The 199381-nt window shown below is 55.3% G+C and carries 186 protein-coding genes, 2 tRNA genes, 2 rRNA genes, 5 pseudogenes and 1 other annotated feature (1 of these 196 running past the window's edge); of the genes and pseudogenes, 92 read left to right on the top strand and 103 right to left on the bottom strand.

Annotated features, from left to right (window positions below; translation table 11 throughout):
- The 5 genes from cysE to L350_RS03885 all read right to left on the bottom strand — a co-directional run.
- Window positions 1–746: the 5' portion of a serine O-acetyltransferase gene (cysE, locus tag L350_RS03905; RefSeq protein WP_022646641.1), read on the bottom strand. Its footprint begins 76 nt before the window's first position; the window shows 746 of its 822 coding nt (coding positions 1–746); it begins with the start codon at window positions 744–746; the stop codon falls past the left edge of the window.
- A gap of 75 nt (window positions 747–821) precedes the next feature.
- Window positions 822–1841 carry an NAD(P)H-dependent glycerol-3-phosphate dehydrogenase gene (gene gpsA / locus L350_RS03900; protein ID WP_032626563.1) on the bottom strand — a complete coding sequence of 340 codons (1020 nt, stop codon included), beginning with the start codon at window positions 1839–1841 and terminating at the stop codon, window positions 822–824.
- Window positions 1841–2308 (bottom strand): protein-export chaperone SecB, encoded by a 468-nt coding sequence (gene secB / locus L350_RS03895; protein WP_003860835.1) that lies wholly within the window; start codon window positions 2306–2308, stop codon window positions 1841–1843. The genes gpsA and secB overlap by 1 nt, the downstream gene beginning before the upstream one ends.
- A 31-nt stretch (window positions 2309–2339) precedes the next feature.
- The gene (gene grxC / locus L350_RS03890) at window positions 2340–2591 is read right to left on the bottom strand and encodes a glutaredoxin 3 (RefSeq protein WP_003860837.1); all 252 of its coding nucleotides are present in this window, start codon (window positions 2589–2591) and stop codon (window positions 2340–2342) included.
- 11 nt (window positions 2592–2602) lie between these two features.
- Window positions 2603–3034: a rhodanese-like domain-containing protein gene (locus L350_RS03885; RefSeq protein ID WP_003860840.1), complete on the bottom strand. Its 432-nt coding sequence runs from the start codon at window positions 3032–3034 to the stop codon at window positions 2603–2605.
- A gap of 248 nt (window positions 3035–3282) precedes the next feature.
- Between L350_RS03885 and gpmM the strand changes: the two genes are divergently transcribed.
- Genes gpmM through L350_RS03870 form a run of 3 tightly spaced genes read left to right on the top strand, consistent with a single transcriptional unit; the run spans window position 3283 to window position 7056 of the window.
- Window positions 3283–4827 carry a 2,3-bisphosphoglycerate-independent phosphoglycerate mutase gene (gene gpmM / locus L350_RS03880; protein WP_017383605.1) on the top strand — a complete coding sequence of 515 codons (1545 nt, stop codon included), beginning with the start codon at window positions 3283–3285 and terminating at the stop codon, window positions 4825–4827.
- A 33-nt stretch (window positions 4828–4860) separates the two neighbouring features.
- Window positions 4861–6120, top strand: a complete 1260-nt coding sequence (envC, locus tag L350_RS03875; protein ID WP_236298063.1) for a murein hydrolase activator EnvC — start codon at window positions 4861–4863, stop codon at window positions 6118–6120.
- Between the two features lie 3 nt (window positions 6121–6123).
- Window positions 6124–7056, top strand: coding sequence for a divergent polysaccharide deacetylase family protein (locus L350_RS03870; protein ID WP_032622054.1), 933 nt, complete (start codon window positions 6124–6126; stop codon window positions 7054–7056).
- An 11-nt stretch (window positions 7057–7067) separates the two neighbouring features.
- Here L350_RS03870 and L350_RS03865 read toward each other — a convergent pair whose 3' ends face one another.
- Window positions 7068–7868, bottom strand: coding sequence for a glycosyltransferase family 2 protein (locus tag L350_RS03865; RefSeq protein ID WP_022646637.1), 801 nt, complete (start codon window positions 7866–7868; stop codon window positions 7068–7070).
- A gap of 206 nt (window positions 7869–8074) precedes the next feature.
- Here L350_RS03865 and L350_RS03860 point away from each other — a divergent pair, with 206 nt between their 5' ends.
- Window positions 8075–9280 carry a glycosyltransferase gene (locus tag L350_RS03860; protein WP_022646636.1) on the top strand — a complete coding sequence of 402 codons (1206 nt, stop codon included), beginning with the start codon at window positions 8075–8077 and terminating at the stop codon, window positions 9278–9280.
- Between the two features lie 15 nt (window positions 9281–9295).
- Complete coding sequence (locus L350_RS03855) at window positions 9296–10210, top strand: hypothetical protein (RefSeq protein WP_023305215.1); 915 nt, start codon at window positions 9296–9298, stop codon at window positions 10208–10210.
- Window positions 10211–10236: 26 nt separating this feature from the next.
- Here the strand turns inward: L350_RS03855 and tdh are convergent, their stop codons facing one another.
- On the bottom strand, window positions 10237–11265 hold the full coding sequence (tdh, locus tag L350_RS03850) for an L-threonine 3-dehydrogenase (RefSeq protein WP_017383610.1): 1029 nt from the start codon (window positions 11263–11265) through the stop codon (window positions 10237–10239).
- Window positions 11266–11274: 9 nt separating this feature from the next.
- Window positions 11275–12471, bottom strand: coding sequence for a glycine C-acetyltransferase (gene kbl, locus L350_RS03845; protein ID WP_032626568.1), 1197 nt, complete (start codon window positions 12469–12471; stop codon window positions 11275–11277).
- 215 nt (window positions 12472–12686) lie between these two features.
- Here kbl and rfaD point away from each other — a divergent pair, with 215 nt between their 5' ends.
- The 6 genes from rfaD to L350_RS03815 all read left to right on the top strand — a co-directional run bounded on the left by rfaD (window position 12687) and on the right by L350_RS03815 (window position 18997).
- Window positions 12687–13667 carry an ADP-glyceromanno-heptose 6-epimerase gene (gene rfaD, locus L350_RS03840; RefSeq protein WP_032626570.1) on the top strand — a complete coding sequence of 327 codons (981 nt, stop codon included), beginning with the start codon at window positions 12687–12689 and terminating at the stop codon, window positions 13665–13667.
- Window positions 13668–13746: 79 nt separating this feature from the next.
- Window positions 13747–14793 carry an ADP-heptose--LPS heptosyltransferase RfaF gene (gene rfaF / locus L350_RS03835; protein WP_023305214.1) on the top strand — a complete coding sequence of 349 codons (1047 nt, stop codon included), beginning with the start codon at window positions 13747–13749 and terminating at the stop codon, window positions 14791–14793.
- Window positions 14794–14796: 3 nt separating this feature from the next.
- Window positions 14797–15780, top strand: coding sequence for a lipopolysaccharide heptosyltransferase RfaC (rfaC, locus tag L350_RS03830; protein WP_032626573.1), 984 nt, complete (start codon window positions 14797–14799; stop codon window positions 15778–15780).
- A 3-nt stretch (window positions 15781–15783) separates the two neighbouring features.
- On the top strand, window positions 15784–16893 hold the full coding sequence (locus L350_RS03825; RefSeq protein WP_023299027.1) for a glycosyltransferase family 9 protein: 1110 nt from the start codon (window positions 15784–15786) through the stop codon (window positions 16891–16893).
- A 5-nt stretch (window positions 16894–16898) separates the two neighbouring features.
- The gene (locus L350_RS03820) at window positions 16899–17798 is read left to right on the top strand and encodes a glycosyltransferase family 2 protein (protein WP_023305212.1); all 900 of its coding nucleotides are present in this window, start codon (window positions 16899–16901) and stop codon (window positions 17796–17798) included.
- Window positions 17786–18997 carry an O-antigen ligase family protein gene (locus L350_RS03815; protein ID WP_032626576.1) on the top strand — a complete coding sequence of 404 codons (1212 nt, stop codon included), beginning with the start codon at window positions 17786–17788 and terminating at the stop codon, window positions 18995–18997. The genes L350_RS03820 and L350_RS03815 overlap by 13 nt, the downstream gene beginning before the upstream one ends.
- Before the next feature lie 26 nt (window positions 18998–19023).
- On the opposite strand, the gene L350_RS03810 is transcribed toward L350_RS03815, so the two are convergent.
- On the bottom strand, window positions 19024–19977 hold the full coding sequence (locus L350_RS03810) for a polysaccharide deacetylase family protein (protein ID WP_032626579.1): 954 nt from the start codon (window positions 19975–19977) through the stop codon (window positions 19024–19026).
- Window positions 19978–20127: 150 nt separating this feature from the next.
- Here L350_RS03810 and rfaQ point away from each other — a divergent pair, with 150 nt between their 5' ends.
- From rfaQ to coaD, 7 genes are all read left to right on the top strand, one after another.
- Complete coding sequence (gene rfaQ, locus L350_RS03805; protein WP_080686366.1) at window positions 20128–21198, top strand: putative lipopolysaccharide heptosyltransferase III; 1071 nt, start codon at window positions 20128–20130, stop codon at window positions 21196–21198.
- Window positions 21195–22322, top strand: a complete 1128-nt coding sequence (locus tag L350_RS03800; RefSeq protein WP_032626581.1) for a glycosyltransferase family 4 protein — start codon at window positions 21195–21197, stop codon at window positions 22320–22322. The genes rfaQ and L350_RS03800 overlap by 4 nt, the downstream gene beginning before the upstream one ends.
- A 2-nt stretch (window positions 22323–22324) precedes the next feature.
- The gene (locus L350_RS03795) at window positions 22325–23425 is read left to right on the top strand and encodes a glycosyltransferase (protein ID WP_032626582.1); all 1101 of its coding nucleotides are present in this window, start codon (window positions 22325–22327) and stop codon (window positions 23423–23425) included.
- Window positions 23426–23436: 11 nt separating this feature from the next.
- The gene (locus L350_RS03790; protein ID WP_032626584.1) at window positions 23437–24426 is read left to right on the top strand and encodes a glycosyltransferase; all 990 of its coding nucleotides are present in this window, start codon (window positions 23437–23439) and stop codon (window positions 24424–24426) included.
- A gap of 66 nt (window positions 24427–24492) precedes the next feature.
- Complete coding sequence (gene waaA / locus L350_RS03785; RefSeq protein ID WP_032626592.1) at window positions 24493–25767, top strand: lipid IV(A) 3-deoxy-D-manno-octulosonic acid transferase; 1275 nt, start codon at window positions 24493–24495, stop codon at window positions 25765–25767.
- A complete protein-coding gene (locus L350_RS03780) occupies window positions 25767–26537 on the top strand; it encodes a glycosyltransferase family 2 protein (protein WP_003860875.1) in 771 nt (256 codons plus the stop codon). Before waaA ends, L350_RS03780 begins: the two co-directional genes overlap by 1 nt.
- Before the next feature lie 3 nt (window positions 26538–26540).
- Window positions 26541–27020: a pantetheine-phosphate adenylyltransferase gene (gene coaD / locus L350_RS03775; RefSeq protein WP_022646622.1), complete on the top strand. Its 480-nt coding sequence runs from the start codon at window positions 26541–26543 to the stop codon at window positions 27018–27020.
- 2 nt (window positions 27021–27022) lie between these two features.
- Here the strand turns inward: coaD and mutM are convergent, their stop codons facing one another.
- The 4 genes from mutM to radC all read right to left on the bottom strand — a co-directional run bounded on the left by mutM (window position 27023) and on the right by radC (window position 29214).
- On the bottom strand, window positions 27023–27832 hold the full coding sequence (gene mutM / locus L350_RS03770) for a bifunctional DNA-formamidopyrimidine glycosylase/DNA-(apurinic or apyrimidinic site) lyase (protein WP_003860879.1): 810 nt from the start codon (window positions 27830–27832) through the stop codon (window positions 27023–27025).
- A gap of 72 nt (window positions 27833–27904) precedes the next feature.
- Window positions 27905–28072, bottom strand: a complete 168-nt coding sequence (gene rpmG / locus L350_RS03765; RefSeq protein ID WP_003024094.1) for a 50S ribosomal protein L33 — start codon at window positions 28070–28072, stop codon at window positions 27905–27907.
- A gap of 22 nt (window positions 28073–28094) precedes the next feature.
- Entirely contained in the window at window positions 28095–28331 is a 237-nt protein-coding gene (gene rpmB, locus L350_RS03760) for a 50S ribosomal protein L28 (protein ID WP_002436699.1), read from the bottom strand.
- A gap of 217 nt (window positions 28332–28548) precedes the next feature.
- Window positions 28549–29214, bottom strand: a complete 666-nt coding sequence (gene radC, locus L350_RS03755) for a RadC family protein (RefSeq protein WP_022646621.1) — start codon at window positions 29212–29214, stop codon at window positions 28549–28551.
- A gap of 173 nt (window positions 29215–29387) precedes the next feature.
- Here radC and coaBC point away from each other — a divergent pair, with 173 nt between their 5' ends.
- From coaBC to slmA, 3 genes are all read left to right on the top strand, one after another.
- A complete protein-coding gene (gene coaBC, locus L350_RS03750) occupies window positions 29388–30599 on the top strand; it encodes a bifunctional phosphopantothenoylcysteine decarboxylase/phosphopantothenate--cysteine ligase CoaBC (RefSeq protein WP_087878399.1) in 1212 nt (403 codons plus the stop codon).
- Window positions 30577–31035, top strand: a complete 459-nt coding sequence (dut, locus tag L350_RS03745) for a dUTP diphosphatase (protein ID WP_032626594.1) — start codon at window positions 30577–30579, stop codon at window positions 31033–31035. Before coaBC ends, dut begins: the two co-directional genes overlap by 23 nt.
- Window positions 31036–31156: 121 nt before the next feature.
- Window positions 31157–31753: a nucleoid occlusion factor SlmA gene (slmA, locus tag L350_RS03740; RefSeq protein WP_003860901.1), complete on the top strand. Its 597-nt coding sequence runs from the start codon at window positions 31157–31159 to the stop codon at window positions 31751–31753.
- Window positions 31754–31835: 82 nt separating this feature from the next.
- Here slmA and pyrE read toward each other — a convergent pair whose 3' ends face one another.
- Together pyrE and rph are read right to left on the bottom strand one after the other, a co-directional pair.
- Window positions 31836–32477: an orotate phosphoribosyltransferase gene (gene pyrE / locus L350_RS03735; RefSeq protein WP_023305206.1), complete on the bottom strand. Its 642-nt coding sequence runs from the start codon at window positions 32475–32477 to the stop codon at window positions 31836–31838.
- A 66-nt stretch (window positions 32478–32543) separates the two neighbouring features.
- Window positions 32544–33260, bottom strand: coding sequence for a ribonuclease PH (gene rph / locus L350_RS03730; protein ID WP_015570044.1), 717 nt, complete (start codon window positions 33258–33260; stop codon window positions 32544–32546).
- A gap of 125 nt (window positions 33261–33385) precedes the next feature.
- On the opposite strand from rph, the gene L350_RS03725 reads away from it, so the two are divergent.
- Together L350_RS03725 and L350_RS03720 are read left to right on the top strand one after the other, a co-directional pair.
- Window positions 33386–34249, top strand: a complete 864-nt coding sequence (locus L350_RS03725; protein WP_003860907.1) for a YicC/YloC family endoribonuclease — start codon at window positions 33386–33388, stop codon at window positions 34247–34249.
- Window positions 34250–34454: 205 nt separating this feature from the next.
- A complete protein-coding gene (locus tag L350_RS03720) occupies window positions 34455–35072 on the top strand; it encodes a trimeric intracellular cation channel family protein (protein ID WP_023299016.1) in 618 nt (205 codons plus the stop codon).
- A 2-nt stretch (window positions 35073–35074) separates the two neighbouring features.
- Here the strand turns inward: L350_RS03720 and ligB are convergent, their stop codons facing one another.
- On the bottom strand, window positions 35075–36745 hold the full coding sequence (ligB, locus tag L350_RS03715) for an NAD-dependent DNA ligase LigB (protein ID WP_032626596.1): 1671 nt from the start codon (window positions 36743–36745) through the stop codon (window positions 35075–35077).
- 251 nt (window positions 36746–36996) lie between these two features.
- Between ligB and gmk the strand changes: the two genes are divergently transcribed.
- From gmk to recG, 5 genes are read left to right on the top strand one after another with little or no spacing between them, the layout of a single operon-like run.
- On the top strand, window positions 36997–37620 hold the full coding sequence (gene gmk / locus L350_RS03710) for a guanylate kinase (protein ID WP_006177710.1): 624 nt from the start codon (window positions 36997–36999) through the stop codon (window positions 37618–37620).
- A 54-nt stretch (window positions 37621–37674) separates the two neighbouring features.
- Window positions 37675–37950 carry a DNA-directed RNA polymerase subunit omega gene (gene rpoZ / locus L350_RS03705; RefSeq protein ID WP_000135058.1) on the top strand — a complete coding sequence of 92 codons (276 nt, stop codon included), beginning with the start codon at window positions 37675–37677 and terminating at the stop codon, window positions 37948–37950.
- A 19-nt stretch (window positions 37951–37969) separates the two neighbouring features.
- Window positions 37970–40084, top strand: coding sequence for a bifunctional GTP diphosphokinase/guanosine-3',5'-bis pyrophosphate 3'-pyrophosphohydrolase (spoT, locus tag L350_RS03700; protein ID WP_022646616.1), 2115 nt, complete (start codon window positions 37970–37972; stop codon window positions 40082–40084).
- Window positions 40085–40088: 4 nt separating this feature from the next.
- Window positions 40089–40778, top strand: coding sequence for a tRNA (guanosine(18)-2'-O)-methyltransferase TrmH (gene trmH / locus L350_RS03695; protein WP_032622047.1), 690 nt, complete (start codon window positions 40089–40091; stop codon window positions 40776–40778).
- 3 nt (window positions 40779–40781) lie between these two features.
- A complete protein-coding gene (recG, locus tag L350_RS03690) occupies window positions 40782–42863 on the top strand; it encodes an ATP-dependent DNA helicase RecG (RefSeq protein WP_032626598.1) in 2082 nt (693 codons plus the stop codon).
- 3 nt (window positions 42864–42866) lie between these two features.
- Here the strand turns inward: recG and gltS are convergent, their stop codons facing one another.
- A complete protein-coding gene (gene gltS / locus L350_RS03685; RefSeq protein ID WP_006812438.1) occupies window positions 42867–44069 on the bottom strand; it encodes a sodium/glutamate symporter in 1203 nt (400 codons plus the stop codon).
- 225 nt (window positions 44070–44294) lie between these two features.
- Between gltS and xanP the strand changes: the two genes are divergently transcribed.
- Complete coding sequence (gene xanP, locus L350_RS03680; RefSeq protein ID WP_032626600.1) at window positions 44295–45686, top strand: xanthine/proton symporter XanP; 1392 nt, start codon at window positions 44295–44297, stop codon at window positions 45684–45686.
- 118 nt (window positions 45687–45804) lie between these two features.
- Complete coding sequence (locus L350_RS03675) at window positions 45805–47499, top strand: AsmA family protein (protein WP_032626603.1); 1695 nt, start codon at window positions 45805–45807, stop codon at window positions 47497–47499.
- A gap of 129 nt (window positions 47500–47628) precedes the next feature.
- Here the strand turns inward: L350_RS03675 and yicI are convergent, their stop codons facing one another.
- Both yicI and L350_RS03665 read right to left on the bottom strand, forming a co-directional pair.
- Window positions 47629–49947 carry an alpha-xylosidase gene (gene yicI / locus L350_RS03670; RefSeq protein ID WP_032626606.1) on the bottom strand — a complete coding sequence of 773 codons (2319 nt, stop codon included), beginning with the start codon at window positions 49945–49947 and terminating at the stop codon, window positions 47629–47631.
- A 12-nt stretch (window positions 49948–49959) separates the two neighbouring features.
- Window positions 49960–51351 carry a glycoside-pentoside-hexuronide family transporter gene (locus L350_RS03665; protein WP_032626608.1) on the bottom strand — a complete coding sequence of 464 codons (1392 nt, stop codon included), beginning with the start codon at window positions 51349–51351 and terminating at the stop codon, window positions 49960–49962.
- A 288-nt stretch (window positions 51352–51639) separates the two neighbouring features.
- Here L350_RS03665 and L350_RS03660 point away from each other — a divergent pair.
- Window positions 51640–51734: transfer RNA gene (locus L350_RS03660), tRNA-Sec, on the top strand.
- A 35-nt stretch (window positions 51735–51769) separates the two neighbouring features.
- The gene (locus tag L350_RS03655) at window positions 51770–52609 is read left to right on the top strand and encodes a DUF2971 domain-containing protein (RefSeq protein WP_032626610.1); all 840 of its coding nucleotides are present in this window, start codon (window positions 51770–51772) and stop codon (window positions 52607–52609) included.
- Here L350_RS03655 and L350_RS24770 read toward each other — a convergent pair.
- Window positions 52610–52717: pseudogene (locus tag L350_RS24770) on the bottom strand (toxin-antitoxin system HicB family antitoxin); the annotation flags it as partial. It abuts the gene before it with no gap.
- A 72-nt stretch (window positions 52718–52789) separates the two neighbouring features.
- Here L350_RS24770 and L350_RS03645 point away from each other — a divergent pair.
- A protein-coding gene (locus L350_RS03645; RefSeq protein ID WP_096147877.1) for an IS3-like element ISSen4 family transposase occupies window positions 52790–53910 on the top strand; the annotation gives its coding sequence in 2 pieces (ribosomal slippage) (window positions 52790–53048 and window positions 53048–53910; 1122 coding nt in all).
- A 29-nt stretch (window positions 53911–53939) separates the two neighbouring features.
- Here the strand turns inward: L350_RS03645 and L350_RS24775 are convergent.
- A pseudogene (locus tag L350_RS24775) lies at window positions 53940–54014 on the bottom strand (toxin-antitoxin system HicB family antitoxin); the annotation flags it as partial.
- A 136-nt stretch (window positions 54015–54150) separates the two neighbouring features.
- Between L350_RS24775 and L350_RS03640 the strand changes: the two are divergent.
- On the top strand, window positions 54151–54492 hold the full coding sequence (locus L350_RS03640) for a SymE family type I addiction module toxin (RefSeq protein ID WP_032626612.1): 342 nt from the start codon (window positions 54151–54153) through the stop codon (window positions 54490–54492).
- Window positions 54493–54615: 123 nt separating this feature from the next.
- On the top strand, window positions 54616–54915 hold the full coding sequence (locus L350_RS03635) for a helix-turn-helix domain-containing protein (protein WP_023299004.1): 300 nt from the start codon (window positions 54616–54618) through the stop codon (window positions 54913–54915).
- Between the two features lie 64 nt (window positions 54916–54979).
- Here the strand turns inward: L350_RS03635 and L350_RS24780 are convergent, their stop codons facing one another.
- The 4 genes from L350_RS24780 to L350_RS03625 form a co-directional block, all read right to left on the bottom strand.
- Complete coding sequence (locus tag L350_RS24780) at window positions 54980–55273, bottom strand: helix-turn-helix domain-containing protein (RefSeq protein WP_240183886.1); 294 nt, start codon at window positions 55271–55273, stop codon at window positions 54980–54982.
- Entirely contained in the window at window positions 55267–55974 is a 708-nt protein-coding gene (locus tag L350_RS24785; RefSeq protein WP_240183887.1) for a helix-turn-helix domain-containing protein, read from the bottom strand. Before L350_RS24785 ends, L350_RS24780 begins: the two co-directional genes overlap by 7 nt.
- A 134-nt stretch (window positions 55975–56108) precedes the next feature.
- On the bottom strand, window positions 56109–56588 hold the full coding sequence (locus tag L350_RS03630) for a hypothetical protein (protein WP_022646606.1): 480 nt from the start codon (window positions 56586–56588) through the stop codon (window positions 56109–56111).
- Between the two features lies 1 nt (window position 56589).
- Window positions 56590–57378 carry a winged helix-turn-helix domain-containing protein gene (locus L350_RS03625; RefSeq protein WP_032626614.1) on the bottom strand — a complete coding sequence of 263 codons (789 nt, stop codon included), beginning with the start codon at window positions 57376–57378 and terminating at the stop codon, window positions 56590–56592.
- A gap of 834 nt (window positions 57379–58212) precedes the next feature.
- Here L350_RS03625 and L350_RS03620 point away from each other — a divergent pair.
- Genes L350_RS03620 through L350_RS03595 form a run of 6 tightly spaced genes read left to right on the top strand, consistent with a single transcriptional unit; the run spans window position 58213 to window position 64248 of the window.
- Window positions 58213–58815, top strand: coding sequence for a helix-turn-helix domain-containing protein (locus L350_RS03620; RefSeq protein ID WP_022646604.1), 603 nt, complete (start codon window positions 58213–58215; stop codon window positions 58813–58815).
- Window positions 58816–58867: 52 nt separating this feature from the next.
- The gene (locus L350_RS03615) at window positions 58868–59452 is read left to right on the top strand and encodes a fimbrial protein (protein WP_032626616.1); all 585 of its coding nucleotides are present in this window, start codon (window positions 58868–58870) and stop codon (window positions 59450–59452) included.
- Between the two features lie 53 nt (window positions 59453–59505).
- Window positions 59506–60183, top strand: a complete 678-nt coding sequence (locus L350_RS03610) for a fimbrial biogenesis chaperone (protein WP_032626618.1) — start codon at window positions 59506–59508, stop codon at window positions 60181–60183.
- Window positions 60184–60206: 23 nt separating this feature from the next.
- Window positions 60207–62732, top strand: coding sequence for a fimbria/pilus outer membrane usher protein (locus tag L350_RS03605; RefSeq protein WP_032626620.1), 2526 nt, complete (start codon window positions 60207–60209; stop codon window positions 62730–62732).
- A complete protein-coding gene (locus tag L350_RS03600) occupies window positions 62723–63241 on the top strand; it encodes a fimbrial protein (RefSeq protein ID WP_032626622.1) in 519 nt (172 codons plus the stop codon). Before L350_RS03605 ends, L350_RS03600 begins: the two co-directional genes overlap by 10 nt.
- Window positions 63241–64248 (top strand): fimbrial protein, encoded by a 1008-nt coding sequence (locus L350_RS03595; RefSeq protein WP_023298999.1) that lies wholly within the window; start codon window positions 63241–63243, stop codon window positions 64246–64248. Before L350_RS03600 ends, L350_RS03595 begins: the two co-directional genes overlap by 1 nt.
- A gap of 1 nt (window position 64249) precedes the next feature.
- Here L350_RS03595 and L350_RS03590 read toward each other — a convergent pair whose 3' ends face one another.
- Entirely contained in the window at window positions 64250–64774 is a 525-nt protein-coding gene (locus L350_RS03590) for a lipocalin family protein (protein ID WP_032626624.1), read from the bottom strand.
- 117 nt (window positions 64775–64891) lie between these two features.
- Between L350_RS03590 and L350_RS03585 the strand changes: the two genes are divergently transcribed.
- The 4 genes from L350_RS03585 (at window position 64892) to L350_RS03570 (ending at window position 68423) form a co-directional block, all read left to right on the top strand.
- Window positions 64892–65617 carry a MerR family transcriptional regulator gene (locus L350_RS03585; protein WP_022646597.1) on the top strand — a complete coding sequence of 242 codons (726 nt, stop codon included), beginning with the start codon at window positions 64892–64894 and terminating at the stop codon, window positions 65615–65617.
- Between the two features lie 99 nt (window positions 65618–65716).
- The gene (gene uraH, locus L350_RS03580; protein WP_023298998.1) at window positions 65717–66127 is read left to right on the top strand and encodes a hydroxyisourate hydrolase; all 411 of its coding nucleotides are present in this window, start codon (window positions 65717–65719) and stop codon (window positions 66125–66127) included.
- Window positions 66128–66229: 102 nt separating this feature from the next.
- Entirely contained in the window at window positions 66230–67189 is a 960-nt protein-coding gene (locus L350_RS03575; protein ID WP_032626626.1) for a YbgA family protein, read from the top strand.
- A 145-nt stretch (window positions 67190–67334) separates the two neighbouring features.
- Window positions 67335–68423 (top strand): AAA family ATPase, encoded by a 1089-nt coding sequence (locus L350_RS03570; protein WP_032626628.1) that lies wholly within the window; start codon window positions 67335–67337, stop codon window positions 68421–68423.
- Between the two features lie 28 nt (window positions 68424–68451).
- Here L350_RS03570 and L350_RS03565 read toward each other — a convergent pair whose 3' ends face one another.
- The 15 genes and pseudogenes from L350_RS03565 to L350_RS03495 form a co-directional block, all read right to left on the bottom strand.
- Complete coding sequence (locus L350_RS03565; protein WP_032626630.1) at window positions 68452–69405, bottom strand: GlxA family transcriptional regulator; 954 nt, start codon at window positions 69403–69405, stop codon at window positions 68452–68454.
- A gap of 25 nt (window positions 69406–69430) precedes the next feature.
- Entirely contained in the window at window positions 69431–70210 is a 780-nt protein-coding gene (locus L350_RS03560; RefSeq protein ID WP_032626633.1) for an MBL fold metallo-hydrolase, read from the bottom strand.
- Between the two features lie 89 nt (window positions 70211–70299).
- Entirely contained in the window at window positions 70300–71550 is a 1251-nt protein-coding gene (locus tag L350_RS03555) for an HlyD family secretion protein (protein WP_023298992.1), read from the bottom strand.
- A 6-nt stretch (window positions 71551–71556) separates the two neighbouring features.
- Complete coding sequence (locus tag L350_RS03550) at window positions 71557–72306, bottom strand: hypothetical protein (RefSeq protein WP_032626635.1); 750 nt, start codon at window positions 72304–72306, stop codon at window positions 71557–71559.
- Window positions 72303–74399, bottom strand: coding sequence for a peptidase domain-containing ABC transporter (locus tag L350_RS03545; RefSeq protein WP_032626638.1), 2097 nt, complete (start codon window positions 74397–74399; stop codon window positions 72303–72305). Before L350_RS03545 ends, L350_RS03550 begins: the two co-directional genes overlap by 4 nt.
- A gap of 67 nt (window positions 74400–74466) precedes the next feature.
- Entirely contained in the window at window positions 74467–74652 is a 186-nt protein-coding gene (locus L350_RS03540; RefSeq protein WP_001196016.1) for a hypothetical protein, read from the bottom strand.
- A 23-nt stretch (window positions 74653–74675) separates the two neighbouring features.
- Window positions 74676–74870, bottom strand: coding sequence for a hypothetical protein (locus L350_RS03535; protein WP_022646586.1), 195 nt, complete (start codon window positions 74868–74870; stop codon window positions 74676–74678).
- A 73-nt stretch (window positions 74871–74943) separates the two neighbouring features.
- Entirely contained in the window at window positions 74944–75597 is a 654-nt protein-coding gene (locus L350_RS03530) for a hypothetical protein (RefSeq protein ID WP_006812468.1), read from the bottom strand.
- A 6-nt stretch (window positions 75598–75603) separates the two neighbouring features.
- Window positions 75604–77202: a hypothetical protein gene (locus L350_RS03525; RefSeq protein WP_032626640.1), complete on the bottom strand. Its 1599-nt coding sequence runs from the start codon at window positions 77200–77202 to the stop codon at window positions 75604–75606.
- A complete protein-coding gene (locus L350_RS03520; protein ID WP_032626642.1) occupies window positions 77180–79774 on the bottom strand; it encodes a CS1-pili formation C-terminal domain-containing protein in 2595 nt (864 codons plus the stop codon). The genes L350_RS03525 and L350_RS03520 overlap by 23 nt, the downstream gene beginning before the upstream one ends.
- 6 nt (window positions 79775–79780) lie before the next feature.
- Window positions 79781–80458 carry an EcpB family pilus assembly chaperone gene (locus L350_RS03515; protein ID WP_032626645.1) on the bottom strand — a complete coding sequence of 226 codons (678 nt, stop codon included), beginning with the start codon at window positions 80456–80458 and terminating at the stop codon, window positions 79781–79783.
- A 45-nt stretch (window positions 80459–80503) separates the two neighbouring features.
- Window positions 80504–81127, bottom strand: coding sequence for a common pilus major fimbrillin subunit EcpA (locus L350_RS03510; RefSeq protein ID WP_003860995.1), 624 nt, complete (start codon window positions 81125–81127; stop codon window positions 80504–80506).
- 227 nt (window positions 81128–81354) lie between these two features.
- Complete coding sequence (locus L350_RS03505; protein WP_022646581.1) at window positions 81355–81825, bottom strand: hypothetical protein; 471 nt, start codon at window positions 81823–81825, stop codon at window positions 81355–81357.
- Between the two features lie 18 nt (window positions 81826–81843).
- Window positions 81844–82506, bottom strand: a pseudogene (locus L350_RS03500) (transcriptional regulator); the annotation flags it as partial.
- 23 nt (window positions 82507–82529) lie between these two features.
- Window positions 82530–83650 (bottom strand): IS3-like element ISSen4 family transposase gene (locus tag L350_RS03495; protein ID WP_096147877.1). Its coding sequence is split into 2 segments (ribosomal slippage): window positions 82530–83392 and window positions 83392–83650, totalling 1122 coding nucleotides; the frame shifts between segments, so codons are not numbered across the junction.
- Window positions 83651–84255: 605 nt separating this feature from the next.
- Between L350_RS03495 and L350_RS03480 the strand changes: the two genes are divergently transcribed.
- Genes L350_RS03480 through L350_RS03465 form a run of 4 tightly spaced genes read left to right on the top strand, consistent with a single transcriptional unit; the run spans window position 84256 to window position 89173 of the window.
- On the top strand, window positions 84256–84840 hold the full coding sequence (locus L350_RS03480; RefSeq protein WP_022646579.1) for a fimbrial protein: 585 nt from the start codon (window positions 84256–84258) through the stop codon (window positions 84838–84840).
- A 52-nt stretch (window positions 84841–84892) separates the two neighbouring features.
- Window positions 84893–85585 (top strand): fimbrial biogenesis chaperone, encoded by a 693-nt coding sequence (locus L350_RS03475; protein ID WP_001223973.1) that lies wholly within the window; start codon window positions 84893–84895, stop codon window positions 85583–85585.
- A gap of 15 nt (window positions 85586–85600) precedes the next feature.
- Complete coding sequence (locus tag L350_RS03470; RefSeq protein ID WP_032626649.1) at window positions 85601–88093, top strand: fimbria/pilus outer membrane usher protein; 2493 nt, start codon at window positions 85601–85603, stop codon at window positions 88091–88093.
- 15 nt (window positions 88094–88108) lie between these two features.
- On the top strand, window positions 88109–89173 hold the full coding sequence (locus tag L350_RS03465) for a fimbrial protein (RefSeq protein ID WP_022646577.1): 1065 nt from the start codon (window positions 88109–88111) through the stop codon (window positions 89171–89173).
- A gap of 6 nt (window positions 89174–89179) precedes the next feature.
- On the opposite strand, the gene L350_RS03460 is transcribed toward L350_RS03465, so the two are convergent.
- Window positions 89180–89815 (bottom strand): LuxR C-terminal-related transcriptional regulator, encoded by a 636-nt coding sequence (locus L350_RS03460; protein ID WP_032626652.1) that lies wholly within the window; start codon window positions 89813–89815, stop codon window positions 89180–89182.
- Between the two features lie 581 nt (window positions 89816–90396).
- Here L350_RS03460 and L350_RS03455 point away from each other — a divergent pair.
- Together L350_RS03455 and L350_RS03450 are read left to right on the top strand one after the other, a co-directional pair.
- A complete protein-coding gene (locus L350_RS03455; protein ID WP_015570093.1) occupies window positions 90397–91017 on the top strand; it encodes a LuxR C-terminal-related transcriptional regulator in 621 nt (206 codons plus the stop codon).
- A gap of 76 nt (window positions 91018–91093) precedes the next feature.
- Window positions 91094–91774 carry an EAL domain-containing protein gene (locus tag L350_RS03450; protein ID WP_022646575.1) on the top strand — a complete coding sequence of 227 codons (681 nt, stop codon included), beginning with the start codon at window positions 91094–91096 and terminating at the stop codon, window positions 91772–91774.
- 18 nt (window positions 91775–91792) lie between these two features.
- On the opposite strand, the gene nlpA is transcribed toward L350_RS03450, so the two are convergent.
- Together nlpA and L350_RS03440 are read right to left on the bottom strand one after the other, a co-directional pair.
- On the bottom strand, window positions 91793–92593 hold the full coding sequence (nlpA, locus tag L350_RS03445; protein WP_032626655.1) for a lipoprotein NlpA: 801 nt from the start codon (window positions 92591–92593) through the stop codon (window positions 91793–91795).
- A 229-nt stretch (window positions 92594–92822) separates the two neighbouring features.
- Window positions 92823–94322, bottom strand: a complete 1500-nt coding sequence (locus L350_RS03440; RefSeq protein ID WP_032626657.1) for an MDR family MFS transporter — start codon at window positions 94320–94322, stop codon at window positions 92823–92825.
- 78 nt (window positions 94323–94400) lie between these two features.
- Here L350_RS03440 and L350_RS03435 point away from each other — a divergent pair, with 78 nt between their 5' ends.
- Entirely contained in the window at window positions 94401–95048 is a 648-nt protein-coding gene (locus L350_RS03435) for a TetR/AcrR family transcriptional regulator (RefSeq protein ID WP_032622106.1), read from the top strand.
- Here the strand turns inward: L350_RS03435 and L350_RS03430 are convergent.
- The gene (locus tag L350_RS03430; RefSeq protein WP_023298978.1) at window positions 95045–95464 is read right to left on the bottom strand and encodes a GNAT family N-acetyltransferase; all 420 of its coding nucleotides are present in this window, start codon (window positions 95462–95464) and stop codon (window positions 95045–95047) included. The two genes, L350_RS03435 and L350_RS03430, sit on opposite strands and share 4 nt — an antisense overlap.
- A 185-nt stretch (window positions 95465–95649) precedes the next feature.
- Between L350_RS03430 and L350_RS03425 the strand changes: the two genes are divergently transcribed.
- The 5 genes from L350_RS03425 (at window position 95650) to L350_RS03405 (ending at window position 102379) form a co-directional block, all read left to right on the top strand.
- Complete coding sequence (locus L350_RS03425; RefSeq protein WP_022646570.1) at window positions 95650–96219, top strand: TetR/AcrR family transcriptional regulator; 570 nt, start codon at window positions 95650–95652, stop codon at window positions 96217–96219.
- A gap of 147 nt (window positions 96220–96366) precedes the next feature.
- Entirely contained in the window at window positions 96367–97488 is a 1122-nt protein-coding gene (locus L350_RS03420; protein WP_032626660.1) for an efflux RND transporter periplasmic adaptor subunit, read from the top strand.
- A complete protein-coding gene (locus tag L350_RS03415; RefSeq protein WP_032626664.1) occupies window positions 97488–100598 on the top strand; it encodes an efflux RND transporter permease subunit in 3111 nt (1036 codons plus the stop codon). Before L350_RS03420 ends, L350_RS03415 begins: the two co-directional genes overlap by 1 nt.
- Window positions 100598–101962 (top strand): efflux transporter outer membrane subunit, encoded by a 1365-nt coding sequence (locus L350_RS03410; RefSeq protein ID WP_023298975.1) that lies wholly within the window; start codon window positions 100598–100600, stop codon window positions 101960–101962. The genes L350_RS03415 and L350_RS03410 overlap by 1 nt, the downstream gene beginning before the upstream one ends.
- Before the next feature lie 120 nt (window positions 101963–102082).
- Entirely contained in the window at window positions 102083–102379 is a 297-nt protein-coding gene (locus L350_RS03405) for a YicS family protein (protein WP_003861030.1), read from the top strand.
- A 50-nt stretch (window positions 102380–102429) separates the two neighbouring features.
- On the opposite strand, the gene L350_RS03400 is transcribed toward L350_RS03405, so the two are convergent.
- Entirely contained in the window at window positions 102430–103380 is a 951-nt protein-coding gene (locus L350_RS03400) for a LacI family DNA-binding transcriptional regulator (protein WP_022646566.1), read from the bottom strand.
- Between the two features lie 293 nt (window positions 103381–103673).
- On the opposite strand from L350_RS03400, the gene L350_RS03395 reads away from it, so the two are divergent.
- From L350_RS03395 to L350_RS03370, 6 genes are all read left to right on the top strand, one after another.
- Entirely contained in the window at window positions 103674–103988 is a 315-nt protein-coding gene (locus L350_RS03395; RefSeq protein ID WP_003861034.1) for a PTS sugar transporter subunit IIB, read from the top strand.
- An 11-nt stretch (window positions 103989–103999) separates the two neighbouring features.
- Window positions 104000–105325, top strand: a complete 1326-nt coding sequence (locus L350_RS03390; RefSeq protein WP_032626666.1) for a PTS sugar transporter subunit IIC — start codon at window positions 104000–104002, stop codon at window positions 105323–105325.
- A gap of 17 nt (window positions 105326–105342) precedes the next feature.
- Window positions 105343–106719 (top strand): glycoside hydrolase family 1 protein, encoded by a 1377-nt coding sequence (locus L350_RS03385; RefSeq protein ID WP_022646564.1) that lies wholly within the window; start codon window positions 105343–105345, stop codon window positions 106717–106719.
- 5 nt (window positions 106720–106724) lie between these two features.
- Window positions 106725–107027 (top strand): PTS lactose/cellobiose transporter subunit IIA, encoded by a 303-nt coding sequence (locus L350_RS03380; RefSeq protein WP_014168006.1) that lies wholly within the window; start codon window positions 106725–106727, stop codon window positions 107025–107027.
- 138 nt (window positions 107028–107165) lie between these two features.
- On the top strand, window positions 107166–108545 hold the full coding sequence (locus L350_RS03375) for a carbohydrate porin (RefSeq protein WP_022646562.1): 1380 nt from the start codon (window positions 107166–107168) through the stop codon (window positions 108543–108545).
- A gap of 147 nt (window positions 108546–108692) precedes the next feature.
- The gene (locus L350_RS03370) at window positions 108693–109598 is read left to right on the top strand and encodes an EamA family transporter (protein ID WP_023305152.1); all 906 of its coding nucleotides are present in this window, start codon (window positions 108693–108695) and stop codon (window positions 109596–109598) included.
- Window positions 109599–109707: 109 nt separating this feature from the next.
- Here L350_RS03370 and nepI read toward each other — a convergent pair whose 3' ends face one another.
- From nepI to L350_RS03310, 12 genes are all read right to left on the bottom strand, one after another.
- A complete protein-coding gene (nepI, locus tag L350_RS03365; RefSeq protein WP_023298972.1) occupies window positions 109708–110898 on the bottom strand; it encodes a purine ribonucleoside efflux pump NepI in 1191 nt (396 codons plus the stop codon).
- Window positions 110899–110998: 100 nt separating this feature from the next.
- A complete protein-coding gene (locus L350_RS03360; protein ID WP_014830062.1) occupies window positions 110999–111451 on the bottom strand; it encodes a DUF1198 domain-containing protein in 453 nt (150 codons plus the stop codon).
- Between the two features lie 151 nt (window positions 111452–111602).
- Window positions 111603–112607: an alpha/beta fold hydrolase gene (locus L350_RS03355; RefSeq protein WP_032626668.1), complete on the bottom strand. Its 1005-nt coding sequence runs from the start codon at window positions 112605–112607 to the stop codon at window positions 111603–111605.
- A gap of 162 nt (window positions 112608–112769) precedes the next feature.
- A complete protein-coding gene (gene uhpT, locus L350_RS03350) occupies window positions 112770–114161 on the bottom strand; it encodes a hexose-6-phosphate:phosphate antiporter (protein ID WP_023298970.1) in 1392 nt (463 codons plus the stop codon).
- A gap of 132 nt (window positions 114162–114293) precedes the next feature.
- On the bottom strand, window positions 114294–115604 hold the full coding sequence (locus L350_RS03345; RefSeq protein WP_032626671.1) for an MFS transporter: 1311 nt from the start codon (window positions 115602–115604) through the stop codon (window positions 114294–114296).
- Window positions 115597–117102 carry a signal transduction histidine-protein kinase/phosphatase UhpB gene (uhpB, locus tag L350_RS03340; RefSeq protein ID WP_032626673.1) on the bottom strand — a complete coding sequence of 502 codons (1506 nt, stop codon included), beginning with the start codon at window positions 117100–117102 and terminating at the stop codon, window positions 115597–115599. The genes L350_RS03345 and uhpB overlap by 8 nt, the downstream gene beginning before the upstream one ends.
- Complete coding sequence (gene uhpA, locus L350_RS03335; protein WP_032626676.1) at window positions 117099–117692, bottom strand: response regulator transcription factor UhpA; 594 nt, start codon at window positions 117690–117692, stop codon at window positions 117099–117101. The genes uhpB and uhpA overlap by 4 nt, the downstream gene beginning before the upstream one ends.
- Window positions 117693–117817: 125 nt before the next feature.
- Window positions 117818–118105 carry an acetolactate synthase small subunit gene (ilvN, locus tag L350_RS03330; RefSeq protein ID WP_010426528.1) on the bottom strand — a complete coding sequence of 96 codons (288 nt, stop codon included), beginning with the start codon at window positions 118103–118105 and terminating at the stop codon, window positions 117818–117820.
- Window positions 118106–118108: 3 nt separating this feature from the next.
- Window positions 118109–119797, bottom strand: a complete 1689-nt coding sequence (ilvB, locus tag L350_RS03325; RefSeq protein ID WP_032626679.1) for an acetolactate synthase large subunit — start codon at window positions 119795–119797, stop codon at window positions 118109–118111.
- A gap of 229 nt (window positions 119798–120026) precedes the next feature.
- Window positions 120027–120125, bottom strand: coding sequence for an ilvB operon leader peptide IvbL (ivbL, locus tag L350_RS23605; RefSeq protein WP_057979964.1), 99 nt, complete (start codon window positions 120123–120125; stop codon window positions 120027–120029).
- Between the two features lie 107 nt (window positions 120126–120232).
- Window positions 120233–120712: an Hcp family type VI secretion system effector gene (locus L350_RS03320; protein ID WP_032626682.1), complete on the bottom strand. Its 480-nt coding sequence runs from the start codon at window positions 120710–120712 to the stop codon at window positions 120233–120235.
- A 196-nt stretch (window positions 120713–120908) separates the two neighbouring features.
- Window positions 120909–121622 carry a hypothetical protein gene (locus L350_RS03310; protein ID WP_032626687.1) on the bottom strand — a complete coding sequence of 238 codons (714 nt, stop codon included), beginning with the start codon at window positions 121620–121622 and terminating at the stop codon, window positions 120909–120911.
- A gap of 720 nt (window positions 121623–122342) precedes the next feature.
- On the opposite strand from L350_RS03310, the gene tisB reads away from it, so the two are divergent.
- The 4 genes and pseudogenes from tisB (at window position 122343) to emrD (ending at window position 124784) form a co-directional block, all read left to right on the top strand.
- On the top strand, window positions 122343–122432 hold the full coding sequence (gene tisB / locus L350_RS23610) for a type I toxin-antitoxin system toxin TisB (RefSeq protein WP_022646551.1): 90 nt from the start codon (window positions 122343–122345) through the stop codon (window positions 122430–122432).
- A 64-nt stretch (window positions 122433–122496) separates the two neighbouring features.
- A complete protein-coding gene (locus L350_RS03305) occupies window positions 122497–122943 on the top strand; it encodes a GNAT family N-acetyltransferase (protein WP_023298965.1) in 447 nt (148 codons plus the stop codon).
- Between the two features lie 62 nt (window positions 122944–123005).
- Window positions 123006–123424, top strand: a pseudogene (locus L350_RS23615) (EamA family transporter).
- A gap of 175 nt (window positions 123425–123599) precedes the next feature.
- Window positions 123600–124784: a multidrug efflux MFS transporter EmrD gene (gene emrD, locus L350_RS03300; RefSeq protein WP_032626737.1), complete on the top strand. Its 1185-nt coding sequence runs from the start codon at window positions 123600–123602 to the stop codon at window positions 124782–124784.
- Here emrD and L350_RS23620 read toward each other — a convergent pair.
- A pseudogene (locus L350_RS23620) lies at window positions 124690–125775 on the bottom strand (cellulase family glycosylhydrolase); the annotation flags it as partial. The gene emrD and the pseudogene L350_RS23620 overlap by 95 nt on opposite strands.
- A 97-nt stretch (window positions 125776–125872) precedes the next feature.
- On the opposite strand from L350_RS23620, the gene dsdA reads away from it, so the two are divergent.
- Window positions 125873–127159, top strand: a complete 1287-nt coding sequence (dsdA, locus tag L350_RS03295; RefSeq protein ID WP_032626690.1) for a D-serine ammonia-lyase — start codon at window positions 125873–125875, stop codon at window positions 127157–127159.
- 32 nt (window positions 127160–127191) lie between these two features.
- Here the strand turns inward: dsdA and L350_RS03290 are convergent, their stop codons facing one another.
- The 4 genes from L350_RS03290 to L350_RS03275 all read right to left on the bottom strand — a co-directional run bounded on the left by L350_RS03290 (window position 127192) and on the right by L350_RS03275 (window position 130910).
- A complete protein-coding gene (locus tag L350_RS03290; RefSeq protein ID WP_022646545.1) occupies window positions 127192–127539 on the bottom strand; it encodes a DUF202 domain-containing protein in 348 nt (115 codons plus the stop codon).
- Complete coding sequence (locus tag L350_RS03285; protein WP_022646544.1) at window positions 127529–127876, bottom strand: YidH family protein; 348 nt, start codon at window positions 127874–127876, stop codon at window positions 127529–127531. Before L350_RS03285 ends, L350_RS03290 begins: the two co-directional genes overlap by 11 nt.
- 92 nt (window positions 127877–127968) lie before the next feature.
- On the bottom strand, window positions 127969–129291 hold the full coding sequence (locus L350_RS03280; protein ID WP_032626692.1) for a 6-phospho-alpha-glucosidase: 1323 nt from the start codon (window positions 129289–129291) through the stop codon (window positions 127969–127971).
- Window positions 129288–130910: an alpha-glucoside-specific PTS transporter subunit IIBC gene (locus L350_RS03275; RefSeq protein WP_022646542.1), complete on the bottom strand. Its 1623-nt coding sequence runs from the start codon at window positions 130908–130910 to the stop codon at window positions 129288–129290. The genes L350_RS03280 and L350_RS03275 overlap by 4 nt, the downstream gene beginning before the upstream one ends.
- A gap of 221 nt (window positions 130911–131131) precedes the next feature.
- Between L350_RS03275 and L350_RS03270 the strand changes: the two genes are divergently transcribed.
- Complete coding sequence (locus tag L350_RS03270) at window positions 131132–131878, top strand: GntR family transcriptional regulator (RefSeq protein WP_032626693.1); 747 nt, start codon at window positions 131132–131134, stop codon at window positions 131876–131878.
- On the opposite strand, the gene L350_RS03265 is transcribed toward L350_RS03270, so the two are convergent.
- From L350_RS03265 to ibpA, 3 genes are all read right to left on the bottom strand, one after another.
- On the bottom strand, window positions 131846–133507 hold the full coding sequence (locus L350_RS03265) for a putative transporter (protein WP_032626695.1): 1662 nt from the start codon (window positions 133505–133507) through the stop codon (window positions 131846–131848). The genes L350_RS03270 and L350_RS03265 overlap by 33 nt on opposite strands.
- Before the next feature lie 172 nt (window positions 133508–133679).
- Window positions 133680–134108, bottom strand: coding sequence for a small heat shock chaperone IbpB (gene ibpB, locus L350_RS03260; RefSeq protein ID WP_022646539.1), 429 nt, complete (start codon window positions 134106–134108; stop codon window positions 133680–133682).
- 136 nt (window positions 134109–134244) lie between these two features.
- Window positions 134245–134655: a small heat shock chaperone IbpA gene (gene ibpA / locus L350_RS03255; protein ID WP_003861094.1), complete on the bottom strand. Its 411-nt coding sequence runs from the start codon at window positions 134653–134655 to the stop codon at window positions 134245–134247.
- Window positions 134649–134723: a sequence feature (ROSE (Repression Of Heat Shock gene Expression) occurs in the 5'-region of heat shock genes and acts as an RNA thermometer to modulate expression.), on the bottom strand. It overlaps the preceding gene by 7 nt.
- Before the next feature lie 247 nt (window positions 134724–134970).
- On the opposite strand from ibpA, the gene L350_RS03250 reads away from it, so the two are divergent.
- Window positions 134971–135303 carry a YceK/YidQ family lipoprotein gene (locus L350_RS03250; protein WP_032622035.1) on the top strand — a complete coding sequence of 111 codons (333 nt, stop codon included), beginning with the start codon at window positions 134971–134973 and terminating at the stop codon, window positions 135301–135303.
- Here the strand turns inward: L350_RS03250 and L350_RS03245 are convergent.
- The 8 genes from L350_RS03245 to L350_RS03210 all read right to left on the bottom strand — a co-directional run bounded on the left by L350_RS03245 (window position 135300) and on the right by L350_RS03210 (window position 143587).
- A complete protein-coding gene (locus L350_RS03245) occupies window positions 135300–136529 on the bottom strand; it encodes a YidR family protein (protein ID WP_200480477.1) in 1230 nt (409 codons plus the stop codon). The two genes, L350_RS03250 and L350_RS03245, sit on opposite strands and share 4 nt — an antisense overlap.
- A 51-nt stretch (window positions 136530–136580) precedes the next feature.
- Window positions 136581–137918, bottom strand: a complete 1338-nt coding sequence (locus L350_RS03240) for an MFS transporter (RefSeq protein ID WP_162790864.1) — start codon at window positions 137916–137918, stop codon at window positions 136581–136583.
- A gap of 180 nt (window positions 137919–138098) precedes the next feature.
- Window positions 138099–139247 carry a galactonate dehydratase gene (dgoD, locus tag L350_RS03235; protein ID WP_003861103.1) on the bottom strand — a complete coding sequence of 383 codons (1149 nt, stop codon included), beginning with the start codon at window positions 139245–139247 and terminating at the stop codon, window positions 138099–138101.
- Complete coding sequence (locus L350_RS03230) at window positions 139244–139861, bottom strand: 2-dehydro-3-deoxy-6-phosphogalactonate aldolase (RefSeq protein WP_032626699.1); 618 nt, start codon at window positions 139859–139861, stop codon at window positions 139244–139246. The genes dgoD and L350_RS03230 overlap by 4 nt, the downstream gene beginning before the upstream one ends.
- Entirely contained in the window at window positions 139845–140723 is an 879-nt protein-coding gene (locus L350_RS03225) for a 2-dehydro-3-deoxygalactonokinase (RefSeq protein ID WP_032626702.1), read from the bottom strand. Before L350_RS03225 ends, L350_RS03230 begins: the two co-directional genes overlap by 17 nt.
- Entirely contained in the window at window positions 140720–141409 is a 690-nt protein-coding gene (gene dgoR, locus L350_RS03220; protein WP_003861109.1) for a D-galactonate utilization transcriptional regulator DgoR, read from the bottom strand. The genes L350_RS03225 and dgoR overlap by 4 nt, the downstream gene beginning before the upstream one ends.
- A gap of 226 nt (window positions 141410–141635) precedes the next feature.
- Window positions 141636–142448 (bottom strand): sugar-phosphatase, encoded by an 813-nt coding sequence (gene yidA, locus L350_RS03215; protein ID WP_023298954.1) that lies wholly within the window; start codon window positions 142446–142448, stop codon window positions 141636–141638.
- A 113-nt stretch (window positions 142449–142561) separates the two neighbouring features.
- Window positions 142562–143587, bottom strand: coding sequence for a zinc-dependent alcohol dehydrogenase family protein (locus L350_RS03210; RefSeq protein ID WP_032626706.1), 1026 nt, complete (start codon window positions 143585–143587; stop codon window positions 142562–142564).
- A 110-nt stretch (window positions 143588–143697) separates the two neighbouring features.
- On the opposite strand from L350_RS03210, the gene L350_RS03205 reads away from it, so the two are divergent.
- A complete protein-coding gene (locus L350_RS03205) occupies window positions 143698–144633 on the top strand; it encodes a LysR family transcriptional regulator (protein WP_032626708.1) in 936 nt (311 codons plus the stop codon).
- Between the two features lie 34 nt (window positions 144634–144667).
- On the opposite strand, the gene gyrB is transcribed toward L350_RS03205, so the two are convergent.
- Genes gyrB through dnaA form a run of 4 tightly spaced genes read right to left on the bottom strand, consistent with a single transcriptional unit; the run spans window position 144668 to window position 150680 of the window.
- On the bottom strand, window positions 144668–147079 hold the full coding sequence (gene gyrB, locus L350_RS03200) for a DNA topoisomerase (ATP-hydrolyzing) subunit B (RefSeq protein ID WP_023305131.1): 2412 nt from the start codon (window positions 147077–147079) through the stop codon (window positions 144668–144670).
- A 28-nt stretch (window positions 147080–147107) separates the two neighbouring features.
- On the bottom strand, window positions 147108–148181 hold the full coding sequence (recF, locus tag L350_RS03195; protein ID WP_022646527.1) for a DNA replication/repair protein RecF: 1074 nt from the start codon (window positions 148179–148181) through the stop codon (window positions 147108–147110).
- Window positions 148181–149281 carry a DNA polymerase III subunit beta gene (dnaN, locus tag L350_RS03190; RefSeq protein WP_003861122.1) on the bottom strand — a complete coding sequence of 367 codons (1101 nt, stop codon included), beginning with the start codon at window positions 149279–149281 and terminating at the stop codon, window positions 148181–148183. The genes recF and dnaN overlap by 1 nt, the downstream gene beginning before the upstream one ends.
- Window positions 149282–149285: 4 nt before the next feature.
- The gene (dnaA, locus tag L350_RS03185; RefSeq protein WP_023298950.1) at window positions 149286–150680 is read right to left on the bottom strand and encodes a chromosomal replication initiator protein DnaA; all 1395 of its coding nucleotides are present in this window, start codon (window positions 150678–150680) and stop codon (window positions 149286–149288) included.
- A 638-nt stretch (window positions 150681–151318) separates the two neighbouring features.
- On the opposite strand from dnaA, the gene rpmH reads away from it, so the two are divergent.
- The 9 genes from rpmH to L350_RS03150 all read left to right on the top strand — a co-directional run bounded on the left by rpmH (window position 151319) and on the right by L350_RS03150 (window position 158838).
- Window positions 151319–151459 (top strand): 50S ribosomal protein L34, encoded by a 141-nt coding sequence (gene rpmH / locus L350_RS0122640; protein WP_000831330.1) that lies wholly within the window; start codon window positions 151319–151321, stop codon window positions 151457–151459.
- A 16-nt stretch (window positions 151460–151475) separates the two neighbouring features.
- A complete protein-coding gene (rnpA, locus tag L350_RS03180; protein WP_006808764.1) occupies window positions 151476–151835 on the top strand; it encodes a ribonuclease P protein component in 360 nt (119 codons plus the stop codon).
- Window positions 151799–152056 (top strand): membrane protein insertion efficiency factor YidD, encoded by a 258-nt coding sequence (gene yidD, locus L350_RS23630; RefSeq protein WP_001307474.1) that lies wholly within the window; start codon window positions 151799–151801, stop codon window positions 152054–152056. The genes rnpA and yidD overlap by 37 nt, the downstream gene beginning before the upstream one ends.
- 2 nt (window positions 152057–152058) lie before the next feature.
- A complete protein-coding gene (gene yidC, locus L350_RS03175; RefSeq protein WP_023298949.1) occupies window positions 152059–153702 on the top strand; it encodes a membrane protein insertase YidC in 1644 nt (547 codons plus the stop codon).
- Window positions 153703–153774: 72 nt separating this feature from the next.
- On the top strand, window positions 153775–155139 hold the full coding sequence (gene mnmE / locus L350_RS03170; protein ID WP_022649885.1) for a tRNA uridine-5-carboxymethylaminomethyl(34) synthesis GTPase MnmE: 1365 nt from the start codon (window positions 153775–153777) through the stop codon (window positions 155137–155139).
- 111 nt (window positions 155140–155250) lie between these two features.
- On the top strand, window positions 155251–156426 hold the full coding sequence (locus L350_RS03165) for an MFS transporter (RefSeq protein ID WP_032622027.1): 1176 nt from the start codon (window positions 155251–155253) through the stop codon (window positions 156424–156426).
- Complete coding sequence (gene yidZ / locus L350_RS03160) at window positions 156395–157366, top strand: HTH-type transcriptional regulator YidZ (RefSeq protein ID WP_032626710.1); 972 nt, start codon at window positions 156395–156397, stop codon at window positions 157364–157366. The genes L350_RS03165 and yidZ overlap by 32 nt, the downstream gene beginning before the upstream one ends.
- Window positions 157367–157488: 122 nt before the next feature.
- Window positions 157489–158235 (top strand): 4'-phosphopantetheinyl transferase family protein, encoded by a 747-nt coding sequence (locus L350_RS03155; protein ID WP_032626712.1) that lies wholly within the window; start codon window positions 157489–157491, stop codon window positions 158233–158235.
- Window positions 158236–158271: 36 nt separating this feature from the next.
- On the top strand, window positions 158272–158838 hold the full coding sequence (locus L350_RS03150) for an NADPH-dependent FMN reductase (protein ID WP_032626714.1): 567 nt from the start codon (window positions 158272–158274) through the stop codon (window positions 158836–158838).
- A gap of 91 nt (window positions 158839–158929) precedes the next feature.
- Here the strand turns inward: L350_RS03150 and adeP are convergent, their stop codons facing one another.
- Window positions 158930–160267, bottom strand: a complete 1338-nt coding sequence (gene adeP / locus L350_RS03145) for an adenine permease AdeP (protein ID WP_139152660.1) — start codon at window positions 160265–160267, stop codon at window positions 158930–158932.
- Window positions 160268–160432: 165 nt separating this feature from the next.
- Between adeP and yieH the strand changes: the two genes are divergently transcribed.
- On the top strand, window positions 160433–161098 hold the full coding sequence (yieH, locus tag L350_RS03140; RefSeq protein WP_022649879.1) for a 6-phosphogluconate phosphatase: 666 nt from the start codon (window positions 160433–160435) through the stop codon (window positions 161096–161098).
- An 85-nt stretch (window positions 161099–161183) separates the two neighbouring features.
- Here yieH and phoU read toward each other — a convergent pair whose 3' ends face one another.
- The 20 genes from phoU to asnC form a co-directional block, all read right to left on the bottom strand.
- The gene (gene phoU, locus L350_RS03135) at window positions 161184–161909 is read right to left on the bottom strand and encodes a phosphate signaling complex protein PhoU (protein ID WP_003861153.1); all 726 of its coding nucleotides are present in this window, start codon (window positions 161907–161909) and stop codon (window positions 161184–161186) included.
- Between the two features lie 26 nt (window positions 161910–161935).
- Window positions 161936–162709 (bottom strand): phosphate ABC transporter ATP-binding protein PstB, encoded by a 774-nt coding sequence (gene pstB / locus L350_RS03130; RefSeq protein WP_003861154.1) that lies wholly within the window; start codon window positions 162707–162709, stop codon window positions 161936–161938.
- Between the two features lie 47 nt (window positions 162710–162756).
- Window positions 162757–163647 carry a phosphate ABC transporter permease PstA gene (pstA, locus tag L350_RS03125; protein WP_022649878.1) on the bottom strand — a complete coding sequence of 297 codons (891 nt, stop codon included), beginning with the start codon at window positions 163645–163647 and terminating at the stop codon, window positions 162757–162759.
- Complete coding sequence (gene pstC, locus L350_RS03120) at window positions 163647–164606, bottom strand: phosphate ABC transporter permease PstC (protein WP_022649877.1); 960 nt, start codon at window positions 164604–164606, stop codon at window positions 163647–163649. The genes pstA and pstC overlap by 1 nt, the downstream gene beginning before the upstream one ends.
- 127 nt (window positions 164607–164733) lie before the next feature.
- Window positions 164734–165774 (bottom strand): phosphate ABC transporter substrate-binding protein PstS, encoded by a 1041-nt coding sequence (pstS, locus tag L350_RS03115; RefSeq protein ID WP_022649876.1) that lies wholly within the window; start codon window positions 165772–165774, stop codon window positions 164734–164736.
- A 278-nt stretch (window positions 165775–166052) separates the two neighbouring features.
- Complete coding sequence (gene glmS, locus L350_RS03110) at window positions 166053–167882, bottom strand: glutamine--fructose-6-phosphate transaminase (isomerizing) (protein ID WP_032626716.1); 1830 nt, start codon at window positions 167880–167882, stop codon at window positions 166053–166055.
- Window positions 167883–168122: 240 nt separating this feature from the next.
- Window positions 168123–169493 (bottom strand): bifunctional UDP-N-acetylglucosamine diphosphorylase/glucosamine-1-phosphate N-acetyltransferase GlmU, encoded by a 1371-nt coding sequence (glmU, locus tag L350_RS03105; protein WP_023298943.1) that lies wholly within the window; start codon window positions 169491–169493, stop codon window positions 168123–168125.
- Between the two features lie 138 nt (window positions 169494–169631).
- Window positions 169632–170051 carry a F0F1 ATP synthase subunit epsilon gene (locus L350_RS03100; RefSeq protein WP_006177560.1) on the bottom strand — a complete coding sequence of 140 codons (420 nt, stop codon included), beginning with the start codon at window positions 170049–170051 and terminating at the stop codon, window positions 169632–169634.
- A gap of 20 nt (window positions 170052–170071) precedes the next feature.
- The gene (gene atpD, locus L350_RS03095) at window positions 170072–171454 is read right to left on the bottom strand and encodes a F0F1 ATP synthase subunit beta (RefSeq protein WP_003862362.1); all 1383 of its coding nucleotides are present in this window, start codon (window positions 171452–171454) and stop codon (window positions 170072–170074) included.
- Between the two features lie 31 nt (window positions 171455–171485).
- On the bottom strand, window positions 171486–172349 hold the full coding sequence (gene atpG / locus L350_RS03090) for a F0F1 ATP synthase subunit gamma (RefSeq protein WP_003862364.1): 864 nt from the start codon (window positions 172347–172349) through the stop codon (window positions 171486–171488).
- A 51-nt stretch (window positions 172350–172400) separates the two neighbouring features.
- Window positions 172401–173942 (bottom strand): F0F1 ATP synthase subunit alpha, encoded by a 1542-nt coding sequence (gene atpA / locus L350_RS03085; protein ID WP_006808751.1) that lies wholly within the window; start codon window positions 173940–173942, stop codon window positions 172401–172403.
- Window positions 173943–173954: 12 nt separating this feature from the next.
- Window positions 173955–174488: a F0F1 ATP synthase subunit delta gene (gene atpH / locus L350_RS03080; RefSeq protein WP_003862369.1), complete on the bottom strand. Its 534-nt coding sequence runs from the start codon at window positions 174486–174488 to the stop codon at window positions 173955–173957.
- Between the two features lie 14 nt (window positions 174489–174502).
- Window positions 174503–174973, bottom strand: a complete 471-nt coding sequence (atpF, locus tag L350_RS03075; RefSeq protein ID WP_003862370.1) for a F0F1 ATP synthase subunit B — start codon at window positions 174971–174973, stop codon at window positions 174503–174505.
- A 48-nt stretch (window positions 174974–175021) separates the two neighbouring features.
- The gene (gene atpE / locus L350_RS03070) at window positions 175022–175261 is read right to left on the bottom strand and encodes a F0F1 ATP synthase subunit C (RefSeq protein ID WP_000429386.1); all 240 of its coding nucleotides are present in this window, start codon (window positions 175259–175261) and stop codon (window positions 175022–175024) included.
- Between the two features lie 49 nt (window positions 175262–175310).
- On the bottom strand, window positions 175311–176126 hold the full coding sequence (gene atpB / locus L350_RS03065; RefSeq protein ID WP_022649873.1) for a F0F1 ATP synthase subunit A: 816 nt from the start codon (window positions 176124–176126) through the stop codon (window positions 175311–175313).
- Window positions 176127–176134: 8 nt separating this feature from the next.
- The gene (gene atpI / locus L350_RS03060; RefSeq protein WP_008500194.1) at window positions 176135–176515 is read right to left on the bottom strand and encodes a F0F1 ATP synthase subunit I; all 381 of its coding nucleotides are present in this window, start codon (window positions 176513–176515) and stop codon (window positions 176135–176137) included.
- A 616-nt stretch (window positions 176516–177131) separates the two neighbouring features.
- Window positions 177132–177755: a 16S rRNA (guanine(527)-N(7))-methyltransferase RsmG gene (gene rsmG / locus L350_RS03055; RefSeq protein WP_022649872.1), complete on the bottom strand. Its 624-nt coding sequence runs from the start codon at window positions 177753–177755 to the stop codon at window positions 177132–177134.
- A 107-nt stretch (window positions 177756–177862) separates the two neighbouring features.
- Window positions 177863–179752 carry a tRNA uridine-5-carboxymethylaminomethyl(34) synthesis enzyme MnmG gene (mnmG, locus tag L350_RS03050; protein WP_022649871.1) on the bottom strand — a complete coding sequence of 630 codons (1890 nt, stop codon included), beginning with the start codon at window positions 179750–179752 and terminating at the stop codon, window positions 177863–177865.
- Between the two features lie 374 nt (window positions 179753–180126).
- Window positions 180127–180576, bottom strand: coding sequence for an FMN-binding protein MioC (gene mioC / locus L350_RS03045; protein WP_032626719.1), 450 nt, complete (start codon window positions 180574–180576; stop codon window positions 180127–180129).
- A 90-nt stretch (window positions 180577–180666) separates the two neighbouring features.
- Window positions 180667–181125 (bottom strand): transcriptional regulator AsnC, encoded by a 459-nt coding sequence (asnC, locus tag L350_RS03040; protein WP_003862383.1) that lies wholly within the window; start codon window positions 181123–181125, stop codon window positions 180667–180669.
- A gap of 151 nt (window positions 181126–181276) precedes the next feature.
- Between asnC and asnA the strand changes: the two genes are divergently transcribed.
- The gene (gene asnA, locus L350_RS03035) at window positions 181277–182269 is read left to right on the top strand and encodes an aspartate--ammonia ligase (protein ID WP_003862385.1); all 993 of its coding nucleotides are present in this window, start codon (window positions 181277–181279) and stop codon (window positions 182267–182269) included.
- Here asnA and viaA read toward each other — a convergent pair whose 3' ends face one another.
- Together viaA and ravA are read right to left on the bottom strand one after the other, a co-directional pair.
- Complete coding sequence (gene viaA / locus L350_RS03030) at window positions 182270–183721, bottom strand: ATPase RavA stimulator ViaA (protein WP_022649870.1); 1452 nt, start codon at window positions 183719–183721, stop codon at window positions 182270–182272.
- The gene (gene ravA / locus L350_RS03025; RefSeq protein WP_022649869.1) at window positions 183715–185211 is read right to left on the bottom strand and encodes an ATPase RavA; all 1497 of its coding nucleotides are present in this window, start codon (window positions 185209–185211) and stop codon (window positions 183715–183717) included. The genes viaA and ravA overlap by 7 nt, the downstream gene beginning before the upstream one ends.
- Window positions 185212–185433: 222 nt before the next feature.
- Here ravA and kup point away from each other — a divergent pair, with 222 nt between their 5' ends.
- The 7 genes from kup (at window position 185434) to rbsR (ending at window position 193820) form a co-directional block, all read left to right on the top strand.
- Window positions 185434–187302: a low affinity potassium transporter Kup gene (gene kup, locus L350_RS03020; protein ID WP_032626723.1), complete on the top strand. Its 1869-nt coding sequence runs from the start codon at window positions 185434–185436 to the stop codon at window positions 187300–187302.
- A gap of 663 nt (window positions 187303–187965) precedes the next feature.
- A complete protein-coding gene (gene rbsD / locus L350_RS03015) occupies window positions 187966–188385 on the top strand; it encodes a D-ribose pyranase (RefSeq protein ID WP_003862392.1) in 420 nt (139 codons plus the stop codon).
- A gap of 7 nt (window positions 188386–188392) precedes the next feature.
- Window positions 188393–189898 carry a ribose ABC transporter ATP-binding protein RbsA gene (gene rbsA / locus L350_RS03010; protein ID WP_022649867.1) on the top strand — a complete coding sequence of 502 codons (1506 nt, stop codon included), beginning with the start codon at window positions 188393–188395 and terminating at the stop codon, window positions 189896–189898.
- Window positions 189899–189902: 4 nt separating this feature from the next.
- Window positions 189903–190868 carry a ribose ABC transporter permease gene (gene rbsC / locus L350_RS03005; RefSeq protein ID WP_022649866.1) on the top strand — a complete coding sequence of 322 codons (966 nt, stop codon included), beginning with the start codon at window positions 189903–189905 and terminating at the stop codon, window positions 190866–190868.
- Window positions 190869–190895: 27 nt separating this feature from the next.
- Window positions 190896–191786, top strand: a complete 891-nt coding sequence (gene rbsB / locus L350_RS03000) for a ribose ABC transporter substrate-binding protein RbsB (protein WP_003862397.1) — start codon at window positions 190896–190898, stop codon at window positions 191784–191786.
- 108 nt (window positions 191787–191894) lie between these two features.
- Window positions 191895–192824, top strand: coding sequence for a ribokinase (gene rbsK, locus L350_RS02995; RefSeq protein ID WP_003862399.1), 930 nt, complete (start codon window positions 191895–191897; stop codon window positions 192822–192824).
- 3 nt (window positions 192825–192827) lie between these two features.
- Window positions 192828–193820 carry a ribose operon transcriptional repressor RbsR gene (gene rbsR, locus L350_RS02990; RefSeq protein ID WP_072202236.1) on the top strand — a complete coding sequence of 331 codons (993 nt, stop codon included), beginning with the start codon at window positions 192828–192830 and terminating at the stop codon, window positions 193818–193820.
- Here rbsR and mdtD read toward each other — a convergent pair.
- Together mdtD and L350_RS02980 are read right to left on the bottom strand one after the other, a co-directional pair.
- Window positions 193786–195219: a multidrug transporter subunit MdtD gene (gene mdtD, locus L350_RS02985; RefSeq protein WP_032626726.1), complete on the bottom strand. Its 1434-nt coding sequence runs from the start codon at window positions 195217–195219 to the stop codon at window positions 193786–193788. The genes rbsR and mdtD overlap by 35 nt on opposite strands.
- Window positions 195216–195923, bottom strand: coding sequence for a FadR/GntR family transcriptional regulator (locus L350_RS02980; protein WP_023298937.1), 708 nt, complete (start codon window positions 195921–195923; stop codon window positions 195216–195218). Before L350_RS02980 ends, mdtD begins: the two co-directional genes overlap by 4 nt.
- Window positions 195924–196378: 455 nt before the next feature.
- Between L350_RS02980 and L350_RS02975 the strand changes: the two genes are divergently transcribed.
- From L350_RS02975 to L350_RS0122645, 3 genes are all read left to right on the top strand, one after another.
- Window positions 196379–197920: ribosomal RNA gene (locus L350_RS02975) — 16S ribosomal RNA — on the top strand.
- 84 nt (window positions 197921–198004) lie between these two features.
- A tRNA-Glu gene (locus L350_RS02970) sits at window positions 198005–198080 on the top strand.
- 183 nt (window positions 198081–198263) lie between these two features.
- Window positions 198264–199381 (top strand): 23S ribosomal RNA (locus L350_RS0122645); the annotation flags it as partial.

Below are 199381 nucleotides of genomic sequence, written 5' to 3' on the forward strand. Positions count from 1 at the left end.
CTGTCTGGCTTACCGACGATGCGCGCCGGGACGCCAGCGGCGGTGGTGTGCGGCGGTACAGGCTGGAGCACAACCGATCCTGCGCCAATCTTTGCGCCGCGTCCGACTTCAATATTGCCAAGGATTTTAGCACCCGCGCCGATCATCACCCCTTCACGAATTTTCGGATGGCGATCGCCGCTGGTTTTACCTGTACCGCCCAGCGTAACGGATTGCAGAATCGACACGTCATCTTCGATTACCGCCGTTTCACCGACAACAATGCCGGTGGCGTGATCGAGCATGATCCCGCGGCCAATTTTCGCCGCCGGGTGAATATCGACCTGGAAGGTCACGGAAACCTGGTTTTGCAGGAAGATGGCCAGCGCGCGGCGTCCCTCATTCCATAACCAGTGGCCGATGCGGTACGCCTGTAAGGCGTGGAAGCCTTTGAGATACAGCAGCGGCGTGGAGTATTTATCCACCGCCGGGTCACGCGTGCGCACGGCCTGAATATCGCAGGCGGCAGAAGCAATCATTTCCGGATCGGCAGCGTAGGCCTCTTCCACCACCTCGCGAATAGCGATAGCAGGCATGATAGGGGAAGCCAGTTTATTGGCGAGCATGTAGCTCAGGGCGCTGCCGAGATTTTCGTGCTTGAGTAGCGTCGCGTGATAAAAACTGGCCAGCATGGGCTCACAGTCGGCCAACGCTCGGGCTTCGGCTTTAATATTATTCCAGACGATATCCAGTTCTTCACACGGCATTGCTTGCTCCAGACGATAGTTAATGACCAGCCAGTTCTGCGCTGGCTGGGTCATTCAGGTGACGATACTTCCCGGCTAATTGCTGCTGCGCTCGTCCTTGCGCGCACGACCTAATAAGGTCAATGCTGCCTCGCGCGCATTTTTTCCGCAATACAATACCTGATAAATTTCCTCGGTTATTGGCATTTCGACACCGAAACGATGCGCCAATTCGCGAACTTCTTTGGTATTGCGATAGCCTTCAACCACCTGACCAATCTTCTCCTGCGCGCTTTTGACATCGCTACCCTGTCCGAGCATCATGCCAAAGCGGCGGTTACGCGACTGGTTGTCGGTGCAGGTCAACACCAGATCGCCCAGCCCAGCCATTCCCATAAAGGTGGCCGGATCGGCGCCCAGCGCTTCTCCCAGGCGTGACATTTCGGTCAGGCCACGGGTGATCAGCGCCGTACGCGCATTCGCGCCGAAGCCGATGCCGTCAGACATCCCGGCCCCGATGGCAATGACGTTCTTCACCGCGCCGCCCAGCTGTACGCCGATAAAATCAGGGTTGCTGTACACGCGGAAGCTTTTGCCGCAGTGCAGCAGTTGCTGAAGATCGTCGGAAAATGCCTGGTCGGTGGACGCCAGCGAGATCGCCGTCGGCAAGCCCGCAGCCAGCTCTTTGGCGAATGTCGGCCCGGAGATCACCGCCAGCGGGATCGCTGTTCCCAGCGCTTCGCGGGCAACGTCCTGCAACAGACGTCCGGTTTCCGCTTCCAGCCCCTTCGTCGCCCACACAATACGCGCATCCGCACGCATCAGCGGCTTAATCTGACGCAGGACTTCGCCAAACACATGGCTTGGCACCACAATCAAAATATTGCGGCTGACCGCCAGCGCGGTTGCGAGGTCGCTTTCCAGATACAGAGAGTCAGGGAACGGAACGTCCGGGAGAAACGCCACGTTGCAGCGGTCGTGTTGCAACGTCGCGATATGTTTTGGATCGTGGCCCCACAGGACCACGTCGTGACCATTTCTTGCCAGTGTGATGGCAAGAGCGGTGCCGTAAGAGCCGGCACCGATCACAGTCATTGACGCATTAACAGTGCTCATCAGGCATCCTGATGTTGTTCGGCACCTTCGCCAGCCTGCTGCTGTAGATAGTTCATAAACAGCGCATCAAAGTTGACTGGCGCAAGGTTCAGTTGCGGGAATGTACCGCGAGAAACCAGGCTGGTGATGCATTCACGGGCATACGGGAACAGGATGTTCGGGCAGTATGCACCCAGGCAATGCGCCATCTGGTTGCCTTCGATGCCGCCGATAGAGAAGATACCGCCCTGCTGGACTTCGCACAGGAATGCAGTTTCTTCGCCCAGGGAGGCGGTCACGGTGACACGCAGTACGACTTCATACACGTCATCCGCCAGCTGGGTGGATGCGGTATCCAGATCAAGTTTAACCTCTGGCTGCCAGTCTTTCTGGAAAACGTGCGGCGCATTTGGCGCTTCGAAAGAGACATCCTTGGTGTAGATGCGCTGGATCTGGAAAGTCATCTCGGTGTTGTTTTGTTCTGACATGGAAAAACCCTTTTTAATTGTCCTAAAGTCTCTAGCTCAGCAGCGGATCGAGTCCACCGCGGGCGTCGAGCGCATACAAGTCATCACAGCCGCCAATGTGCTGCGCATCAATAAAAATCTGTGGAACCGTTGTGCGACCACTGCGTTGGATCATCTCTTCGCGTTTAATCGCGTCACCATCAATCGGCAGTTCCTTAAACGTTACGCCTTTGCTGGACAGCAGCGCTTTCGCTCGGTGGCAGAACGGGCACGTTGCTTTGGTGTAGATCTCAATATTGGCCATCACTTAACTCCTTATTTACCGCGCACTAAAGGAAGATTCTCCCCGCTCCAGCCGGAGATGCCTTCTTTCAGCACCGTTACGTTTTCAAAGCCTGCTTTATGCAGTGCGTTGGCAGATTCCTGCGCCTGCATGCCAGTGCCGTCAACAACAATAATCGGCTGGGCTTTATGCTTCTCCAGCTCACCAATGTTGTTCGCTTTAATTTCCGCTGGCAGCAGGTTGATAGCACCTGCAATATGGCCCTTGCGGAAATCGTCGCGCTGACGCAGATCGACAACCACGGCGTCCTCTTTGTTGATCAGACGTGTCGCTTCACCGCGGGTGATCACCTTAATTTTAGACGTCAGTCCCTTAAATGTGGTGAACAGTACAGCGACCAGCAGGCCAATCCACGCGATGCTCAGAACCGGGTGGCGGCTAACGAATTGCATAATTTCTTGCATGGGGGGTAACAACTCCCGACTAAGTGATTAAAAAAACCAGGACAGGAGTATACCTGTGCGCTGTGGCAAATACAGCCAGCGACATAAAGCTAATCTATTTTCTGCGGCATGCCACGTAAAAAAAGCCTCAAAATGGCCTGAGAACAGCCTTGCCCCCGCGCTTTCTTTGATCTTCTGCGGCTATTTTATCGATTCAGCTGTAGTAAAATTACGCAAATTTTTTGTCTCTTGAGCATGAGGTTGTCGCAATGTCGGTTTCTAAAAAACCTATGGTACTGGTGATTCTGGATGGCTATGGCTACCGTGAAGATCAACAGGATAACGCCATTTTCAACGCCAAAACCCCGGTTATGGATGCGCTATGGGCAAAACGTCCCCACACCCTGATTGATGCGTCTGGTCTGGAAGTCGGCCTGCCGGATCGTCAGATGGGCAACTCTGAAGTGGGTCACGTTAACCTGGGCGCAGGCCGTATCGTTTATCAGGACCTGACGCGCCTGGACGTTGAAATCAAAGAACGTACATTCTTTGCCAACCCAACGCTCACCGGAGCAGTTGATAAAGCCGTTGCCGCAGGCAAGGCCGTTCATATTATGGGCCTGCTCTCTGCGGGCGGCGTTCACAGCCACGAAGATCACATCATGGCGATGGTAGAGCTGGCCGCTGAGCGCGGTGCGGAAAAAATCTATCTGCACGCCTTCCTGGATGGTCGCGATACGCCGCCACGCAGCGCAAAAGGTTCTCTGAAAGCCTTTGAAGATAAATTTGCCGCACTGGGCAAAGGCCGCGTGGCATCCATAGTTGGCCGTTACTATGCCATGGACCGCGACAACCGCTGGGACCGCGTTGAGCAAGCCTATGATCTGCTGACCCTGGCAAAAGGCGAGTTCCAGTTCCCGACCGCCGTTGAAGGCCTGGAAGCGGCTTACGCGCGTGATGAAAACGACGAATTTGTGAAGGCAACCGTGATCCGCGCTGAAGGCCAGGCCGATGCCGCTATGGAAGATGGCGATGCGCTGATCTTCATGAACTTCCGTGCTGACCGCGCGCGCGAAATCACCCGCGCCTTCGTCAACAGCGATTTCGACGGTTTCGCCCGTAAGAAAGTGGCGAAGATCGATTTCATCCAGTTGACCGAGTATGCAGCGGATATCAAAGCCCCATGCGCGTATCCACCCGCTTCCCTGGAAAATACCTTCGGCGAGTGGATGGCGAAAAACGATAAAACGCAGCTGCGCATCTCCGAAACTGAGAAGTATGCGCACGTGACCTTCTTCTTTAACGGCGGCGTAGAAGAGCCGTTTAAAGGCGAAGACCGCATCCTGATTAACTCACCGAAAGTCGCCACATACGATCTTCAGCCAGAAATGAGCTCTGCGGAGCTGACTGAAAAACTGGTGGCCGCGATCGAAAGCGGTAAATACGACACCATCATCTGTAACTATCCGAATGGCGACATGGTGGGCCACACCGGCGTGATGGAAGCTGCCGTTAAAGCGGTTGAAGCGCTGGACCACTGCGTTGAGCAGGTCGCGAAAGCGGTTGAATCCGTGGGCGGCCAGCTGCTGATCACCGCTGACCACGGTAACGCAGAACAGATGCGTGACCCGGCAACCGGTCAGGCGCATACCGCCCATACCAACCTGCCTGTTCCACTGATTTATGTAGGTGATAAGTCAGTGAAAGCAGTGGAAGGCGGCAAGCTTTCCGACATCGCGCCAACCATGTTGTCGCTGATGGGTATGGAAATCCCTGAAGAGATGACTGGCAAGCCGCTGTTCATCGTGGAATAATCGCTCCCCATGAGGGGAAAGGCGATTTTTTCAATCACATGGGTCGTGAAGCCGTTTCGGTTATCAGTCAGACCTCTGCTTTGCGCCAGCGCACTCAGCGCTGGCGTATTGCTGTGCGCCGCATCTGCCCACGCGGATGACCGCGACCAGCTCAAATCCATTCAGGCCGATATCGCCGCCAAAGAGCGTGTGGTACGCCAGCAGCAGCAGCAGCGCTCTGCCCTGCTTGCCCAGCTTAAAAAGCAGGAAGAGGCTATTTCCGCCGCCGCGCGTAAGCTGCGTGAAACACAAAACACCCTTGCCCAGCTTAATAAGCAAATCGATGAAATGAACGCATCGATTGCGAAACTGGAGCGTCAGCGCGATGCCCAGGAGCGGAACCTTTCTGCACAGCTTGATGCCGCTTTCCGCCAGGGTGAACACACAGGCCTTCAGTTGATCCTCAGCGGTGAAGAGAGCCAGCGCGGTCAGCGTTTACAGGCCTATTTCGGCTATCTCAACCAGGCTCGTCAGGAGACCATTGCGCAGCTGAAACAGACGCGCGAAGAAGTCACCACGCAAAAAGCCGAGCTGGAAGAGAAGCAGAGCCAGCAGCAAACGCTGCTCTACGATCAGCAGGCGCAGCAGGAGAAGCTTGAGCAGGCGCGCAATGAGCGTAAGAAGACGCTCGCCGGGCTGGAGTCCTCTATCCAGGCAGGACAAAGCCAGCTGAGCGAAATGCGCGCCAACGAATCCAGACTGCGTAACAGCATTGCCCGGGCAGAAGCCGCGGCCAAAGCGCGCGCCGAAAAAGAAGCGCGCGAAGCGCAGGCGGTGCGTAATAAGCAGCAGGAAGCCTCCCGGAAAGGCACCACCTACAAACCGACTGAAAATGAACGTTCCCTGATGTCGCGTACCGGCGGCCTCGGCTCCCCGCGTGGTCAGGCTTACTGGCCCGTTCGCGGTACGATCCTGCATCGCTATGGCGAACAGTTGCAGGGTGAGCTACGTTGGAAGGGGATCGTTATCGGTGCGTCTGAAGGTAGCGAAGTGAAAGCCATCGCCGATGGCCGCGTGATCCTGGCCGACTGGCTACAGGGTTACGGGCTCGTGGTGGTGGTCGAGCACGGTAAAGGCGACATGAGTCTTTACGGCTACAACCAGAGCGCGCTGGTCAGCGTTGGCACTCAGGTGCGCGCGGGTCAACCCATTGCCCTTGTGGGCAGCAGTGGCGGTCAGGGCCGCCCGTCACTCTATTTCGAAATTCGTCGTCAGGGTCAGGCGGTCAATCCACAGCCGTGGTTGGGAAGATAAGTTTTGCTTCAATTTCGTCGAATTGTTTTTTCCGTCGTCAGCGCACTGGCGCTGGCTGCACCGGTTTATGCAGGCAAACTCGCGATTGTGATTGATGACTTCGGTTATCGACCACACTATGAAAATCAGGTGCTGGCGATGCCGTCAGCCATCTCTGTCGCCGTCCTGCCTAATGCGCCTCACGCGCATGAAATGGCGACCAAAGCGCACAATGGCGGCCATCAGGTCCTCATCCATCTGCCGATGGCCCCTCTCAGCAAGCAGCCGCTGGAAAAAGATACCCTGCGTCCGGACATGAGCAGCGACGAGATCGATCGCATCATCCGCGATGCGTACAATAAAGTGCCGTATGCCGTGGGTCTGAATAACCATATGGGCAGCGCGATGACCTCCAGCCTGTACGGTATGCTGAAAGTGATGCAGGCGCTGGAGCGTTACAATCTCTACTTCCTCGACAGCATGACCATCGGCAATAGCCAGGCGATGCGTGCCGCTCAGGGGACGGGTGTAAAAGTCATCAAGCGCAAAGTCTTCCTGGACGACTCCCAGAACGAAGCGGATATCCGCGTGCAGTTCAACCGCGCGGTACAGCTGGCGCGCCGTAACGGTTCGGCGATTGCCATTGGGCATCCGCATCCGTCTACCGTTCGCGTTTTGCAGCAAATGTTGCCGGGCTTACCCGCCGATATCACGCTGGTACGTCCGAGCGATCTGCTCAATGAACCTCAGGTGGATACTTCCCGTCCGGGTAGCGCGCAACCACCCGCAACGCAGCCGCGTAATCCATTCCGCGGCGTGAAGAACTGCACGCTGAAACAGCCGCCTGAACCGGTCTATGCAACCCGCTTCTTCACGGTGATTGGCGAAAGCATCAGCAGCAGTACGCTGGTTAAATACGTCCAGCAACAGTGGCAGGGTTGGGGAAAAAAAGCCTGATCGGCTAACGCCTATTCTGCCAGATAAGAGTCCGACTGCTCTTTTGCAACGGACTCTTTCTTTTCTCGATCCTGATACCAGGCCTTGAAATACTTCAAAAAACTGTACGCCGTGGCATAAAACCCTGTCACCACACCCACTTTGCCCTTACGCCACGCACCGCTAAACAGATACCATTTGAAAAATGCGCCGATAGCGCTGATCGCGCCGCGACCAAGAGAGGGACGTATCGTCTGATATTGAACCAGGCGAGTGGTATATCCGTTTAATTTATTGAAAAGTTCATGCAGTGAATAAAACGTATCATGTCTGACATAGCCAGGAATACGTTCAGAACGGAGAAAACCTTCAACCTGATCGTCTACTGGCCGGTTATTAAATCGCGACTGCGTACGGTTAAAAAGACGCACCGGATAATCCGGAGATGAGACTGGATAAATCGTTCGGACATTTTCTCCCAGAACAAACCAGTGACGACATATCCGCCACGCCATATCCGGTTCGGGTTCATCGCCCATTTTTAATTTTAAAATAGCACCAACGGTTTCTTGATCGAGTATTTCGTCACTGTCCATGCACAGCACCCAGTCATTGTGCGCATGGGATACGGCATGATTCATCTGCTCGCCGTGCCAGCTGTATTTTTTGAATATGGGCGACAATCCATAACTCTGGCAAATATATATCGTTGCGTCTGTACTGCCGGAATCAACTACAACGAATTCATCCGCTATTTTTAAAAGAGGAGGAATAACATCGTGCAACGTTCTTTCGGAGTTAAACGTTAATAAGCAAACCGTTATTTTAAACATATTCTCACTCTCTCAAAAACAACATAAAATTTTTGCGCTAATACTATCGAATTGAGAAGAGGCGATTAAAGTCTTAAATCGCACTTTTAAAATAAGCGCGTTTAAAACCTTTCCTTATAAAAAGACAAAGAAATACAAAAAATCTATTTTATTTCAGTAAATTCTTTATAATGCGGTCAGATGAAGGGTAGCATACGGATTCAGACATGCCGCAAAAACGTAAAATCCTCCTCCTGGACACAGGCAAAGAATGGGGGGGAGGTACCAACAGTATGCTTGAGCTTCTGAAGCGAATCAACCGCGACAAATTCGACATTACCTGTTGTTTTTACAGTGATTATAGTCGTGCTGAAGGTCAAACGATAGGCCAGGTGCTCAACAGCATTGGGATCCCATTACTCGTTATCCCTCAACGTAAGCAACCGGCATGGGCAAAACTCCTGAAAGAAGCGGGACGTGGTCTGCTGTTTTTCTCGCGTTCGGCGCGCAAAGCATTTACGCGGCATATTGATACCCTGTGGCGTATCCGGCCCAACGTCAGCAAGATCGAGACCATTTTCAGGGAAGGTGGATTCGATACGCTGTATATGAACAACCAGCCAGGCTCTAATGAAGAAGGGTATCTGGCGGGCGCAAACCTGCGTGCACGGATAATCCAGCACTGCCGGATTGAACCAGTGCTGACCCCGCCGCTGGTGAAGCTGGTGAATGCCCATGCCACAAAAATCATTGCCGTCTCGCACGGCGTTGAACGCGTGCTACTTCAGCATGGCGTCCGGCCAGAGCTGTGTACCACGGTCAACAATGCCATCGACATCCATCAGCCTTTGCCGGACCGATGCGCGATGCGCCAGCGACTGAATATTGAAGACGATACGTTTGTATTCGGCAGCATTGGCTCGTTAATCCCTCGTAAGGCCAACCACCACACGCTGGAGGCGCTGGCACAGTTCAGCCAGAGACACCCGCAGGCAAAATGGAAAATGGTGCTGGTCGGTGAAGGGGCTGAACGCGGCGCGCTGGCTGCACAAGCTGATGCATCAGGTATTGCTGAGCACGTCATTTTTACCGGTTTCCAGAACACGCCTTTTGACTATCTCGCCACTTTTGACGCGTTCATTCTGGCCTCACAGAGCGAAGGCTTGCCCCGCGTCGTGCTGGAAGCAATGCTGCTCAACATCCCCGTGATTGGTTCAAAAGTGACCGGCACGGCAGAATTGATCGACCATGAGTCGACCGGGCTGCTGTTCCCCTGGAGCGACGTGTCGCAACTTGCTCAACATCTGGATAATATCTGGCAGGATCCTGCTCTGCGCGCCCGGCTCGCCGCAGCCGCGCACCAGAATGTCTGCAACATGTATGCCATTGAAAGCTATGTTAACGGTGTCGAGGCCGTTCTTGGCGCGCAATAACCAAACGAGAAGAACATGTTTAAATTCCTGAATGCTCGCTACCGCCACATTACCGGGCGTCATAACATTCCTTACGCTTCCCTTCCGGTCACGCGCGATCTCGTTGCGGTTGATTCCATTGTGATCCCGTGTACGGGCGCGGATTTCGTCGAAGAGGCGTTATTGTCAGCGACCTTTGCAGAGCGTTATGCCTCTGACGTCAGCGAGATTGTTATCGTCAGCGATCAGCCTGAATCCGCTTTCGGCGAACTGCCGCCAAAAACCCGCGTTGTTACCCTCACGCTTCCAAAACGTGAAGAAGGTTACCGCTATAAGCAGATCTACCTCAGTCGTCTGGTGAAGCTTAACGCTCCGTTGCAGGCGCGCGGTGAAGGTGTGCTGATGATCGACTCCGATCTCAACCTGCTTAAAATGCCAGAGATCAACATGGCGGATATGCACATCTACTCCAGCTTCCGTCAGGGCAAAATGATTGCCAAGCTGGACGGCGCGCCAGCGGAGAAAGTGCCGGCGTATTACAAAGAAACGGTGCGCCCGTATCTGGTCGATCATGTTAACGGCGCGTTTCTTGCCGCCACCAAAAAGACCTGGCGCCGTATCTGCCCGCTGTGGCTGACGCTGTTCCAGGATACCTGGGAGCTGATGGACGATACGCAGCCGCCGACCGATCAGCTGCCGCTCGCTGCGCTGCTGGACATGCTGGATGTCAAAACGGTTAACCTGGGCGACTGGATGAACTGGCCGGTCTCCAAGAAGATCGGCGGACAGGAAGCCGTTGTGCCGAAAGAGGTGATTGGCGCGCACGGCGGTTTCCCGCTTTCCGAATGGCAGAAGTATCTGGAATCACCGGATAATAAGCTGCTGTTCAAAGGTCAGGATTACACCCGCAAGGTGCGTTACCTGACGGACGAAGAGAAAAAGAATCAGTAAAAAAGGGGCCTCAGGCCCCTTTTTGATTACTTATCCCAGCTCAGGATCACTTTCCCTGACTGGCCGGAACGCATTGCGTCGAAGCCCTGCTGGAACTCATCGATGGAGAAACGGTGAGTGATAATCGGGGACAGATCCAGACCGGACTGGATCAGCGCAGCCATCTTGTACCAGGTTTCGAACATCTCGCGGCCATAAATGCCCTTAATGAACAGCCCTTTGAAGATGACTTTGTTCCAGTCGATGGACATATCTGACGGCGGAATACCCAGCATCGCGATACGGCCTCCGTGGTTCATGGTGTCGAGCATGGTGCGGAACGCCGGTGGCGCGCCGGACATCTCCAGACCCACGTCAAAGCCTTCGGTCATGCCCAGCTCTTCCATCACGTCTGTCAGGCTCTCTTTCGAGACATCCACCGCGCGGGTGACGCCCATTTTGCGCGCCAGCGACAGGCGGTATTCGTTCACGTCGGTGATCACCACGTTGCGCGCACCCACATGCTTCGCCACGGCTGCCGCCATAATGCCGATTGGGCCCGCGCCGGAGACCAGCACGTCTTCACCCACCAGGTCGAAGGAGAGCGCCGTGTGTACCGCGTTGCCGAACGGGTCGAAGATGGAGGCCAGGTCGTCAGAGATATTGTCCGGGATTTTGAAAGCGTTAAACGCCGGGATCACCAGGTATTCCGCGAAGCATCCCGGACGGTTCACACCCACGCCGACGGTATTGCGGCACAGGTGCGTACGCCCACCGCGACAGTTGCGGCAGTGACCGCAGGTAATGTGGCCTTCACCGGAGACGCGGTCGCCAATGTTGAAGCCTTTCACTTCCTGGCCAATGCCGACCACTTCGCCGACATATTCGTGGCCGACAACCATTGGCACGGGAATGGTTTTTTGCGACCACTGGTCCCAGTTATAGATGTGAACGTCAGTACCGCAGATGGCGGTTTTACGAATTTTGATCAGTAGATCGTTATGACCGACTTCCGGCTCCGGCACGTCGGTCATCCAAATCCCTTCTTCCGCTTTCAGTTTGGATAACGCTTTCATCACACGTCCTCAGGCAATTACGCCCAGCTGTTTGCCGATGCGGGTAAAGGCTTCCACCGCACGTTCAATTTGTTCAGGCGAGTGCGCCGCAGACATCTGGGTGCGGATACGCGCCTGACCTTTTGGTACCACCGGGAAGAAGAACCCGGTCACGTAAATCCCTTCTTTCTGAAGCTCACGAGCAAATTTCTGCGCGACAACCGCGTCGCCCAGCATCACCGGAATGATCGCATGGTCAGCGCCGGCCAGGGTGAATCCTGCGGCACTCATTTTTTCACGGAACAGGCGGGCGTTAGCCCACAGGCGGTCGCGCAGCTCAGCCCCGGATTCCACCATCTCCAGCACTTTAATAGAGGCGGCCACAATCGCCGGCGCCAGGGAGTTGGAGAACAGGTACGGGCGGGAGCGCTGACGCAGCCACTCAACCACCTCTTTGCGCGCAGCAGTGTAGCCGCCAGACGCGCCACCAAGCGCTTTGCCCAGCGTACCGGTGATGATATCTACGCGGCCCATTACGTCGCAGTATTCGTGGGAGCCGCGGCCATTTTCGCCGACAAAGCCAACCGCGTGAGAGTCATCCACCATCACCAGCGCGTCGTATTTATCCGCCAGATCGCACACGCCATTCAGGTTGGCGATCACGCCATCCATGGAGAACACGCCGTCGGTGGCGATCAGCACGTGGCGGGCACCGGCTTCACGGGCCTCTTTCAGGCGGGCTTCCAGCTCAACCATGTCGTTGTTGGCGTAGCGGAAACGCTTCGCTTTACACAGGCGAACACCGTCGATGATGGAGGCGTGGTTCAGGGCGTCGGAGATAATCGCATCTTCTGCGCCGAGCAGGGTTTCAAACAGACCGCCGTTGGCGTCGAAGCAGGATGAGTACAGAATCGCGTCTTCCATTCCGAGGAAGTTCGCCAGCTTTTGCTCAAGCTGCTTGTGGCTGTCCTGCGTACCGCAGATAAAGCGAACGGAGGCCATACCGAAACCGTGGGTGTCCATGCCGTTTTTCGCCGCGGCAATTAGCTCAGGGTGATTCGCAAGACCTAAATAGTTGTTCGCGCAAAAGTTGATCACATGGCTGCCGTCGGCAACGGTGATGTCCGCCTGCTGGGCAGACGTGATAATACGCTCTTCTTTGAACAACCCTTCCGCACGTGCGGTGTCGAGGTCGCTGTTTAACTGTTTGTAAAAATCACCACGCATTGCAATTCTCCAGACTCGGCAAATTTTGGCACATATTACCCAAACCAATAGTTCATGACGAGATGACGCCGTATCTCTTCTCGTTTTTGCAGCATAAATCACGTGTACCCCTGCTGCATATCGGTGAATGGCTGAAGACCGGGCATTGTGATGATATGATAAAGAGATTAGCGTTCGGGATGTTCCCCGGACTCCACACTTCAAAGGTTACAGTTATGATCATCGTTACCGGCGGCGCGGGCTTTATCGGCAGCAATATTGTTAAGGCCCTCAATGACAAAGGCATCACCGACATCCTGGTGGTGGACAACCTGAAAGACGGCACCAAGTTCGTAAACCTGGTGGATCTGAACATCGCTGACTACATGGATAAAGAAGACTTTCTTATCCAGATTATGGCGGGTGAAGAGTTCGGCGAGATCGAAGCCATCTTCCACGAAGGGGCCTGTTCCTCCACCACCGAGTGGGACGGCAAGTACATGATGGACAACAACTATCAGTACTCCAAAGAGATCCTGCACTACTGCCTGGAGCGTGAAATTCCGTTCCTGTACGCCTCTTCCGCGGCAACCTACGGTGGACGCACTTCAGATTTCATCGAATCCCGCGAGTATGAGCAGCCGCTGAACGTTTACGGTTACTCCAAATTCCTGTTTGATGAGTACGTGCGTCAGATCCTCCCAGAAGCCAACTCTCAGATTGTCGGCTTCCGCTACTTCAACGTCTACGGACCGCGCGAAGGCCACAAAGGCAGCATGGCGAGCGTGGCGTTCAACCTGAACACCCAGTTAAATAACGGCGAAAGTCCGAAACTGTTCGAAGGCAGCGACGGCTTTAAGCGTGACTTCGTCTACGTAGGCGACGTGGCGGCAGTGAACCTGTGGTTCCTGGAAAACGGCGTGTCCGGCATTTTCAACCTGGGCACAGGCCGCGCGGAATCCTTCCAGGCGGTGGCAGACGCGACGCTGGCTTACCATAAGAAAGGCAGCATCGAGTACATTCCGTTCCCGGATAAGCTGAAAGGCCGCTACCAGGCATTCACCCAGGCGGACCTGACTAACCTGCGCGCCGCAGGCTACGACAAGCCGTTCAAGACCGTTGCCGAAGGCGTAACGGAATATATGGCCTGGCTGAACCGTGACCGCGATATAAATTCACAAAATCATTTGAGCGGTATCAAGGCGGCAACTAAGTGAATCTCCGGGAGCTTACAAAAGTAAGTGACAGGAGTGAACGCAGGCAGCCAACGCAGAGACAGCTTGAAGGATGAAGTGAATGAAAATACTGGTGATCGGCCCGTCCTGGGTGGGCGACATGATGATGTCGCAAAGTCTCTATCGCACGCTCAAGGCGCGTTATCCCCAGGCGATAATCGACGTGATGGCACCCGCATGGTGCCGTCCGCTGTTATCGCGTATGCCGGAAGTGAACGAGGCAATCCCGATGCCGCTCGGCCACGGGGCGCTGGAAATCGGTGAACGCCGCAAACTCGGCCATAGCCTGCGCGAGAAACGCTATGATCGCGCATATGTCCTGCCAAACTCCTTCAAATCCGCTCTTGTGCCCTTCTTTGCGGGCATCCCGCACCGTACCGGGTGGCGCGGTGAAATGCGCTACGGCCTGCTGAACGATGCCCGTGTGCTGGATAAAGAGGCCTGGCCGCTGATGGTAGAACGCTACGTGGCGCTGGCCTACGACAAAGGCGTGATGCGCAGCGCGAAAGATCTGCCGCAGCCGCTACTGTGGCCGCAGCTCCAGGTAAGCGACGGGGAGAAATCCCACACCTGCAACGCGTTTGGCATTTCGTCCGAACGCCCGATGATTGGCTTCTGCCCCGGCGCGGAGTTTGGTCCGGCAAAACGCTGGCCGCACTATCACTACGCAGAGCTGGCGAAACAGCTGATCGACGAAGGCTATCAAATTGTGCTGTTTGGCTCAGCGAAAGATCACGAGGCGGGCAATGAAATTCTCGCCACGCTCAGCACCGAGCAACAGGCCTGGTGCCGAAACCTGGCCGGGGAAACGCAGCTCGAGCAGGCGGTTATTTTGATTGCCGCCTGTAAAGCCGTTGTCAGCAACGACTCTGGCCTGATGCACGTCGCCGCCGCGCTGGATCGTCCGCTGGTGGCGCTGTATGGCCCGAGCAGCCCGGACTTCACGCCGCCGCTGTCGCACAAAGCGCGCGTAATTCGCCTGATCACCGGCTACCACAAGGTACGTAAAGGTGATGCCGCAGAAGGCTACCATCAGAGCCTGATCGACATTACGCCGCAGCGCGTTCTCGAAGAGCTCAACGAACTTCTGTTGAGCGAAGAAGGATAACGAATGCGGGTATTGATCGTTAAAACCTCTTCGATGGGCGATGTGCTGCATACGCTGCCGTCACTGACGGACGCGATGCGGGCCATTCCCGGCATTCGTTTTGACTGGGTGGTGGAAGAAGGCTTCGCGCAGATCCCCACCTGGCACGAAGCGGTTGACCGCGTGATCCCGGTGGCCATTCGCCGCTGGCGCAAAGCATGGTTCTCCGCACCGATTAAAGCCGAACGTAAAGCCTTCCGCGAAGCGGTGCAGGCCCGGCGTTACGACGCGATCATTGACGCTCAGGGCCTGGTGAAAAGCGCCGCGCTGGTCACGCGTCTGGCGCACGGCGTAAAGCACGGCATGGACTGGCAAACCGCCCGCGAACCGCTGGCGAGCCTGTTCTATAATCGTCGCCACCATATTGCGAAGCAGCAGCACGCCGTGGAACGTACCCGCGAGCTGTTCGCGAAAAGCCTGGGCTATGCAAAACCTGAAGCCCAGGGTGACTACGCTATTGCACAGCATTTTTTGCGCGAGACGGAGGAGCATGCCGAACCGTATCTGGTGTTCCTGCATGCCACAACGCGCGACGATAAGCACTGGCCGGAAACGCACTGGAGAAGGCTGATTGAACTAATGCAACCTTGCGGTATCCATATTAAACTCCCGTGGGGCGCTGAACATGAGCGGCAGCGTGCGGAACGTCTGGCAGCAGGCTTTTCCCACGTTGAGGTGTTACCCAAACTCACGCTGGCGCAGGTTGCCGCACAGCTGGCGGGCGCTAACGCCGTCGTTTCTGTGGATACAGGGTTAAGCCATTTAACCGCCGCACTGGATCGTCCTAATATCACGATTTTCGGCCCGACCGATCCGGGGTTGATCGGGGGTTACGGTAAAAACCAGCATCAGATGGTCAGCCCTACGCAACAAACGAAGGATATTAGCGCAGATGCTATTTTTTCATTTTTACAGGGCAGCCATCGGCTTTCCAACAGGGATATTTAACCCATGAGTTATGTATTTCTGCTGATTTTACTCTTTCCGGTGAAACTCCTCCGGAAGCTGTTTCGAAAAGACACGGGCAAAAACCTTGTCATTCAGACAGCCAAAATCGGTGACTTTATTAATGCGACACCTCTACTGGCATATCTGCAAAAAAGCGATGTGTTGGTCAGTCGCAGCGTTGGTGCGCTGGCGAAGCATGATGAGACTATCGAGCAGATCTATTTTATTGAGCAGCATAAGCGCAACCTGTGGCGTAAACTGTGCTTCGCGTGCAGGATCATGAACCGCTACGACAACGTCTACCTGCTACAACCCAACAGCGTGAACCTCTTTTTTGCCGCCGTCTGCAATGCTAAAAACAAACAATTTTTAACCATTTACACGCGCAGGTGGTATCACGGGATTTTCTATCTTGCGGCTGACGGTACCGTTGAGCATGGCAAAAAAACGCTTTCGGTGACGAACTACCTGAAACTGGCCGACCGCGCACTCACATGGCAAGACTCTCCCAAGCACGCCACAAAGCCGCTCTTTAAACCGACGACCTGGCCGGCCACTCTTGATAAACCTGACGTTATCCGCATCGGCATCAGTATTGCGGCGGGCAATAAAGCCAAAACCGTTCCTCCGGTTATCTGGAAGCGGATTGTTGATCAACTCGCTGATTTACCCTGCGAGTTTTATGTCTTCGGCGCGCCAAATGAACAGTCGTGGATGGACGATATCACCCGCCTTTACGGTGAAATCCCTAATTTTATCAATCTTATTGGCAAAATTTCGCTGGAAGAGCTTCCCTGGGCCATTTCTAAGATGGACTGTTATATCGCGTCTGACTCGGGGAATGTGTATATCGCAGACGCCGTTGGCGTTCCGGTAGTCCTGCTGTTTGGTCCGTGTTGTCACTATGAACAACGTCCGCTTGGCAATGTGTTGCTGATCGGGAATGACGACAACATTTGTTCTTATGTGTTTGAAACGCGCTATTACTTCCCGCAAGAACGGGAAGCACTATTCTCTGTCACTGACTCCGCGTTACACGATCTTCAGCAGTTTATCCGTACATTACCCAAAGCCCGCTCACTGGCTAGCGCTACCGACGCTCAAGGAAACTAATTTTTATGGCTTTTTTAAGCGTCATTATTGCTGCGCATAACGCTGAAGCTACGCTGCATGCCACGCTTTCAAGCCTGCTGGCAGCCACCGTTCAAGACACTGAAATTATTATTTTTAATGACAGTTCTGAGGATACCACGCAGGCAATAATTGAAGAGTGGTCACCTAAATTTCCTCAGATCATAACGCGCACCGTGAACTTTCGTAACGTCGGCCGGGTACGAAACAGTGCTGTCGCACTGGCATCCGGTGAATATATTACGATGCTCGACAGTGACGATTGCTTAAAGCCGGGCAGCCTCAGGGACGCAATTACCTTTCTGAAAGCGCAACGTCCGGATATGTTACTGACACGTTTGCTTGAGATTCGCGATCCCCGGAAAATGACTTCAGACTGGCAGGGATTCAATCCTGTGCCATTGTCACAACATGAAGCAGTCGCTCGTTTCTTACGCCATAAAGACTTTCAGGCGCATCTCATTGGCCAGTTTATTCATCGTAGCCTGTACGAAAGCAACCCTATTCCTCCAATGTTATGTTATGAGGATTTCGCTGTCTTCCCCGGAATGTTGATGCAGTCGAGCAAAATAGTCTATCAACGCCAGGGGCATTATTATTACGTCAAGCGTCGCGACAGTTTGTCGAGCAGTCTGGACGCCAGCAAAATTTCAACGCTTGTCGAATGCACGTTACAGATGGAAAGAACATTTCCGTCAAGCTACAGGCATCTCGTCAATTGCCACTGGTTTGATATTTACAGCAACCATCGGTCCTGTCTTACAGACCAACAATTGCAACTCGTGAAACAACGCGTAAAGGCCATGTACACATTGTCTTTTTTCCTGTCCACCGATGTTCGTTTTAGCTACAAAAAAAGGGTTATTGAGGCGTTATGGAAAAAATAAAACCACGGCTATATCAACTGACGATTGCTTTGAGCCTCATCTCTTTGATGCTGGCATTAGTCAGTTCAGGGAAGCAAAGAGAGTTTTTCTATATTGCTATTTACGTCAGTATTATTGGCCTGGCTTTCGAATATAAAAAAATCACTCTTCGACCTTTTACTATAGCGCTGCCCATTCTGCTGATTGGGTTACTTAACCTCGGCTGGTACTTAATCTATGAGTATCATAACGAGGGACTCAACCTTTACAGCGACTATCTAGGCGCCAGCAAAAAGTTAATTTTAGCGAGTATCCTGATTTTCTATATTGACCGCTTTAAGTTTTACATTGATAAAGACAACTTCAGGAAATTTTTCTTCTACGCAGCGGCCTTAGGGTTTGTGCTCGCCACAGGATATGGCTTGTGGCAGGCCTCGCAAGGTATGACTCGCGTTGAGATGGCAATTAACCGTGCCACCGTTTCAGCCTATGTTTATTCTGTCCTGTCACTGGCTTTTGTATACAGTCTTTACCTTCAGCAGAACGTGAAGCTGTATGTTGTTGCGGGCTTCACTATATTAATCTCTTACTTCGTCATAATGTTGACGGGTACCCGTGCTGCGATGGGTTTATATCTGCTTCTGGCGGTTGTGCTCACGCTGTATCATTTCAGAAAGATTCATCTCAAATCCACTCTCATTTTTTTATGTATTGTGGCCGGCATTGTCGTCGTGAGCTACAAGCCGTTGATTGCACCGAAAATAACGCAAACCCAAATTGAAGTTGAGAATTATCAGAAAGGCTATGACCGCACGTCACTTGGCGCACGTTTTTCGATGTGGACTGTCGGGATCGCTAATGGTCTTGCACATCCGTTGGGGCAATCACTTGAAGAGCGTGAAACGTGGACACGGCAGTATATAAAAGACGGGCATCCTCACCTTGGCAGTGCACTCGAATACATCAAGGTCCACCTGCATAATGAATTTATTGAGAAATACTCTTTGCAGGGGATCCCCGGCGTGGCGGTAATGCTCTTTTTCTTCGTTTCGATGATTGTGTATGCCTTACGAAACAGAAACGCACTGCTCCTAACCTCAATGCTACTTTTGATTTTGTATGGACTGACGGATGTCATACTGCTCAGTTCAGAAGCCTTAATCTTCTTTATGGTTTTGTTTGCATTAAGTACACCTTTCACCCAAACAAAGCAGCATTAACAAATATGCCCGCCTGGCGGGCATAACTATTTTTTGTACTGGTAAAACTCCGCCAGCGTCATCCCCACGGTCTTATCTGATAACCAGGTAAAGAGCTGCTCCAGATCCTGATAAAGCCCCTCAATCGCGGCCTCGTCTTTAAAAGTAGGGCTCCCGCCAGGCATAAATTCCGACGAATGCAGCATGAACTCTACGTAGTCATTTCCCTGAGACAGGCACTGCTGCGCCACCTTAATCATCTCCTCCGCGTTACCGCCGGCCGGGCGTAACCAGTTAACTGACGGAGAACGGTATTTACCGCGCAGACGATCGTAACCCTGCTTCAGGGAATTCAGCCATGCCGGGTGTTTATACTGGATACTCATCGGAACTTCGAGTAAGGGGGTATTTCCCGGCCGGGAAATGTCGTCTACGTCCAAAAAGTAGGCACGATCGGGAAAATGCTGGTAATTCGTTCCGCCATTACCCTGCGGGGCACCTTTCGCGTTGCGCCAGTTCACGCGCGGCGTAACGGAACAATCTACCTGATACCCCAGCTCAATCAGCAACCGGGCGTAACGGCTGTCGAATGCCCAGCGCCCGGCGCGATGGCTGAGCATTTTTGTCTGGAAGGTCTCTTCCAGTAGGCGGGTCATGAACAGCACTTTCTCACGCATGACCTCGTCTGAAAACTCAATCAGATAAGGCTGCCAGCGCCAGTCATCACCGGTCAGATCGTGCTCCGGAGGGCTGTTCCAGGCATGGAGATGCATTCCTACCTCGCCCTGCCCCCGGGCTATGACCTCTTTCGCGAACTCAATGAACACCGGTTCGACGGCCATCTCGTAGTTGGTGAGCCAGACAGGCTTAAAGCCGAAACGCTCGCAAAGCGTCTGAAACCGCGCCAGGTAGCGCGCGTTTTCCGTTTTGATGACCCGGTGGTTCTGCCAGAGATTATCCCCTTCGGTATCGATCGTGATGATAAACGCTGGTTTTTTCATAATGAGTCCGCAAGACAAAATAGTTAGCGCTATGTTACGCACGCCCGAAAGCTGGAGTAAACCCTTCCAGGGAAATTCCTGACATTATGGAGAAAGAGTGCAAGTCGTTACCAGGTCTATTAGAATTGCCAACAGTACAACGCCGATAAGATGATGATGAATAACTTACCTGACACGCCTGATTTGCGCATTTTACTGATTAAACTTCGCCATCATGGTGACATGTTACTCACCACCCCCGTCATCAATTCATTGCGCCAGAAATGGCCTGAAGCCCAAATCGATGTGCTTCTCTATGAAGAGACGCGAGACATGCTCGCCGCGCATCCGGCAATCAGTACGATCTATGGTATCGATCGTAAATGGAAGCAGTTGGGGACGCTGAAGCACCTGCAAAAAGAGTGGCAGTTGCTTCGTGCTTTACGCGCTCAGCATTATCATCTGGTGATCAATCTTGCCGATCAGTGGCGCAGCGCACTGGTTACCCGCTTCACCGGCGCACCGGTTCGGCTCGGGTTCGCTTTTAACAAGCGCAATAATGCCTTCTGGCGTTTTTGTCACAGTGAACTGGTCTCGGTCGCCAGCCATCAGTCGCTGCACACCGTTGAACAAAACCTGTCCATACTGAAACCATTACCCGTTGCCGCCAGACCCGCCGTCACCATGGCTTACAGCGCGGATGACTGGAACCATGCTCATCACAAGCTGACACAAAAGGGCGTGGGAGAACGCTATATCGTTATTCAACCCACTTCACGCTGGTTCTTTAAGTGCTGGGACGAAGGCAAAATGGCGCAAACTATCGCCGCATTGCAGCAGGACGGCCACACTATCGTCCTTACGGCGGGACCGGATAAGAAAGAACTGGCGATGATTGACCGCATTCTTGCCGCCTCCCCGCAGACGGGTGTTGTGTCGCTGGCAGGGCAGTTAACCCTGCGCCAGCTGGCCTCGCTTATCGATCACGCAGCCCTGTTCATTGGCGTTGACTCCGTCCCCATGCACATGGCCGCCGCCCTTCAGACGCCCTGCGTGGCGCTGTTTGGCCCATCAAAATTGACGTTCTGGTCGCCATGGCAGGTTAACGGCGAGGTCATCTGGGCTGGTAACTACGGCCCGCTTCCCAACCCTGACGCCATTGATACAAAAACGACGGAACGTTATCTCGACGCCATCCCCGTTGATGCTGTCGTCTCCGCCGCAAGGAGATACCTGCAATGAAGCTTCATCGTCTGGCCATTGTGCGCCAAAAATATCGGCCGGATGGGGGAGCAGAACGTTTTGTCTCCAGGGCACTCACCGCGCTGAGCAATCAAAATCTTGAGCTCAACGTCATCACCCGCGAGTGGCAGGGCGAAAAGCAGGACGACTGGCATATTCATATTTGCGATCCACGAAAGTGGGGCCGCATCAGCCGTGAACGCGGCTTTGCACACGCCGCGCGCGCGCTGTGGCAGCAACAGCAGTTTGATATTGTCCAGAGCCACGAACGTATTCCGGGCTGCGATATTTACCGCGCCGGAGATGGTGTACATCGACGCTGGCTGCTACAGCGTACACGTATTCTTCCCGCCTGGCGCGCGAAGCTGCTCATGCACGATCGCTATCACCGCTACGTGATGAACGCCGAACGTGAAATGTACCAGGCTCCCGAGTTGAAAGCCGTTATCTGTAATGCGGAGATGATCAAGCGCGAAATCGTCGAAGACTTTGATATTGACGCAAAAAAGATACATGTGATTTATAATTCAATAGATTCCCGCCGCTTCGTTCCGGCAGAAGAGAGGCAGCGCGCTGTACTGCGTAAGCAATTTGGCTTACCCGCTGATGCCGTCATTTTCTGCTTCGTGGGTTCAGGGTTTGAACGCAAGGGGCTGGCAAGCGCAATTCGGGCTATAGCAGGAACATCGACGTGGCTGGTTGTGGTCGGTCAGGATAAAGCGGAAAGCCGCTATCGCGACCTCGCCCGTTCATTAGGCTGTGAGGGGCAAATCCGTTTCCTGGGGATGCAAAAAGAGACGCTGCCATTTTATCAGCTTTCTGATGGTTTACTGCTGCCGACGCTGTATGATCCTTTCCCTAACGTCATACTTGAAGCAATGGCCTGTGGATTGCCCGTCATTACGTCAGAGAGTTGCGGTGGTTCAGAATTTATTGAGCAAGGCCAGAACGGGTTTTACTGTGATGCACTTGATATCCGCACATTGAAGGAGGCCGTCATGTCCATCCCTTCACTGGAAAAAAATAACAATATGGGGCTTGTGGCGCGTGAACGCGTCAGAGAAGCAACCCCTGAAAAACTATCAAGTCAGCTTATTTCGCTTTATCAAAAATTACTGGATTAATAATGCGCATCCTAATGATTATTGATGGTTTACCCGGTGGAGGAGCCGAAAAAACGGTTCTCACCCTCTCCAGCGGACTGACAGAACTGGGGCATCAGGTCACCCTTTTCTCCTTACGGAAGGTGTGCGACTACGCCATTCCGGAAGGTATCGATTTTCAGGTTGTGCAGGATACCTGTAAAAAACCCTGGCGGAAGCTGACCGAGATCCCGCGTCGCGCCCGTTTGCTGGATCGCGCCATCGAGCAGGCAGAACGCAGCGGTAAATTTGACGTTGCCTTCTCGCATCTGCATAATACCGACCGTATCGTGGCGCACAGCCGCGTGCTGGATCGGGATAAGGTCTGGTTCTGCATACACGGGATGTTCTCCTTTTCCTATTTGCGCCATCGCAGCGGGCTTTCTCGCTGGTTTAAGCATTATAAAATTCGTCATACCTATGAAAACCGCAACGTGGTGGCGGTATCCGGCGCCGTGCTGCACGATCTGTCTGAAGTACTCGCGATCCCCCTGCGGCGCAAAGCGGTTATCCATAACCCGTTTGATATCCCTGAAATTCAGCGTCTGGCGGAAGCGCCCTTTGAGATGCAGGGGCAGAATTACATTATCCACGTTGGCCGTTTTCATGAGCACAAACGTCACGACCGGCTGCTGCGGGCGTTTGCGATGAGCAAGATTGACGCATCGCTGGTGTTGATGGGCAAAGGCTCTGACGTGAAAATTAACCAGCTCAAACAGCTTGCCGCTAAGCTGGGAATTGAAAACAAGATCGTCTTCCGCCCGTTTGAAACCAATCCTTATCCGTGGATCAAAGGTGCACGCCTTTTAGTGTTAAGTTCCGACTGCGAAGGTTTTGGTAATGTACTGGTAGAGTCCATTATCTGTCAGACCCCACCGGTGAGTACAAACTGCCCTGGCGGCCCTGCTGAGATCCTTACTGGCCCTCTGGCGCGTGGTCTGACCGCGTTAACCGACGAATCACTGGCGAAAACACTGGCAGAACTGTATGCCTCTCCGCCGGTTGTTGATCGCGAAATGATCGCATCGTTCGGTATCAACGCCATTTGCCAGCAATACATTGCTTTGGTCGACAACCAAAAATAATCAGGTTTCATATGCAAAATTCAGCGCCTTTATTAAGCGTGGTGGTTGCCGTTTATAACGGTGAAGCTTTTCTCGATCAGTTCTTTACCTGCCTTGTAAATCAACATATCGACAGTATGGAAGTCATCATCGTGAATGACGGCTCCACTGACCGCTCGATGCAGATTGTCGAAAAATGGCGCGAACAGCTGCCACAGATGCAGGTTATTGAACAACCTAATCAGGGCGTGTCCATCGCGCGTAATACCGGCCTGGCCATTGCGACCGGCCAATATCTCTCTTTCCCGGATATTGATGATGTCTTCAAACCCGGCATGTACCAGCGTCTGCTGGATATGGCCGTCACACAGAACCTGGATGTCGCCACCTGCAATGGCAACTACGTCTGGGAAAATAACAAAAAACCGTCTCGCCCTATCTTCCCTGAAGATAAGCTCGCCTCAACGAGCGTCATGAATGGCGCGGCATGGTTAAAAAAGGCGCTGGATTCACGTAAGTTCCTGCATGTGACCTGGCTGAATATCTATCGTCACGATTTTATTCGTCAGCACGGCTTCCGTTTCGAGCCTGGCCTGCGCCATCAGGATATCCCGTGGACGACTGAGGTGCTGCTTGCTGCGGAACGCGTTCAGTACACCAGCGAACGCTTTTACGACTACTACATTCACTCCGCCTCGGTATCGCACACCCCGGATAATGACGACACGCTGATTCGCTCAGCACGCCATTACATGAAGATCCTGAAGATGCTTGATGCCATTAACCAGCGCTACCCGGATAAAGTGAAAAATATCCCGGCCTGTCACTGGCAAATCGCCAAAGAGGGTCTGGGAATTATTCATACCTTCGACAACATGAAGGATGAAGCGAAGAAATCAATGATAATCAAAGAGTTCTTCGACACCGGGATCTGGAAGCTCATCTGGAAAAGTGCCAAAAGCCCGCGTTTGCGCTGGCGCCTGGGCCGACGCTACTTCCGTTTAAAACGGTATCTGGCATAAGAGATAGCTTTAGCACGCTTAAATGCTTAGAATTTCCCGGCCGAAACTAAAAAAACGGATAATCGCTTGGAATTGTTGTATACCGCCCTGCTCTACATCATTCAGCCACTGGTGTGGCTGCGACTGTTGCTTCGTAGCCGTAAAGCGCCTGCGTACCGTAAACGCTGGGCCGAACGCTATGGCTACTGCCGCAATAAAGTGGCGCCGGACGGTATTCTGCTGCATTCCGTGTCAGTCGGGGAAACGCTGGCCGCCATTCCACTGGTGCGTGCCTTACGCCATCGTTATCCGTCACTGCCCATCACCGTCACCACGATGACGCCAACCGGCTCAGAGCGCGTGATGTCTGCCTTCGGTAAAGACGTGCATCACGTCTACCTGCCGTACGATCTCCCCTGCGCCATGAACCGTTTCCTGAATACCGTTCGCCCTAAACTGGTGATCGTCATGGAAACTGAACTGTGGCCGAATATGATTTCCGCCCTGCATGCCCGTAAAATTCCTTTGGTTATCGCCAACGCGCGTCTGTCGGAACGCTCGGCGAAAGGGTACAGCAAGCTGGGTAAATTTATGCGTCGCCTGCTCAGCAAAATTACGCTGATCGCCGCGCAGAACGAAGAAGATGCCGCGCGCTTTATCGCCCTCGGCCTGAAGCGCAACCAGCTTGCGGTCACGGGTAGCCTGAAGTTCGATATTTCCGTCACCCCTGAACTCGCCGCCCGTGCGGTAACGCTGCGTCGTCAGTGGGCGCCGCGTCGCCAGGTCTGGATTGCCACCAGCACCCATGACGGCGAAGAGGCCATTATTCTTCAGGCTCACCGCCAACTGCTGGAAAAATTCCCTGATTTACTGCTGATTCTGGTTCCTCGCCATCCTGAGCGTTTTAAAGATGCCCGGGAGATGGTGCAAAAAGGCGGTTTCAGCTTCACCCTGCGCAGCAGCGGCGAAATCCCCTCTGGCAGCACGCAGGTGGTGATTGGCGATACGATGGGCGAACTGATGCTGCTGTACGGGATTGCCGATCTTGCTTTCGTTGGCGGAAGCCTGGTGGAGCGCGGTGGTCATAACCCGCTGGAGCCGGCAGCCCACGCCATTCCCGTGCTGATGGGTCCACACACGTTTAACTTCAAAGATATCTGCGCGAAATTGCAGCAAGCCGATGGCTTAATCACCGTGACCGATGCGGACTCGGTGGTCAAAGAGGTCTCAACCCTTCTGACTGACGAAGATTACCGCCTGTGGTACGGTCGTCACGCCGTTGAAGTCCTGCATCAGAACCAGGGCGCACTGACCCGTCTGCTGCAACTTCTGCAACCTTACCTGCCGCAGCGGAGCCACTAATGTCAACGCGTCTGTCGGTCGTGATGATCGCCAAAAACGCCGCCGACCTGCTTCCGGATTGCCTGGCCTCTGTTGCCTGGGCTGACGAAATCGTCATTCTCGATTCCGGAAGTACGGACAATACGGCGGACGTTGCCCGTGCAGCTGGGGCAAAAGTCTTTACCGACACCGACTGGCAGGGCTACGGTATTCAGCGTCAGCGTGCGCAGGGTTACGCCACAGGCGATTACGTGTTGATGATCGATACCGATGAGCGCGTCACCCCGGAACTCCGACAGGCCATTCAAACGGTGCTTGCCGCGCCACAGCCCGGCGCGGTCTACAGTATCGCGCGTCGTAACTATTTCCTGGGCCGCTTTATGCGCCACAGCGGCTGGTACCCCGACCGCGTGATGCGCCTCTATGCCCGCGAGCGTTATCAGTACAACGACAACCTGGTCCATGAGTCTCTGGCCTGCGATAACGCTCAGGTCATCCCCCTGACGGGCGATCTGCTTCATCTGACCTGCCGCGATTTCGCCAGCTTCCAGCGGAAACAGCTGAACTATGCCACCGCCTGGGCACAGGAGCGGCATGCGCGCGGCAAGAAGGCCACGCTGACCGGCATCTTCACCCACACGCTGGGCGCGTTTCTGAAAACGCTGCTGCTACGTGGTGGCGTGCTGGACGGCAAACAGGGCTGGTTACTGGCGGTAGTGAATGCCCAGTATACTTTCAATAAATACACCGAGCTGTGGGCGCTGAACCGCGGCTACTCAGAGAAAACGTGAGCCATGAGCACAAAAGCGATTTATCCGGGTACCTTCGATCCGATCACTAACGGTCATCTTGATATCATCACCCGTGCGGCGTGTATGTTCGACAAGGTGATTCTGGCCATTGCCGCCAGCCCGAGCAAAAAGCCGATGTTTGACCTGAACGAACGCGTGCAGCTTGCCACCGATGCGATTTCGCATTTGTCGAATGTTGAGGTCGTCGGATTCAGCGATTTGATGGCAAACTTTGCCCGTGCCCAGCAGGCCAATATCCTGATCCGCGGTCTTCGCGCGGTAGCAGACTTCGAATATGAGATGCAGCTGGCGCACATGAACCGCCATCTGATGCCGGAGCTGGAGAGCGTATTCCTGATGCCCTCCAAAGAGTGGTCCTTCATCTCTTCTTCGCTGGTGAAAGAGGTGGCGCGCCATCGCGGGGACGTTACCCACTTTCTGCCGGTTAACGTCCACCAGGCGTTGATGGAAAAGTTAAAGTAACCCTACTTCTGGCACTGACGGCAGTAAAACGTGGCGCGCTGAGCGTGCTTCGTGGCAATAATCGGCGTCCCGCATGCTCTGCACGGTTCCCCCTTACGACCATAAACCTGCAACTCCTGCGCAAAATAGCCCGGCTTCCCGTCGCTTTGCAGAAAATCCTTCAGCGTCGTCCCGCCCTGCTCAATTGAGCGCAGTAGTACCGCTTTAATCACTCTGACCAGCAGCTCGCACTCCTGCGCAGACAGCGAAGAGGCCAGCCGATCGGGATGGATCCCGGCGGCAAACAACGATTCGCTGGCATAGATATTCCCCACGCCCACGACCAGCTTGTTATCCATCAGCCAGGGTTTAATCGGGGTTTTCTTTTTCGCGCACTTCTCTTTGAGATAATCCGCGTTAAACGCCTCTGAGAGCGGCTCAGGTCCAAGATGCGCCAGCACGTTGTGCCCTTCCAGCTCTTTGGTCCACAGCCATGCGCCAAAGCGACGCGGGTCGGTGTAACGCAGCACCTTGCCGTTACTCATCACCAGATCAACGTGGTCGTGCTTTTCCGCAGGCAACTCTTCGGTGAGGATGCGCAGGCTTCCCGACATGCCCAGATGGATAATGATCCAGCCGTCAGGCAGCTCCAGCAGCAGGTATTTCGCGCGGCGCTGTACGCTCAGGACGGGTTTATCGCTTAACGCGTGGATCTCATCGGACACCGGCCAGCGCAGACGCCCGTTGCGAACGACAGCATGAAGAATAGTCGCGCCAACCAGATGGGGCTCAATGCCGCGGCGGCTGGTCTCTACCTCAGGTAATTCAGGCATGGTTCCTCCGTTGAGATGCAGAATGCAAAAAACCCCGCAGATGCGGGGTTTTTCAATACAAGGAGACTAAAATTATTTGATTTTAGCTTCTTTGTACAGTACGTGCTGGCGTACAACTGGATCGAATTTTTTCAGTTCCAGTTTTTCCGGCTTAGTACGTTTGTTCTTCGTGGTGGTGTAGAAGTGACCTGTACCAGCAGAAGAAACCAGCTTGATTTTCTCGCGAATACCTTTAGCCATGATTTATTTCCTCTTTAAGTACTTAGTACTTTTCGCCACGGGCACGCAGTTCGGACAGAACTGTATCGATGCCTTTCTTATCGATTACACGCATACCTTTAGCAGATACGCGCAGGGTGACAAAACGCTTCTCGCTCTCAACCCAGAAACGGTGAGAGTGCAGGTTCGGCAGGAAACGGCGTTTAGTCGCGTTCAGTGCGTGGGAACGGTTGTTACCGGTCACCGGACGCTTGCCAGTAACTTGGCAGACTCGGGACATGTCTATTCTCCAAAAATCAAATTAGCTCGAGCTTCGTATGGGGTATCGGCGCCTCGTCAGGCTTTACAGCCCGGTCATCGCATAGTTCTATTGAACTCTCGATTGCCAGGCCCAAATGCCAAACCCGAGATTCTCAAAGGTGGCGTAGTATACGCTGACTCGGCGGTGTGCTCAAGTCCCGAACAGACAAAGATCCCGATGGATCGCGAGAAAAGGCCTAAATCCAGCCACGTTCGGCAAAAGAAATGTACTCTCCGCGGCCAATTATCAGATGGTCCAGCACACGAATGTCCATGAATTGACAGCATTTGATAATACGTTCGGTAATTGCTTTGTCAGCTCTGCTTGGTTCTGCACAGCCAGAGGGGTGATTATGCGCGAGGATCACGCCGGCTGCATTCACTTTTATCGCTTCCCGCACAATTTCACGCGGATGCACCTCAACGTGGCTCAATGTTCCCGAAAAAAGGCGGGTATGTTTCAGTACACGGTTTTTGTTGTCGAGAAAGATCACCATAAAGATCTCCCGCTCCAGATCGGAAAGCTGGCTTTGCAGAAATTCGCGGGTCATATCGGGGGTGAGGATCGGGTCTTCTTCCTCCATACGCACGTTGTAAAATCGCCGGGCCAGCTCGGCAATGCCCCGTAACTGGGCATATTTCGCCACGCCAATACCCTCAACGTGCGTAAACGCCTCCAGCTCGGCGGTCAACAATCCATACAGTGAGCCGAAATGCTCTATCAGCTCTTTCGCCAGCGTAAATACCGTTTTCCCCGGCGTGCCTGTGCGTAAAAAGAGCGCCAGCAGCTCGTCGTCCTTTAACAACGTGACGCCATGGCGCAGCATTTTTTCACGCGGTAGCAGCAGTTCAGTCTCTTCCATGCCCGGCCTCCTTCTGTTTGCCATTATGCTGCCACAGGCAAATTCGGGGCTCGACGCTGGCGTTTCGTTCTTGCGTAGCGCCTCGCAAAGTGAATTGAGGACATCATCACCCCGTTTTAGGGATTGTGATAAAATGCCCGCTCTCTGGTGAAACCCAACAGGAAAGAATCATGATGAGCCTGGCCGGTAAAAAAATCGTTCTTGGCGTCAGCGGCGGTATTGCTGCCTATAAAACGCCAGACCTGGTGCGCCGTTTGCGCGAGCGCGGGGCCGACGTACGGGTCGCGATCACCGAAGGTGGCAAAGCCTTTATCACCCCGCTGAGCCTGCAAGCCGTCTCGGGATACCCGGTATCCGACAGCCTTCTCGACCCGGCAGCCGAAGCCGCAATGGGCCATATTGAGCTGGGGAAATGGGCAGATCTGGTTATCCTTGCCCCCGCCACGGCAGATGTAATTGCCCGCGTGGCGGCCGGGATGGCGAACGATCTGGTAACGACCATTTGCCTCGCCACGCCTGCGCCCGTCGCGGTTGTACCCGCAATGAACCAGCAGATGTATCGCAACGCCGCTACCCAGCATAATCTGGATACGCTGGCCTCGCGCGGCCTGCTAATTTGGGGACCGGAGAGCGGCAGCCAGGCCTGTGGCGACGTGGGGCCAGGGCGTATGCTCGACCCATTGACGATTGTTGATATGGCCGCCGCCCATTTCTCGCCTGTCAACGATCTGCAACATCTCAACATCATGATTACCGCGGGCCCCACGCGCGAGCCGCTGGATCCGGTGCGATACATCACCAACCACAGCTCCGGCAAAATGGGCTTTGCAATTGCTGCCGCGGCAGCCAAACGCGGCGCGAACGTGACGCTGGTGAGCGGCCCGGTGTCGCTTACCACCCCTGCGTTTGTGCGGCGTATTGATGTAACTACCGCGCTGGAAATGGAAGCCGCCGTACAGGCGCATGCTCAACAACAGCATATTTTTATCGGCTGTGCGGCCGTTGCTGATTACCGCGCCGAAACCATTGCCGACGCCAAAATTAAAAAGCAAGGTGATGAATTAACAATAAAAATGGTGAAGAACCCGGATATCGTTGCCGGTGTCGCCGCATTGAAAACTCATCGTCCTTACGTTGTTGGGTTTGCCGCAGAAACGAATAATGTGGAAGAATATGCCCGGCAAAAACGTACCCGCAAAAACCTCGATTTGATTTGCGCGAACGACGTATCGCTGTCCACGCAAGGATTTAACAGCGACAGCAACGCATTGCACCTTTTCTGGCAGGATGGAGATAAAGTCTTACCGCTTGAGCGCAAAGAACTCCTGGGCCAACAATTACTGGACGAGATCGTTACCCGTTATGATGAAAAAAATCGACGTTAAGATTCTGGACCCGCGCGTTGGCGAGCAATTTCCGCTGCCAACGTATGCCACCTCCGGCTCTGCCGGTCTTGACCTGCGCGCCTGTCTCGATGACGCCGTAGAACTGGCGCCGGGTGCAACGACCCTGATCCCGACCGGGCTGGCGATTCACATTGCTGACCCGTCACTGGCAGCGGTGATCCTGCCGCGCTCTGGCCTGGGCCATAAGCATGGCGTCGTGCTGGGTAACCTGGTCGGCCTGATCGACTCTGACTATCAGGGTCAGCTGATGGTATCCGTCTGGAACCGTGGCCAGGACAGCTTCACCATTGAACCGGGCGAGCGTATTGCGCAGATGGTGTTTGTACCGGTGGTGCAGGCAGAATTTAACCTGGTGGCAGACTTCGACGTTACCGACCGTGGCGAAGGCGGCTTCGGCCATTCCGGGCGCAAATAACCGCCCGACAAACACGCATCTCACAGCGCCATAATGCAATAACAAACCGCAAACGTCAGTTTGCGGGTCGCTGTGTGGTTGCCAGCCTGACAAGTGCTTATTTTCAGGGGTATTTTGTAACATGGCAGAAAAACAAACCGCGAAAAGGAATCGTCGCGAAGAAATACTTCAATCTCTGGCTCTGATGCTTGAATCCAGCGACGGCAGTCAACGCATCACCACCGCCAAGCTGGCGGCCTCTGTGGGCGTGTCAGAGGCGGCGCTGTATCGTCATTTCCCGAGCAAAACCCGGATGTTCGACAGCCTGATCGAGTTTATCGAAGATAGCCTGATCACGCGCATCAACCTGATTCTGAAGGATGAAAAAGACACCAGCACGCGTCTGCGTCTGATTGTGCTGCTGATTCTGGGCTTTGGTGAACGTAACCCGGGTCTGACTCGTATTCTGACCGGCCACGCGCTGATGTTTGAACAGGATCGTCTGCAAGGCCGTATAAACCAGCTTTTTGAGCGTATCGAAGCCCAGCTTCGTCAGGTTCTGCGCGAGAAGAAAATGCGGGAAGGTGAGGGATATAATACGGATGAGACGCTGCTGGCAAGCCAGATCCTGGCATTTTGCGAAGGGATGCTCTCCCGGTTTGTGCGCAGCGAGTTTAAATATCGACCAACGGACGATTTTGACGCCCGCTGGCCGTTAGTGGCAGCACAATTACAGTAACGCCATCGCCGGATGGCGGCTTCGCCTTATCCGGCCTACGAACAGGTAGGCCCGGTAAGCGTAGCGCCACCGGGCAACGCAATTAAACCCCGAACTCTTCGCGATACGCTTTTACCGCCGCCAGGTGATCCGCCATCTCAGGCTTCTCTTCCAGATATGCAATCAGGTCTGTCAGCGTGATGATAGAGATCACTTTGCAGCCATAATCGCGTTCCACTTCCTGAATAGCAGAGATGTCGCCACGCCCGCGTTCCTGACGATCAAGCGAAATCAGCACACCCGCAAGCGTTGCACCGTTAGCCTGGATAATCTCCATCGATTCACGGATCGCGGTGCCTGCGGTGATCACGTCATCCACCAGCATCACGCGGCCCTGCAACGCACTGCCGACCAGATTGCCGCCTTCACCGTGGGTTTTGGCCTCTTTACGGTTAAAGCAGTACGGTACGTCGCGGTCATGGTGCTCCGCCAGCGCCACCGCCGTGGTGGTTGCAATTGGAATGCCTTTGTACGCGGGGCCAAACAGCAGATCGAAATCAATCCCGGAATCTACCAGCGCTTCGGCATAGAAGCGGCCTAACAGTGCCAGGTCGCGCCCGGTATTAAACAGCCCGGCGTTGAAGAAATACGGGCTTTTACGCCCGGATTTCAGCGTGAACTCGCCAAACTTAAGTACCTGCTTGTTAAGCGCAAACTCAATAAACTGGCGCTGATACGATTTCATGGATTTGCTCCTTTGTCTTTTCAGTCTTACAGGCAAAAAAAAGGCGACTCATTGGTCGCCTTAAAATCAATTTTCTAACGCCGCTTTCTGCGTCGCTACAATAGATTCAATACCCCCTCGGGCCAATGCCAGCAAGGTGAGCAGTTCTTCGTGAGTGAATGGCTCGCCTTCTGCCGTGCCCTGCACTTCAATGATGCGACCATCTTCGGTCATCACCACGTTCATGTCGGTTTCTGCGGCAGAATCTTCAACGTATTCCAGATCGCAAAGCGCTTCGCCGTTAACAATACCAACGGAGACAGCAGCAACCATCCCTTTCATTGGGTTGGTTTTCAGCTTACCGGCGGCAACCAGCTTGTTCAGCGCATCTGCCAGCGCCACACAGGCACCGGTAATGGAGGCCGTACGCGTGCCGCCATCGGCCTGGATCACGTCGCAGTCCAGCGTGATGGTGAACTCACCCAGCGTTTTTAAGTCAACCGCGGCGCGGAGCGCACGTGCGATCAGGCGCTGGATCTCCATAGTACGGCCGCCCTGCTTACCTTTTGCCGCTTCACGGGCATTACGGGTATGGGTTGCGCGCGGCAACATACCGTATTCCGCGGTGATCCACCCCTGCCCCTGACCTTTCAGGAAGCGAGGCACGCCCTCTTCGATGGACGCGGTGCAAAGCACTTTGGTGTCACCAAACTCAACCAGCACGGAGCCTTCAGCGTGTTTTGTATAGTTACGGGTCAGGGTGACGGGACGCACCTGGTTGGCGCTACGACCTGCTGGACGCATGATGGATTCTCCGGCTTGAAACGAATGTGGCTGCGCATTATACGGATAAAGGACGCTTATTCCTATCCTGAGAAGCCCCTGAAAGCTATAATCCCCCCATCTCTCCTTTAAAAACGGGAATGTCTATGATCCGCAGTATGACCGCCTACGCCCGGCGTGAAATCAAGGGTAGCTGGGGTAGCGCTACCTGGGAAATGCGCTCGGTAAACCAGCGCTATCTGGAAACATATTTCCGTATGCCGGAACAGTTCCGCAGCCTGGAGCCTGTGGTGCGTGAGCGTATCCGTACGCGTCTGACCCGCGGGAAAGTGGAATGTAATTTGCGGTTTGAGCCCGATGCCAGTGCCCAGGGCGAACTGATCCTGAACGAAAAGCTGGCAAAACAGCTGGTTAATGCGGCGAACTGGGTCAAAATGCAAAGCGATGAAGGCGAGATCAACCCGGTTGATATTCTGCGCTGGCCTGGCGTGATGGCCGCCGGAGAGCAGGATCTGGACGCGATTACCGCTGAAATCCTGGCTGCACTCGACGGCACGCTGGATGACTTTATCGTTGCCCGCGAAACCGAAGGCCAGGCGCTGAAAGCGATGATTGAGCAACGCCTTGAAGGCGTGAGCGCCGAAGTGGCTAAAGTGCGCGCGCATATGCCAGAAGTGCTGCAATGGCAGCGTGAGCGACTTGTCGCCAAACTGGAAGAGGCGGAAGTTCAGCTGGAAAACAACCGTCTGGAACAAGAGCTGGTGCTGATGGCGCAGCGTGTAGACGTGGCTGAAGAGCTGGATCGTCTGGAAGCGCACGTTAAAGAGACCTACAACATCCTGAAGAAGAAAGAAGCGGTAGGCCGCCGTCTCGACTTTATGATGCAGGAGTTCAACCGCGAGTCGAACACGCTGGCGTCTAAGTCTATCAATGCAGAGGTGACCAATTCAGCGATTGAACTGAAGGTCCTGATTGAGCAGATGCGCGAGCAGATCCAGAATATCGAGTAATACCTTTCAGGGTGGTGTCTGGCACATCACCCATTACTTTTTCTAATCCATATTTATCCTTACTTTCTTTGTCTCCCGCCTTATCACAAGCCCGCCTGGCATGCGTTGATAAATTGCTTTAGGGCAAATCCCCTCGCCTTAGAAAATCTCAATCGTGATCTTGCGCACAAATCGCTAACCTCCTCCACTTCATTCCGGAGGGTTTATGCTGCTTCACATTCTCTATCTTATTGGCATTACCGCTGAAGCCATGACCGGCGCGCTTGCCGCCGGACGTCGCCGAATGGACACCTTCGGCGTGATCATTATTGCCACGGCCACTGCGCTCGGCGGCGGGTCCGTGCGCGATATCCTGCTTGGCCATTATCCGCTCGGCTGGGTTAAAAACCCTGAGTACGTCATTATCGTGGCAACGGCAGCCGTGTTAACCACGATTGTAGCCCCGGTGATGCCTCATCTGCGCCGCTTGTTCCTGGTGCTGGATGCGCTTGGGCTGATTGTTTTTTCCATCATTGGCGCACAAATTGCTCTCGATATGGGTGAAGGCCCGGTTATCGCCACCATTGCGGCGGTGATCACGGGCGTGTTTGGCGGGGTGCTGCGCGATATGTTCTGCAAACGTATCCCGCTGGTTTTCCAGAAGGAACTGTATGCCGGCATCTCCTTTGCCGCGGCAGTGCTTTATGTCGCCTTGCAGCACTATGTCACCAACCACGATGTGGTGGTTATCTCCACGCTGCTGTTTGGTTTCACCGCGCGTATGCTGGCATTGCGCCTGAAGCTGGGCCTGCCCGTTTTTCATTACAAGCACAACGCGCATTAATGTCAGAACCCGTTAATGTGCTGCTCAGCCAGCCACCTTGCCAGCCTATCAACAGGAGGCGCATGCAGCCAGTTAACGACCTGCTGCGCCTTCTCTTCACCTGTTCCCGGCAAAGCCTGCCAGTCAGCGGCGCTCCGCTGATTCAGCGCCTGCCACGACGCCGCCCCAACCGCATTCAACGTGGCTTTTGTCAGCGGGATCCCCATCGCTGTGACCCAGCGAATAAAAGGTTGTTTGCGCACAATATTAAAACGATGCCAGAGCGATAACCCGCGCCCGGCGGAAAAGCCAGGCGTGGACTGTAGCTGCGCCTGCGTCAGTGTTAACCACGAAAAAATATGCTCGAAACGATGCGTCTGATGAAGCGTTCGCCAGCCCGCCTCGCCTAACCCCTCGATCCCTAGCCCTTGTTTTGAGCTAAGCCACGTCAACCGGGCAAAGAACTGTTCCATACACGCTGGTGAGGCATAAAAACAGGTCAGCGAGTGGTACTGCAGGGCCGGAGGTTCTGGTTTTTCCCTGTTCGCTCCCCGCCAGACAACTCGATCGAATCGGGGGATCCCCTGCCCGGCGAGGCTTATCAGAACCTGATCGCCGGGAACAATATCCAGCCGCTGCCAGCGTGTGACCGACCCCAGGCTCACCCGCCGCACCTGTTTATCATCAAGCTTTACTGGATCCAGTTCGGCTACAACGGACACCTTGCCCGTTCGCCCGACGCCAAACTGTATCCCTCGCACTTCAGCAACCTGAGCGACAGGCGTATATTTCCATGCGACAACCCAACGGCCTTCACCGGGTAACCAACCGTCGCCCGCGGGTTCATCCGCTGAACGCACCACAATGCCGTCCGTGGCAAAGGGCAATGCTGTTGTATGCCACGCTGAACGCTGCGCTTCGACCGCATTCACAGACGCGGCGGGCAGCGTATAACGCGCCGTCAGGGTGAACCCGGCTTTTGACAACGCATCCAGAGATACCTGCATCTCTTTAGGTCCATCCGGCCAGGCCCAGATAAACACGCCGAGCTGCCTGAGAAGTGCGCTATCGTTATGACGCATCATGGCGCCCGCCACTTTTGCCCGCATGTTCATCCCCCCCATCTGACGCTGGATGTGGTTTTCATGAATCCAGAACAGTTCACCCTGTAAGACGCTATTTGCCAGGGGGCCGGACAGGTTTTGCGGAACAGAGGGGATTGATCGAACCTGCGCCGTCCAGTCTTCACCTTTCACACCGTTGCCACGGCTAATGGCCCGGACAAGCTTCCCGCCCTGGTACACCAGCGTCACAGCCACGCCATCCACTTTGGGCTGCATCCAGAGATGTTGCCGGGCTCGCATCCACTGGCTGAGCTCAGCTTTACTGGCAACCTTATGCACGCCCGTATGCGCAACCGGGTGTGTCACACTACCTGTCAGAGGTGGCGGTCTCTCTTCGGAAGAGACATGACCAAAGCAGCGCTGCCACTGGTTCAACCGCGCGTTAAGCTGATCGTAAACCCCGTCATCAACGTCACTGACTCCCTGCTTCCAGTAAGCATCGTCCCAGCGTTTGATCTGCGCGCTCAGCGCTACAATTTCCTTTTCTGCTTTTGCCTGCGACCATACCGGGCATACCGCTAACCCGGTGCTACACCACAACAGCGCAAACCCGCTTATCCATCGCCACATTATTACCCCTCCTTTGCGTTGGAGGAGGTATAACCCGGTATTGAAAACGACGCGAATGGCAACGTTACGCTTTACGAGGCGTTATCCAGCGTTTCTTTTTGTTGCTGCAAACCGCAGACAAAACCTGAAAACGGCACGCAAAATTTAATCATCCACGGGAAAAAGTGTGACAAAGGCTACGTCACACAGCAGCGACGTGTATAATAAGCCCGTATGTAGGACTTCTTCGTTAACACATACAAAAGACTCTCATGGCTCAAGGCACGCTTTATATTGTTTCTGCCCCTAGTGGCGCGGGTAAATCCAGCCTTATTCAGGCACTGTTAAAAACCCAACCGTTGTACGATACGCAGGTTTCTGTTTCTCACACCACGCGAGCACCGCGTCCGGGTGAGGTGCACGGTGAACACTATTTCTTTGTGAATCACGACGAATTCAGAGCGATGATTGGCAGAGACGCGTTTCTTGAACACGCAGAAGTATTCGGTAACTACTACGGTACTTCGCGTGAAACCATTGAGCAGGTTCTGGCGACCGGCGTGAACGTGTTCCTGGATATCGACTGGCAGGGCGCGCAGCAAATTCGTAAGAAAATGCCTGATTCGCGCAGTATCTTTATTTTACCGCCATCGAAAGATGAACTGGATCGCCGCCTGCGGGGTCGCGGCCAGGATAGCGAAGAAGTTATCGCGAAGCGTATGGCACAGGCTGTTGCAGAAATGAGCCATTACGCGGAATATGATTACCTTATTGTGAATGATGATTTTGATGCCGCGCTGAGCGATCTCAAAACTATCCTTCGCGCAGAACGTCTGCGTATGAGCCGCCAGAAGCAGCGACATGACGCATTAATCACCAAACTGTTGGCAGACTGAACCCACTTTCAGTATCATGCCCAGTCATTTCTTCACCTGTGGAGCATTTTAAGTATGGCACGCGTAACTGTTCAGGACGCTGTAGAGAAAATTGGTAACCGTTTTGACCTGGTACTGGTCGCCGCGCGTCGCGCTCGTCAGATGCAGGTAGGCGGTAAAGATCCGCTGGTACCGGAAGAAAACGATAAAACCACCGTTATTGCACTTCGCGAAATCGAAGAAGGTCTGATCAACAACCAGATCCTCGACGTGCGTGAGCGCCAGGAGCAGCAAGAGCAGGAAGCCGCAGAACTGCAGGCCGTAACCGCCATTGCTGAAGGTCGTCGTTAATTAAACCTGCGGGTCGCCCTTGTATCTGTTTGAAAGCCTGAATCAACTGATTCAAACCTACCTGCCTGAAGACCAGATTAAGCGTCTTCAGCAGGCGTATCTCGTTGCACGTGACGCTCACGAGGGCCAGACACGTTCAAGCGGTGAACCCTATATCACGCACCCGGTAGCGGTGGCCTGTATTCTGGCCGAGATGAAACTCGACTACGAAACGCTCATGGCCGCCCTGCTGCATGACGTGATTGAAGATACCCCTGCCACCTACCAGGACATGGAACAGCTGTTTGGCAAAAGCGTTGCCGAGCTGGTGGAAGGGGTCTCTAAGCTTGATAAGCTGAAATTCCGCGATAAGAAAGAGGCGCAGGCCGAAAACTTTCGCAAGATGATCATGGCGATGGTGCAGGATATCCGCGTCATTCTCATCAAACTTGCTGACCGCACCCACAATATGCGCACGCTGGGCTCACTTCGCCCGGATAAACGTCGCCGCATCGCCCGTGAAACCCTCGAAATCTACAGTCCGCTGGCGCACCGTTTAGGTATTCATCACATTAAAACCGAGCTGGAAGAGCTGGGTTTTGAAGCGTTATACCCGAACCGCTATCGCGTGATTAAAGAGGTGGTGAAAGCCGCACGAGGCAACCGTAAAGAGATGATTCAAAAGATCCTCTCTGAAATCGAAGGGCGCTTGCAGGAAGCCGGTATTCCATGCCGCGTCAGCGGTCGCGAAAAGCATTTGTACTCTATTTACTGCAAAATGGTGCTCAAAGAGCAGCGTTTTCACTCGATCATGGATATCTACGCGTTCCGCGTCATCGTCCACGACTCGGACACCTGCTACCGCGTGCTGGGGCAGATGCATAGCCTGTACAAGCCACGTCCGGGGCGCGTCAAAGATTACATCGCCATTCCAAAAGCGAACGGATACCAGTCTTTGCACACCTCGATGATTGGCCCGCACGGCGTTCCGGTTGAGGTGCAAATTCGTACCGAAGACATGGATCAGATGGCGGAAATGGGTGTCGCGGCGCACTGGGCTTATAAAGAGCACGGCGGCGAAAGCAGCACCACCGCGCAAATCCGCGCCCAGCGCTGGATGCAGAGCCTGCTGGAGCTGCAACAGAGTGCAGGTAGCTCGTTTGAATTTATCGAGAGCGTTAAATCCGATCTCTTCCCGGATGAGATTTACGTTTTCACGCCGGAAGGGCGCATTGTCGAACTGCCTGCGGGCGCGACGCCGGTCGACTTCGCTTACGCCGTGCATACCGATATCGGCCATGCCTGCGTGGGTGCCCGCGTCGACAGGCAGCCTTATCCGCTGTCGCAGCCGCTCTTCAGTGGGCAGACTGTCGAAATTATTACCGCGCCGGGCGCACGTCCTAACGCCGCCTGGCTGAACTTTGTCGTGAGCTCAAAAGCGCGCGCAAAAATCCGCCAGCTGCTGAAAAATCTCAAGCGCGACGACTCCGTTAGCCTGGGGCGTCGTCTGCTCAATCACGCGCTGGGTGGCAGCCGCAAACTGGCAGAGATCCCACCAGAAAACATTCAGCATGAGCTGGAGCGTATGAAGCTCGCCTCGCTGGATGACCTGCTGGCAGAGATTGGCCTCGGAAACGCCATGAGCGTGGTCGTGGCGAAGAACCTGCAACAGGGCGAAACGACAGCCGTTCCTGCTAACGCGCAAAATCATGGTCACCTGCCAATCAAAGGCGCTGACGGGGTGCTCATCACCTTCGCCAAATGCTGCCGCCCTATCCCGGGCGACCCGATTATTGCGCACGTCAGCCCGGGTAAAGGGCTGGTGATCCACCACGAATCCTGCCGTAACATCCGTGGCTATCAGAAAGAGCCTGAGAAGTTCATGGCGGTCGAATGGGATAAAGAGACAGCGCAGGAATTTATCACTGAAATCAAGGTGGATATGTTTAACCACCAGGGTGCACTGGCGAACCTGACGGCAGCGATCAACACGGCCTCGTCAAACATTCAGAGCCTGAATACTGAAGAAAAAGATGGCCGCGTTTACAGCGCCTTTATTCGCCTGACCGCCCGTGACCGCGTACATCTGGCCAATATTATGCGCAAGATCCGCGTGATGCCGGATGTCATTAAAGTCACCCGTAACCGAAACTAGCATTATGAATTCAACACGTTACGAGCGAATCTGCGAAATGCTCGCCAGGCGTCAGCCTGATCTGACGGTCTGCATGGAGCAGGTCCATAAACCTCATAACGTCTCTGCTATCGTTCGCACCGCAGATGCCGTCGGCGTGCATGAAGTCCACGCCGTCTGGCCAGGCGCACGTATGCGTACCATGGCCTCCACCGCCGCAGGCAGCAACAGCTGGGTATCCGTGAAAACTCACCAGACTATTGGTGAAGCGGTCTCGCACCTGAAAGGGCGTGGCATGCAGGTTCTGGCAACCAACCTCTCTGCTAAAGCCGTGGATTTCCGTGAGATCGATTACACCCGTCCGACCTGCATTTTAATGGGCCAGGAGAAAACGGGGATCACGCAGGAAGCACTGGATTTGGCTGACCGGGACATCATCATTCCGATGATCGGCATGGTCCAGTCACTCAACGTGTCGGTCGCCTCAGCGCTGATCCTGTATGAAGCGCAGCGCCAGCGTCAGAATGCCGGAATGTACGAGCGCAGCAACAGCATGCTGCCGGAAGAGGAGCAGCAGCGCCTGCTGTTTGAAGGTGGCTATCCGGTGCTGGCTCGCGTTGCGAAGCAGAAGAAATTGCCTTACCCCCACGTCAACGCGCAGGGCGAAATTGAAGCCGATGCCGAGTGGTGGTCCACCATGCAGTATGCAGGGTAAATCATGAAAGGCCGCCTGCTGGACGCCATACCGCTCAACAGCCTGACGGGCGTGGGCGCGGCACAAAGCAGTAAACTGGCGAAGATTGGCCTGCACACCGTGCAGGATCTCCTGCTCCACCTCCCCCTGCGTTACGAAGACCGTACTCAACTTTATAAAATTGGCGATCTGCTGCCCGCTATTTACGCCACCGTTGAAGGGGAAGTGCTGAACTGCAACATCACCTTTGGCGGACGCAAGATGATGACCTGCCAGATCAGCGACGGCACCGGCATTCTCACCATGCGCTTTTTCAACTTCAATGCGGCGATGAAAAACAGCCTTGCCACCGGACGACGCGTACTTGCGTACGGTGAAGCCAAACGGGGCAAATACGGCGCGGAGATGATCCACCCGGAATACCGCGTGCAGGGCGATCTCAGCTCACCTGAGCTACAGGAGACGCTCACCCCGGTCTATCCAACCACCGAAGGCATTAAGCAGGCCACGCTGCGCAAGCTCACCGACCAGGCGCTGGAGCTGCTCGATACCTGCGCCATTAACGAGCTGCTGCCGCCGGAGCTGGCGCAGGGCATGATGAGCCTGCCGGAGGCGTTGCGCACCCTGCACCGTCCACCGCCAACGCTTCAGCTCGTTGATTTAGAAAGCGGTAAACATCCCGCCCAACGGCGTCTTATCCTTGAGGAATTACTGGCTCACAACCTGAGCATGCTGGCCCTGCGCGCAGGTGCGCAGCGTTTCCACGCGCAGCCATTAAGCCCGCATGATGAGCTCAAAGATAAGCTGCTGGCCACACTGCCGTTTAAACCCACCGGCGCCCAGGCGCGGGTCACCGCCGAGATCGAACGCGATATGGCGCTGAATGTGCCGATGATGCGCCTGGTGCAGGGCGACGTGGGTTCCGGGAAAACGCTGGTTGCCGCATTGGCCGCTTTACGCGCTATCGCCCACGGCAAGCAGGTGGCGCTGATGGCGCCGACAGAACTGCTGGCCGAGCAGCACGCCAACAATTTCCGTAACTGGTTCGCCCCACTGGGGATCGAAGTGGGCTGGCTGGCCGGGAAGCAGAAGGGCAAAGCACGTCTTGCGCAGCAGGAAGCCATTGCCAGCGGGCAGGTGCAGATGATTGTCGGCACGCACGCCATTTTCCAGGAACAGGTGCAGTTTAACGGCCTGGCGCTGGTCATTATCGACGAACAGCACCGCTTTGGTGTTCATCAGCGTCTGGCGCTGTGGGAGAAAGGTCTGCAACAGGGCTTCCACCCGCATCAGCTGATCATGACCGCCACGCCGATTCCGCGCACCCTGGCGATGACGGCCTATGCCGATCTGGATACCTCCACCATCGACGAGTTGCCGCCGGGCCGAACGCCGGTGACCACGGTTGCCATACCGGACACGCGGCGCAGCGACATCATTGACCGCGTGCGCAACGCCTGTACGCAGGAAGGGCGTCAGGCGTACTGGGTCTGCACCCTGATTGAAGAGTCTGAGCTGCTGGAAGCGCAGGCTGCCGAAGCCACATGGGGAGAGTTAAAGCTCGCCCTGCCAGAGCTGAACGTCGGTCTGGTTCACGGGCGCATGAAGCCTGCCGAGAAGCAGGCGGTGATGCAGTCGTTCAAACAGGGCGAGCTGCACTTACTCGTTGCGACCACGGTTATCGAAGTGGGCGTGGATGTGCCGAACTCCAGCCTGATGATTATTGAGAACCCGGAGCGTCTGGGCCTGGCGCAGCTCCACCAGCTACGAGGCCGCGTGGGCCGTGGCGCGATCGCCTCTCACTGCGTGCTGCTCTACAAAGCCCCGCTGTCGAAAACCGCGCAGATGCGTTTGCAGGTATTACGCGACAGCAATGACGGCTTCGTCATTGCGCAAAAAGATCTGGAGATCCGCGGCCCGGGCGAACTGCTGGGCACGCGTCAGACGGGTAACGCCGAATTTAAAGTGGCGGATTTGCTGCGCGATCAGGCCATGATCCCCGAAGTACAACGCCTTGCGCGTCATATTCATGAACGCTACCCCGAACAGGCGGCAGCGTTAATTGAACGCTGGATGCCGGAAACCGAGCGGTATTCCAACGCCTGACGGTCAGCCAAACATCGGCAGCATCAGGTAGAGCTTAATGACCAGCGCGTTGACGATATCAATGAAGAATGCGCCCACCATCGGCACCACCAGAAACGCCATGTGCGACGGGCCGAACCGCTCGGTGATCGCCTGCATATTCGCGATGGCCGTTGGTGTCGCTCCCAGACCAAATCCACAGTGACCCGCAGCCAGTACCGCCGCATCATAGTTTTTGCCCATCATGCGCCAGGTAACAAAGATGGCATACAGCGCCATAAACACGGCCTGTACCGCCAGGATCGCCACCATCGGCAGCGCCAGCGAGGCCAGTTCCCACAGCTTGAGGCTCATCAGCGCCATCGCCAGGAACAGCGACAGGCTGACGTTCCCCAGCACGGACACCGCGCGTTCGAAGACGCGGTAGAAGCCCATCTGCGCCAGACCGTTGCTCAGGATCACCCCGATAAACAGCACGCAGACAAAGGTTGGCAGTTCGAAAGCCGTTCCCGCCAGCCATTGCGCAACGATTTTGCCCACGGTGAGGCAGATGGCAATCATGGCGATGGTTTCAATCATCACCAACGAGGTGATGCTGCGACCAACGTCCGGTTTTTCGAACGCGGTCGGCACCATTTCATCGTCTGGTCTGCCTTCCGGCGTAGTGGAATGTTTCACCAGATAGCGCGCCACCGGGCCGCCAATCAGCCCGCCAAGCACCAGGCCAAAGGTCGCGCAGGCCATTGCCACTTCCGTTGCGTTTTCAAAGCCATAGCGTTCGATGAACAGCTTGCTCCACGCCGCGCCCGTTCCGTGGCCACCTGACAGGGTAATCGACCCCGCCAGCAGACCCATCAGCGGATCCAACCCCAGCAGCGACGCCATACCGATGCCGATGGCGTTTTGCATCAGCAGCAGGCCCACCACGACAATCAGAAACACGCCCAGCACCTTGCCGCCTGAACGCAGGCTTGCGAGGTTAGCGTTCAGGCCGATAGTGGCAAAGAAGGCCAGCATCAACGGATCTTTCAGGGACATATCAAAATCAATTTCCCAGCCCATGCTTTTTTTCAGCACCAGCAGGGCAAGTGCCACCAGCAATCCACCGGCGACAGGTTCAGGAATGGTGTACTTTTTCAGAAAGGAAACACTGTGTACCAGCTTGCGACCAAGCAGAAGAACCAGCGTTGCGGCAACAAGGGTCGACAACGTATCGAGATGAATCATAAAAGGCTCCTGTTATGCGCGTGTTCCATACACACGCGGCGTTATCCTGGGCCGGGTGATGCTCGTCATGAGCCGCCGGCGCGAAAAGTGTAATTTTTTTTTCCTGTTCGTTGTAGAAAACCAGCTCACACCGGCAGATTTTCTCTCTTTTTTTTGCTGGCAATCGTTTGCTTTTACCAGGTGGTCAGCTAAAATGCCCGCTTTTCCACCGTGGGATTGCCGCCGATGTCTGTTAACACTCTGGAGTCTGCTGATGCGCAACCGATTGCGCAGAAGCAAAACAGTGAACTGATTTACCGCCTTGAAGATCGTCCCCCGCTACCTCAAACCCTGTTTGCCGCCTGCCAGCATCTGCTGGCGATGTTCGTTGCGGTCATCACGCCGGCTCTGCTGATTTGTCAGGCGCTGGGGTTACCGGCGCAGGATACGCAACACATCATCAGTATGTCTCTGTTCGCTTCCGGTGTAGCCTCCATCATTCAAATTAAAGCCTGGGGTCCGGTGGGTTCGGGGTTGCTGTCGATTCAGGGCACCAGCTTTAACTTTGTGGCGCCGCTGATCATGGGCGGTACGGCACTGAAAACCGGCGGCGCAGATGTCCCGACGATGATGGCGGCGCTTTTCGGCACCCTGATGCTGGCAAGCTGCACAGAGATGATCATCTCCCGCGTTCTGCACCTTGCGCGCCGGGTGATCACCCCGCTGGTCTCCGGCGTGGTGGTGATGATTATCGGCCTGTCGCTGATTCAGGTGGGTCTGACCTCCATCGGGGGCGGCTACGCGGCAATGAGCGACCATACCTTCGGCGCGCCGAAAAACCTGCTGCTGGCAGGCGTAGTGCTGGCGATCATTATTCTGCTTAACCGCCAGCGTAACCCGTACCTGCGCGTGGCTTCGCTGGTGATCGCCATGGCGGCCGGTTACCTGCTGGCGTGGGCGCTGGGCATGCTGCCGGAAAACACCACCCCAACCAACAGCGCGTTGATTACCGTGCCAACGCCGCTCTACTACGGCCTGGGCATTGACTGGAGTCTGCTCCTGCCACTGATGCTGGTCTTTATGATCACCTCGCTGGAAACCATTGGCGATATCACTGCCACCTCCGACGTGTCCGAGCAGCCGGTCTCCGGCCCGCTGTACATGAAACGTCTGAAAGGCGGCGTGCTGGCGAACGGACTGAACTCGTTTGTCTCGGCGGTGTTCAACACATTCCCGAACTCCTGCTTCGGCCAGAACAATGGCGTGATCCAGCTGACCGGGGTTGCCAGCCGCTACGTGGGCTTCGTGGTGGCGCTGATGCTGGTGGTCCTCGGCCTGTTCCCGGCGGTGAGCGGGTTTGTGCAGCACATTCCCGAGCCGGTCCTGGGCGGCGCGACGCTGGTCATGTTCGGTACCATCGCGGCCTCCGGCGTGCGTATCGTCTCCCGCGAGCCGCTGAACCGCCGCGCAATCATGATTATTGCGCTGTCTCTCGCCGTAGGACTTGGCGTCTCCCAGCAGCCGTTGATTTTGCAGTTTGCCCCGGACTGGGTGAAAAACCTGCTCTCTTCCGGCATCGCCGCGGGCGGTATTACCGCTATCGTGCTGAATCTCATTTTCCCGCCTGAAAAGAACTGATCCCCACACGGCAGGCTGTCAATGCCTGCCGTGACATCTCTTTACACCATTCCCGCCTTGAGCATTGCGCATAAATCGTGCATAACACCCTTATGTGCGTTTCGCGGGAAGGAAGACCATGAAATTTATTGGAAAGCTGCTTATCTATCTTCTGGTAGCCCTGCTCATTGTAGTGCTCGCCTTTTATTTTCTGCTCCAGACCCGCTGGGGCGCATCGCAGGTCAGTAGCTGGATCACGGTGAATACCGATTACGAGCTCAACTTTGACCTGATGGATCACCGCTTTTCATCCCCTTCTCACATTCTTCTGGAAAACGTTACCTTCGGACGAGATGGCAAACCGGCCACGCTGGTCGCTAAAAAAGTGGATATTGGCTTAAGCAGCCGCCAGATCACCGACCCGCTGCATATGGACGCCATCACCCTGTTCGATGGCACGCTGAATTTATCTCCACAGACGGCGCCGCTGCCGTTCCAGGCCGATCGTCTGCAACTGAATAACATGGCCTTTAACAGCCCGAATACGGAGTGGGATCTCAGTGCGCAAAAGGTGACCGGTGGCGTCAGCCCGTGGCAGCCCGAGGCGGGGAACGTACTGGGGAAAAATGCGCAAATCCAGATGAGCGCCGGGTCGCTCACGCTCAACGGCATACCGGCCAACAACGTGCTGATTCAGGGACAACTCAACGGCAAAGAGGTGGTGCTCAATACCATCGGTGCCGATATGGCGCGCGGCTCGCTTACGGGGTCGGCTCAGCGTAATGCCGACGGTGGCTGGGTTATCGACACCCTGCGTCTGAATGAGATACGCCTGCAAAGCGACAAATCGCTGCTGGATTTCTTCGCCCCTCTCTCCACCCTGCCTTCGTTACAGATTGGGCGGCTGGAAGTGACCGATGCCCGTCTACAGGGGCCAGACTGGGCGGTAACCGACCTCGATCTCAGCCTGCGTAACCTCACCCTGAGTAAAGGTGACTGGCAAAGCCCGGAGGGACGGTTATCCATGAACGCCAGCGAATTTATCTACGGCTCGCTGCATCTTTTTGACCCTATCCTGAACGCGGAATTCTCCCCGCAGGGCATTGCGCTGCGTCAGTTCACTTCCCGCTGGGAAGGGGGCATGGTGCGCACCTCCGGCAACTGGCTGCGCGACGGGAACGCGCTGGTGCTGGACGACGTTGCCATTGCCGGGCTGGAATATACGCTTCCGGAAAACTGGAAAACGCTGTGGATGGATCCGCTTCCGGCATGGCTGAACAGCGTGACGCTGAAAAAATTCGGCCTGAGCCGCAACCTGGTGATCGACATCGATCCGGCGTTCCCATGGCAGATCACCTCCCTCGACGGTTATGGCGCTAATCTGCGGCTGGCGCAAGACCACAAGTGGGGCGTGTGGGGCGGTAACGCAACCCTGAACGGGGCGGCAGCAACCTTTAACCGCGTCGACGTGCGACGCCCGTCGCTGGCGCTGAATGCCAACGCCGCAACGGTAAACATTACCGACCTGAGCGCCTTTACCGAGAAAGGGATCCTGGAAGCGACCGCCACCGTGTCACAGCTGCCACAGCGACAAACCACCGTGAGCCTGAACGGGCGCGGTGTACCACTCAACGTTTTGCAGCAGTGGGGCTGGCCAGCGCTGCCGATTGCGGGCGACGGCAATATTCAGCTCACCGCCAGCGGCAGCGTGCAGGCCAATGCGCCGCTGAAGCCGACGGTGAACGGGAAGCTGAGCGCGGTAAATATGGATAAACAGCAGGTGCAGCAGACGATGACCGGCGGGATGGTGTCGGCGGTGGCTCCGGCACAGTAAAAAGCCGGGTGGCGGCTTCGCCTTACCCGGCCTACGAGGTTTTGGTTCCCTCTCCCCGTGGGTGAGGGCATCAGACCGCATAATTACCGTAGGCCCGGTAAGCGAAGCGCCACCGGGCATTTTTCCAGCTCAGAGGTGGATCACCACCTCATCCCCCTCGGCTTTCACCACCACACCCCACTCGCTGCCCGCATGTGAACCGCCTTTCACGCCGCCAACCTTTTGCACGTTGCGCAAGCACACCGACCAGTTTTGCGCATCTCCCGCGCCGGTAAAGGTCACGACGTCGCCCTGACGTGACGCCTTCAGCGTAAACACCACAGAACCGTCCGCCGCAGGCACTTCGCTTACCGCCGTTGCGCCATCGCTCAGGTTGAAGAGCTGGAAGGCTGTCCCCTCGTGCCACGCATAGTCCGGCTTCTGGTTATTATTGCCGAGCGCCAGCAGCGTGTTGTCGCGCACATAGACCGGCAGGCTCTGGAAATCGTGCTGCTGCTTATGCCAGCGGCTACCCTCGATTTCATCGTTGTGCCACAGGTGCGTCCAGCGCCCTTCCGGCAGCCAGAACTGCACATCGCCCGCCTCGGAGAACACCGGCGCCACCATCATCGAATCCCCCAGCATGTACTGGCGGTCGAGGTAATCGCACGCCGGATCGTCCGGGAACTCCAGCATCATTGCCCGCAGCATCGGCGTGCCGAACTCGCGGGCCAGCGCCGCCTGACGATACAGGTACGGCATCAGCTGGCATTTCAGCTGGGTGAAGTGGCGCACCACGTCGCAGGACTCGTCATCGTACGCCCACGGCACACGGTAGGATTTGCTGCCGTGCAGGCGGCTGTGGCTGGAGAACAGCCCGAAAGCGCACCAGCGCTTATAGACGTGCGCCGGAGCGGTGTTTTCAAACCCGCCGATATCGTGGCTCCAGAATCCGAAGCCGGACAGGCCAATCGACAGCCCGCCGCGCAGGCTTTCCGCCATCGATTCATAGTTGGCGTAGCAGTCGCCGCCCCAATGCACCGGGAACTGTTGCGCCCCCACGGAGGCAGAACGGGCAAACAGCACCGCCTCTTCTTCTCCCACCGTCTCTTTCAGCACGTTCCATACCAGTTCGTTGTAGATGTAGGCGTAATGGTTGTGCATCTTCTGCGGATCGGAACCGTCAAACCACTGGACGTCCGTCGGGATACGCTCGCCGAAGTCGGTCTTGAAGCAGTCGACGCCGATCTCCACCAGGCCTTTCAGCTTGTCGGCGTACCACCGGCACGCGTCCGGGTTGGTGAAGTCGTAGATCGCCAGCCCCGGCTGCCATTTGTCCCACTGCCACAGGGAGCCGTCCGGGCGCTTGAGCAGGTAGCCCTTCTCTTTCAGCTCACGGAAGATCGGCGATTTCTGGCCGATGTACGGGTTGATCCACACGCAGACCTTCAGCCCTTTCTCTTTCAGGCGGCGGATCATCCCTTCCGGGTCGGGGAAGGTCACCGGGTCCCACTCAAAATCGCACCACTGGAAGGCTTTCATCCAGAAGCAGTCGAAGTGGAACACGTGCAGCGGCAGGTCGCGCTCGGCCATGCCGTCGATAAAGCTGTTGACCGTCGCTTCGTCGTAGTTAGTGGTGAAGGAGGTGGTCAGCCACAGGCCGAACGACCACGCCGGCGGCAGCGCCGGACGCCCGGTGAACTGCGTATAGCGGTTTAATACCTCTTTTGGCGTCGGGCCGTCGATCACGAAGTACTCCAGATACTCCCCTTCCACGCTGAACTGCACTTTGGACACTTTCTCGGAGCCGACTTCAAACGAGACATTTTCCGGGTGATTCACCAGCACGCCATAACCACGGTTGGTCAGGTAGAACGGGATGTTTTTGTAGGACTGCTCGGTGCTGGTGCCGCCGTCGCGGTTCCAGGTTTCGACCGTCTGGCCGTTGCGCACCAGCGCGGTAAAGCGCTCGCCCAGACCGTAGACCGTTTCCCCCACGCCCAGATCCAGACGTTCGAACACGTAATTGCGATCGGTGTTGCTGTCCTGCACATAGCCGTTGTTTTTCAGCTGGCTGCCGGTAATGCGTTGGCCGTTGCGCAGGAAATCCAGCGCCCAGAACTCGCCTTTGGTAACGCGCACGCTGACGCTGCCGCTTTTCAGCTCGGCAAATTCGGCGTTGTTTTCAATTCCGACCTTCACGTCTTTCAGGACGTTCAGCGGATAGTGCGGGCCGTTGTTCAGCGCGCCCTGGAAGTGCTCAATGCGCACCCCGACAATCCCCTCCTGCGGAGCAAACAGGCGCACCGTGAACATCAACGTGTCGAGCTGCCAGGTGCGTTCGCGCACGTCACGCGGCGCGACGTACACCACCAGGTCATTGCCCTGCTGCTCCACGTCGAACACCTGGACCGGATACGTCACGTTCAGGCCCGGTTGAATAAGCCAGTTTCCATCACTGATTTTCATACTTACGTCCTCTTAGTTCTGCAATTCTTTGCTGACCGGCAGGGTGTCAAACTCCTCCTGATTGCGGCGCGCGCCCTGCGCCAGCTCGCGCAGGATTTTGGTCAGGAAGGGGGTTTTCAGCGTGTAGTAGCGCCTGGCGATGATGGCGCTCAGCACGTAGCAGATCGCCGGAGCCAGCGTAAACAGGCCGATAATGATACTGATGGTCGCGCTGTTCTGGGTTTTGGCCGCCGCGTCGTAGCCGCCGCCTGCCAGCATCCAGCCGATCATCGCCCCGCCCAGCGCCAGGCCGAGCTTCAGCACGAACAGCGTGCCCGCAAAGCTGATGCCGGTCAGGCGTTTGCCGTTGGTCCATTCGCCGTAGTCGACGGTATCGGACATCATTACCCACTGAATCGGCGTCACCAGCTGATGCAGCACGCCGATAACGAAGATGAAGCCGAACATCAGCACGGTGGCATGCATCGGCACGAAGAACATCGCCACGCTGACCACCGCCAGCGCAGCGTTGGTCCACCAGAAGATGCTGACCTTACACTTCCAGTCGGTGAGCGGTTTCGCCAGCGCCGAGCCAATCAGGTTGCCGACGCAGTAGGTGGTGAGGAACGCGACGAACACCTCCGGCGAGCCCATGATCCAGGTGCAGTAGTACATCATCGCCCCGCCGCGCACGCAGACGGCGAGAATGTTGAGGATGGTCAGCACGCCGACGATGCGCCACTGGTCGTTTTGCCAGATATCACGCAGATCTTCACGCATGGAGGTAGTACTCGGCGGCACCTGGATGCGCTCTTTGGTGGTGAAGAAGCAGAACGCCAGCATCAGGAACGCGACCACCGACAGCACGGCGATCCCGCCCTGGAAGCCGAAGGCTTTGTCATCCCCGCCAATCAGGTTCACCAGCGGCATCATCAGCACCGTGGAGAGCATGCCGCCCGCCGTCGCCAGCACAAAGCGCCAGGACTGAAGGGAGATACGCTGCGTCGGGTCGTTGGTGATCACGCCGCCCAGCGCGCAGTACGGGATATTGACCACGGTATAGAGCAGGGTCAGCAGCGTATAGGTGATTGCGGCATAAACCATTTTGCCGTTGAGGCTGAGGTCCGGCGTGGTGTAGGCCAGCACGCAGACGATGCCGAACGGGATAGCGCCGAACAAAATCCACGGGCGGAACTTGCCCCAGCGGCTGCGGGTGCGGTCGGCAATCAGCCCCATGCACGGGTCGGAGATCGCATCCAGCGCGCGGGCCAGCAGGAACATGGTGCCGACAAACCCGGCGGGAATACCAAAAATATCGGTGTAGAAAAACATCATGTAAAGCATGACGTTATCAAAAATGATATGGCTGGCGGCGTCTCCCATGCCGTAGCCAATCTTCTCTTTTACTGACAATACTTCGCTCATATTTTTATCCTTCACGCTGTAGGGGGCGCTGAGACCGGTTGCATTGGTTTTAAACCATTGTTTCAGGAGCGGGTATTGCGTTTTCTGGTTAAGAGATTACGTTTCTTGTTTTTTGTGATCGGGATAAAAGTTGATGAGCACGAAATGCTAACCTGAGGATTTTCTTAAGAATTAGCTGAAACAGGGGGATTCAGGTCAAAAGAGAGGTGAAAAAAGTGGTGTGGGGTATGTGGTAAATGCCTGAAAGTAGCTATAATGCGCCCCGCCTCCATGTAGCAATGCAGGCGCGGAAGATCGTCATCTCCGGTGAGGTGGCTGGACTTCAAATCCAGTTGGGGGCGCCAGCGTTCCCGGGCAGGTTCGACTCCTGTGATCTTCCGCCAAAAATACAGCTAAATCTACTTTCAGAGTTAATAACATGTATAAATATCTTCCCTCAGAAAGAATCGATATACTTGAAAATAACTTAATATGTTTTAATAACCCTTTAAATTTTAACGACCCATTTGAATTCAATACTTCTTTTAACTTTAGTAGCTTTGAATCCAATTTATACGATTCGTTAAGCACTGTAGACCTTCTCAAAGAATTTCCAGCTGAACTATTAAATCAGATTGAAAAACTGCCTAAAGAAATTGTCAGCAATATACTTAAAGATGCAAAAAAAACAATGCTCTCGATGTATAAAAAAGAAAAAGAAAATATAATAAGAGCAGCAGATACTACAATGCAAAGTTTTAACTCAAAGTTGATAGGAATAACGAGAATTCTATCATTAACAGAAACCCCTACGAATATTTTGATGTGGGGACACTACGCACAGGCCCACAGTGGGTTTATCATTGAGTTTGATATCAATCATCCATTTTTCTCACAACGTCGCGGCCAAAAAGGTGAATTTGGTTATTTACGAAAAGTTATATATCAGAAAGAATATCCATTCTTGGATCCATTCTCAGACGATCAAATAAATCATTTCCTAATAAAAAGCAAAGACTGGGAATATGAACATGAATGGCGAATGTTGTTACCACAGGCCAATTCTAGTAAAACAATTAATGTATGTGAAAAAGAATTTGATCTCTATGAACTACCATCCGATGCTATCAAAACGATAATTTTTGGTTGCAATACCTCAGAACATTTTAAAACTAAAATGTTCAGGTTAATAAGTTCACGAACCGACTATGAACATATCAGTTTTATACAGGCTAAAAAATCAAATTCAAGATTTGAGATTGTATTAGACCCGTTATAACTACTTTTTTAATCTATTTAATTCATTTCGACCTAAATTTTTTAACCAATTCCCCAAACTCATCCCTTCAGCCTTCGCCGCAGCCTCAAACTGCGCCTTCAATTCCGGCTGACCTGCTCCCCGTTGATTAGTACACCCCGATGTTAGTAATGTCTTCATAAGCCACATGAGGACATCCCCATGAAGAAGCGTTTTTCCGATGAACAGATCATCAGTATTCTCCGCGAAGCCGAAGCTGGGGTACCCGCCCGTGAACTCTGCCGCAAGCATGCCATTTCCGATGCCACGTTTTACATCTGGCGTAAGAAGTATGGCGGTATGGAGGTGCCTGAAGTTAAGCGCCTGAAGTCGCTTGAGGAAGAGAACGCCAGACTCAAGAAGCTGCTTGCCGAAGCCATGCTGGATAAAGAGGCGCTTCAGGTGGCTCTTGGGCGAAAGTACTGACGACAGACCAGAAGCGGGAAGCCGTGATGTTGATGTGTGATGCGACCGGTCTGTCGCAACGTCGTGCCTGCAGGCTTACAGGTTTATCCCTGTCGACCTGCCGCTATGAGGCTCACCGTCCGGCTGCTGATGCGCATTTATCAGGGCGCATCACTGAGCTGGCACTGGAGCGCAGGCGTTTTGGCTACCGTCGTATTTGGCAGTTGCTGCGCCGTGAAGGGCTTCATGTTAATCATAAGCGCGTGTACCGGCTTTATCACCTCAGTGGCCTGGGCGTAAAACGCAGAAGACGTCGTAAAGGGCTGGCAACAGAACGTCTGCCGCTGCTCCGTCCGGCGGCGCCCAATCTGACCTGGTCGATGGATTTCGTCATGGACGCACTTTCCACCGGTCGCAGGATCAAGTGTCTTACCTGCGTCGATGATTTCACAAAGGAATGCCTGACGGTCACTGTTGCCTTTGGGATTTCAGGCGTTCAGGTCACGCGTATTCTGGACAGCATTGCACTGTTTCGAGGCTATCCGGCGACGATAAGAACTGACCAGGGGCCGGAGTTCACTTGCCGTGCACTGGATCAATGGGCCTTTGAGCATGGTGTTGAGTTGCGCTTAATCCAGCCGGGCAAGCCAACGCAGAACGGATTTATTGAGAGCTTTAACGGACGATTTCGCGATGAATGTTTGAATGAGCACTGGTTCAGCGATATCGTTCATGCCAGGAAAATTATTAATGACTGGCGGCAGGATTATAACGAATGCCGCCCGCACTCCACGCTGAATTATCAGACACCGTCTGAATTTGCAGCGGGCTGGAGAAAGGGTCATTCTGAGAATGAAGATTCCGACGTTACTAACTGAGTGTTGTATCTAATCGTGGGGGCAGGTCACGGCGTAATACGAATCTGAAAAGTTGGTGCTTTTCCGGATTTTGACTGATTAGGGTCGCGTTTAGCTGTTGACATGTACGTACCTACAAGAGCAAGATATCTTCATTGAGGTACGTACCTTATCATACGAAAACCTCAAATTGAAACGCCCTCGCCAGGTACTCGCAATACCGGACGAGAGCTAACCTCACCAACTATCAAGGAGTTGATTATGGCTGATTCGCATTCTACCCCAGACACCGACCAATCCGGAACCGAGCGTTCGTTAATTGTGGGATACCGCCCAAATGTTTACGACAAATCCACGCCGAAAATCATCCTTTCCGGTAAGTGGTTGCGCGCAGCGGGGTTTGATACCGGACAGCAGGTCACGGTAAAGGTCATGAAAGGATGCATCGTTCTGGTGGCGTATAACGAGCAGGAGCAGCGGTTGCAGGATGATTACAAACGGACGAAGGCGAAGCTTATTGAGATAGAGAACGCGCTTGCAGCGATCCAAATTCTGCATGCTGGAAAGCGCCTCGCAAAATCAAATACAAACCACCTGGCTTAGCGGCTGTTTCTGGCATACTACGAGCTTACAGACATTATCCTTATGAAGCATTTCTGATAAGGGTGAACGGGTCGAAAATGCAGTTGTTCGGTTTTATCGAACAACTGCCAGCGAGGCAGCCAAGTGAAAACCTTAAATGAAGTGATTGCGTCACGCTCACCGGAAAGCCAACAGCGCATTCAGGAGATGGCAGAGGAAATGTTCCTCGAAACCGGTCTGCAACTTCTGCGTGAAGAGCTCCAGCTTTCGCAAAAACATGTCGCCGATCTTATGGGCGTAAGTCAACCTGCGGTAACACAGCTGGAGCAGCGTGGAAACGATCTGAAGATTGCTACGCTTAAGCGTTACATCGAAGCGATGGGCGGAAAACTTAGCATTAACGTGGAACTACCCACTGGCAAGCAGGTTGCGTTTCATCTCTAGCGCGATTGTATCTGTAGTTGATGGCGCAACTATATAAGCCGCATTTTACATCCACCTCAGAAAATTAATTCTGCGACGTGCGCCACACCCCAGGCGTACAACCATACTCCGTCTGAAAATGACGAATAAAGTGCGCGCAGTCGCTGAATCCCATCCGCTGCGCAATATCCGTCACGCTTTGCTGCGAGTTCTTCAGCAGCCAGCAAGCATAGCGCAGTCTGGCGCTGCGGATAAATTCGCGGGCCGTTTTGCCGAATTCTGCGTGGAACAGACGGTTGAGCTGGCGTTCACTCAATGCCACTTCTCGCGCAAGCCCGGCGGTAGTGAGCGGCCGGGTCAGGAACTGTTCAATCAGCATGACGGCGCGGCGCAACCGCGAGTCAGGGATAAGCGCAAAATTAGCCGGACGCGGCGTGGCGTGGCAATTTCATGCGGAACGAGCGACAAACGCTGACAGGTGGTGCTGGCGATATCATCCCCGGCATGGGCGCGGATAAGCTCAGTTGCCAGCGTCAGGGTGGAAATACCGCCCGGGCAGGTCAGCACATCACCATCGTCGATGAAATCATACCCTTGCTCAGCATAAACCAGCGGGAAAGCCTGCCGAAATGCATCAAGGTGGAAAGGATGGATGGACGCTCGTCGTTCATTCAGCAATCCTTCCTGTGCGAGGACAAAACTGCCGGTGCCAATGCCAATGAGCGGAACCCCGGCATGGTGGGCATGTGCCAGATACGCTTTATCCCCCTGATACCCTAAGTCCAGATACTGCAATTCACCGCCGATAACAGCAAGGTAGTTAAAACTGTCTGGCGGCCCATGGGGAGAATCCGGCCTCATGATAATCCCCGCATTGCTGATGATCGGGATATCAGGGAATTCACTTATCAGGCTGATTTTAAATGCCAATTTATCCTGCGCTTTCGCTGCATAACGCAGCGCCTCCAGCAACCCGGAGACGGCCAGAAGTGAATAACGGGGCCATAATATCAACCCAATATGCAGACACTTTTCCGGTACTGATTTCCCCCCATCGGAGGAGTCAAATACAGTTTTCATTTACTTGCCAAATTTAAAATTAATTACATTATCGCAACATGATCTGTCGCACTTTATATTTCTAAGATAATCCTGATATTTTAAATCAAGCATAAATGAGACGGGAGGAAAATATAATGCTTTTCTCGTTTACATCATTCTTTTTTTGAACCACGACACACATATGTCGGTAATGTTCCTAAGGTAAAGATATAGTTACCATTATGTTGTTCATTGATACGCATATAAATACTCTTGCCCGGATAGACAAAAAATTGCGGTTCATATTTTTCCAGCCAGCTGTCTTCGACATTATCGTCCGGGAAAGTCATATTTTTTTCTGACGTCAGCAAATAGAGGCGATCTTTTCTCTCCACCCGAAAGGAAATTTTCCTGTCGATGGTTTTACCCGGATCGCTCTTTGCCCGGCCATTCATGCTCAGGGTGCCGAATTTCCCGTCGAAGGTGTAATTCAGCCAGACCGTCAGCGTCTCATCCGGATGGTGCTGTACCAGATTAGCCTGGCATGAAAAAGGCTGAACGTAAGATCGGTGCCACAGGTAATAGCCCGTCAGCACGCCTGCCGTGACGAGGCCCGTCACGATGACATACAGCATCTGCCGAAAACGAGTCATGCTAGCTATCCTTCAGGAAATAATCAGATATACAGCGGTTCGGTTCTTTCATTGGCCGGTCGCAGCGAATAACCGACGCACGAGGAAGCAGGGCGTACCAGCTGATGTAAACCCAGGGATATTGCGCGCATTCAGCCTTGAATTGTTCTACATAGGTCAGCGCGGAAGCGCGTTCAGCGTGAGTCTGAATGTCGTTCGCAAGATAAACGCGACAGGCCCCAACGGATGCCGCAAAACGATAATCCTCAACAAAACGGTTTTCCCTGGCGTTCATATATCCCGTCACGCCTCCCACGGCCAGGATGACCAATAGCCCCATGACGACAGCCAGCCAGCGCGTGGGCTTCCTGGCAACGGGCGCTGCTGGCGCGGAGGATGCAGAGACCTCCTCGATCGCTGGCGCCTCCACACATTGTCCCTCTGCGGGTTGAGGCGCGACAGGCGAAGACTCTCTGACGGTTATTTGCGTGTCGCTTGCCAGCGTCAGCCCAATACGGGGAATGGTAACGATAGGGTCAGTTTCAAAACCAATCTTTTTAAGCCCTTTGCGCAGAATGGAGATGTTCTGGTAATAGGTATTGGAGGAGACAAGCATGCCGCGGCTTTGCCAGACAATATCAAGGAACTCTTGCTGAGTGACAATCGACCCCGCTCTGTCGATTAATAACAACAGGCATCGGCCTGCTGGCGAATTTAACACAACCACACGGTCAGGATTGTTGATATCACGTAACGTGCTGGCCGCAGGATGAAATTCGACGATATTATTTATAATGTAATGCTTATGCATAGGGGCAGTATGAATTCTCCGGTTAACAGATGTTGAACCTGAGTCACCGCATGTATGTGATGACATTCGCGTCGGGATTAATGTGACTGATTAACGGCATGCTGTATATCTTCGCCATTGGCGAAAAATCTTAATTTATATTTCATCCCTTAAGCTTCACTGAACCTGCATAAGAACTCAACCCTTGTGGAATGGGGCTTGCAGAGCCGCTTCATCCGCGACCATCCTCATTATGATGTTTTGTGAAGGGAATTTCCGCTCCACAGAAGTATCTGACTATCGACAGCATCTCATTTATCAGAGCCTCTCCTTTTGGCGCACTCCTCGCCTCTTGACATTGACAAATATCTACATAAAAAAACATTGTACGCCACGGACATGCGTGTCTGAAATATTCAGTACTCTTAAGCCTTAAGTTTTCTCAACCTGACCAATATCAATAAGTTATATGGTTTTTGTATGCTTTTCAGCCACCTCTCTATCAGTTTTTAACGATGATAACATTCGTAAATTGTTATTCCCCGTCAGCAACTTCACACCCGCACTGACACCAGACGACAAACTCCTTACAAAACATTTATCAAAGCTAAATTTTCATTAAAAATAGCGGCTATCATAATTTACAGAAAGCGAAGCGGAATAAGACCAATCAGAGGGAAGCGTCGTAACCGGTCTCGATCTTAGTAATTAATACAATTTTAGATTAATTCAGATTACCTCTTTATTGGCCGACGTATAGTAGGCCTACACTATGCAATACGTCATTGCTTCGAGAATACTGGCGATACTCTTATAAATAATTCGCCTGATTACTATTATAAATCGAGGAATAACATGACGAACAATAACCAAATAACACAGCATATTACTGTTGCATTGATGGGCGGCGATCATTATGCAAGAAACGGCATTAAAACGTTATTACGCAGCATCCGCGACGACCTTCACATCATTATCATCGAAGGAGGTTATCAGGAACTGGATAAGGCGCTGTCGTCGATTCGTATCGATATCTTATTTATATCCGGCGCAGAGAAATACCATACAGGGTATGGCTCACTGAAATATTTAAAAAAAATCAAAGCCACGCATCCTGAGGTGATTATCTGCCTGTACTCAACCTCTGCCCATTCCCTGTTATGGGCCAGGGAAGATATTGATGCCTATATCTCGCTACAGAACACGGTTTATCAGTGGCGGATAAAGCTAGCAAAAATGGTCGATAGCCATTATCGGCCCCAAAAGCAGCCAGCGGCGTTATCGCTGACGCCTGGAGAAAGGAGGGTATTAAAGGAACTCAGGAACGGACTGGATATACGTTACATCGCAGAACTGGAGAAACTTTCTTATCGCCGCGTGAGCGCTTTAAAAAGCTCAGCGATAAGAAAACTCGGGCTCAGGAATAAGACAGATTTGCTGGTCTTTTTAACCAGTTAGACCTGCCGCTTTCAGAGCAAATCTCGTAATAAAAAAACCAAGGAACCATGAAATGAAAGCACGCCTTACTTGTCATTCTCTGCTGGCATTAAGCATTGCCGCCCTGCTGCCAGCGGGCTCAGCACTGGCCGCCACCACCAGCGGCGGCACGGTTAACTTTAGCGGTAAAGTGGTGACCTCCGCCTGTGCCATCAGCGCCGGTAGCGCGAATATCGACGTCGACATGGGTGAAGTGCGTACCGCCACGCTGGCTGCCGCAGGCAGTGAAGCCAGTACCGCAAAAGCCTTCTCCATCACGCTGGAAGATTGCGAAATCGCCGATACCTCCGCGTCCACGGAAGATAACCCCATTGCCGCAACGACTGTGGCTATCACCTTCACCGGTACGCCGGACAGTACCGATGTGAATAGCCTGTCCGCGGGAGTAAACGGCGGCGCGGGCTCGGCGCAGCATGTCGCTATCCGTCTTTATGATGAACAGGGCAACGTCGTCAGGCTGGGTGAGCCGGCAGCAGCGATCCCCCTGCGTGCGGGGGCGAACACCCTGAACTTCAGCGCGAAATATTACTCCCCACTGGGCAACGCCACGGCGGGTGATGCCAGCGCGGTCGCAACCTACACCGTGACCTATTCGTAATCTTCAGGCCCGGTCTGCTGGCCGGGTCTGACTCAGCTTTCAGGAGACGCACAATGCGCGTAAACACATGGATTTGTCTGGCTGGCACGTTATGTTCATCCGCCGTGTATGCAGGCGGCGTGGGGTTGGGTGCAACGCGGCTGGTCTACGCAGGCGCGACGACGCAGACGATGATGCAGGTAAGAAATACCCACCCTGATGCCACGTTCCTGATCCAGTCATGGATGGAAGACGAGAAAGGGAGCCGTACCAACGACTTCGTCATCACGCCGCCGCTGTACGTCATGAAGCCCGCCAGCGAAAGCGCGGTGAAAATCATATTCAGCGGCAACGCACTGCCAGCCGATCGCGAAACGCTGTACTGGATGACGGTCAAAGCTATCCCACAGCAGGTTAAAAACGGTTCCGGCAATTCGCTGCAATTCGCCTCTGCCAACCGCATCAAGGTCTTTTATCGCCCTGAGTCGCTTCGGGAAGGCGCAGGAGAGGCATGGAAAAACCTTGCCGGCGCCTACCGCGCGGGCAAGGTCACGCTGACCAACCCAACGCCGTATTACCTCACCACCATTAACCTGAAAATTGATGGCAGGCCGGTGTCGCCCGTCATGGTGCCGCCGAAAACCAGCGTGACGCTGGCAGACACCTTCAGCCATGCGAGCAGCATGAGCTACCAGACGATTAACGATTATGGGGCCTGGACGCCCGTTACCCGCACGTCATTGTCCCAATAATAAAAACAGTAAGGCGTGACCACATGAAAATTAAAATCCTGTGCGCCACGGCGATCGCCCTGGTGATTCGGCAAGCCGTGGCTGCCGAAAGCGAGCTGCACTTTAATCCTGCGTTTCTTAACGGCGAACAGGCAAACAGCGCCGACCTCGCCTGGGTCAACGCCGGGAGCGCGTTGCCGCCGGGCGAGTACAATCTTAACGTGTATATCAACACCCAGTTCGCGTTCACAGGTAACGTCACGTTTCGCGTCGCTGAAAACACCGCCGGTGAAGCCCTGCCGTGCCTTACGCCTGCGCAATTCGCCGCACTTGGCATCGACAGCCGTCAGGCTAAAGGGGGTGAGCTGCCGCCTGCGCAGCGCTGCATTTTTTTAACCCGGTCATTCGCCGATACCCGGTTTGATTTTGACCAGAGGACGCTTACCCTCAACTTCACCGTACCGCAAAGCGCGATGCGCGCTCTGCCGCGCGGGTACGTCAGCCCGGAGAGCTGGGAGTCCGGCATCCCTGCCGCGTGGCTGAACTATGTGGTCAATGGCGCGAATAATGAATACCGGGGCGAGACGCGCACGCGGGAACAACAGCTGTTTGTGAGCCTGAACAGCGGCGCCAACCTGGGCGCATGGCGGCTGCGTGATTTCACCACGTGGACCAAAGAGAGTAACGAACTCACCCACGTCCAGACCTGGCTACAGCGGGATATCCGCGCCCTGCGTGCCCAGGTTTATGCCGGTGAAACGTTCACCTCCTCGCAGGTGTTTGACGCCGTTGGCCTGCGTGGGATTGCCCTGAAGACCGATGACAATATGTTGCCCGCCAGCCTGAGCGGTTACGCGCCTGAAGTGCGCGGCATCGCGCGCAGCAATGCCACGGTGACGGTTCGCCAGAACGGTAACGTTATCTATCAAACCTCCGTTCCGCCGGGGGCGTTTGTGCTGAAAGATCTCTATCCGACCTCTTCCGGCGGCGATCTCGCGGTCACCATTCAGGAGAGCGACGGCAGCCAGACGCAATACACCCTGCCCTTTGCCAGCGTGCCGAATCTGGTGCGTAACGGTCAGGTCAAATATGCTCTGGGGGCGGGGAAATACCGCCCTGCGGGCGATCAGATCTCGCCCTCCTTCGCGCAGGGCGAGCTGTTCCTGGGCTGGCGATACGGCCTCACGTTTTATGGCGGGGTGCAGTTTTCCGATCGCTACAACGGCCTGGCCTTCGGTATCGGGCAGAATCTCGGCCGCTTTGGCGCCTACTCCCTCGACTTCACCCATGCCCGCAGCCAGCTGGCTGATAATCAGCACTACACCGGGGATTCGGTGCGCCTGCGGTACAGCAAGCTGCTGAACGATATCGGTACGCGGGTCAATTTCTTCTCGCTGCGTTACTCAACGGCAGGGTTTTATACCCTCAGCGATACCACTTACAAAGGCATGGCGGGCGGAGCGCCAGAACAGACCGTAGAAGACGATGGCACCGTCACCACCCGCTACGACACGGTTTACAACCTGCATATGTCGCGTAAGGCAAAAAATCAGCTGCTGTTGTCGCAGCCGATGGGCGAATACGGCGCGCTGTCTCTGTCCTGGGATCAACAAACCTACTGGAATACGTCAAAAACCACGCAAAGTTTGCAGTTCGCGTGGAACGCAACGTTTCGTAATCTGTCGCTTGGCATCAGCGCCCAGCGTAGCTCTAGCCTGTACGACAACAAGAAAGACAATATCCTCGCGTTGTCCCTGTCGGTGCCGCTGGGTAACCCGGCGCTGTCGACCCGTCTCCGTTTTACCGCTACCCATGCGGATCCCGCTGGCACCACCGCCAGTACCGGTGTCAGTGGTTATCTGCCGGGACAGGAGAATCTTTTCTATAGCGTCAACCAGCGCTACAGCGCGCAGCAGCACTACGGCGGCGATGCCGCGCTGCAATACGAGGGCGCGTGGGGAGACTATAACCTGGGCTACAGCTACGCCGGTGACTCCCGCAACCTCAGCTACGGGATGAGCGGCGGCGCGGTGCTGCATGAGGATGGCCTGACGCTGAGCCAGCCGCTCGGGAACACCAATATCCTGGTGAAAGCCCCGGGCGCCAGCCATGTCGCCGTGCTCAACCACAAGGGCATCAAAACCGACAGCCGGGGCTATGCGGTGATCCCGTACGCCACGCCGTATCGCGTTAATCAGGTTGCGCTGGATGTCACCACCGTGGGCAATGACGTGGAACTTGAGAACGCCATCGCCAATAAAATCCCCACCGACGGGGCACTGGTTCGCGCCACCCTCACCACGCGTCAGGGGGCAAAAGCGATGTTTATCGTGCATCACGCTAAAGACGTGCTCCCCTTCGGCACGCTGGTCTCGTCAGAGGATGACAACGCCAGCGGTATCGTCGGCGATGGCGGCAGCGTGTATCTGACCGGCCTGTCAGCGAAGGGAACATTGCATGCCGTATGGGGACGCGACAGCGCCCAGCGCTGCACGATCCGCTATGCGTTGAACCCGAAAAATTATCAGGCCCGCACCGGGCTGTATTCCCAGGAGGTCATATGTCAGTAACCGTCCGGTTCCTCCCCCTGATCCTGCTGATGGTCATCGCCGTCCCCGCGCGCGGCTATGACGTGCTGGTTTCCGTGACCGGCAACGTGATCGGCAATACCTGTATTGTCTCGGAAGATTCGAAGGAGCAAAACGTGCCGCTGGGCACCCTCGGCGTGAAGCAATTTAGCGAGGCGGGGGCAGTCAGCAATATCAAAACGCCCTTCACGCTCACCCTTGAAGCGTGCGGCCCTACCTTTGCTGGCGTGAAAATCCGCTTCAGCGGTACGCCGGATGACGAAAACCCGCAGCTTCTGAAAGTCGCTGACGGCGGCGCGACCGGCGTGGCGGTGCAGATTCTGGATAAAGACAGCGTACTTATCCCGCTGGACACCCAAACCACTGCTTACGGCGCGGCGGGGGATGACAGCGTAAAAATGACCTTCTATGCGCGACTGGCCGCCACGGGTGCGCCGGTCAATGCCGGAGACGTTTCGGCAGTGGCGACCTGGACGACGGAGTATCAATAATGCGTTTACTGTTTTTAGGCCTGTTTTTCATGACGTCTCAGGCACTTGCCCTCTCCTGGACATCGGATATCACACTTTCACCCACGCCCATGTCCTGGTCCGGCCCGGCAGATTCCATCGTGCCTGGAAAGACGATCGGCTCTGAATGGAGCGCCACTGCGAGCGTCTCGGAAGTGTTCTGGTGCGGCCTGGTATTTACCTGCTCAAAAGGGACGCTGGAGCCGAGCAGCAGCGTAACGGCCACCGGCATCACGGTTATTCTTGATGGCGCAAATTACATGGTATTTGAAACGGGCGTGCCCGGCATCGGCTTCATTCTTGGGCTTAAAGATTATAATGGCACCACCTATGTCCCGATGCAGACGGGCATTACGCAGAGTTATCCGGCCGACGGGACTAACGGTTACGCCTCCACACTGGGCTGGTCGGCAAAAGTGACGTTTATCAAGACCGGCGTTCCGCTGAAATCCGGCGTATACCAGACCCCCACCATTAACGCGGCGATCCTGACGGCCTATAACAACGAAGTGAAAACCGCGCAGGTGATCATCAACCCGACCACCATCACGGTGACGGCAAGCGGCTGCACGGTAGGCACGAAAAGCGCCAACGTCGACCTGGGCACCATTGATGTTCACACGCTACCCAGCGTAGGCAGTACCTCGCCATCGGAGGCGTTTAACGTCAGCCTGACCTGCGATGAGAACGTGGCGGTTAACGCAGTAATGACCGATCAGACCACGCCGTCAAATACCTCGTCGGTCGTGACGCTGACCGGGGACTCCACGGCCTCCGGCATTGGCGTGCAGTTTTTCTATAACGGTACCGGGCCGCTGATGATGGGGCCAGACAGCTCGGCCGCAGGCACGACGGGACAGTTTTTCATCCAGACCACCAGCGCAGCACAAACGCTGTCGCTGCCGTTCCAGGCGCAGTACATCCGAACCGGAGAGCTGGTCCCCGGCTCGGCTAACGCCCTGGCGAGCATTACGTTTTCGTATCAGTAGGTCAGTGTTTAACCCACACCAGCTGATCGACCCGGAAGCCCAGATCGCGTGCGGTATTCAGGTAGTCCTGTTTTACCGCATCCGGAATGGTCGGGGTGCGCGATAAAATCCACAGGTAGTCGCGGTTCGGGCCGCTGACCAGCGCGTACTGGTACTTATCGTCCAGCTTGATCACGTTATAGCCGCCGTAGAACGGGCCGAAGAACGATACCTTCAGCGCAGCCGTAGTCGGTTCGCCGGTAAAGTACGCCTTTCCTTCGCTCTCATTCCAATTGTTCTTCACCGGATCATAGCCACGATTCAGTACGCTGATACCGCCATCGCTGCGCTTGCCGTACGTCGCGGTCACCTGTTCCAGACCGCGCTCGAAGCGATTTTCCAGTCGGGCGACTTCATACCATTTGCCGAGATAGCGGCTGGCATCAAAGCCGGTAATGGGCTGCACGCCTTTCGGCGGCGTGGGAGATTTACAGGCAACCAGCGTCAGCGCAATGGCGACACCGGTAACGACAGGCCATAGCCTCATGAGAACTCCTTTCATTTACGCGGTTGGACGTTAAGTGTAGCGCACCCGTGCGGCGCTTCATCCCGTCGGGGAATATTCGTAGTATATTGAGACTACTCCTTCTCTTCGGATGCAGACATGGCTTACTCCATCGGCGAATTCGCCAGACTCAGCGGCATCACCGCCACCACGCTGCGGGCGTGGCAGCGACGCTATGGATTACTCAAACCCGAGCGTACGGACGGCGGTCACCGCCTGTACAGCGATGAGGACGTTCAGCAGGCGCTGAAAATCCTCGACTGGGTTAAAAAAGGCGTACCCATCGGCCAGGTAAAATCACTGCTGGAACGTCCTGTGCCGCGCCGCGCCAATAACTGGCAAACCCTGCAACAGGCCATGCTGCAAAAGTTGCAGGAGGGGAAAATTGAATCCCTGCGTCAGATGATTTACGACGCCGGACGCGAATACCCAAGGCCAGAGCTGGTCACTAACGTGCTGCGTCCGTTGCGCAGCCAGATATCGGCCAACGTCGCCGCCGCCATGACGCTGCGTGAGATCCTCGACGGCATCCTCATCGCCTACACCTCGTTTTGCCTTGAGGGCGATAAAAAAGCGCCGGGCGATAACATCCTCATCAGCGGCTGGCATCTGAACGACCCGTGTGAGATCTGGCTTGAAGCCCTGACGCGCACCGGCCAGGGCCACCGCATCGACATACTGCCGGTTCCCCCTGCCGCGCTGGCCCCGGAAATTTTTCCGGATCGCAAATGGCTGCTGGTTACCAGCGGTAAACTTACCGCCGCGCGAAAAAAGCAGGTTGCGCAGTGGCAGCAGCAAGTTTCCCTTGAGGTAATTATCCTCTGATTATTTTCTGCTGTGGCAAACTTCACGAAAAGTTGAATATTTTTTCGCGCAGCGAGTGCTAACGTTTTCCTGTCACCGACAACTCAACAGGAAAACACGATGAAAAAGACACTCCCTCTGATGATGCTGGCTACAATGGCTTTCGCCCCTGCCGCGTTCAGCGCCCCGGCAGGCACCCTGAGCGTCCACGTTCTGGACCAGCAAACCGGTATGCCGCCAGCGGATGTGGCCGTCACGCTGGAAAAGCAGGAGCAGAACAAGTGGACCCCGATTGCCAGCGGTAAAACTGACCACGACGGGCGCATCAAATCGCTCTATCCGCAGGATCAGGATATGGCGCCAGGCGTCTATAAAGTGACCTTCAAAACCGCAGATTACTTCCACGGCAAAAAGCTGGACTCCTTCTTCCCGGAAGTGCCGGTGCTGTTCACCGTCACCCGCACCAATGAAAAACTGCACATCCCGCTTCTGCTCAGCCAGTACGGTTACTCAACCTACAAGGGCAGCTGATTGCCCTTGATTTTAAAGACGATTAAAAAATAATCCCGCCAATACTTGGACAAACTCACATTGTTGTGTAACTTTTAGATATGAGATCGGGAGGTGCACATCATGACAACAAAACCTGTGCTGGGTATTAGCGGATGTTTGACCGGTTCCGCCGTTCGCTTTGACGGCGGACATAAGCGTATGGGCTTTGTGATGGATGAGCTGGCGCAGTGGGTCGCTTTCCGCCCGGTATGCCCTGAAATGGCTATCGGCCTGCCCACGCCTCGTCCGGCGCTGCGCCTGGTGATGACCACTGGCGGCGAGACAGAAATGCGATTCAGCAAAGCGCCGCACGATGACGTCACGCAGAAGATGGCCGCATTTACGGCAGATTATCTGCCGAAAATCGGCGATCTGTCAGGGTTTATCGTCTGTGCAAAATCCCCTAGCTGCGGCATGGAGCGCGTGCGGCTGTACGACGAAAACGGCAACCGGGGCCGCAAGGAGGGTGTCGGGCTGTTCACCGCCGCCCTCCTTGAAACTTTCCCCTGGCTGCCCGTCGAAGAAGACGGTCGCCTGCACGATCCGGTACTGCGGGAAAACTTTGTTGAGCGCGTTTTTGCTCTCCACGAACTGAACGTAATGCGTAAAAATGGCCTGACGCGCCATGCCCTGCTGGACTTTCACAGCCGCTATAAGCTTCAGCTTCTGGCGCACCATCAGGCAGGCTACCGTGAAATTGGTCCGTTTGTGGCATCACTGCATGAGTGGGACGATCTGGACGCGTTTTTCGTGGCCTATCGCGACAAACTGATGAATATCCTTAAAAAACCCGCTTCGCGGAAGAATCACACTAACGTGCTGATGCACATTCAGGGCTATTTCCGTAACCAGCTGAACAGCCGCCAGCGCGGAGAACTGCGTGATGTGATCCTGCATTACCGGGACGGACTGCTGCCGATCCTCGCGCCGCTGACGCTGCTTAAGCATTATCTGGCTGAATACCCTGACCGGTACCTGATGACGCAAAACTACTTTGATCCCTATCCTGATGATTTGGGTCTGCGTCTGGCCGTTACCTGATAAGAAAGAAGCGAAGGCCCATTGACCCACAGAGGCCCAAAGCTGTACCCCGTTTAGACGACACCCTCACTGTCGTCTTTTTTTTGCGCTCAGCGTAAAATACTGTAATTCTGTACAGGTTAAGCATGCACAGCGGAGTACCCCGATGATCAAAAATCTGCATATTCAGAACTACCGCTCAATTCGCGATATGTCGCTTGAGCTGGAACAGCTCAACATCGTGTTCGGCCCCAACGGCACCGGAAAATCCAATATTTATAAAGCGATTTACCTGATGCACAGCGCGGCGCAGGGGCAATTCTCCCAGGCGCTGGCAAACGAGGGGGGGATTTTGAAAGTGTTCTGGGCGGGCAAAACCCGCAGCGATCAGCTGCGGCGCATGAACCTGGCGGTGGAAACGGAAACCTATGAATATGAGCTTCAGGTCGGGTTCGTGGAAAAGCTGCCCTATCCCTCACAGTTTCAGCTCGATCCGGTGATCAAAGAGGAATCTATCTGGTTGAGCGGCCAGCACCGTCGTCCGTCGTCACAGCTGATGAAGCGTAAGAATCAGGCGGTTTTCCTGAACAACGTGCATCACGAAAAAGTGACCCACAGCGGTACGCTGTATGAGAACGAGTCGGTGTTCGGGCAGCTCGGCGAACCGCACCTCTATCCCGAAGTGTCGCAGATGCGCGAGTCCCTGCGTAACTGGCGCTTTTATCATGAGTTTTCCGTCTCATCCGGCTCGGCGATCCGTGCGCCGCAGGTGGGTTTTCGTTCCCCGGTGCTGGCCAGCGACGGCGCGAACCTGGCCGCCGCGTTTCAGACCATTGTCGAAATTGGCGACGAGCTGCTGCTGATGCGCATTCTCGACCAGGCCTTCCCCGGCTGCGTGTTTTACAGCGACAACACCGGCGGGCGCTTCCGCATGATGATGCAGCGCGAGGGGCTAAGCAGACCGCTGGAACCGGCAGAGTTCTCCGACGGCACGCTGCGTTTTTTGTGCCTGGCGGTGGCGCTGCTAAGCCCGCGCCCTCCCGCATTCATCGCCCTCAACGAACCGGAAAACAGCCTGCATCCGCAGATGCTGCCCGCTCTGGCAAGCCTCATTGCCGAGGCCAGCCGCTACTCGCAGATCTGGCTCACCAGCCACTCGCCGGAGCTGGCACAGTTGATTGAGAAGCACCGATCGTTTTCGCTGTATCAGCTGTCGATGATGGAGGGGGAGACGCGGATGGAGCGGCTGGGGTAATAGCCAGGTGGCGCTACGCTTACCTGGCCTACAGGCGAGAACGAAACGTCTTACGCCACTCCGCCGGACTGACGCCAAAGCGCGCCTTAAACTGCTGCCGATACGTCACCGCTGATAAAAACCCCACCTGCTCAGCGACGCTTTCGATTGGCAGACTGCCGGACTCCAGCAGGATCTGGCTGCGCCGCAGTCGCTCGGCGGTAAGCCAGTCGGCAACGCTCATGCCCGTCGCCTTGATAAAATGGCGGGTCAGCGTGCGTCGGCTCATCGACACCACGTCCGCCAGCGAATCCAGGTTATGCGGCTCGGAAATGTGCTGCTGAAGGTAGTCTATGAGACAGTTAATCCGCCCGTCGCGGGTATCTTTCGGCACAGGCTGCGCAATAAACTGCGCCTGCCCCCCCTCGCGGTGCGGCGGAACGATCATCCGGCGGGCAATCTGATTGGCGACGACGCTGCCAAAGCGCTGGCGGATGATATACAAACAGCAGTCGAGCGCGGCGGCGGTACCTGCCGAGGTGATCACATTGCCGTCGTCCACGTAGAGCGCGTTGATGTCCAGTCGAACGTCCGGAAACAGCGTCTGAAACTGGTGTTCAAACTCCCAGTGGGTGGCGGCCCGTTTGCCGCTGAGTATGCCGGCATAGCCCAGCACAAACGATCCCAGACACAGCCCAACAATTTCCGCCCCGTTGTCTCTGGCCTGAACCAGGCTGTCGAGCAGCGTCTGAGGCGGGCGCTCCAGTACGTGCTGCCAGTAGGGTACAACCACAATTTCAGCCGATGCGATCGCGGAAAAATCCTGCGTCGCATGCAGGGCAAAACCGTCTTTCGAGGTCAGGAATCCCGGTTTTTCAGCGCAGATCGTGACGTTAAAGCGCTTTTCCCCGGATACCGTATCGCCAAACAGAATGCAGGGGACGGAGTAGTGGAACGGGCTAAACCCGTCCACCGCGACAATAGCAACGTTAACAAGCGGCATCTGTCTCTCCTTTCCCCTTTAACACTCAGAATATAACGGTTTCGCCGTCCTGAGGAATGCTCACCGCGTCACTTATCTCGTTGGCGTCAACATACTCGCGCAGCGCGCGGCGGGTCAGCAGGCAGTGGTTGATAGCTTCCATATGGGTCGCCACGATTTTCGCCTGCGGCAGCAGGAAATGCACGTTAAGCAGATCTTCTTCCCCCATGATAATTGGCCCAAACCCGATGACGTGGGCGTAACCAGCGTTGAGCACGACAACGTCCGGTTGATGCTTTTGTAGATCGGCCGCAACCGCGTCGCGCCAGATGGTATCCCCTGCGATATAAAGCGTCTTCTCATCGGGATGACGGAAGACCACGCCGCAGGCTTCACCCAGACGCTCTGCCAGCTCCGGCACGGCATAAGCGCGGTCAGTGCCGTGCTGGCCGCCATAAGTTTTCGCAATCCGGATATCGCCGAACGTCGTTTCGTCGGTCATGACCGTCAGGTTGTGAAAGCCCTGTCCGCGCAGCAGCGCGGCATCGCTATCATTTTGCACGTAGATCGGCTTGTGTTTGGCGATCAGCTCAACGGCATACTGATCCCAGTGATCGTCATGGGTATGGGTGACGATCACCGCATCGGTGTCCAGCAGCGTTTGAACGTCAACGGGAAGCTCGACCATCGGGTTGCGAATATCGGCCCGCGCGGTGCCGGGAAAACCCGGATAAGCACCTTTTGGCGCCAGCATTGGGTCGATTAAAAAGCGTTTTCCCGCGTAAGTGATCAGCTGGGTGGCATTGCGAATTTGCGTAATGTTCATGGGCTATCCTCCGGTTGGTATGAGAAGGAGAATAGCCCCAGGGTGCCGTTAAGAATGTGGGCTAAAGGGCGATGATCGATGAAATCGGGTCAATCGATAAACCGCTTGCGCACCCTTTCCAGCGGAGCAATCAGCAGATTGATAAGCGGCTTACGATCGATAACGATATCGGCGTTCACCGTCATCCCGCCCATCAGCATGCGCTTTTTCTTGTCCGGGTCGGTAAACCAGGAGGGAACGCGCACTTTAGCCAGGTAGTAGTTCTGCCCTTCCTGGAGCGGGATCAGCGCCGAATGGGCATCAATGTTTACCTCATAGAAATCGGACAGCGTCGCCTCCACGGAACCGTATTTGTCCACGGGCCAGGAGTCGAAGCGCAGCTTGACCTTATCGCCTTTCGCCACGCGCCCCACCCCCGTTGCCGGAACATACAGGTACCCCTCCATCGTCGCCGCGGTATTTTTACGGATCACCACCACCACCTCGCTGTTTTGCGTAATGGCCCGGCCTGGCGGGAAGTTAATCGCCACCACGTAGCCATCTGAAGGGGCCAGCATCGCCATGGTGGAACTCCCCCGGCTGGACAGGTTGCGATCGATTTCGCTGATGCGGTTTTTCACGTACAGCTGCTCTTCGCTCAGCGAGTCAATTTGCGACTGGGTGCTGTCGGTCAGGCTGGTTTTGCGCGCCTCAAGCTCAAGAATAGTGCTCTCCTCCAGCGTCAGGTTGAGCTGGGCGTTGAGCACATCGTTATGGCTTTTATCGAGATCCACTTTGGAGACATAGCCCTTCCCGGAGACGGATTTCCACGCCTCGTAGGTGTCGGTGCTGTTTTTTAACAGCGCGCGCAGCTTCTTCACCTTATCGCGGGAAACGGCGATCTGCTTGTCAGTGAGAGCCAGCTGCTGCGCCAGATTTTTGCGATACGACGCAATCGAGTCCTCAATGGCCTGGATGCGCTGCTCGCTGCGCTTTTTCTCCGCTTCCATCTGCTGGCGGTCAAACTGCACCACCGAGCCCTGCTTGCCGCCATAGTCCTGCGACACGGTGAACAGCGGATCGTTTTCCTTCACGTACTGGCCGGGCCGGACGGCAAAATCAACAAGGGTTCCGGACTCTCTGGCGCGCACCTCCACATCGCCCTGCGCCGGGATCAGCACCCCGCGTGCCAGCGTGGTTTCCGAAAAGTTGAAAGCAATCGCAAAGACCAGCAGGCAGAGAAAAAAGGCGATGAACAGCGTCAGCACGGTTTTCAGCCGCGGCGCGTTGATTTGATAGCTTTTTGAGAAGTGGTGCGGGATTAGCGCCCGACGCTGTCGGCTTCGGTTTTTTAATTTCACGATATGTCATCCATGATAAATCACTGAAAGATCGTCCCATCCACTCCAGAGCGTGGGGGTTTTGCGCAGCGCGTTCAGCGTGTCGGCGGCGGCCAGACGGTAATCCTCTGGCGCATACGCCTGGCTCTCCAGCCCAAACTCTACCGCGTGCAGCGAACAGACCGGCAGCAGCGTTCGGACGCTGTAGCCATAACGCGATAAAAACCGCGTGGAGACGTCCGTTAACCACGCCTTGCGATCGCCTGCCTGAATTGGGAACAGTGGCGCATCCGGCAGGCGTTCATCCATCAGCAGCACCGTCACCAGGCGCTGAGGGGCGAAAAACGAGCCGACGCGCCGTCCGTCGTGTGCGGCCATCAGCTTGTGCAGCGCAGGGTGACGGGTAATAAACTGAAAGCGCACATCATCTGGCGCGGTGGCGAGCAGCGCATCCACGATCAGGCCAAAGCCCGCCCAGCGCATGCCCAGAAGCAGGGTGCGAGGCGAACTGTAAAACCCCTGATCCTGCGTCCACTGCGCCACGTACGCATGCAGATCGAAGCGAACGTTGCGCGCCCACAGCGCGGGCGGGAAAATCTGTTCCACGAAGTTAAACCCGCTCAGCTCATGGGCGTTCTGATGCAGAAAATCAGCCGGCACATCGGCCTCCGGGCAAGGCATAAACTGGCTGTAGTTTTGCGCAATCCGGTTTGCCATTAAGGTGCGTCCGGCCTGGCGCGCGCAGAGTCGGGCATAGAGACGCGGCAGAAACATCATTGCTCACTCTCCCGCAGGGTGCCGTTTTCCATGGTATAGAGACGCCCCTGACAGCCCACCACGTCCGGCGAGTGGGTAACAAATACCAGGCCAATCCCCAGGCTACGCAGGTTCGCCAGCACCTTTTGCGCGGTGGTCTTATCCAGGTTCGCCGTCACTTCGTCGCAGAGCAGTAGCTTAGGCTGACTGTACAGGGCGCGCGCCAGGACCAGACGCTGCATCTCCCCGGCCGAGAAAAAGGTGTTCCCCGGCAGCATCTCCGTTTCGTAGCCGTGCGGCAGACGGGCGACGACGTGGTCCACTTCCGCCAGCCGACACGCGGCGATGACCTGCTCTTTATCCGGCGCGCTGTCAAAGCAGGCGATGTTGTCCAGAATCGAGCCGGTGAAGAGAATATCGTCTGCATGAACAATGCGGATGTGCTGGCGCAGCGAGGAAAGATCGCACTCTTCAATGGGGATCTTATTGATCCGCAGCGTGCCAGACGATGACAGCAACATGCCGGAGATCAGACGCAGCAGCGTGGTTTTTCCCGACCCGCTCTGGCCCACAATCACCGCCTCTTCGCCCTGCTTCAGGGTCATGTTGATATGCTGTAGCGTGGCCTCCCGGCCTGGATAAGCAAATGAGACATCCTCAAATTGCAGACAGACCGGCGAGGTGACAATCCGCTTCCCAAACTGGCTGGTTTCAGAGGGGGCAAACAGCAGGTCGCCCACGCGATCCAGCGGCCCCTTAAGGGCATTTTTGTCCAGCAGCTTCTGCGCCACCTGCACCATGGCATCGGAAAAATAGCGCTTATAGCTGATATAGGCGTACAGCATCCCGATGCTCATCTGCCCTTCCAGGATCAGCCACGCGCCAAAGCAGACCACCAGCAGCTGCTCGGCATTGATCACCAGCAGCGAAGCCACGTCAAAGCGGGCCAGCAGCCGCTCTTTACGCATCAGCCCGGCGATGTGTTCGCGCTGGGATTTGTCCATCACCGCATCCCGGGCCTGCTCCATATTGTTCGCCTTGAGCGTAATGATCCCTTTCTGTGTCTCTACCAGCAGAGATTCATACTGGGCGGTACGCTCGATGGAGTCATCCACCGCGCGTTGATAGGGGCCGATCAGCGAAAAGCGGATCAGGAAAAACACGCCCATCAGCAGCATCGTCAGCAGCGCAATTTTGACGTTATACAGCAGCATAAACAGCAGGCTGGTGACGGCGATCAGGCTGGAAAAGAGAATTTGCACGTAACCATTGCTGATGAACTCCGCGCAGGCGTGGAGCGATTTTTCAATAGCCAGCACGATGCCCGGCGGGCGCGAGCGGAACCAGCTGGTCTGGGTGCGCAGCATGTAGTGGCGCACGGACTGGCTTAAATCGTCATAGGCAATGTTACGCATCAGGATCTCAAGCAGCTGCTTGAGGAATTTACCGATGACTTCAAAGATAAAGACGATAGCGAAGATCGCGGTGAGCAGGATCACCAGATCGCTGTCGCTGCGGGAAATGGCCTCATCCATAATCAGCTGCACGTAGGTGGGGCTCGCCAGCATGGTGATGAGAGTAAAAATACAGAGCACAAACAGCAGCAGCTGGCGCTGGAACAGGCTCGGAGATTTATTGGCTAACCGGCCAAGCGTGAGCTTTTCATCCGGGGATTTCTTTTCGAAACACGGCGTGGGCTTAAGCTCAAGCACATAGCCGGAAAAGAGTTTTTCCGCCTCTTTCAGGCGGTAACGACGCACGCCGCTGGCCGGGTCGTGAACGGTCACGCTGCGGCTGTCGATCTTCACGATGACCACGAAATGGTTGCCGCGCCAGAAGGCGATGAGCGGCAGCTCAGACGTTTCTATTTCAGTGATTTCGCCTTTAAGCACCCGGCCAGACATATTTTTATCGCTGGCAAGGGTCAACAATTCCGCCATTGAGGTTCCCGCATCGGCGGAAACGGAAATCTCCCGGCGCAGCTGGCTGACGGAGACATGGTGGTCATAGTGCCCCAACACCATCGCCAGGCAGGCCAGTCCACATTCGGTAAATTCATGCTGGCGAATAACAGGGGTCTTACCCTGTTTTTTATACTGAAAGAGCGAAAACATAATGATCCGTGGCTGAAATAAAAAAATGGCCCGGCAATGCGGGCCATGCGTACAACGTGCTTCTCGCTTAGGCGCTGAAGAAACCGCCGATGAAGCCGCCCACCAGGCCGAATACGCCGCCGATGGTGCCGCCCAGCGCGCCTAACATCTGGCTGCCCGCGTTATAGCCCGCGCTTGCGCCCTGAATAGCGGCAGCAAACGGATCCCAACCACCGATGATGGCCTGTGCTTTTTTGAAATCGATAACTTGCATGATACTTTTCCTGTAAACGTGAATTAGTTGTAGCTACCAACCAGCGCGCCCAGGAAGCCCATTGCGCCACCCAGAACTCCGCCAACCACACCGCCAACCATGCCCATGATGCTGGCGCCAGTGTCGTAACCCAGCTGTGCACCTTTAACCAGACCAGCGAACGGGTTTAACGCGCCGCCAATAATGTCTTTCGCTTCTACGAATGAAATCGCTTTCATTTTTATCTCCTGTAGTGATGGATCTTTAGCATGATGCTAAAGGCTAATTTCCTTTTATGAAGGAAAGCGGTTGCTACGGGCAGGTGGTCAGCGGAATGATTTTATTGCCATAAATAATCATTCGCCTTGCAGCCTGCCCGGCATTATCTATTTCCAGCCGTTGCCCCGGAGGAATATATTTTGAATTATTGTATTGCGTACTGCACCCGACCGAGGAAACATATTTAAAATAGGTATTCCCGGTATTACTCACCACCCCGTTGCTAAACGCATAATCAAAATGTCGTGTCCATGGACGGACAATCAAAATAGCCTCAAGCGAGACCACCACATCCGACTGGATGCGCTGGCCTTTGCGCGTGATAACCTTTGCCTGGAGCGGCGTCTCGGTGAATTTTACGCGATAGTATCGCTCTTTGTTGTCATGCGGGCCGGTATAGTAAAATTTAAAACCCGCGCGCTCACCGCTCCCCAGCGTTAATTGCTTAGGCGAATACATGACTTCGCCGTCTTTTATTTCGGTTTCTTTTCCCTTCTCTTTTGGAACGTCTACCTGAATAAGCGAAACGGTATAATTCTGACGTTCGCTGGTATCGTTTTTTATCGGCTGAAAAACAACTTCTCTTTCGGGAAGAAAATCAATATTCAGACTTTCGATAATTAAAGCATTTGCCCCTGTGGAAATGAAGCAATTTATTGCAAAAATAGCCAGGAATTTTCCAGTCATGATTGATTAATTCCAGGATGCGCTAACATCTATTCTTCCCTGCGCGGTCACTTCGCCAAACCAGCTATTTCCGTCATAGGTGGTCTTCGATACCGGATTATCCATAACGAACTGGAGGATCAGCGGTGTTTTCCAGAGCCACATATCGGTCACGCCGGAACTCATTTTGTCCCACTCTTCCGCATGGGTGGCCGGCGCCGGGATCGACAATACCTCGCCTATACAGTTATGCGCCATGCGCGTCTGGCTTTTCCCCACCAGCACGTTGCCCGGAATGGGAACCGTAAAGCCGTTGCCGCTGAAGGCGCAGTAGTCCACCCCATTCAGGCTTTGAGTAGGTCCGGTGACTTTTACCGTGACCGCAATCGCCGCATCTTTTTGCGCCCCGCTGTAGGTGATGGTGTAGGGGATCTCAATGGGCGTTTCGCCGATGGCGCCTTTCCCGGAGCCGCCCAGACCGTCAGGATCGAGGGCGTAATCCGGGTTGTCGGGCGTAATCTCCAGCCCCGGCTGAATAGGGTTAATCACCAGGCCGCCCCCCGGCTGGAAGCAGAAATCCGCCGCCAGCGAGCTGTTGCCGGGCGTCAGGCACAGGCTGACGATATTGCCAATGCTGCTGCCGTCCCCCGCCTGCGCCACGCTCAGAATTAACGCTTTCGGCAAAAATATTTTAAGGTACGCTTTGCCGCCGTTTTTCTGCGGCGCCGCGAGGAAGGTGTTTGCCAGGACACGCGTATCACTCAGGATACCGCCGGAGATACTGTACCAGGTGTTTTCATCGAAGGTCAGCTCGGCGGCAAGCCCGGTGCCGCCGTTCATGTGTGATTGCAGCACGCTGTTGACGCGGGAAGAGGTGAGCGCCAGCCCCCCGTTGTAACCGGAGATATCTTCCCCAACAAACGTGTATTCAAGCAGGTCGCACAGCACGCCAGAGACCGTGTTGCGGGTGTATTTGGTGCAGGTGGCCCCCGTTGATCCATCGACAATCGTCACCTCGCCGCTGATCGGGTCAATCCCCAGGTTGAGCGCCCTGGCGTTGGTCATGGTCAGCGTGCCCACCTTGTGAAGCGTATTGGTGGTGGTCACTTTGTTGATGGAGCTGATTTGCGGCGTGGAGGTGATGGTCACTTCATCCCCTGGCGCGGCGTTGAGCAGATAGTTAAAGAACGGATCGCCCAGGACCCAGCGCCCGTATGACGTGCCGGGCTCCATCACCGGCGGCTTGACCACCATCGACGTATCGGTATAGCGGGTCGTCGGGGTGTACCCCGTGTTGCCGCAGGACGAGGAACACGCCGTCCCTGTAAAGAAAGGAGAGGCGCTGGAACCGGTCACCGAAAAGTCGATGGTCAGCGCGCTGCCTGCCGGACCGCTGTAGCTGTTGTCCGGGATGTAAGTGGCGATACCGTTATTCGTTTTCGCGCTCAGCGTCGGCCACTCACGCGAACCGTGTAAAAACGCGGTCGAGGTGCTGTTCAGACTAAACAGCCCCGCGCTGTTTCCCGTACCGTTATTGTCCGGATTATTAATGGCGAAATAGGGCAGCTCCTGCGCATGGGCCACCGCGCTCATCAGCAGCAAATTAAGAGCGAATATCTTTTTCATCGTCACGTTCCTGCGTTCCTTTTGCTTCCTGCCAGACGAAATCGCCTTTGTCGCAGGAGATGTCCCCGAGCCACAGCGCACCGCGGTTAGACTCAATGTCCAGGCGCACTTCGCAGACGCTGTCGTCCGGCGTGGCGATACTCAGGACAGGGTTGTTCTTATCAACGTCGATCACGAAGCGTCCGTCGTTCTCCGTCCGGGTCAGCCCAACGTGGTTTTTGATCTGCGTGGCGCCAATCGGATTGCCGTTTGCATCCACAAGGCGGCCAAACAGGGTGACGATTTTCTTCACCTGCGGCTTCATCACCACGGTATTGCCCGGATAAACCGTGATATGGCGACGCGCATTCGCGCCAATCTCATAGCTTTCCGTACCGGTTTCACTGTTCATCACTTCCAGGTCATAAGCCTGGTATGCCGGCAGCGACAGCCAGGTTTTATCCCCTTTGATGCGTTCTGCCCGGCCGTTAAGCTTCAGGGTCAGCGCTTCATCAGATTTGAGACCGGTACTGACAATCACCCCTGCGCTTTCGGTGCCTTTCCCGGCGGCGATGGCCTCTTTGGACCAGCCCACGCTGCCGTCACTGGTCAGCGTGGAGTTCCAGCCTTTACTCATGCCGCTCTGGACGCTGAGGATGTTGCTGTTCCACGGCGTGTCGAAGTTCACGCTGCCGCCGCCGCTTACGCTGCGATCCTGGCGGCTGTTAAAGGCTTTCGAGACGTTGACGGTGGCCGATTTCAGGTAATCGCCTTCAAACTGGCGGCTGGCGCTGACGTTCAGCGCCGTGCCGGTATCGCGATTGTGGGAAACGCCAACCGACACGGTATTGCCGAGCGGTATGGCGAAATCGAGCATCACGTAGCGATCTTTCTCTTCGTAATACCCGTCGTATTTGTTGCGCGACATCCCCACCCGCAGGCGCGCCGTACCGTAGCGACCGGCGTATAACCCCTGGGAGTAGTCCAGCTGATAGCGTTTATAGCGATAGAGGTCGTCCTCCTGACGCATCAGGCTCAGGTTGCCCGCTGAGGGCAGGCCGAACGACGGCAGGCTAAAGGAGGCGCCCCAGGTGTTGCCCTTGCTCTCATAGATATCGAGGAACTTGCCGCTGGAGAGCTGTTCATGGGAGTACCAGACCGAACCGATCTGCCACGGCAGGCTGAGATTCGCGCCGTAGTTGGCGCGGTACGTTCCGTCGGAGGCGGCCATGGTCTGGGTATTCACCGAGAAATAGCCCGTCAGGTTCAGGGAGGCCCACAGCTCGCTGACGATGTGTTCCCGCATCATGTAGGTGGAGGCGTTCCAGTCGACCATCCCGCTGCGCTTGCTGAACGAGGCCCCCACCAGCGACATGGTGTCTTTATGTTTGGTGTCGTAATCGTAGTAGTAGGTGTTGTCCTGCTCGTTTTTGTGTTTCGCGTATTTTTTATAATTGACGACGGATTTATCGCGGCTATACATCCCGCCCCACATCTGCCAGCGCAGTGTTTCCGACACGTTGCTGGAGAACGGCTTATTCACGGTGTACATGCTACGTGACACGGTGCGGCTTCCGCTCACCACCTCAACTTCGATGCTGTAGATCCCGTAGGGCAGGCTGCTGGTGTCAATTTCATGGTTGCCGACGTCAAAGCGCTGAATCCCGATAAGCTGCCCGTCACGACGAATACGGGCCTCGCCCGCCGTGGGGAAATAGACCACCACAGGCGTCAGAGAGAGCGTGTTATCGCGCTTACGGGAGTTGGCCTGGTTGCCCATGGAAACGCCGTAGACTTCACCGCCGGAAATCCCGCTGACGCTCGCCAGAGACTGCATCGCCCAGCCGTTCAGCATGCCCGCGGCGTAGCGCATCCCCTGATAGTCGCGCTCCCACATAACCGCGTTCATCTGGGTATCGCTGCTGCTCTCGTTGACGTAGCCAGAGCCGTCGATCAGCACATGATCAACGCCCATTGAGATCCAGTTTCTTGCGTTCAGATAGCCCGACGACCAGCTGTCACCGTAGCCGCTCTCGGTGTGATACGCCCCGAGGTTGTAGGAGAACGTGCCGCTCAGGTCGTCAGACTCCGGCGCATCAATGTCCACCTCACGCGGTCGAATATTCACCCCGTAGTCGCTCTGCGACAGATTCAGCAACAGGCGCATTTTTTTCTGATCCAGCTCGAACGCGGACCCCGTACTTACCGGAATGCGCATCTGGTCATCAAACTGCTTGTCGTTAATGCTCTGCAATAACGTTCTCATCTCTTTTGACAGACGAATGCCGTTATCAGACTCCTGGACCTGAACGTCCCTCAGCCCCAGCTTCAGATCTTTTGCAAAGAGCGTCACGTCACCGATACGAACATATTCGCTCGCCGTGCCTTCGTGGTTCCCTTGTTGTGCTGAGTGTGAACGCGTATTCACCAGATAGACGGGAATTTTGATCCCCTGCTCCAGCAGTGCATAAAGCGAGTCGGGAAAACGGTAATTAGCGATAACCACGGAGCTTGAGGCTGCATGCGCAAGCGCGGGCAGCGTGCCGGATGCGCAAGCCATCATCACCGGCAACACTAATTTATTTTTCACCATGCATCCTTACTTAACAGGTATGAACTGTTTCAGGTCCCATATTCCGAGATGAAAATGGTTATCCGTAACGTTGATATCCTCGATAGCGCGCGAGGTCTCTGGCATCAGGTAGAAGTTTTTGCTACACGGCGTGCTCGGGGATTCCGGATTCGGCTTCAGGCAGGTCCCGGTCGCATTGACGCGAAACGAGGTGTTCCCTTTATTGGTTATTTTTCCCGCCACATAGACGAAGTCGATCTTCTTATCACGGGGCTGAACCACCAGAATGGTGCTCACCACCGCGCGCGTCATCCCGGTACCGTTTTTTGGTGAACCGCTGTCCACCTCTTCGCTCACCCCTTCATCCGTGAAGGTAATGCGGTAGTAACGCTCTTTGTTATCGGCGTTTCCGTGATAGTAAAATTTGACAATATTGCTGGTACCGGCGGGCATTACCATGCGCGTGGGCGTCAGCAACAGTTCGTCCACTTTCTCCGGATTAATGACGATCCCTTCATCCATTGGGCTGCTGATCCGCTGTGCGCGAACAGAAACAATACGCACGCTGTCTGCTTCGTTTTTTATTTCCTTGGCGGTGGAGTCAGCATCCGCAGGAATAATGGTGGTGACTTTTCCCACATTAATGGCCAGCGCGGAGGAAGAGATAAATAATAAAAATAAGAAGGCGGATTTGAGGTTAAACATGCTATTTCCCTAAACAGGGGCTTGCGCCCCTGGATCGATCAGGCCTTAGCCCCAGGTTGCGCGGAACGCAACAGATACGGTCCCTTCCCACAGGCTGTTGGTCAGGTCTTTGAACTCTTTCGCAGTACCCGCGTTGTCCTGAGCGGAGTCAACGTAGAAGACGAATTTGTCCTGGCCGGTAATTTCGGTATCTGCCGCCGCGCCTGCGCTGGTGGTCAGGTTCCACAGGCCAGAAGAGACGCCGGTGTTAGAAGAAGAATCAACCAGCGTGGTCCATGCGGTTGATTTCGCCCCCACGGTGCCACCGATAGAGCCCAGGTCGTTACCGCCCCAACGCGCACCCACTTTCAGCTTGGTCGCTTCACCGCCCACGCTGAACAGCGTGTTGTTTGAATCGTCGAGGATAGCTTCGAGTTTGAAGCTGGTCGCCGTAGAGTGATCGCCACGGATAGCCACATCAAACAGACCGGTATCGGTGTTGAAAGATTTGGTATTGGCGCTGTAAACGAAGTTCAAAGCACGCGTTGGCGTAACAACCAGGTCGGATTCGCTGTCTTTGGTCGCGGTTGCCTGCCAGGTGGCAGAAGCCGTCGTTTCTGCTGCATTAACTGCGCTCAGGGCAGAAACAGACAACAGGGAGCCCAGAACGATAGCGTTCAGTTTGTTCATTTATTTAGTCCTTCAAAAAAGAATCCACGTGTATAAAAAGGGGAGCCCCTTTTTCGAGGCGGAGTATAGACAGCCGCAAAATAACGAGGCAATACAGAAAAATTCACTCGCCGGAGAATAACAATAAAAATATAAATAAATTTCTCGTATCTTATTGTTACGTATTGAGTAAATCACTCAATTTCCCGAGCAATAGATAAATATCGATTTTTCAATAAAGAGAAATATCAGGACGTCGGAACAGCCACACACATCATTACAGGCAAAACCAGCCCCTTAATTAACCAGGCGTGCGGTTTAACGCGGGTAATATAGAAGAAGTTGATATTATCAAGTAACATTTCGTTTACAACGCCATCCGGTGCCGCATCATCTTCAGATTTATTCAGCTTTTTATCCTTAATATAAAAGATATTGCTTCCGTCGACTTTTTCCACGCTGAGCGTGTAATTTCTGTCAATCAGGTAGCTTTTGCCCTCTTTCTTGAGTACGCCTTTATGAATAACCGTCACAACATCTTTGTTGTTAAACAGGAAAAGCGTGGTTAGCGACATATCGGTTAACTCACCCGTGGAATAGGTTTTCCAGGAAATGGTATCTGACTGGCAGCCAAACCCCTCATCCTGCGTTCTGGTAAAATAGATCCACAACAACGCGATGGCAGACAGCGCCAGTACGATACTGAACAGTACACTCATTTTAGTCCTTGACATATTTTAACTCCCGGTCAGGCTTCTGTAAGAAATGCAGTTCTTATAATCGTCGATACTGTCCTGCTGATAACAGATGGCCAGGAAATAATTTTCTATCTGCGACTTTTTAAACCTGGAATAGTAAGCATCTGCAACCTGGTGTTGACAGTCGATATGTTGACTGGCAATGACCTCTTTTACGTGATTAAAGTAGTGCTGTCGCGGCTGATACATATTCTTATCGATCAGGTATACCGTACACCGGTCCACTTTACCGAGCAGATGCATATCAGAATCTTTCAGGCTCTCGGCATAGGAATCCCTTTGGTGCAACAGTAAAACAGCGGTGCCGATAACGGTAATCAGTAATAACGTGCAAAGAGAAATAAAGAGTCTGTGCAGCGATATTAATTGTTTAGGCGGATCGGCATCTTTCTTATGCGCTAGCGTATCGAATGCTTCAGAGGCAGATTGTTCACTAAGCGTTGAAACAACCGGCGGCCTGACCGTGTGATGTTCAATATGCGCGGCAAGGCTAAATCCCTTGCCACGTATCGTTTTTATCAGTAAAGGATCGCATCCTAATGTACGAAATGCTTTTCTGATTTCACTTATGGCAACATTCAGACTCACCGAAGAACCAGAGAAACCATGATCCTCCCAGACCTTCTTTATCAGGTCTGACCTGCCCCCACGATTAGATACAACACTCAGTTAGTAACGTCGGAATCTTCATTCTCAGAATGACCCTTTCTCCAGCCCGCTGCAAATTCAGACGGTGTCTGATAATTCAGCGTGGAGTGCGGGCGGCATTCGTTATAATCCTGCCGCCAGTCATTAATAATTTTCCTGGCATGAACGATATCGCTGAACCAGTGCTCATTCAAACATTCATCGCGAAATCGTCCGTTAAAGCTCTCAATAAATCCGTTCTGCGTTGGCTTGCCCGGCTGGATTAAGCGCAACTCAACACCATGCTCAAAGGCCCATTGATCCAGTGCACGGCAAGTGAACTCCGGCCCCTGGTCAGTTCTTATCGTCGCCGGATAGCCTCGAAACAGTGCAATGCTGTCCAGAATACGCGTGACCTGAACGCCTGAAATCCCAAAGGCAACAGTGACCGTCAGGCATTCCTTTGTGAAATCATCGACGCAGGTAAGACACTTGATCCTGCGACCGGTGGAAAGTGCGTCCATGACGAAATCCATCGACCAGGTCAGATTGGGCGCCGCCGGACGGAGCAGCGGCAGACGTTCTGTTGCCAGCCCTTTACGACGTCTTCTGCGTTTTACGCCCAGGCCACTGAGGTGATAAAGCCGGTACACGCGCTTATGATTAACATGAAGCCCTTCACGGCGCAGCAACTGCCAAATACGACGGTAGCCAAAACGCCTGCGCTCCAGTGCCAGCTCAGTGATGCGCCCTGATAAATGCGCATCAGCAGCCGGACGGTGAGCCTCATAGCGGCAGGTCGACAGGGATAAACCTGTAAGCCTGCAGGCACGACGTTGCGACAGACCGGTCGCATCACACATCAACATCACGGCTTCCCGCTTCTGGTCTGTCGTCAGTACTTTCGCCCAAGAGCCACCTGAAGCGCCTCTTTATCCAGCATGGCTTCGGCAAGCAGCTTCTTGAGTCTGGCGTTCTCTTCCTCAAGCGACTTCAGGCGCTTAACTTCAGGCACCTCCATACCGCCATACTTCTTACGCCAGATGTAAAACGTGGCATCGGAAATGGCATGCTTGCGGCAGAGTTCACGGGCGGGTACCCCAGCTTCGGCTTCGCGGAGAATACTGATGATCTGTTCATCGGAAAAACGCTTCTTCATGGGGATGTCCTCATGTGGCTTATGAAGACATTACTAACATCGGGGTGTACTAATCAACGGGGAGCAGGTCAGGTCGTCTCTGTCGAGAGTTTTACCATTATTGATGATAAGTTCATAAAGCAGACGACCCGCCTGGTTAGATAACTTAATGGATGACTCTTCCTCTCCATTAATCATGATCATACCGGTGTCGACTTCATAAAGCATTGTAAGATCAATGAGATACTTCATATTATTATTACGCCATTGTTAAAATTATGTGCATTTGACAGGCAATAATAAGTCTAAAGTTTGTGTGGTCAAGTCGCGTGATATTAATTGAGAGATGAATTCATAAAGCTTCATTAATTAACAATTATTAAATCATTAATAAAAATATTCGAACTAACGCATTTAGGTTAAAACATTAAAAAAAACTAACTCGCAAGATTATAATCTTAAACTTTAGAAGTTGTTGGAATAATGTTTTGTTATATACTTTTTTAGTGCAACATAATATCGTCAAAGCATTCTCCCGAGTCGCCATGCGTCTAGCCGGTATATCAGGGACATGTGTAGCCGATTAACATTCATTTTAAATAACACAAATCTTCATGGAGTTTATCATGTTCAAATCGATCATGACCGTATCACTGCTGGCCGCCGCTATTGCTTCTACCAGCGCAGTTGCCGCAGACAATTCAGCGGGTGGTATCATTAACTTTACCGGCGCTATTACCGATACAACCTGTACCATTAACGGCGGTAAAAGCGCGGACTTTACCGTTGCGCTTTCCCCTATTTCGGTAAAAGATGCAGGCACCACGGTTGGCCTGATCACTAAGAATAAAAAATCTATTGCGCTGACGTTCTCAGGTTGTTCACCAGCAGCCGGAACAACCGGTACCCCGCTGAAAGTGTATTTCTCCAGCGCGGATAATATTTCCACTGACGGTAAATACCTGCTGAATAACAGCGTGAATGAAAGCGATGCCAGTGTGGCACGTAATGTCGGTTTTGCGTTAGTGGAGCCAGGTTCGTCTACGCCAATTACCCTGAACCAGCCTTACACTACGGATATTATGGGTACAGCGACCGCGCCAGATTCCGAGACGCTGACGCTGGATGTTTATTACTATAAAACGAACGCCGCTGCCGCCACCGTGGGCGAGTTAAGCTCCAACGTAACGTATACCATTTCCTACCTGTAATAATGATTATACAGGCTCTGTTTTCGCAGAGCCTGTATTTAAGGTTGCAATCATGCGCAAGGCAATTTTGCTGGCAGGCTTACTGCTAAGCACCGGTCACTCATGGGCCAATATTGTCATTAATGGCACCCGTGTCCTTTATCCTGAAAATAACAAAGAGGTGATCGTCCAGTTAATGAATACGGGCGATGCGCCCGCTCTGGTGCAATCCTGGATAGATGACGGTGATATTAATTCCACGCCGGAAACAGCCAATGTGCCGTTTCTGCTGTCGCCGCCGGTGATAAAAGTTAACGAACATAATGGCCAACAGCTTCGTATTAAAAAGCTGCCGTCCAGCTTGCCTGCGGATCGCGAATCCGTCTTTTTCCTGAATGTCCTCGACATTCCGCCCAGACCTGAAAATCTGCAAAATCAGAATACCGTTCAGCTGGCGATTAAATCACGTATCAAACTTTTTTACCGGCCCGCTGCGCTGAAAGGCACGCTGGATGACGCGGTGGCGAAACTGACGCTCGCCGCCGAAGGCGATCGCTTTCGCATTACAAATAACAGTCCGTTCCATATTACGGTCGCCAATATTTCGCTGGGTAAAACGAAATTGCTCCAGGAGTCCCCGATGGTTTCCCCGTTTGGGCAGCTGACGGTCGCCGCAAAAAATACGGTTAAGCGCGGACAGACCTTCCAGCTGATGTATGTGGACGATCTTGGCGCGTATAAAACCCGGACTTTCACCAGTCAGTGATCGGAAAGACTCACCATGAAAATGAAACAAAACAGACTCTGTCTGCTGGCAGTCTGCACGCTTCTGCTTTCGCATAAATCAGGGGCCGTCTCGTTTGATCCCTCCCTGCTTGCTGGCGCATCCGGTGAGTCCGATCTGTCTCGCTTTTCCGAAAACAACGCCATGCCTGCCGGCAATCAGGAGATGGATATCTACGTAAACGGCAGCTGGAAGGGACGTTATACCGTCATCTACGGCGAGCAGCGTGACGACATCCGCCTTGCCTGGAAAGATGCCCGGTCGCTTGGCATCAACACCACGTCCGTGCCTGCGCCCGCCATTGCGCACGGGCAGGTGCAGCTGCGCGATCTGGTTCAGGGCGGTGAAGTCAAAACCGATACCAGCACCCTGAGTCTGGCGCTTACCGTTCCGCAGGCGGCCGTGCTGCGTACTGAAGAAGGTTACATTGCCCCCCAGTTTTGGGACGAGGGGATCCCGGCGCTGATGCTCTCGTGGAACACGACCTGGTATAACACCCGTGCAAAAGGCGCTGCGAAAGACACAAATGATGATTTTTATGCCGGGCTGGATTCCGGCGCCAACCTGTTCGGCTGGCAGTTTCGCGACAGCAGCGCCTGGCGGAAAACGGCCAGCGGAGAGAGTAGCTGGCAGAATAATACCCGCTACCTGCGCCGTCCCCTGGCCTCGCTGAAATCCAACCTGACGCTGGGTGACTTTTATATTCCTGGCGATCTGTTTGATTCCCTGCGCGTGCGCGGCGTGTCGCTGGCGTCGGACATGAAGATGCGCCCAAATTCACAGCAGGGTTTTTCACCGGTGGTTCACGGCGTGGCACGGACGAACGCCCTGGTGAAAGTTATCCAGAATGGCAACGTGATCTATCAGGAGAACGTACCGCCGGGCCAGTTTACCCTCGACAGCATTCAGCCTACCGGCTCCGCGGGCGATTTGCTGGTGGTGGTGCGTGAAGCGGACGGTTCACAGCAGTCCTTCACGGTGCCGTTTTCCGCCGTGCCCGGGATGCTAAAAGAAGGGGTGAGTCAGTACAGCGTGGTGGCGGGTAAAGTGCACCAGAACACGCTAGATGCCGAACCCGCATTCATGCAGGCCACGCTGCGCTACGGGTTTAATAACCTCATCACCGGGTATACCGGGACGATTATTAGCGATAACTACCAGGCCGGGCTTGTCGGTACCGGGTGGAACCTTCCGTTTGGCGCGGTCTCGTTTGATGTCACCCACGCCAAAACCACCCTACAGGATCGCACCAGCAGCGGTCAGAGTTATCGCGTGTCGTACAGCAAATTTATCGATACCACCGCCACCAACTTCACCCTGGCGGCCTATCGCTATTCCACTAAAGGCTATTACAGCTTCAGCGACGCGCTCTATTCGCGCGAAGGGTATCAGCGCCTGAGAGCGCAGTACGACGACTATGAAGATCGGTTTGGCGTTGCGCCCGACATGTCGCTAAGCACCTGGGATGCCCTGCGCGCGGCGCAGCCCAAGAATACCTTTACGCTTAACCTTAATCAGCGCCTGCTCAATAACTGGGGCACGGTATTTGTCTCCGGCACACAGCGCGATTACTGGAACTCACAGCAAACCACGCGCGAATACCAGATGGGCTATTCCAACGCCATCGGCCGCGCCAGCTATACCCTGTCGGCCAGCCGGGTACGGAACAGGGACAGTGAAGAAGAGACGCGCCTTTACCTCTCCCTCAGCCTGCCGTTCTCGCTGTTTGATAATAATGCCTGGATCACCTCCAGCCTGACGGCCAGCGATTCGCATTACGAGCAGAGCAATATCAGCATGAGCGGGAACGCGCTGGCGTCGAACCGCCTGAGCTACACCCTCTCCGGCAGTAATGCGCGGGGGGGTAAAAATGCGGCAAGCGTTAACGCCGCGTACCGTTCGAACTTCGCGACACTCGGTGGCTCTTACAGCGAATCCTCCGACTACCGCCAGACCGGGCTCAGCGGACGGGGAAGCCTGGTGGCCTACCCGTGGCACGTTCTCGCCTCAAACGAAACCGGCACAACCATGACTATCGTCGATGCGCCAAAAGCGGAGGGACTGATGGTGAACGGCGATGAAAGCATTATGACGAACCGCGATGGCGTGGCGCTGGTGCCTTACGCCACCCCGTATCGCAAAAACGCCATTACGTTATCGCAAACGGAAAACAGCGCTGGCGCGGAGGTGATCGGCAACATGGCTAACGTGGCCCCTTACGACGGGGCGGTGAGCTACATCCGCTTCGAAACCGACAAACGCCAGTCATGGGTACTTCATGCGACGCGTGCCGACGGCAAACCGCTGCCCTTTGGTACCGAAGTGCTTGATGAACACGGTGAATCTGTCGGGTATGTCGGCCAGGCCAGCGTACTGTATATCCGCGCTGAACAGCCGCCACGCGCGCTCAACGTGCATCTCCGCGGCGGGAAGTGCGAAATCTCCGCCCCAGCCTGGGGGCTGAACAGCCCCTCATCGGTTTGCCATTAATTACGGATTATCAAAATGTTACGATCATTCATATTCCTGCTCCTCTCCAGTATTAGTGGGATGAGCTATGCCACCTGCTCCGGCAGCAGCATCGTTTATGGCACACCGATTACCATTGATTTATCGGATAAGCTGAGCCCGGCCACGCCCACATGGACCGGCAGCTTCAGCACCCAGTACAGCGGCTCATTCAACTGTACGACAGGTAACAGTGAATTTTCTTACACGCCGATCCTCTCGACCGACAGCAAATACGCGACCATCCTCGGATTCAGCAATAACAAGTATATGGTGCGGGCGGAGATCACCAATCCCCCGGCCAATAAAACCCTGACTGCCAGCGGTAGCCATACGGCGTCTGAGCTGAACACACCGTTTACGGTTCGCTTCACCCTCGTTAACCAGAGCGGCACTACCCTGACGGGGGATACGGCGAACATGAGCGACGTTCTGTTCGTCAGCGACATGAGTGGGTTATCCTTCTGGGAAATCATCACCTGGCCAATCAATCAGGTCATCAAGATAGCGCAGTGGTTATTCAGCGGGTTCAAGTGGCCTTACGACAACCGGGATATGTTTGGTCAGCCGATGATCATCAAATACGCGCCAAAACTGACTACCTGTTCCTTTGATAATGCGGGGCTGACCGTAGCGCTGCCGACGCTCGGCATTCCCCAGCTCAGTGCATCCTCACAGCCGGGGCTGACGCCTTTTTCACTGAACATGAGCTGTCAGAACGTCGGGGTTAACGGCAATTCCGATCGGGCAATTGAGATGTTTCTGTCCAGCACGCAGCTGCTCTCAACCGACAGCTCGGTGCTGATCGACAGCAGCAGTAGCGCGGCGCAGGGCGTGGGGCTACGCCTGATAAAACGTGACGCCCCGCAAACGCCGGTGACCTTCTCTACCTCAACCACCAGCCGTGGCAACGCCACGATGATTTTCAGCGTGGCGGCTGGCGCGGCGCTGGACGAACATTTCACCCTTCCGATGGCGGCGTACTATTACGTGTGGGCGCCCGCCCAGGTGAGCCAGGGTAAGATCAATACATCGGCTACGCTGAATATTATCTATCCCTGATGTGAGCTATTTCTCCATCTTTCCAACCGCTTGCACATACTTAATCAGTTCGCTGTGGTTGGAAAGATTCAGCTTTTTCATCGCATTGTGCTTCTGCGTCGCAATGGTACTGACCGAACGGTTTCGATGACGGGCAATCTCCGTCGTTGAAAATCCTTCCACGATAAGATGGAGCACCTCCCACTCTCTGGCCGAGAGGATGGAGCGCGCCCGGGAACCGGACCGCATTACCCGCCTGAGCCACGAAGAGATCGACGGTGTTTGCCCGTCCGCCATGAGCAACGCGGGTAATTCCTTTTTCAGTTCAGTCAATTCATCCTGCTGACTGATGGTTAATTCAAATTTCATCTCCAGAACTTTTTTTAACAGCCCGTAAGGCAGCTCGGGCACCAACAGAACACGCCTGACGTGATGGGTTTTACATAAAGATGTAAAACGGCTGCTGACCTCCGCACTCCACTCTTTATGATTAAGCAGATAATTAAATTCAGTGAAGAAAACATCCACGTTATTATCCGCGACCGCCGCCAGCGCCTGTTCAGTGGAATCGACCTGAGTAATGTTCAGTACGTAATCGGGTAAAAGATCATGGAGCGCCCGGAATATTATCTCTTTAAATATATTTATTTCGTAAAACACCATTACCCTTACGATACGTTCAGTATTATTCATGTCTTTTCTAAATTCTCGTGACCGGAGGAAAATGATAATAGTTTATGTACTCACCACTCACAACCTCTTCGCGCCAGGATTTTATCCTTCTCAGGCTTAAAAATCTGAACAAGGACATTAAATTTATAGAAAAAATTCTATTTTATTCTGCACGCCGTTTCCTCTTGCAGATAAAGCCTTGTCGATAACCCTGCCGCGATCACAATTTTTCTTTCAGGAATAACAGTAAACCACTGAAAAAACGGTGGATAAACCCCATCAATCAACCTTCTGATGCTTATTAATCGCCCATTCACAGAATAAAAATCTGGCATGAATATTATTAGAAGATTAAAACAATTGCATATACCATTAAAACCATTTTTCAATTTTATCTTCCTCTAATAATTGGCATCAGCTTTACTCGACGGTTTGTATTGGCTTACATTGATGCCATCGCATCGCGTTATTTAAAAAGTGCTCGCCATTCTTTTAATAAGAGAGTGCGAACCGCCATTTTCTCTTATATGTTCTCTTATATGGACTGTTTACTCAGCGAAAGGAGAATGCCAATGCAAAATAAAAAAACAATTCACGTTGCCGTTGTTGACAGCTGCGAATTCACGATGATTGGCCTGCAATCGCTCGGAAAGCGTGAGCCTGATGAAAAACACGACGTTATTTTCCATGGGTTTACCCATATCGAAGAACTTGCTATGAGTGAACAACTCTTTGATATCATCATTTATGATCCGTTGAATACGCGTCATTTCCGGGTGACGACGAATGACGACATTCTCTGTATTAAACAGAAACAAGTGACGGCGAAGATCTATATCTATTCGTTATCCGCTGGCTATTTGAAATTCAAACATGTTGATGGGGTAATCAGCAAAAGAGTCTCCCTGGGGGATATCAAAGCGCTGTGGCAAATACTGATGAGCCAGACGCCGCAAGAGTCTGGTCGTTACAACGTAGGCATGACTACCCGCTTACGCACCCCGGCGAGGCTGTCCAGCGAGGAGGCCAGCGTATTGCGCGGCTATTCCTGTAATCTCAAAACCAAGCAAATCGCCCGTCAGCTGGGGTGTAACGTCAGGCTGGTTTACTTTTATAAAAACAACGCCATGAACAAGCTTAAGGCCGTGCGTGGCCCCTCGTTTTACCAGAGCATTCGCTGGATCCTGAATTAAGAATTTGACCGTGTGTCGTTTGCCTTTTGTTCCCGTGTCCGCGGGAACCTTTTTTTCATTTCCTGAAGGCTGTTCCATGTATACCGTTCTTCCCTCTCCCCTGTTGCAACGTATCTCAGGGCTGCGATTCCAGCCGCTTGTCGATCTTCATTCGGGCCAGATGTTCGCGCATGAAGTTCTCGTGGAGATCCATAACGTCAATCTGGAGATATTGTTTGCTTCTCTGCCTTCGCGCAGCGCGCTGCAAATCTTCTTCTGGCAGGCCAACACCCTGTTACAGATACCCGCCCGGGACGCTTACTGGCTAAACCTTCCGGCAGAGCACCTTCTCGACGAACGCGCTATCCGGTTGTTGCTGGCGTTACGCCATCAGCAGCGGTTAACGATTGAAATTCAGGATCCTCTCACCATCACACGGCTGAGTAAGGCTGAGCAACATCGTCTTCATGCCACGCTTGTTCGGTTAAAAGAGGCGGGATGGCAAATCTGGCTGGACGATTTAACCCGGGAGTTGGCTGAGGCGTTCGCGCGGCTTGCGCTGCCGCTGGATGGGGTAAAAATTGACCGCTCAGCGCTGCGCGAGCGAGCGCCGCTTGCCCCGTTTGTGCAGGAGGTCAGGGCAGGTATCGCGCAATCAATTCTTATCGAAGGCATCGAGAATTCGCGGGATCTGGCGCGCGCCCGCACGTCTGGCGCACAGTCTGGCCAGGGTTTTCTGTGGCCCGAAAGCCGCACCGATGCCCGCGTAACGCTGTGAGGGCCAGCTTACCGTGGCCTACCAGCCCGGCACCGCACCGCCGTTAAAAATGGTCTCTGCCGCTTTCGCCACTTCCGGCGACTGATAGGACTGGATAAATTCCTTCACGTTTTCGGCGTCTTTGTTGTCTTCTCGCGTGACCACTATATTCACGTAAGGCGAGTTTTTGTCCTCAATAAAGACGCTGTCATGTACCGGAGACAGCCCCGTTTGCTGAAGATAGGTGGTACTGATGATGGCCACATCCACTTTCGGATCGTCCAGCACGCGCGGCAGCTGCGCCCCTTCCAGCTCCATAATCTGTACGTTTTTGGGATTCGCGGTAATATCCAGCGCCGTCGGCAGCAGGCCCACATCCGGTTTAAGGGTAATCAGCTTCTCTTTTTGCAGCAGCAACAGCGCGCGGCCGAGGTTGGTGGGATCGTTTGGAATCGCAATGGTTGCGCCATCCTTCAGCTCAGACACCGATTTAATCTTTCGGGAGTAACCCGCCATCGGGAAGACGAAGGTAGTGGCCACGGCGACCAGCGTGTAGTTGTGCGCCTTGTTATCTTGTGCAAGGAACGGGCGATGCTGGAAGACGTTAGCGTCCAGTTCGCCCTGGTTGGTGGCATCGTTGGGTAGCAGCGAGCCGCTAAAGCCCACCAGCTCAACATCCAGACCGTATTTCTCTTTTGCCACCTTTTTGGCGACTTCCGCCACGTCCTGCTCAGCGCCATTAATCACGCCGACTTTAATGTGTTTGGCATCATTGCCGCCTTGATCGCAACCTGCCAGCAGCAGGGCCGCGAGCACCAGAGCACTCAACTGAAATTTCACGAGACAGTTCCTTTCGACAGTGGTTTTGAAGACTATATCGACAACGAGACGGCAGGCTAAAAAACGAAAAGGAATCAGTAAGACGGTTAAGTTATATGCGGCCTGTTGCCGGGTGGCGCTGCGCTTACCCGGCCTACGTAACGGGCGAAGTGTAGGCCCGGTAAGCGTAGCGCCACCGGGCGATGGGCATCAGGCTACGGTAGTCCAGGCGCAAGCAGAACCGCTAACCTCACGCCTGCCGACGCAGCGGCGCTTCGCGCAAAAACCACGACAGCACAAACGCCAGCACCATAATCCCCGCCGCCAGCATAAACACCGCATGGATAGCCGAGCCGAACGCATCCAGATAGTCCAGACGCAGGGCATCAGGCAGATGGTGAATGGCAACGGGATTAAGTTCGCGCGGCAGTTCCGCCCCTTCCGGCAGCCTGTCGATCAGCCCTGATTGCAGAATATGGGTGAACACCGCGCCAAACAGCGCAACGCCAATCGCCCCGCCAATGGAACGGAACAGCGTCACCCCAGAGGTCGCTACGCCGTATTGATCGGCTGACACGCTGTTCTGCACCGCCAGCACCAGCACCTGCATCACCAGTCCCAGCCCCATGCCCAGCACGCCGGTAAACAGGTACAGCTGCCAGGTTGGGGAGGTGATTGAAATGCGCGTCAGTAACGCCATCCCCACCACGCCGAGCAGCGTGCCGAGGATCGGGAACAGGCGGTATTTCCCGGTGCGGCTGATGATGCGCCCGCTGATGATGGAGGTGAGCAACAGCCCGCCCATCAGGGGGATCAGCTGCAAGCCGGCCTGCGTTGGCGTGGCGTCTTTCACCACCTGTAAATAGAGCGGCAGGAACGTTACCGAGCCAAACAGGGACATGCCGATGATAAAGCCAATCAGGCTACAGAGCAGGAAGCTGCGGTCGCGGAAGAGCGACAGCGGGATAATCGGCTCCCACGCCAGCCGCTCTTCGTAAATAAACCCGGCGATCCCCGTCAGGCCGAAGGCCAGAATGCACCACAGCTGCGGGTCGTTCCATTGGCGGATCGTACCGCCCTCGGTGGTAAACAGAATGATGCACAGCAGCGCCATGCTGAGGTAAATCGCCCCCAGGTAATCAATCTCATGCTTGCTGCGCCGCGCGCTGCCGTGGAATACCGCGCCAATCACCAGCAGCGCAAACAGCCCCAGCGGCAGGTTGATGTAGAAAATCCAGCGCCAGGATGCATGCTGAACGATAAACCCGCCGATCAGCGGGCCTATCACCGTCGCCAGGCCAAACACGCCGCCAAACAGCCCCTGATAGCGACCCCGATCGGCAGGCGGGATCACGTCCGCCACGGCAGCCATGCTGATCACCATCAGACCGCCGCCCCCCAGCCCTTGCAGGGCGCGCATCAGCACCAGCTGGGTCATGTTCTGCGCCAGACCGCACAGCGCGGACCCTACAAGAAACAGCACAATCGCGATTTGCAGAACGATTTTTCGGCCAAACAGATCGCCGAATTTGCCGTACAGCGGCACCACGATGGTCGAACTGAGGATATAGGCCGTTACCACCCACGAGAGCTTATCCAGCCCGCCCAGCTCGCCGACGATGGTCGGCAGCGCGGTGGAGACAATGGTCTGATCCAGCGCCGAGAGCAGCATCACCAGCAGGAGTGCGCTGAACAGCAGCTTAATCGACGGCGCCTTTTTCGCAGGTTGAGTCATTACGTCAGACTCCATAAGAGATCGCTTGAAATTAATTAATCGAATAATTAATATGCAGGTAAGTTATGGATAAGATCAAGAGACAGCGTGACCGTGCCAGCACTAAAAGACAATTCTGAACCCCGCCGCCCCGGACGTCCGCGCGGCGGCAAGCGCGTTACCGCCAGCCGCGAACAGCTGCTGGACATCGCCCTGAACCTCTTCTCCCGCCAGGGGATCGCCAATACGTCGTTGAACGCTATTGCCCGAGAAGCCGGCGTGACGCCCGCCATGCTGCACTACTACTTCAACTCCAGAGAACAGTTACTGGATGCGATGATTGAGGAGCGCTTCCTGCCGTTACGTGAGCGGATCGGGGCAATTTTCGCCGACAACCGGGATTCGCCGGTGGATGCCCTGACGGAAATGGTCAGGGTGCTGGCCGAACTGGCGGAAAAGTATCGCTGGTTTGCCCCGCTGTGGATGCAGGAGGTGATCGGCGAGATGCCGGTACTGCGTACGCATTTGCAGGAGCGCTTTGGCGATGAGAAATATCACACCACGCTGGCAACCATCAAAGGCTGGCAGCAGGAAGGAAAGCTGAATCCGGCGCTAGCCCCCGAACTGCTGTTCACGACGCTGCTGAGCCTGGTGCTGGTGCCGTTCTCTCGCATGCGCAATGACGAGAGGCTTAATGCCCTCTCGCCGGAGATCGTTGTGCGCCACGTGTTAGCCGTGATCGGCAACGGGATCGGTGGTTAAAGATCCCTGGTCAGATAGTGTCTCTGCATTCCCTGATAAGGGTAATCCTGTAAGGACATCTGCACCTGATAACCCTGTTTTTCATAGAACGGACGCGCCTGAAAGCTGACCGTATCCACCAGCGCGTGACGACACCCTTTACGACGGGCCTCCTCTTCAGCCTTTTTGATCAGCTGGCTGCCGACGCCCGTTCCCCGCACCCTGTCGCTGACCCACAGAAAGTCGATATTCAGCCAGTCGCCTTTACGTACGCCGATTAACCCGCCCAGCATGACGCCGTTGTCGTCCCGCACATATACGCCAATATCGCCACTAAACGTCGCCAGATCTAAATACTGCGCGTTATAGGCTCTTAGCCCCGTTAATAATTCTTCTTTTTCTTCAGCCGTGACTTTATCTGTAATGCTCAGGTGCATAAATCTCTCCTTATTTTCAGCGCAATCTGAATATCTCACAGCTTAACCTTCATAAAAACTCCTTATTTCCTCCATTGTTTAAACAAGGAAATATTCATTCAATATGTAAATAAAAAAAACCTTTCCAATAGGCTCCGAAAACGTATAATGAGAACGATCATTCTCACTTTTTACGGTAGCCGACGATGAGCACAAAGCTGGAAGAACGACAAAAACTACGGCAGGACGAAATCATCACCGCCGCGCGCCGCTGCTTTCGCGCCAGTGGATTTCACGCTGCCAGCATGTCGCAGATCGCCAGCGAAGCCAGGCTCAGCGTCGGACAAATCTATCGCTATTTCAGTAACAAAGACGCGATCATTGAAGAGATGATCCGGCGCATTATCGACTCACGTATTGAGGAGATGCAGGGCAAAACCCTGGTTGAAGGGATGCCGCAGGCGCTTGCCTGGCGCCAGACGCTGAACGAAGATGATGACGCGCTAATGCTCGAAATGTCCGCAGAGGCCACACGTAATCCGCTGGTGGCAAACATGCTGATCGAAGCCGAAGCCCGCATGTTCGCCAACGCCTGTGAGCACCTGAAAAAGCAGTTCCCCCACCTGAGCGATGAGCATATTCGCTGCTGCGTGGAGATTACCGCCGTGATGATCGAAGGCACGATTTACCGTCGACTCACGCCTTTAAAAGTACCGTCAGAACAATTAGAGCCCATTTACCAGAATATTTTAAATATGCTTTTCTCTGCGAAGTAATCGCATGTGAATAATTAGCGGAAATAAGTAATTTCCCTTTTTTCATTTCTGGCTCTGCCAGAGATGCGGGATCGCTGTGCTTTTAATTAGCCATCCTCCCTGTTAAGCGATTAACAGGGCAGGCTTCGTTCACCCTGGAAAAAGATTATGAAAACCATAACAACCTCCATCGCAGCATTACTCCTCCTGACAGGGTGCGATAATGCGCAAACATCTGCTCCCCAGCGTCCTCTTCCGGAAGTGGGGATTGTCACACTCATGAGCCAGCCGGTGTCCGTGGTCAGCGAGCTGACCGGCCGCACCGCCGCCGCGATGAGCGCCGAAGTGCGCCCTCAGGTGGGCGGCATTATTCAGAAACGGCTCTTCACCGAAGGCGATACGGTCAAGGCCGGGCAGGCGCTGTATCAGATCGATCCTTCCAGCTACCGCGCCGCTTATGATGAAGCTGCCGCCGCACTGAAACAGGCGCAGGCGCTGGTGCAGGCCGACTGCCAGAAAGCCCGGCGCTATGCGCAGCTGGTTAAGGATGACGGCGTATCACGTCAGGATGCGGAAGACGCGAAGTCCACCTGCGCGCAGGACAAGGCCAGCGTCGAGTCAAAGAAAGCCGCGCTGGAAAGTGCCCGCATTAACCTCAACTGGACCACCGTCACCGCGCCGATTGCCGGACGTATCGGCATCTCCTCTGTGACCCCCGGCGCGCTGGTGACCGCCCAGCAGGATACCGCGCTGGCCACTATTCGCGGGCTGGACAGTATGTACGTCGATTTAACCCGTTCCAGCGCCGATCTGCTGCGATTACGCAAGCAAACCCTCGCCAGCAACAGCGATACGCTGAACGTGTCGTTGATCCTCGAAGACGGCAGCAGCTACAGCGAAAAAGGCCAGCTGGCGTTAACCGAAGTGGCGGTGGATGAGTCTACCGGCTCAGTCACCCTGCGCGCCGTCTTCCCGAACCCGCAGCATCAGCTTCTGCCGGGCATGTTCGTCCGCGCCCGAGTGGATGAAGGCATCATGAATGACGCGATCCTCGCGCCGCAGCAGGGCATCACCCGCGACGCCAAAGGTACCGCCACCGCGCTGGTGGTGAACGCCAGCAACAAGGTCGAGCAGCGTCAGCTGGAAACGGGCGACACCTACGGCGATAAATGGCTGGTGCTGAATGGCCTGAAGGCGGGCGATAAGCTGATTGTGGAAGGCACCGACAAAGTCACCGCCGGGCAGGAAGTGAAAGCTGAAGAGATGAAAACCAACGGAGGAAACGCCTGATGTTTTCCCGTTTCTTCGTGCGTCGCCCGGTCTTTGCCTGGGTTATCGCCATTCTCATCATGCTCGCCGGGATACTGGCGATCCGCACGCTGCCCGTTGCGCAGTACCCGGACGTTGCCCCGCCGTCGATCAAAATATCCGCCACCTACACCGGCGCCTCCGCACAAACGCTGGAGAACAGCGTGACGCAGGTGATCGAGCAGCAGCTCACCGGGCTGGATAACCTGCTCTACTTCACCTCCACCAGCAGCTCGGACGGTTCGGTGAGCATCAACGTCACGTTTGAACAGGGAACCGATCCGGACACCGCTCAGGTACAGGTGCAGAACAAAGTCCAGCAGGCGGAATCACGCCTGCCGACCGAGGTGCAGCAGTCCGGGATCACCGTCGAAAAATCCCAGAGCAACTTCCTGCTGATCATGGGCGTGTATGACAAAACCGATACCGCCAGCAGCTCGGATATCGCCGACTGGCTGGTGAGTAATATGCAGGATCCGCTGGCGCGCGTGGATGGCGTCGGCAGCCTGCAGGTGTTCGGTGCAGAATACGCGATGCGCATCTGGCTCGACCCGGCTAAGCTGGCGTCGTACTCGCTGATGCCCTCCGACGTGCAGAGCGCGATTGAAGCGCAGAACGTCCAGGTCTCCGCCGGTAAAATCGGCGCGCTGCCCTCGTCGAACGCCCAACAGCTGACCGCCACCGTTCGCGCTCAGTCGCGTCTGCAAACGGTCGATGAGTTCAAAAAAATCATCGTCAAGAGCCAGTCCAACGGTGCGGTGGTGCGCATCAGCGACGTCGCGCGCGTGGAGATGGGCAGCGAAGATTACACCGCCACCGCGAAGCTGAACGGCCACCCGGCGGCGGGTATGGCGGTGATGCTCTCGCCGGGCGCCAACGCGCTTAACACCGCCACGGCGGTAAAAGACAAGATTGCCGAGTTCAAAAAGTCGATGCCGGAAGGCTACGACGTGGCCTACCCGAAAGACAGCACCGAGTTCATCAAGATCTCCGTTGAGGACGTGATTCAGACCCTGTTCGAAGCCATTATCCTCGTGGTGGTGGTGATGTACCTGTTTCTGCAAAACATCCGCGCAACGCTGATCCCGGCGCTGGCGGTGCCGGTGGTGCTGCTGGGCACCTTCGGCGTACTGGCGCTGTTCGGTTACTCCATCAACACCCTGACGCTGTTTGCCATGGTGCTGGCGATAGGACTTTTGGTGGATGACGCCATCGTGGTGGTGGAAAACGTCGAGCGTATTATGCGCGACGAAGGGCTGCCCGCCCGGGAAGCGACCGAAAAATCGATGGGCGAAATTTCCGGCGCGCTGATCGCCATTGCGCTGGTGCTCTCTGCGGTATTCCTGCCGATGGCCTTCTTCGGCGGCTCTACCGGGGTCATTTACCGTCAGTTCTCGGTCACCATTATTTCGGCGATGTTCCTCTCCGTAGTGGTGGCGCTGACCCTGACGCCCGCGCTGTGCGGCTCGATCCTGAATCACACCGCTCCGCACAAAAAGGGCTTCTTCGGCGCGTTTAACCGCTTCTACAGTAAGACCGAGCACGGCTATCAGAATAAGGTTCTGCGCGCCCTGCGCCGTTCCGGCGGCATGCTGGTGATCTTCGCCCTGCTCTGCGGCGCGATGGGGTTCGCCATGCTGAAACTGCCGGGCAGCTTCCTGCCAACCGAAGACCAGGGTGAAATCATGGTGCAGTACACCCTCCCTGCCGGTGCAACCGCGGTGCGTACCGCAGAGGTAAGCCGCCAGGTACGCGAGTGGTTCCTCACCAAAGAGAAAGCTAATACCGACGTGATCTTTACCGTCGAAGGTTTCAGCTTCAGCGGCAGCGGCCAGAACGCCGGGATGGCGTTCGTCTCCCTGAAAAACTGGTCAGAGCGTAAAGGCGAGGAAAACACCGCGCAGGCCATTGCCCTGCGCGCCACGCAGGAGCTGAGCGCCATCCGCGATGCCACCATCTTTGCGATGACACCGCCGGCAGTGGACGGTCTGGGCCAGAGCAACGGCTTTACCTTTGAGCTGATGGCGAGCGGCGGCACCGACCGCGACGCGCTGCTGAAACTGCGTAACCAGCTGATTGGCGAAGCGAATCAGGACAGCTCGCTGCACGCCGTGCGCGCCAACGATCTGCCGCAGATGCCGCAGCTTCAGGTGGATATCGATAACAACAAAGCCGTGTCGCTGGGGCTCTCCCTGAGCGACGTCACCGACACCCTGTCCAGCGCCTGGGGCGGCACCTACGTGAACGACTTCATTGACCGTGGCCGCGTGAAAAAGGTCTACATCCAGGGCGACAGCGACTATCGCGCGGTACCGTCGGATCTCAACAAATGGTATGTGCGCGGCAGCGACAGCACTATGACCCCATTCTCCGCCTTCGCCACTACCCGCTGGGAGTATGGCCCGGAAAGCCTGGTGCGCTACAACGGCTCGGCGGCGTATGAAATTCAGGGCGAGAACGCCAGCGGCGCCAGCTCCGGTACGGCGATGAGCAAAATGGAGCAGCTGGCGAATAACCTGCCGTCCGGCAGCACCTGGGCGTGGAGCGGTTTGTCGTTGCAGGAAAAACTGGCGAGCGGTCAGGCGATGAGCCTTTATGCCCTCTCCATCCTCGTGGTGTTCCTGTGCCTGGCGGCACTGTATGAGAGCTGGTCGGTGCCCATTTCGGTGATCCTCGTGATCCCGCTTGGGGTGCTGGGCGCGGCCATTGCCGCCTCCCTGCGCGGCCTGAGCAACGATGTCTATTTCCAGGTGGCGCTGCTGACCACCATCGGTCTGTCGTCGAAGAACGCCATTCTGATTGTCGAGTTTGCCGAAGCCAAAGTGGCCGAAGGCTACTCACTGACGCGCGCCGCCCTGCGGGCCGCCCAGACGCGTCTGCGTCCGATCATCATGACCTCGCTGGCGTTTATCGCAGGCGTGACGCCGCTGGCGATTGCCACCGGCGCGGGGGCCAACAGCCGCGTGGCGATCGGCACCGGCATTATCGGCGGGACGCTGGCCGCGACGCTGCTGGCTATCTTCTTTGTTCCTTTATTCTTTGTACTGGTGAAACGTCTGTTCTCCGGTAAGCACGCAAACCGGAGGTCATAATGTTTCGTGTAACTGTTTTAGCGTTAGCACTGCTGAGCGCAGGCTGTGTGTCATTAGATCCCACGTATCAGCGCCCGGACGCGCCCGTTCCGGCCACACTGCCCGGCGCGCACGGCGAAGCCAGCGCCGTGGTGAACCAGTGGCAGCAGGTGATGAATGATGCGCGGCTGAAAAGCGTGGTGACGATGGCGCTCAACAGCAACCGCGACGTGCAAAAAGCGATTGCGGATATCGACGCCGCCCGTGCCCAGTATGGCGAAACGCGCTCGTCCCTGTTCCCGACGGTGGACGCGGAACTGAGCCACACCCGCAGCCGCACGCTGGCGAGCGGCGTCGCGACGAGCGACGAAGCCAACGGCACGGTCTCCAGCTTCGAACTGGATCTGTTTGGCCGCAACCAGAGCCTGTCGCGCGCCGCGCGTGAAACCTGGCTTGCCAGCGAGTTCACCGCGCAGAACACGCGCCTGACGATGGTCAGCGAGCTGACCACGGCCTGGGTGACGCTGGCGGCGGATAACAGCAATCTGGCGCTGGCGAAATCCACCCTGGAGAGCGCCGCGAACTCGCTCAAAATCGTTAAACGTCAGCAGGAAGTAGGTGTGGCAGCGGCCACGGACGTCAGTGAAGCGATGGCGGTTTACCAGCAGGCGCGCGCCAGCGTGGCGAGCTACCAGACGCTGGTGATGCAGGACAAAAACGCCCTTAACCTGCTGGCGGGCGATACGGTGCCCGAGAACCTGCTGCCCGGCACGCTGGAGAGCCTGAGCGATAACGCCATCACGCTGATCCCGGCGGGCGTCAGCTCCAGCGCGCTGCTGCGTCGCCCGGACATTCAGGAGGCGGAACATAACCTGCTGAGCGCTAACGCCAACATCGGCGCGGCACGCGCCAACTTCTTCCCGACCATTTCACTGACCGCCAGCGCGGGCGTCGGCAGCGATTCGCTGTCATCCCTGTTCAGCCACGGCATGAAGGTCTGGTCGTTCGCGCCGTCCATCACCCTGCCGCTGTTTAGCGGGGGCAACAATATGGCGCAGCTGCGCTATGCGGAAGCGGAGAAAAAAGGGTTAATTGCGACCTATGAGAAGACCATCCAGAGCGCGTTTAAGGACGTGGCCGACGCGCTGGCGCGGCGCGAAACGTTGAGCGAACAGCTTGATGCCCAGCGTGAATACGTGGCGGCGGAGCAAAAAACGCTGGATGTGGCGACGCGCAGTTACAAGGCTGGCGCAGGCGATTATCTGACGGTGCTCACCGCGCAGCGATCGCTGTGGTCGGCACAGGAATCACTGATTGCCTTGCAGCAAACCGACCTGGAAAACCGCATCACGCTGTGGCAATCGCTGGGTGGAGGGGTTCAGTAACGGCCTGAGAGGGCGATTCTCATACCAGGTGAAAAGTAAATTCATACTTTCGGCTGGAATCGCCTGCCTGAATGTAACGATACATTTCAGGGAAAGCCTGTGACTTTACCGGAGGTCTCAATGAAATCTGCACACCTGGTTTGCCTGCTCGTTTGCCTGATTTTCGCTGCGTTTGTTCACGCGCAGGAGAAGAGCGCTCCGGAGAAAGAGGCCCAGATAAAACAGCAGGTCCTGAAAGATGTGAAGAAAACCTGTACCCCGCAGAAAAAGCAGAGCGATAAGGCCTGGCAGGCGATGATTTTGTCGTCTGAGGCCAATCAGCTGCTGATCAAAAATGCCATCACCGCCGTGAAGCGTGACAACCTGGACGCCTACTGGGATGCAGTAAGTCAGGTGGATTGTATGGAAGATTACTGAGGGTTGAGCGCCGGGTGGCGGCTGCGCCTTACCCGGCCTACATCACATGTTTAACGCTTCCGCACATCCGGAATAATCAAATCCCCACGCAGCACGTACGACCCCAGCATCTGCGTTTTCGCCGTCAGCCAGCTCACGATGCGCGCCGCCATGGCGTCCATGGAATACTCAATGGCCGGGATCACCGGAATACCCGGGAGATGCAGCGAACCGCCGAGGCTGAAGACCATGATGTCTTCCGGTACCGATTTATTAAACGCCTGTAACTGCGGGATCACCCGCTGGGCTTCCTGCTCGTCTGCCACCAGCAGCGCGTTGAAGTTCAGCGTGGACGCGTTGTTGAGTAATTCCTGAAGCGCAACGGACGATGAAGTCGCGTCCATAAACACGAGGTTGCGATTAAAGGGCAGGAAGTTTTTCTCCAGCGCATGTTTGTAACCCAGCAGCACCTGATCGGCAAAGCCGCTGCCGTGCGGGTGGATCAGTGCTATCTGGCGACGCCCCTGGCTGGTGAGATAGTTGCAGGCCGTTTCAGCCGCGAACGCGTGATCGAACTGAATGCTGTTGGCGTTATCGGCTTCCATACAGTCGACCAGAATGACGTTGTCCATGTCCACGTCTAGCGGGAAACGCGCGCCAATCACCAGAATGTCATCACATAAGCCGCAGGAGAGTTCTTCAAGGGCGTTCATCACTTCTGTTTTCGTGTGTGCGAAACGCAGCAGCAGATGTTTTTGATGCTGGCTGAGGTGTTTTTCCAGCGCGTACAGGTAACCGGTGGTCTGGTTAATGTTCTCCTGCGCGCAAATCACCCCAATGCAGCCCGTCGACTGGCTGAGCAGCGACTGGGCGATCACGTTGGGACGATAGTTCAGCTCATCCACCGCTCTCAGAACAGCCTGTCGGCTGGCTTCTTTAACGCCACGCGACCCGCTCAACACCCGTGATACCGTGGCTTTGGACACCCCGGCCAGACGCGATACATCGTTGATTGTAGACATCTCTCTCCCCTGTCAGACGCAACTGGCGTCTGTAATTTCCATCACCGCTACGGCTCACATTATAGCCAGAACGGAGTATATCCGTTTCCGTTTTCCATGGAAACCGATTTTCCGTTTCCACTCAATTTGATGTCAAAACAGCCAAATTATGTGACCCACATCCGGTTAATTAGCGTCATAAGTAGTGGATATTGATGGTTGTCACACTTCTGTCTTTTATGAATGGAAACCGGTTTCCGTATCATGTCCAATCATCATCGCAATAACTTTTTACATTTTGAGGATGGTCGTCGATGTTCAAGATTATGCTGTGCTGCTCTGCCGGGATGTCCACCAGCCTGCTGGTCAGCAAAATGATCGATGTTGCAAAAGAACGGGGCTTGCCCGTGAAGATAGATGCGTATGGCGTATCCGAATTTGATACGCAGTTTCCGCACTATCAGGTGGTGCTTCTCGGACCGCAAGTGAAATATATGTTAAAGACGCTCTCAGACAAGGCAGCGACGCAAGGCATACCGGTGCAGCCCATCGACATGATGGATTACGGCATGCAGCGTGGCGATAAAGTACTGGACTATGCTCTGTCGCTCATCGAAGCGGCACACTAAAAGGTGTTCACATGAGTTCGTTATATCAATCCATGGTCGCGGTGATTGAACAGTCAATTACGCCGCTGGCCGCGAAGCTCGGTCAGCAAAAGTATGTGATTGCCATCCGCGACGGCTTTACCGCCGCGCTGCCGTTTATGATCATCGGCTCGTTTATGCTGGTGTTTATCTTCCCGCCGTTTTCGGCGGATACCACCAACAGCTTCGCCCGCGGCTGGCTGGATTTCTCCGAGACCTACCGCGAACAGCTGATGCTGCCCTTTAACCTCAGCATGGGCGTGATGACCTTCTTCATCTCGGTGGGGATTGGGGCGAGCCTGGGGCGTCAGTTTAACCTCGATCCGGTGATGTCCGGTCTGCTGGCCTTTATGGCCTTCCTGCTGGTCGCCGCGCCGTATGCCGACGGCAAAATTTCGACGCAGTATCTGTCGGGTCAGGGCATCTTCACTGCTCTTATCACCGCGATCTACTCCACCCGTGTGTACGCGTGGCTGAAGCAGAACAACGTCACCATCCGCCTGCCGAAAGAGGTGCCGACCGGCGTGGCGCGTTCGTTTGAGATCCTGATCCCGGTGATGGTGGTGATTGGTACCCTGCATCCGCTGAACCTGTTCATTGAAGCGCAGACCGGGATGATCTTCCCGCAGGCGATTATGCACCTGCTGGAGCCGCTGGTGTCCGCGTCTGACTCGCTGCCCGCGATTCTGCTCTCCGTTCTGCTGTGCCAGATCTTCTGGTTTGCCGGTATCCACGGGTCGCTGATTGTCACCGGCATCATGAACCCGTTCTGGATGGCGAACCTCTCTGCAAACCAGGCGGCGCTGGCGGCGGGCGCGGCGCTGCCGCACGTTTATCTGCAAGGTTTCTGGGATCACTACCTGCTGATTGGCGGCGTAGGCTCGACCCTGCCGCTGGCGTTCCTGCTGCTGCGCAGCCGCGCCACTCACCTGCGCACCATCGGCAAAATGGGCGTTGTGCCAAGCTTCTTTAACATCAACGAACCGATTCTGTTCGGCGCGCCGATCATCATGAACCCGATGCTGTTTATCCCGTTCGTGTTTGTTCCGCTGGTCAATGCCTGCCTGGCGTACGGCGCAACCAAACTCGGCTGGCTGGCCCAGGTGGTTTCGTTAACCCCGTGGACCACGCCCGCGCCGATTGGCGCCTCGTGGGCGGCGAACTGGGCGCTCAGCCCGGTGGTGATGTGCCTGGTCTGCATGGTGATGTCCGCCCTGATGTACCTGCCATTCCTGCGCGCCTATGAGCGTACGCTCATCAAAAATGAAGAGCAGAAAGCCCAGGCAACCGTCGGCACCGCTGAAACAGTTAGCAATTAAGTCAAAGAGGAAGGGTCATGAAATACGCATTTCCCGATAACTTCTGGTGGGGCAGCGCAAGCTCCGCTCTCCAGACGGAAGGGACACGAGAGGGTGAAACCACGTGGGACTACTGGTTTTCCCGCGAGCCGAACCGTTTTCACAACGGCGTGGGACCGCAGCATACCTCCACGTTTTATCAGCACTGGAAAACGGACATTCAGCTGTTGAAGCAGCTGAACCACAACAGCTTTCGCACCTCGATTAGCTGGGCGCGCCTGATCCCCGACGGTATCGGTGAAGTGAACCCGGACGCGGTCGATTTTTATAATCAGGTCATTGATGAGCTGAATGAACAGGGCATCACGCCGTTTATCACCCTGTTCCATTTCGACATGCCGATGGCGATGCAGGAGATCGGCGGCTGGGAAAACCGTGACGTAGTGGACGCCTACGCCCGCTATGCGCAGATCTGCTTCGAGCTGTTTGGCGACCGCGTGCTGCACTGGTTTACCTTCAACGAGCCGATCGTGCCGGTGGAAGGCGGTTATCTGTACGATTTCCATTACCCGAACGTGGTGGATTTTCGTCGGGCGGCGACCGTGGCATATCACACGGTGCTGGCCCATGCGAAGGCCGTTCAGGCTTACCGCGCCGGGCATTACGCGGGGGAGATCGGCATCGTGCTGAACCTGACGCCGTCATACCCGCGTTCGCAGAACCCGGCGGACGTGAAGGCGGCGCATATCGCGGATCTGATGTTTAACCGCAGCTTCCTCGACCCGGTGCTGCGCGGGGAGTATCCGGCCGACCTGGTGGCATTGCTGAAATCTTACGATCAGCTACCCGCCTGCAAGCCGGAAGACGGTTTCCTGATTGCGGAAGGGAAAATCGACCTGCTCGGCGTTAACTACTATCAACCGCGCCGCGTGAAGTGTCGCGACAGCGCGGTGAACCCGCAGGCGCCGTTTATGCCGGAGTGGTTCTTTGATAGCTACGAGATGCCGGGCCGTAAGATGAACCCGTACCGCGGCTGGGAAATCTACGAGCCGGGTATTTACGATATTCTGGTTAACCTGCGCGACAATTACGGTAACCCCCGCTGTTTTATTTCTGAAAACGGGATGGGTGTCGAAAACGAGCAGCGCTTTATTGAAAACGGTCAGATAAACGATCGGTACCGCATCGAATTTATTTCTGAGCATTTAGCGTGGCTGCATAAAGGTATTAGCGAAGGCTGCAATTGCCTTGGCTACCATATGTGGACGTTTATTGATAACTGGTCGTGGTGCAATGCCTATAAAAACCGCTACGGTTTTATTCAGCTCGATTTGGAGACGCAGCAGCGCACCATTAAAAAAAGCGGAGAGTGGTTTGCCGCTACCGCCTTAAATAATTGCTTTGATAAAGAGTAAAAATGATGATCGCATTAGAAGAAGCCGTAATGGAAATTATCGTCAACGCCGGTCAGTCCCGCAGCCTGTGCTTCGAAGCGCTGCATGCGGCGCGCCAGGGCAACCTTGACGAAGCCAAAAGCCTGCTGCGTGAAGCCGATGGCTACGCGCGCCAGGCACACAAGATGCAGACCAAACTGATCGAGCAGGACGCGGGCGAAGCCCGCCAGCCGATGACCTTAATTATGGTGCACGCGCAGGATCATTTAATGAATTCGCTATTAGCGCGTGAATTATCTGAAGAGATTATTCATTTATATCAGAGATAGTCTATGGCGAAATAATTTAATGTAATACCTCTGTACCTAAAACTAGAAATCCACTTGTTCTGATGATAGCGACATATTCTGTCAGATCGGAGCGGGATGGTTATTGTCTGAATAAAATTAAACTATATTGAGATAACCATGAATACGATTAAAAAACTTCCATTAACCATGGCGGTTATCGCCGCGCTTTGTCCAATTTCCGTGCTCGCGCAAGAATTTACGCAGGAGCAAATTGACGCCATTGTGGCGAAAGCGGTGGATAAAGCCCTGGCCGAGCGTCAGGCGAAAATGGATGCGGCGGTCGCGAAAAAAGCGGACGTCATCACCGAGCCGCAGAGCGCAGCGCAATCCCCGGACATGGCGATTCCGTTTGGCATCAAATTTACCGGCTACGCCCGCTACGGCGCGCACTTCCAGGCCGCTGACCAGAAGTATGTGGCGGTGGACGGCTCCTACAACGGCGCGTCCGCGATTGGTCGTCTGGGTAACGAAGGCAACGGCGGGGAATTCCAGCTCTCCAAGGCCTTCAAGGGTGATAACGGCGCCATCTGGGACATCAACGTGATGATCGACCACTGGGGCGACGAAGTTAACCTCAAAAAAGCCTACGCCGGGGTGACCAACATTATGGCCTCCAACCCGAACGCCTACTTTTGGGCCGGTCGTGACTTCCACCAGCGTCCGCAGCAGGGCATCAACGATTACTTCTGGATGAACCACGATGGCCAGGGCGCCGGGGTGAAGAACTTCGACATCGGCGGCGTGCAGTTCGACGTGGCTGCCGTGGCGGCGGTGGAATCCTGTAGCCCGGAAGTGATGGAAGATGAAGCCAACCCGTCGCGCATCACCTGTACCGGCGGTTCCGGCACGGGTGACAAGGGCAACTACGCTGCCACCTCAAAAATCCACGGCATGAAGCTCGGCCCGATCGACCTGGAGCTGTACGCCAACTACGGTTTTGACTCCAAAGCCGTTGAGAGCGACGAACGTCTGAACGCCTGGCAGGGCGGCGTGGTGCTGAGCCACACCAACGACAGCGGTGTGAACAAGGTGATCGCCCGCTACTCCGATAATTCGGACAACAGCGTGTTCAATAAAACCGAAGACCTGACCACGGTCTACGCCAGCTTCGAAGGGCTGTATAAATTCACCCAGGCCACGCAGGTGGAGTACATCCTCGCCTTCCACGACTATGACAACAGCCGTGATGACACCGATAACCGTAAGAACTACAACGCCATCGTGCGCCCGATGCACTGGTGGAACGACGTTCACTCCACCTGGCTGGAAGCGGGCTGGCAGCACGTAGATTACGACAACGGCGGCGACAACAAGGGCTGGAAGCTGACCCTGTCGCAGAACATGTCTATCGCCATGGGGCCAGAGTTCCGTCCGATGCTGCGCTTCTACGTGACCGGCGGCAAAGTGGACAACGAACGCACCGCGCGCGTGAACAACACCAAAGATGAGACGCTGGACGACTTCAACGTCGGCGCGATGTGGGAGGCGTGGTTCTAAGGTCAACAACATGCCGGGTGGCGCTACGCTTACCCGGCCTACGGTTTTCCCCCTCTCCCCGTGGGAGAGGGCCGGGGTGAGGGCATCAGGCCGCACACAACCATGCTATGCTGTTGGCCAATTAACGACAACATAACAGGGGAGAACATGGGTTCCACACGCAAAGGGATGCTCAACGTCCTGATCGCCGCCGTTTTATGGGGCAGTTCCGGGGTTTGCGCGCAGTACATCATGGAGAAAAGCCACATTTCTTCGCCTTACCTGACCATGGTTCGTCTGCTGTTTACCGGCGTGATCCTGCTGACGCTCTCCTTCGTTCACGGCGACAAGATTTTCTCGGTCATCAAAAACCGCAAAGACGCCCTCAGCCTGCTGTTTTTCTCACTGGTTGGCGCGCTCACCGTGCAGCTCACCTTCCTGCTGACGATTGAAAAATCCAACGCTGCGACGGCCACCGTGCTTCAGTTCCTGTCGCCAACCATCATCGTGGCGTGGTTCGCCCTGGCGCGGAAAACGCGTCCCGGCATATTTGTCTTATCCGCGATTTTGACATCGCTTGTGGGTACCTTCCTGCTGGTGACCCACGGCGATCCGACGTCGCTCTCCATCTCGCCTGCCGCACTGTTCTTCGGTATCGCCTCGGCGTTTGCCGCGGCGTTTTACACCACCTATCCATCAACGCTTATCGCCCGCTACGGCACGCTGCCGATTGTCGGCTGGAGTATGTTGATTGCGGGACTAATGCTGACGCCGTTCTACGCCGGACGCGGCACCACCTTCGCCATTGACGGCGGCCTGCTGCTGGCGTTTTTCTACCTGGTGGTGATTGGCACCGCGCTGACGTTCAGCCTGTATCTGAAGGGCGCGCAGATGATCGGCGGGCCGAAGGCAAGCATTTTGAGCTGCGCCGAACCCCTGAGCAGCGCGCTGTTGTCGGTGGTTTTGCTGGGGGTGGCATTCACCCTGCCGGACTGGCTGGGAACGCTGCTGATTGTGTCGTCGGTGGTGCTGATTTCGATGGATTCACGCAGAAGGGTTAAGGCATCGGCGTAGCCTGATGCCCTCACCCCGGCCCTCTCCCCAAAGGGGCGAGGGTGAAAAGACAGCACCGAGCAGTCCCCTCACCCCTATGGGGAGAGGGTTAGGGTGAGGGGAGAATTGACTACTTCGCCTTCACCTTCCCCGCCACCAGCAGCGCGGTCAGCAGCATCAGCGTACCGGAGATCACCAGCGGTGACGTCAGCCCCAGATGGTCGAGCGCTACGCCGCCCACCGCAGCGCCGCAGGTGTTCGCCAGCTGGATCACCGCCACCTGAATCGACCCGGCTTTTTCCGCCTGATCGGCAAGCGAGCGGGTGATCCACGTCGACCAGCCCACCGGCACCAGCGCAAAGGCAAAGCCCCAGACAATCGCAATCGCCGATGCGACCCACTTGTCGCTGCCCCACAGCACCAGCACCGCGGCACTGATCGCCAGCACCAGCGGCGCACCCGCCAGCGCCACCTTCAGGGAGCGCTTCAGGAACTGAGACGACAGTGAGGTACCGACGAAGCTGGCGATACCGAAGCTCAGCAGCACCAGCGTCAGGCCATCCACGTCAAAGCCCGCCATGGTCATATACACCGGGCGAATATAGGTAAAGAAGGCAAACTGCCCGGCAAAGGCCATGAAGATGGCGGTCATCCCCGCCAGCACGCCCGGACGCTTGAGCAGCGCGAACATGTTCTGTTTGTGGTGCGCCGCTTCACCCGGCAGAGACGGTAGCGCTTTCCACACCCAGATAATGCACAGCACGCCCATCACTGCCGCCGCGTTAAAGACGTTACGCCAGCCGATAATCCCACCAAGGAAGCTGCCCAGCGGCGCGGCAATCACCAGCGCAATAGAGACCGCGCCGAAGATAACGGACAGCGCTTTTGGCACGGTGCGCGCGGGCACCAGGCGCATGGTCAGCGAGGCCGACATCGCCCAGAAGCCGCCTAACCCCAGCCCCAGGCAGGCGCGACCCAGCAGCAGCAGGGTGAAGCTTTCAGCGAAAGAGACCAGCAGGCAGGAGAGCGTCAGCAGCACGCTGAACAGGATGACCACTTTACGACGGTCAATGGTGCCAATCGCCTGGGTGATAAACAGGCTGGCGAACATCGCCACAAAGGCGGTGACGGTAACGGACTGCCCCGCCACGCCTTCGGAAATGCCCAGATCCTGCGCCATCGGCGTCAGCAGGCTGACCGGCAGAAACTCAACGGTGATCAGGCAGGCGACGCAAAATGCCACGGAGAAAACCGCCGACCAGTTGGGGCGAGACACCTCTTTGGCCTGCGGCGGAGTCGTGGGCTGGATATGTTCTGTCATGGCATCACCTGAGATAAAAACGTGCGGAAAAGTCGCGCAGTTTATCATCAAAAGTGTGACGAATTTAACGATTTGACAACTATTGTGGTTTTAGAGGGGATCAGTGCAGATAAAACACACCTTCTTCCGGCAGAAATAGCTGGTTATAGCGCAGCTGGAAGGCGTTCAGCTCCTGCGGATCGGGCTCCATTTCGCGCATAAAGCCAAGTGCCAGTCGAATTTGCGCATCGGTAATGGGTGCGGCAAGGCGGGCTTTACGCAGCATACGGTGCCAGGTATGCAGATTCTCTTCACTGCCGTCGACAATGCAGACCTGCCAGATGAGCAGCACCTGCGCCGCATTTTGCAGATGTGCCTCGTCGGGGCGCTCAAGGTAGCGGATAAACTCATTGCCCGGCGTTTTACCGAACTGATCGATCATCGACTCGACCGGCATCGGGGTGATGCCCAGCCGCTCGCTTAAACGTTTGATGGCGCGGCGGGAGTCTGAGGTAAGGACACGAAATCCAACCACAAATACCACGGCAAGCGTTGCCAGCATTATCCAGACCATGCGTTCTCCTTAGACTAGCCGCCCATCATAGCGGGAAACGCAGCGCGTCAACAGCGGGAACGGCCAGAATAGTGAACCGAAAAAAGCTGGATAATTGCGATGAAAGCAATCCCGCGCAGGCGTGGCTGCGCGGGCTGTTGCTGAAGACCCGTCAGCGCGCCTGAAGCCCTTTCAGCAGCGCGTCGTGGAAACGTTCAGGATCCTGCATCTGCGGCGCGTGGCCCATGTCGTTAAACTCGACCAGCGTCGCGTGCGGAATGCGCTCCGCCGTCTCTTTGCCCAGCACCGCGTAATTGCCGAGCGTCTTGCGGATCTCCGGTGGGGCGAGATCTTTCCCGATGGCGGTATTGTCCTTCGTGCCGATCATCAATAATACCGGCATCTTCAGCTCGCTAAATTCATAGACAACCGGCTGGGTATAAATCATGTCGTAGAGCAGCGCCGAGTTCCACGCCACGTGAGCTTTGCCCGGCCCGTTGTTCAGCCCGGCGAGCATAGTGACCCAGCGCTCGTACTCCGGCTTCCACTCCCCGGCGTAGTAGGTATTTTTCTCGTACTGACGAATACCGTCGGCGCTAACTTTCAGCTCGCGCTGGTACCACTGGTCGACCGTAATATGCGGCACGCCGCGCGCTTTCCAGTCTTCCAGACCAATCGGGTTCACCATCACCAGCTGCTCCACCTGCTGCGGCCACATCAACGCATAGCGGGTTGCCAGCATGCCGCCGGTCGAATGTCCTATAACCGTCACGCGCTCGACGCCCAGCGTTTTCAGCAGCGCGTGGGTGTTATCCGCCAGCTGCTGGAAGGTGTACTGGTAATGCTCCGGCTTGGTGGATTTACAAAAACCAATCTGGTCAGGGGCGATCACGCGATACCCACCGGCCGACAGCGCGCGGATAGTGCCGTCCCAGGTGCCAGCGCAGAAGTTTTTGCCGTGCATCAACACCACGGTGCGGCCGTTGGGTTTTTCCGGTTTCACGTCCAGGTAAGCCATATCCAGAGGCTGGTTCTGCGAGGTAAAGGTAAAGTGTTTTACCGGCCAGCCGTAGTCAAAACCTTCCAGCTTCTCGCCGTAGGTGGGGGCATCCGCGGCCATTGCGGGGGAGGCCAGCGCCATCAACAGCGCCAGGCAGGACAATCGTCGGGTTAACATGCAAGCTCTCCAATAGCAAAAAGGGCTAAGGCTGCGCGAAAGGCGGCAGCAAAAACACTGTAGAGCATAGAGAGGAGCGAGTGTGTAAAGCGGAGTAAAGGTAGGCCGTGCAAAATAAAAAAGCCCGGCATCACACACCGGGCAAAGAAGTTACCTGCACACTCAGGCTACTTTTAATTTCTGCGCACGATTCTCACGGCGGATCTTACGCTCTTCCAGCACCGCAACCATCGCCATCAGGACGATACAGCCAATCGCGGCGGCATCCAGCGCGGCGAAGGTGCCCGCCCAGCCGGTAAGGCCGAAAATCGGCGTGCCGTCGGCGATCATCCCCAGACCCAGCTTGGCGAAGCTGTCGCCGATCAGGTAGGCGAAGGTGCCCTTAATCCCATCGGCGGCGCCGATCGCTTTTTTCGGGACGAAGCCCACTGCCGCCACACCGATCAGTAATTGCGGACCAAACACCAGGAAGCCGAGCGCGAACAGGGACGCCAGGTAAATGTACTGGTTGCTGGCGTGCTGGTAGACGCCAAGGGTGGCGATAATCAGCGCCAGCGCGACGCAGGCCACCAGCGCGCGGCGGCCATTGGCGAGGTCGGAGAGCCATCCCCACAGCAGCGTGCCGACCAGCGCGCCCACTTCAAACAGGGTGAAGCCCTGAATCGCCACTTCTTTAGAAAGCTTCAGCTCCTGGAAGGCATACACGGTGGACCACTGGTCGATACCAATGCGCACCACGTACAGGAAGATGTTCGAGAAACAGAGCAGCCAAATCACTTTGTTTTTCAGCACGTACTCAACAAAGATCTGCCATTTGGACATCTCGTTTTCTTCGGTCTCTTTGTCCTCTTCGCTGATCTCTTCCCCGAACAGCTCTTCGGCTTTGCCGAGGCCGTACGATTCCGGGGAATCGCTGCCGTAGCGCAGGCCGATAAAGCCAACAATCAGGGCAATAATCGACGGGAAGATAAACATGCCGATGACGTGACCGTCGAACAGGTAGTTCGCGCCGAACAGCGCCACGCCTGCCGCACCCGCTCCGCCGAGGTTGTGGGAGATGTTCCACATGCCGAGGTACGACCCCCGCTTGCGGCGCGGCGTCCATTTGGTGATGGTGGAGTAGCTGCACGACCCGCCGGTGCTCTGGAAGAAACCGCTCAGGGCGTAAAAGGCGATCATCAGGAACAGGCTGACGGAGCCCGCGCCCATGCTGGCGCTGAAGCCGAGCATACAGATGGCAGAGAGGATCAGCATAAACGGCAGGAACTGCTTGGTGTTTTTGCCGTCCGCATAGTAGGAAACAACGGTTTTCCCCACGCCATAGGTGATGGAGAAGCCCAGGCCAATCATCCCCAACTGCGTCATGCTCAGCCCATAGGTGGAGATCATGTCGTTCTGCGCGATGTTAAAGTTTTTGCGGATCAGGTACATGGTCAGGTAGCCGATGAAGACCACCAGATAGGACTGCATGAACGGTTTGAACCACATTTTGCGCCGCACATCGAGCGGCAGATCCAGGGTCGGCTTGCGCACCTGATTTAAGAAGGCCAGCATGACTGAGTTACTCCTGAGCTGATTTTTGCAGCATTGTAAAAACCAGCCAGGAGAGATGCCTGAGACAGCGTCCAGGTGAAACCGGGAAAATTTCTTAGTTTTGCGCGACTCGGCAGCAAAAGGTGAGGCGCGTCACGCTTCGCGCGGTGCCTGCGCGTGCAAAAACGGCAGCAACAGCAGGGCGGAGATGCCCGCCGCGATGGCGATCACCGCGAAGAACCCGCTCCAGTGCCAGATGTCGATCACCCGCGCCAGCGGCCAGCCGGAGAGCGATGCGCCGAGGTAGGCAAACAGCCCGACAAAGCCCGTCGCCGCGCCTGCCGCCTCTTTGTGGGAGCACTCTGCCGCCGCCATGCCGATCAGCATCTGCGGGCCAAAGACGAAAAAACCGATGGTGAAGAAGCACGCCGCCTGCATCACGTAGCTGGCGAACGGCATCAGCCACAGCGAGCCGACGGAGAGCAAAATTCCGGCGGCGAAAATCAGGTTCATCGGCCCGCGGTTGCCGTTGAAGAGCTTGTCCGAGCCCCAGCCCGCCACCAGCGCGCCAATAAACCCGCCCAGTTCAAACATGGTCACTGCCGAGTTGGCGGTCACCAGATCCACACCGAGCGTCTCGGACATGTACAGGTTGCCCCAGTCGTTGATGGCCGCGCGCACCACGTAGACCAGCACGTAGCAGAGCGACAGCAGCCAAATGTAGGGGTTTTTCAGCACGTATTTGGTGAGGATCTGCTGGCGGGACAACCCGGCCCCCTCCTGCTGCTGGGCGATCTCCATCTCGTCGTGCCGCCAGTCGCCCACCGGTGGAAGGCCGACGGTTTGCGGCCTGTCGCGCAGGCGCCAGCAGAGGAACAGCCCGGCGACAATCGCGAGGCCACCGGCAATCATCATCCCCGCACGCCAGCCGTAGTGCAGCGCGGCAGCCCCCACCACCATCGGGATCAGCGCCCCGCCGACGTTATGCGCGGTATTCCATATCGCCCACCAACCGCCGCGCTCATTGCGCGAATACCAGGCGGTCAGCAGACGGGCGCAGACCGGCGCGCCCCAGCCCTGGAAGAAGGCGTTCAGCGCCCACAGCAGGGCGAAGGCCCAGAGCGACGTCGAGAAGCCAAACAGGATGTTCACCACGCCGGTGGCGATCAGCCCAACGCCCATGAAATAGCGCGCATTGGAGCGGTCGCTGACGATGCCGGAGAAGAACTTCGACAGACCGTAGGTGATGTAAAACAGCGTCGCCAGCAGGCCGATGTCGGTGCGCGCCATCACGCCGCTGGCGAGGATCTCCGGCGCGGCGGCGTTGAAGCTTTTGCGGGTGAAGTAGAACAGCGCGTAGCCGAGCCAGATAGTGACCAGGATATGACGTCGCCAGTAGCGATAGCGGGCGTCGATTTCCGCTTTGTTGCCTAGCGGGGCGGCGCTGGCCGGGGTTTTAAACATGGTACGTCCTTAACGGCAAACTGACGCTGACGCGTGTCCCGTGGGTGCAGGAGATTGTCAGCGTGCCGCCGAGCGCCTTCACGCGCTCGCGCATGCCCGCCAGGCCAAAGCCCTGCTGGCCGGAGCCCGGCGGTAGGCCGCAGCCGTCGTCTTCAATTACCAGCATCAGGCGCTCGTCCTGCTGCCAGCCCTGGATCGTGACCGCGCTGGCACTGGCGTGTTTGACGATGTTGTTCAGCCCCTCCTGACAGACGCGGAACAGCGTCACGCGCTGACCTTCGCTCAGGATAGCTTCATTGATGCGCCAGTCGAGATGGCTGACTATCCCGCGGCTTTCCAGCTCCATCTCGCGCATCAGGGAACGCACCGCCTGCTCCAGGGACAGATCGTCAAGCTGGCGCGGGCGCAGCCGCCCTAACAGGCGGCGAACGGAGTCATAGACACCCAGTGAAAGCTGTTCGATATGCGCCCCGCCCTGCTTCACACCCGCGTTTTCTGCCGCCAGACGCTGGACAATGCCCGCCTGGGTGCGGATGGCGGTGATGGTCTGGCCGATGTCATCGTGCAGCTCGCGGGCAACCTCCTGGCGCACGCTCTCTTCCGTCTCCAGCAGACGCTCCGCCAGACGGCGATTGCGCGCCAGCTCGGCTTGCAGAGACTGGTTCAGCTCGCGCAGGCGCTGGATGCCCGCCCCCAGCAGCAGCCCGGTCAGGCTCTGGGCCAGCAGCGAGAGCAGCAGATCTACCGGATGATCGTGCCAGGTCTGGCTGGCGATCAGCGCGATGGCATTCATTAGGGTCGCGATCAGCGCCCCCTGCCAGCCGTAGTGCCAGGCGAGGGCGATGATCGGCAGCGCCAGACAAAACGGCGTGAAGCGTGATAATTCAGCGGGCAGACCAAGCTGCAACCACAGGCTCACCACAAACAGCAGCAGATACCAGATCAGGTGCCGGGCGCGCCAGTTCACCGGCTGGGAGACCAGCGCCGGGCCGAGCGGCTGCCAGACGGTGCTGGTAAGGTAATGCCAGAAAACCAGGCAGGTCGGTGCCAGCGTCAGGCCGCCGGTGAGGGTCAGCAGCAGGGCGTTGAGCACCTCCTTTTCGCCCACCCACGGCAGGGACTGCAACAGCGCGGCGGCAATCAGCGCCGCCCCCTGACGCAGCAGCGTGCGCCAGTCGCGCTGGTGACGGTAGCGGGAAATCAGGGCGACCGGGATAAGCGTGAGCAGGCTTCCGGTCATCAATAAAGGCAGATGCGCCAGCGCCACTTCCTGCGCCAGCCAGATCAGCATCAGCCACTCTGCGCCCAGCAAAACGGGCCAGTATCCGCGCGGGCACTGAAGCATCAGTCCCAGACGCAGGCCAAAGGGGAACAGCAGCACCGCCAGCTCCGGGCGTTCCACCAGATGCAGGCTGATGCTCCACAGGCAGAACCATGCGGCGGAGAAGATAAAAAAGCTGGCGACGACGGCGATCAGCCGTGAAAAAACGGGACTCATTGCCAGCTGTCAAACATACGGCGCGCCAGCTCGACATCGTTACTGACGTTGAGTTTTTCCATCAGGTTGGCGCGATGAACATGCACGGTTTTCGGGGACAGTTCCAGCTCCGCGGCAATCTCTTTCACCGACATGCCCTGGGCAAGTTTCTCTGCCACCTGACGCTCGCGTCTGGTGAGCGGATCCTGCCGTCCCGCCGCCAGCTTGATGGCGATATCGGGCGTCAGGTAGCAGCCGCCGGTGGATACGGTGCGCACGGCGGCAATCAGCTCGTCGGGGCTACAGCGTTTAGAGAGGAAGCCGCGCGCGCCCGCGTTGAGCGCCTGCTCGACCAGCGCCGGGCTGTCGTGGACCGAGAGCATAATGGTCGCCATCCCTTTCGGCAGCTGGCTTAACAGCTCCAGCCCGGAGAGATCCGGCATTGAGATGTCGCAGATACAGACCTGCACCCCGCGTCCCGGCAGGCCCGCCAGCGCCTCGCGACCGGAGCCAAACTCGGCCACGACCTGAAAATCCGGTTCGAGGTTTAAAAGCTGGGCAAAGCCGGAGCGGACGATAAGGTGGTCGTCGATAAGGGCGATGGTGGTCATGGTTTGATCCTGATGCGTGAACACGCCGGATGGCGGCGTAAACGCCTTATCCGGCCTACGTGTAACGTCCTTGCAGGCTGGATAAGCGCAGCGCCATCCGGCAAAAGCCTCTTACCTTAAGTGATTTACTCGAAAAACACCGCAATTTTGTTAAACATGGTGGGATCGGACTGGTTGCGTGCCACTTTGGTGACATCTTCCAGCTTGTCGATCTGCGCCATCATCTGCTCCAGACGCTGATCGTCGTTCACCAGTAGCCAAATGCGGCTGTGCTCGCTGCCCTGAATCGGCAGGCACAGAATGCCTTCCACGTTAAACGCCCGTCGGGCAAACAGCCCGCAGACGTGGGTCATGACGCCAGGGTGGTTGCGGACGGTGAGTTCCAGAATGACGTTATCATGTTGTTTCTGCATGGTTTATTCTCCCACCATCTCAGTATTTGCCGCACCCGGCGGCACCATCGGATACACTTTTTGTTGCGCGTCGATACGCACGTGGATCAGCGCCGGGCCCGGACGAGAAATCGCATCCTGCAACGCCGCGTGGGCATCTTCTTCGGCGTTCAGATCGCAGGTGTGCAGGCCAAAACCAGCGGCAATCTGCATGAAGTTGATCATCCCCGGATAGGTCGCCGCAAACACGCCCTGCTTATAGAACAGGCTCTGCTGCTGGTGTACCAGGCCCAGCGCCTCGTTGTTCATCAGAATGATTTTGACGTCTAACTGGTTTTCGGCTGCGGTGGCCATCTCCTGAATGTTCATCATCAGGCTGCCGTCACCGGAGAAGCAGATCACCTTACGGTCCGGGTTGGCGAGCGCCGCGCCAACCGCTGCTGGCAGGCCGAAGCCCATGGTGCCAAGGCCGCCGGAGGTCAGCCACTGGCGCTGGCGGTTAAGCGGATACGCCTGGGCGGTCCACATCTGATGCTGGCCGACGTCGGTGGTGATAATCGCGCTGTCATCCACGCAGGCGGCAACGGCGTTGATAAGGCCATAGTGGCTCAGCGGGTCGCCCTCGGTTGGGATAGCGCCCGGGAATTCGCGTTGCAGATCGGCCACCAGCTGGCGCCAGTCGGTGCGGTCGGTTGCCTCCGTCTGTGGGATCAGCTGTGCCAGCACCTCGGCCACATCGCCCTGAATCGCCACGTGCGGCTGCTTGATTTTACCCAGCTCGGCGCGGTCGATATCCACGTGAATGATTTTGGCGTTCGGGCAGAACTCCTCGGTTTTGCCAATCGCCCGGTCATCAAAACGCGCCCCCATAACAATCAGCAAATCCGCCTCTTGCAGGATGTAGTTGGTGCTGCGCGCGCCGTGCATGCCCAGCATCCCTAAAGACAATGGGTGCGCTTTTGGCAGCATGCCGAGCGCCATCAGGGTCATGGTGGTAGGCAGGCTGGCTTTTTCAGCGAACTGACGGATTTCATCCGCGGCGTTGATCGCCCCGCCGCCCAGATAGAGCACTGGGCGTTTCGCCGCGTTAATCATGGCGGCGGCATCGCGCACGCTCTCAGCGCTGAATTCCGGCGCCGGGGCACGCTCGCCCGGCTCCGGCAGCACGTCGATCTCAATTTCTGCGGTCTGGACATCCTTAGGAATGTCTATCCACACCGGACCCGGGCGGCCAGACTGGGCAATGCGAAACGCATCGCTGATCACCTGAGGCAGCTCGCTGATATCGCGAACTAAATAGTTATGTTTGGTGATGGGGATAGAGATACCGTAGGTATCCACTTCCTGGAACGCATCGGTACCGATCATCGAGGACGGCACCTGGCCGGTAATGCAGATCAGCGGAATGGAGTCGAGGCGCGCATCGGCGATGGCGGTCACCAGGTTAGTGGCGCCCGGCCCGCTGCAGGCCATACAGACCGCCGGTTTACCCTGGGTACGCGCCATGCCCTGAGCGATAAAGCCTGCGCCCTGCTCGTGGCGCGCCAGCACGTGGCGGATCTGTGTGCTTTGGCTTAACGCATCGTACAGCGGCAGCACGGTCCCACCCGGGATGCCCGCAACGGTGGTGATGCCCTGTCGTTCCAGTAAATGAACAATCAGCTGCGCGCCTGTAAAACGCGTTTTTGTGGATGTTGTGCCCGAACTTGCCATGCTCCAGTCCTTTTCTTCTGAGCCAGCTTTACGCGTCGTAGTTCAGGTTGCAGATGCGTTGGCTGCGTTCCCTCACCCCAGTCACGTACCTATGTACGCTCCTGGGGATTCGCTCACTTGCCGCCTTCCTGCAACCCGAACTACTTAGCGTATCCGGGAGGGGTCCTAAACGAAAAACCCCGCCCGGTTTGCGCCGGCGGGGTTTTGGATTCGTGTGTTGATCCAGTCCCTACGGCGCATTGCCGACGACCACCACCACACGCACGACGACCACTGCGGCAGGTTGCGCAGTTTTTAGTAGGGTCGAGGTGAAGATGGATGAAGTCATTGGGGACCTGTGTTTGGAATCATTGATAGAATTTATACAAACACAGGTTTTCGGATGTGACAATGGAAATATTTTCAACTGCGCAAAAATGCGTCAGGGATCACGTTTCAGTACGTTGCTCGCTCATTCCAGGCATCACTATAGATGACATTGCCGTCACAATGCTTCCAGGTGATTTTCTCGTAGCGTATAAGAACCGTTTCAAGGTGTGTTCCGGTGTTTGCGCCGGGATACAGGTCTGGTGTTATTGAGGTTATTTTCACATTCTCCAGAAGGATATTAAAATATTCCTGTTCTAAACCCGCCTCATTAATCTGATACATCTTAATAGTGGCTGACTTGAGCATTCTTCCCGTACTCAGCGCCCGAAATAAAATCGGGGTTACACGATCAAATTCCTTCTGAAACATGACGGGCATGTGTATGCGCGTGCCCGTTAATTTCCCGGTATTTCCGTCGACTGGAATGTTGACATTATGAGTGAACGATTTGAGTTCAATTGCACCTTCACGCCCTGACACAAGGCAAGGGCCAACCATGGGAGAACCATTTTCATCTGTTAAAAACAAATAAGCTGGGTTTGACATAAAAAATCCTTTTTATATGATTTAATCGTACTTATCAAGGTGGCCGAAAATTATCGGATGAACAATAATAAATACAATGATAGAAATGAATGTTAGTAATACCCAGTGGTCAGGCACCAACCACAGGAACAAAGAGGCGCACGCAAAAATATAAACAGGAAATAAAATATCCGTAAATAGAATTGATAACAGACTCTTAAACATGCTCCTTGCCCTTTAAGTCTTTATAAATTGCATCGAAATCCTTATAGAATCCCAACTGCACCTTCTTAATGAGTTCAGACAGAAAAGGCTCAAAAAAGTAGTAAAGCATCTCCAGTTGTGCGGCATAGAGGGTGGCGTAATACTTAGGGTCCAATGTTTTCAGGCGACGAGCAGCAAGAGCGCACTTCTGTTCCGTTCCAATCAATTGAAGTGCCATGACAACGTTAGGTACGCGGCGTGCAAGCCGTTCGACGACGATTTCAGATAGCAGGCCTGATTCGGAAAGGGATTTGGCCAGACCCCATGCGATTGCTAAACGCGCGGCCTTGCTGGTCGGTATGTTATTAACAAGCCCTGTTACTTTTGAATCTATCTTACGAACGCGATTGTGTTCATTCCCATTTTCTGAATCGGAAATAACACGTTCAAAATAAAGATAGAGCATGTGTGCTATTACATCGCGATAACGGTAAAGCGAGAGAATTGAGAGGTACATTCTCTTTTCTTCTGAGAGAAGCTCGTCACATACATCGTGATAGCTGGGGATTAAGCATGACGAGTACCAACTTACACGCTCAATTCCTGAGTAAATATCAGAGCCGATCCCCTTTAATGCTCTCCATGTTCCTGCAACACCTTGCTGTCCATAAATAGCCAACTGCCTGTCACTCTGGAACTTCACCTTTAAATAATCAGATGCTTGCATAATGTATCCACACAATGATTGCGGCTATAGGAATATACATTGAAAAGTCCAGAAATTCAAACCAATAAAATTACTTCACATAAACATTCACATAAAAAATAAGTCAGTACGATTTTATTTATTAAGGTTATATACGAAACAACTTAATTACTTGAAGGGCATTAGCGGTTTATATTAGTTCACACATTTTTAGTTAAATCTTTGCAAAATGAGTCTAATACCTATCTCTATAAAGAGAGTTGCATAAGCGATGCTATCCCGTTCACAACGAAGCTAAATAGCAGAAACCTCGCTTTTATAGCAGCCTTTTTATGGGCAGACCAGAAAACAAAAAACCCCGCCTAAGCGAGGTTTTTATCAGGGTTTTGCGGTTGGTTGCCGCAGAACACACTGTGTTACGTCAACGCGAAAAGTATACGCGATCGAAGACGAACGCGCAATTCCGGCACGGATTTTGACGTTTTTGAGTATGGATCGCCTTCCAAAATTTGTCCATAAAATACTGTTCATGCATACAGTATTTATCTATACTGAGGGTGTTCGCAGTGAGCGAGGGGGCCGCAGTTTACCGGCGCAACGAAGCCCTGGCTGAAACGGGTGGTGCCGTCAGTGCCTTAACCCCTGAAGTGAGCACACTGTGTTACGTCAATCCAGGTGCTGGCCACAGGCGGCGGAAAGGTACGCCAGCATCGTGCTCCTTTTAACCAAAAGGAGACGCGTATGAGCGTCGTGGATATGGTCATACTTGTCCTCAAACTCATTGTTGCTGTATTGCAACTGCTTGATGCTGTCCTGAAATACGTTAAGTGATTCAGGTTCAAGTCGCACCTGAGAGGGGCGGGCAACCGCCCCTCTTTAATAACGAGGGAATGCTATGTCGCGTCTGTTAATTGAGCCTGTTACGCCTGATGAACCGGGCTATATCGCCCTGAAGGCCGAGAGTATCGCGTTAAATTTCAATATGCTGCGCAGGCTGGAAGAGAACTGGCAGCGCGGTGAGAATCGCTTTAACGCGCCGGGTGAAAAGCTGCTGGGTGCGTTTCTTAACGGCAGGCTGGTGGGCGTGTGCGGTCTAAATCGCGATCCATTCAGCCAGCAGCCGCGCGCCGGACGTATTCGTCATCTCTACGTCAGCGAAAAGTGCCGTGGGCTGGGGATTGGAAAACAACTTTTGACCGTGGTGATGGCGGATGCCAGCATCTGGTTTGATTTTCTTAATACCCATGCGCCGGAAACCGCGTACGGATTTTATCATCGGGCGGGCTTCAGGCTGGTGTCAGACGAGCCCCGGGTGACGCACCGCCTTTTTTGCGCAGTGTAAGCGGCTGGCAGCCTCGACGGGGGAATGTTACAGTTGGATGACATTTCACCAACCGATCCGCCATGTCCATCACCGTTTTCTGCATTTTACTGTTCGCCGCACTGCTGCATGCCAGCTGGAACGCCATCGTTAAAGCCGGAACGGACAAGCTCTACTCGGCGATCGGGGTCAGCGGTTCAGCCGCGCTTATTGCCCTGATTTTACTGCCTTTCTCTCCCCAGCCGACGGCCGCATGCTGGCCATATTTGTTCGTCTCCTGTGCGTTACACTGCTCGGCGGCGTCGGGACGATGGGATCTTACGGTCTGGCACTCTGGGCGATGACCCAGGCGCCGCTGGCGGTGGTCGCCGCACTACGTGAAACCTCTATTCTCTTCGGCGCATTCATCGCATTTGTGCTTTTAAAAGAGAAGGTTGTGGGCCTGCGCATCGCGGCGGCGCTGGGTATTGCAGCCGGTGCGGTCCTGCTGCGCCTGGCGTAATTCGCTGGCAACATTAGTTGCCGATCTTGTTTACAAATCCTGCCTTCACGCCTTCTGTCATTCATCACAGTAATGCTTAAATTGTCATCTCTCTGTGGTAGATTCCTCGCGCATTTATGGGAATGCGTAGTCACTTATTCTTTATTTATCTCTTTTGGCAAAAGTATTCAGCGACATGAAAAAGCAACGGAACGTGAACTTATTGTTGATGCTGGTGTTACTGGTGGCCGTCGGGCAGATGGCGCAAACCATCTACATTCCGGCGATTGCCGATATAGCAAAAGATCTGAGCGTCCGCGAAGGTGCGGTACAGAGCGTGATGGCAGCCTACCTGCTGACCTATGGCGTTTCACAGCTGGTTTATGGTCCCCTGTCCGATCGCGTCGGGCGTCGTCCGGTCATTCTGGTGGGCATGAGCATTTTCATGGTGGCGACGGTGATTGCCATTACTACGCACAGCCTGACCATCCTGATTGCCGCCAGCGCCCTCCAGGGCGTGGGCACCGGCGTCGGCGGGGTCATGGCGCGTACCCTGCCGCGTGATATGTACCAGGGCACCCAGCTTCGCCACGCCAACAGTCTGTTAAATATGGGCATTCTGGTCAGCCCGCTGCTCGCCCCGCTGATTGGGGGTCTGCTGGACACCGTCTGGTCCTGGCGCGCCTGTTACGCCTTCCTGCTGGTGCTGTGCATTATTGTCACCTTCAGCATGGCGCGCTGGATGCCGGAAACACGTCCGCAGGACGCGCCGCGCACGAAGCTCATCGCCAGCTACAAAACGCTGTTCGGTAATGGGTCGTTTACCTGTTATCTGTTGATGCTAATCGGCGGCCTGGCGGGCATTGCGGTGTTTGAAGCCTGTTCCGGCGTGCTGCTGGGCGCAGGTCTTGGCCTGAGCAGCATGGTGGTGAGCATTTTGTTTATTCTGCCGATCCCGGCGGCGTTCTTCGGCGCATGGTTCGCCGGACGTCCGAACAAACGCTTCTCTACGCTGATGTGGCAGTCGGTGATCAGCTGTCTGCTGGCCGGGCTGATGATGTGGATCCCGGGGCTGTTTGACGTGATGTCGGTCTGGACGTTGCTCATCCCGGCAGCGCTGTTCTTCTTCGGCGCGGGCATGCTGTTCCCGCTCGCCACCAGCGGCGCAATGGAGCCGTTCCCGTTCCTCGCGGGCACGGCTGGTGCCCTGATCGGCGGTTTACAGAATATCGGTTCCGGCGCGCTGGCCTGGCTTTCGGCTATGATGCCGCAGACCGGGCAGGCGAGTTTGGGCCTGCTGATGACCCTGATGGGGCTGCTGATTTTGCTGTGCTGGCTGCCGCTGGCGTCGCGCGTCCCGCATCACGAACAGCCGGTTTAACCGCATGATGGCCCGGCTTCTCGCCGGGCTTTTCACACACGGGCGCAATCATCGCCTGTAATAACGGCTCTGGCGCAGGCCGCCAGGCGCCCTCTTCCCCGTCGTAAAACTGGAAGTCCGCGTTAAGCGCATACGGGATTTTCACCTTTTGCAGCTCGCAGGCCATAAAGTTGGCGAAGGCCATTTGCGAAGCGGTTGGCGTGAGGTGGTTTGACTCCCCCACGCCCCAGCCCCCGACCCAGCTAACGTGCCCGGTTTTTTGCTGCCAGTGCAGCGCGGCATTGATTCGGTTACGGATAGCCGCTTTCTCAGCCGCGGTTCCGGACGTCCACGGGTATCTGCCGTTCGTTTTCAGCGGACCCCAGGGGAAAATATGCCATTCCGCCAGCAGGTAATTCTGGCTGTGTGCGGGCAGCTTCAGGCTGGATAAATCCTCCGGCGCGGCGCGCAGACGAGGGGCGATAAAAATCATGCGGCTGGCATCAATGACGTGAATGTCTTTGATCGCTTTCTCATACACCCGGTTGAGCGAAGCAACGTTGTGGTTGAGCTTGTCCGCCGGTTCGTAGATCAGGTCAAACCCCAGCAACGGCGAGCGCTGACCAAAATAGTGCGCCACGGCAATCCACCAGTTGATCACCGCTTTTTCGGTATCCGCTTTCGGATCGTTTTTATATTCATCGGCCTGATAGGCGATGATGGGGATGACGCCGTATTGCTCGCAAGCCTCCACCAGCTTACGCAGGTGAATCAGCCGCGCTTCCGTCGGTTCGCCCGCCACCCGAATACGGACATGATGTATGCCTTTCGCCTGGAAATCACGGACCACCAACGGGTCGAATTCGCGTATACCGCGCTCGGTGCGGGCCCAGTCGACATCCATTCCGACGCCCAACATCTGCGCGTAACGGGCAGCCGTCAGGGGTGGCTCAGCGGCACAGGCCCAGCCGGAAGCGAGCGCTAACACGGTGACAATTAACGGCTTTAACACGACGCCCCTTGCAAATAATCAAATGCTTTACTCTGTATTTAGCATGCTTTTTCACAATTGGTGTAGAGTCAAAACGAACTAAATTCTGAGACAGATTATGAAAACGACTGACCTGACCGGCCTCATTGACCGGTTTCCGCTGCTGGCGGATTTGATTGCCCTGAAAGAGCTCACCTGGTTTAATCCGAACACCACGACGCTGGCGGAAGGGTTGCCATATGTCGGGCTGACCAAAGCCGACGTGGACGACGCGCATGCGCGCCTGAAACGCTTCGCGCCGTATCTGGCGAAAGCCTTCCCGGAAACGGCGGCAACGGGCGGGATTATCGAATCCGAACTGGTCGCGATCCCGGCGATGAAAACGCGTCTGGAACAGGAGTTTGGCACAACGATCCCCGGCACGCTGCTGCTGAAAAAAGACAGCCATCTGCCGATTTCCGGCTCCATTAAAGCGCGCGGCGGTATCTATGAGGTGCTGGCCCATGCGGAAAAACTGGCGCTGGAAGCCGGGTTGCTGAGAGTTGAAGATGACTACAGCATCCTGCTGGAGCCACGCTTTAAAGCCTTCTTCAGCCAGTACAGCATCGCGGTGGGTTCAACCGGCAACCTGGGGATGTCCATCGGCATTATGAGCGCGCGCATCGGCTTTAAGGTCACGGTGCATATGTCCGCCGACGCCCGCGAGTGGAAGAAAGCCAAACTGCGCAGCCACGGCGCGATCGTCGTGGAATATGAGCAGGATTATGGCGTGGCGGTGGAGCAAGGGCGCAAAGCGGCGGAAACCGATCCAAACTGTTTCTTTATTGACGATGAGAACTCACGCACGCTGTTCCTGGGCTACGCGGTTGCAGGTGAGCGCCTGAAAGCGCAGTTTGCCGCGCAGGGGCGCGCGGTGGATGCTGAACATCCGTTGAATGTCTATCTGCCGTGCGGCGTCGGCGGCGGCCCCGGCGGCGTGGCGTTTGGCCTGAAGCTGGCCTTTGGCGATAACGTCCACTGTTTCTTCGCCGAGCCCACGCACTCCCCGTGCATGCTGCTGGGCGTTTACACCGGGCTGCACGATGAAATCGCGGTGCAGGATCTGGGTATTGATAACGTGACGGCGGCGGACGGTCTGGCGGTAGGTCGCGCGTCTGGCTTCGTGGGCCGCGCGATGGAGCGTCTGCTTGACGGGTTCTATACCCTCTCCGATCAAAGCATGTACGACCTGCTCGGCTGGCTGGCGCAGGAAGAAGGCATTTGTCTGGAGCCGTCGGCGCTGGCGGGGATGGCCGGGCCGGTACGCATAACGGCGAATGCTAACACTACACACCTGGTCTGGGCGACCGGCGGCGGCATGGTGCCGGAAGACGAGATGGCGAAATATTTAGCGAAAGGGAAGTAAATATGCCGGGTGGCGGCTGCGCCTTACCCGGCCTACAGGTGCAAAATTTGTTGAATGTGGGTGACCGCAAACAGCAGTGACAGCGACAGCACGGCCAGGGCGATAAGGAACTTATCCCGCACCGCCTTCGGCTGTACAAAGTCGCTCTGCGCCACGTCCATCAGGTTACGGCTGCGGGTGTAGCGCCATAAAATGATGGCTACCAGCGCCAGCACAACAATGGAGATCCAGAATGGCGCCCCCGTGCGGTGCCAGTTGTGCTTAATGGCAAGCGCGATCAACGCACCATACCCCAGCAGCGTGCGCAGCCAGGCCAGCGAGGTTCGCTCCGGCTGAAGCCCGGGGTCCGCTTCCCGCCGCGCTTTGCGGCTATCCGGCATACAGCACCAGTAACATCACTACGCCCGCAACCATCAGCAAAATCGTACTGATGATGATCAAACCGCGCGTGTAGGGGAGATCCTGCTTCAGACGCATCGCCTTTTCATTTCTCAGCCAGCGCAGATAGCCATAAATCGCCAGCACGCCGGCAATCAGGCACAGCAGCAGGGCCAGCACTTCGCGAATCAACGGAGTGGCAAAATCGGGGGCGAGCTGATCAAGGCCGACGCCTGCGGCCAGAAAGCCCAGGGCGGTGCGGATCCACGCTAAGAACGTGCGTTCGTTAGCCAGTGAGAAGCGGTAGTCCGGCGCTTCACCGAGGCGGGAAATGTTCATGAAGGTTCCTTGTCGTACAGCATGCAGGCTTCAGCATAGCGTAATTCAGCCAGGACAAGGAGACCGGCATCTGGCGATGCCGGTCAGAAAGATTAGTGCAGCTCTGGCCAGTAATCCTTATTAGCTTCAATCAGATCGTCCAGAATCGCCTTCGCCACCGATGCGCTCGGTACGGTTTTCGACAGGGTAATCGCCTGCCAGAGTTTCTGATACGAGCGCTGCTCCCAGGCGTCCACCACCAGTTTTTCCACCGCCACCTGTTGGCTCATGAGCCCTTTCTGGAAGTGCGGAATATCACCCACGGTCAGCGGCTCCGGTCCGTTGTGGCCGACCAGACACGGAATTTCTACCATCGCGTCGGCGTCAAAATTATGGATAGCCCCATTGTTAGGCACAATCAGCAACATGCGTTCCTGGGTATTAAAGGCAATCGCGGTCGCCAGATCGACGATGTACGATGCATGTTCGTCGATTTCCAGTTCACCGGCAGAAGAATGACCGGCTTCGATAATCGCCCGGCATGAACTGAATACATGCTTCTCACGGTGATCCATCACTTCATTGGCGCGGGTACGCTCCGGGTTGGAATGGGCGACCACATAGTCCGGGAACAGGTAATACTTCAGGTAGGTGTTCGGCATGGTGTCCGTATCCAGCGCCTGTACGTCTTTGGCCTTGGCGAAGGTATCGTTCCAGCTCGCTTCAGTATGCGCATCTTCCGAAGGTGGAACATAACCGTTTTTCGCCACGTATTCGCGCAGTTTCGGCATCAGATCGTTTCCGTTCAGATCTTCAATCGACGTCCACCAGCCGAAGTGGTTCAGACCGTAGTAGCGCACGCGCATCTCTTTGCGATCTTTCAGGCCGACGATTTGCGCCATACGGCCTTCAATGCCGATCGGCATGTCGCAGATGTTGAGAATTTTCGCGTTCGGACGCAGGCGGCGCGTGGCTTCCGCGACAATCGCCGCCGGGTTGGAGTAGTTCAGCATCCACGCGTTCGGGGAGTACTGCTCCATATAATCTACCAGCTCAAGCACGCCGCCGATGGAGCGCATGCCGTAGGAGATGCCGCCCGGCCCGCACGTTTCCTGGCCCAGCACGCCGTGGCGCAGCGGGATTTTTTCATCTTTTTCACGCATCGGGTATTTGCCCACGCGAATATGCGCCATCACGAAATCCACATCGGTAAAGGCTGCTTTCGGATCGGTGGTGTAACTAAATTCAATCTCAGGCGCCTGCTCCCTGAGGATGATTTTGCACGCCTCGGCGATAACCTCCTGACGTGCTCCATCATTGTCATAGAACTTCAGCGCACGCAGCGGGAAACGGTCACGGTTGGCTAACAGCATCAGGACGATACCAGGCGTGAATGTACTGCCGCCGCCTGCAATAACAACTGAGAATTTTTTCATGATATAGCCTCTGTCAGAGTGGTTTGTTCGTTTGTTAAAGGGGTTTTCATCAGCGATTCCAGCTGGTCGCGCACCTGAGGAACGTGCAGACCGACAATCACCTGAATGCCGTTGCCGCGTCGCACCACACCGTGTGCGCCCAGGGCTTTGAAGACGTCGTCGCTTTGGGTTTTCGTCATATCCACCAGGGCGATACGCAGGCGGGTGGCGCAGTTATTGATACTTTCGATATTTGCTGCGCCGCCGAGCGCCTGTAAGAACCCAGCGGCCTGTCCGACCTGCTGGCTGGCTGCTGCCGGGGCGGTGGTTTGCCCACGCGCCGCCTTATAGTCGGCCTTGCTGTAGAGCTTGATTTCGCTCTCTTCCCGGCCCGGCGTTTTCAGATTCAGACGTTCGATAAGCGTCCTGAAGACCACGAAATAGAGAGCGGTGAAGCAGAGGCCGATGCCAATCTGGGTGAATACCGTCGAGGCGTGGTTATGGAACATCGGGATCCAGTTTTGCGGCAGGAACTGGTCCAGCAGACCGCCCCCCATGTTCCCCACCACCCCGAAGGTATACATCACCGTCGCCATCGTTGCGGCCAGCACGGCGTGGATGGCAAACAGCAACGGCGAGATAAACAGGAAGGTGAACTCCAGCGGTTCGGTAATACCCACCAGCACGGCGGTAAGCGTGGCCGGAACCAGCAGCCCCGCAACCTTGACGCGGTTTTCCGGCGACGCGGTGTACCAGATCGCCAGCGCAATCCCGACCGAGCCAAACACTTTCGAATTGCCGTGCAGGGCGAAGCCGCCTTCAGGGAACAGTGTTTTCAGCGGCACAGTGCTCTGGCTGAATTCCTGCAGGTGCTGCGCCCAGTAGACCTGAATGCCGCCCTCTACCGCCGCCGGGCCGAAGATAAACGGACCGTAGACGAAGTGGTGCAATCCGGTTGGGATCAGAATGCGTTCCAGGAAGGTATAGACCCATACGCCGAGCGCACCGGCAGAGCGCAGGAACGCCTGCAGGGACTCAATGCCCATCTGCACTTTCGGCCAGCCCAGCAGCGTCAGCCAGGCGCAGGGGATCATCACGAAGAACGCGAGGATAACGACAAACGAGGTGCCCTGGAAAATCCCCAGGAAGACTGGCAACGGCTTGTCGAAAAATCGGTTGTGGATGGCGGTGACGAGCCCGGAAATGATAATCGCCCCGATGATGCTGGTATCAAGCGTTTTGATTCCGGCAATCATCGCCAGCCCGCTGCCAGCAGTGGGTTCAGCAGAGAAGTCGACGCCAAAGAAGTGACCCCAGGTCATCCCCATCGCGTTGATAAAGTAGTTCCAGGTCAGAAAGCTAATCAGCACTGCCAGACAAGCGCGGCCCTGCGCCTGCTTTGCCAGGCCAATCGGTAAGCCGACAGCAAAAATCAGCGGCATATTGCGGAACACCGCCCAGCCGCCCTCTTCGATGATGTGAACAATCTGCGCGAACAGATGATCGGGGGCCGTTAAAGCTTCGCCGACAAACAGCGGGTTGCGAAGCATGATGGCGATCCCGACCACGATCCCGGCAAAGGGAAACAGTAAAACCGGGGTGAACATGGCGCCGCCAAAACGTTGTATTTGACTGAGCATTTTTAAATCCTCATGAAACAACCTGTAGGGGTAGAGGCCTTTATGATTTTTTACTGGCCTGAGGTGAGCATAAGAAGTTACTGATGCGGGAACATGGCGTGCCGCTGCGATTCGTGATCGCATTCATGGTTTTAATTTGACCAATCAGGTCTACTTATGAGGGCAAATATGGACAAGTTAAGACGTAATCCACGCCATAACGGGCGAGCAGAGGTCTACAGGTGATCTACAAATCTATTGCCGACAGATTGCGGCTACGGCTCAATTCGTCGGACTACAACATTGGCAGCCCGTTACCCGGCGAAAAAGCGCTGGCAAAGGAGTTTGGCGTAGCCCGGATGACCATCCGCAAGGCATTGGATCTGCTGGTAAGCTGGGGGCTGGTTGAACGTCGACACGGCAGCGGGACGTTCGTGGCGCGCAAAGACGTTCATCATGAAACGACTAACCTGACCGGGCTGGTGGAGGTACTGCGCCAGCAGGGGAAAGAAGTGCAGAGCAAGGTGTTGCAGTTTGAAGTGATGCCCGCGCCGCCCGCCATCGCCAGCCAGCTGCGGATTCAGGTTGATGAGCGGATCTATTTTTCAAGGCGGGTGCGTTACGTGGACGGAAAACCGCTGATGCTGGAGGACAGCTTTATGCCGGTGAAGCTGTTCCGCAATCTTTCCCTGGCGCATCTCGAAGGGTCTAAGTTTGATTACATCGAGAAGGAGTGCGGGATCACCATTAGCGGCAACTACGAGAGCCTGACGCCAGTGCTGGCAGATAAACAGCTGGCCGGTTATATGAATCTGCCGGAACAGACGCCGTTGCTGCGCATCACCTCTCTTTCCTACAGCGACAGCGGCGATTTCCTCAACTATTCCGTGATGTTCCGGAACACCAGCGATTACCAGGTGGACTACCATCTGCGGCGTATCCACCCGGAAGACTTATTAGCCCATCCCCCAGAACAGCACCGCCAGTAGTTGCGGGGTGATAATGCGCAAAAACATCACCAGCGGATAGACCGTGGCGTAGGACAACGCCGCCGCGCCGCTGGTGGCGTGCAGGTTATTGGCGAACGCCAGCGCGGGCGGATCGGTCATGGAACCGGCCAGCATGCCGCACAGCGTGAGATAGTTCATTTTAGCGAACATACGCGCCAGTAATCCGACCGTTATCAGCGGGATGGCGGTAATGAATATGCCGTAGCCTACCCAGCTCATCCCTTCGCCGTTAACCAGGGTATCGACAAAATCGCCGCCGGATTTCAGCCCCACCACCGCCAGAAACAGCACGATGCCCAACTCCCGCAGCGCCAGGTTAGCGCTCGGCGGCATAAACCAGTAGAGCTTACCGATGGAGCCGATACGCCCGAGGATCAGCGCCATAATGAGCGGCCCGCCTGCCAGCCCCAGCTTCAGTGCTACCGGGAAGCCGGGCACGTACAGGGGGATGGAGCCAAGCATGACGCCAAGCCCGACGCCGATAAAGACCGGCAGCATCTGCACCTGCTGGAGTTTTTGCTGGGCGTTGCCCACCATGTCCGCTACGGCATCAATGGATGAAGGACGCCCGACGAGGTTGAGAATATCACCGAATTGCAGGCTGGCATCCTGGCTGGCCACCAGCTCGACACCAGCGCGGTTTAGCCGGGAGATCACCACGTCATAACGCTCTTTTACCTGCAAATCGCGTATTTTCTTGCCCAGGACCTTCTCATTGGTCACTACCACGCGCTCCACGCGCATGTCCGTTCCACGGGTTGAGAGCGAGGTATCCACCTCCTGACCAATCACCAGCCGGGCATTGTTTAAATCCGCCGGTTGCCCTACCAGATGCAGGAGATCGCCGTGCTGAATGAGGGTGTCAGGTGAAGGCACCATCAGCGTGTCGTCACGTTTCAGGCGTGAACAGATAATGGTCGCGCTGTTCAGAATGGGAACATCCTGTATCGCCATATTATTCAGGTTGGGGTTTTCGACGCGAATGTTGATGGTTTTAATAAGCGCATGGCCGTTGGTCAGCGTGCTTTCATGCTCTTTCGCCTCCTGCTCGACGTTAATGCGGAACAGCACGCGCACCAGCCACATGGAGAGCAAAATACCGCAAATGCCAAACGGATAGGCCATGGCGTAGCTCATCCCCATCTGATCGACGACATCAGCAGGGATACCCAGATCGCGCAGAATTTGCTGGCCCGCCCCGAGCGCGGGCGTATTGGTTACGGCGCCGGAGAAGATGCCCAGCACGACGGGCAGCGGAATAGCGAAGAGTTTGTGCAGAATGGCGGTGACCAGCCCACCCATCACGACGATGCCGAAGGCAAAGAGATTAAGGCGTAAACCGGAGACGCGCAGGGAAGCGAAGAAGCCCGGCCCCACCTGAATACCGATGGTATACACAAAGAGGATCAGGCCGAACTCCTGGATGAAATGCAGCATATCGGCGCTGAGCACCCACCCAAGCTGGTCGGCAAAATGGCCGACAAAAATCCCGCCGAAAAGCACCCCGCCAATCCCAAACCCGACGCCGCGGATTTTGATATTCCCCAGCCATAGCCCCACTACCGCGACAAGGGCCAACACGCTGACGGTTAACGCGATATCACTCATGTTCCACATCCTGTGTATAACCTTAGTTATAACAGGGATTCTCTCAGAGCTGGCGGCGGTTGTATGGGCGATGGCGCACAAAAAAGCCCTGCCGGGGCAGGGCCTTGTGCGGTCTGTGAGCGTTGTCGGGTGGCGGCTGCGCCTTATCCGACCTACAGTTTCGGCGGGTTTGTTAACTGTTTAACGCCGGCCTGTCGCTAATGGCGATGCGCTGCGGCGCGATAGCTTCCGGCACGTTACGGGTGAGGTCAATATTCAGCAGCCCGTTAGTGAACGTCGCGCCAGAAACTTCCATATGGTCTGCCAGGGTAAAGCTCAGGCTAAACGGCTGAGTGACAAGCCCCTGATGCAACCATTTGGTCTCGGTGTCTGGTTTTTCCGGTGACCCTTTAACGGTCAGGCGCGTACCCTCAAGCTGGATGTCGAGATCTTCCTGACGAAACCCGGCCAGCGCAAGCGTGATGCGGTAGTGGTTATCATCGCTTTTTTCGATGTTGTACGGCGGAAACGTCTGCTGTTCGGTTGCGCTTTGCAGCGCGTTAGCCAGTTTGTCAAAACCGATCCACTGACGCAGCAGGGGGGAAAAATCATAGTTACGCATACTAAATCTCCTTCTGAGAAGCGAGTTCGGCACAGTTTATTTTTGTGCGCAGTTGTACCTGCAAACCCTTACGGATTCGCATATGCTCCCTTTACGGCAAGCAATTTCAGGTGGGCCGCAGCCGCGACCCGCTTAATTAATTGATTTCGATACGACGCGGTTTTTTCTCTTCCGGAATCACACGTTCCAGTTCGATAAACAACAGGCCGTTCACCAGGTTCGCGCCCTTGACGTGGATGTTCTCAGCCAGCTGGAACTTGCGTTCAAAGTTGCGCTCTGCGATGCCCTGGTAGAGGTAGGTTCGTTCTTTCTGCTCGCCCGCATGGGAGCCTTTCACCACCAGCAGATTGTCCTGCGCGGTGATCTCCAGTTCGCTCTCTGCGAAACCGGCGACAGCAATCGCAATGCGATAGTGGTTTTCGTCAACCAATTCAACGTTGTAAGGAGGATAGCCGTTGCTCTGGCTCTGGTTGTTTTCTAAGTGGTTGAACAGACGATCAAAACCAATGGCAGAACGGTATAGCGGAGAGAGATCGAAATTACGCATAGATAAAAACTCCTGGAATCAGCGAGAAAATGTAGCCTTCCACCATGGACAGGCTTCTGCTTCCCCGAACACCCATCAGGCGTGTCCGTTATCGGGTTACATTCTTAAAATGGGTCTGGATACGGCCTTTTCAAGCCTGTTGATGTGAGATTTTTTTGCACTTTGCTGGTTGTCGCATAGACTCAGGGGCACAGCACAAAGGGTTAAATTGCGATGGCGACCACAGTGCGGGAGTTTTGAGCTATCCATTTTGGACGCGCCTCGCTATAACCCTGAGTTGCAGGTCAATGCCGTGCTACTAATGATGACTGAGTGATGATGAGAAATGTTCTGATTAAGCTGGCGACGTTCAGCGGGGTTGTTTTACTTTGCGGGTGTTCGAGCGTGATGTCGCACACCGGCGGTAAAGAAGGAACATATCCGGGGACGCGCGCCAGTGCCGCCATGATCTCTGATGATGAGACAAACTGGGGTACCAAATCTCTGGCGATTCTTGATATGCCGTTTACGGCGGTTGCCGATACGCTTCTGCTGCCGTGGGATATGTTCCGCACCGACAGCTCAGTGCGTTCGCGCGTTGAGAAAAGCGAGCAGGAGACGCTGGCGACTAACTCCGTCATCCCGCCCGCAGAGATGACCCCGCGCTAATTCTGTGCGGTTTCCGTTAGCCACAGCTGGCGGAAACCGTCCTTCTCTTCCATCCACGCAACAAAACGTCCGTCCGGGGAAAACACCACAGCGTCAGCAGACGGCGGGTTGCCATGATCGGACGTCAAAAACGTCACCTCTCCGGTCTGCGCATCGCAGCAGGCAATGCGGCCTGCAAGCACAAATCCCAGCCCGTTGCCGGAAGGATGCCAGTTAAAGGCCGACTGAATATCGCTCTCAGCGTGGGTCAACTGACGCGGCTCACCGCCTTCAGGGGAGATAAGCCACAGCTGCACAATGCCGTTATCGTCCCGCATTAAAAACGCAATCTGCGTCCCCTGTGGATTGCTGCGCACCCAGTGGCGCGGCACGTTCACCAGCCCCGGATACGCCTTCTGATGGGTGAAGGTAAGGCGGCGTTGCATGACGCCCGCAGGCGGCGCGGGCATTGTATCCGGCGTCCCCTGCAACGGCGCATCGCCCGCCCGTTTCCAGCCCTGCTCGTCCTTGGGAAGGTCCACAATAAACAGTTCGGGCACTTTCTCGCCTTTCGCAGACACCGTATCGCCGATAAACGCCAGCCTGTCGTTGTCCACCCAGCCCTCTTCATAGGCGCGGTTGATCTCATCGCTGCCCGGTTGCGGGTTCGGCGTTGTCCGGCTTACCAGCACGCTCCAGAAGGTGCCAGCATATTCCCGCGGATGGTTCCCCTGTGGATTTACCGGACCAAAAGGCGCCGCCACCCCGACGTTACGCAAATCCAGCTGCGGATCGCGCGCGTGCAGTACATGGTCGTTGTAGGTAAAGCTGACGAACTGCCCGTTCGGGCTAAAAACGTGAACGTGGCTGCCGCCACGCAGCGCCCCCGCCGTGTAAGGCGCGGTGATATCCATCGCATCAAGATTGCTCACCTGGCCGTTGTGCGCAATCACTCCCTGACGATGGTGAAAATCATACTGCCAGTCTGCATCCGGTTTTTTCGGGCCGTGGATAAAAACATATTTGTCCTGCGCCGGATGAACGGTCACCACGCCGACATGCGCGCCGTCAGTCGCACGGTAGATCACCTCAACCTCGCCCGTAATGACATTGACCCGCTCAATGGTTTTACCGGTAAACGACGCGCCGGACGGGCGGACATCATAGACAAGCCACTGGCTGTCTGGCGTCCAGATGTTGATGTTGGTGAGCTGGTGGTTGCGGGAAGCGAAGGTGATTTGTTTCATGAAAATACCCTGATGCGCGGTTATCGCATCAGGGTAAAACATCCGAAGGGATTAGCCTACTCGTTTCACGTCACCTACCAGCAGGATGTAGGAGAGCGCGCCGATCAGCGCCACGGCAGAGATATACACCAGAGCCGGACCAAAGCCGTAGTCCTGCGCCAGGTAACCGATGACCAGCGGCACGGTGATCCCGCCCAGGCCGCCAACGAAGTTAAACACGCCACCGGTCAGGCCAATCAGCCGCATCGGTGCCAGGGACGACACCAGCGACCAGGTGATGGAGGCAAAACCGTTCCCGAAGAACGCTACCGCCATCAGGGTCATGATCCACACTGGATCGTTGGTGTAGTTCGCTCCCATGATGCAGGTAGAGATCAGCAGTCCGCAGATAATCGGCGTTTTACGCGCAACGCCCAGTGAGAAGCCTTTTTTCACCAGCTTATCCGCCAGCCAGCCCGAGAGCAGGACGCCGAAAAACGCCGCAAGGAAGGGTACGGTGGTCATAAAGCCCGCCTTCAGCGCGGTTATCCCTTTTTCCTGGGTCAGATAGTTCGGGAACCAGGTGAGGAAGAACCACAGCGTGGAGGTCACCGCGAACTGTCCCAGATACACGCCCACCAGCTTACGGTGGAAGACCAGCTTCCAGTCCGCTCTGGTCAGCGACTGGCGCGCCTCTTTTTTCACGGGCGCATCGCCATCCACCAGGCCACCGCCGTCGCGGATGTAGTCCAGTTCGGCTTTGGTGATGCTTTTGGTCAGACGCGGCGGCTGATAGACCTTAAACCAGATTAACGACCAGATAATGCCGATCCCGCCGGTGACGATGAACACCCAGTGCCAGCTCAGCAGCTCCTGGATCCAGATTAACAGCGGCGTCAGAAACGCCAGACCAACAAACTGCCCGGAGGTGTAAAAACCAACAGCGGAAGCGCGTTCGTGTTCAGGGAACCAGCTGGTCACCATGCGGTTGTTGGTCGGGAACGCGGGCGCTTCAAACACCCCGGTGATGGCGCGCAGGCCTATCAGCGACATCAGCCCGGTGGCGAAGCCCTGGAACAGGGTCGCCACGGACCAGCCCAAAATAGCGATAAAGTAGGTCAGACGTGACCCCACGCGGTCAAGGAACCAGCCGCCGGGGATCTGGCAGAGCGTATACAGCCAGGCAAACGCCGAGAAGACGTAGCCCATTTCCGCTTTGGTGATGCCAAACTCTTCCTGAATATGGGCCGAGGCCACGGCGAGGTTGGCGCGGTCTACATAGCAAATGACCACGGTAATAAAGATCATGATCAGCGTCAGGTAACGACGACGCCCGGTTTTTGCAGCAGTAACTGGAATATCCATCGCAATCTGTCTCCAGATTTTGGGCATAGCGAAGCCGCTCACCATGCCCTGTAATTTACAGAGGGTGTATTTGGTTTTTTTAATTAAAAACGTAAACGGAATGCGCTAAATAATTCGTGCTGGGGGAAGGCGGCAAGTTTTCGCATCCCTGGTAGCATACAAAAGTATGTGACCGGGGTAAGAAAACGCAGCCAACGCATCACCAGCGCGAAGTATGACGCGCATTTACCACTCGGCTACGGAACCGTCTTCATGACGCCACAGTGGGTTACGCCAGTCCGGCGCACTTTTACTCAGCTCAATGACTTTGGCTTCGTCGATCTCCACGCCAAGGCCCGGCTTCGTTAACGGTTTAAAGAAACCGCCTTCCATGCTGAAATCTTCCTTGTTTTTCACAAAGTCGAGCAGCTCCGCGCCCTTGTTATAGTGAATGCCCATGCTTTGTTCCTGGAACACTGCATTACGGGAGACGAAGTCCACATGCAGACAGGCTGCCAGCGCAATCGGCCCAAGCGGACAGTGCGGCGCCAGCGCCACATCGTAGGCTTCTGCCATGCCGGCAATTTTGTAGCATTCGGTGATGCCACCCGCGTGGGAGAGGTCCGGTTGCAGGATCGCAATGCCGCCCGCTTCCAGCACGCGCTTAAACTCGAAGCGCGAGAACATACGCTCCCCCGCCGCGATGGGAATGTGCGTCTGTTCAGCCAGTTTTGGATAGTATTCCGCCTGCTCGGCCAGAACAGGCTCTTCAATAAACAGCGGGCGATACGGCTCCAGCTCTTTAATCAGCACTTTGGCCATTGGCGCGCTGACGCGGCCGTGGAAATCCAGGCCAAACTCAATCTCGTTGCCGAAAGCCTCGCGGATTTGCGCCACGGTGTTCACCGCCCGGTCTACCGCGCGCGAGTTGTCGATAACGCCCATCTCTTCGCAGCCGTTGAGTTTGAAGGTGTCAAAACCGATGTTGCGCAGCTGCCGGATACCGTCGATCACTTCCGCAGGGCGGTCACCGCCCACCCAGCTGTAGGCTTTGATTTTGTCTCGCACCAGGCCGCCCATTAATTGCCAGACCGGGGCATTCAGCACTTTGCCTTTGATATCCCACAGCGCCTGATCGATACCGGCGATGGCGCTCATCAGGATCGGACCGCCACGGTAAAATCCCGCCCGGTACATGACCTGCCACAGGTCGTTGATGCGCGCCGGATCCTGGCCAATCAGGTATTCACCCAGCTCGTGAACCGCGGCTTCAACCGTACGCGCACGGCCTTCAATCACCGGCTCGCCCCAGCCAACCACGCCTTCGTCGGTTTCGATTTTCAGGAACATCCAACGCGGGGGTAAACGGTACGTGGTAAGTTTGGTTATTTTCATTGCACTGCCTCTCGATACGCTTTCACAAATGCTGCCGCCTGATGTGCGGTACGCTCAACGGGCTGTCCGGCACGATAGAGATCGCTGCCCAGCCCCGCGCCCGCACAACCCGCTTTTATCCACTGCACCAGGTTTTCCGGCGTGACGCCGCCCACGGCAAAGACCGGCACGCTGGCGGGTAAGACCGCTTTCAGCGCTTTGATGTAATCCGGACCAAAGGCCGACGACGGGAAAATTTTGAGAGACTGTGCGCCCGCATCGAGGGCGGAAAAGGCTTCTGTGGCCGTGGCGCAGCCCGGGCATACGGTCATGCCGTAATCCACCGCCCGGCGGATCACCTCGGGGTTGATATTCGGTGTGACGATAAGCTTGCAGCCCATCTTCGCCAGTTCATCCACCTGCTCCGGCTGTAATACGGTACCAGCACCAATTAGCGCCTTATCACCGAACGCCTTAACAACTGCCGGAATGCTTTTTTCCCATTCCGGGGAGTTGAGCGGGATTTCCACCGCGTCGAACCCGGCGTCGATCACCGCGCCAACGTGCGCTAAGGCCTCACCGGGCGTGATACCGCGCAAAATCGCGATCAGGGGAAGTTCAGTTTGCCTCTGCATGAGCGATGCTCCTTATGCCTGCCTGAAATGCCGTGTCGCCTTCCACCGCAGCAACATCCCGTCCGATAGCGTGGAACGCCTGGCGGTAACGAGACGTCAGCGATGAACCCGCGACGAGCGTGATGGCCTGCTGCCCGGCGAACCCGTCGCTCAGGGCGGCGACTTCTGCGCCAATCAGCAGGCCGGACAGAAATTCGCTGACCTGCTCGCGCGGAAGATTTCCCAGCACGTGCGAGGCGCGAACCTCAAAAAGTTGCGGCAAAACGGCAGGGGATGCGATCCCGCGCTCAAGCCCGGCGGCAAACGCTTCCGGCGAAGGGGTTTGCTCCGGCAAACCGGCCCCCACCAGCGAATGCTTAAGCAGCAAGTGGTGCAGTTCGCCGGTCATCACCGTGCGGAAATCATAAATTTGCTCAGCATCCGCCTGGACCCATTTGCAGTGCGTCCCGGGCATGACGTAGACAGAAGAAGGAGAAAGGGTGCGCGCCCCGAGCAGCTGCGTCTCTTCGCCGCGCATCACGTTATGGTTATCGTCGCGAGAGACGCATAAACCGGGAATAATCCAGACATTGTCGCCAACGGACGTTAACTGCTCGCCAACGGCGGTGAAATGCACCGGAACCGACAGGTAAGGCGCAACCTTCCAGCCCACGTTACTGCCGACCATTCCGGCCATCACCACTGGCGTAGTACCGTCGCGCCAGTTTTGTGTCACCTCTGCTAACACCGCTTCGGGGGATTTACCGTTCAGGCGCGTCACACCTGCTTCTGATTGCCTGCTTTCCAGACACTGCTCCCCCTGGTAGAGCCAGGCGCGCAGATTGGTCGATCCCCAGTCAATTGCGATGTAGCGTGATGTCATGTGATTTCCTTCAACCTTCGTGTCGAGCTGGCGATCATGGTCAGCGCCGCCTGCTCTGCCGCATCGCCGTCCTGATGCCGTATCGCATCGAACAGCGCTTTATGTTCCTGAAGCGTTTTCGGCATGTTGGCCTCATCGCCCATCCAGGTACGTTCAAATACTGCTCGCTGTAGCGAGCTGATCGCCACGCTAAGCTGCTGTAACACCGGGTTATGCACCGACTGCAGTACCGCCTCGTGGTAGCGAATGTCCGCCTCGTTGAACGCCTCCCGATTCTGGTTATTGGCGATCATGTCGTTTAACGCCGACTCAATCTGTGCCAGGTCACCTGACGTTGCGCGCTCTGCCGCCCAGCGGGCGATGGCCGGTTCCACCAGATTTCGGACTTCGCTCATCGCGCCGATAAGCCGTGGGTCGTAGTCGTTTTCCAGTACCCATTGCAGAACATCGGTATCGAGGTAGTTCCACTGGTTACGCGGCGCAACAAACGCGCCGCGATAGCGCTTCATTTCAATCAGCCGCTTCGCCATCAGCGAGCGGAACACTTCCCGGATGATGTTGCGCGAGGTTTCAAACTCCTCGCACAGTTCCGCCTCTGCTGGCAGCGGCGAACCGGGAACGTATTTGCCACCCACAATCTGAGTGCCCAGCGTGATGACAATGCGATCGGTTTTATTGAGTGTCATGGAGAGTCCTTGTGCTCTGTAAGTCCATCACTACTTTACCGCGACCGCTGAATTTCGCCTCACTTTTGCAGTACAAACGTGAGTCCTTTCGCCTTTGCCGTGGTGACAATGTAGTACAATCAGTTAATGTTGTACTACAATCCAGATCACAAAAAGAACAACTCGATAAATTCAGGGCCAAAAAAAGCCCCGGTTGATAACCGAGGCTGATGATTACAGACAGTTGCTAGGACAGGACAAATTTCTCAATCGCATAAGCCACGCCGTCTTCCAGGTTAGATTTGGTGACGAAGTTCGCCACTTCTTTCACCGACGGGATGGCGTTATCCATCGCCACGCCCATGCCTGCATATTCGATCATCGCAATATCGTTTTCCTGGTCGCCCAGCGCCATAATCTCCTCAGGCTTGATGCCCAGCGCATCGGCAAGCGATTTGACACCCGTGCCTTTATTGACGCGTTTATCGAGGATTTCGAGGAAGTACGGCGCACTTTTCAGCACGGTGTATTTCTCTTTTACCTCAGCCGGAATGCGTGAGATGGCTTTGTCGAGAACCGCAGGTTCATCAATCATCATCACTTTCAGGAACTGGGTTGCCGGGTCCATGTTTTCCGCTTCGCAGAACACCAGTGGAATGGTTGCAACGTAGGACTCGTGCACCGTGTAGTAGCTGATATCGCGGTTGGCGGTGTAAAGCGTATTGCGATCGAGCGCGTGGAAGTGAGAGCCCACTTCGCGGGAGAGTTTTTCAAGGAACAGGTAGTCATCATAGCTCAGTGCAGTTTGCGCCACCGTGCTGCCATCTGCTGCCTTTTGCACCAGTGCGCCGTTATAGGTGATGCAGTAATCGCCAGGCTGGTTCATGTGCAGCTCTTTCAGGTAGCTGTGCACCCCGGCATACGGGCGTCCGGTGGTGAGCACCACGTTCACGCCTTTTTCGCGTGCGGCGGCGATCGCATTTTTAACGGCAGGAGAGATAGTGTGGTCTGGCAGCAGCAGCGTGCCGTCCATATCGATTGCAATGAGTTTGATAGCCATGAGGTCCCCGGGATAAATGAGTGCTATTTCATGCTAACGCGATTAAGCACACAAAAATAGAGCTACCTTGCGTAACAAAAAGCCCCTTTTATATTTATCCCGGGAACAAGAACTCACTCGCGGGTGAGAACGATTTTGCCAAACGCACCGCGATCCAGATGCTCAAGCGCCTGTTCCAGTTCGTCAAAACGATAGCGATGTTCAATCACCGGTTTTAACTCCGTGACATCAACAGCACGGACGAAATCTTCCAGCGCCCGGCGGTGTCCAACCCCAATCCCCTGAATGACGGGGGATTTCAGCAGCAGCTCGCCAGCAGGCAGGGAAATGTCCGTTCCGGCCAGCACGCCAATAACGGAGATACGCCCGTGAACGGCTACCGCGCGAAGGGAATGTCTCAGGTTCTCCCCACCCACGGTTTCGATAATATGGTCGATGCCGCGATCCTGCGTCAGTGCCAGCGTATTTTCAGCCCAGTCGCCTTTCAGTCGGTTGATGCCCTGGCTGGCCCCCAGCTTTTTGGCCAGTGCCAGTTTTTCATCACTCCCCGACGTAACAATAACTTCTGCGCCGTGCGCTTTTGCTATCTGCAAAGCGAATAGCGCCACACCGCCCGTGCCTTGTACCAGCACCGATTGCCCGGCGCGTAAATGACCGCACTCCACCAGCGCGAACCATGCGGTAAGCCCCGCGCAAGGAAGCGTGCTGGCCTCAGCGTCATCCAGGCTTTCCGGGGGCGCCACCAGCGCGTTTTCACTCACAATCACATATTCGGCCAGCATGCCCTGGAAGTATCCACCGGACGTTTTATAGGGCAAATCGCGCGCGTCTGCCTGCGGCTTGCCGTCGATCCATTCCGGGAAGAAGGTTGAGATGACGCGTGCGCCGGGTTTGAAACGCGTAACGCCGTCGCCAACGCTGTCCACCACGCCTGCCATGTCAGATGCTGGGGTAAACGGGAAGGAAAGCGGAATCGGCATCGTGCCTTCAATCACCATTTTATCCCGGTAGTTGAGCGCAACGGCATTAACTCTTACGCGAACCTCCCCCGGGCCTGGCTGTGACACAGGCACCTGAACAAGCTGAAGGCTCTCGCGCCCAAGGGCGTTCATTGACCAGCGCTGCATTGTTTCTGTCATTTTTTCTCTCCTGCCATCAAATAAGCTTTAGGACTGACAGTCTACCGTTGACGCCTGGTCGCCAGTGGCGATAAGTTTTCCCATAATTGATGACGCAGTGGATACAATCCATGACCGATACGCTGAAGGATATACCTGTATTTGTGGCCGCCGTTGAGGCGGGAAGTTTTGCGCAGGCCGCCGTCCGTCTGCATTTGTCGCGCTCGGCGGTAGGAAAAAGCATTGCTCGTCTTGAAGAGCGGCTGGGCGTACGTCTTTTCCAGCGTACCACCCGCAGCCAGAGGCTGACCGACAACGGCGCTCTGTTTTATGAACGCTGCCTTCGCGCGCTGGAGGAGATTCGGGGCGCGGAGTCGCTGCTTGAAACAGGGAAGCAGCAGGTCAGCGGCCGCCTGCGCGTCGCCATGCCGGTGCTGTTTGGTCGCCAGTGCGTCGCGCCACTGCTGATAGAACTGACGCAGGAACATCCTGGGCTTGAGCTTGAAATGTCATTCAGCGACCGCGTGGTGGATCTGGTAGAGGAAGGCTTTGATATGGCGGTACGTAACGGCACGCTGCAGGACAGCAGCGTGCTGGTCGCCAGAAGGCTGGGCGAGCATCGCATGGTGCTGTGTGCCGCCCCGGATTACCTGATGAAGAACGGCCATCCAGAAAACGTTGCTGATTTACCCCACCACACTGCCATTAACTATCTGCGATCAGGCAGAGTGCTGCCCTGGCAGCTAATGGATAGCGAAGGGAGATCGCACACCTTTACTCCCCGCTCATCACTCAATATGGATGATTTACAGGCAATCTGCGACGCTGCGCTGGCCGGACACGGCATTGCATGGCTGCCCTGCTGGATGGTCGTCAAAGATATTCACCAGGGCAAACTCGTCCCGCTCTTAAAGCAGGCACCGGATGTGCATTTCAACGTTCATGCGGTCTGGCAGCAGACGCCGCATCTGCCGCTGAGGGTTAGAATAGCGATAGATACGCTGGCGAGCCGTTTACCGTCCGTGATGTCGCTGGATATGCCTGCGCCCATAAAAAAGCCGCGCTAAAAGCGCGGCCTGTTATCGTGCGGTATTACGACGATTAAATATCGATATTCGCCGCTTTCAGGGCGTTCTCTTCGATGAAGGCGCGACGTGGTTCAACCGCATCGCCCATCAGGGTCGTGAACAGCTGATCCGCTGCGATTGCGTCTTTAACGGTGACGCGCAGCATGCGACGGCTTTCCGGATCCATGGTGGTTTCCCACAGCTGATCCGGGTTCATTTCGCCCAGGCCTTTATAACGCTGAATAGAGAGGCCACGACGGGACTCTTTCACCAGCCACTCCAGCGCCTGTTCGAAGCTGGCTACCGGCTGACGACGCTCGCCACGTTCGATGAACGCGTCGTCTTCGATCAGACCACGCAGCTTCTCGCCGAGGGTGCAGATACGGCGGTATTCCGGACCGGTAACAAACTCGTGCTCCAGCGGGTAGTCGGTATCGACGCCGTGGGTACGCACGCGAACAATCGGCTCGAACTGCTGCTCAGCGTTCTGCTGAACGTCGAACTTCCACTGGCTGCCGTGCTGCTCTTTCTCGTTCAGCTCGCTCACCAGGGTGTTCACCCAGCGGGTGACGGTCTGCTCGTTGCTCAGATCGGCTTCGGTCAGGGTTGGCTGATAAATCAGCTCTTTCAGCAGCGCTTTCGGATAGCGACGCTCCATACGGCCAATCATTTTCTGCGTGGCGTTGAACTCGGAGACCAGACGCTCCAGCGGTTCACCGGCCAGCGCTGGCGCGCTGGAGTTTGCGTGCAGGGTCGCACCATCAAGGGCGATCGCGATTTGGTACTGATCCATCGCCTCGTCATCTTTAATGTACTGTTCCTGCTTGCCTTTCTTCACTTTATACAGCGGCGGCTGGGCAATGTAGACGTGGCCGCGCTCAACGATTTCCGGCATCTGACGATAGAAGAAGGTCAACAGCAGCGTACGAATGTGCGAGCCGTCGACGTCCGCATCGGTCATGATGATGATGCTGTGATAGCGCAGTTTGTCCGGGTTGTACTCGTCGCGACCGATGCCGCAGCCGAGCGCGGTGATGAGCGTCGCCACTTCCTGAGAAGAGAGCATCTTGTCGAAGCGCGCTTTCTCAACGTTAAGGATTTTACCCTTCAGCGGCAGAATCGCCTGGTTCTTGCGGTTACGGCCCTGCTTTGCAGAACCGCCCGCGGAGTCCCCTTCCACAAGGTACAGTTCAGACAGCGCCGGATCGCGTTCCTGGCAGTCAGCCAGTTTGCCCGGCAGGCCTGCCAGGTCCAGCGCGCCTTTACGACGGGTCATTTCACGGGCTTTACGCGCCGCTTCACGGGCACGCGCCGCATCGATAATTTTACCCACCACGATTTTCGCGTCGGACGGGTTTTCCAGCAGGTATTCGCTCAGCAGTTCGTTCATCTGCTGTTCAACCGCCGATTTCACCTCAGAAGAGACCAGCTTGTCTTTGGTCTGTGAGGAGAATTTCGGATCCGGCACCTTCACGGAGACCACGGCAATCAGGCCTTCACGGGCATCGTCACCGGTGGCGCTGACTTTCGCTTTTTTGCTGTAGCCTTCTTTGTCCATGTAGGCGTTCAGGGTACGGGTCATCGCCGCGCGGAAGCCCGCAAGGTGAGTACCGCCGTCGCGCTGTGGAATGTTGTTGGTAAAGCAGTAGATGTTTTCCTGGAAACCATCGTTCCACTGCAGTGCCACTTCCACGCCGATACCGTCTTTTTCAGTAGAGAAGTAGAAGATATTCGGGTGAATTGGCGTTTTGTTCTTGTTCAGATACTCAACGAACGCCTTGATACCGCCTTCGTAGTGGAAGTGGTCTTCTTTGTTGTCGCGTTTGTCGCGCAGTCGAATCGACACGCCGGAGTTCAGGAACGACAGTTCACGCAGGCGTTTCGCCAGGATCTCGTACTCGAATTCGGTGACGTTGGTGAAGGTTTCAAGGCTCGGCCAGAAACGCACCATGGTACCGGTTTTGTCGGTATCACCGGTAACGGCCAGCGGTGCCTGCGGCACACCATGGGTGTAAATCTGGCGGTGAATTTTGCCTTCGCGCTGGATAACCAGCTCCAGCTTCTGCGACAGGGCGTTTACTACGGATACGCCTACGCCGTGCAGACCGCCGGAAACTTTATAGGAGTTATCATCGAACTTACCGCCTGCGTGCAGAACGGTCATGATCACTTCCGCAGCAGATACGCCCTCTTCCGGGTGAATACCGGTTGGGATGCCACGACCGTCATCGGTAACGGACACGGAGTTGTCCGCATGGATCGTGACCACGATGTCTTTACAGTGACCCGCGAGCGCTTCGTCGATAGCGTTATCTACCACCTCGAATACCATGTGGTGCAGACCGGTGCCGTCATCCGTGTCGCCGATATACATACCCGGGCGCTTACGCACCGCATCCAGTCCTTTCAGGACTTTGATACTGGAGGAGTCATAAGAATTCGACATCAACGTTTCTCGCTCATTTCAACTTGGGTTAATCCGTTATTTTACCCTTTTCCACGGTAAACATCTTCGAATTTTCGTCCGACATGTCCATAACGTGTTCAGCGCTAATGGCGCTGACGAAAACCTGCGACTGCGTGGCTTTTAAGCGGCTGGCAAGTAGCCCGCGCCGCGCGTCGTCAAGTTCCGAGGCAAAATCATCTATCAGGTACAGGCAGCGTCGCCCACTTTCGCGGGTGAGGAATTCCCCCTGCGCCAGGCGCAGCGCGCACATCAGGAGCTTCAGCTGCCCGCGCGACAGCGTGTCTTCCACCGGCGCACCGTCGGCACGAATGCGGAAATCCGCCTTGTGCGGGCCGTGCGCGGTGTAGGTCAACATGCGATCGCGCTCGAAGCTTCTCTCTAACACCTCGGCATAATCCGTCTCTTTTTCCCAGCCACGCTGGAAAGAGAAGGTGAGAGAGAACTCGGGTAAAAACTGTTTGCAGGTGTCGGCCATGTCTTCGGCGATACCTGCGCTGTATTCGGCACGCCAGCGGCTGATTTGTTCCGCAAGAGGAATTAATTCCATGTCCCACGGACGCAGCTGGGCGTAGCGCGTGACCTGGCGCAATGCGGCGTTACGCTGTTTAAGCAGACGCTTCAGATTGCTCCAGGCGTTAAAGAAACCGGCTTCATTGTGAAAGCATCCCCAGTCGAGGAACGCTCTTCTGTATTTGGGGCCGCCGTTGAGTAAAGTAAACCCCTCCGGCGTAATCAGCTGCATCGGCATCAGCAGTGCCAGCTCCGCCACCTTGTGGCCGTCGGTGCCGTCGATGCGCACCTTACTGTCGCCCTGCTTGTCTTTGGTCAGGCCGATGGCGGTTTCCCGCTCGGCGCCCTGCAAGCGCCCATGCAGCACAAACGCATCCTGCTCGTGACGAATCACGCGACCAATCTGCAAACTGCGAAACGCCCGGCCATGACCGAGCGTATAGATGGCTTCCAGCACGCTGGTTTTGCCGCTGCCGTTCGCGCCAACCAGGAAATTAAAGCCAGGGGATAAAGCGAGATCCGCGCTCTCGATGTTGCGAAAGTCGCGGATCAACAGACGGGTGAGCGACATTACAGTCTCATTGGCATGACAACATAAGCAGCCGACTGTGATGCGGCATCTTCAATCTGTACGCTCGAAACGGAGTCAGTCAGCAGGATGCGAACGTTCTCGCATTTCAGTGCATTCAGCACATCCAGCACATAGCTGACGTTGAAGCCGATTTCCATCTCAGCCCCGGCGTAGGTGACGTCCAGAATCTCTTCTGCCTCTTCCTGCTCCGGGTTGTTGGCGGTGATTTTGATCTGGTTTTCACTCACGTACAGACGTACGCCGCGGAATTTCTCGTTGGAGAGAATAGCGGCGCGCGCGAACGCCTGCTTGAGGATGTCGCAACCTGCCTCCAGCGTTTTGTCCGGGTTCTTCGGCAATACGCGGCGATAATCCGGGAAACGTCCGTCTACCAGCTTCGATGTGAAGACAAAATCGCCCACGTGGGCACGAATATTGTTGCTACCGATCTGCACGCGCAGCGGGGTGTCGCCGCCGTCGAGCATACGCATCAGTTCAATTACGCCTTTACGCGGTACGATCACCGAATGGTTTGGCAGTGAATCGCCAATCGGCATAGAACAGACCGCCAGACGGTGACCGTCTGTAGCCACGGTACGCAGCTCTTCACCTTCGGTTTCGAACAGCATGCCGTTTAAGTAGTAACGAACGTCCTGATGCGCCATGGAGAACTGTGTGGCTTCAATCAGACGCTTCATCGTCGCCTGCGGCAGGGTAAATTCAACTTCGCTCTGCCAGTCATCCAGGTTCGGGAAGTCCGCAGCGGGCAACGTGGAGAGGGAGAAACGGCTGCGGCCAGAGCGCACCAGCATGCGGTCGCCCTCCAGCTGCACGGCGATTTCAGCGCCTTCCGGCAGCCCACGGCAAATATCAAAGAATTTACGTGCCGGAACCGTGGTCGCGCCCGCGTCGTGCGGCTGAGTCAGCGTAACGCGCGCGATCATTTCCATTTCCAGATCTGTGCCGGTCAGCGACAGCGTACCGTCAGCGACCTGAAGCAGCAGGTTTCCAAGAATAGGCAGCGTAGGGCGGCCGCCTAATGGGCCACTCACCTGTTGCAGCGGTTTTAATAAATGTTCACGTTCAACGGTAAATTTCATAGCGTCACGATGATAATGTTCTGATTAAATTGGAAAAATCTTCTTTTATGTCGTGGCTTTCTTCGCGTAACTGCTCAATCTTGCGACAGGCGTGCAGCACGGTCGTATGGTCACGTCCACCAAACGCATCACCGATTTCCGGCAGGCTGTGGTTGGTGAGCTCTTTTGCCAGCGCCATCGCCATCTGACGCGGACGCGCCACCGAGCGGGAACGACGTTTAGACAGTAAATCTGCCACTTTGATCTTGTAGTACTCAGCCACCGTCTTCTGAATATTGTCGATGGTGACCAGTTTTTCCTGCAATGCCAACAAATCGCGCAGCGCTTCACGCACAAAATCGATGGTGATCGCACGACCGGTAAAATTGGCGTTGGCGATAACGCGGTTCAGTGCCCCTTCCAGCTCACGAACGTTGGAACGCAGGCGCTTGGCAATAAAGAACGCCACTTCACCCGGCAGGCGAATGTCGTTCTCGTCGGCTTTTTTCATCAGGATCGCGACGCGGGTTTCCAGCTCCGGCGGCTCGATCGCCACGGTCAGGCCCCAGCCGAAGCGGGATTTGAGACGATCTTCAACGCCGTTGATCTCTTTTGGATAACGATCCGAGGTCAAAATGATCTGCTGATTGCCTTCCAGCAGGGCGTTAAAGGTGTGGAAAAACTCTTCCTGCGATCGTTCTTTATTGGCAAAGAACTGGATGTCATCGATCAGCAGCGCATCAACGGAACGGTAGTAGCGTTTAAACTCTTCGATCGCATTGTTTTGCAGGGCTTTTACCATGTCCTGAACGAAGCGTTCGGAGTGCATATACACTACTTTGGCATTGGGCTTACGCGCCATAATGCCGTTGCCCACCGCATGCAGCAGGTGCGTTTTACCGAGACCCGTGCCGCCATAAAGGAACAGCGGGTTGTAAGCACCACCGGGATTATCGGCAACCTGGCGGGCCGCCGCGCGCGCCAGCTGGTTCGACTTACCTTCAACGAAGTTATCGAACGTGTGTTTCACGTTAACATTAGAGCGGTAGGTAGGCTCAGCGGGGGCTGGAACGTTATCCCAGCCCTGACGAGCCGGTGCAACGCGAGGCGCTGGAGTGGGCGCCGCCTGTGCAGGGGCTGCCACATTGACAACTTCACGAACGGTTTGGGTGACCGGCTTTGTGCCCACTTCAAAACGCAGCTGTGGGGCATCTGACCCGCAGAAATCGTTCAGCAGTCCATTGATGTTATTAAGGTATTTATCCCTTACCCAATCGAGCACGAAACGGTTTGGCGCGTACAAAGCCAGCGTGTTATCGCTCAGTTCCGCCTGCAATGGGCGGATCCACATACTGAATTCTGTGGCTGGTAACTCATCCTGCAATCGGGCAAGACACTGCTGCCAAAGCGAAAGTGACACGGCGGACTCCACTCGAACAATAAAAGAAAACTATTGAATATTCATGATTGTTGGCGCACATCGACATGACCCCATCAGGGTGATGTGCGAACCGCTATCTGCGGTTATACACGCTATCGTTGATAGAGCCTGAACGATGTTGTGTTTATGCCCGGCCAGGATCGCTGGATCCCGATCAGGACCGCGGATCATAGCCTAAACTGAGCCAGAGATCTTCTGTTTCTCACAGATTCTTCCCGATTTATCCACAGGAAGATCCGGAATCGGGTAAGTGTAAACGATCCTGACGCGAGTGCCTCGCGATTTAGGCCGCATATTGGAAAATTTAATGAGCACAGACAATTTTGGGCTTAAATGATCTAACGAAGATCCAGGAGGATCCTTGCGCTTTGTTGGCGAGCCCGTATAATCCTCGACCCGGCGCGTGATGCTCATCTTCCTGCGTCGTTCGTTGCTCATTTTCCACGCGAAATCGTGCGGAAATACGCAGGGATTTAAGGAAAGAGAATTGACTCCGGAGTGTACAATTATTACAATCCGGCCTCTTTAATCACCCACGCTGAGGCGTTAGTCGTTCGAATCTCGTTCGGGTATACGCAAAAGTCAGTGAATTTATTCAAGTTTAGGTAGAAATCGCCATGAAACGCACTTTTCAACCGTCTGTACTGAAGCGCAACCGTTCTCACGGCTTCCGTGCTCGTATGGCTACTAAAAATGGTCGTCAGGTTCTGGCACGTCGTCGTGCTAAAGGCCGCGCTCGTCTGACCGTTTCCAAGTAATAAAGCTAACCCCTGAGTGGTTAAGCTCGCATTTCCCAGGGAGTTACGTTTGTTAACTCCCACTCATTTCACTTTCGTCTTCCAGCAGCCACTACGGGCTGGCACGCCGCAAATCACCATCCTCGGCCGCCAAAATTCGCTGGGGCATCCCCGCATCGGTCTCACAGTCGCCAAGAAAAACGTTAAGCGTGCGCATGAACGCAACCGGATTAAACGTCTGACGCGTGAAAGCTTCCGTTTACGTCAGCACGAACTGCCTTCAATGGATTTCGTGGTGGTGGCTAAAAAAGGGGTTGCCGACCTCGATAACCGTGCTCTCTCGGAAGCGTTGGAAAAATTATGGCGCCGCCACTGTCGCCTGGCTCGCGGGTCCTGATAGCCCTCATTCGGGTCTATCAACGCCTGATTAGTCCGCTACTCGGGCCACATTGCCGTTTCACGCCAACATGCTCAAGCTACGGAATTGAGGCATTGCGCAGGTTTGGAGTGATAAAAGGCAGTTGGTTGACGGTGAAACGCGTATTAAAATGCCACCCTTTACACCCAGGTGGAGACGACCCCGTCCCTCCAGGACCTTTTGATACCAGAGAACACTAACGATGGATTCGCAACGCAATCTTCTTATCATCGCTTTGTTGTTCGTGTCTTTCATGATCTGGCAGGCATGGGAGCAGGATAAAAATCCTCAACCCCAGCAGCAGACCACGCAGACCACGACCACCGCAGCGGGTAGCGCCGCCGACCAGGGCGTACCGGCCAGTGGCCAGGGGAAACAGATTACGGTTAAGACCGATGTGCTTGAGCTGACTATCAACACCCGTGGTGGTGATGTTGAGCAGGCGCTGCTGTTGACCTACCCGAAAGAGCTGAAGTCTACCGAACCGTTCCAGTTACTGGAAACCACGCCTGAGTTTATCTACCAGGCACAGAGCGGCCTGACCGGTCGTGATGGCCCGGATAACCCGGCGAACGGTGCGCGTCCACTGTATAACGTCGAGAATGACACCTTTGTGCTGGCTGATGGTCAGAACGAACTGGTTATTCCGATGACCTACACCGACGCGGCAGGCAACACCTTCACCAAAACCTTCACCCTGAAACGCGGTGAATATGCGGTGAACGTGGGCTACAGCGTACAGAACACCGGTGCGAAACCGCTGGAAATCTCTACCTTTGGTCAGCTGAAGCAGTCCATCAATCTGCCGTCTCACCGTGACACCGGAAGCAGCAACTTTGCGCTGCATACCTTCCGTGGCGCGGCTTATTCCACGCCAGATACCAAGTACGAGAAATACAAATTCGACACCATTGCCGATAACGAAAACCTGAACGTCAGCTCTAAAGGCGGTTGGGTCGCAATGCTGCAACAGTATTTCGCGACGGCGTGGGTACCGAATAACGACGGTACGAACAACTTCTACACCGCGAACCTCGGCAACGGTATTGCAGCCATCGGCTACAAATCTCAGCCGGTTCTGGTGCAGCCGGGTCAAACCGGTAAGCTGGCAAGCACCCTGTGGGTCGGCCCGGAAATCCAGGACAAAATGGCTGCCGTTGCGCCGCACCTGGATCTGACCGTTGATTACGGTTGGTTGTGGTTCATCTCTCAGCCGCTGTTTAAGCTGCTGAAGTTCATCCACAGCTTCCTGGGTAACTGGGGCTTCTCCATCATCGTTATCACCTTTATCGTTCGTGGCATCATGTACCCGCTGACTAAAGCGCAGTACACCTCCATGGCGAAGATGCGTATGCTACAGCCGAAGATTCAGGCTATGCGTGAGCGTCTGGGCGATGACAAACAGCGTCAGAGCCAGGAGATGATGGCCCTGTATAAAGCAGAAAAAGTGAACCCACTGGGTGGTTGCTTCCCGCTGCTGATTCAGATGCCAATCTTCCTTGCGCTGTACTACATGCTGATGGGTTCCGTTGAGCTGCGCCACGCGCCGTTCGCCCTGTGGATCCATGACCTGTCCGCACAGGACCCGTACTACATCCTGCCGATCCTGATGGGCGTGACGATGTTCTTCATCCAGAAGATGTCTCCGACCACCGTGACTGACCCGATGCAGCAGAAGATCATGACCTTTATGCCGGTCATCTTCACCGTGTTCTTCCTGTGGTTCCCGTCAGGTCTGGTGCTGTACTATATCGTCAGCAACCTGGTGACCATCATCCAGCAGCAGCTGATTTACCGTGGTCTGGAAAAACGTGGCCTGCATAGCCGCGAAAAGAAAAAGTCCTGATTCGGTAACTTAACGCTAAAATAAGGGCGGTCGATTGACCGCCTTTTTTATTTGTATTGAACGAGAGCAACCATGAGCCATAACGACACTATCGTCGCCCAGGCAACCCCACCGGGACGCGGTGGTGTAGGCATTCTGCGCATCTCCGGCCTGAAGGCGCGTGAGGTGGCCGAAGCGGTGCTGGGTAAACTGCCAAAGCCGCGCTACGCTGATTATCTGCCATTTAAAGATGCCGACGGCACCTCGCTGGACCAGGGCATTGCGCTGTGGTTCCCCGGCCCAAACTCCTTTACCGGCGAAGACGTGCTGGAGCTTCAGGGTCACGGCGGCCCGGTGATCCTCGACCTGCTGTTGAAACGTATTCTGACCCTGCCTGGCCTGCGCATTGCGAAGCCGGGTGAGTTCTCCGAGCGTGCCTTCCTGAACGATAAGCTCGACCTGGCTCAGGCCGAAGCGATTGCCGACCTGATCGACGCCAGTTCCGAACAGGCAGCCCGCTCCGCGCTGAACTCGTTGCAGGGGGCATTTTCCGCACGCGTGAATCACCTTGTGGAAGCACTTACTCACCTGCGAATCTATGTTGAAGCGGCTATCGACTTCCCGGACGAGGAGATTGACTTCCTTTCTGACGGCAAAATCGAAGCCCAGCTCAACCAGGTGATGAACGATCTGGATGCCGTTCGCGCCGAAGCGCGCCAGGGCAGCCTGCTGCGTGAGGGCATGAAGGTGGTCATTGCTGGTCGCCCCAACGCCGGGAAATCAAGCCTGCTGAACGCCCTGGCGGGCCGTGAAGCGGCGATCGTGACCGACATAGCCGGTACCACCCGCGATGTTCTGCGCGAGCATATCCATATCGACGGCATGCCGCTGCACATCATCGATACCGCTGGCCTGCGCGATGCGAGCGATGAAGTCGAGCGTATCGGTATCGAACGCGCCTGGCAGGAGATCGAGCAGGCCGACCGCGTGTTGTTTATGGTGGACGGCACCACGACCGACGCCGTTGACCCGGCTGAAATCTGGCCAGACTTTATCGCCCGTCTCCCGGCCAAACTGCCGATCACCGTGGTGCGCAATAAGGCCGACGTTACCGGCGAAACGCTGGGCATCAGCGATGTGAATGGCCACTCACTTATTCGTCTGTCGGCCCGTACCGGGGAAGGCGTGGAAGCCCTGCGTAACCATCTCAAACAGAGCATGGGTTTTGACACCAGCATGGAAGGTGGCTTCCTGGCGCGTCGTCGTCACTTGCAGGCGCTGGAAGAGGCGGCTCGCCACCTTGAGCAGGGCAAAGCCCAGCTGATCGGCGCTTGGGCCGGCGAGCTGCTGGCGGAGGAACTGCGTCTGGCGCAGCAGAACCTGAGCGAGATCACCGGGGAGTTTACGTCGGACGATCTGCTTGGACGAATTTTCTCAAGCTTCTGTATTGGTAAGTAATCCCCGATAGAACATGGTGGTTTCCTCCAGGGAAATCACCATTGTCCCAATGGCAACTCGCTTAATCCCCCCATGCCCCCTATCCTGCTTGCCTGCATCTATGGGGGATTTATGGCTCGTTTTCTGTTTTGTAGTTTCGCATTAGTTCTGCTGTATCCGTCCGGTATTGATATGTATCTGGTGGGGCTACCGCATATTGCCCGCGATCTGGGTGCCAGCGAGGCGCAACTGCACATCGCGTTTTCGGCCTACCTCGCGGGAATGGCGTCGTCGATGGTATTTGCCGGGAAAATCGCGGACAGAGCCGGCCGTCAACCCGTCGCCATTACGGGGGCGGTTATCTTTACGCTGGCATCGGTACTGTGTTCAATGGCTCAGGAAAGCACAATGTTCCTGTCAGGGCGCTTTATCCAGGGCATTGGCGCGGGCGGCTGTTACGTGGTGGCGTTTGCCATTCTGCGCGATACCTTGAGCGCCCAGCGCCGCGCCAGGGTGCTGTCGATGCTGAACGGCATTACCTGCATCATCCCGGTGCTGGCACCGGTTGTAGGCTACCTGATCATGCTGAAATTTCCATGGCAGAGCCTTTTCTGGACCATGGCCACAATGGGCGCCATCGTCTTTATACTGTCCGTGACGGTGTTGAAAGAGACCCATCCCGGTTCGCAGCAGACGCACCACGCTGCTACCATTCATCCGGCTGAAAAGCTTCTGAATCGCTTTTTCCTGAGCCGCCTGGCCATCATCACGCTCAGCGTGGCGGTGATCCTCACCTATGTAAACGTTTCCCCGGTGTTACTGATGGAGACGATAGGCTTCGATCGCGGTGAGTATTCGACGGTGATGGCGCTCAATGCGATGGTCAGCATGGCGGTTTCATTCTCGATGCCCTTTGCGCTCAATATCTTCCGCCAGCGCACGCTGATGCTCGCTTCACAGACGCTGTTTCTCGCCGCAGGCGTAATTCTGGCGACCGCCACCTCACATGCGCTGATGCTGGTGGGTATGACCCTGATCTGCGCCGGATTCTCCGGCGGCTTCGGCGTGGCGATGAGTCAGGCGCTTGGCCCGTTCTCACTGCGGGCAGGCGTGGCAAGCTCGGTGCTGGGCATTGCGCAGGTCTGCGGTTCGTCGCTGTGGATTTGGCTGGCGGCGGTGATCGGCCTTAACGCGCTGAATATGCTGATCGGGGTTCTGATTGGCTGTAGCATACTCTGCATTACCTTACTTATGGTCATCCAGCCCGCGGCGCACTATGAAGAAGCCCATCAGCAGTCTCGATCTTAATCTTTTACTTTGCCTGCAGTTGTTGTTGCAGGAGCGCAGCGTCACCAAAGCCGCGAAGCGAATGAACGTGACGCCGTCCGCGGTGAGTAAATCGCTGGCGAAGCTGCGCGACTGGTTCGACGATCCGCTGTTTGTGAAAACGCCTTTAGGGCTACTGCCCACGCCGCTAACGGTGAGTCTGGAACAGGATCTGGCCGACTGGATGCAGATTGGCAATCAGATCGTCGATAAATTCCACCATAGCTCTCCAGGCGGGCTCAAGTTTGTGCTCGCCGCCGAAACGCCGCTGATGCTGATTCGCTTCAACACCCTGCTGGAGCAGGTGAATGAGCGCTACCCACAGGCGACGGTGAAGTTGCGCCAGTGGGATTATGATTCGCTGGACGCCATTACGCGCGGGGAGGTCGATCTCGGTTTTACCGGTCGCGAAACGCACCCGCGCTCCCGCGAGCTGCTAAAGCTGATGCCGTGGTTTATTGACTACGAAATCCTGTTCAGCGACCGTCCGTGCGTCTATCTGCGAGAAGATCATCCGGCACTTCACGAAGCGTGGAACCTTGAGACGTTTCTGCGCTACCCGCATATCAGCATCTTCTGGGAGCGCAGCGATACCTGGGCGCTTGATGAAGTGCTAAAAGAGATGGGCCGGGAGCGCAACGTCGCCATGAGCCTGCCCGACTTTGAACAGTCGATGTTTATGGCGGCTCAGCCGGACCACAACTACATTGCCACTGCGCCCTACTACTGCCATCACTACAATCAACTCCACCAGCGTAATCTGGTCTGCCTTCCCATTCCCATCGATGAGGCGCAGGCAGAAAAGCTGACCGTACCCTTCACGCTAATCTGGCATAAGCGGAACAGCCATAATCCGAAAATTATCTGGCTGCGCGAAACTATAAAAGCCCTGTATACCGCGCCAGGTCAGGTTTTTGCCTAAGATAATGTAAAGTTCGGTCCTCAGGCTTCTCTTATTTCTATTTACTGATTAAAACAGAAGCTGAGTTAAGCGATAATCATGTAACCGTTTAACCGACTACGACCATTATCAGGGAGCGAAAAATGGCTACGCACTTTGCACGAGGAACATTAACGGAAGGGCATCTCGTATCGGCCAGAATTTCTTCAGCCTGTCACAGTGAGGCGCTCAAACTACCTGAACACCGCAGGACGCGGTTTTTAGCTTCCAGAGCGCTCCTCGCAGAACTGCTTTTTATGCTGTACGGCACCAGCGAATTACCGGACATACTCACCCAGCCAGAAGGTCGCCCGGTTTTTGCGGATCCGGCACTTCCCCATTTTTCCATTGCGTATACCGGCAACATTGTTGGCGTCGCGCTGACGACTGAAGGTGATTGCGGCCTGGATATGGAGCTGCAACGCGTCACGCGCAGCTTCCATGGTGCTAACGCGCTCGATGAATACCCGCTCTCCAGCAATGAAAAGCTGTGGATACGTAACCAGAACGATCCCGTAGAAGCCAGAGCGCAGCTCATCACCCTTCGCCAGAGCATCCGTAAACTGAGCGGCGCGGCATCAGACGACGCCAGCCTGTTGCAGCTGCTTCCCGGCTCCGGACGCCTGCGTGCCGCGAAAGCGTCGCTGGTAGTGGCGCTCAGCGACGCTGAGGACGTACTGATCTGGTCCGTTGCGGTGAGCCCCGCCATCGAACGGCTGAAAATCTGGGAGTTTGACAGTATTCGCGGTTGGCGTAGTCTTCCGGATGTACCTGAGCGCGCCAACGAGCCCGCCGCGCGCCTGATGCGATTAACCAGTTTACCGGTAGAAAAAGCATACACCCATAGCTGATCCGTCCAGGGTCATCATGATGAAACAGGAGTAATCATGTCTGATACGTTGAAAGTTGTTACGTTACTGGGAAGCCTGCGCAAAGGTTCGTTTAACGGGATGGTAGCGCGCACGCTGCCACAGCTGGCGCCTGCGGGAATGGAGATCAGCGCCCTGCCGTCTATTGGCGACATCCCGCTTTATGATGCTGACGTTCAGCAGGAAGAAGGGTTCCCGCACAGCGTGGAGGCGATAGCCGAGCAGATCCGTCAGGCTGATGGTGTAGTGATTGTAACGCCAGAATATAACTACTCGGTTCCGGGGGGTCTGAAGAACGCGATTGACTGGTTATCCCGTTTACCGGAGCAGCCGCTGTCAGGCAAACCGGTGCTGATCCAGACCAGCTCAATGGGCGCCATCGGCGGTGCGCGCTGCCAGTATCACCTGCGACAGATCCTGGTGTTCCTGGATGCGATGTTGATGAACAAGCCGGAATTTATGGGCGGCGTGATTCAGAACAAAGTCGACCCGCAGACGGGTGAAGTGGTGGATCAGAGTACGCGTGATCATCTCTCTGGTCAGTTGACCGCGTTTGGGGATTATATTAAGCGGGTTAAAAGCTGATAAAAAAGCCCGGTGGCGCTAGCGCTTACCGGGCCTACACTCATCAGTAGGTCAGGTAAGCGAAGCGCCACCTGACACCACAAACCGCACCTTAGTGCGCGTCAATAAACACAATCTTGAGCACAAACAGCAGCGCCACAATCATCACGCACGGGCTGAGTTCGCGGAAACGGCCGGTACCGATCTTCATCACACAGTACGAGATAAAGCCCAGCGCGATACCTTCGGTGATCGAGAAGCTGAACGGCATCATCACCGCGGTAATAAACGCCGGAACGGCTTCCGTCAGATCTTCCCACTTCACGCGCGCCAGGCTCGAGGTCATCAGCACGCCGACGTAGATCAGCGCGCCAGCTGCCGCGTACGGTGGCACCATCCCCGCCAGCGGAGAGAGGAAGATCACCAGCAGGAACAGCAGACCCACGACTACCGCCGTCAGGCCAGTACGGCCACCCACGGACACGCCGGAAGAGGATTCAATGTAAGCGGTAACAGACGAGGTGCCGATGAAAGAACCCGCAACGGACGAGATGCTATCCACATACAGCGCCTGCTTCATGCGCGGGAATTTGCCTTTCTCGTCCGCCAGACCCGCTTTGTCCGTCACGCCAATCAGCGTACCGGAGGAGTCAAACAGGTTGACCAGCATGAAGGAGAAAATCACTCCGGCCAGACCCAGGTTCAGCGAGCCCGCCAGATCAACGTGACCAATCACGGTAGAAACGCTCGGTGGCGCAGAGACAATACCGCTGTAATGCACGTCACCCAGCATCCAGCCCAGCAGCGTGGTCACGATGATAGAGACCAGCACCGCAGCGTGGATGTTACGCGACGCCAGGATCGCGATAATAAAGAAGCCCAGCACGCCCAGCAGCACGCTGTGAGAGGTCAGGTTACCAATACTCACCAGCGTTTCCGGGTTCGCCACGATTACGCCAGCGTTTTTCAGCCCCATCATGCCGATAAACAGACCGATACCGCTGGTGATACCCACGCGCAGGCTCACGGGAATGTTCGCAATCATCCAGTAGCGCACACGGAAGATGGTCAGCAGCAGCAGGCCGACCGCGCCCCAGAAAATAGCGCCCATCCCGACCTGCCACGGCAGGCCCATCGCCTGAACCACCACGAACGCAAAGAACGCATTCAGACCCATTGCCGGGGCCAACGCCACGGGCAGATTAGCGAAAACGCCCATCAGGATGCTGCCAAGCGCCGCGATCAGACAGGTGGTAACAAAGACGGCGCTGGTGTCCATGCCAGCCACGCCCAGAATTTGCGGGTTAACGAAAACGATATAGACCATCGTCAGGAAGGTAGTAAAACCGGCGATCACTTCGGTGCGTGCCGTTGTGCCGTGCTCGCGCAGTTTGAACACGCGCTCAAGCAGCCCCTGACCAGATGTCTGGGTAGTGTGTTGTTGACTCATCATCAATTTCCGAACAAGGAGGGAAAATTCGTCGCTATCCTATACCAAAATGCGACAATAGTGGCGGTTACGGGATACTTTTTTCATTGATTTTGCTTATACGGCAACGATTGCGTCTCGTTAAACTGTCGTACGTAAACGTTAAACTTGTTAAAAGGGAAAGGCATGTCCGGAATTGAAGCGGTATTTTTCGACTGTGACGGTACGCTGGTCGACAGTGAGGTCATTTGTTCCCGCGCGTATGTCGCCATGTTCCAGGAATTTGGCATTACGCTCGATCTCGAAGAGGTGTTTAAACGCTTTAAGGGCGTGAAGCTGTACGAGATCATCGACATCATTAACGAAGAGCACGGGGTGGATCTGGCGAAAGCGGATCTGGAACCGGTGTACCGCGCCGAGGTCGCACGCCTCTTCGACGCCGAGCTGGAAGTTATCGCCGGCGCTAACGCGCTGCTGGATGCGATGACGGTGCCGATCTGCGTGGTCTCTAACGGCCCGGTCAGCAAAATGCAGCATTCACTCGGCAAGCTGGACATGTTGCACCACTTCCCGGAAAAACTGTTCAGCGGCTACGATATCCAGCGCTGGAAGCCGGATCCGGCATTGATGTTCCACGCGGCGAAGGCGATGAACGTCAACGTGGAGAACTGCATCCTGGTGGATGACTCGTCTGCGGGCGCGCAGTCGGGGATTGATGCGGGGATGGAGGTGTTTTACTTCTGCGCCGATCCGCACAACAAGCCGATCGATCATCCAAAAGTGACGACCTTTACAGACCTGGCGCAGCTGCCGGAACTGTGGAAGGCGCGCGGGTGGGATATTACTCGCTGAAAAAACAAAGCCGGATGGCGCTAACGCTTATCCGGCCTACAAGGATCGTAGGGCGGGTAAGCGATAGCGCCACCCGCCACACACATCACTCTTTCGGATCTTTACCCGCCAGCAGCTTGTCCAGCTCGTCGCCGCCCACGTGACGGAAATCCTGTCCCTTCACGAAGTAGAAGATGTATTCGCAAATGTTCTGGCAGCGGTCGCCAATACGCTCAATTGAGCGCGCGCAGAACAGCGCGGTCAGCACGCTTGGAATGGTACGGGAATCTTCCATCATGTAGGTCATTAGCTGACGCACTATGCCTTCGTATTCCTGGTCAACTTTCTTATCTTCACGATAGATACGGACCGCTTCGTCCAGATCCATGCGCGCGAAAGCGTCCAGCACATCGTGCAGCATCTGCACGGTGTGGCGACCGAGAGACTCCAGGCTCACCAGCAGCGGCTGGTGCTGCTGGGAGAATTTCTCCAGCGCGGTGCGGCAGATTTTATCCGCCACGTCACCAATACGCTCCAGCTCGGCGATAGTTTTGATGATCGCCATTACCAGACGCAGGTCGCTCGCGGTTGGCTGACGCTTGGCAATGATGCGCACGCACGCTTCGTCGATGGCGACTTCCATCATATTGACGTTGTGATCGCCTTCGATAACGCGCTTCGCCAGCTCGCTGTCCTGGTTGTGCATTGCCGTAATCGCATCAGAAAGCTGCTGCTCGACCATGCCGCCCATGGTCATCACCTGGGTGCGAATGCTTTCCAGCTCTGCGTTAAACTGGCCGGAAATGTGTTTATTAAGATTGAGGTTGTCCATGGTTTCTCCACATGCACTAAGGCAAATCAACCGTAGCGGCCAGTAATATAATCTTCGGTTTGTTTCTTCGCAGGACGGGTGAACAGCGCGTCCGTATCGCTGAACTCAATCAACTCGCCCAGGTACATAAACGCCGTGTGGTCAGAACAACGGGCAGCCTGCTGCATGTTGTGAGTGACGATCACCACGGTGTAATCCTGCTTCAGCTCGGTGATCAGCTCTTCGATACGCCCGGTTGAGATCGGGTCAAGGGCTGAGCACGGCTCATCCAGCAGCAAGACTTCCGGGCGAATGGCGATACCGCGCGCAATGCACAGACGCTGCTGCTGACCACCGGAGAGAGAGTACCCGCTCTGGTGAAGTTTATCTTTGGTTTCGTTCCATAATGCGGCCTTGGTCAATGCCCACTGCACGCGCTCGTCCATATCCGCACGGGAGAGCTTCTCAAACAGACGCACACCAAAGGCGATGTTGTCATAGATCGACATCGGGAACGGCGTGGGTTTCTGGAACACCATCCCCACTTTCGCACGCAGCAGGGCGATATCCTGGGTATTGGTCAGGATGTTGTCACCGTCCAGCAGAATTTCACCTTCTGCGCGCTGCTCCGGATAGAGCGAATACATTTTGTTAAAGGTGCGCAGCAGCGTGGATTTACCACAGCCAGACGGACCGATAAATGCCGTGACCTGGTTCTTCGCGATATCCAGGTTGATATTCTTCAGGGCATGGAATTTGCCGTAGTAGAAGTTCAAATCACGAACCTGAATCTTACCCGGGGCAGTATCAACCATACTCATTGACTCATTTCCTCATTCGGCGCCGCGATGTGCCGCGCCGTAAAAATTTAACCGTGTTTCTGCTTCGCGAAAATGACGCGCGCCAGAATGTTCAGCAACAGTACGCAAAGGGTGATGATCAGCACCCCGGCCCAGGCCAGCTGCTGCCATTCCGCGAATGGGCTCATCGCAAATTTAAAGATCGTCACCGGCAGGTTGGCGATCGGCTGCATCATGTCCGTACTCCAGAACTGGTTGGAGAGGGCGGTAAACAGCAGCGGTGCGGTTTCACCAGCGATACGGGCGATAGCCAGCAGGATACCGGTCATGATCCCCGAGACGGACGCTTTCAGGGTGATCGCCGAAATCATTTTCCATTTCGGCGTGCCCAGCGCGTAAGCCGCTTCACGCAGGCTGTCCGGCACCAGTTTCAGCATGTTTTCAGTGGTACGAATAACGATAGGCACCTGCAACAGCGCCAGCGCAATCACACCCGCCCAGCCGGAGAAGTGTTCCATTTGCGCCACCACGATGGTGTAAACAAACAGACCTACCACAATCGACGGGGCAGAAAGCAGAATGTCGTTAATAAAGCGGATGACTTCAGCGATCCAGGACTTGCGGCCATACTCCGCCAGATAGATACCCGCCATGATGCCCAACGGCGTACCGAAAACGGTCGCCCACAGGATCAGCAGGCCGCTGCCCGCCAGGGCGTTTGCCAGACCACCACCCGCCGTGTTTGGCGGCGGCGTCATCTCGGTGAACAGCGCCAGGGACATTCCATCAATACCACGGGTGATGGTGGACATCAGGATCCAGATCAGCCAGAACAGGCCGAACGCCATCGTGGCCATGGAAAGCGTCAGCGCAATGCGGTTTTTAATCCGGCGCTTTGACTGCATTTTGCGACGAGATTCCGCAAGCTGAGCGGTGTTTTGCATGTCGAGAGTCGCCATTAGCGTGCCCCCTCGTTTTTAGCCAGACGCATAATCATCAGCTTGGAGATAGCCAGCACAATAAAGGTAATAACAAACAGGATCAGACCCAATTCCATCAGCGCTGCGACGTGCAGCCCGGATTCCGCTTCGGCAAATTCGTTCGCCAGCGCAGAGGTAATACTGTTCCCCGGCATGTAGAGCGACACGCTGTCGAGCTGGTAGGTGTTGCCGATGATAAAGGTCACCGCCATGGTTTCACCCAGCGCGCGGCCTAAGCCCAGCATGATGCCGCCGATCACCCCATTTTTGGTGAACGGAAGGACGATGCGCCAGATAACCTCCCAGGTGGTGCAGCCGATGCCGTAGGCCGACTCTTTCATCATCACCGGGGTTTGTTCGAAGACATCGCGCATGACCGCCGCAATGTACGGAATAATCATGATGGCGAGTATCACGCCAGCCGCCAGAATACCGATACCGAATGCCGGGCCAGAGAACAGGGCCCCCACAAACGGAACGGCGGAGAGAACATTACCCACCGGCTCCTGGAAGTACGTCGCAAACAGCGGAGCAAAGATAAACAGGCCCCACATGCCGTAAACGATACTTGGGATGGCCGCCAGCAATTCAATGGCGATACCCAACGGACGTCGCAGCCAGCCCGGCGCCAGCTCCGTCAGGAACAGGGCAATACCGAAGCTTACCGGCACCGCAATCAGCAGAGCGATAAAAGAGGTCACCAGCGTGCCGTAAATCGGCACCAGCGCACCGTAAATATCGTTCGGCGCATCCCACTCTTTGGTCCACAGGAAGGCGAAACCAAATTTTTGAATGCTCGGCCAGGAGGAGAAAATGAGGGACACGATAATGCCGCCCAGCAGCAATAGCACAATCAGCGCAGCCAGTTTCACCAGCGCGCTGAAAATCATGTCACCTTTTTTACCCGGAGGGTTAAATGCAGGCTTGGTTGCAGCCATAAATTACTCTTCTTTATGAGACGTCTTACGAATATGCCCGGTGGCGCTGACGCTTACCGGGCCTACAGGATGAACCGTAGGGCGGGATCGCTGCGCGCCACCCGCCATCTTCGTCAAAAATATCCTGTTAGTACAGCGCTTTACCGCTGCTGTCTTTCACGTTGGTTTTCCATGCAGCACGGATCTGCTCAACCACGCTGTCTGGCAGGCTGGCGTAATCCAGGTCATTCGCCTGTTTGCCGCCGTTTTTGTATGCCCAGTCAAAGAACTTCAGCACTTCAGCACCCTGCTCAGGCTTCTTCTGCTCTTTGTGGACCAGAATGAAGGTGGTAGACGTGATAGGCCATGCATCGTCGCCTTTCTGGTTGGTCAGGTCCTGCGCGAAGGATTTGCTCCAGTCAGCGCCTTTTGCGGCGTTAGCGAAGTTCTCTTCGGTCGGGCTAACCGGTTTGCCGTCAGCAGAAACCAGTTTGGTGTAAGCCAGGTTGTTCTGCTTCGCGTAAGCGTACTCTACGTAGCCGATAGAGCCAGGCAGACGCTGTACGAAGGCAGCGATACCGTCGTTGCCTTTACCGCCCAGACCGGTTGGCCAGTTAACGGTAGAGCCGGAACCGACTTTAGATTTCCACTCTTCGTTCACTTTCGCCAGGTAGCTGGTGAACACGAAAGAGGTACCAGAGCCGTCAGCACGACGAACCACAGCGATATTCTGCGAAGGCAGCTTAACGCCCGGGTTCAGTTTGGTGATGGCTTCGTCATCCCATTTTTTGATTTTGCCCAGGTAGATATCACCCAGGGTTTTGCCGTCCAGCACCAGCTCGCCTGATTTCAGGCCAGGGATGTTAACAGCCAGCACAACGCCGCCGATCACGGTCGGGAACTGGAACAGGCCTTCCTGATTCAGTTTCTCATCAGACAGCGGAGCGTCGGATGCGCCGAAATCAACGGTATTCGCGGTAATTTGTTTTACGCCACCGGAGGAGCCGATACCCTGATAGTTGACCTTGTTACCGGTCTCTTTCTGGTAGGTATCCGCCCATTTGGCATACACCGGCGCAGGGAAGGTTGCACCAGCGCCAGTCAGGCTTGCTGCTGCGAAAGCAGAGAAAGCGCTCAGAGATAAGGTCGCGGCGACAACAGTTGCGACAGTGGTACGCATAACTTTCATAATGTCTCCTGCAAGGATTTCGTAAATCATTGTTTAAGTGGCTACGATGAGCAAAATAGGACAAACAGGTGACAGATAAATGTACGAAATATGACAGTTTTATGACAAAGAAAATTTCACTTAAAAATAAGCAAAAATCCATAGTTAAATCATAAACTTAATTATTATTATGACAGCTTGTTTTCAGTAATATTTTCTTTATGTGACACTGATAAAATAGCTGAAAATGACGGATTGTCATAAAAAAAGGCTCCACCGGATGGCGGAGCCTGGAAGGATTATTCTACGGTAACGGACTTCGCCAGATTTCGCGGCTGGTCAACGTCGGTGCCTTTGATCAGCGCGACGTGGTAAGCCAGCAGTTGCAGCGGTACGGTGTAGAAGATCGGCGCAATCACCTCTTCCACATGCGGCATCTCGATGATGTGCATGTTGTCGCTGCTGGCGAAACCGGCATCTTTATCCGCAAAGACGTACAGTACACCACCACGGGCGCGCACCTCTTCGATGTTAGATTTCAGTTTTTCCAGCAGTTCGTTGTTCGGTGCCACCACGATAACCGGCATATCCGCGTCGATCAGCGCCAGCGGACCGTGTTTCAGCTCGCCTGCCGCGTAGGCTTCCGCGTGGATGTAGGAGATCTCTTTCAGCTTCAGCGCGCCTTCCAGCGCGATAGGGTACTGATCGCCACGGCCCAGGAACAGAGCGTGGTGCTTATCAGAGAAATCTTCAGCCAGCGCCTCAATGCGCTTGTCCTGAGACAGCATCTGCTCGATACGGCTCGGCAGCGCCTGGAGACCGTGAACGATGTCATGCTCAACGGAAGCATCTTCGCCTTTCAGACGCGCCAGCTTCGCCACCAGCATCAGCAGAACGGTCAGCTGAGTGGTAAACGCTTTGGTGGAAGCGACGCCGATTTCGGTGCCCGCTTTGGTCATCAGCGCCAGATCGGATTCACGCACCAGTGAGGAGCCCGGTACGTTACAGATGGCCAGCGAACCCAGGTAACCCAACTCTTTAGACAGACGCAGCGCCGCCAGGGTATCGGCCGTTTCGCCAGACTGGGAAAGAGTGATCATCAGGCTGTTACGGCGCACAGCGGATTTACGATAGCGGAACTCAGATGCGATTTCGACGTCGCACGGCACGCCCGCCAGGGATTCAAACCAGTAGCGAGAGACCATACCGGAGTTGTAAGAGGTACCGCAGGCCACGATCTGAATGTGCTCGACTTTGCTCAGCATTTCGTTGGCATTGGCGCCCAGCTCGCTCAGATCCACTTCACCATGGCTGATGCGCCCGGTCAGGGTGTTTTTAATGGCGTTTGGCTGTTCGTAGATCTCTTTCTGCATGTAGTGACGATAAGCACCTTTGTCGCCCGCGTCGTATTGCAGGTTTGATTCGATTTCCTGGCGCTTAACCTGCTCGCCTTTCGTGTCGAATACGGTCACGCTGCGACGTGTCACCTCGGCAATGTCGCCCTCTTCCAGGAAGATAAAGCGACGGGTAACCGGCAGCAGCGCCAGCTGGTCGGAAGCGATAAAGTTTTCACCCATGCCCAGACCAATCACCATCGGGCTACCGGAACGCGCGGCCAGCAGCGTGGACGGGTCACGGGAATCCATGATCACCGTACCGTAAGCACCACGCAGCTGAGGGATAGCGCGCAGCACCGCATCACGCAGTGTACCGCCCTGTGCCAGCTCCCAGTGCACCAGGTGAGCAATCACTTCGGTGTCGGTTTCAGAGACGAAGGTATAGCCGCGCGCTTTCAGTTCTTCACGCAGCGGTTCGTGGTTTTCGATAATGCCGTTATGCACCACCACAATGTGTTCAGACACATGCGGGTGTGCGTTGCCTTCAGATGGCTCACCGTGAGTCGCCCAGCGGGTATGCGCAATACCGGTGCCACCGTGCAGCGGATGTTCCTCCGCCGCCTGGGCCAGCATCTGCACTTTACCGAGACGACGCAGACGGGTCATATGACCTTCTGCATCGACGACAGCCAGACCGGCTGAGTCATAACCACGGTATTCCAGACGACGTAAACCTTCGAGAAGGATTTCAGCAATATCACGCTGCGCAACTGCGCCAACAATTCCACACATAGTTAGATTTCCTGATTATGGCGTTATGCCATGCGTTGTCGCTGACCTGTATTTGCCCTTTCCGGGCACCCCGAGCCTTGTAGAGAGTGGGGTTATTTTTATGGGTACTGCTGGTGGGGGGAGGATTATGTTATCCCCTCACCCCAGCCCTCTCCCCATAGGGGAGAGGGTGAAAACCGCACCATTCAGTTCCCCTCTCCCCTATGGGGAGAGGGTCAGGGTGAGGGGTGTATATTGTCGTTACTTTTTCTTCACCGGGCGTTTCCAGCCCTGCTTACTGACCTGCGGAACGCGGCTTAACACCAGCTCGTTCTCGGCCACATCGCGCGTAACGGTTGTCCCGGCGGCAATGGTCACGCCTTTGCCCACGGTAACAGGCGCCACCAGCTGGGTATCGGAACCTACAAACACGTCATCACCGATGATGGTTTTAAACTTATTGGCACCGTCATAGTTACAGGTAATCGTCCCTGCACCGATGTTTACGTTGTCGCCAATTTCCGCATCGCCCAGATAGGTCAGATGACCGGCTTTCGAGCCTTTACCGAGACGTGCTTTTTTCATTTCCACGAAGTTACCTACATGAGCGCCTTCCAGCAGCTCAGCGCCCGGGCGCAGACGCGCAAACGGGCCAATGGTACATGCCGCCTCAAGATGGGCATCTTCCACCACGCTGTACGGGCTGATTTCGCAGTCGTCACCGATCACGCTGTTTTTAATCACACAGCCGGTGCCGATTTTGACGCGGTTGCCCAGCGTGACGTTACCTTCCAGGATAACGTTAGTATCTATTTCAACGTCGCGCCCGTGGGTCAGCGTGCCACGCAGATCGAAACGCGCCGGATCGCGCAGCATAACGCCCGCCAGCAACAGTTTTTCTGCCTGCTCGGACTGGTAAATACGCTCCAGGCGTGACAGCTGTAGACGGTTGTTTACCCCGTCCGTTTCGCTGATACGCGCCGGATGAACGGCAGCAATCTCACGCCCTTCCTGGTACGCCATCGCAATGATGTCGGTGATGTAGTATTCACCCTGCGCGTTGTTATTATTGAGTTTGGACAGCCAGCGCTTCATATCAGCACCGTTCGCAATCAGGATGCCGGTGTTGATCTCCTGAATCTGACGCTGTTCGTCAGTGGCATCTTTATGCTCAACAATCCCGGTTACCTTGCCGTTTTCACGCGTAATGCGGCCATAGCCGGTTGGATCGTCCAGCACGACGGTTAACAACCCAATGCCACCCTGCGGTTTGGCTTCACGCAGGCGAGTGAGGGTTTCAACGGAGATCAGCGGGACGTCGCCGTAGAGCATCAGGATGTCTTCATCATCAGCGAAGAAGGGTGCAGCCTGCTGCATTGCATGACCCGTACCCAGCTGTTCTGCCTGTAGCACCCAGTTGAGATTGTCGTCACGCAGCGTTTTTTTCAGCAGATCGCCGCCATGTCCATAAACCAGATGCACCTGGCTGGCGCCTAATTCATTAGCTGCATCAATAACATGCTGCACCATTGGCTTTCCTGCCAGTGTGTGGAGCACTTTAGGCAGATCGGAATACATGCGGGTACCTTTGCCTGCAGCAAGGATCACCACGCTCATCGCACTGTTTAACATACGCATCCTGACGGTAGTTTGTGTGAGAAGTAAAAACGTTTGATGCTTAAAATTCTACATCTTTTTCATCATGAATTAAGGCCGAAAAAAAAAGCCAGCCTGGGATCCAGACTGGCTTTTGTGCTTTTCAAGCCGGTGTTACATCGCTTTTTTGGTCAACTCGATAACGCGCAGTTTCGCGATCGCTTTGGCCAGCTCCGCAGACGCCTGAGCGTAATCCACGTCACCATGAGAGCTGCTAATGTGCTCTTCAGCCTTACGCTTCGATTCCAGGGCTCGCGCTTCGTCGAGATCCTGGCCACGAATAGCGGTATCGGCCAGAACGGTCACACTGCCTGGCTGCACTTCAAGAATGCCGCCGGACAGATAGATAAACTCTTCATGACCGAACTGTTTAACGATGCGGATCATACCAGGCTTAATGGCGGTGAGCAGCGGTGCGTGACCCGGGAAAATACCCAGTTCACCTTCACTACCCGTTACCTGGATTTTCTCGACCAGACCAGAGAACATTTGTTGCTCTGCGCTGACGACGTCCAGGTGGTAAGTCATTGCCATATCACCCTCCGATTAAGGCGTTAAAGTTTTTTGGCTTTTTCCACGGCTTCTTCGATGGAACCAACCATGTAGAACGCCTGCTCTGGCAGGTGATCGTATTCGCCTTCCATGATGCCTTTAAAGCCACGGATGGTGTCTTTCAGGGAAACGTATTTACCTGGAGAACCGGTGAATACTTCCGCAACGAAGAACGGCTGGGACAGGAAGCGCTGGATCTTACGTGCACGTGCTACCACCAGTTTGTCTTCTTCAGACAGTTCATCCATACCCAGGATGGCGATGATGTCTTTCAGCTCCTGGTAACGTTGCAGCAGGGACTGTACGCCACGCGCGGTGTCGTAGTGTTCCTGGCCAACAACCAGTGGATCCAGCTGACGGCTGGTAGAGTCCAGCGGGTCAACGGCCGGGTAGATACCCAGAGACGCGATCTGACGGCTCAGTACCACGGTTGCATCTAAGTGAGCAAAGGTGGTGGCTGGAGATGGGTCAGTCAAGTCATCCGCAGGTACGTATACCGCCTGAACGGAGGTGATAGAACCAGTTTTGGTAGAGGTGATACGTTCCTGAAGAACACCCATCTCTTCCGCAAGCGTAGGCTGATAACCTACCGCTGAAGGCATACGACCCAGCAGTGCAGATACTTCAGTACCGGCCAGGGTGTAACGGTAGATGTTATCAACGAACAGCAGAACGTCACGGCCTTCGTCACGGAACTTCTCAGCCATCGTCAGGCCAGTCAGCGCAACGCGCAGACGGTTTCCTGGTGGCTCGTTCATCTGGCCGTAAACCAGGGATACTTTATCCAGAACGTTGGAGTCGGTCATTTCGTGGTAGAAGTCGTTACCCTCACGAGTACGTTCACCAACACCCGCAAACACGGAGTAACCGGAGTGCTCGATCGCGATGTTACGGATCAGCTCCATCATGTTTACGGTTTTACCTACACCCGCACCACCGAACAGACCAACTTTACCGCCCTTCGCGAACGGGCACATCAGGTCGATAACTTTGATGCCGGTTTCCAGCAGTTCCTGAGAGCTGGACAGCTCTTCGTAGGAAGGTGCCGCGCGGTGGATAGCCCAACGCTCTTCTTCACCGATGTCGCCTTTCATGTCGATTGGTTGACCCAATACGTTCATGATACGACCCAGTGTTGCTTTACCTACCGGGACTTCGATCGGGTGCTCAAGGTCTTTCACTTCCAGACCACGACGCAGACCGTCGGAAGAACCCATGGCGATGGTACGCACGATACCGCCGCCGAGCTGCTGCTGAACTTCCAGCACCAGGCTCTCGTTACCATTTTGTACCTCAAGCGCGTCGTACACGCGTGGTACGGCGTCCTGAGGGAACTCGACGTCCACCACGGCGCCGATTACCTGGACAATCTTTCCAGTAGCCATCTTGAATCCTCTACGTAATTCGTAAACCTGGTTAAACCGCGGCGGCCCCCGAGACGATCTCGGTGAGTTCCTGAGTAATGCTGGCCTGACGAGCTTTGTTGTAAACCAACTGCAGCTCTTTAATCAGGCTGCCGCCATTATCGGTCGCGGCTTTCATCGCCACCATTCGTGCGGCCTGCTCGCTGGCCAGGTTTTCTACAACGCCCTGATAAACCTGAGATTCAACGTAACGACGCAGCAGGGTATCCAGCAGCGGTTTCGGATCGGGTTCATACAGGTAATCCCAGGCTTTCTGTTTCAGCTCGTCATCTTCTGATGCCGGTAACGGCAGCATCTGAGTGAGCGTAGGCACCTGAGACATGGTGTTAATAAATTTGTTGCTGACAACGTACAGTCTGTCCAGACGGCCTTCATCGTAGGCCTGCAACATCACTTTAACCGGGCCGATCAGTTCGGACAGGGACGGGTTATCACCCATACCGGTCACCTGAGCGACAATGTTGCCACCAACGGAGTTAAAGAAAGAGACGCCTTTAGAGCCAATCAGTGCCAGATCGCACTGAACGCCTTTATCGGACCAGCCTTTCATATCCGCCAGCAGTTTTTTGAACAGGTTAATGTTCAAGCCGCCACACAGACCACGGTCAGTCGACACCACCAGGTAGCCCACGCGCTTAACGTCGCGTTCTTCCAGGTAAGGGTGCTTATATTCCAGATTACCGTTTGCAAGGTGACCAATCACTTTGCGCATGGTCTCTGCATAAGGACGGCTGGCCGCCATGCGATCCTGCGATTTACGCATTTTGGAAGCGGCGACCATCTCCATCGCTTTAGTGATCTTTTGCGTGTTCTGGACGCTTGCGATCTTACTACGTATCTCTTTTGCGCCGGCCATGAGCTTCTCCTCAATGCCAGACGGCTTGTCCTGAGACAAGCCGCCGGACGATTACCAGGATTGGGTTGCTTTGAAGGAATCGAGGATAGCTTTCAGCTTGCCTTCGATTTCGTCGTTATAGCCACCGGTCTGGTTGATCTCTTGCATCAGCGGAGCGTGATCACGGTCGACGTAAGCCAGCAGAGCGGCTTCGAAGCTACCGATTTTCGCCAGTTCCACATCTTCGAGGTAACCGCGTTCAGCCGCGAACAGTACCAGGCCCTGCTGAGCAACAGACATTGGCGCGTACTGTTTCTGCTTCAGCAGCTCGGTCACTTTCTGACCGTGGCTCAGCTGTTTACGGGTTGCTTCGTCCAGATCGGATGCGAACTGAGAGAACGCAGCCAGTTCACGATACTGTGCCAGCGCGGTACGGATACCACCGGACAGTTTCTTGATGATCTTGGTCTGAGCAGCACCACCCACACGGGATACGGAGATACCCGGGTTAACCGCCGGACGAATACCGGAGTTAAACAGGTTGGTTTCCAGGAAGATCTGACCATCGGTAATGGAGATTACGTTGGTCGGAACGAACGCAGAAACGTCACCCGCCTGGGTTTCAATGATCGGCAGAGCGGTCAGAGAACCTGTTTTACCCTTCACTTCACCTTTGGTGAAGTTCTCGACGTATTCCGCATTAACGCGGGAAGCACGCTCCAGCAGACGAGAGTGGAGGTAGAATACGTCGCCCGGGAATGCTTCACGTCCTGGTGGACGACGGAGCAGCAGGGAAACCTGACGATAAGCAACAGCCTGTTTAGACAGGTCATCGTATACGATCAGCGCATCTTCACCGCGGTCACGGAAGTATTCACCCATTGCGCAACCAGCGTATGGTGCCAGGTATTGCAGTGCAGCAGATTCAGACGCGGTAGCTACCACAACGATGGTGTTAGACAGTGCGCCGTGCTCTTCCAGTTTACGAACCACGTTGGAAATGGTGGACGCTTTCTGGCCGATAGCCACGTACACACATTTGATGCCGGAATCACGCTGGTTGATGATGGCGTCGATTGCCATCGCGGTTTTACCGGTCTGACGGTCACCGATGATCAGTTCACGCTGACCACGACCGATTGGGATCATGGCATCAACGGACTTATAACCCGTCTGCACTGGCTGATCAACGGACTGACGGTCGATAACGCCTGGTGCGATAACTTCGATTGGAGAGAAGCCATCGTGCTCAACCGGACCTTTACCGTCGATTGGCGCACCCAGGGTGTTAACAACGCGACCCAGCAGGCCACGGCCAACCGGCACTTCCAGAATACGGCCAGTACACTTAACCTTCATGCCTTCGGCAAGGTCAGCGTATGGACCCATCACAACGGCACCTACGGAGTCGCGCTCCAGGTTCAGTGCGATAGCGTAACGGTTACCCGGCAGGGAAATCATCTCACCCTGCATACAATCGGCCAGGCCGTGGATGCGGATAACACCGTCACTTACAGAAACAATAGTACCTTCGTTGTGAGCTTCACTCACAACACTGAACTGAGCAATGCGCTGCTTGATCAGTTCGCTGATTTCGGTGGAATTCAGTTGCATGCTCCAGTCCCCTTAAGACTGCAAGACGTCTGCAAGGCGCTCAAGACGGCCGCGTACGCTGCCATCAATGACCATATCACCCGAACGGATGATTACGCCTGCCATTACAGACTTATCGATTTTGCAATTCAGCTTAACTTTGCGTGACAGACGTTTTTCCATCGCGGCGGTGATTTTCGCAAGCTGTTCATCACTCAGTTCAGTCGCGGAAGTTACTTCAACTTCAGCGGTAGCTTCACTAAGGGCACGTAAGTGCTCAAACTGCTCGAGAACATCCGGGAGCACACGGAGACGACCATTTTCCGCCATCACCTTAATCAGGTTCTGGCCGTTGGCATCCAGTTGCTCTCCGCACACGGCGATAAACGACGCGGCGAGGGTTTCAGGCGCTAACGCACCAGAAAGCAACTCGGCCATTTGTTCGTTTTTCGTCACCTCAGCGGCAAACGCCAGCATATTCTGCCAGCGATCGACATTTTGGTGTTCGACAGCAAAGTCAAAAGCTGCTTTGGCGTAGGGGCGAGCTACCGTAACAAATTCAGACATCAGCCCCTCCCTCCTTACAGTTCAGCGACAAGTTTGTCCACGATGTCGCTGTTAGCAGCTTCATCCACGGAACGTTCGATGATCTTCTCGGCGCCAGCAACAGCCAGAATCGCAACCTGCTTACGCAGTTCTTCACGAGCACGTTTACGCTCAGCTTCAATTTCAGCCTGAGCCTGTGTCACGATCTTAGTACGTTCCTGTTCTGCTTCAGCTTTGGCTTCGTCCAGGATCTGAGAACGGCGTTTGTTAGCCTGTTCAATGATTACCTGAGCTTCAGCTTTCGCTTTTTTCAGCTGGTCTGTCGCGTTGGCCTGTGCAAGGTCCAAATCTTTCTTAGCGCGTTCTGCGGAAGCCAGACCGTCAGCAATTTCTTTCTGACGTTTTTCGATGGCAGCCATTAAAGGCGGCCATACATACTTCATGCAGAACCAGACAAAGAGAATAAACGCGATGGCCTGGCCGAGGATTGTTGCGTTCATGTTCACAGCACAATACCTCTTAAATTTCTGTGGCTTGGGGTTTTAAAACAACTACTACGCGACAGCAAACATCACGTACAGACCCAGACCTACAGCGATCATTGGGATTGCATCCACCAGACCCATAACGATAAAGAACTGAGTACGCAGCAGAGGAATCAGATCAGGTTGACGCGCTGCGCCTTCCAGGAATTTGCCCCCGAGGATGCCGATACCGATCGCAGCACCGATAGCCGCCAGACCCATCATCACAGCGGCAGCCATGTACAGCAGATCCATATTCAGGTTTTCCATGACAGTCTCCAGTTTGTTTCAATTAAAACGTAGTAGTGTTGGTAAAAAATCAGTGCTCTTCAGACGCCATCGACAGATAGACGATCGTCAGAACCATGAAGATAAAGGCTTGCAGCGTAATGATCAGGATGTGGAAAATGGCCCATGGCACATTCAGAATCCACTGTGACCACCACGGCAGAAGACCCGCGATCAGAATGAAAATCAGCTCACCCGCATACATGTTGCCGAACAGTCGCAGACCCAGTGAAACAGGTTTGGACAGCAGGCTAACGCCTTCCAGGATCAGGTTGACCGGAATAAACGCCCAGTGGTTGAACGGCTGCAAGGTAAGCTCTTTCACAAAGCCGCTTACGCCTTTCATTTTGATGCTGTAGAAAAGAATCAGGATAAATACGCCCAGCGCCATCGACAGGGTGATGTTCACGTCGGCAGACGGAACCACGCGCAGGGCAGGCAGACCGAAGACATGCTCGCCGATCCACGGCAGGAAATCGATAGGCAGAAGGTCCATCAGGTTCATCAGGAAGACCCAAACGAACACGGTCAGGGCCAGCGGAGCAATCAGCTTGCTCTTACCATGGTACATGTCTTTGACGCTGCCATGGACGAAGCCGATGATCATCTCGATGAACGTCTGGAATTTCCCTGGAACACCGCTGGTCGCTCGTTTAGCAACACCGCGGAACATGGCCAGGAACAGAAGACCCAAAACCACCGAGAAGAACATGGAGTCGATGTTGATCGTCCAGAAGGTGGCCGGGGGGTTATGTGGATCCACCAGCGAGAATGTACGCAGGTCCAGCTGAAGGTTATTCAGATGGTGACCTATGTAATCCTGCGGCGTCATATTTTCTGAAGCCATGATGCCTTTTACCCTTTGTTATTGATTACAGCTGGAGCCAGAACTTGTACCACCAGCACCAAAACCCACGTTGCTATCAGCGGCATGAATACCACTTTCAAAACCGCCAGCGCCATCACCAGTAGAGCAAAGGTCAGCAACACCTTACACACTTCGCCGAGAGCGAAGGACCAGGCCACGCGGCCTTTGGCGGGTGTATGCGCCTGATGACGCCAGGCAAAAATCATAAACAACACGTTTGGCAGAACCACCGCCAAACCCCCGCACACGGCGGAGATGCCCCAGAAGGGGTCTTTGAGGCTAAACAGCAGTCCACTTGCTATCACAGCCAGAAACTGAATGAACAGAAGCTTACGAGCAACGTTTCTACTCAAGAGCGACACAGACATCACGTTTTTACTCCTGCTCCCTTCGAGGTATGCCGCGTGTCGTATAAAACGTCCTTTAAGGCTCAGAGTCAAGCATCAAAAAGCGGTCAAATTATACGGTGCGTACCCGTGATTTCAAACATTAAGTAGCGAAAAGGTGAATAAATGTTTAAATATTTTTCCCCAGTCCTATTTTTCAACTTTTGAACTCAGTGCCAACCTTCAGGCAAAACTGCAAACAGCGCGGAAACGTTGGTGATAAAGCGTGCACGAGATCACAAAATACACATTTGCGATAAAGTGGTATTTATCAAAGACGTAAAACGATTTATTTCATCCGATTGAAATTAAAGCAAAAAAATCGCAACTATTTTTAAAACAGAGCCGTATACAACAAAAACCTTTTATTGACATTCTTAATAAATATTTAACATTTCATTCTTGTTGCCTTTACCCACTTTTAGCAGGCTGATATTTTCATGGTTGACTATCTTCAGGGTGAACGAATCACTTCAGGTTAACCATAAGAAAATCCATGGTGACAACAAGGTTAAATTAACTACGGCCAAATCAGACTGGATGTGCTGCTTTTTAACACCATCAGAACAGCACAAATTCCACATTTTTTATTAATTTTTTAAAATGTGTTTGGCTTAATTATCACCAGATGACGCTCACCTTCGAGCTGAGGGATCTGGAGTTTTTCAATGGATTCCACTGCAAAACCGTCCGGAAGCTGCTCTATTTCGTCCCCCGGAAGTTGCCCTTTCAGCGCATAAAAACGGCCCTTATCCGCCGGCAGGTGTTTGCACCAGCTCACCATGTCATTGAGTGAGGCAAACGCGCGGCTGATAACGCCGTCAAACGGTGGCTCTGCCGGGAACTCCTCTACCCTGCTCTGCACGGGCGTGATGTTTTCCAGCTTCAGCTCATGCTGAACCTGTCGTAAAAAGCGTACGCGCTTGCCCAGACTGTCCAGCAGCGTGAAATGACTCTCCGGTCGAACAATAGACAACGGAACGCCCGGCAAGCCCGGACCGGTGCCCACGTCGATAAAACGTTCACCGGTAAGATACGGCGCCACAACGATGCTATCGAGAATATGGCGAATCAGCATCTCGTTGGGATCGCGTACGGAGGTGAGGTTGTACGCTTTATTCCATTTGTTCAGCATATCGACATAGGCCACCAGCTGATTTTTCTGGTGATCGGTGAGCGAAATACCTGCCTGTTCCAGCAGACGAGAGAGTTTATTGAGCACGGTGGATACCTGTTGAGAGTTTTTTTGCCCGGTGGCGCTGCCGCTTACCGGGCCTACGAATAAGTAGGGCGGGTCAGCGAAGCGCCACCCGCCAAAAGCAATGTCAATTACGCGCTGCGGCGCAGCATACCCTGCTTTTTCAGCCACACCAGCAGAATCGAAATCGCGGCAGGTGTGACGCCGGAGATACGTGAGGCCTGGCCAATCGACACAGGTTTGTGATCGTTCAGCTTAGCGATCACTTCGTTGGAAAGCCCCGTCACCTGACGATAGTCCAGCATTTCCGGCAGCAGCGTATTTTCGTTGCGCTGCTGTTTTTCGATCTCATCCTGCTGACGCGCGATGTAACCTTCGTATTTCACCTGAATCTCGACCTGTTCAGCCGCTTCAGCGTCTTCAAGGCCCGGTGCGAACGCGGTCAGTTTGACCAGATTCTCGTAGGTGACTTCAGGACGGCGCAGCAGATCTTCACCACTGGCTTCGCGCGAAAGCGGCGCAGTTAAGTGAGCGTTCACTTCAGCAGCAGTTTCCGCCTGCGGATTCACCCAGGTGGTTTTCAGGCGCTGACGTTCCTGTTCGATACGCTCCAGCTTCTCGTTGAAGCGCGCCCAGCGTTCGTCATCCACCAGACCCAATTCGCGGCCCACCTCGGTCAGACGCAGATCGGCATTGTCTTCGCGCAGCATCAGGCGATATTCCGCACGAGAAGTAAACATGCGGTACGGTTCTTTGGTCCCCAGCGTGCAGAGATCGTCGACCAGAACACCCAGGTAAGCCTGAGAACGCGCCGGTGCCCAGCCCTCTTTCTCGGCAGAGAAGCGAGCGGCATTCAGACCAGCCAGCAGCCCTTGTGCGGCAGCTTCTTCGTACCCGGTGGTGCCGTTAATCTGGCCTGCGAAGAACAGACCCTGGATGAATTTGCTTTCCAGTGTAGGCTTCAGGTCACGCGGATCGAAGAAATCGTACTCAATAGCGTAGCCAGGACGAACGATCTTCGCGTTTTCCATCCCCTGCATTGAACGCACAATCTGCATCTGCACGTCGAACGGCAGGCTGGTGGAGATGCCGTTCGGGTAAATTTCGTTCGAGGTCAGCCCTTCAGGTTCGAGGAAGATCTGATGCTGGTTACGATCGGCAAAGCGCATCACTTTATCTTCGATCGACGGGCAATAACGTGGGCCGATCCCTTCGATCACGCCGGCGTACATTGGGCTGCGATCGAGGTTGCTGCGGATCACGTCATGGGTTTTTTCATTGGTGTGCGTGATGTAGCACGGCACCTGCTGCGGATGTTGCGCCGCATTGCCCATGAACGAGAACACCGGCATCGGGTTATCACCGTGCTGCTGTGCCAGAACGCTGAAATCAATGGTACGCGCATCAATACGCGGCGGCGTGCCGGTTTTCAGGCGGCTTACGCGCAGCGGCAGCTCACGAAGACGACGAGACAGCGGAATCGACGGCGGATCGCCCGCACGGCCACCGCTGTAGTTGTCCAGACCAATATGGATTTTACCGTCCAGGAATGTCCCGACCGTCAGCACCACCGCTTTTGCGCGGAACTTGAGACCCATCTGGGTCACGGCGCCAACAACACGATCGTTTTCCACGATAAGATCTTCTACAGCCTGCTGGAAGATCATCAGGTTCGGTTGGTTTTCAAGCGCGGTGCGCACAGCCTGACGGTAAAGCACGCGGTCTGCCTGTGCACGGGTGGCGCGAACAGCCGGACCTTTACTCGCGTTTAGTATCCTAAACTGAATGCCCGCATGATCGATCGCTTTCGCCATCAGGCCGCCAAGTGCATCCACTTCTTTTACCAGGTGTCCTTTCCCAATGCCGCCAATCGCCGGATTACAGGACATTTGTCCCAGCGTGTCGATATTGTGTGTCAAAAGCAGGGTCTGCTGACCCATTCGCGCTGCGGCCATTGCGGCCTCAGTGCCTGCGTGACCCCCGCCAATGATGATGACGTCAAAAGGATCCTGATAAAACATGGTGGTCTGCCTCGCGTAAAGCGGTATGAAAATGGATTGAAGCCCGGGCCGTGGATTCTACTCAACTTTAGTCTTTCGAGAAAGCATTGGGATCCTGGGCTATTAAAAAGAAGATCTTTTTATTTAGAGATCTGTTCTATTGTGATCTCTTATTAGGATCGCAGACCTTTGTGGATAAGTCCGATCCCATAAATAAGATCATGCAGTTAGGAAGGATCGTTTGCTGTGAATGATCGGTGATCCTGGACCGTATAAGCTGGGATCAGATCGCCACTTTATACACAGGTCAAAAACTAAACTAACGTTGTTCTTTGGATAACTACGGGTTAATACGAGCTTTTAACCAGAGTTATCCACATCTGATCGCACGATCTTTAATCGTTTTTGAGTAAATTTTTCCATTCCGCGAGCCAGATCTCGGCTGGATCTTCGGGAATATCATGATCGAGGATGTTGATCTTCAGCGTTTCACCCAGCTGTTTTGCTCCGCAGGCGGTCACCGCAGCTTCTACTTTCTCTATGGCGCCACAGAAAGTGTCATATTCACGGCTGCCGATCCCCACAGCGCCAAACCGGACGTTTGCCAGATCGGGCTGTTGTTCCAGCAGTTCGTCATATAAAGGTTGCAGGTTATCTGGCAGATCGCCCGCGCCGTGCGTGGAGGTGATCAGCAGCCAGACCCCGTCAGTCGGGAGATCTTCCAGCAGCGGTCCGTGCAGCGTTTGTGTAGAAAAGCCCGCGTCTTCCAGCTTCTCAGCCAGATGTTCCGCTACATATTCCGCACCGCCCAGGGTGCTGCCGCTGATAAGAGTAATGTCCGCCATTGATCGCTCGCTCAGATAAAGAGGCGGCCATTGTACGCTGTGAACGAGCTGGGATCTACCTGTGGAAAATGTGGGAATGAAATTGCCCGATCACGGGCGGATAGTACGCATAATCGGGTTTTGCAGGGAGATCAGGGTTTCGGTGGACTGAATTTCATCGATTGTTTGGATCTTGTTGATAAGTACCTGCTGGAGGGCGTCGATGGATCGGCACATGACCTTTATAAAGATGCTGTAGTGCCCGGTGGTGTAGTACGCCTCAGTGACTTCATCCAGCGCGTTCAGCTTCTCCAGCGCGGAGGGGTAATCTTTGGCGCTTTTCAGAATAATGCCAATGAAGCAGCAGACGTCGTAGCCGAGTTGCTTCGGGCTGACATCAATGCGTGCGCCGGTGATGATCCCGGCCTGCTTCATTTTCTCTACGCGAACGTGAATGGTCCCCGGGCTGACGCCAAATTGTTTCGCCAGTTCGGCATACGCGGTGCGTGCGTTGGCCATGAGCGCTTCCAGAATGCCGCGGTCCAGATTGTCGATCTGATAATTTTCCATAGGTTTTTCTTATGAAGATTAATGATTCCTTCTATTCTAGCGCCTTATTTTAACGAATCAAAAGTGAAGGTGGCTTTTTGTTGATGGGTTATTGAATTAAGCGCCTGTTCTGTTGCTTAATCAGTATTAACAGGACGCAGGAGTATAAATAATGAAAACCGCTTACATCGCAAAACAACGCCAGATCAGTTTCGTTAAATCCCATTTTTCTCGGCAGCTGGAAGAGAAGCTTGGCCTTATTGAAGTGCAGGCGCCGATTCTGAGCCGCGTGGGTGACGGGACGCAGGATAACTTGTCTGGTTGCGAAAAAGCGGTACAGGTAAAAGTGAAAACACTGCCAGACGCCCAGTTCGAAGTGGTTCATTCCCTGGCGAAGTGGAAGCGTCAAACCCTGGGACAACACGACTTCAGCGCGGGCGAAGGGCTTTACACGCATATGAAAGCCCTTCGCCCCGATGAAGACCGCCTCTCCCCCATTCACTCTGTCTACGTTGACCAGTGGGACTGGGAGCGCGTAATGGGTGACGGCGAGCGTCACGTCGGTACGCTGAAATCTACCGTTGAGGCGATCTACGCCGGGATCAAAGCGACCGAAGCGGCCGTGAGCAAAGAGTTTGGTCTGGCACCGTTCCTGCCGGAAACGATCCACTTTGTTCACAGTCAGGAGTTGCTGAGCCGTTTCCCGGATCTGGATGCCAAAGGCCGTGAACGCGCGATCGCCAAAGAGCTGGGCGCGGTATTCCTGATCGGCATTGGCGGGAAATTGTCTGATGGTAAACGTCACGACGTCCGTGCGCCGGATTACGATGACTGGAGCACCGTGGGCGAGAGCGAATATGCCGGTCTGAACGGCGATATCCTGGTCTGGAACCCGGTTCTGGAAGATGCGTTTGAACTCTCTTCGATGGGGATCCGCGTGGATGCTGAAGCACTGAAGCGTCAGCTGGCCGTGACCGGTGATGAAGATCGTCTGCAACTGGAGTGGCACCAGGCGCTGCTGCGCGGTGAAATGCCGCAGACCATCGGCGGTGGTATTGGCCAGTCTCGTCTGACCATGCTGCTGTTGCAACTGTCCCATATCGGTCAGGTACAGTGTGGGGTCTGGCCGCAGCAGGTACGTGAGAGCGTCGGTTCTCTTCTTTAATTAACGTCGCCAGCGTCTGAGCAGGCGGCTACGCAACCCGGTATCAAAGCGCCAGATGTGATCGAAGATGCGCATGATGCCGGGTTTTCCATGTGCAGACATCGCCACGGCATGGAAGCGGTGCTGATGCACGCGCTGCATCTCCTTCACTTTATTCACGACGTCGTCCGGCAGTCGCTGGGCAATAAAATCGGAAATCACCACCGCATCCGCGTCGTACCAGTCTCCGCCCTGCATGCGCTCAATGATGCTGCGAAAACAGCTGGCCAGATCGGTGCCGCCGCGAAAGCGCTGGCTTAAAAAACGGATCGCCTGCTCCAGCCCCTGTGGGCTGGTCAGTTCATACCCCACCACTTCGCTGGAAAATAACATGATGTAGCAGCGACGACGATCGGCGAGCGCCACGCGCATCAGAGCCAGGCAGAACGCTTTTGCACACTGCTCGTTAAATCCCCCCATCGATCCGGACGTATCTACGCAAACAATGAATGGACCGCGCGGTTGCTCATCAAAGTCCTGATGCACCACCGGGCGCTGGCTGATTTTTTCGCGCCAGGCTTCGCCATGCAACCGATAGGTAAGAAGCTGTTTTTCCACCAGCCGACGATAAAACTCATACTCCAGTTCGGTCATTCCCAGCGTGCTGAGTTCCGTAGGCAACAGGCGCAGGATATCATCGCTTTGCTGTAAGCCGTCCACCTGCTCCGGTACGGTGGAGGGCTCGCGTACCAGCGTACGAAAGGTTTCCATCGGCGCATCTTTCTTTGGAATTGACCTGGCCTCCCGGGAACGACCAAGCTGTTCTGCAAGCTTCATCAGCTCCGGCTGTTGTGCCAGAAAGTCGCCGTACTTCACGATCAACTGATAATCGCCACGTTTTAACTGACCGGCACTCATATCCCAGAGTCGACCGGCGGCGTTTTCATTCTCCACCAGCACCTGTTCTAGCTGGCCGCTTAACGTCATCCGCTCCTGAACTTCGCTTAACAGCTGTTCGCGCTCTTCGTCCAGCAACTGCTGGTTGAGAGAGGTGGCCTGAACGACAAGACTGAGCCGCCAGCGCTGTAAAAACAGCGTATGCAGGGCGGGAGTAAAGCTGGGGTTGTCCGTGACCAGCGCTCTGGCCTGGCTGGCAAACGGGGAGTGAACGTTATCTAGCAGCGTCAGGGTTTGCTGTAGCTGGGCAATAAACTGCGGCGTTGAAAGCCGCTGGCACTGCTGGTAACCAGCCACTTCCTCTGTCAGTTCCGGCGGGACTTCCGTCTCCTTAAACCGCTGGCGCAGGTTATCGCGCCAGCGGGGAAGATCGTCCGTCATTGCTTTTCTGAGCTTCGGAAATTTTTCAAAGAAGGCCGCCAGCTGCGGTGAAGCGAGCAGGGTAATGACGACCTCTTCGATCAACCCTTCCTCGCTAACCGCCAGCATGACGTTAAGCGTGTCCAGCGTTAGCATTGACGCGCCTGTTTAATCTGCGCGCTGACATCCTGCAAGCTGGCTTCAATGCGACCTAACCAGTCGCTATGGATAAAGAGGCATTTCTGCTGCTCGCTGAAGCGTGTGTGCTGCTGATGCCATTCGTTATCCAGCGCTTCGAGCTGCTGTTTGATCTCCTCCGGAAGACTGTCAGAGGCCGTGCCCGGCAGCGCCAGGCGCGATCCCTGAAGGCTGACGTCGCGGATCACAAGGTGCTGGCTGCTGTCGACTTCCATCGACAGCGGCTGTGCAAAGCCGATACCGTTGAGTTTACCGCGGATCTCGCCGCCCTTATCCAGCCACTGAACCAGCGCAACGCGTTCGATCGTCACGTGCACCACCTGCATATCATGAAGCTTTAGCGGCTGCTGAAGAAGAAGCGTGAGCGAGGCGTCAGTCAGCTCGGCTGGCAGTTCATAGTGCGGTTTACGGGCAAACATCCCGCCAAGACGGTTCACCTTCAGCGCGGTTTTGTCACTTTGCTGCTGCTGAAGCTGAAGACGACGTTGGGCAATCGCCCCCAGTTGATTAAGCATGGATTGCTGACCCCACGCGTGCCCGGTCATCAAAACGTCCAGCTGCTGCTGCATCAGATTCATCCCTTCTGCGTCGTGCCACAGACAGTCTTTCAGCAGGATCAGATCGATGGGGGCGACAGCATCGCGGCCGCTGAACAGGGCGCTTGCCTGAAGCAGACGAATGGCTTTTTTCCAGCGACGGTCGGAGACGTACGGCGCGGAGGGCAATAAATCAAGCTGCTGGCGCAGCATGAAGATCAGCTCAAAGACGGCATCGGGCAGCTTAATTTTGCCTATCTCTTCCTGCCACTGGTCATACTCTTCGTCCGTGACCTGTAATGATGGTGCCACCGGATTTTCGTTTTCGTCCTGCTGGCTTACCAGCATTGAGCGGAAGTTCGATTTGTCCTGGACTTTATCCAGCCACAGGCGGATCAGCATGCGGTCATACAGCGCTTCCAGGCTGCTGTCGGCTTCGGGAAGTTCGTTAGACGCGGCCACCAGCAACCGCATGGGGATCTTCTCTTCGCTCGCGCCGTTGCGGAAGCGGCGTTCGTTGATTGCCGTCAGCAGGGTATTCAGAATGGCCGGGCCGGCTTTCCAGATCTCATCAAGAAAGACGATTTCAGCTTCCGGGAGATAGCCCGCCGTCAGACGTTCATAGCGTCCCTCATCTTTTAACGCCTGAATGGAGAGCGGGCCGAAAACTTCTTCCGGCGTGGAGAAGCGCGTCATCAAATACTCGAATGCGCGAGCGTTCTGGAAAGCGAATTTGAGGCGGCGTGCGATCAGACTTTTGGCAATGCCCGGCGGACCCAGCAGAAACACGCTTTCCCCGCTCAGCGCCGCCAGTAAACAGAGGCGAATGGCGTGGCTACGCTCGTATAGGCCTTTCTCCAGCGCACTGCTGAGGCGGGAAATTCTTTCTGCTAATAAATGTGAGTGAGCCATAATAGTTTTGCATCCTTTCGCCGTCGTGGCGGCTAATTGAAGCGAGTATAGACGTTTCGGTCTGGCCTGGTAATAGGCTGAAGTGCGGCGCTATTTTCTTTGCGCTACATTAATGCGGCTGCATTTAGGGGTACGATTTTGCATTGAATCGTGCATACTGTGCGCTTTTTGTGGGCCAAGGGACTAAGCACACATTTGTTATTCAAACGAAAAGACTAGTCTATGAGCACTGATAATAAGCAATCATTACCCGCAGTAACGCTTGCAGCGATCGGGGTTGTCTACGGTGATATCGGCACCAGCCCGCTTTATACGCTTCGTGAATGTTTGTCCGGTCAGTTTGGTTTTGGTGTAGAGCGTGACGCCGTATTTGGTTTCCTCTCGCTCATCTTCTGGCTGCTGATCCTGGTGGTCTCCCTTAAGTATCTCTCTTTCGTTATGCGGGCTGATAACGCGGGCGAGGGCGGTATTCTGACCCTGATGTCACTTGCTGGGCGCAATACGTCTGCAAGAATGACCTCCGTGCTGGTCATCATTGGCCTGATTGGCGGCAGCTTCTTCTATGGGGAAGTCGTGATTACGCCAGCGATTTCGGTGATGTCGGCCATAGAGGGGCTGGAGATTGTCGCGCCTCAGCTTGATACGTGGGTGGTGCCACTCGCTATTATCGTGCTGACGTTGCTGTTTGCTATACAAAAACACGGTACCGGGCTGGTGGGTAAGCTGTTCGCGCCTATTATGCTGGCCTGGTTCCTGATCCTGGCGGCGCTGGGCTTACGCAGTATTATTGCCAACCCGGATGTCCTGCACGCGCTGAACCCAATGTGGGCGGTGCATTTCTTCCTGGAATATAAAGTGGTGTCGTTTGTGGCGCTGGGCGCGGTAGTGCTTTCCATTACCGGTGTTGAAGCGCTGTATGCAGATATGGGCCACTTCGGGAAACTCCCAATTCGCGTCGCCTGGTTTAGCGTTGTTCTGCCTTCACTGGTGCTGAATTACTTCGGCCAGGGCGCGCTGTTGCTTGCCCATCCTGAAGCGATTAAAAACCCGTTCTTCCTGCTGGCGCCGGACTGGGCGCTGGTTCCGATGCTGATCCTGGCGACGCTGGCGACGGTCATTGCCTCTCAGGCTGTTATTTCCGGTGTATTCTCCCTGACGCGTCAGGCCGTGCGTCTGGGGTATCTCTCGCCGATGCGCATTATCCATACCTCTGAAATGGAGTCAGGCCAGATCTACATTCCGTTCGTCAACTGGCTGCTCTATTTCGCGGTGGTGATTGTTATCGTCAGCTTCGAGCACTCCAGTAATCTGGCGGCGGCGTACGGTATCGCGGTAACCGGAACGATGGTGTTGACCTCTATTCTCTCCACCACCGTGGCGTACCGTAACTGGCACTGGAATAAGTTCCTCGTGGGGCTGATCCTGGTTGGCTTCCTCTGCATCGACGTACCGCTGTTCTCTGCGAACCTCGACAAGATTGTCTCCGGTGGCTGGCTGCCGCTGACGCTGGGTCTGGTGATGTTCATCGTGATGACGACGTGGAAGAGCGAACGTTTCCGCCTGCTGCGTCGTATGCATGAGCACGGTAATTCTCTGGAGGCGATGATCGCCTCGCTGGAGAAATCCCCGCCGGTGCGTGTGTCGGGTACGGCGGTGTATATGTCTCGTGCGCTGAACGTGATCCCGTTTGCGCTGATGCATAACCTTAAGCACAACAAAGTGCTGCACGAGCGCGTGATCCTGCTGACGCTGCGTACCGAAGATGCGCCGTATGTTCACAACGTGCGACGCGTACAGATTGAGCAGCTGTCGCCAACCTTCTGGCGCGTGGTGGCAAGCTACGGCTGGCGCGAAACGCCGAACGTGGAAGAGGTATTCCACCGCTGCGGTCTGGAAGGGCTGAGTTGCCGCATGATGGAGACATCGTTCTTTATGTCCCACGAGTCGCTGATCATCGGCAAGCGCCCATGGTATCTGCGCCTGCGCGGCAAGCTGTATCTCATCCTGCAACGTAACGCCCTGCGTGCGCCTGACCAGTTTGAGATCCCGCCTAACCGCGTGATTGAGCTGGGGACGCAGGTCGAGATTTAATTCTCAGTGCGGCCTGATGCCCTCACCCTGCCCCTCTCCCACAGGGCTGAGGGATCCCCAGTAATTTTTTTATGCAGAAGCAATAAAGTTGCTTTCTAAATGACTGAGGGCTGTCAGCGATGCCCTGGTCCGGCTGTAAATCGCTGAGGCGTTTGCCTTCCGGCCGGGGCGAGGCGCAGGGATGCGCCGAGAGGGCGGCTTTACAGGGACGTTGCCTCCGCCCGTACCCGATAAGCCGGAAGGAATAAGCCGAGGGCACCGCGAAGCGGCGATTTACCGCCGGGAGCCCGGGTCGCCAGGGTGGTGGCGACTGAGCCACCCTGGCACGTTCACCGGTCATGTCGTTACAGAGTAGCAAGGAACATAAAGTGAACGGAATGACCACCACCGCCGTATGTTCCCCTCACCCTAACCCTCTCCCCGGAGGGGCGAGGGGATTGCTCAGTGCTCGCATTAATTTGTGGGGAACCCTCAGCCCACAGGGAGAGGGCGCAAACATAAAAAACGGTAACCTGACGGTTACCGTATTGCATTTACCTCCTTTGCATTTCACTTAGCGAAACGTTTCGACGCCGATCACAAATCCGTTACGTCATGATGGTTTTCTGAACACTTCTGCGGCTACACTGTTTTTAGCGAAACGTTTCGCTAGTGGAGCAAAAAATGAAGAAAGGCACAGTACTCAACTCAGAAATCTCATCGGTAATTTCCCGTCTTGGGCATACCGATACGCTGGTGGTTTGCGATGCAGGCTTACCGGTTCCGCGCAGCACAACCCGTATCGATATGGCGTTAACGCAGGGCGTACCCTCGTTCATGCAGGTACTGGAAGTCGTGACGGCGGAGATGCAGGTTGAGGCGGCCATTCTCGCGGCGGAAATCAAACAACATAATCCGCAACTCCACGAAACGTTGCTCAGCCACATTGAGCAACTGCAACAGCACCAGGGAAACACCATAGAAATTCGTTACACAACGCACGAGCAGTTCAAACAACAAACCGCAGACAGTCAGGCGGTGATTCGCAGCGGGGAGTGTTCCCCGTATGCGAATATCATTCTCTGTGCTGGCGTCACCTTCTGAGGCCATCATGGACGCATTACTGCAACTCAAAGGGATCGATAAGTCGTTCCCGGGCGTTAAAGCCCTCTCTGGCGCGGCGCTGAACGTCTATTCCGGGCGCGTAATGGCGCTGGTGGGCGAAAACGGCGCAGGCAAATCCACCATGATGAAAGTGCTGACCGGGATCTATCAACGCGATGCCGGTTCGCTGCTGTGGCTGGGTAAAGAGACCACCTTCAACGGCCCGAAATCCTCTCAGGAAGCGGGCATTGGCATCATCCACCAGGAGCTGAACCTGATCCCGCAGCTCACCATTGCGGAGAACATCTTCCTCGGCCGTGAGTTCGTGAACCGGTTTGGCAAAATCGACTGGAAAACCATGTATGCCGAAGCGGACAAACTGTTGGCGAAGCTGAATCTGCGCTTTAAGAGCGACCGACTGGTGGGCGACCTTTCCATCGGCGATCAGCAGATGGTGGAGATCGCGAAGGTGCTGAGCTTCGAGTCGAAGGTCATCATTATGGATGAACCGACCGACGCCCTGACCGATACCGAAACCGAATCCCTGTTTCGCGTGATCCGTGAGTTGAAATCCCAGGGGCGCGGCATTGTCTATATCTCTCACCGCATGAAAGAAATTTTCGAGATCTGCGACGACGTCACCGTCTTCCGCGACGGGCAGTTCATTGCCGAGCGAGAAGTGGCCACGCTGACCGAAGATTCGCTGATTGAAATGATGGTGGGACGTAAGCTCGAAGACCAGTATCCGCGTCTGGACAAAGCGCCAGGAGAGATCCGCCTGAAGGTGGATAACCTCTGCGGGCCGGGCGTGGATGACGTCTCCTTTACCCTGCGCAAGGGCGAGATCCTTGGCGTCGCGGGCCTGATGGGCGCGGGACGTACCGAACTGATGAAAGTGCTCTATGGCGCACTGCCGCGCACCAGCGGCTACGTTACCCTTGACGGCCATGAGGTGGTCACCCGCTCGCCGCAGGATGGCCTGGCGAACGGCATTGTCTATATCTCCGAAGACCGTAAGCGTGACGGCTTAGTGTTGGGCATGTCGGTAAAAGAGAACATGTCCCTGACCGCGCTACGCTATTTCAGCCGCAGCGGCGGCAGCCTGAAACATAAAGATGAGCAGCAGGCGGTCAGCGATTTTATCCGTCTCTTTAACGTTAAAACCCCATCGATGGAGCAGGCGATTGGCCTGTTGTCCGGCGGTAATCAGCAGAAAGTGGCGATTGCCCGCGGGTTGATGACGCGCCCGAAAGTACTGATCCTCGATGAGCCAACTCGCGGCGTTGACGTGGGCGCGAAAAAAGAGATCTATCAGCTGATTAACCAATTCAAGGCCGACGGTCTGAGCATCATTCTGGTCTCTTCCGAGATGCCAGAAGTATTAGGCATGAGCGATCGCATTATCGTCATGCATGAAGGGCATCTCGGTGGTGAATTCACTCGCGAGCAGGCCACCCAGGAAGTTCTGATGGCTGCCGCTGTGGGCAAGCTTAATCGCGTGAATCAGGAGTAAGAAGATGACTACCCAGGCTGTTTCTGGTCGCCGCTATTTCACAAAGGCATGGCTGATGGAACAAAAATCGCTGATTGCCCTGCTGGTGCTGATCGCGATTGTCTCGACCATGAGCCCGAACTTTTTTACCGTCAATAACCTGTTCAACATTCTTCAGCAGACCTCCGTCAACGCCATTATGGCGGTGGGGATGACGCTGGTGATTTTGACCTCGGGTATCGATCTGTCCGTCGGTTCCCTGCTGGCGCTCACCGGTGCGATTGCCGCGTCGATTGTCGGTATTGAGGTCAACGCGCTGGTGGCCGTTGCCGCTGCGCTGGCGGCTGGCGCGGCGATTGGCGCGGTAACCGGCGTGATTGTGGCAAAAGGCCGCGTACAGGCGTTCATCGCCACGCTGGTGATGATGCTGCTGCTGCGCGGCGTCACCATGGTGTACACCAACGGTAGCCCGGTGAATACCGGCTTTACCGAAAACGCCGATCTGTTTGGCTGGTTTGGTATCGGACGCCCGCTGGGTATCCCGACGCCAGTCTGGATTATGGCTATCGTCTTCCTGGCGGCATGGTACATGCTGCATCATACCCGTCTGGGTCGTTATATTTATGCGCTGGGCGGTAACGAATCGGCAACGCGTCTGTCCGGTATTAGCGTCAACAAAGTTAAAATTATCGTTTACTCCCTGTGCGGTCTGCTGGCATCTCTGGCGGGCATCATCGAAGTGGCGCGCCTCTCTTCCGCGCAGCCAACGGCGGGTACGGGCTATGAGCTTGATGCCATCGCGGCAGTGGTTCTGGGTGGTACGAGCCTTGCGGGCGGTAAAGGTCGCATTGTTGGGACATTGATCGGCGCACTGATCCTCGGTTTCCTGAATAATGGCTTGAATTTGTTAGGTGTTTCCTCCTATTACCAGATGATCGTTAAGGCAGTGGTGATTTTGCTGGCGGTACTGGTAGACAACAAAAAACAGTAACTGACGACACTACAGGACATCTTAGATATGAACATGAAAAAACTGGCTACCCTGGTTTCTGCTGTCGCGCTGAGCGCAACCGTAAGTGCTAACGCCATGGCGAAAGATACCATCGCGCTGGTTGTCTCTACCCTGAACAACCCGTTCTTCGTCTCCCTGAAGGATGGCGCGCAGAAAGAAGCAGACAAACTGGGTTACAACCTGGTGGTGCTGGATTCTCAGAACAACCCGGCGAAAGAGCTGGCTAACGTTCAGGACTTAACCGTTCGTGGTACCAAAATCCTGCTGATCAACCCAACCGATTCCGACGCGGTCGGTAACGCCGTGAAGATGGCAAACCAGGCGAAGATCCCGGTAATCACCCTGGACCGTCAGGCGACCAAAGGCGACGTTGTTAGCCATATTGCGTCTGATAACGTACTGGGCGGCAAAATCGCCGGTGACTACATCGCGAAGAAAGCAGGTGAAGGCGCGAAAGTGATCGAGTTGCAGGGTATCGCCGGGACTTCCGCGGCCCGTGAACGTGGTGAAGGTTTCCAGCAGGCTGTAGCGGCGCACAAATTTAACGTGCTGGCGAGCCAGCCGGCAGACTTCGACCGTACAAAGGGTCTGAACGTCATGCAGAACCTGCTGACCGCGCATCCTGATGTGCAGGCGGTATTCGCACAGAACGACGAAATGGCGCTCGGTGCGCTGCGTGCGCTCCAGACTGCGGGTAAATCAGATGTGATGGTTGTCGGATTTGACGGCACGCCGGATGGTGAAAAAGCAGTAAATGATGGCAAACTGGCTGCGACCATTGCTCAGCTGCCTGAGCAGATTGGCGCGACTGGCGTGCAAACTGCCGATAAAGTGCTGAAGGGCGAAAAAGTTCAGGCCAAATATCCTGTTGACCTGAAACTGGTCATTAAGCAGTAAAGGCGATTCAGGCAGTCGCTGGCTGCCTGAGGGACACCAAATAAAAGAAAAGTGTGGCATACGCCACCGGGTAATACCGGTGGCGCTCTCAGATGGACACCTCAATACATGAAAACCGCAGGCAACCTCGTCGTCCTTGGCAGTATCAATGCCGATCACATTCTTAACCTTGAAACGTTCCCCACTCCGGGCGAAACCGTCACCGGCAATCAGTATCAGGTCGCGTTCGGCGGTAAGGGCGCAAACCAGGCAGTTGCCGCCGGACGCAGCGGGGCAAATATCGCGTTTATCGCCTGTACAGGTGATGACGATACCGGCGAGCGCGTACGCAAACAGCTGGCAAGCGACAACATCGACATCGCCCCCGTCAGCGTGGTTGCAGGGGAATCTACCGGCGTGGCGCTGATTTTCGTCAATGCGGAAGGTGAGAATGTCATCGGTATTCATGCGGGGGCTAATGCCGCGTTAACGACTGAACGCGTCGAAGCGCAGCGTGGGATCATCGCCGGAGCGGAAGCTCTGCTGATGCAGCTGGAGTCACCGGTTGAAAGCGTGCTGGCCGCTGCGAAAATTGCGCATGAAAATCATACGTCTGTCGTACTTAACCCGGCGCCTGCCCGTGTATTATCAGACGAGCTGCTGGCGCTGGTGGATATCATCACCCCGAACGAAACCGAAGCGGAAAAGCTGACGGGTATCCGTGTCGAAAATGATGACGATGCCGCGCGTGCCGCGCTTGCGCTGCATGATAAAGGCATCGGCACCGTGATCATCACCCTCGGCAGCCGTGGGGTGTGGGCTAGCGTCAATGGCGAAGGCCGTCGCGTACCGGGCTTTAAGGTCAAAGCCATTGATACCATCGCCGCAGGTGACACCTTCAACGGTGCGCTGGTAACGGCGCTGCTGGAAGGAAAAGCAATGGATGACGCGATTCGCTTCGCGCATGCCGCCGCCGCGATTGCGGTGACGCGTAAAGGCGCTCAGCCTTCTGTTCCATGGCGTAAAGAGATTGATGAATTCTTAAGTCAGCAGGGGTAACGCTTGGCCACAATGAAAGATGTCGCCCGTATGGCGGGCGTTTCTACCTCGACTGTCTCCCACGTTATCAATAAGGATCGCTTCGTCAGCGAGGCGATTCGGGAGAAAGTTGACGCTGCAATTAAAGAACTCAACTATGCGCCGTCTGCGCTGGCCCGCAGCCTGAAGCTTAACCAGACGCGCACCATCGGCATGCTGATCACCGCCAGTACCAACCCTTTTTATTCTGAACTGGTGCGCGGCGTGGAGCGCAGCTGCTTCGAGCGCGGCTACAGCCTGGTGCTGTGCAATACCGAAGGCGATGAGCAGCGCATGAACCGAAACCTGGAGACGCTGATGCAAAAACGCGTCGACGGGCTGCTGCTGCTCTGTACCGAAACGCATCAACCCTCGAAAGAGATTATCCAGCGCTACCCTTCTATTCCTACGGTCATGATGGACTGGGCACCGTTCGACGGCACCAGCGATCTGATCCAGGATAACTCGCTGCTGGGTGGCGATATGGCGACCCAGCATCTGATAGATAAAGGTCATACCCGCATTGCCTGTATTACCGGCCCGCTGGATAAAACCCCGGCGCGCTTGCGTCTGGAAGGCTATCTTTCGGCCATGGAACGGGCGGGGCTTGCCATTCCTGATGGCTATCGCATCACCGGCGATTTCGAATTTAATGGTGGATTTGAAGCAATGCAGAAACTGCTGGCGCAAGAGCCGCGCCCGCAGGCGGTGTTTATCGGTAACGATGCGATGGCATTCGGAGCTTATCAGGCGCTGTATCAGGCGGGATTACGTGTTCCGGACGACATGGCGATCGTCGGTTATGATGATATCGAACTGGCGCGCTACATGACGCCGCCGCTGACCACCATTCATCAGCCGAAGGATGAACTGGGTGAGCTGGCCATCGACGTGTTGATCCACCGCATGGCTCAGCCCACGCTGCAACAGCAACGTTTGCAGCTTACTCCTGTTCTGATGGAACGCGGTTCGGTTTAGCCTTATCTTTATGACGCTCTTTAATCAGGTTCCGGCCGTCTTTTGGTTTTAACAACATAAAGACCACCGCCGATACCACGGTAAGCGCGCCCATAGTGATAAAGGTATAGTGGAACTGCTCAACGGTATTAGTTCCCTCGAACCCTTCATAAAACCGCAGTACCGCCGCGCTCACGGCAACCCCGAGGCTGATCGACAGCTGTTGAGTGACCGCCAGTACGCTGTTGCCGCTGCTGGCATTCTCGTCGGTGAGGTCCGCAAGGGTGATGGTGTTCATCGACGTAAACTGCGTCGACATGGCCATACCCAGCACAAACAGCGGCAGGATCAGCATCCAGATGGGTAACGCCGCAGATTGCAGGGAGAACTGCGCAATCATCAATCCGATAAAGATCGTCACGCCAACCAGCGTCTTACGATAGCCAAACCAGCGCAGCACCTGCGTGACCGTCGATTTTGCCAGAATGGAGCCCATCGCTGTGGGCGCCATCATGCAGCCAGCAATCAGGGCCGGATAGCCGAAACCGACCTGGAGCATCAGCGGCATCAGGAACGGTACGCAGCCCGTGCCCAGACGCGAGGCAATATTGCCCGCGATCCCGACGGAAAATGTTCGGGTGTTAAACAGAGATAAAGAGATAAGCGGTGTCGGATGGCGACGCGCATGACGGATATATAGAAGGAACAGCAGAATACCGCTGAGGATGACGGCCAGCGCCAGCCACGTCGCTACGATTATCTCGCCAAACAGCTCCATCCCGCTGGAGAACAGGACCAGGCTCAGGCCAAACAGGAAGAAGCCGCCCATATCGAAGCTGCGTCTTGGCGTGGTGAAGTTCGGCATATATTTGCGGGCATAAATCAGCCCTGCCACACCAATCGGAATATTAATCAGGAAGATCCAGTGCCAGCTTGCCCAGGTCACCAGTACGCCGCCGAGAACCGGGCCAAGTATCGGGCCGACCAGCCCCGGCATAGTCACAAAGTTGAGCACCGGGAGCAGTTCGCTGCGCGGATAGGCGCGCAATAACGCCAGACGCGCGACGGGCATCATCATCGCGCCGCCTATCCCCTGTAGAACGCGGAAGATAACCAGTTCCGTCAGAGAGGTAGAGAGGGCGCAAGCCAGAGAACCGAGGGTGAACAGCGTCACCGCCAGCATAAACACTTTGCGCGTGCCGAAACGATCGGCCAGCCAGCCGCTGACCGGAATGAGCATCGCCACCGTCAGGGTATAACTGATGATGGCGGATTGCATCGCCAGTGGGGAGCGGTTAAGGCTTTGGGCTATTGCGGGAAGGGCGGTATTGAGGATAGTGGCATCCAGTGCCTGCATAAAGAACGCCATGGCTGCAATCCACGGCAATCCGGCCATACTGCGTGCTTTTTTCTCTGTCATTTATTTACCTGCTGGTGGGTTGGCGCGGCCAGCAACGCCTGGCACGCACTCAGGGCTCGCTGCCCGTCGCTTTCCTGAATGGCATCGACTATCGCCTGATGCAGATCCAGCTTCACCACCTCATCCTGTGTGATAGAGGCAAAGTAAGTGTGGTACACAGAATGGAATAAAGAAGCAAAGGAGGTCAGGAAAGGATTTCCGCTCATATTATAGATATGTTCATGCCAGGCCATATCGACCTCTATCCAGCGCTCGCGGTTAAAGTGCTTTTTCAGATCCACCATCTCTTCCATAAAAGTATTGAGCTGCGCTTTTTGCTCTGCTGTGCCGAGCGTGGCGGCAAGCAGACAGGCCTGAGGCTCAAGACTGCTGCGCATGACCAGAAAGTGATCGACGACCTGATTAAAGTTATCTTCGGTCATCCACCAGGTGAGTAACTCCTGATCGAGAAAGTTCCAGTTCCCCTGAGGCATAACGCGGGTGCCAATGCGCGGGCGTGGAAGCACCATCCCTTTCGCCGTTAATGTTTTTACCGCTTCGCGAACGGCGGTACGGCTTACACCAAACTGATCCCCCAGCTCCATCTCGCTGGGCAGGATGCTACCTGGGGCATATTTACCCGCTAAGATCAGCTGAGCCAGCTTTTCTGCCAGCACATAGGACAGGTTTTTTTGAGCTGCCAGCTGTTGTGCGCTTAATGGCATCGCTTTTATTCCTTAAATATTGATGCGGCTAATTATGCCATCTCAGGGGTGATTGTGGTTGCAGATACATCAATTAGAACAATTTGTAGCTTGATCTCATCGCTTTTGGTGAAAAAAAACACGGTCAGAAACTTTTTTTAAATTACCTCTTGTCACTTCAGAAGAACTCCCTATAATGCGCCTCCACTGACACGGAACAACGGCACGCAAGCCGCCGGGTCAGCAGAGAAAAGCAAAATAAACGCTTGACTCTGAAGCGGGAAAGCGTAATATGCACACCCCGCGCCGCAGCGAAAACGTAGCGGCACTGCTCTTTAACAATTTATCAGACAATCTGTGTGGGCACTCAAAGTGACATGGATTCATAATGTCCTCGGACACTAAATGAATACCAAGTCTCAACGAGTGAACACGTAATTCATTACGAAGTTTAATTCATTGAGCATCAAACTTTTAAATTGAAGAGTTTGATCATGGCTCAGATTGAACGCTGGCGGCAGGCCTAACACATGCAAGTCGAACGGTAACAGGAAGCAGCTTGCTGCTTTGCTGACGAGTGGCGGACGGGTGAGTAATGTCTGGGAAACTGCCTGATGGAGGGGGATAACTACTGGAAACGGTAGCTAATACCGCATAACGTCGCAAGACCAAAGAGGGGGACCTTCGGGCCTCTTGCCATCGGATGTGCCCAGATGGGATTAGCTAGTAGGTGGGGTAACGGCTCACCTAGGCGACGATCCCTAGCTGGTCTGAGAGGATGACCAGCCACACTGGAACTGAGACACGGTCCAGACTCCTACGGGAGGCAGCAGTGGGGAATATTGCACAATGGGCGCAAGCCTGATGCAGCCATGCCGCGTGTATGAAGAAGGCCTTCGGGTTGTAAAGTACTTTCAGCGGGGAGGAAGGCGACAGGGTTAATAACCCTGTCGATTGACGTTACCCGCAGAAGAAGCACCGGCTAACTCCGTGCCAGCAGCCGCGGTAATACGGAGGGTGCAAGCGTTAATCGGAATTACTGGGCGTAAAGCGCACGCAGGCGGTCTGTCAAGTCGGATGTGAAATCCCCGGGCTCAACCTGGGAACTGCATTCGAAACTGGCAGGCTAGAGTCTTGTAGAGGGGGGTAGAATTCCAGGTGTAGCGGTGAAATGCGTAGAGATCTGGAGGAATACCGGTGGCGAAGGCGGCCCCCTGGACAAAGACTGACGCTCAGGTGCGAAAGCGTGGGGAGCAAACAGGATTAGATACCCTGGTAGTCCACGCCGTAAACGATGTCGACTTGGAGGTTGTGCCCTTGAGGCGTGGCTTCCGGAGCTAACGCGTTAAGTCGACCGCCTGGGGAGTACGGCCGCAAGGTTAAAACTCAAATGAATTGACGGGGGCCCGCACAAGCGGTGGAGCATGTGGTTTAATTCGATGCAACGCGAAGAACCTTACCTACTCTTGACATCCAGAGAACTTTCCAGAGATGGATTGGTGCCTTCGGGAACTCTGAGACAGGTGCTGCATGGCTGTCGTCAGCTCGTGTTGTGAAATGTTGGGTTAAGTCCCGCAACGAGCGCAACCCTTATCCTTTGTTGCCAGCGGTTAGGCCGGGAACTCAAAGGAGACTGCCAGTGATAAACTGGAGGAAGGTGGGGATGACGTCAAGTCATCATGGCCCTTACGAGTAGGGCTACACACGTGCTACAATGGCGCATACAAAGAGAAGCGACCTCGCGAGAGCAAGCGGACCTCATAAAGTGCGTCGTAGTCCGGATTGGAGTCTGCAACTCGACTCCATGAAGTCGGAATCGCTAGTAATCGTGGATCAGAATGCCACGGTGAATACGTTCCCGGGCCTTGTACACACCGCCCGTCACACCATGGGAGTGGGTTGCAAAAGAAGTAGGTAGCTTAACCTTCGGGAGGGCGCTTACCACTTTGTGATTCATGACTGGGGTGAAGTCGTAACAAGGTAACCGTAGGGGAACCTGCGGTTGGATCACCTCCTTACCTTAAAGAACCTGCCTTTGTAGTGTCCACACAGATTGTCTGATGAAAAGTAAATAGCAAGGCGTCTTGCGATTGAGACTGTACGTCCCCTTCGTCTAGAGGCCCAGGACACCGCCCTTTCACGGCGGTAACAGGGGTTCGAATCCCCTAGGGGACGCCACTTGCTGGTTCGTGAGTGAAAGTCACCTGCCGTCATATCTCAAAACTGACTTGCGAGTCATGTTTGAGATATTTGCTCTTTAAAAATCTGGATCAAGCTGAAAATTGAAACGACACACAGCTCATGTGTGTTCGAGTCTCTCAAATTTTCGCAATCATGAAGTGAAACATCTTCGGGTTGTGAGGTTAAGCGACTAAGCGTACACGGTGGATGCCCTGGCAGTCAGAGGCGATGAAGGACGTGCTAATCTGCGAAAAGCGCCGGCGAGGTGATATGAACCTTTGACCCGGCGATGTCCGAATGGGGAAACCCAGTGCAATCCGTTGCACTATCGTTAACTGAATACATAGGTTAACGAGGCGAACCGGGGGAACTGAAACATCTAAGTACCCCGAGGAAAAGAAATCAACCGAGATTCCCCCAGTAGCGGCGAGCGAACGGGGAGCAGCCCGGAGTCTGAATCAGCTTGTGTGTTAGTGGAACGGTCTGGAAAGTCCGACGGTACAGGGTGATAGTCCCGTACACGAAAATGCACAGGTTGTGAACTCGAAGAGTAGGGCGGGACACGTGGTATCCTGTCTGAATATGGGGGGACCATCCTCCAAGGCTAAATACTCCTGACTGACCGATAGTGAACCAGTACCGTGAGGGAAAGGCGAAAAGAACCCCGGCGAGGGGAGTGAAAAAGAACCTGAAACCGTGTACGTACAAGCAGTGGGAGCCTCTTTATGGGGTGACTGCGTACCTTTTGTATAATGGGTCAGCGACTTATATTCTGTAGCAAGGTTAACCGTATAGGGGAGCCGAAGGGAAACCGAGTCTTAACTGGGCGTTAAGTTGCAGGGTATAGACCCGAAACCCGGTGATCTAGCCATGGGCAGGTTGAAGGTTGGGTAACACTAACTGGAGGACCGAACCGACTAATGTTGAAAAATTAGCGGATGACCTGTGGCTGGGGGTGAAAGGCCAATCAAACCGGGAGATAGCTGGTTCTCCCCGAAAGCTATTTAGGTAGCGCCTCGTGAACTCATCTTCGGGGGTAGAGCACTGTTTCGGCTAGGGGGCCATCCCGGCTTACCAACCCGATGCAAACTACGAATACCGAAGAATGTTATCACGGGAGACACACGGCGGGTGCTAACGTCCGTCGTGAAGAGGGAAACAACCCAGACCGCCAGCTAAGGTCCCAAAGTCATGGTTAAGTGGGAAACGATGTGGGAAGGCACAGACAGCCAGGATGTTGGCTTAGAAGCAGCCATCATTTAAAGAAAGCGTAATAGCTCACTGGTCGAGTCGGCCTG

The organism is Enterobacter sp. MGH 4 (genome assembly GCF_000534735.1).
GTDB classification, from domain to species: Bacteria; Pseudomonadota; Gammaproteobacteria; order Enterobacterales; family Enterobacteriaceae; genus Enterobacter; species Enterobacter intestinihominis.

Excerpts from the sequence above, each read along its gene's own strand:
- radC (WP_022646621.1), bottom strand. The coding sequence starts at position 29,214 with ATGGAAGAGACTGAACTGCTGCTACCGCGTGAAAAAATGCTGCGCCAT.
- L350_RS03395 (WP_003861034.1), top strand. The coding sequence starts at position 103,674 with ATGTTCAAGATTATGCTGTGCTGCTCTGCCGGGATGTCCACCAGCCTG.
- L350_RS03475 (WP_001223973.1), top strand. The coding sequence starts at position 84,893 with ATGCGCAAGGCAATTTTGCTGGCAGGCTTACTGCTAAGCACCGGTCAC.
- ligB (WP_032626596.1), bottom strand. The coding sequence starts at position 36,745 with ATGTGGCGATGGATAAGCGGGTTTGCGCTGTTGTGGTGTAGCACCGGG.
- L350_RS03585 (WP_022646597.1), top strand. The coding sequence starts at position 64,892 with ATGGCTTACTCCATCGGCGAATTCGCCAGACTCAGCGGCATCACCGCC.
- L350_RS03290 (WP_022646545.1), bottom strand. The coding sequence starts at position 127,539 with ATGCCGGATAGCCGCAAAGCGCGGCGGGAAGCGGACCCCGGGCTTCAG.
- rfaC (WP_032626573.1), top strand. The coding sequence starts at position 14,797 with ATGCGGGTATTGATCGTTAAAACCTCTTCGATGGGCGATGTGCTGCAT.
- L350_RS03535 (WP_022646586.1), bottom strand. The coding sequence starts at position 74,870 with ATGAAAGCGATTTCATTCGTAGAAGCGAAAGACATTATTGGCGGCGCG.
- coaBC (WP_087878399.1), top strand. The coding sequence starts at position 29,388 with ATGAGCCTGGCCGGTAAAAAAATCGTTCTTGGCGTCAGCGGCGGTATT.
- gpsA (WP_032626563.1), bottom strand. The coding sequence starts at position 1,841 with ATGAGCACTGTTAATGCGTCAATGACTGTGATCGGTGCCGGCTCTTAC.
- L350_RS03810 (WP_032626579.1), bottom strand. The coding sequence starts at position 19,977 with ATGAAAAAACCAGCGTTTATCATCACGATCGATACCGAAGGGGATAAT.
- L350_RS03420 (WP_032626660.1), top strand. The coding sequence starts at position 96,367 with ATGAAAACCATAACAACCTCCATCGCAGCATTACTCCTCCTGACAGGG.
- L350_RS03655 (WP_032626610.1), top strand. The coding sequence starts at position 51,770 with ATGTATAAATATCTTCCCTCAGAAAGAATCGATATACTTGAAAATAAC.
- rbsC (WP_022649866.1), top strand. The coding sequence starts at position 189,903 with ATGACTACCCAGGCTGTTTCTGGTCGCCGCTATTTCACAAAGGCATGG.
- ibpB (WP_022646539.1), bottom strand. The coding sequence starts at position 134,108 with ATGCGTAACTATGATTTTTCCCCCCTGCTGCGTCAGTGGATCGGTTTT.
- L350_RS03345 (WP_032626671.1), bottom strand. The coding sequence starts at position 115,604 with ATGTTTAAAACCCCGGCCAGCGCCGCCCCGCTAGGCAACAAAGCGGAA.
- L350_RS03595 (WP_023298999.1), top strand. The coding sequence starts at position 63,241 with ATGCGTTTACTGTTTTTAGGCCTGTTTTTCATGACGTCTCAGGCACTT.
- L350_RS03155 (WP_032626712.1), top strand. The coding sequence starts at position 157,489 with ATGGCTACGCACTTTGCACGAGGAACATTAACGGAAGGGCATCTCGTA.
- L350_RS03515 (WP_032626645.1), bottom strand. The coding sequence starts at position 80,458 with ATGTTTAACCTCAAATCCGCCTTCTTATTTTTATTATTTATCTCTTCC.
- L350_RS03530 (WP_006812468.1), bottom strand. The coding sequence starts at position 75,597 with ATGACTGGAAAATTCCTGGCTATTTTTGCAATAAATTGCTTCATTTCC.
- L350_RS03465 (WP_022646577.1), top strand. The coding sequence starts at position 88,109 with ATGTTACGATCATTCATATTCCTGCTCCTCTCCAGTATTAGTGGGATG.
- phoU (WP_003861153.1), bottom strand. The coding sequence starts at position 161,909 with ATGGACAACCTCAATCTTAATAAACACATTTCCGGCCAGTTTAACGCA.
- yicI (WP_032626606.1), bottom strand. The coding sequence starts at position 49,947 with ATGAAAATCAGTGATGGAAACTGGCTTATTCAACCGGGCCTGAACGTG.
- rfaF (WP_023305214.1), top strand. The coding sequence starts at position 13,747 with ATGAAAATACTGGTGATCGGCCCGTCCTGGGTGGGCGACATGATGATG.
- L350_RS03440 (WP_032626657.1), bottom strand. The coding sequence starts at position 94,322 with ATGGAGTCTGACGTAATGACTCAACCTGCGAAAAAGGCGCCGTCGATT.
- L350_RS03795 (WP_032626582.1), top strand. The coding sequence starts at position 22,325 with ATGCGCATCCTAATGATTATTGATGGTTTACCCGGTGGAGGAGCCGAA.
- L350_RS03150 (WP_032626714.1), top strand. The coding sequence starts at position 158,272 with ATGTCTGATACGTTGAAAGTTGTTACGTTACTGGGAAGCCTGCGCAAA.
- tisB (WP_022646551.1), top strand. The coding sequence starts at position 122,343 with ATGAGCGTCGTGGATATGGTCATACTTGTCCTCAAACTCATTGTTGCT.
- L350_RS03610 (WP_032626618.1), top strand. The coding sequence starts at position 59,506 with ATGCGCGTAAACACATGGATTTGTCTGGCTGGCACGTTATGTTCATCC.
- rfaQ (WP_080686366.1), top strand. The coding sequence starts at position 20,128 with ATGATGATGAATAACTTACCTGACACGCCTGATTTGCGCATTTTACTG.
- L350_RS02980 (WP_023298937.1), bottom strand. The coding sequence starts at position 195,923 with ATGCCATTAAGCGCACAACAGCTGGCAGCTCAAAAAAACCTGTCCTAT.
- mdtD (WP_032626726.1), bottom strand. The coding sequence starts at position 195,219 with ATGACAGAGAAAAAAGCACGCAGTATGGCCGGATTGCCGTGGATTGCA.
- slmA (WP_003860901.1), top strand. The coding sequence starts at position 31,157 with ATGGCAGAAAAACAAACCGCGAAAAGGAATCGTCGCGAAGAAATACTT.
- pstC (WP_022649877.1), bottom strand. The coding sequence starts at position 164,606 with ATGGCTGCAACCAAGCCTGCATTTAACCCTCCGGGTAAAAAAGGTGAC.
- yidA (WP_023298954.1), bottom strand. The coding sequence starts at position 142,448 with ATGGCTATCAAACTCATTGCAATCGATATGGACGGCACGCTGCTGCTG.
- trmH (WP_032622047.1), top strand. The coding sequence starts at position 40,089 with ATGAATTCAACACGTTACGAGCGAATCTGCGAAATGCTCGCCAGGCGT.
- mnmG (WP_022649871.1), bottom strand. The coding sequence starts at position 179,752 with ATGTTTTATCAGGATCCTTTTGACGTCATCATCATTGGCGGGGGTCAC.
- ibpA (WP_003861094.1), bottom strand. The coding sequence starts at position 134,655 with ATGCGTAATTTCGATCTCTCTCCGCTATACCGTTCTGCCATTGGTTTT.
- dgoD (WP_003861103.1), bottom strand. The coding sequence starts at position 139,247 with ATGAAAATAACCAAACTTACCACGTACCGTTTACCCCCGCGTTGGATG.
- L350_RS03390 (WP_032626666.1), top strand. The coding sequence starts at position 104,000 with ATGAGTTCGTTATATCAATCCATGGTCGCGGTGATTGAACAGTCAATT.
- rph (WP_015570044.1), bottom strand. The coding sequence starts at position 33,260 with ATGCGTCCAGCAGGTCGTAGCGCCAACCAGGTGCGTCCCGTCACCCTG.
- mioC (WP_032626719.1), bottom strand. The coding sequence starts at position 180,576 with ATGGCGGACATTACTCTTATCAGCGGCAGCACCCTGGGCGGTGCGGAA.
- rpmH (WP_000831330.1), top strand. The coding sequence starts at position 151,319 with ATGAAACGCACTTTTCAACCGTCTGTACTGAAGCGCAACCGTTCTCAC.
- dnaN (WP_003861122.1), bottom strand. The coding sequence starts at position 149,281 with ATGAAATTTACCGTTGAACGTGAACATTTATTAAAACCGCTGCAACAG.
- L350_RS03205 (WP_032626708.1), top strand. The coding sequence starts at position 143,698 with ATGACCGATACGCTGAAGGATATACCTGTATTTGTGGCCGCCGTTGAG.
- rpmG (WP_003024094.1), bottom strand. The coding sequence starts at position 28,072 with ATGGCTAAAGGTATTCGCGAGAAAATCAAGCTGGTTTCTTCTGCTGGT.
- L350_RS03675 (WP_032626603.1), top strand. The coding sequence starts at position 45,805 with ATGAAATTTATTGGAAAGCTGCTTATCTATCTTCTGGTAGCCCTGCTC.
- dsdA (WP_032626690.1), top strand. The coding sequence starts at position 125,873 with ATGAAAACGACTGACCTGACCGGCCTCATTGACCGGTTTCCGCTGCTG.
- atpI (WP_008500194.1), bottom strand. The coding sequence starts at position 176,515 with ATGTCTGTGTCGCTCTTGAGTAGAAACGTTGCTCGTAAGCTTCTGTTC.
- L350_RS03210 (WP_032626706.1), bottom strand. The coding sequence starts at position 143,587 with ATGACAGAAACAATGCAGCGCTGGTCAATGAACGCCCTTGGGCGCGAG.
- L350_RS03360 (WP_014830062.1), bottom strand. The coding sequence starts at position 111,451 with ATGGTCTGGATAATGCTGGCAACGCTTGCCGTGGTATTTGTGGTTGGA.
- L350_RS03560 (WP_032626633.1), bottom strand. The coding sequence starts at position 70,210 with ATGAACATTACGCAAATTCGCAATGCCACCCAGCTGATCACTTACGCG.
- gmk (WP_006177710.1), top strand. The coding sequence starts at position 36,997 with ATGGCTCAAGGCACGCTTTATATTGTTTCTGCCCCTAGTGGCGCGGGT.
- L350_RS03525 (WP_032626640.1), bottom strand. The coding sequence starts at position 77,202 with ATGAAAAAGATATTCGCTCTTAATTTGCTGCTGATGAGCGCGGTGGCC.
- L350_RS03165 (WP_032622027.1), top strand. The coding sequence starts at position 155,251 with ATGGCTCGTTTTCTGTTTTGTAGTTTCGCATTAGTTCTGCTGTATCCG.
- rbsB (WP_003862397.1), top strand. The coding sequence starts at position 190,896 with ATGAACATGAAAAAACTGGCTACCCTGGTTTCTGCTGTCGCGCTGAGC.
- rpoZ (WP_000135058.1), top strand. The coding sequence starts at position 37,675 with ATGGCACGCGTAACTGTTCAGGACGCTGTAGAGAAAATTGGTAACCGT.
- L350_RS03375 (WP_022646562.1), top strand. The coding sequence starts at position 107,166 with ATGAATACGATTAAAAAACTTCCATTAACCATGGCGGTTATCGCCGCG.
- uhpB (WP_032626673.1), bottom strand. The coding sequence starts at position 117,102 with ATGAGTCCCGTTTTTTCACGGCTGATCGCCGTCGTCGCCAGCTTTTTT.
- L350_RS03790 (WP_032626584.1), top strand. The coding sequence starts at position 23,437 with ATGCAAAATTCAGCGCCTTTATTAAGCGTGGTGGTTGCCGTTTATAAC.
- gltS (WP_006812438.1), bottom strand. The coding sequence starts at position 44,069 with ATGATTCATCTCGATACGTTGTCGACCCTTGTTGCCGCAACGCTGGTT.
- L350_RS03630 (WP_022646606.1), bottom strand. The coding sequence starts at position 56,588 with ATGACTCGTTTTCGGCAGATGCTGTATGTCATCGTGACGGGCCTCGTC.
- atpE (WP_000429386.1), bottom strand. The coding sequence starts at position 175,261 with ATGGAAAACCTGAATATGGATCTGCTGTACATGGCTGCCGCTGTGATG.
- L350_RS03250 (WP_032622035.1), top strand. The coding sequence starts at position 134,971 with ATGATGAGAAATGTTCTGATTAAGCTGGCGACGTTCAGCGGGGTTGTT.
- dgoR (WP_003861109.1), bottom strand. The coding sequence starts at position 141,409 with ATGACACTCAATAAAACCGATCGCATTGTCATCACGCTGGGCACTCAG.
- L350_RS03305 (WP_023298965.1), top strand. The coding sequence starts at position 122,497 with ATGTCGCGTCTGTTAATTGAGCCTGTTACGCCTGATGAACCGGGCTAT.
- L350_RS03800 (WP_032626581.1), top strand. The coding sequence starts at position 21,195 with ATGAAGCTTCATCGTCTGGCCATTGTGCGCCAAAAATATCGGCCGGAT.
- dut (WP_032626594.1), top strand. The coding sequence starts at position 30,577 with ATGATGAAAAAAATCGACGTTAAGATTCTGGACCCGCGCGTTGGCGAG.
- yieH (WP_022649879.1), top strand. The coding sequence starts at position 160,433 with ATGTCCGGAATTGAAGCGGTATTTTTCGACTGTGACGGTACGCTGGTC.
- L350_RS03320 (WP_032626682.1), bottom strand. The coding sequence starts at position 120,712 with ATGTCAAACCCAGCTTATTTGTTTTTAACAGATGAAAATGGTTCTCCC.
- atpG (WP_003862364.1), bottom strand. The coding sequence starts at position 172,349 with ATGGCCGGCGCAAAAGAGATACGTAGTAAGATCGCAAGCGTCCAGAAC.
- L350_RS03370 (WP_023305152.1), top strand. The coding sequence starts at position 108,693 with ATGGGTTCCACACGCAAAGGGATGCTCAACGTCCTGATCGCCGCCGTT.
- L350_RS03460 (WP_032626652.1), bottom strand. The coding sequence starts at position 89,815 with ATGGTGTTTTACGAAATAAATATATTTAAAGAGATAATATTCCGGGCG.
- L350_RS03550 (WP_032626635.1), bottom strand. The coding sequence starts at position 72,306 with ATGATGTTTCTGCCGCGTCTCTATGCCCGACTCTGCGCGCGCCAGGCC.
- yidD (WP_001307474.1), top strand. The coding sequence starts at position 151,799 with ATGGCGCCGCCACTGTCGCCTGGCTCGCGGGTCCTGATAGCCCTCATT.
- L350_RS03720 (WP_023299016.1), top strand. The coding sequence starts at position 34,455 with ATGCTGCTTCACATTCTCTATCTTATTGGCATTACCGCTGAAGCCATG.
- pyrE (WP_023305206.1), bottom strand. The coding sequence starts at position 32,477 with ATGAAATCGTATCAGCGCCAGTTTATTGAGTTTGCGCTTAACAAGCAG.
- L350_RS03470 (WP_032626649.1), top strand. The coding sequence starts at position 85,601 with ATGAAAATGAAACAAAACAGACTCTGTCTGCTGGCAGTCTGCACGCTT.
- L350_RS03230 (WP_032626699.1), bottom strand. The coding sequence starts at position 139,861 with ATGCAGAGGCAAACTGAACTTCCCCTGATCGCGATTTTGCGCGGTATC.
- L350_RS03505 (WP_022646581.1), bottom strand. The coding sequence starts at position 81,825 with ATGAGTGTACTGTTCAGTATCGTACTGGCGCTGTCTGCCATCGCGTTG.
- L350_RS03615 (WP_032626616.1), top strand. The coding sequence starts at position 58,868 with ATGAAAGCACGCCTTACTTGTCATTCTCTGCTGGCATTAAGCATTGCC.
- uhpT (WP_023298970.1), bottom strand. The coding sequence starts at position 114,161 with ATGCTGGCCTTCTTAAATCAGGTGCGCAAGCCGACCCTGGATCTGCCG.
- pstB (WP_003861154.1), bottom strand. The coding sequence starts at position 162,709 with ATGAGTATGGTTGATACTGCCCCGGGTAAGATTCAGGTTCGTGATTTG.
- L350_RS03310 (WP_032626687.1), bottom strand. The coding sequence starts at position 121,622 with ATGCAAGCATCTGATTATTTAAAGGTGAAGTTCCAGAGTGACAGGCAG.
- L350_RS03280 (WP_032626692.1), bottom strand. The coding sequence starts at position 129,291 with ATGAAAAAATTCTCAGTTGTTATTGCAGGCGGCGGCAGTACATTCACG.
- gyrB (WP_023305131.1), bottom strand. The coding sequence starts at position 147,079 with ATGTCGAATTCTTATGACTCCTCCAGTATCAAAGTCCTGAAAGGACTG.
- L350_RS03885 (WP_003860840.1), bottom strand. The coding sequence starts at position 3,034 with ATGCAAGAAATTATGCAATTCGTTAGCCGCCACCCGGTTCTGAGCATC.
- pstA (WP_022649878.1), bottom strand. The coding sequence starts at position 163,647 with ATGGCGACTCTCGACATGCAAAACACCGCTCAGCTTGCGGAATCTCGT.
- coaD (WP_022646622.1), top strand. The coding sequence starts at position 26,541 with ATGAGCACAAAAGCGATTTATCCGGGTACCTTCGATCCGATCACTAAC.
- L350_RS03225 (WP_032626702.1), bottom strand. The coding sequence starts at position 140,723 with ATGACATCACGCTACATCGCAATTGACTGGGGATCGACCAATCTGCGC.
- atpD (WP_003862362.1), bottom strand. The coding sequence starts at position 171,454 with ATGGCTACTGGAAAGATTGTCCAGGTAATCGGCGCCGTGGTGGACGTC.
- L350_RS03625 (WP_032626614.1), bottom strand. The coding sequence starts at position 57,378 with ATGCATAAGCATTACATTATAAATAATATCGTCGAATTTCATCCTGCG.
- L350_RS03430 (WP_023298978.1), bottom strand. The coding sequence starts at position 95,464 with ATGCACCTGAGCATTACAGATAAAGTCACGGCTGAAGAAAAAGAAGAA.
- L350_RS03275 (WP_022646542.1), bottom strand. The coding sequence starts at position 130,910 with ATGCTCAGTCAAATACAACGTTTTGGCGGCGCCATGTTCACCCCGGTT.
- rbsK (WP_003862399.1), top strand. The coding sequence starts at position 191,895 with ATGAAAACCGCAGGCAACCTCGTCGTCCTTGGCAGTATCAATGCCGAT.
- L350_RS03265 (WP_032626695.1), bottom strand. The coding sequence starts at position 133,507 with ATGAGTGATATCGCGTTAACCGTCAGCGTGTTGGCCCTTGTCGCGGTA.
- L350_RS03855 (WP_023305215.1), top strand. The coding sequence starts at position 9,296 with ATGTTTAAATTCCTGAATGCTCGCTACCGCCACATTACCGGGCGTCAT.
- L350_RS03240 (WP_162790864.1), bottom strand. The coding sequence starts at position 137,918 with ATGGTGAGCGGCTTCGCTATGCCCAAAATCTGGAGACAGATTGCGATG.
- L350_RS03575 (WP_032626626.1), top strand. The coding sequence starts at position 66,230 with ATGACAACAAAACCTGTGCTGGGTATTAGCGGATGTTTGACCGGTTCC.
- L350_RS03400 (WP_022646566.1), bottom strand. The coding sequence starts at position 103,380 with ATGTCTACAATCAACGATGTATCGCGTCTGGCCGGGGTGTCCAAAGCC.
- L350_RS03865 (WP_022646637.1), bottom strand. The coding sequence starts at position 7,868 with ATGTTTAAAATAACGGTTTGCTTATTAACGTTTAACTCCGAAAGAACG.
- kup (WP_032626723.1), top strand. The coding sequence starts at position 185,434 with ATGAGCACTGATAATAAGCAATCATTACCCGCAGTAACGCTTGCAGCG.
- viaA (WP_022649870.1), bottom strand. The coding sequence starts at position 183,721 with ATGCTAACGCTGGACACGCTTAACGTCATGCTGGCGGTTAGCGAGGAA.
- L350_RS24780 (WP_240183886.1), bottom strand. The coding sequence starts at position 55,273 with ATGCTGATTGAACAGTTCCTGACCCGGCCGCTCACTACCGCCGGGCTT.
- L350_RS03605 (WP_032626620.1), top strand. The coding sequence starts at position 60,207 with ATGAAAATTAAAATCCTGTGCGCCACGGCGATCGCCCTGGTGATTCGG.
- L350_RS03425 (WP_022646570.1), top strand. The coding sequence starts at position 95,650 with ATGAGCACAAAGCTGGAAGAACGACAAAAACTACGGCAGGACGAAATC.
- L350_RS03570 (WP_032626628.1), top strand. The coding sequence starts at position 67,335 with ATGATCAAAAATCTGCATATTCAGAACTACCGCTCAATTCGCGATATG.
- L350_RS03455 (WP_015570093.1), top strand. The coding sequence starts at position 90,397 with ATGCAAAATAAAAAAACAATTCACGTTGCCGTTGTTGACAGCTGCGAA.
- ivbL (WP_057979964.1), bottom strand. The coding sequence starts at position 120,125 with ATGACTTCATCCATCTTCACCTCGACCCTACTAAAAACTGCGCAACCT.
- rbsD (WP_003862392.1), top strand. The coding sequence starts at position 187,966 with ATGAAGAAAGGCACAGTACTCAACTCAGAAATCTCATCGGTAATTTCC.
- secB (WP_003860835.1), bottom strand. The coding sequence starts at position 2,308 with ATGTCAGAACAAAACAACACCGAGATGACTTTCCAGATCCAGCGCATC.
- uraH (WP_023298998.1), top strand. The coding sequence starts at position 65,717 with ATGAAAAAGACACTCCCTCTGATGATGCTGGCTACAATGGCTTTCGCC.
- L350_RS03565 (WP_032626630.1), bottom strand. The coding sequence starts at position 69,405 with ATGCCGCTTGTTAACGTTGCTATTGTCGCGGTGGACGGGTTTAGCCCG.
- L350_RS03100 (WP_006177560.1), bottom strand. The coding sequence starts at position 170,051 with ATGGCAATGACTTACCACCTGGACGTCGTCAGCGCAGAGCAACAAATG.
- L350_RS03860 (WP_022646636.1), top strand. The coding sequence starts at position 8,075 with ATGCCGCAAAAACGTAAAATCCTCCTCCTGGACACAGGCAAAGAATGG.
- rpmB (WP_002436699.1), bottom strand. The coding sequence starts at position 28,331 with ATGTCCCGAGTCTGCCAAGTTACTGGCAAGCGTCCGGTGACCGGTAAC.
- recG (WP_032626598.1), top strand. The coding sequence starts at position 40,782 with ATGAAAGGCCGCCTGCTGGACGCCATACCGCTCAACAGCCTGACGGGC.
- L350_RS03520 (WP_032626642.1), bottom strand. The coding sequence starts at position 79,774 with ATGGTGAAAAATAAATTAGTGTTGCCGGTGATGATGGCTTGCGCATCC.
- L350_RS03380 (WP_014168006.1), top strand. The coding sequence starts at position 106,725 with ATGATCGCATTAGAAGAAGCCGTAATGGAAATTATCGTCAACGCCGGT.
- atpH (WP_003862369.1), bottom strand. The coding sequence starts at position 174,488 with ATGTCTGAATTTGTTACGGTAGCTCGCCCCTACGCCAAAGCAGCTTTT.
- L350_RS03410 (WP_023298975.1), top strand. The coding sequence starts at position 100,598 with ATGTTTCGTGTAACTGTTTTAGCGTTAGCACTGCTGAGCGCAGGCTGT.
- L350_RS03480 (WP_022646579.1), top strand. The coding sequence starts at position 84,256 with ATGTTCAAATCGATCATGACCGTATCACTGCTGGCCGCCGCTATTGCT.
- L350_RS03780 (WP_003860875.1), top strand. The coding sequence starts at position 25,767 with ATGTCAACGCGTCTGTCGGTCGTGATGATCGCCAAAAACGCCGCCGAC.
- L350_RS03725 (WP_003860907.1), top strand. The coding sequence starts at position 33,386 with ATGATCCGCAGTATGACCGCCTACGCCCGGCGTGAAATCAAGGGTAGC.
- uhpA (WP_032626676.1), bottom strand. The coding sequence starts at position 117,692 with ATGACCACCATCGCCCTTATCGACGACCACCTTATCGTCCGCTCCGGC.
- atpA (WP_006808751.1), bottom strand. The coding sequence starts at position 173,942 with ATGCAACTGAATTCCACCGAAATCAGCGAACTGATCAAGCAGCGCATT.
- yidC (WP_023298949.1), top strand. The coding sequence starts at position 152,059 with ATGGATTCGCAACGCAATCTTCTTATCATCGCTTTGTTGTTCGTGTCT.
- ravA (WP_022649869.1), bottom strand. The coding sequence starts at position 185,211 with ATGGCTCACTCACATTTATTAGCAGAAAGAATTTCCCGCCTCAGCAGT.
- L350_RS03590 (WP_032626624.1), bottom strand. The coding sequence starts at position 64,774 with ATGAGGCTATGGCCTGTCGTTACCGGTGTCGCCATTGCGCTGACGCTG.
- L350_RS03825 (WP_023299027.1), top strand. The coding sequence starts at position 15,784 with ATGAGTTATGTATTTCTGCTGATTTTACTCTTTCCGGTGAAACTCCTC.
- glmU (WP_023298943.1), bottom strand. The coding sequence starts at position 169,493 with ATGTTAAACAGTGCGATGAGCGTGGTGATCCTTGCTGCAGGCAAAGGT.
- adeP (WP_139152660.1), bottom strand. The coding sequence starts at position 160,267 with ATGAGTCAACAACACACTACCCAGACATCTGGTCAGGGGCTGCTTGAG.
- L350_RS03415 (WP_032626664.1), top strand. The coding sequence starts at position 97,488 with ATGTTTTCCCGTTTCTTCGTGCGTCGCCCGGTCTTTGCCTGGGTTATC.
- glmS (WP_032626716.1), bottom strand. The coding sequence starts at position 167,882 with ATGTGTGGAATTGTTGGCGCAGTTGCGCAGCGTGATATTGCTGAAATC.
- yidZ (WP_032626710.1), top strand. The coding sequence starts at position 156,395 with ATGAAGAAGCCCATCAGCAGTCTCGATCTTAATCTTTTACTTTGCCTG.
- L350_RS03450 (WP_022646575.1), top strand. The coding sequence starts at position 91,094 with ATGTATACCGTTCTTCCCTCTCCCCTGTTGCAACGTATCTCAGGGCTG.
- mnmE (WP_022649885.1), top strand. The coding sequence starts at position 153,775 with ATGAGCCATAACGACACTATCGTCGCCCAGGCAACCCCACCGGGACGC.
- pstS (WP_022649876.1), bottom strand. The coding sequence starts at position 165,774 with ATGAAAGTTATGCGTACCACTGTCGCAACTGTTGTCGCCGCGACCTTA.
- L350_RS03545 (WP_032626638.1), bottom strand. The coding sequence starts at position 74,399 with ATGTTTTCGCTCTTTCAGTATAAAAAACAGGGTAAGACCCCTGTTATT.
- L350_RS03815 (WP_032626576.1), top strand. The coding sequence starts at position 17,786 with ATGGAAAAAATAAAACCACGGCTATATCAACTGACGATTGCTTTGAGC.
- emrD (WP_032626737.1), top strand. The coding sequence starts at position 123,600 with ATGAAAAAGCAACGGAACGTGAACTTATTGTTGATGCTGGTGTTACTG.
- L350_RS03405 (WP_003861030.1), top strand. The coding sequence starts at position 102,083 with ATGAAATCTGCACACCTGGTTTGCCTGCTCGTTTGCCTGATTTTCGCT.
- rbsA (WP_022649867.1), top strand. The coding sequence starts at position 188,393 with ATGGACGCATTACTGCAACTCAAAGGGATCGATAAGTCGTTCCCGGGC.
- L350_RS03665 (WP_032626608.1), bottom strand. The coding sequence starts at position 51,351 with ATGAGCGAAGTATTGTCAGTAAAAGAGAAGATTGGCTACGGCATGGGA.
- L350_RS03620 (WP_022646604.1), top strand. The coding sequence starts at position 58,213 with ATGACGAACAATAACCAAATAACACAGCATATTACTGTTGCATTGATG.
- L350_RS03355 (WP_032626668.1), bottom strand. The coding sequence starts at position 112,607 with ATGTTAACCCGACGATTGTCCTGCCTGGCGCTGTTGATGGCGCTGGCC.
- kbl (WP_032626568.1), bottom strand. The coding sequence starts at position 12,471 with ATGCGTGGTGATTTTTACAAACAGTTAAACAGCGACCTCGACACCGCA.
- ilvB (WP_032626679.1), bottom strand. The coding sequence starts at position 119,797 with ATGGCAAGTTCGGGCACAACATCCACAAAAACGCGTTTTACAGGCGCG.
- L350_RS24785 (WP_240183887.1), bottom strand. The coding sequence starts at position 55,974 with ATGAAAACTGTATTTGACTCCTCCGATGGGGGGAAATCAGTACCGGAA.
- nepI (WP_023298972.1), bottom strand. The coding sequence starts at position 110,898 with ATGACAGAACATATCCAGCCCACGACTCCGCCGCAGGCCAAAGAGGTG.
- asnC (WP_003862383.1), bottom strand. The coding sequence starts at position 181,125 with ATGGAAAATTATCAGATCGACAATCTGGACCGCGGCATTCTGGAAGCG.
- L350_RS03385 (WP_022646564.1), top strand. The coding sequence starts at position 105,343 with ATGAAATACGCATTTCCCGATAACTTCTGGTGGGGCAGCGCAAGCTCC.
- L350_RS03820 (WP_023305212.1), top strand. The coding sequence starts at position 16,899 with ATGGCTTTTTTAAGCGTCATTATTGCTGCGCATAACGCTGAAGCTACG.
- L350_RS03245 (WP_200480477.1), bottom strand. The coding sequence starts at position 136,529 with ATGAAACAAATCACCTTCGCTTCCCGCAACCACCAGCTCACCAACATC.
- asnA (WP_003862385.1), top strand. The coding sequence starts at position 181,277 with ATGAAAACCGCTTACATCGCAAAACAACGCCAGATCAGTTTCGTTAAA.
- L350_RS03540 (WP_001196016.1), bottom strand. The coding sequence starts at position 74,652 with ATGCAAGTTATCGATTTCAAAAAAGCACAGGCCATCATCGGTGGTTGG.
- L350_RS03510 (WP_003860995.1), bottom strand. The coding sequence starts at position 81,127 with ATGAACAAACTGAACGCTATCGTTCTGGGCTCCCTGTTGTCTGTTTCT.
- ilvN (WP_010426528.1), bottom strand. The coding sequence starts at position 118,105 with ATGCAGAAACAACATGATAACGTCATTCTGGAACTCACCGTCCGCAAC.
- xanP (WP_032626600.1), top strand. The coding sequence starts at position 44,295 with ATGTCTGTTAACACTCTGGAGTCTGCTGATGCGCAACCGATTGCGCAG.
- grxC (WP_003860837.1), bottom strand. The coding sequence starts at position 2,591 with ATGGCCAATATTGAGATCTACACCAAAGCAACGTGCCCGTTCTGCCAC.
- rfaD (WP_032626570.1), top strand. The coding sequence starts at position 12,687 with ATGATCATCGTTACCGGCGGCGCGGGCTTTATCGGCAGCAATATTGTT.
- mutM (WP_003860879.1), bottom strand. The coding sequence starts at position 27,832 with ATGCCTGAATTACCTGAGGTAGAGACCAGCCGCCGCGGCATTGAGCCC.
- L350_RS03600 (WP_032626622.1), top strand. The coding sequence starts at position 62,723 with ATGTCAGTAACCGTCCGGTTCCTCCCCCTGATCCTGCTGATGGTCATC.
- recF (WP_022646527.1), bottom strand. The coding sequence starts at position 148,181 with ATGTCGCTCACCCGTCTGTTGATCCGCGACTTTCGCAACATCGAGAGC.
- L350_RS03285 (WP_022646544.1), bottom strand. The coding sequence starts at position 127,876 with ATGAACATTTCCCGCCTCGGTGAAGCGCCGGACTACCGCTTCTCACTG.
- L350_RS03640 (WP_032626612.1), top strand. The coding sequence starts at position 54,151 with ATGGCTGATTCGCATTCTACCCCAGACACCGACCAATCCGGAACCGAG.
- atpB (WP_022649873.1), bottom strand. The coding sequence starts at position 176,126 with ATGGCTTCAGAAAATATGACGCCGCAGGATTACATAGGTCACCATCTG.
- tdh (WP_017383610.1), bottom strand. The coding sequence starts at position 11,265 with ATGAAAGCGTTATCCAAACTGAAAGCGGAAGAAGGGATTTGGATGACC.
- gpmM (WP_017383605.1), top strand. The coding sequence starts at position 3,283 with ATGTCGGTTTCTAAAAAACCTATGGTACTGGTGATTCTGGATGGCTAT.